This is a genomic window from Homoserinimonas sp. OAct 916 (assembly GCF_003260275.1).
In the GTDB taxonomy this organism is placed as follows: Bacteria; Actinomycetota; Actinomycetes; order Actinomycetales; family Microbacteriaceae; genus OACT-916.
Genome location: NZ_QJHB01000006.1, coordinates 55,814 through 252,785, shown reverse-complemented (window position 1 = coordinate 252,785; position 196,972 = coordinate 55,814). Strand labels below are relative to the sequence as shown.

Here is a 196,972-nt window from a genome sequence, read left to right as displayed (position 1 = left end):
GCGACAGAGTCAGCGCGTCGTAGCGCCCTCCCGGCCTGGCTCCACGAATACAATCACCACAGGCCCCACACTGCAATCGGAGGCCGCCCACCCATTAGCCGGTTAACTAACCTCCCTGGGCAGTACATCTAGGCGGGCAGGATGATGGCATTCGAATCAGGCCTGACAGCCGGCACGATGAGAAGGTCACCGGTTCCGCCGGCATAGTCAGGGATAGCGTGCAGCTCAGGAGGTAGCCGTGCCTGAAACACGCCCCTGATGCGTGCCGCCCCGAACCTGGCCATTGATCTGCCGAGCCGCATACTGGTCCGCAGCTCCGCCATAGGAATGACCGAGGTCGTCTACCAGGACCACAAAGTTCTGGCCGAACGCTACCAGTTCGATGATGTGTCGGCACTGGTGGGGCTGCTCCACATCGTCGATGACGCGCTGGGCGGATAGCGCGGCGCCGACGCGGCCCCACCAGCCGAACCCTATTGTGTCGGCATGATCAGGCAGGTGCTGGATGCAGTGGCCAGAACCCGGCCGTCGGCGTCGCGGATGTCCGCCTCGGCGAAGGCGGCCCGGCGACCGCTCCGGGTCACCCAGCCATGCGCCGTGACCATACCGGTCTCGGTGGTGATGGGTCGCAGGAAGGAGACCTTGAGATCCAGCGTCGTGTAGCCGACGCCGGTTGGAAGGGTGGTGTGCACGGCACAGCCGCAGGCGGAGTCGAGCAACGTGGCGGCGAAGCCACCGTGCACCGACCCGATCGGGTTGTACAGCGACTCGTCCGGCAAAGCGGTCAGCACGACGTCGCCGTCGGCCACGCTGACGAAATGCAGCCCGATGTGGCTGCTGATCGGCGGAGCCGGCACGCGGCCGTCGATGATCGCCTGCAGCTGTTCGAGGCCGGTCTGGGCGAACATGTCGGCCGCGTGCAAGGAGGGCGCGCGGTACCGCAGCGTTTTCGTGCGCATATCGGAACCTCGAGCATCCATCACTTCGTCATCCACCACTTCGTCCTCTCACCACAATTCATTCTCCGCCGAGTCCTTCTCGCACATTGAGAAGGGCATTCAGATCAGACTAGGACAGGAGCCAACCGGCGGGCGGAGAATGACACTGCTCGGATCTGGCAGCGGCACGGGGCCTGCTGATCGCCATCTCCGGCGACGCGGTGCCCGGCGAACGCGGTGTGCGGGGCGAGGGCGTGTCGCACATCGCTGACGTGCGGGCGGAGTTGGCGCAGCTCATGGCCGACATCGCCCCCGGCAAGATCCGTGTCGAACTGGAGCGGGTGTACCGCTTCGACCAGACGCCGGATGCCCTCGCGAAGCTGCAGTCCAGGCGAGCCCGGGGCAAGGTTGTTCTGCAACTCGACTGACGCAATCGGCTCGTAATATTGGCGCTGCGTCGCTGGCCCGAATCGTCACTGACCCGAACGAAGAAACGGGTGCCGACCCCGAGAGGCCGGCACCCGTTCACTCGGCCGCGTCATCCGCGGCCCAGAATCACCGGTTGGTCGATCAGCCGCCGATGCGGATCATCTTCTTGTTGACGAACTCGTCGGCCCCGAAACGGCCGAGCTCGCGGCCTGAGCCGGAGCGCTTGATGCCCCCGAATGGCAGCTCGGCACCGTCGCCGCCGACCAGGTTGATGAACACCATGCCGGCTTCGATCTGGTTCGCGACGCGGATCGCCTGCTCCGCGTCGGTGGTGAAGACGTAGGACCCCAGACCGAACGGGGTGTCATTGGCGAGCGTGATCGCCTCATCCTCGTCGTGCACCTTGAAGACGGTCGCCACGGGACCGAACAACTCCTCGTGGTACATGTCGTTGTCCGGCTTCATGTCGGTGATGATCGATGCCGGGAAGTACGTTCCGTCGCGATCCCCGCCGGAGATGATCGACGCGCCCTGGGCGGTGGCCGTGTCAAGCTGCTCCTGCAGACGGTCGGCCGCCACGGCGGAGGAGAGCGGGCCGAGGACGGTTCCGTCGGCAGTCGGGTCGCCTGGCCGCACCGAGGTGACTGCAGCCGTGAACTTCTCCATGAAGCTGTCGTACAGCGAGTCGATGACGATGAAGCGCTTGGCCGCGTTGCAGGCCTGGCCGCTGTTGTCGAGGCGCGCATCCACTGCGGCCTGCACGGTTGCGTCCATGTCGTCGGTCGAGAGCAGGATGAATGGGTCTGAGCCACCGAGCTCGAGCACGACCTTCTTCAGGTGGCGGCCGGCCACCTCGGCGACGGCCGCGCCGGCCCGCTCCGAACCGGTCAGCGAGACGCCGTGAATGCGCGGGTCGGCGATCAGCTCGGCGACCTGCTCGTTGGTGGCGCGGATGTTCGTGTACGCCCCGGCCGGGAACCCGGCGTCGTGGAAGATCTGCTCGATGGCCTCAGCCGACTCCGGGCACTGCGACGCGTGCTTGAGCAGGATGGTGTTGCCGATGACGAGGTTCGGGCCGGCGAAGCGGGCGACCTGGTAGTACGGAAAGTTCCACGGCATGATGCCGAGCAGCACGCCCAGCGAGCTGCGGCGGATCAGGGCCGAACCGTCGCCGGCGAGCAGCTCGATCGGCTCGTCGGCCAGCAGGCTTTCGGCGTTGTCGGCGTAGTACCCGTAGATGTCAACACAGAAGTCGACTTCGCCGAGCGCCTGGTCCATCGGCTTGCCCATCTCACGCACAATGATCTCGGCCAGTTCGATGCGGCGTTCGCCGTGCAATTCGGCGACCCGCTTGACCAGGGCGGCACGCTCGGCGACCGTCGTCGAGCGCGACCAGCCGGTATGCGCGCTGTCGGCCACGGCGAGGGCATTCATCAGCTCCTCGTCGGTGTTTGTGGGGTAGCTGCGGATCTTCTCGCCGGTTGCCGGGTTGATCACTGCGTAAGAGCTCATGTCTTCTTCCTTTTTTCAGCACGGCGCCGCACCCGAATCCGGTCGCGGTTTGCCGGGCACACGTGGTCGTCTGGTCAGCGATGACTCACCTGTAACATATCGCACACGAGCATCCTGGGGCCACATTGTCTGCACGCGATCCCGGAGCCGAATCACGCCGGGCTCAGGCATCCGTCGGCCGGATCAGTAGGCTGAAGCTGTGTCGAAAACCTTGAGTGATGTCCTGGCCGCCGTCGAACGCCTCTGGCCTGTTTCGGGAGCCTCCGAGTGGGACGCCCCTGGTCTGGTGACCGGCGACCCGGCATCCGGGGTCGAGAGCATTCATCTCGCCGTGGATGCCGTCGCTGAAACCGTCGCCGAGGCAGTGGAGAAAGGGTGCGACCTGCTGCTGACCCATCACCCGCTCGTGCTGCGGCCCATCCATTCGGTGGCCGAAGACAGGTACAAGGGGGCCCTTCTTGCCCGGCTCATCCGGGCGAACTGCGCGCTGATCACAGCCCACACGAATGCCGATGTCGTCACCGACGGTGTCTCCGACCTCATCGCCACGCGTCTGGGCCTCGAGGATGCCACGCCGATCCAGCCACAGGCCGACCCGCGCGTCGGCATCGGCCGGGTAGGGACGCTCCGTGAGCCGATCACTCTCGGCGCACTTGCCCGCCAGCTGGGCACGATTCTGCCGCCAACCGCGTCTGGCATTCGGGTGGCTGGCGCCTACAACCAACTGGTGCGCACCGTCTCACTCTGCGGTGGCGCTGGAGACTCCTTGCTTGGAGAGCCGGCGGTGGTGCAGTCAGACGTGTATATCACCTCAGACCTGCGGCACCACCCGGCATCGGAGGCCAGGGAGCAAGCGCTCCTTTCCGGCACCGGACCGGCACTGATCGATGTCTCACACTGGGCGAGCGAATGGCTGTGGTTGGAAACTGCCGCACAACAGCTGCGTACCGAGCTTGATGAAGTCGAGATCACAGTCAGTGATCTCCGCACCGACCCGTGGGACTTCGTGATCGTGCAGTAGAGGCAGCAGACCCGTAGGCGCACCGTAGTATCAACAGAGATCCAGAAGAAGTCAGGAACCCGCCGTGAAAGCCAGCCCCGAAGACCAGAAGCAACTGCTTGCCCTCCAAAAGATGGACACGCGGGTGCAGCAGTTGGACCATTCCGTGAAGACTCTGCCGCAATTGGCCGAGCTCGAACAACTGCACGCCCAAGCGTCGGAGATCACGTCCCGCCTGAACCTGCACGAAGGTGAGCGGGAGGATGCCGAACTCGAGATCTCCCGGATCGAATCCGATGTTGCGGTGGTTCAGGCCCGCATCCAACGCAATTCTGAGCGAGCGGCGACCGCCACCGCCAAGGATGCCCAGGCGCTGGACACTGATATTGCGGCGCTCAACAAGCGCCGTAATGATCTGGAAGAGATCGAATTCAGCGTGATGGAGCGTGTCGAGGAGATCGAGGCATCCATCACGTCGGTGCAGGCGGAACGGGACGAAGTACGGCAACGCCAAGAAGCGCTGGAGAGCACCAAGGCAGACCTGATGGCCGATATCGACCGGGAACGCGAGAAGATCCAGCAGGATCGGGCCGCTCTCGTGAACGCGTTGCCGGCTGATCTGGTGGAGCTCTACGAGAAGCAGCGCGCCCGTTACGGTGTGGGCGCCGGCCTCTTGCAGGGCGGTGTCTCACAGGGCAGCAACATGGCGCTCACCCCGACCGACCTGCAAGCCATTCGGAACACACCCGCAGATGAGGTGGTGCTGTGCCCGGAGAGCGCGTGCATCCTTGTGCGCACCGACGAGTCGGGCCTGTGATGCGGCGTCTCATCGTGGAGGCCGACGGAGGGTCCCGCGGAAACCCGGGCCCAGCGGCCAGCGGCTCGGTAGTGATGGACGCCGCCACCGGCGAGGTGCTCGCCGAGATCGGCAAATTCTTGGGCGTTGCCACGAACAACGTCGCCGAGTACCACGGCATGATCGAGGGAATCAGGCGCGCGTTGGCGCTGGACCCCCAGCCGCAGATCCATGTCCGGCTCGACTCGAAGCTGGTCGTCGAGCAGATGAGCGGGCGCTGGAAGATCAAGCATCCCGACATGCAGGTGCTGGCCGCCGAGGCGCGTGGGCTCATCGGCTCCGTGCCCGTGACCTTCGAGTGGATTCCACGCGAGCAGAACGCCCGGGCCGATGCCGCAGCCAACCGCGCAATGGACCTCAAGTCCAGTTTCGGGCTGCTCGAGGCTTCCTGAGTAGCGCAGCACGAACATCTGAGTCCCGGTCGGTGCGTGCCGGTGTACCCGGAGCCCGGATGTCGCGGAGTCGCCGAGGCACGGAGCGTGGGAGCCACGAGACTGGCAGCCCGGGAGCGCAGGAGTCGGGGAGCCACCGATACGGCGTGACGGGTGGCGTGCCCCGGATGCCGGTGTGCGCACCCTGCCCGGTAGACTTGTTGTGCGAATGGGTCGGCAAGACGGTCGCGTCGGTTGGGGCATCCGCACGGATGCAACAGCTGCCGAGGAACGTCCGGGCTCCACAGAGCAGGACGGTGGGTAACACCCACCCGGGGCAACCCGCGAGACAGTGCCACAGAAAACAGACCGCCACGGGCTTCGGCCCGCGGTAAGGGTGAAACGGTGGTGTAAGAGACCACCAGAGGCCAGGGTGACCTGGTCGGCTCGGTAAACCTCGTCCGGAGCAAGGTCAGACAGAAGACGCCAAGGCTGCTCGCCGAGTCTTCGGGTAGACTGCTGGAGGGCTGCGGCAACGCAGTTCGTAGATAGATGGCCGTCCATGGTCACGGGGTGCCGCACGGCGCATCGTGACCGGGACAGAACCCGGCGTAATAGCTGGCCCATTCGCACCCACCCTCCACCCACCTCTCACCCACCTCTCACCCACATCTCACCCACATCTCACCCACTCGGCGAGGGGTCACAATCGGCATCTCCCGCGCCAAATTAAGCCGAATTATGCGCCGATGTTGGCCCCTCAGCGGTACGCGGGAGTGAGTTGGGTGCGCCCTGCGACGGGCCGTGAGGTGGACGTCGCGGGGGACTGAGGCTTGGGCGTCGCGGTGGCTTTTTCTTCACGATCGCTCAGCCCGCGTAGTGCTGCGCGCGCTAACCGGGGAACCTGTTGGCGAGGGCAGCTGAGCCCAGAATGCCGGCGTTGTTGCGGTGAACCGCCGGCTTGATCGGCGTCTTCAGATCCAGCAACGGCAGAAACTCCTCGTACGACCTCGAGACACCGCCGCCCACCAGGATCAGATCGGGGGAGAGCAACATCTCCAGCGTCTCGTAATAGCGCTGGAGGCGTTTGGCCCATCTCTTCCAGTCGAGGTCCTCACGCACACGCGCGGCGTTCGATGCCTTTGACTCGGCGTCGTGGCCGTCGATCTCCAGGTGTCCGAATTCGGTGTTCGGCACCAGCACTCCGTCATTGATCAGTGCCGAACCGATGCCGGTTCCCAGGGTGGTGAGCACGACCACGCCGGTGACCCCCCGGGCCGCGCCGAACTGCGCCTCGGCGTAGCCGGCGGCATCCGCGTCGTTCACGAAATGGATGGGCGCGCCCAGTCCCTTCTCGAACAGCTCCTCTGCGGCCAGGCCGATCCACTTCTTGGAGACATTCGCGGCCGACATGGTTCGGCCGTTCTTGATCACCGCTGGAAAACAGACCCCGATCGGCAGTGTGTGATCATCGGGCGCCAGCTGGTGAAGGATTTCCCGCGTGGTCTCGATGATGTCATCCGGACGGCCGCCTTCCGGAGTAGCGACCTTCACCCGCTCGGATACGAGGTCGCCGGTGGCCAGATCAATCACGCCGCCTTTGATGCCGGTTCCGCCGATGTCGATTCCGATGGCCGTCTTCTCCGTCATGGCATCCAGCCTAGGCGCACTCAGGGAAGGGTGAGAATGTCTGCACCGCGCTCGGTGACCACCAGCGTGTGCTCGAACTGGGCGGTGATCGACTTGTCTCGGGTGACGACGGTCCAGTCATCCGCCCACATGTCCCACTCGTGCGTGCCCAGGGTGAGCATCGGTTCGATGGTGAACACCATGCCTGGCACCATCACGGTGTCGTAGGTGGGGGCAGAATCGTAATGCGGGATGATCAAGCCGGAGTGGAACGCCTCGCCCACTCCGTGCCCGGTGAAGTCGCGCACCACTCCGTAGCCGAATCTCTTCGCGTACGACTCGATGGCGCGGCCGATCACGTTGACCTGGCGGCCTGGGGCGACCGCCTTGATACCGCGCGCCAGCGCCTCGCGGGTTCTGTCGACCAGCTGAGTCACCTCGTCGGAAGCCGTGCCCACGATGAATGTGGCGTTGTTGTCACCGTGCACACCATCGACGTAGGCGGTGATGTCGATGTTGACGATGTCGCCATCCTCGAGCACTGTGTCGTCTGGGATGCCGTGGCAGATCACCTCGTTCACCGAACTGCACACCGATTTCGGGTAGCCACGATAGCCGAGCGTCGACGGATAGGCATCCTGGGCAATGAGAAATTCGTGGCCGATCACATCGAGTTCATCAGTGGTGACTCCCGGCCTGACGGCCTCGCCCACTGCCTGCAGCGCCCGGGCGGCGATCGAACCGGCGGTGCGGATGCGGGCAATGGTATCGGCGTTCTTCACATCGGATCCGGTGAACGGGTCCGGCGCGGCTTTGCCGATGTAGGGCGGGCGCACGATATGAGCCGGCACCCTGCGTGCGGGGGCGATGCGCCCGGGAATGAGGTGACCGAGCGAATCCTTAGGCATAGGATCAAGTCTAGGCATTCAGATCCGCGGGCGCAGACCGGGGTCACCCGAACCGAAACCCCTGCCGGCATCAGCGAACTCAGCCGACGCGAACCCCTGAGCGAAGGAGCCACTTCATGGACACCGATGGTATCGAAACCGATGAAAAGTATTGGTACAACCTCGTCACGGGCGAGGTGGAGCACGGCCGCATGTCGCCGTCTGTAGACCGGGCCGGCCCATTCGCCACGCGTGCCGAGGCCGAACACGGGCTGGAGGTTCTGCGCGCGAACAGCCGCAAGTGGGCCGAGGATGATGCGGCCGAGGGCCGCTGAGCCGGCGGGCTACTCGTAGTTGTGCTCGGCCGTGGGGTACGCCCCATCGGCCACGTCTTCCCGAAATGCGGTGACCGCATCGGTGAGCACCTGGTTGAGATTCGCGTACTGCTTCACGAACTTCGGCACGCGGCCGCTGCCCAGGCCGGCGAAATCCGTCCACACCATCAACTGGCCGCTGACGTCGGGCCCAGCGCCCACCCCGATGGTCGGGATGGTGAGCGTCTCGGTGACCTTGGCTGCGGCTTCTGCGGGCACCATTTCCAGAACCACTGCGAACGCGCCGGCGTCCTCCACTGCCAGACCATCCTGGATCAGTGCGTCGACCGCCGCCCCGCGGCCCTGGATCAAATGGCCACCCAGGCCGTGTTCGCTCTGCGGGGTGAAGCCGATGTGCGCCATCACGGGGATACCGGCATCCACGATGCGGCGAATCTGCGGCGCACTGTGCACCCCGCCCTCGAGCTTGACCGCGTGCGCACCGGTCTCCTTCATGAATCGCACAGCGGTTGCAAGCGCCAGGTCGGGGCCCGACTCGTAGGAGCCGAACGGCATGTCAGCGATGACGAACGCGCGTGTCACCGCACCGGCGACGGCCCGCGTCAACGGGATGAGTTCGTCCACCGTAACCGGGAGAGTGGTGTCATAGCCCAAGACATTGTTGGCCGCCGAATCTCCCACCAGAAGAAAGTCGATTCCCGCCTTGTCGAAGATGGCCGCGGTGAGCTGGTCGTAACTGGTCAGTCCCGTGATTCGGATACCCTGCTGCTTCGCCGTCTGGAAGTGTCGGGTGCGAACGCGCTTGAGATTCTGGGAGGGCGCTGTGTAGTGGGCAGGCTCGGAACCTGAGAGCGACGAAAGTGGGTCAGACATGCCGCCAGTCTAGTAACCACAGATTCTGGCGGCTCATCCGCGGAGTTCGGAATGCCGGAGAGCAACCGGGCCTTCGTACCCAGTAGCCTGAAAGGCGAAGAGAAGAGGCCGCCGATGGACAAACAACGTGACTTCGTGCTCCGCACCATCGAGGAGCGGGGGATCAAGTTCGTTCGATTGTGGTTCACCGATGTGGTCGGCCAACTCAAGTCGGTGGCCATCGCGCCGGCCGAGACCGAGGGGGCCTTCGCCGAGGGGATCGGGTTCGATGGTTCCGCGATCGAGGGGCTCAGTCGGCTGTTCGAATCCGATCTGCTCGCTGTTCCAGATCCGAGCACCTTCCAGATCCTGCCGTGGCGCGACGATATCGACCCCACGGCGCGAATGTTCTGCGATATCACCACCCCCGACGGCGAACCCGCCGTAGCAGATCCGCGGAACGTGTTGAAGAGATCGCTCGCGAAGGCGGCGGAGCGCGGTTTCACGTTCTACACGCATCCAGAGATCGAGTTCTACCTGCTCAAATCTTCGAAGTTCGGAGCCGACGGGCCTGAGCCGGTCGACTCTGCCGGGTACTTCGACAATGTTCCCGGCGGCACGGCGCACGACTTTCGCCGACGCTCGGTGCGCATGCTCGAAGACCTCGGCATCTCGGTCGAGTTCAGTCACCACGAAGCCGGTCCGGGCCAGAACGAGATCGATCTGCGCTACGCGGACGCGTTGACCACGGCTGACAACATCATGACCTTCCGAACCGTGGTGAAGGAGGTCGCCATCGAAGAAGGCGTGCACGCAACGTTCATGCCCAAACCGCTGGCGAATCAGCCGGGTAGCGGAATGCACACCCACATGTCGTTGTTCGAGGGTGACTCGAACGTGTTCTATGAGGCTGGCGCTCGCTACCAGCTCTCCCAGACCGGCCGCAATTTCATGGCGGGCCTGCTGCGCCACGCACCGGAGATCACGGCGGTCACGAACCAGTTCGTGAACTCCTACAAACGGCTGTGGGGCGGCGGTGAGGCACCGAGCTTCGTCTGTTGGGGCCACAACAACAGGTCTGCGTTGATTCGGGTGCCACTGTACAAGCCGGGCAAGGGCACGAGCGCCCGCGTCGAATACCGGGCGATCGACTCAGCGGCGAATCCCTATCTGGCCCTGTCGTTGATGCTCGCGGCCGGTCTCAAGGGCATCGAAGAGGGCTACGAGCTCGCTCCCGAGGCCGAAGACGACGTCTGGGCCCTCAGCGACTCGGAACGCCGCGCGCTGGGCTACAACCCGCTGCCATCCTCTCTTGACCACGCACTCTCGCTCATGGAGGAGTCTGAACTGGTCGCCGAAACCCTGGGGGAGCAGGTGTTCAACTATGTGTTGCTGAACAAGCGCCAGGATTGGCGCGAGTACCGCGCGCAGGTGACCCCGTACGAGTTGCGCAGCAACCTCGAAATACTCTGACAATGGCGCACGGCGCACACCGGCCATGACCGGCTCATCCCCGACGCTGACCGAGATCGCCCGAGCCGGGTTCAGCGACCTCGGGCGCGGTGCCGCAGACCTGGCGGCCGCGCAGCAGGAGCTCGCGCTGCCCACCGATTGGTTGCTACACCTACTGGGGCTCACGGCCGACCCGGACCAGGCGGTGGCCGCGCTCATCCAATTGAATCGCCGTTCTCCCGACCAGTTCCAGAGGATCCTGCGCATTGATGGTGCCGTGGAACGACTGGCTCAGGTCGCGGGTGCTTCTTCCGGTCTGGTCGACTTCTTCCTGAGGCATCCGGACCAGCTTGACGTGCTCACGCGGCCGCTGGAAGGCCTGCCGACCCGCGAGGAACTGGCCGCACGGCTTCGGCCAGACGCAATCGGGCAGGCGCACGATCTCGAGACCTCTTGGGACCTGTTGCGCGTGCGCTACCGGGCAGAGCTCGCCCGACTGGCGGCCTGGGACTTGGAAGCAGCCGACCCGGTCGAGGTGATCGGCGAGGTGACCGGGGTGCTTTCAGACCTCGCCGGCGCCGCACTGGACGCCGCTCTCGCGATCGCCCGCGACCATCTGTGTGCCGGCCCCAGCCGATTCAGCGCGGAAGCCGTGCAGACGACCCGGCTCGCAATCATCGGGATGGGCAAGGCGGGCGCCCGCGAACTCAACTACGTCAGTGACGTCGATGTTCTCTTCGTTGCGTCATCCGACCCCGAGGCGCCCGAGCACCACCTGGACATCGCCACCAAGCTCGCCCAACTCACCATGCGTGGGCTCGCCCAAGACGGAGCGGAACCGGCGCTGTGGGAGGTCGACGCCAACCTGCGCCCCGAGGGTAAGGACGGTGCCCTCGTGCGCACGTTTGACTCCTTCGGTGCGTATTACGACCGCTGGGCTGACAGTTGGGAGTTCCAGGCGTTGCTCAAGGCCAGGCCACTGGCCGGTGACCTCGAACTGGGTGCCTCATTCGTCGAGGCAGTGTCACCACGCGTGTGGGAGAGTGCGGGCCGGCCGAACTTCGTCGAGTCGGTACAGGGCATGAGGCAGCGGGTTACCGATTCGATCCCGGATGACGAGGCGCAACTCCAACTGAAACTCGGCGTCGGTGGGCTGCGCGACGTCGAGTTCACGGTGCAGCTGCTGCAACTCGTGCATGGGCGAGCCGATCCAGAGATTCGGGTGGCCGGAACCCTGGAGGCATTGGAGGCCTTGGCCGCGCACGGGTACATCGGACGGGCCGAGGCCGTGGAGTTCGCCAGAGACTACCGCGTGCTGCGCCTCCTCGAGCATCGCCTGCAACTGCAGAAACTGAGACGCACCCACCTGATGCCCGCAGACGCGGCGGGCCGCCGGATCCTGGCTCGAGCCTCGGGACTCGCCGGTACGGCTGACGAGATCACCCGCGTGTGGACCGATGTGCAGCGCCGAGTGCGTGGTCTCCACCAACGACTGTTCTACCGACCGTTGTTGGCCGCCGTCGCGGCACTGGATGATGGCGAGCAGGTGCTCACCAGTGACCAGGCTGCCTCGCGCCTGGCTGCCATCGGATTCCGCGATCCGGCCGGGGCCCTCGGGCACATGGTTGCCCTGACGAATGGGGTCTCCCGCCGAGCCGATATCCAACGCCTGTTGCTGCCCGTACTGCTGCAGTGGTTCGCCGAGGGAGCCGACCCAGATTATGGGCTGCTCGCCTTCCGTCGACTGAGTGATGCCCTCGGCACCACCCACTGGTACCTCCGCATGCTGCGGGATTCCTCCGGCGCCGCGCAGAGGCTCACCCGGGTTCTGTCCGGATCCCGATTTGTGGGGGAGTTGCTGGAGCGCATTCCCGAAGCAACCGCCTGGCTCGAGGACCAAGCCGAACTGGTGCCTCGGCCATTGGAACCCCTGCGGGTGGAGGCGGGCGCGATCCTCGCCCGCCACACCGGCGCCGAGGCAGCGGCACGCGCCCTGCGCGCCGTCAGGCGCCGGGAGCTGCTCAGGCTTGCGCTCTCGTCGATACTCGGCGTGTGCACGGCCGACGAACTGGGCCGGGCACTCTCCGACGTGAACACGTTCCTGATCGAGGGAGTTCTGGCGGCGTGCCGCCGCGAGCAGGCGGGGGGTGGGGCAGCGATCGAGTTCGCAGTGATCGCCATGGGCCGGTACGGCGGGGCGGAGCTCGGATTCGGCTCCGATGCCGACGTACTGTACGTGTACCGCGCCGAGTCCAACGATGGCGGCAGTGGTGAAGCGGGAAAGCTGGTCTCACAGCTGAAGAAGCTGACCGAGGATACGGTTCTCCCGTTCGATCTCGACTCCGACCTGCGCCCGGAGGGGCGCAACGGCCCGGTCGCGCGTTCTCTGGCCTCCTACCGCAGCTACTACGAGCGCTGGTCGCTCACCTGGGAGGCGCAGGCCCTTCTGCGTGCGCGGGGCGTGGCCGGAGACGCGGGGCTGATCGCCGACTTCGAGGCGGTCGCCGACCGGGTACGTTATCCGACCGAGATCACCGATGTACAAGTGCGGGAGGTGAAGCGAATAAAGGCCCGGGTCGAGAACGAGCGACTGCCCCACGGAGTCGATCGCCGGCGCCACCTGAAACTGGGCACCGGTTCGCTCAGCGACGTGGAGTGGTTTGTGCAGTTGATCCAATTGCAGCACGCCGCTTCCATTCCGGAGCTGCGCACCACTTCGACGCTGGTGGCGTTGAATATCGCCCGCGCCCACGACCTGGTGACCGAGTCAGATGCCCGAAAACTGCGCTCGGCATGGCTGCTCAGCACGCGCATCCGCAGTGCAATAACTCTGTGGACGAACAAGACCTCAGACGTGTTGCCGACGGACTGGCAACAACTCGATGGCATTGCGAGACTGTGCGGCTATGCGCCCGGACAGGCAGCCGTGCTCGAGGAGGACTACCTGGCGGCCACCCGGCGCGCACGCGTGGTCTTCGAGCGTCACTTCTACCCCACGCTCAAAAAACCGCCCCCGTCCACGGGCTGAGGTTCTGATCGGCGAGGTGATCCTCCAGGTGTCGCCATCCCGGCGAGGCCGGCGGAAGGTGATCCCACGGGCAGCCTGTCGCCGGATACGGAAGGAGATGGACCTCGTCACGGATGCCGAACCCGCGAACCCCACCGGCAACACTTCTCCGTGAGGTGAGCCCTGCCACCGGCCCGACCCCCTGAGTATGCTCCGGGTAAGGCGATGATTGCCGAGACCAGGACGGATGTTCATCGCGACTGACCGCAAAGGAGCATCATGTCCAGACGCATTCCGATCATTGCTTCCATCGCTGTTGGCAGCATGGTTCTGCTCGCAGGCTGTTCGTCGGGCTCCAGCCCGAACGACAACGGCAGCAGCTCTGCGCCGAGCGAACAGGCCGGGCCTGCCACCCTCAAGGTGCAGTATTTGCAGTCGGACACGTTCACCGCGATGAACACCCTGATGACGAGCGTGAAGACCGAGTTCGAGTCAACGCACAAAAATGTCACGGTAGAACTTCAACCGGTGACCGCCACCGACACCGACTATGACACCAAGCTGTCGCTGTCGTTGCGGTCGGCATCCACCGCCCCAGATGTCTTCTATGAAGACACCTTCCAGGTGAAGAGCGACATCGAAGCCGGCTACCTCCTGAACCTCGACACGTACCTGAAAACGTGGCCCGACTGGTCGCAGTTCAACGAGGGCGCAAAGGCGGCGGGCCAGGGCGATGATGGCAGTATTTACGCGATCTCCCTCGGCACCGACACTCGGGTCATCTGGTACAGCATCCCGGTCATGAAGAAGGCGAACATCACACTGCCGTGGCAGCCGAAGACGTGGCAGGACATCCTTGACACCGCGGCCAAGATCAAGGCTGCCGAGCCGGGGGTGGTGCCGTTCACGATGTACGCCGGCACCGGCACCGGCGAGGGAACGGTGATGCAGAGCTTCTATGAGTTGCTTTACGGCACAGGCAATGGGTTGGGACTCTATGACGCCTCGGCCAAGAAGTGGATCGTCGGCTCGCAAGGCTTCATCGACTCGCTGACCTTCCTCGAGACGCTCTACAAAGACGGCTACGCGGTGACCCCGGCCGAGGCCCTGGATCCGAACGTCTGGAAGACGGTACTGGGAACCCTGATGCCCGAGGCCAAGGCGGGCGGCACGGTCGAGGGTTCGTACACCCCGTCCTTCTGGGAGAAGGGTGGCCCGTTCCCGTGGCCGGCCTACACCACAGACGTCGGCACTGCGCTGTTCCCGACGCAGAATGGTGAGGCACCCGGTGGCGTGAGCATGTCCGGAGGTTGGACGCTGGCAGCGAGTGCCACGACGAAGAACCCGGATCTGGCATTCGAGTTCATGTCGCTGGCGTTGAACCACGACAACGCTTTGTCGTACGCCATTGCCGCTTCGCAGATCGCCGTGCGCACGGATGTCGCGGCTGAGCCCACGTATCTCGCAGCGAACCCGTTCCAGAAGGCGGTGACCGACGCGGTCTCGGTCACGCACTACCGTCCGGCCACCAGCGACTACCCGAAGATCTCCTCGGCCGCCCAGACGGCGACGGAATCGGTGATCACCGGCAAGCAGACCCCGCAAGAGGCGGCGGCGGCGTATGACACGGCGGTTGAAGGAATCGTCGGTGCCGACATGGTGACCAAGCAATAGCCCGTGACCGCACAACCGCTGGTCAAGCACGATGCGGCCCTCCCCACGGGAGGGCCGCATCCGCACCGCACTGCAGGTCGCCTCGGTCGGGCGCTCCCTCTCGTGCCCAGTGTGCTTCTGCTGGCAACCTTCCTGTTGGGTCCGGTGATCTGGTCGTTCTATGGTTCGTTCACGAACTCGGCGCTCTCGGGACCCAACGCGAAGAATCCGCAATTCATCGGATTGAAGAACTACGTCGACCTGATGAACGACCCGGTCTTTCCTCTCTCGCTGATCGTCACTCTGGTGTTCGTCATCGTCTCGGCGATCATCGGCCAAAACGTGCTCGGCATGTCGATCGCCCTCCTGATGCAGCGTGCCAACCATGTCGTCGGCTCGATCGTCGGCACGTTGGTCGTCGCCGCTTGGGTGCTTCCGGAAATCGTGGCTGCATTCATCGCGTACGCCTACTTCTCCAATGACGGCACACTCAATCAGTTGTTGGCGCTGATCGGAGTCACCGGGCCGAACTGGCTGTTCAGTTTTCCGATGGTCGCGATCATCCTTGCGAATGTCTGGCGGGGCACGGCATTCTCGATGCTCGTCTACCAGGCTGCGCTCCAAGATGTGCCGACCGAGATCACCGAGGCGGCGATGGTCGACGGTGCAGGGGGAGTGCAGCGATTGATCTACATCACTCTGCCCATGATCAAGACGTCGATCTCCACCAACCTGATGTTGATCACCTTGCAGACTCTCTCGGTGTTCACCCTGATCTGGGTGATGACCAAAGGCGGGCCGGCCAGCGCTTCCAGCACCCTTCCGGTTCTTGCCTACCACGAGGCATTCCAGTTCGGCGACATCGGGTACGGCACGGCCATTGCGACCATCATGCTCGTGGTCGGTGCGATCTTCGCGACGATCTATGTTTTGCTTCTGAGATCGGAGGATCAGGTCAAATGACCGCGCCGATCACGAAGGCTGGCCCGGGCACCTCGAGCCGGGCCTCACGGCGCGCTTCGGGAGTGAGCGTTGCCCTGCCGGGCAAGGCGGTGCCCCGGCTGTTGGCGAATGTGATCCTGATCGTGATCGGGTTGTGCTTTCTCATTCCATTGGTATGGATGGTGTTGGCATCAATTGACCCGAAGGCGAGCTATCAGACCCAGGTGCCGCAGAGTTTCACGCTGTCGAACTTCAGCGCTGTGCTTACTCCGGAGCTGGCGTTCGGGCCCCTGTGGAACAGTTTGCTTCTCTCACTCGGAACCGCCGTGATCACCGTGGTGGTTGCAGTGTTGGCCGCGTACCCGTTGTCGCGCTATCAGGCGCGCTACAACAAGCCGTTCATGTATACGGTCCTGTTCGGAACCACACTGCCGATCACGGCAATCATGGTGCCGGTGTACAGCCTGTTCGTGCAGTTCAACCTGCTCGACTCGCTGTGGGGGGTCATCCTCTTCATGTCGGCGGCTGCTCTGCCAATCGCGATCTGGATGGCGAAGAACTTCATGGACTCGGTGCCCATCAGCCTGGAGGAGGCTGCCTGGGTCGACGGGGCTTCGGCGATGAAGGCTCTGCGCGTGATCGTGGTGCCGTTGATGCGCCCGGGAATCGCCGTCGTGTTCATCTTCGTGTTCATTCAGGCCTGGGGAAACTTCTTCGTACCGTTCATACTGCTGCTGTCGCCGTCGAAACAGCCCGCGGCGGTGAGCATCTACGCGTTCTTCGGCCAGTATGGCGCGATCGCGTACGGCCAGCTGGCCGCATTCTCGATCCTGTACTCAGTGCCGGTGATCGTCCTCTACGTGATCATCTCCCGCGGCGTCGGCGGATCGTTCGCGCTGGCCGGCGCAGTGAAGGGCTGAGCGCTCAAACGCTGTAGTACAGCTCGAACTCGTAGGGGTGCGGGCGGTGCGCCATCGGCTTGATCTCGTGTTCGCGTTTGTAGCTGATCCAGGTCTCGATCAGATCCTTGGTGAACACGTTGCCCTCGAGCAGGAACTCGTGGTCGGCCTCCAACGCCGCCAGCGCGCCCTCAAGAGTGTCCGGCACCTGGGGAATGCTCTTGGCCTCCTCAGGCGGGAGCTCGTAGAGATCCTTGTCGATCGGGGCGTTCGGCTCGATCCGATTCTTGATCCCGTCGAGGCCGGCCATCAGCTGGGCCGCGAACGCGAAGTAGGGGTTGCCGGTGGCATCCGGAACACGGAACTCGATGCGCTTCGCCGCGGCCTGGTGACCGGTGATCGGAATGCGGATGCAGGCGGAGCGGTTGCCGGCGGAATACGCGAGGTTCACCGGTGCCTCGAATCCGGGCACCAACCGGCGGTACGAGTTCACCGATGGGTTGGTGAACGCCAGCACGGCCGGAGCGTGCTTGAGCAGTCCGCCGATGTACCAGCGCGCCAGGTCGCTGAGCCCGGCGTACCCGGTCTCGTCGTAGAACAGTGGTTTGCCGTCACGCCAGAGTGACTGGTGCACATGCATGCCCGAACCGTTGTCGCCGAACAGGGGCTTCGGCATGAAAGTGGCAGTCTTTCCCCACTCCTGGGCCGTGTTCTTCACGATGTATTTGAAGGTCAACACGTCGTCAGCGGCGCCCACCATGGTGTCGAACCGGTAGTTGATCTCGCCCTGGCCGCCGGTGCCCACCTCATGGTGACTGCGCTCGACCTCGAGACCCGCCTCGGCGAGCTTCAAGCAGATGTCGTCGCGGATGTCCGCGTGCTGGTCCACAGGGCTGACCGGGAAGTAACCGCCCTTGAATGGTGTCTTGTTGGCCAGGTTTCCGCCGCGGCCATGCTGGTCCTTCTCGTTGCGACCGGAGTTCCAGGCGCCCTCGTCGGAGTCGACGGCATAGAAGCTGGAGTGTTCGTTCACCTCGTACCGCACGTCATCGAAGATGTAGAATTCGGCCTCGGCAGCGAAGTACGCGGTGTCAGCGATTCCGGTGGAAACCAGGTACTTCTCAGCCTTCCGGGCAACCTGCCGCGGGTCGCGGGAGTAGATCTCCCCGCTGCGCGGGTTATAGATGTCGAACAGCATGATCAGGGTTCGCTCCATACGGAACGGGTCTACGTACGCAGTGGTCACATCCGGGATCAGCTGCAGGTCGGACTCGTGGATGGTGGCGAATCCGCGCATGGACGAACCGTCGAACAGTTGGCCGCTTGTGAAGAAGTCCTCGTCGACGGTGGCGGCCGGAACGTTGAAGTGCTGTTGGGTTCCCGGCATATCGGTGAACCGGATGTCGAGAAATTTGACGTCGGTCTCGGCGATGAACGCGAGTACCTCGGCTGGGTCGGTGAACATGACGGTGTCTCCCACTGGATTGATCGAGCTCTTCTTGTGTCGAACGGGCCTGTTGATTCTGACCGGGCGGCTGCCCACGGCAACCGGATACACCCTACCGGGGCGGCATTTCTGGCCGGTGACGCCCATGTTTCGAGCATGTTACGTTCTGGCCGACGCGATAGAATCGCGTCGTGTCAGCAGACAAATCTTACCGCCGTACCTTCGGAGACGTGGCACCGAGCAGATTTCCCGGCGAACGGTTGGGGCTGCCAGTCTCGGGAAAGCACTCGGTGGCCCGGGTCGGTCGGCGTTTCGGCGCACTGTTCATCGACCTGGCAATAGCCGCGGTGATCTCGTGGGCGTTCTTCGATTACAACGGCTGGGCTTCGACACTGATCTTCGTCGGGTTGCAGATCATCGCCATCACGGTGATCGGCGGCAGTATCGGGCATCGGCTGGTCGGGATGCGCGTGATCACCCTGACGGGTCAACCCGCCGGGTTGTGGCGGCCGGTCGTGCGCAGTGTGCTGTTGGGTCTGGCCATTCCGGCTATGGTCTGGGACTCCGACCAGCGGGGATTCCACGACAAGGTCGCCGGCACGGTTCTCATTCGCGCCTGAACCTCTCGCATTCCGGCGCTCGGAGTCTGTCGACTCCGTGCTATTCGGCTTCAAGCCTGTTGCCCGGGGGCACTCGGTCCTGCGCCTGCCGAGCCAGCGGCCGCACTTCGCTCAGCGCGGTCGCTGTGCCTTGACCTTGAACGGGTCAACACCCTTGGGGATCGGCAGACCCTTGTCGCTGAGTGATGTGAGCCTGTTGCTCACCGCGAGCACTTCGGCCTTCGTCAGCACCGGCTTGATCTTCGCCAACTTGCCGACGATCTTGTGCAGTGGAACCGCATTGTCGTCGGGGCCGACATTCATGGTGGTCACCGGAACGTTGGGCAACACGCGCTGCACTTTGCGGCGCTCGTCCTCGACCATCCGATTCATTCGGCCCTTGGGGCCCTCACTGATCAACACAACCCCGCCCCGCCCGACGGCACGGTAGATGGCATCCTGGGTCTTCGGGTTGACCGAGACCGGCATCTCACTGCCACGCCAGCCCTTGCGGAGGGGGCTGCGCAGAATGGCACCCACGGCACCGGGTTGGCCCTCGATCTGCGAATACGCCGCCCGCTCGGCGCGTCGCCCGAGGATGATCAGCGCGATCAGCAGCCCGCCCATAACGCCCGCGACGATCCACATGCCGATCGCGAAGCCATTGCCTGGGGGAAATACGAGAACGAAAACGAGTGCGGCAAGCACCGGGAGGATGAACCCGAGCGCCATGAACCACTGCGCGTTCGGGTCGTACCGGCGGGTCATCTTGAAGACCTGCCACATCTGCTTGAAGCGGCCGTCGGACTTCTTCTTCTTTTTCTTCGACGACTTCTCGTCCTTGCTGCGTGCCATACCTCCAAGGATATCGAAGAACCACACCCGTACCTGTCAGCTGCCCCGGGTGAGGGTCAGGAGGGACCACTTATCCTCCACAACCTCCCGACTGCGACGCATACTCCCCATAAGCGGACACAGTGGGTCCACGCGGCGCGCAGCGCGGAAACTCGGAGTATGTGGAGAAAGAGGCAGGGCTTGCCCGGCCGAAAAGTTGACGTCGAACGTGATTCGGTGCAGGGTGGATCGTTCGGCGCCACAGAGGCGCTCTCTTCGCGGTTTCAGCCGCGGGCCGAGCAACCGATCTCGCCTCTCGTCGCTCCCGCAGTGGAAGACGGGCCCCAACTACTCATCGGGCATCGGATCATCCGGCTGCTCGGGCGTGGCAGCCGGGCGACGGTGTATCTCGGTCATAGGGTGGATGCCGCCGTACCCGCCCACGCGGGCGTAGACATCAACACCCTCGGACCCTCGATTGCCAGGAACGCGCACCCGTCGTTGCGGCACGCTGACTTCGAGGTGGGCGACCTGGTTGCCCTGAAGATGTTGCACTCAGCCGTCGAACCGTCTTCGATCGACCTCGAGGTGCGGGTTCTGACGGAGGTCGCCAATCCGCACGTACTCGGCCTGAACGACATAGGAACCTCGCCCGGTGGCGGGGTGGTACTTGTGCTGCCCCACCTCGCCGGCGGCACTCTCAGGCAGTTGCTGGATCGTCGTCTGCTCCAGCCGGGTGAGGCGGTGAATATCCTGGTGCCGATCATCACCGCCGTACTCGGGTTGTTCGAGAACGGATTCTGGCATCGTAGCCTGACCAGCTCACGGGTCATGTTCGACTCCCGGGGCACCCCAGTGCTCGCGGGGATGGGCCGAGTGGCTCAACTGGGAGCCGGTACCGGCCCGATCGAGGCACGGCGCCACCGAGAAGAATCGGAGATCTGGGAATCTGTGGTGGCGTTGAGCGCAGAGGTCTTGGAGCGTGTTCCGGGCGGTCGGTCGGATGAGCGGTGGCTGGGTCTCAAAGTCAGGCTCAGCCAGTCCACTCCGGATCCGATCCTTCTCCGCGTGGCCGAGGAACTGATCGCGCGGTTGTTCGAGTGGGCGCACCCGTGTGCCGTTGCCGACTCCGGGCCAGAAAAGGACCGGTCGACTGCGGCTTCCTCACGAATTCCCGGGCGCACCCATCGCTTCACCGGGGAGGGATCCGATCCGGCCGAGCCTGATAATGCGCCGTTTCGACGAAGCTGGTTGGCGGTGTTACACCTGCCGGCTGAACTGCGCCAACTATCGGAACGTGCCCTTGACCAGAGCCCCGTACGCGCCGTGAAAGATGCCTGGCGAACTGTTCCCGGACGTGCGCGCCGTATGCTCGTGATCGGAGGGCTGGTCTTCGCTGTGCTGGCCACCGCGTTACTGCTCGCGACTCCGAACGACAATAATGCTCTCGACCCACGAGGTGACGGTGTCGGTACTGTCGGATACGAGCTCGGCACGTCGACACTGCGTCCAGCCACCACGACGCCAAAGCGTGCCATTTCGCACGAGGCCGCCACGGGTGAGGGCGAGTGGTCGATCGGCGAGGGCGAGCAGGCGATAGTTCAGGGAGACGACCCGCTGGCTGCCGTCGAAGTGCTCTTTGCCGCCAGGCAGCGGTGCTTGCAGCAGGAGTCTCTGGTCTGCCTGCATGATGTGGTTCAGGACGACACCGCCCTGATGGCCGCCGACCGTGCCCGGCTGGGCGACCATTCGGTCGGTGCATCCCGTGACGGAGACGCCACCCCGTCGCCGGGCCCACAGACGCACCGTGCACGGCTGGTTGAACGCTCCGGCGATGCTGCGTTGATCCAGTGGGAACCTCAGGCTGCAAAAGAGAGCCAGCCGGTCTCCGTTCTCTTGCTGAGAACAGAGACCGGCTGGCGGTTACGCGAGATCTTCGACTTTTGACCTGGCGCGGCTACAGGTTGGGGAGCGCGCGTTCAGTGCCCACCCTGCCGGGGTCAGATGCCGAGGTCGGCTTCGAAGGCGGCATTCTCCAGTCGGTCCTTGATCGTCACCAGGAATCGGGCAGCGTCTGCGCCGTCTACGATGCGGTGATCGTAGGAGAGCGCCAGGAACACCATGGACCGGACCGCGATCGCGTCACTCCCGTCGACGGAGACGACCGCCGGCTTGCGCGTGACGATCCCCGTGCCGAGGATCGCCGATTGCGGGAGAAAGACCAGCGGGGTGTCGAACAATGCGCCGCGCGAGCCGGTGTTTGTTACGGTGAAAGTGCCGCCGGACAACTCGTCCGGGGTCAGCTTGTTGTCTCTGGTGCGCTGAGCGAGGTCGGCGATCTCACGGGCGAGGCCGGCGAGGTCGAGGCTCGACGCATTGCGAATCACCGGCGTCAGCAGGCCTCGCTCGGTGTCGACGGCGATGCTGATGTTCTCGTGGTCGGGGTAGACGATGCTGTCACCGTCGACCGTGGCATTGACGATCGGGTAGGCCTTGAGCGCCTCCGCGGCAGCCAGCGTGAAGAACGGCAGGAACGAGAGCTTCTGGCCGGTCTTTGCCAGAAACTCATCTTTGACCCGGTGGCGGAGTGCAGCCACAGCGGTGACATCCACTTCGACGACCGAGGTGAGCTGTGCGGTCGCCTGCATCGAGATGACCGCGCGTTCAGCAATCACCTTGCGAAGCCTCGACATCGGCTGGGTTGTACCACGGAGCGGCGACGTCTCGACTGCGGCTGCAGCAGGGGCGGCAGTGTCTGCCGAATCGCGGGCATCGAGCACATCCTGTTTGCGGATGCGACCTCCGACGCCGGTGCCTGTCACGTTGGCAAGGTCGACTCCAGACTCGTTGGCGAGTTTGCGCACGAGCGGCGTGACGTACTCGCCGCCGGAGGAGCCAGTGGCCGGAGCGGGTGCTGCCTGCTGGGCGGGTACATCCTGAGCTGGAGCGGACTGCTCGGCAGGAGCCTGCTCTGCAGGAGCCTGCTCGACGGGAGCGGCCTGATCGGCTGCAGCTTCCTGGGCAGGGGCGGCCTGTTGTGCTGCGGGAGCGGCTTCCTGAACGGGTGCCTCCTGAACTGGCACAGCTTGCTCTGCAGGAGCCTGTTCAACGGCAGCAGCCTGCTGAACAGGTGCAGCTTCAGCAGGTGCAGCTGCGGCCGGTGCAGCTTGTTCTGCGGGCGCTTCCTGAGCCGGCGCGGTGTGCTCTGAAGGAGCTTCCTCGGCCGGAGCGGCCTGCTCGGCCGGGGCCTCGTCTGGTGCACCGGCAGCGGAACCGTCGCCGATGCGCACCAGTGCGGTACCCACCTCGACCGTCTCGTCCTCCTGCACCAGGATCTCTTCGATGACACCGGCGATGGGTGACGGAATCTCGGTGTCGACTTTGTCGGTCGAGACCTCAACCAGCGGCTCGTCGACCTCGATCCGATCTCCTACGTTCTTCAACCATCGGGTGACCGTACCCTCGGTGACACTTTCGCCAAGTGCCGGGAGGTTGACGGATTCGCTCATGGGCCTGTTCTCCTTCAATAACAAAAGTTCAATGGTTCGTCAGATTGTGAGTCGAGCCGTCACATTGCGTGCAGTGGTTTGCCTGCCAGGGCAAGGTGTGCCTCGCCCAAAGCCTCGTTCTGTGTCGGGTGGGCGTGAATCAGTCCGGCGACGTCTTCGGGGTAGGCCTCCCAGTTGACGATCAGCTGGGCCTCCCCGATCAATTCTCCGACTCGGGCGCCAATCATGTGGATACCCACCACGGGGCCATCGTTGACCCTGACCAACTTGACGGAGCCGCTGGTGCCGATGATCGAGCTCTTGCCATTGCCGCTCAGGTTGTAGTCGTAGGTCGACACGGAGTCGGCGCCGTACTTCTCGGCGGCCTTGGCCTCGGTCAGGCCGACTGAGGCAACCTCCGGGTCACAGTATGTGACTTTCGGGATGTTCACGTCTTCAACGATCTGCGGGTTCAAGCCAGCCAGTTCCTCAGCGATGAAGATTCCCTGCTGGAAGCCACGATGCGCGAGCTGGAGCCCGGGAACGATGTCACCCACGGCGTAGACGCCGGGAACGTTGGTGGCGAGGCGCTCGTTGGTGAGCACGAAACCACGATCCATCGTGATTCCTGCCTCTTGGTAGCCCAGACCATCGGTGGCGGCGCCCCGGCCGACGGCGACCAACAAAAGTTCACCGTCGAAGGTCTTACCATCTTCGAGTGTGACCTGGACGCCGTCATCGTTCTGGGTCACACCGGCGAAACGCACACCGACCGAGTAGCCGATACCGCGGCGGCGGAAAGCGCGCTCGAGCTGTTTGCTGATGCTAGGCTCCTCATTCGGAACCAGGTTCGGCAGAGCCTCGATAATGGTCACTTCGGAGCCGAACGAGCGCCACACACTCGCGAACTCGACCCCGATGACCCCGCCGCCCAAGATGATGACCTTCTTCGGAACATAGTCGAGTTCGAGAGCCTGGTCGCTGGTGATGACGCGGCCGCCGATGTCGAGCCCGGGGAGCGACCGGGAGTAGGAGCCGGTGGCGAGAATGATGTGCTTGCCGGTCAGGGTTGTGTCACCGACTTGAACGGTGGTGGGGGAGGCCAGTCTGCCTTCGCCCTCGATCACCGTGATCCCGCGGGCCTTGATCAGCCCGCTCAGCCCCTTGTACTTGGAAGCCACGATCGATTCGCGGTAGTTCGTCACCTGGGCGATGTCGATGCCTTCGAATGTCGCTTTCACGCCGTACTTGGCGGAGTCACGAGTGTAGTCCGCCACCTCTGCAGCGTGCAGCAGGGCCTTCGTCGGGATACAGCCACGGTGCAGGCAGGTGCCGCCGAGCTTGTCCCTCTCGACCAACGCCACGGTGAAACCGAGCTGTACTGCGCGCAATGCAGCCGCGTAGCCCCCGCTTCCGCCCCCGAGAACGACGATGTCAAAGTTTTGTTCCGACACTTAGGCAACTCCTCGTGCATCCAGATACGTGTCACGAACCCGCTCGAGAAGACCGGGCCCTGATGGGCAGGCGTTTGCCGCCTATACGACCTTACTACGGGCGGGAAAAGTCCTCCGCCACCGCGAGCAGCGTGCGCACCATAACGGCGGTGCCGCCGGGGCCGGTGAAGCCGTACGGTGCCGACGAGTTGTCGGCCGGCCCGGCAATGTCCAGGTGCGCCCACGGGATGGACTCCTGCGGGTTCGAGCCGTCGACGGGGGTGCCGAATTCCTTCAAAAAGACTCCGGCGAGGAGCATTCCCGCCGCCGAGTTGCCGATCTTGGCGTTCGCAATGTCTGCAACCTCTGATTTCAGGAGGGCACGCAGTTCTTCGGGGAGGGGCATCGGCCAGACCAGCTCGCCTGCCCTGCCCGCTGCATCGCGAACCCGGTTGACAAGTTCGTCGTCTCCCATCAGGCCCGAATAACGGTTGCCCAGCGCCACCACTTGGGCGCCGGTCAGCGTGGCAACATCGATGATCGCGTCTGGCGACTCCTCGCCGGCGGCGATCAGTCCGTCGGCGAGAACGAGCCTGCCCTCCGCATCGGTATTGAGCACCTCGACGGTGCGGCCGCCGCGGATTCGCAGCACGTCGTTCGGTCGGGTGGCAGTGCCAGAAGGCATGTTCTCTGCCAGGCAGAGCCACGCGGTCAATCGCACCGGCAGCGCAAGACGTGCCGCAGCGAGGATGGTGCCAAGGACGGTCGCAGCCCCGGCCATGTCGTATTTCATCCCCACCATGGAGGCGGGGGGCTTCAGCGAGAGTCCGCCGGTGTCGAAGGTGATTCCCTTGCCCACGAGAGCCAGATGGCTGGTGGCGCCCTCCGGCGTGTAGCTCAGTTTGACCAGCCGTGGAAGCCTGCTCGACCCCTTGCCGACACCGAGGATCCCACCGAATCCGTCGGCCTCGAGCTCGTTCTCATCCCAGACCTTCACCGACAATGGAAGGTCAATGGTTTCGTCGACGGCGATTTTCGCGAACGACTCCGGGTAGAGCTCTGCGGGGGGCGTGTTGACGAGGTCTTTCACCAGTCGCACCGACCGCGCGAGCGCGGTCGCACGAGCGATCATCGTCACGGAATCAGATGTCGACGCGTGCACCGTCAGTTGTTCCACCACCGGTTTGACCGAGTCGGCCGACGCTGACTTGAATGCGGTGAAGGCGTAGGCGCCGAGCGCGGCACCTTCGAGAACAGCCTGCACCTCGTCGTCGTCACCCAGGGGAAAACCGAAGGAGACGTGTTTGACACCGGCCAACTGCCGCACGGCAGAACCGGCAGCATGCCGCAACGTTGCTGCCGTCGGTGACCCCGATCCCAGCCCGATGACCGCGATGGAGGATGCGGAGCCGGCGAGGGCGGGCAGCCGCGTCAGTGCATCCGGTGCCGCCGAGACCGCCAGTACCCCCAGTTGCTCCTGCACGGCGGCAAAGTCTCCCTCGGCGTACAAGACGCTTTCGTTATTCGTGCTTCGCACCCCGATCACCAGAACGTCAGAATCGGAGTCGATGGCGGGGAGGGGGCTGATGGAGAGCTGGGGCAATGTCATGTTTCGATGCTAGCGAAGATGACCTGAACGGTTCCGGGAACCGGTGCTCAGCCCGCCCGAGTGTGGAAGGCAAGCGTGACGGTTAGAGTTAAGGCATGCGTGATCCTGCCGAACTTTACGAGCTGAGCCCGGAGGGGCCGGTGATTCCCCCCGGCCTTCCACTCATCGTTGGCCTGACCGGATTCGCCGACGCTGGCAGTGCGGTGAGCCAATTCGGGGACTACATCCTTGAATCGCTGCAGACAGAACTGGTTGCGAAGTTCGATACCGATGAATTGCTGGACTATCGCGCGCGGCGACCGATTGTGCTCTTCGAACACGACCACCTCACCGAATACAACCCGGCGACACTCCGGTTGTTTCTGGTCTGGGACGAGATGCACTCGCCGTTCTTGCTGTTGACCGGTTTCGAGCCGGACTTCAAATGGGAGCGATTCGTGCAGGCGCTCATCGACTTGATCGCCCGATATCAGGTGTCGTTGACCTGTTGGCTGCACGCCATCCCGATGCCGGTGCCGCACACCCGTCCGATCAGTGTGACGGTGAGCGGCAACCAGGCGGAGCTGATAGAAGCTCTCTCGGTCTGGAAGCCGACCACGCAGGTGCCCGCGAATGTGGTGCAGCTGCTGGAGTACAGGCTGTACCAACAAGAGGCTCCTGTCGTCGGCTATGCGCTTCTCATCCCGCATTATCTGGCTGACACCGAATTTCCGACGGCTGCGCTGACCGCGATGGACTGCGTGAGCACCGCGACCGGATTGATTTTTCCGACCGACCACCTTCGGGAGGCCGGGCGTGAATTCGTCACGAAGATTGACGAACAAGTTGCGAATAACGAGGAACTCGCTCGGCTGGTCGGCGCGTTGGAAGAACGTCACGATACCTACATGGAGGGAACGGCACTGCGTTCCCCGTTGACGGATGAAGACGGAGAACTGCCCACCGCCGACGAGATCGCGGCCGAACTGGAAAAGTTTTTGGCCACGAAACGACACAGGGACGGCGACCCACCGACGGCCTGAGCCGTCTGTGCCGCGCCAGCCCACGTGTCGGCAAAACGATGAACACCCGCCGATCCTGGCTTGTCTTTTCCGTTGGAACGTTCGCCTACCTCGCGGCCGTCTTGCAGCGCACGTCTCTCGGGGTGGCCGGGGTGTCTGCCGCCGAGCGGTTCGACACGTCGGCGACGTTCCTGTCGTCCCTCGCGGTCGTTCAACTGGTGTTCTACGCGCTGATGCAGGTGCCCGTCGGAATTCTGATCGACAGGTTGGGTCCGCGCTTTCTGATCCTGATGGGAACGGCACTCATGATCGTGGGGCAGGTCACTCTCGCAGTCGCACCCGGTATCGGGATGGCCCTGGTCGGCCGCATCCTGGTCGGAGCGGGCGATGCGATGCTCTTCATCTCGGTGATTCGGTTGATCAGTTCGTGGTTCACTGGTCGGATCGTGCCACAGCTCGCCCAGTGGACCGGCAACATCGGGCAGCTCGGGCAGATCCTTTCGGCTGTACCGTTCGTCTGGTTGCTGCACAGTGTCGGCTGGACGCCCGCGTTCCTTTGGGCCGCTGCACTCTCGGTGGTCGCCTTCGTCGCCGTTCTCGCCTCACTGACCGATAACCCCGCAGGGGTCCGCCCCGAAACGGTTCCCGGCACTTGGGGTCTCGCCATCCAACAGTTGAAGTTCAGTTTCGCGCGTGCGGGCACGCAACTGGGGTTCTGGTCTCATTTCGTCACTCAGTCACCGGGAACTGTATTCAGCCTGCTGTGGGGTTTTCCGTTCATGGTCTACGGCCTCGGGTATGAACCCACGCTGGCCGCGGCGTTGCTGACCATTCCGGTGTTCACCGGGATGGTGGTCGGGCCCGCACTCGGCCTCTTGTCTGCCCGGTACCCGACCAGGCGCAGCAACCTGATCCTCACTGTGGTCTTCATCATCGCTGCGGCCTGGGGCCTTGTTCTGCTCTGGCCGGGTGAGCCGCCGTTCTGGGCCGTCGTTCTGTTGATCATCAGCATGGGGATCGGCGGACCTGGTTCCCTGATCGGTTTCGACTACGCCCGAACCTTCAACCCGCTGCGGAGCCTGGGGGTGGCGACCGGAATCGTGAACGTGGGCGGGTTCACCGCGTCATTCGTAACCATGTTCATGATCGGATTGATCCTCGACCTGCTCAACAGGATGCAGGGTGCGTCGGATGCGCTCTCAGTGTTGTATTCGTTGCCGAATTTCAAGGTGGCGTTCAGCGTGCAATACCTCATGCTGGCATTCGGAGTGTTCATGGTGTTTCGCTACCGGCGCAAGACTCGACTGCTTCTCTCGAGGGATGAGGGAATTGAAGTGGCACCGATTTGGGTTGCACTGGGGGACAGGTGGTTCAAGCCGCGGAAGAAGTGAACCGTCTCGGAACACGCGTGGCTGTTACGCATACTGAAATATGCAATACTTGTCAATAGGACCCGTTCGAGCTTTCGGTCGTTCAACCGCCTGCGGTTGTGACAGAAAGACTTGACATGGGTCTTAGTAATGTCCGCATTCAACCGGAACCAGCCGGAAGTGCCCCGAATTGCAGGTGGTGGGCTGGTGTGAAAGGTAACGGAATGGCCATCAAGGCTCCACAGGAAAAGACTGAGGCGGCCCCGGCTGCACGCAAGAAAACGGCGGCAAAGACTGAGACTTCGGCGACCACAAGCGCCACAGTGAAGTCAACTGCCACCGGGTCAACTGCCACCGAGTCAGCCGCCACGAAGGCTGCTGCGACGAAGACGCCCGCCAAGACCGCAGCGAAGACTCCAGCGGCCAAGACACCCGCGGCCAAGACACCCGCGAGCAAGACGCCTGCGAGCAAGACGCCTGCCACGAAAGCGGCCGCGGCCAAGGCAGCGCCCACCAAGTCCGCTGCTGAGAAGGCGGGGGCCTCTGCTCCGGTCGCCAAGGCCGCGCCCGCCCAGAAGGCGCCTGCCAAGAAGGCCGCGCCCGCCAAGGCCGCCGCCCCGGCCGCGAAGAAGCCAGCGGCGAAGAAGGCCGCCACAAAGCCGACCACGAAGGATGAGGCCCTCGCGGTCGCCTCCGCCGATATCGAGGTCGATGACGACCAGGACGAAGAGTCCACAGAGACCACTGGTTCTGCCGGATCCCTGCCGACCGGGGCAATCGTTCTCACCGCGAAGGAAGACGACGATGATCTCCCCGTCTACTCCGGTGCAATCACCGGAGCCACCGCCGACCCCGTCAAGGACTATTTGAAGCAGATCGGGCGCGTGGCCCTGCTCAACGCCGCCCAAGAAGTCGAACTGGCCATGCGGATCGAGGCAGGACTGTTCGCCGAGGACCGGCTGGCTGACGGTGAGAAGCGCACCAAGCAGGAGACCCGCGAACTGCAGTGGGTTGCCCGTGATGGTCAACGCGCGAAGAGCCACCTGCTCGGTGCCAACCTGAGACTGGTGGTCAGCCTCGCCAAGCGCTACACCGGGCGTGGCATGCAGTTTCTCGACCTCATCCAAGAGGGCAACCTGGGTCTTATCCGTGCGGTTGAAAAGTTCGACTACACGAAGGGCTTCAAGTTCTCGACCTACGCGACCTGGTGGATCCGGCAGGCGATCACCCGTGCCATGGCCGACCAGGCGCGCACGATTCGGATCCCCGTGCACATGGTGGAGGTCATCAACAAGCTGGCGCGGGTTCAGCGCCAGATGCTTCAGGACCTCGGCCGGGAGCCAACTCCCGACGAGCTCAGTCGCGAACTGGACATGACCCCGGAGAAGGTCGTCGAGGTGCAGAAGTACGGTCGCGAGCCGATCTCACTGCACACCCCACTGGGAGAAGACGGCGACAGCGAGTTCGGCGACCTGATCGAAGACACCGAGGCAGTGGTTCCAGCCGATGCCGTGGGCTTCACCATGCTGCAGCGTCAGCTGGAGTCTCTGCTCGACTCGTTGTCCGAGCGCGAAGCCGGCGTGATTCGCATGCGGTTCGGACTGGGCGACGGAATGCCGAAGACTCTCGACCAGATAGGCGACACCTTTGGTGTGACTCGTGAGCGCATTCGGCAGATAGAGTCCAAGACCATGGCCAAACTCCGGCACCCGTCGCGCTCCCAATCGCTGCGCGACTACCTCGAGTAGGGAGAACGCAGGAATGCGTTACACGGCAGCCGTTCTGAGCGGACGGCTGGTGCGACTGCTCGCCCGCATTCGAAAGCCCGGCGGCGGCTCGGCCATCCCGGGACTGGTGGTCAACACAATTGCGCCGGGATACCTCGGTCACGCGTTGAAGAGCTTTCCTGATGGTCTGGTCATGATTTCAGGCTCGGCAGGCAAATCAACGATCACAAAAATGGTGGTGGCGGTTCTGGCTGCGCACGGCGTGGAAGTATTCACCAACCCATCGACGGCCAATATTGCGCAGGGGCTCACCTCGGCGCTGTTGGAACGTTCTGACCTGCGTGGCCGGGTTCATCAAAGAATGGCCGTGCTCGAACTCGACGAGGGGCACGGCGCTGCCCTGGTCGAGCGTGTGCAGCCGGATATTCTGTTGCTGACGAACGTCATGGTCGACCAGATCGATCGGTTCCACGATTCCCAGATGGTGGCAGACATGTTGCACACCATGGCGGAGGCGACCGGGGGCACCGTCATTCTGAATGCCGATGACGCTTTCCTCATGGAGATTGCTGGCGCACCCGACGTGCTCGCGGCCATCCGGTATTTCGGAGTGTCTGACGAGGTATTGGCCGCGAACCCGCGAGGGCTCGGCTACACCGCAATGACCGATGTGAGGCTCCCCGCAGAGGATGGCACTCTGCTGGTCTCCGTCGCTGCCAGAGAAGCCGAGGTCGTTCACGCGGGCGAGGTGTGCCGGGTGACGTTGCCGGCCCGGGGTGTGCATTACGCCGTTGACGCGGCCGCTGCGATCGAGACCGCGGCAACGATACTCGGGGAATCATTCGACCTCGCCCTGGCCGCGAAGACCATCGGCTCATTGCCGCCGGTGTTCGGCCGTGGTGAGGTCGTCGAAATCGGGGGGGAGACCGTGGAGTTCATCCTCGTGCAGAACCCGGCCAGCTACCAGTTGAACCTCGACAGCATGGAGGCGAATACAGAACAAGTTCTTCTCGCAGTCGGTTCTGACGTCCGTGACCCGTCGTACCTGTGGCCGGTGGACACCTCAGGCCTCGGAACTGTGAACATGGTGACGGGATCGAAAGCCTGGGATGCCGCGCTGCAACTCGTCTACGACGGGGTGGCTGTCGACCGGGTGGAGCCTGATCTGGCCGCCGGTTTGGACGCATTCCTCGCGCTTCCGAAGCCTGCGGTCGGTCACAAGACGATCATCTTCACCGCCGATGCCATGCGGCGAACCCGGGTTCACCTCGGGCTGTCTGTGAACAAGGAGACCGTCTGATGTCTGACGGCACCGAACGCGATGCGTTCGTGATCGCGACCCTGTTTCCGAGCATCCTCAACACCAATGGCGACGCTGCGAATGCACGGGTGCTCGCCCAACGGGCGCGCTGGGCAGGAGTCGCCAACGTCTCGCTCATCGAGGTAGAGCACGCCAAGCAGATGCCGCGCGACGTCGATTTCGTTGTGGTCGGTGCGTGCAGCGAACCCGACGTGGTTCGGGCGCACGAACGATTGGCGGCGGTGCAGCCCGCGCTGGAGGCAGCTGGTACCGCCGGAGTTCCGGTGCTCGCAGTGGGCACCGGCTGGTACCTTTTGAGCCAGCGCTTCCTGACGCCCGGGCGGTCATCGGAGGCAGGGCTGGGCCTGTTCAGCGGATCCGCATCCAAACGCAGCCAGCGCATCAGCGATGACCTGGTCGTGGACACGGCGTACGGTCAGTTGGTGGGCTACGAGAACCACTCCACCGACTATCGGTTGGGGCAGGGCGAGAAGCCGCTCGGAACCGTGGCTTACGGGAGCGGCAACGGTGACGGAGCCGAAGGCGCACTCACCGGCTCATTGGTCGGCACCCACCTGCACGGCCCGATTCTGGCCCGGAATCCGAGCTTCGCCGATCATCTGCTGTCTCGTGCACTCGAGCGCACCGGACGCACACTGCCAACGTCTGCGCGGGCGCAGGAAGCCGATCGGTTCGCAGCCAATGCGAGGTCAGCAGTGACGACCGCGCTCGGCCTCTGAGCGCTTTCTCGGTGGATGGGCCAACTCAGTCGTTCAGGCGCCCTGGTTCTCGAGGAGTCGGCTCGACTCGTCGTGCCAGCTCTCCGCGATGGCCGAGAGCTTCTCTTCATACTTCTTGCCGTGGTGGGCGCAGAACAGAAGTTCTCCGGTGGCGACGCGTACCCTGATGTAGGCCTGAGCGCCGCAACTGTCGCAACGATCCAGGGCTGTCAGCTGTGGCGCAGCGCCTAACTCGTCCACGGATTGGGCGTTGGTTGCAATCTGTGACATGGGATGCTCCTCCACTTCTCGATCTGGGCGGACTTCCTGCCCGATCTGAGTGGAAGGAGTTTTCCTTCGCCAAGACCGGTAGTGCCGATTACCTACATACAAGCACTTCACACTGAAGATCACGAGCCAATCTGACGGTAGTTCGCTGACCGCGTAGCAATTGTTATCTCGGGTGTCGTCGCAGCCAGGCAACCCGTGACGATCTAGTGTTGAATCGAACGACCATCCGCCCACTACCTCGTCAGGAGGAATGAGCTTGTCGAGCTCTGACTATTCCGCACGTCACCTGTCTGTTCTCGAAGGGCTTGAGGCGGTTCGCAAGCGCCCGGGAATGTATATCGGTTCGACCGACTCGCGCGGATTGATGCACTGCCTCTGGGAGATCATCGACAACTCGGTCGACGAGGCACTGGCTGGGCACGGAGACGAGATCACCATCATTCTGCATCCCGACAACAGCGTTGAGGTGAGGGACAGAGCCCGGGGCATCCCGGTCGATGCCGAGCCCAAGACCGGGTTGAGCGGCGTCGAGGTGGTATTGACCAAGTTGCACGCCGGCGGAAAGTTCGGCACCGCATCGTACGCCTCGTCCGGTGGGCTGCACGGAGTCGGCGCCTCAGTGGTGAACGCGTTGTCGTCGAGGCTAGACGTCGAAGTGGACCGCGACGGTAAGACCTGGGCGATGAGTTTTCACCGGGGAGAGCCGGGAGTCTTCACCGACACCGGCGGGCCCGACCCCGAAGCGCCGTTTCACCCATTCGAGAAGGGCAGCGAACTGCGGGTGCTCGGCAAGGTCGCAAAAAAGACCACCGGAACCCGGATCCGATACTGGGCAGACCCCCAGGTCTTCACCAAGGGTGCGCACTTCGTGACCGAAGAACTGGAGATGCGGGCCAGGCAGACGGCGTTCCTGATTCCCGGACTATCCATCCACATCACCGACAAGCGCGGAGACGAGGAGACCAGCAGTACCTTCCGTTATGACGGCGGGATCGGCGAATACGTCGATTTTCTCGCGCCAGACACCGCGATCACCGACACGTGGCGTTTGACCGGAACCGGCACCTTCACTGAGACTGTGCCCGTGCTGTCGCCCGGTGGCGCAATGGTGGCCACAGAACTCGAGCGTGAGTGCCAGGTCGACATCGCGCTGCGTTGGGGAACCGGGTACGACACGGTGGTTCGCAGCTTCGTCAATATCATTGCCACGCCCAAGGGCGGCACACACCAGAGTGGATTCGACGCAGGCATTCTGAAGTTTCTGCGCAAACAGGTAGAAGCGAACAGTCGACGTCTGAAGGCCGGTACGGGCAAGCTCGAGAAAGACGACGTCTTCGCCGGGCTGACCGCCGTCTTGACCGTCCGCCTCCCGGAACCGCAATTCGAGGGCCAGACCAAAGAAGTGCTGGGCACGCCCGCCGTGCGCAGCATCGTCGCGAATACCGTGGCGGATGCGATGAAGGCACGGTTCGCGTCGACCAAACGCGACGACAAGGCCCAGTCAGCTCTCCTGCTCGACAAGATCGTCGCAGAGATGAAGTCACGCATCTCGGCGCGAGCACACAAGGAGACCCAGCGGCGAAAGAACGCCCTGGAGAACTCCTCGCTGCCGGCCAAACTCGTCGACTGCCGGTCCAGTGACGTGAAGAACAGCGAACTGTTCATCGTGGAGGGCGACTCCGCCCTCGGAACAGCCAAGCATGCCAGAGACAGCGAACACCAGGCGTTGCTGCCGATCCGCGGAAAGATTCTCAACGTGCAGAAGGCCAGTGTTTCTGACATGTTGCAGAATGCGGAATGCGCATCGATCATCCAGGTGATCGGCTCGGGCTCCGGGCGCAGCTTCGACCTGTCGGCGGCACGTTACGGCAAGGTGATCATCATGAGTGACGCCGACGTCGACGGCGCCCACATCCGCACCCTGCTGCTCACGCTGTTCTTCCGTTACATGCGCCCCATGATCGAAGACGGTCGTGTGTTCGCGGCGGTGCCTCCCCTTCACCGGGTGGTCGTGATGAACCCCGGATCTAAACCGAACGAGACGGTCTACACCTATTCCGAGGCTGAACTGCAGGGAGTGCTGGCAGGGCTGAAGAAGAAGGGCAAGCGCTACCAGGATCCGATCCAGCGGTACAAGGGACTCGGTGAGATGGACGCGGACCAACTCGCGCTCACGACCATGGACCGTCGCCACCGCAACCTGAGAAGGGTGAACGTGCGCGACGCCGAAAACGCTGGACGCGTGTTCGAACTGCTGATGGGCAACGAAGTAGCCCCACGCAAGGAGTTCATCATCGAGGGCTCGGACACCCTCTCCCGCGAGCGCATCGACGTCTGATCGAGCGCATCGACGCCTGAGTGAGCGGTAGTACGGCCGCGATTCAGCGGATCTGGCCGCCGACCGCGGCGACAGTGCCCTCCAACGGTGTGCCAGAGCCATCTCGCCTGACCCCACCTTCCGGCAGCGCGCGCACCTGGCCCACCGAGCTCACGGCGTGTGCGGGGGCGGCGCCGACCCACGCCAACTGCAAATTCGTCTCGCCCTTGAGGAATCGGTGGGCGCGAACGCCGCCGGTGGCCCGGCCCTTGCCGGGGAACTCTGCGAGGTCGCTGACTTTCGCGCTCCCCGTCTCGTCGCCGAGCAGGGTTGGCGCGCCGGCGGCGATGGTCACCACCTCCGCGTCTGCGGCATCGGCTGCTGACAGTGCCGTGAAGAACACCGCCTGGGCTCCGGCGGACAGTTTGACCCCGGCCATTCCGGCTGCGGGGCAGCCCTGGGGGCGCACCACTGATGCGGGGAAACGCAGCAACTGGGCGTCCGAGGTGACGAAGACCAACTCATCGTCATCGGTGCCCTGCCCGGCACCGATGACGGTATCACCGGGCTTCAGGCCGATCAGTTCGAAATCGGGACGGTTGGGGTAGTTCCCTGCGATGACTCGTTTCACGACGCCCTGGCTGGTGCCGACAACGATGGGTTGCTCTGAAGTAAGCGAAACCAGAGCGAGTACGGATTCAGATCGATCAGTGAGACCCAGGTATTCGGCGACGGTCACCCCGGCGGCCAGTTGGATCGACGTGGCCGGCAGCATGGGCAGATCCACCGGGGTGAAGCGGATGAGACGGCCACGGCTGGTGACAGCGCCGATCTCAGCCCTGCTGGTGGTGTCGATCGAGGACCGGATGGCGTCGTGTTTGCTCCGCCTGGCCGGAACGGTGATCGTCAGCGGCGCCTGCTCGGCGCCGACCAGGTCGACCCGGGCGATGCGCCCGGTTGCGCTCAGGAACACGCGGCACGGAACATCGGCCACCTCCAGAACAGCGGCGGCGCGCTTGGCAGCGGCACCGGTGGCGATCGGCCGCGCATCCGTCAGCAGGGTGCGCCTCGGCGTGCCGAATCGGTCGGAGACCTCAGCCAACTCGGCCGAGACGAGGGCGCGGATCGCCGGGGTGCTGGCCAGCAGGGCGACCAGCTCGTCGATCTCGGCGCGAAGTCTGTCCCGTTCTGATTCCAACTCGATGCGCGAAAACTTGGTCAGCCTGCGCAACTGCAATTCGAGGATGTAGTCGGTCTGGATCAGGGTGAGATCGAAGACCTCCATCAACCGGGTGCGCGCCTGTGCTGTGTCGTCACTGGAGCGAATGACCTGGATGACCTCGTCGATATCGAGGATCGCGATCAGAAGGCCCTCGACCAGGTGAAGCCGTTCCCTGCGCCGGGCAAGCCGGAACTCACTTCGACGGGTCACGACCTGGATGCGGTGCCCCACATAGACGTCGAGGAGTTCGCGCAGCCCCAAGGTCTTCGGGCCGCCGTTGACCAGCGCGACGTTGTTGATGTTGAACGATGATTCCAGCGGAGTCAAGCGGTAGAGCTGCTCCAGCACGGCGTCGGTGCTGAAGCCGGTCTTGATGCCGATGACCAGACGGAGCCCGTGGCTGCGATCGGTGAGATCGGTGACGTCGGAGATGCCGTTGATCTTCTTCGCGTTGACGCCCTCCTTGATCTTCTCGATCACCTTCTCCGGCCCGACGAGGTAGGGCAGTTCGGTGACCACGAGCCCGCTCTTGCGCGCGGTCAGGGCCTCCACGGCCACCCGGGCACGGATGCGGAAACTGCCGCGTCCGGTCGCGTAGGCATCCCTGATCCCCGACAACCCGACGATTGTGCCGCCGCCGGGCAGGTCGGGGCCGGGAACGAATTCCATCAAATCATCGAGGCTGGCGTCGGGGTGAGCCAGCAGGTGCCTGGCGGCCGCAATCACCTCGATCATGTTGTGCGGCGCCATGTTGGTGGCCATACCCACGGCGATACCGCTGGCCCCGTTCACCAGGAGGTTCGGGTATGCCGCCGGTAGAACCTCGGGTTGCAGGAGCTGATTGTCGTAGTTGGGCACGAAATCCACGACGTCTTCGGCCAAGTCGTCGGTCATCGCGAGCGCAGGGCCGGCCAGTCTGGCTTCGGTGTAGCGGGGCGCTGCAGGGCCGTCATCGAGGGAACCAAAGTTTCCGTGGCCGTCGATCAACGGCACGCGCATGGTGAACGACTGCGCCAACCTGACCAGGGCATCGTAGATCGAGGCGTCGCCGTGGGGGTGAAGCTTGCCCATCACCTCACCGACGACCCGCGCGCTCTTGACGTGGCCCTTGTCTGGTCGAAGTCCCATCTCGGTCATCTGATAGAGGATGCGGCGCTGGACCGGTTTCAGCCCGTCGCGGGCATCGGGCAACGCGCGCGAATAGATGACCGAATAGGCGTACTCCAGAAAGGAGGTCTGCATCTCTTCGGAGACATCGATGTCTTCGATTCGTTCGCTCGCGTGGATATTATCGAAAGTGTCGTCTGCGTTCATCCGTGAGTTTCGCCGGGGGTGGAAGGAAAGCGGCGCAACGCAGGCGTGTGCCAGACTTGAGCCGATGTCCAACATGTTACCGGCGCTAGATTCCGCCAGGCTGAGCCTTGCCGATGTTCTGCCAAGTTGCCTAGCCAGTATCCGCGGGTCGGGGGAAAATCGGCTGGGTCTGCCTTCGGCGGATCGTGTGGTTGTGCTGCTGGTCGATGGGCTCGGCAGTGACGCCCTGCGATTCCGATCCGGTCACGCGCGGTTCCTGGCGAATCTGTTGGATCGGGGCAGCACCATGTTCAGCGGTTTTCCTGCAACGACGGTCGCCGGCATCGCGAGCCTTGCCACCGGGCAACCCTCAGGCACCCACGGTCTGGTGGCCTATCGCGTTCGCGACGAAGAACGTGACCGAGTTGTGAATCAGCTCACCGGCTGGGATGACGGGATGCAACCTGAGACCTGGCAAAGGGCCACGACCGTCTTCGAACGGGCATCCGCGCTCGGAGTGCGCACCACCGCGATCGGTCCGGAGAAGTTCCGCAACTCGGGATTCAGCAAAGCGGTGCTGCGCGGGGCTGACTACGTGGCGGGGCGGAGTATTGCCGACCGGTTTGCCGCGGCCCGGCGCGTTCTGGACGCCGGTGGTTCGCAATTGATCTACGTGTACGTTTCCGAGCTGGATGTCATTGCCCACGCGTCTGGCGCAGAGTCGGTGAAGTGGCTGGAGCAATTGGAGGCGCTTGACGGGGCGGTGGCCGCGTTCGCTTCGATCCTGGGCCCGCGCGAGGGACTTCTGGTCACCGCGGACCACGGTGTGCTGGATGTTCCTGAACACAGCCATGTCCTCTTCGGCGACGACCCGCGCCTTGTCGCCGGGATCCGTCACATCGCGGGCGACCCCCGTTGCCTCCACCTGTATTTCGAACCCGATATCCCCGCCGCAGCCAGGGATGAACTCGTACAGGCCTGGCGCGACCGCGAACAGGAGCGCGCCTGGGTCGCCTCCCGTGAGGAGGCGATCGACGCCGGTTGGTTCGGCACTGTCGCCCTCGAGGTGCTGCCGCGAATCGGTGACGTCATCGTGGCTGCTCGCAAGCGCGTGGCGTATTACGATCAGCGCGACCCCGAAGACGGAGGGCCGCCGGACCAGAAGGCCAGGCGGATGATCGGCCAACACGGATCACTCACGCCGGAAGAGACCTTGGTGCCGTTGATCCGCCTCGGGGCTTTCACCCGCTGAGCAGAGGCTAGGCCGGGTCGTCGTCGGAGCGCGCCCCGAAGACGATCTCGTCCCAGCTGGGCATTTGTGCCCGTGCCTTCTTGGATGATTTTGACGAGGCGAGGGCGTGCATCTGCTCGTCGGGAATCTCCGCCTGCTTGTCATCGAAGACATCAAGCGGAACATCCACCAGACGTGGGCCCCGCTCGTGGCCGGCTTCGTCGTCAAACGCAGCAACTTCCCGTTCGCCGCGCCGGCGACGGAGTGTGTCCAGAAGGTCCGCTGTAGCCGACGTGTCGACCGGCGCCGATTCGGCCGAGCGGTTGATCGCTGCGAACGAGGCGGCGTTGTCCTGGGGCGTCGCGCTGCGAGGTGCCGTCAGGTGGTTCGGGGGAACCGGTTCAAGCAGGCGACCCTCCTGGGCCTCCCGACCGGTGAAGTGGAAGGCACCGCTGTCGAATCGCGACTCGTCGACCTCCCCGGTCGGTTTTCCCACGGCGCGCAGACGGGGAATGAGTGTCGGCGGCGCCTCACCATGCTGAGACAGGGTCATCGCTTCCGAGCTGCTCGGGGCCAGCAATTGCTTCTTCGGTTCGAAGCTCCACCGGGCATCGTGATCGATCTCGTCGACCGTGAACGACAGCTTGACGATCCAGTCGCCGTCTTCTTCCTTCCAACTCGTCCACGTCTCGTTTGTGGCGTTCAACGCCGCGAGCCGGTCACGAATAACCGTTCCGAAACTTGCCCCACCCTCGAGTGGATCGATATCGCCGGCGGTGTGCACCGGTACGGCGAGTGCCTGGCTGACGATGAAATTGCGTTCGGCGAGGATGGCACCTTCGAACCGCTGGATGTACTCCAGTGAGGCGTCTGTGGTCAGCGCAACATCTTCGGCGGACAGGCCGGATCGAATGAGGGCTTGAATCTGACGGGGGGAGGGCTTCTTCTCGTCAGCGCTTTCCGGGGTGCGCTGGCGCAGGCTGGAGCGCAAAACCTCATCGATGGCGATCCGAAATCGTTCGCCGTCGTCTCCAGCGGCTACGAGAGCCCCGCTCTCGACGCCGATTACTTTCAATTCCTGCATCGTGAATCGCCTTTCACCGCTCTGACTGACCCTCAGGATTACACGAGAGAGCGTGTTTGCTCGGGAATACGTTCGGCATGCCGAAAGTTATTTCTTGGTGACACTGGCGGATGAGCCGGTAGGGTTTGCAATCTGACTTACTTTGTTGCAGACTAACGCCGCCGATTTTGTTCGGGCCGAGGCTAAAAGAAGAAGTGGATGGGCATGGCGACAGATTACGACGCACCGCGCAAGAACGAAGACGATTCCGACTCGATTGAAGCGCTGAAAGAGCGTGTGCCGGACAAAATGAGTGGGGTTGTAGACGTCGATGACGCTGACAACCCGGGCGGTTTCGAACTGCCGGGCGCTGACTTGTCCGACCTCGATCTGGAGGTCGTTGTGTTGCCGCCTCAGGCGGATGAGTTCACCTGTGTGAACTGCTTCCTCGTGCGGCATCGTTCACAGATGCACCACGAGACCAAGTTGGGGCCAATCTGCCAAGAATGTGCCGCCTGAACTTTCCGGAGTGACGCTTCACTGAAGGTCTGGACGGGGTCGCCGCGCTCCCTCGAGTGCGGCGACCAAGTCGTCGGGGCGGCGACTGGAAAGCAACCAGTACGGCGCCGGATCGGCCGGATCGACGATCTGCACGCGCACCACATCACGGACCCAGCCGCGGATGAGCAGCCAGGCCCGGGCATCCAGATCGGCTCCTCGCTGTTGGAACGCCTCCCGCCCGCGAAACGCTTCGACCCGGCCAACGTGATCGAGCGAAACCTGCGCCTTGCCGGCGTGAAGGTGGCCGTCGGCCACGGTGATCTCCGGGCTCGCCAGAAGCAGACCCACCACGCATCCGCCGTAGAGCACCACCGCAGTGATGATCCCCGCAAACATTGAAATGGGGGCGAGCGCCAGCAGGCTGGCCGGGATCACGAGTGCGGTCGCCGCGAACCAACCCGGTGCGGGCCAGAGCTTTTCACGAAACTGAGTCATGACTCTATTCTTGCCAGTTATCTGCACTAACCTCGACACGTGACCGAAATAGTGGATGTTCTGCTCGCAGGCGACCGGGTGCCGGGCTACGCCCACCCCGGCGATGCCGGGGCCGACCTGACCGCCTCCGAACGAGTGACGCTGGCGCCGGGGGCCAGAGCGACAGTAGGCACAGGGACTGCGATTGCGCTCCCGGCCGGCTACGCCGCGCTTGTGGTTCCGCGGAGCGGCCTTGCGGCCAGGCACGGCATCAGCATCGTCAACGCGCCGGGGCTGATCGATGCGGGCTATCGGGGCGAGATCAAAGTGACTCTCATCAACACCGATAGCCGGGAGCCGTACACCGTCAACATCGGCGACCGGATCGCCCAAATCGTTGTTCAACCGGTCGCCCAGGCGCGATTCACCCGGGTGGAGCGACTTCCGGGGAGCCAGAGGGGCTCAGCCGGGTTCGGATCCACCGGATACAGCACAGATGATTCAGGAGACGTAACGTGAGTGACCCCCAGACCCCGTTCGAAGACATCGATCAGGAAAAATCGGCTCCCGCAGACCGTGACAGCGCAGGCCCGTTGGATGAGACCGAAGCCAACCCGGTTCGGCCCTACATCGATTTGGGCGGTGTCAAAATTCTGCCCAGGGAAGGGCTGCAGCTGAGGCTCGAGGTCGAAGAGTCCACCAAGCGCGTCGTTGCTGTTGGACTCGACTTCGCCGGCACGAGCCTGCAGGTGCAGCCGTTCGCCGCACCGCGCTCCAGTGGGCTCTGGCACGAGATCCGGGCACAGATTGCCGACCAGATCCAGAAGCAGGGCGGCACCGCCACTGAGCGCGACGGCGTTTTCGGCCCCGAACTGGTCGCGGAGATCCCTCTGGCCGCCGGATCGGCCGAAGCCGGAACCACCCGTATTGCCCGGTTCGTCGGTGTCGACGGTCCACGCTGGTTTCTGCGCGGCGTGATCGCCGGTGAAGGCGCGGTGAACCCGGAAGCGGCCGAAGCGGTGGAAGACCTGTTCCGCAGCATCGTCGTCGTTCGCGGTGGCACCCCGATGCCGCCGCGCGATTTGATCCCCCTGCACATGCCGGCCGACGCCGCGGACACAACCGACGTCTGACGGCAGCACCATGTCGATGAACGGCGAGGGTCAGCCCTCGGCGAAAAAACGCCCAGACCAGCCGGCAGACACCGCGTCGTCGCCACCCTCGAATACCGGTGGTGGTGACGAGGCGACCGCCGCCGACTGGGACGCCACGATCGCCGGCAGCGTCGAGGCCGCGGCCAAACGGGCTGGGCTCGGACCCGCGGCTGACGGCAGTGTGCCGAACGGCCGGGCACTCCTGGCGGCGATGGGGGGTGCGCGGGGCATCGTCGAGACCGTACTTCCGGGGCTACTGTTCCTCGTTGGTTACACCGTCACCCGGTCGCTGCCACTCACTCTTGCCCTCTCGGTGGGCGTGGCGGTGCTCTTCACCCTTGCACGCCTTGCGCAACGCACGCCGCTCACCCAGGCTCTCGCCGGGCTGATCGGAGTCGGAGCATCCGCCGCACTCGCGTTGCTGACCAATCGGCCCGAAGACAACTTCGTGATCGGTTTGTACACGAACGCCGGCTATGGGGTCGTACTGCTCGCATCCGTACTGGTTGGCTGGCCCCTGATCGGACTTGCTGCGGGCTACCTGATGGGCGACGGCACCGCCTGGCGCCGGCAACGCCGAAAGTTCTACGCGATGCAGGTGCTGACGTTGGTCTGGGTCGGCATGTTCGCCCTTCGCCTTGCGGTGCAACTGCCGCTCTACCTGGCCAGCCAGTCTGACCCGGACTATGTGTCGTGGCTTGCGGGAGCGCGACTGGCGATGGGGCTGCCCCTGTATGCGCCGCTGCTGCTGCTGAGCTGGCTCATGGTCAGGGCCGTGTTCACGCCCGCCCCGGCGGCTTCGAAACCGCCTGAAAGCTGAACACCTGACACGCCCGGCACGGGCACGGTCGGGAGCCCGGCCGATCGTGATCTGGTAGAATTATCTCGACGTCAAGATAAATGGATGAAGGAGTGCATGTGGCTGGGTTGAACAGTTTCGGCGCAAAGGACACGTTGCGTGTCGGCGACAAGGATTACGAGATCTTCCGCATCGACGCGGTCGACGGGCACGAGAAGCTGCCATTCAGCTTGAAGGTGCTGCTGGAGAACCAGCTGCGCACCGAAGACGGCAAAAACATCACCACTAAGCACATCACCGCGTTGGGCAGCTGGGATGCCGGAGCCGAGCCGGACACGGAGATCCAGTACACCCCTGCACGTGTTGTGATGCAGGACTTCACCGGAGTGCCATGCATCGTCGACCTCGCCACCATGCGCGAGGCGGTCGTGGAACTCGGCGGCGACCCCAGCCAGATCAACCCGCAGGCCCCTGCTGAGCTGGTGATCGACCATTCCGTCGTGGCCGACCTGTTCGGCACCACGAACGCGTTCGAGCGCAACGTGGAGATCGAGTACGAGCGAAACGGTGAGCGCTACCAGTTTCTGCGTTGGGGCCAGACCGCATTCAACGACTTCAAGGTCGTTCCGCCCGGCACCGGCATCGTGCACCAGGTGAACATCGAACACCTCGCCCCGGTCACCATGGCCCGCGAGGTGCAGACCGCAGACGGTGCCGTGCTGCAGGCCTACCCAGACACCTGCGTCGGAACCGACTCCCACACCACCATGGTCAACGGACTGGGTGTGCTGGGCTGGGGAGTGGGCGGCATCGAGGCCGAGGCTGCAATGCTCGGCCAGCCGGTGTCCATGCTCATTCCGAAGGTTGTGGGCTTCAAGCTCACCGGTGAGATCCCAGCCGGGGTGACCGCGACCGACGTGGTGCTCACCATCACCCAGATGCTGCGAATACACGGTGTCGTCGGCAAGTTCGTCGAATTCTACGGCCCCGGTGTTGCCGCCGTTCCGCTGCCGAACCGCGCCACCATCGGCAACATGAGCCCCGAGTTCGGCTCTACCGCCGCCATGTTCCCCATCGACGACGTCACCCTCGGCTACTTGCGCCTGACCGGGCGCAGTGACGAGCAGGTGGCACTGGTCGAGGCATATTCCAAGATTCAGAAGCTCTGGCACGACCCCGAGACCGAGCCAGTGTTCAGCGAATACATCGAACTCGACCTGGCGACCGTGGTGCCGTCGATCGCCGGCCCGAAGCGCCCCCAGGACCGCGTGGAACTGACCGAGGCGAAGGATCAGTTCGCGCTTGACCTGAAGAACTACACGTCCATGTCGGTCTCCCGAATGGATGACGCGCTGAAAGACACGTTCCCGGCGTCCGATCCTGTCGGCATGACCCCGGAGGACAGCCAGTCGGCCCACCAGATCGTCGACACACGAGTGGTCGGCGGCCGCGACAGCGATCCGGTCGAGGTGACCGGCCGCGACGGCGTCAGCTACACGGTCGACCACGGTTCGGTGGCGATTGCCGCCATCACCAGTTGCACCAACACGTCGAACCCGTCGGTGATGCTCGCCGCCGGGTTGCTCGCACGCAATGCGAGTGAGAAGGGCTTGAAGACCAAGCCGTGGGTGAAGACCACGCTGGCCCCCGGTTCCAAAGTGGTCACGGAGTATTACGACAAGGCCGGGCTCACCCCGTACCTGGAGAACCTTGGTTTCAACCTGGTCGGCTACGGCTGCACCACCTGCATCGGCAACTCGGGACCGATCATCAAGGAGGTGGCCGACGCCGTCCATCAGAATGACCTCGCTGTCACCGCGGTGCTCTCCGGAAACCGCAACTTCGAGGGCCGCATCAACCCCGATGTGAAGATGAACTACCTTGCCAGCCCGCCGCTGGTGATCGCGTATGCGTTGGCCGGTTCCATGGACTTCGATTTCGACACGGAGCCGCTGGGCACCGGGAATGACGGTGAGCCGGTGTTCCTCAAGGACATCTGGCCGGACCAGGCCGAGGTTCAGGAGACGATCGAATCCTCGATCGACAAGGAGATGTTTCTGACACAGTATGCCGGTGTCTTCGAGGGCGACGAGCGTTGGCGTTCACTGCCGACACCTGATGGCGCGATCTTCGAGTGGGACGAAAAGTCGACGTATGTGCGCAAACCCCCATACTTCGACGGTATGACCATGGAGATCACTCCGGTCAGCAACATTTCCGGGGCCAGGGTTCTGGCCAAGCTGGGCGATTCGGTCACCACCGACCACATCAGCCCGGCCGGCTCGATCAAGGCCGACAGCCCGGCCGGCCACTACCTGACCGAGCACGGTGTCGACCGCATGGACTTCAACTCCTACGGCTCACGCCGGGGAAACCACGAGATCATGATCCGCGGAACGTTCGCGAACATTCGGTTGAAGAACCAGCTTCTCGACGGTGTGGAGGGCGGCTACACCCGCGACTTCACGCAAACCGATGCCCCGCAGTCGTTCATCTACGACGCCAGCCAGAACTACCAGGAGGCGGGAATCCCGCTGGTCGTGCTGGCCGGCAAGGAGTATGGTTCCGGCTCCAGCCGTGACTGGGCGGCGAAGGGCACCAGCCTGCTCGGCGTCTCAGCGGTCATCTGCGAGAGCTTCGAGCGCATCCACCGTTCCAACCTGATCGGTATGGGGGTGCTTCCCTTGCAGTTCCCGGCAGGGGAGAGCTGGGAATCGCTCGGACTGGATGGCACCGAAGAGATCTCGATCTCCGGGGTGGACCAGCTGAATTCCGGCTCCACGCCGAAGACGGTGCGGGTTACGGCGGTACCGACTGCCCACTCGCCCGAGGGCAAGGCGCCGATCGAGTTCGACGCTGACGTGCGCATCGATACCCCCGGTGAGGCAGACTACTACCGTCACGGCGGAATTCTGCAGTACGTGCTGCGCGGTCTCGCCGCCTAGCAACAACTGACGAAGAAGAACCCCGCACGAGATTCGTGTGGGGTTCTTCTTCGTCGGGGTGGAAGAGAAGGCGTGGTCTGAAGGCGTTCGCCCACCAGGACGCGATCATTTTGGCGTGTCGGTTCTCATTCTTCTTCAACCACGGGAACAGGGCTAAGGTGCGAATATGGCCAATGTTCTCGCGTGGGTTTCAGGCTCCGGTGTGGTGCAAGGGATCATCATCGGCGCCGTGTTCGCATTCTTGACTGCGATCCTCATCCTGAACGCCGTAGGCCGGTCGATCACAACGACCGTCAACGGTTGGAGCGCCATCCCCAGATGCGGCCAGCCGGGTAACGGAATCCTCGTCCGAGCCGCCTGCGCCAAAGCCCTGCCCGTGGTCAACGCGTTTGAAGAGGCCGCATACTGGACGACCGCCCAAGACGGCTCAGGACAGACGCTCAGAGGCAGGCACGGATATACGATCCATTTTGCGGCCGGCGGCCTCCCGCCGAATGACGCGTTCTGGTCGCTGACGCCGACAGATGCCGCGGGGTACATGGTGAAAAACCCCATCAACCGCTACAGCGTTGGCAACCGATCAGATCTCACCCAGAATGCCGACGGTTCAATCGACCTCTATATCCAGTCAGCGGCCCCGGCCGGGTACGAGCAGAACTGGTTGCCGACGCCTCCCGGCGCGTTCAAGCTGATGCTCCGCGCGTATCTGCCCGGCGCAGCAATTCTCGACGGCACATACCATTTGCCGCCCGTGGTGAAGGTGCGGTGACATGAACCGCCTGATTCTGAAGTACGGGTTTCCCATTACAGTCATCATCCTGGCAATTTTCGCGGGGGTCGTTTACCAGCGACTTTCTCGCGGATGGAGCGATGTCGTGGTGCTCGCCGTCGCGGCGGTCATCGTGTGGGCGGTCGGCGCGCCGGCATTCATTCTCCTCTGGCCACGCATCACCGTCCACGGCTACAAGCAAGCGATCGTCAAACACGGGTTGGGCGGCGGCCCGATCCCCATCAACACACTTTACGCAGTGCCCACGACCGCTTCGCCTGCAGAATCGGGAGCAGGGTTGATGGCGACCGGAGCAGACGATCTGCTCTACGTCGGGGGCTGGATCAATTTGAGAAAGGGGCCGCGGGTGCTGCACGTACCGGAGATGGCCGGCCGCTACTACAGTGTGCAGCTCACCGACCCGTCGGAAAGCGCCAATTTTGCGTATGTAGGCGTGCGTACGACGGGAACCGCGGCCGGCGATTTTCTTCTCAGCGGTCCCGGTTGGAAGGGGACCGTGCCGATCGGCTTCAGCCAGATCTCTTCACCAAACAATTCTGTTCTCGTGATCGGCCGTGTGTTCGTTGAAAACGACAGCGACCTTTCGGCCGCCTACGCGCTGGCGCAGCAAATTCAGCTCACGCCGCTGAATCAGTAGCGGGATCCATTGGCATTGCCCAATTAAGGCCGGACCCAGAATCGTGCCCCGTCGCAGGGCTCTGGAGTCCGAGGTCACTCAGCCCCCGGCGATGCGATTGGGGCCGAACGCCCATCTGGTCGGTTCCGCCTACGCGATGCCCTTGATCATCGGAGTGTGGAACGTGCCGCCGAAGGCCCGCTCTGATGCACCGACCCGGTCGAGGTAGGGGGTCGCCCCGCCCATCTGGAACGGCCAACCGGCCCCGAGGATCAGGCACAGGTCGATGTCTTCGGCGGCGTGCACCACCTCATCGTCGAGCATGCGCTTGATCTCATCGGCCAGACCGTCTTCGACCCGGGTGAGGATCTGTTCGGCCGTCATCGGGCTGGTTCCACCGGCGACGATCGCCACGGCCTTCTTGTCGAACCCCTTGATCTTTCCCTTGCTGTCACGGTCGAAGATCCGACCGTGCTCCGCCAACGCGTGCAGGTTCTTCGACTCGAAGAAGCGCTCGGGGAAGGCGGCGTGGTGGGTGTCGAGCACGTGGGCGCCCACTTTGAGCCCCACGAGTTCGAGAAGCTCGAAAGCGGTCATCGGCAGCCCGAACGGCTTTAACGAATCGTTGACGACGTCGAACGACGTGCCGGTGTCGACGGCGTGCATGGCCTCACCCAGCAGCTTCGCCAGAATGCGGTTCACCACGAAACCGGGGGTGTCCCGGGTGATGACCGCGTTCTTGCGCAGCTTGGCCGCGGTCACCATGGCCGTCGACAACGCCTCATCTGTTGTGTGTGGCGTCTTCACCACCTCGATCAACGGCATCACCGCGACCGGGTTGAAGAAGTGAAAGCCGACCAGCCGCTCGGGGTTCGCGAGATTCGCACCGATCTGCTCGACAGAGAGCGACGACGTGTTGGTGGCCAGGATTGCCTCGGGGGAGACGTGCTTCTCAACGTTGGCGAAGACCTCTTGCTTCACCCCGAGTTCCTCGAACACAGCCTCGATGACCCAGTCGCAGTCGGCAAAATCCGCCATGTCCGTGGTGCCACTGACCAGGGCGGTGAGCCGGTTTCTCTCGTCGGTCGAGATGCGGCCCTTCTCGGCGAGCTTGTCGATCTCACCGTTGATGTATTCCAACCCCTTGTCGACGCGGGACTGGTCGAGGTCGGTGATCACCACGGGCACCTGCAAGCGGCGCACGAACAAAAGCGCGAACTGGCTCGCCATGAGGCCTGCCCCGATCACGCCAACCTTGGTGACCGGGCGAGCGAGCGTCTTGTCTGGGGCGCCTGCCGGACGTTTCGCACGCTTCTGCACCAGGTTGAACGCATACATGCTCGCCTGAAACTGGTCGCCGGCGGCCAGTGCGGCCAGCGCGTCGTTCTCGGCGGCGAAGCCCTCCTCCTTCGTCGAGCTCTTCGCCGCTTTGAGCAGATCGAGCGCCACATAGGGTGATTTGGCCACCGTGCCGATCTTCGACTCGAGCTGCTTGCGAGCAATGCCGATCGCGACGTCCCACTTGGCCATCCGCTCGATCTTTCCGGGGAGATTCGCACGCTTCACCACGGTGGTGCCTGAGATCACTCCGTCGGCCCAGCGAATGGACTCCTCGAGGAAGTTGGCCGGGCTGAACATGGTGTCGGCGATGCCGAGTTTCAGCACATCCGGACCTTTGAGCATCCGGTTCATCTTCAGTGGATTCTCGATGACCACCCTGAGGGCGTTTTCGATGCCGATCAGGTTGGGCAGCAACCACGCGCCGCCCCAGCCGGGGATCAGGCCGAGGAAGACCTCGGGCAGCGCGAGTCCGGCGATCGACGAGTCGACGGTGCGGTAGTCGGCATGGAGTGCCACCTCTGTGCCACCGCCCAGCGCGAGGCCGTTGATGAACACGAATGAGGGCACGCCCAGCTCGGAGAGTTTGCTGAACGTGTCGTGGCCGAGTTCACCGAGGCCGTGGCCCACCTCCACTGACGGGATCTCGCTGACCTTGCTCAGGTCGGCCCCGGCAGCGAGGATGTACTGCTTGCCGGTGACTGCAACGCCATGGATCTCGTTGCGCGCAGCACGCACGGTCTGCTCGTCCAACACGGCTCCCAGCTCCAATAACCCCAGGGGGCCGAAAGTATTGGGCCGGGTGTGGTCACGGTCGTTGTCGAGAGTGATCAGGGCCAGGGTGCGGCCGCCAGTCAGGGGAATGTCCCGAACGTAGGCGTGAGTCACCACCTCGTCCGCCGAGAACTCTTTCAGTTGTTGGATGATGTTGTCTGCAACGGGGGTCATCGTCGTCTACCTCTTGCCCTTCCAGTTCGGGTTCTCCCAGATCACGGTGCCGCCCTGTCCGAGGCCCACGCACATGGCGGTGATGCCGTATCGAACGTCGGGGCGCTGTTCGAACTGCCGGGCCAGTTGGATCATCAGCCGCACGCCTGTGGAGGCGAGCGGGTGCCCGACTGCGATGGCGCCTCCGTAGAGGTTCACCCGTGGGTCGTCATCAGCAATTCCGAAGTGGTCGAGCAACGAGAGCACCTGCACGGCGAACGCCTCATTCAGGTCGAAGAGGCCGATGTCGTCGATTGTCAGCCCCGCCTTGCGCAATGCCTTCTCGGTGGACGGGACCGGGCCGAGACCCATGATCTCGGGCTCGACTCCGGCGAAGGCGAAGGTGACCATACGCATGCGCGGCGTCAGACCGAGCTTCTTGACCATCGCGCCGCTGGCGAGAATGGCCGCGGTTGCGCCGTCGTTCAGACCGGACGAATTACCGGCCGTGACCCGGCCGTGGGGACGGAATGGGGTCTTGAGCCCTGCGAGTCCCTCCATCGTCGTGTCAGGGCGTGGTGCTTCATCCCTGGTGGCCAGACCCCAGCCTGCCTCAGTTTTGATCGCGACGGGAACCAGGTCGGGCTGAATGTTGCCGGCCTCGTAGGCTGCCGCGAGTTTCTGCTGGCTGCCAAGCGCGAATCGGTCGGCGCGTTCCTTGGTCAGGTGGGGGAAGCGATCATGGATGCGCTCGGCGGTGTTGCCCATGTTCAGGGCGTCCATGCTGACAAGTTTCTCGGCGAGGAAGCGTGGGTTCGGGTCGACACCCTGCCCCATCGGATGGTGCCCCATGTGCTCAACTCCACCGGCGATCACCAGATCGTAGGCACCCATCGCGATTCCACCAGCAGTGGTGGTGACCGCGGTCATCGCCCCGGCACACATCCGGTCGATCGCAAAACCTGGCACGCTGCGGGGGAGGCCAGCGAGCAACGCAGCGGTGCGACCCAGGGTGAGCCCCTGGTCACCGGTCTGCGTGGTCGCCGCAATCGCCACATCGTCAATCTGGTCTTTCGGAACCTGCGGGTTGCGTTCCAGCACCCCCATCATCGCTTTGACCACCAGGTCGTCGGCGCGGGTGTTCCAATACATACCCTTCTCGCCGGCCCGACCGAATGGCGTGCGCATCCCGTCTACAAAGAATATTTCGGATTGTTCAGCCACAGTGTCCTGCCTTCATTTTTCAGCCTGATTCGATCCTACGGTTGCACCGTTGGCCGGCGGAATCCTTTGATCGTTTCTACGATGCGCTTTCATCTGGTGACGGCTCGGCTTGGAGGGCTTCCACAAAGCCTGCGGCAATCAATTGGGCTGTTTCCACAATCTGCCAGGGTCTGGCCCCGTGCTGCTCCAGGGCGACGGCAATCTGCTCAGCGGTCGGATCCGCTGGCGGTTCCCAGGCCAGATCCCGCACGATACTCGGCTTGAGCAGGTTCTCCACCGGTATCTCCAACTCGTCAGCGCGCTCGGCAAGGAGCGCACGCATCGTCTTCAGCCGCTGGTGGGCCTCCGGATTGCGATCGGGCCAGTTACGGGCCGACGGCAGTTCGGTGCGCTCCGGACGAAGATCGGGTAGCTCGGTGCTGGCCCGTCCGGATTCGATGGCGTGCCACCAGCGGGCAAGCTCGGTGCGGCTCGCCCGGCCCCGAAAATCCTTCATCGCTGCCAACGCCTGGCGGGATTGCGGCTGCGCGCGTACGGCAGCCATCAGTGACGCATCCGGGACCAGCCGACCGGGCGCGATATCGAGGTTCCGCGCCAGGGCATCCCGGGAGAGCCAGAGTTCGCGGGCGACCGCCATCTGTTGGGCATCACGCAGCGAGCTCACCCCGGACAGTCTTCGCCACGGTTCGGCCAGTGCCGGTTTGGCCGGTGCCTGCAGCACCGCTTCGAACTCCTGTGCCGCCATCACCATCTTGCCGGCGTCGGCGAGCATGTCCTCCATGACGTCGCGAAGGTCGACAAGCAACTCCACGTCGAGGGCAGCGTAAACCAGCCACGGCTCCGGCAACGGCCGGATCGACCAGTCCGCGGCCGAATGCTCCTTCTTCAGGTGAATCCCCAACAGCTCCTCAACCACGGTGCCCAGTGCCACTCGGGGCAGCCCGAGCAATCGGCCGGCGAGTTCCGTGTCAAACAGGTGCACGGGGTCAAGGCCCACTTCTCTGAGTGCGTCAAGATCCTGGCTGGCGGCGTGAAGTACCCACTCATCATTGATGATCTCTTCGGCCAATTCGTCGAAACGGCCAACGGCGGGTGGGTCGAACAAGAAGGTGCCGGCACCGCGGCGAAAGACCTGGATCAGGTAGGCCCGTTGGGAATATTTGTATCCGGATGCCCGCTCGGTGTCGATCGCGACCGGTCCGTCACCGTCGCGGATGGCGGCCACGGCGGAGCGATAGCCGGACCGGGAATCGATCACCGGGGGCGTATGCACCGGTTCAGTCATTGGGCGCTTTCGGCGTTCTCGTTTCGGGGATGCGCCACACGTCGCGCGTTCAACAAGCTTACGCCGTCATTCTCAGGAGGCAGGCCTGCAAGCATGCACAGCAGTTCGCCCCAGCCCTGCACGTGGGGGCCGATGTCGTGCTCCAACGGGGTCCAGGATGCCCGGAGTTCCATCTGTGCGCCGTCTCCCTGGGCGGCCAGTTCACCGAACCCTGTAGAGACGATGCTGGTGGCGGTGCCCGATGCCTGGGTATAGCTCGCGTTGCGTGTATCGAGGGCATCGACCAGCCAGCTCCAGGCCACCCGGGCCAGGAACGGATCAATGCCGATCTCGACCTCCAGGGGCGCCTGGGCGAAACACACCACTCGGAACCTGCCTCCCCAGGCCTCGGGCTCATCAGGGTCGTACAGCAGGATGAAGCGGCCCGTGCCGAGATCAGAATCCTGACTGTGTGTCTGCGGCGTGATGTCGGCGGCCAGTGCGATGGAGTGAGGCGCAAGTTTCGCCGGCGCCGGTATCGTCGTGACCGTCAGTTCTGCCCGGTGGGTGGCACGTTCGATCGAGGCCACAGCCGCCGCGAACTCGGGGGGCAGCTGCGCTTGCGCAGAAGATTCGGACACCTAAGCAGACTAGAGTTCTGACGTGACCGTTTCTCGGAGACTCGCCGTGCGACCCCGGCGATCTCTTACGCCTGCAGGACGCTCCAGGGGACGCTTTGAGCCACTCTCACCTGCCCGCGTTGTCGGTGCGGTTGTGGGAGCCGTCGCTGGAGCCGCAGCAACAGCATTCGCAGGCGTGGCGATCGTGATGGCCAGGCGAGTGGTGATCCCGCCGAACCGCCTCTTCTCCGACGTGCGTGTTCTCGCCGTGGACGAAGCCGCCGGCTGGATCGATCTGACCGTGAACGATGAGAGCCGGGTCGACGGCGAATACAGTTTCTGGTTCGATGCCGAGACCGGGCACGCCACAGTGGGGGAGATCCTGCACCTCGGTTCCCACCGGGTGCGTCGCCGTCTCCTGGAGGTCATCGACGGACACCTCGGTGCAGGAACGAAGGGGCGTCTGGCCGGATGGGTCTACATGGACCCCGCGCATCTCGGGTTCGACTGGCACGATGTCACTGTCTCGTCTGATGTGGGCGACTGCCCGGCCTGGTTGATTCCGGCGCCGACGGCCGGGGACCGATGGGTCATCCAGGTGCACGGCCGGGCCACCCGGCGGTCCGAGGGTCTGAGGGCGGTTCCCGTCTTTCGTGAGGCGGGCTTCAACAGCCTGCTCATTTCCTACCGGAACGACCGCGATGCGCCCCGATCCGCTGACCATCGCTACGGGATGGGCGCTACCGAATGGCTGGATGTGGACGCCGCGATCCGGTTCGCGGTTGCCAGAGGAGCCCGCGAGATCGTGTTGATGGGCTGGTCGATGGGCGGCGGAATCGTCCTGCAGACGGCGGTTGCTTCCGAGTTCCGGAATCTGATTGTCGGCATCGTTCTTGACTCGCCGGCGATCGACTGGGTCAACATCCTGCAGTTCCAGGCCCACCTGATGCGGCTCCCACGCCTGGTCGGGTCAGCGGCGCTCGGTATCGTCGGATCGCATTGGGGCCGCTGGCTGACAGGAATGGACACCATGGTCGACTTCGACCGCATCGACTTCGTGAAGCGCGCGGGGGAGCTCGACGTTCCCATCCTGCTGCTGCACAGCAAAGACGACGGTTTCGTTCCGATCGAACCTTCGCGCGCTTTCGCCGCGGCCCGCCCCGACATCGTGCGTTTCGTTGAGTTCACGGAGGCGCTGCACACCAAGATCTGGAATCACGACCGTGAGGCGTGGACCGCCGCTGTTTCGGGGTGGCTCAGGGACCGGGGGTGACCGGTTGATCCAGCCTCGCCCGAACCTGATACTTGATTCGCGCGAGCATCGCCGTCATGCCTCGAATACGCAGCATCGACACGGCCTGGGTGAGCCCGATCTCCTGGGGGAAGTCCCCGGGCACCGCCAAAACGTCGTCGACCGTGTGGCCGCTCAGTCCCTGCACGAGAATTGACGCGAACCCGCGGGTGGTCGGAGCCTCTCGGGGCGCCGTCGCGAACACGTGAACGATGTCATCGGTCACCTCGACGAAGATGAACACCGGTGACTGGCACTCGACGACCCGCTCAAAAAGCTCCGGGTGGTCTTGATAACGCTCGGGCAGTTCAGGCAGTTCGTTCGCCAACTCCAGTAGGAACTGCAACCGATCGTTGGTTGATTCCAGGGCGAGGAAGTCTTCCTGGATCGCGGCAAGTTCTGGGGGGATGCGTGATGCGGTCATATCCCTCAATTCTCTCACGGCGCCACGAATACCGGGCCGCTCAGCGTGGAGCGGGAGTTTCGCCGCGCTCGGCGCCCGTGACGATCGGCACCCTGACGGCGCTGCCCCATTCGGTCCAGGAACCGTCATAGTTGCGCACTCGGGGGAGTCCGACCAGATGCGACAGCACGAACCAGGTGTGGCTGGAGCGCTCTCCGATGCGGCAGTAGGCGACAACGTCGTCTGAGTCGCTGAGTCCGAGCTGTTCGCGGTAGATCTCGTCCAATTCGCTGCGCGACTTGAACGTGCCGTCTTCGTTTGCAGCTGTGCCCCAGGGCACGCTGTGCGCCGAGGGAATGTGGCCGGCCCGCAGGGAACCCTCCTCCGGGTGCGACGGCAGCGTGGTGCGCTCACCGCGGTACTCCTCCGGTGATCGCACGTCGATCAGCGGATTTCCGAAATGGGCGAGGACATCCAGAAGGTAGGCACGAATATCGTCATCCTGTCGCTCGACCACCGGGTAGTCGGTCTCTTTTATCGGCCGGATCTCGGTTGTGACCAGTCGACCGTCTGCTATCCACTTGTCTCGCCCGCCGTCGAGCAGGCGCACATCTTCATGCCCGAACAGGGTGAACACCCAGAGCGCATACGCTGCCCACCAGTTCGACTTGTCGCCATAGATCACGACCGTGTCATCCCTGTTGATGCCTTTCGCCTTCATCAGGGCCGCGAAGCCCTCGCCGTCAACATAGTCACGCACCACGGAATCGTTGAGGTCGGTGTGCCAGTCGATCTTGACGGCTCCCGGGATGTGCCCGGTCTCGTAGAGCAGCACGTCCTCATTCGACTCAACGATGACCATGCCGGGGGTGTCGAGGCGCTCTTCCAGCCAATCGGCTGAGACCAGACGTTCGGGGTGGGCGTAGTCGTGGAACTTCGGTGAATTGTCATATGGGACGGTCATTGCTGCCTTTCATGCGTAGCGGGTGGAAACACGCAACGCGGCCCAGAGCCGATTAAGCTTGTTGCGTTCCCCCTTGCGACTGTACGCACTGTGGGTGCCTGTCTGCACCTTTGCCTGCAACAGTTGGTCGTTCGCCGAAACAAAGAGGGCTATACACAATGATTCCAGAGCAGACGCGCTCTGTCAGCAGCCTGGTCACCCGCATCCCGGACATCACGGGGCAGGAGATCGCTGACGATCTGACACCGCCGCGCCAATTCCGGGCTGCCACTTTCGATTCCTATCGGCCCAACGATGAGTTCCCGTCTCAGGCGGGCGCCGTCGAAACACTTCGGGCATTCTCAGCACCTGGTTCGACGGCGAAGTCTGGCGGACTGTTCAAACGAGCGAAGAAGAAGGAGCAGGTGCTGCCGGGTGTCTACCTGGACGGCGGGTTCGGCGTGGGCAAGACCCACCTGTTGGCTGCACTCTGGCATGCGGCGAAGGGACGCAAGTACTTCGGCACTTTCATGGAGTACACGGCTCTGGTCGGCGCCCTCGGCTATGCGCGGGCGGTTGAGCTCTTAAAGGGTGCCAGCCTGTTGTGCATTGACGAATTCGAGTTGGATGACCCGGGCGACACGATGGTGATGACTCGGCTCCTCGCCGAGCTGGTTGCGAGCGGCACGCGCGTCGCCGCGACGTCGAACACTCCACCGAACTCTTTGGGCGAGGGACGGTTTGCCGCGGCCGACTTTCTCAGGGAGATCCAGGCCATGTCGAGCAATTTCCAGACGTTGCGAATCGACGGGGTCGACTACCGGCGTCGTGACGTCGAAGGGCACGCAGAGACCGTCGCACCTGCCGAGTACGAGCAAGCCATCACCCGTGCCGTCGAGCAGGGTCTGACGGTGACCGATGACTCGTTCCTTGCTGTGATCAAGCATCTGGGCACGGTTCATCCGTCGAAGTACATCAAGCTTCTCAACGGGGTCGACATGATCGGGTTGACCGATGCTGTGGAGCTGACCGACCAATCTGATGCGCTGCGCTTCGTGGCCTTCGTAGACCGCGTCTACGACGCCCAGATCCCCGTGGTGTCCACCGGGATCCCGTTGGACACCGTCTTCGGCCCGGACATGCTGGCCGGCGGCTATCGCAAGAAATACCAGCGGGCGAGCTCTCGCCTGATCGCCCTCACAGCCACCGACGCCTGAGGACGAATCGGGACGATGGCGTCGCCGTTGGCAATCCGGGGGGTGGGGAGATGCTGCGGCTGAGTCCGGCCCAAACCTACGGTGAGGACACCTGATTGCCGTAGCGAGACTCAACCTTTGCGATCTTCCAATAGCCCCAGGCGATGGCCCAGGTAAGCACGAGGATAATCACGATGAAGTAGCCCAGATCCTCGAGGTTGAGGTTCGCGATCCACCCGAGCGGACCGTGCTCGGCGTGCAGGGCATTGGCCACGAGCGTCGTCAGCCCGACCCCTCCGACGAGAAAAGCGACTGCGACCGACAGCACGGTGATCGTCAAGTTGTAGTAGACCTTGCGCACAGGTGCGTGGAAGGCCCACGCGTAGGCGCGGTGCATGATGATGCCATCAAAAGTGTCCACGAGGATCATCCCCGACGCGAAGAGCACCGGGAGCACCAGCACCACGTACCAGGGAGCGGCCAAAGCGGCCGTTCCGCCCACGACGAAGAGCGCGATGGTCGTCGCGGTGTCGAAGCCGAGACCGAACAGGATTCCGATCGGATACATCTTCCACGGTTTGTCGACCCGGCGCGCGATCGGCCCGAACACCCGGTAGAGCGCGCCCCGGCCCCTCAGCACGCGTTCAAGTTCCTCCTCATCGAGTTGGCCGCTTCGCATGCCCCGAAAGACGCCCCAGATGCCCTGCACCGAGACGAGATTGGTGATGCCGATGAACAGGAGGAACAGCCCAGAGATCAGCACTCCCCACACTCCGGCGAACGTCGTCAAGACCGACCGTTCCGTTGTGAGTTGCTCCGCGAGGGCGTTGAAACCCGCGGCGAGCAGCGCAACCGTGACGATCACGACCGTTGAGTGCCCCAGGGCAAACCAGTGGCCCACCGTGATGGGGCGTTCGCCGTCAGCGAGGAGCTTGCGCGTCGTGTTGTCGATGGCCGCAATGTGGTCGGCGTCGAATCCGTGGCGCGCGCCCAGCGTGAAAGCGGTCAACGCAAGCCCGGTTCCGAATACTGCCTTTCCCATCAGGTACTCACCGGGCAGGATCACGATGAAGAAGGTTCCCCAGCCCAGCACCAGCATGGTCACCGTCACCAGTCCCATTGCGAGCAGGGGCCTGAAACTACTCCGAGAAGTATGCTCTGCGCTCGTCATCGACCGTTCCTGTCCCGTCACGCGGGGTCCGCGCCTAGTGGTGCGCGTGCTCTCCGCTTGAGTCACCCGACTCATGGCTGTGCTCGTAACCGCCCTCGTCGGTCGCGTGAAAGTGCGGCGCCATCGGTCCGGGATCGGTGGGGGTGTGGACGCCCCTGGAATGAGCAGCATGCAATTGCCGAACCCACTCACACAGCGCTTCGACGGTATCCGGCATTTTCTTTGACAGGGCGAGGACGGGCCTGCCGTCTCTGGCCGACTGGGCGTCCTTCACCATCTGCTCCACATCCACCTCGACGTACTCTGCGAGGTCGATCTTGTTCACAAGCAACAGATCGGCTCGAGCAATACCCGGCCCACCCTTGCGGGCGACATCGCCACCACCGGCAACGTCGAGCACGAAGATCTGAGCGTCGACCAGAGCGGGGGAGAAGGTGGCGGTGAGATTGTCGCCACCGCTCTCAACGAGAACGATGTCGAGCGGCGCGAAGTCCTTCTCGAGATCTTCGACGGCCAGCAGATTCATGGTGACATCGTCACGGATGGCGGTGTGCGGGCAGGCGCCGGTCTCGACGGCGCGAATGCGCTCGGACGGCAGCACACCGGCAGAGCGGAGAAAACGTGCATCCTCGTCGGTGTAGATGTCGTTGGTGATCACCCCCATGGTGAACTCCTCGTTCAACTTCCGGCAGAGCATCGCAATCACAGAGCTCTTACCGGTTCCTACGGGCCCCGCAACGCCGAGGCGGAGTGAACGGGTGCGGGGGGTGTCGTGCGTGTCGGTCACGGTGTGCTCCTTCTTTCGATGATTCAGGCAGATGGTGCGGCAGCTGCTTCGCTCGCCCAGGGGTCTCCGAGATGGGCCACCCCTCGATCGAGGAGCCGCCGAGTCGTCAGAGTGTCGTCGGCGAGCGCGCTGATCAGCACCGCCGGTCCGGCTAGCGGAAACATGGCTGCGCCGTGTGCGAGTATGCGAGCCGACGGCGGGTCACCGCCCCAGTCGGGATCCACGACCAGCACCGTTCCGAGGGACTTGTGACCACCGCCGACCGCGGAACTCCGCCACTTCGGCGTCGCGGGGCCGACGGTGAGCTGCTGCTGAAAGAGAGGGCGTCCGACTCGCCTGACCCGGATGCGCTGGGTGAGGTTGCCGGGCGGCTCCCGGTGGCGCCCGAGCTGCAGTTCATCACGCATCAGCAGGCGCGAACTCGTACCGAGCGCCACATCGATGTCCTGCACGTGATTGCAGTGTTCGGCCGCTATCACCGGCTCGGGAAGCCACACGAGAGTCGCGTCGTCCTCCACCGTGATCGTGATCCGCATCTGGGAGAGCCCGCCGCGGGCTCCGGGCAGCAGCAGGGTGGCGGACACCTCATTGAGCACCAGTGTGCTTCCGCGCCCCACGCGAACCTCAAGCTCGAAGTGATCGCCGCCGAGCGGACCTGCGGCACCAGACGTCAACGAGACGCGTGCGACGTTCGTGGCGTGCCGCGTGAACGGTTCGGCGCTCTTGGGATGGGTGGGTCGAAGCACGAGTGGTGCCTGGGAGCGGAGCCCGTACACCCGGCTCACGCCCCGGCCGGCGCGATCGATGGTGTGCTCGGTCGTCAGCGATGCCCGAGCGGACATCGCACCCGGGTGCGTGACCGCAGATTCAGGAGGCAAAGAGACGCACGTCCCAACTACGATGATGTTCGGCGGCGATGTCGAGCAGCGGAGATGCGTCTGCGGGCAGCTGGTCCGGGTCGTCCAGGGCGTGTGCCGCGGCACGCACAGCGAGCTCATCGAGCAGCCCGGTCAGGCGCGCCAACGCAGAGTGCACCTCGTATGGGTCGAGGCTGAGCACTTTCACAGCAGCTGAGGCCGGGCCGGTGATCGTCTCGTGCAGCACCGCGAGTGCCGCGTCCTGCGGGCTCAGATCGAAGCTCGCAGCGGCGGCCCCGAAGACGGTTGGCTGATGAGCGTGAGGGTCGAGCGTCGCGAGGACGGGATGCGGGTGGATGCGGGTGATCACCCGTAGGAGCTGGCGCCCGAGTGCGCGCGAGACGGCACGCACGGCGGGGGAGGGCATGCGGGCGTCGAGTTCGGGGTCGAGCTGGCCCAGTCGCCCGATGTTGCCTGCGTGCGCTGCCGCGCAGGCGGCCGCCGCGAATGCGGCGGCGACGAAACCGGACGTGGTGACCCTGCCCTCCAGAAAGTCCTCAAGGGCGGCCGCATCATTGAGCCCCTGGAGGCGCGCCGTCGGTTCGAAGCCGCCCGAATGGGCGTATCCGCCAGCGGGCAGGCGCCCATCCGCGAGAAGGAGAAGGGCCGCGTTGGGGGTCATCGGAATACCGCGTTGCCTAGAAGAGGAAGTAGCGTTGCGCCATCGGCAGCTCTTCGGCTGGCTCGTGATCGATGAGTTCACCGTCGACGGTCACCGCGTAGCTGTTCGGGTCGACCTCGATGTGGGGGAGGGCGGAGTTCTCCGGCAGGTCCGCTTTCGTGCGGCCGCGGCAATTCTCGATCGCGACCAGAGGGCGTGCGATGTTCAGCCGGTCGGCCAGGTGATCGTCGATCGCCGCCTGCGAGACGAATGCGACGCTGGTGGCGGCCGCGGCCGGGGTGTTGACGCTGAAACCGGTGCGTTCCAGCACCGGTTGCGGAGTGGGAATGGATGCGTTGGGGTCGCCCAACGCGGCTGTGGCCGCGACTCCGCCTTTGAACACCACAGTGGGGCGAACCCCGAAGAGTGCGGGTTGCCATAGCACGAGGTCTGCCATTTTGCCGACCTCGACCGAGCCGATGTGCTTCTCCAGCCCGTGGGCGATGGCCGGGCAGATCGTGTACTTGGCCACGTAGCGACGTGCACGGTTGTTGTCGGCATGGCCGTCACCAGGGGCGGACCCGCGGATCTTCTTCATCTGGTGCGCGGTCTGCCAGGTGCGCAGGATCACCTCCCCGATGCGACCCATTGCCTGGGCGTCGGAGGACATGATCGAGATCGCCCCGAGGTCCTGCAAGACATCTTCGGCCGCGATGGTGCCGGCGCGCACCCGGCTTTCCGCGAATGCCAGGTCGTTGGGCACTCGCGGGTTGAGGTGGTGGGCCACCATCACCATGTCGAGGTGCTCGTCGATTGTGTTCTTCGTGAATGGCCGCGTTGGGTTTGTGGACGCGGGAAGTACGTTGGGTTCGCCGGCGATCCGAATGATGTCCGGGGCGTGGCCCCCACCGGCCCCCTCCGTGTGGAAGGAGTGAAAGGTGCGCCCATTCACTGCGCGCAGCATGTCCTCGACAAAGCCGGCCTCGTTGAGCGTGTCAGAGTGGATGGCAACCTGAACGCCTGAGTCATCGGCCACCTGGAGGGCGGCGTCGATCACGGCCGGGGTCGCGCCCCAGTCCTCGTGCACCTTGAACCCGCCGACACCCCCACGCAGTTGTTCCCACAGGGCTTCGTGTGAAACCGTGTTGCCCCGGCCCAGGAACAGCACGTTGACGGGCCAGGGCTCGAAGCCCTCCAGCATCCGAGCCATCCACCAGGAACCCGGTGTGGTGAGCGTCGCCTTCGACCCCTCCGTCGGGCCGGTGCCGCCGCCGACAACGGTGGTGGTTCCCGAGGCGAGCGCGAGTTGCAGCATCTGGGGTCCCACAAAATGCACGTGGGTGTCGACCGCGCCTGCGGTGAGGATGAGCCCGTTGCCGGACATGATCTCTGTCGACGGGCCGATCCTGAGGTCGGGATGCACGCCGTTCATGGTGTCCGGGTTGCCGGACTTGCCGAGGGCGGTGATGCGGCCGTCCCGAATGCCGATGTCCGCCTTGATGATCCCCCAGTGGTCCAGCACGACCGCGCCGGTGATGACGAGATCGGGGGTGCCTTCGGCGCGGGTCGCGCGGGATTGCCCCATCGACTCGCGGATCGACTTGCCGCCGCCGAAGACGGACTCGTCCCCGCCGACGCACCGATCCTCCTCCACTTCGATGACCAGGTTGGTGTCGGCGAGACGGATGCGGTCACCGGTCGTCGGCCCGTAGGAGGCGACGTACTCGGAGCGCGAGATCTTAGCCATCGAGGTTTCCTCCACATAGTCCGCGCAGGCCGGGGACGATTCGCTTGCCTTGAATGGGCACGAGCTCGACCTCTTCGACGGCACCCGGTTCAAAACGCAGTGAACCGCCGGAAAGCACGTTGAGGCGCTGGCCCCACGCACCTGCCCGGTCGAACTCCAACGCGGCATTCACCTCGGCGAAATGGAAGTGCGAACCGACCTGTATCGGCCGATCCGCACCATTGACGACACGCAGCGTCGTGACCTCGAGGCCGGCGTTGATTTCGATGTCGTCCTGGCCATACAGCACTTCGCCCGGGATGATCGGGTCTGAATCGCCGAGCCGGTTCGCCGATTCGCGGCGCGGCGCCTGACGTTCTCCGGTGCCGGCTCGTCGTGGCTCGCTCGGGCCGCTGACGCCCGACGACTGCAGGGTGCCGTGGCGGGTGGGCGTGGCATCTGGATAGTCACGACCGGGATCATCCGAAGCGTGGAGCGGGGCCGACGGATCAGCCGGAATCGGCTCCGAATTCTCGAATGGATTCGGAGTCTTGGTCATTGCAGGGGCTCCGTCACCGTGACGAGCTTTGTTCCGTCGGGGAAAGTCGCCTCGATCTGCACCTGGGCGAGCATCTCAGGCACCCCCTCCATCACATCGTGGCGGCCGAGCACGTGTCTGCCAGCCTCCATGAGGTCTGCGACCGACTTGCCGTCGCGGGCTCCCTCAAGGAGATAGGCGGCGATGAAGGCCGTGGCTTCCGGGAGGTTCAGCTTGAGGCCGCGTTCCTTGCGTTCAAGCGCGAGCTTTCCAGCCGCGTAGACCATGAGACGTTCTTGTTCGTGCATGCTCAAAAACATGGAAGTTCTCCCAAGCGAATGCTGCAAACGAGCGGGGCGTGATGCCTCGGGAAAGCGTTATTGATCAGGTGATTCGTATCTTTCCATCATCGGAAATGCTGGTGCTGACGCTACCACCGGCGGTTGGGGGAGTCAACGCTTTGTGCGACATCGGTGGGGAGTGGTCACGGGTGGACCCGCAGTATCCACACGTCACGAGATCGGGCGCCAATGTAGATCGAAGCGTGACAAGAACTCCTGAGTGGTGGGCGATACCGGACTCGAACCGATGACCTCTTCCGTGTGAAGGAAGCGCGCTACCAACTGCGCCAATCGCCCTGTGCGGCCCGCCCGGATGCCCTCATAGAGCGCGCGCGAGCCACGGTTTACGATCTTAGTCGAATCTTGCGGCCCTGTTGGCCACCCCCGAAAACCGGGGCGACACACCGTCTGGAATCGTGCGTTTGAAAATATGGTCCCGCATCGACTAGAGTCACTAAGCACGCAAAAACGCGAGCAATGCGGATGTGGCGCAGTGGTAGCGCATCACCTTGCCAAGGTGAGGGTCGCGAGTTCGAATCTCGTCATCCGCTCGAGTATGTTCTGGTTTCGCCACCAGAACACAAACGCTCAAAAGTAATACGAGTATGAGACACGGTGGAGTGGCCGAGAGGCGAGGCAGCGGCCTGCAAAGCCGTATACGCGGGTTCAAATCCCGTCTCCACCTCCACCTGGCCGGGGAAACTCGGACGAGGTATGGGCGATTGGCGCAGCGGTAGCGCGCTTCCCTGACACGGAAGAGGTCACTGGTTCGATCCCAGTATCGCCCACTCAAGCACCGCGGACTCTCAAGTCTGGCGGTGCTTTTGTTTTATAGAGGGCCACAGCAATGACCTTCGAAATGGCCTTTTGATGATCCCGGCTGCTGCTCAACGCACGCAGCGCCTGTTGGAACACATCGCCCCTGTTCAGACCGGGGCAAAGCGTTCCGAGTGGCGCGCCAGACTCCAATGACGTGGGCCCGGGGAACTCATTCCTCCGTGACTGGACAATCGCTCGAAAGTAGCTCGCGTATTGCATGAACGCCATCGCCGCGACCGGGATCGTGTCCTCTTTCGTTACAGCACCGGCCGAAGCAGTGGCTCAAACAAAAATGGCTCAGGCCAGCCACCCGAAGGTGGCCGGCCCGAGCCAGTATCGTTGATTCAGTCGACCACGCGGAAGTCGCCAGCCGAAGCCAACGCCGCATTGATCGCGGCGACGTCCACCGTGACCGTGTCCATGTGCTTGATGAACAGTTCGGCCGGCCCGGCGTGCGTGACCTCAAAGGTCGCCTGTCCGAGCCCCAGTTCGGCAAACACGTTGTACAGGGCCTGGAGCGCGCGGATGACTTCATGATCGGTTCGCACCCCTGCGACACGAAGCGTCGTTGAGGTGATGTGGCTGTCTGTCATGGCTCAGATCCTACCGTTGAAGGCCTGCAGGGCAGAGTCTTCGCGCGTGCCACCACGACCGTCACCGTGGTCGGCGTAGTCGGCCACGTACCTGATCGAGCGCACCCACTTGACCATCTTGTAGCCGTGATTCGACTCGACCCTGACACGTGCCGGAGCCCCCAGGTACAGTTCCAGCGGCTTCCCGTTGCGCTCATACGCGAGAATCGAGTCGTCCTCAGCCGCAGTCTCGATATCGAACGCAGCATAGAACGGTTCACGTGGTCGGTTGTCGATCATCTTCTGCGCGAGTCCATACGAATCGACGAGTACATAGTTGGCGCCCTCAGGCCTGGGGCCGAGCTCGGCGAGCAGATCCGACAGGCGAACACCGGTCCACCTCGACGTCGCCGACCAACCCTGCATGCAGGTGTGGGTGGCGATGTACGAGGTCTGTGGCAACTTCCGGATGTCGTCCATCGTGAGTACCTTGGTCGTTCCGTTGATGTCGTCCGCAAGCGTGATGGTGTAGCCATCCCAGCCGTTCTCGCGAGCGGCAATCCACTCGGGGGACTCCTCCTCGGTCGGAGGCAGGCCATTGGTCCAGTGGAACTCGGAGATGTCCTTGTCCGTGTAGGTGGACTGCTCGGCGTTGCGCGGACGCATCCAGTTGAGGAAGATCTTGCGGCCGATCTCGGTGGCGGGCACCAGCAGACGGTGCGCGCGCGGCCGGTCGGCGAGAGTCCAGTAGCTCAGCCCGATCCAGAACACGAGCACGGCAACGATGGTCGCCAGCATGATGACGAGTGCCTGGGCGTAACGCGCAGTGTCCACGTCGCCGAAGACCATGTGCACGACGTTGTACTCCCGGTGCACCAGGAAGACCAGGCTGACGTGCATGACAATGAACCCGCTCATCAGCACCATCGCGATGAAGTGCAACGAACGTGCGCCCTGGTGGCCGCCGAAGAGCTTCACGTACCACGGGTAACGGCTTCGAATGGCCGGCGCCATGGCAATGCCGCTGGCGATCATGAATGGCGCGAGGATGAAGATGACGAAGGTGTACCCGATCATCTGGAGCGCGTCATACGGCTGAAAGTGTTCGATCGACGGAACACCGAACCCGGCATAGATGACGAATGAGTCCCAGGCCTTGGGGATCACATCCCACGAGGTCGGGATGATGCGTTGCCACAACCCGGTGGCGAAGAGCAGGATCACATAAACAAAACCATTGAGCACCCACAACATGACGGACAGGCCGTGCCAGTGGCGCCCGAGCCCGATGTTCTCGCGACCGGGCAACCCGATGAGCGGCGAAAGTGATCGCTCGTCCATGAGCGAGGTATAGACACCCTCCTCCTTGGGCAGCTTGCGCCTGGTGAAGCGCAACCATTCTGTGCCGGGAGCGCAGTCGTTCCGCCACCAGAGGCGCGGCAGCGACGAGAGCATCTCCCAGCCTGAGCGCAGAAGCATGCCGATGAGCACGAAGTTGATGAGGTGCGTCGCCCGCAACCATAACGGGAAATCGAGGTTTTCCATGTTCGCCTGTATCTGTAGAGGGGTGACCGGATGAAGATGGTGCGCTCCCATTCAAGCAGATCGGGAGAGATCTTTTCTACACAATGTAGTAGTCACGCCTCGGTCACCTGATCAGAGCCACGAATCCGGGACCGAATGAGTTTTCTGCGGCGGCGCGCCGCACGAATATCTGTGGCGACGTGAACATCCGCCACCGGCCGGTGGCAGCGAACCTGAACTGCGGATGCCGCGCCGCTATTGTTGATTGAATGAGCAGCAATAGGACCGGATTCGATATCTTCGCCGACCGCAACATCGTCGCCATGCGCGTCAACGGCCAGCTTGCGGATCTGGCGGCCACTGTGACCGACACCGATCAGGTCGAACCGGTGACGATTGACTCGCCGGATGGGTTGGACATCCTCAGGCACTCCGCGGCCCACGTCGCGGCCCAGGCGGTGCAATCGATCAACCCTGAGGCCAAGCTCGGGATCGGCCCGCCGATCACCGATGGCTTCTACTACGACTTCGACGTGGCCGAGCCGTTCACCCCCGAGGACATGAAGGCCTTCGACAAGGCGATGGCGCGCATCATCCGCCAGGGCCAACGCTTCGTGCGCCGTGTGGTCAGCGAGGACGAGGCTCGCGCCGAACTGGCGGGGGAGCCCTACAAGCTCGAACTGATCGGGCTCAAGGGTGGTCACACCGGCGACGACAACGAGTCTGTGGAGGTCGGCGGCGCCGAGCTGACCATCTATGACAACGTCGACCCCAAGTCGGGGGAGACCGTCTGGAAAGATCTCTGCCGGGGGCCGCACCTGCCCAATACGCGAATGATCGGCAACGGTTTCGCGCTCACTCGCATCGCCGCGGCATACTGGCGTGGCTCGGAGAAGAATCCACAGTTGCAGCGCCTGTACGGCACGGCCTGGCCGACCAAGGACGAGCTTCGCGCCCACCAGACCCGGCTCGAGGAGGCTGCCAAGCGCGACCATCGCAGACTCGGCGCTGAACTCGACCTATTCTCTTTTCCCGACGAGATCGGTTCGGGACTCGCCGTCTTCCACCCAAAGGGCGGCATCATCCGCCGCGAGATGGAGGACTACTCGCGCCGGCGACATGAGGAGGAGGGGTACGACTTCGTCTACACGCCTCACATCACCAAGGCGAACCTGTTCGAGGAGTCCGGTCACCTCGGTTGGTACTCCGACGCGATGTTCCCGCCGATGCACCTCGATGAGGCACGCAATGAGGAGGGTGAGATCACACGGCAGGGTGCTGACTACTACCTGAAGCCGATGAACTGCCCGTTCCACATTCTGATCTATCGCTCCAGCGGACGCTCCTACCGTGACTTGCCGCTCCGCATGTTCGAATTCGGCACGGTCTACCGCAACGAGAAGTCGGGGGTGGTGCACGGACTCACGCGCGTGCGCGGACTGACCATGGATGATGCGCACATCTTCACCACCACCGACCAGATGAAATCGGAGCTGACCAAGACGCTCAACTTCGTGCTCAACCTGTTGCGTGACTACGGGCTGACCGATTTCTACCTGGAGCTGTCGACCAAAGACCCAGAGAAGTTCGTCGGCGACGACGACGTCTGGGAGGAGGCCACCGCGACGCTGGCCGAAGTGGCCGAGGCGTCCGGTCTGGAACTTGTTCCCGACCCGGGGGGCGCCGCCTTCTACGGCCCCAAGATCTCGGTGCAGGCGCGCGACGCCATCGGTCGTACCTGGCAGATGTCAACCGTGCAACTCGACTTCAACCTGCCGGAGCGGTTCGGGTTGGAATACACCGCAGCAGATGGCTCACGCCAGCGACCGGTGATGATCCACCGGGCCCTGTTCGGTTCGATCGAGCGGTTCTTCGGAGTGCTCACCGAGCACTACGCCGGCGCCTTCCCCGTCTGGCTCGCACCAGTGCAGGTGGTCGGAATCCCGATCGCGGATGACTACAACGAATACCTTGGTGCGATCATCGACCAGCTGAGTGCCTCAGGCGTACGGGCAGAGCTCGACGTCTCGTCCGAGCGCATGCAGAAGAAGATTCGCACCCACACCAAGCAGAGGGTGCCCTTCCTGCTGATCGCCGGGGAGGAAGACCGTTCGGCCGGCACCGTCAGCTTCCGTTACCGAGACGGCAGCCAGCAGAACGGGGTGCCGATCGATCAGGCCATCAGCCAGATCACCTCGGCAATCGAATCTCGGGCGCAGGTGCTCACCGCACCCGGCCAGGCGGCCGGGGCCTGATCGATGGGCAATTACGACCCGGATGAGTTCGAGCACGTCGACACCGAGGACGCCGCCCATCTGGTCGGCGTGCCCGACGCCTTCCAGAGGCTGTGGACTCCGCACCGGCTGGTGTACGTGCAAGACAGCCACCAGCCCGAGGAACACGAATGCCCGTTCTGTCACGCGCCCGGAATGGACGACGAGCGCGCGCTGATCGTGGCCCGCGGAACACTCGCCTACGTTGTGCTGAACCTGTTTCCTTATAACAGCGGCCACCTGCTGGTCTGCCCGTACCGCCATGTGGCCGGATACGACGAGGCGACCATCGAGGAGATCGCTGAAATCGGCAGTCTGACCCAGACGGGGATGCGGGTTCTGCGGGACGTGTCGAAGTGTCACGGCTTCAACATCGGATTGAACCAGGGACAGGTGGCCGGGGCGGGTATCGCAGGCCACCTCCACCAGCACATCGTTCCGCGCTGGGGGCAGGACTCCAACTTCTTCCCGATCATCGCGCAGACGAAAGCCCTGCCACAACTGCTGGGCGACGTGCGAGTGGCTTTATCTGAAGCGTGGCCGAATTAGACTAGTAGGCGGTGCCCCGTGGAATCTGCCACGGCGCCTCAGACCTCCAGCACGCGGCTGCCACTCCGGCCCGATCGTGCTGCCGAATCAATACCCGTTAGGAAAAGGAAAGTACATGACTGAGAACACTGCCGCCGCTCAGGTCGGATCGACGCGTGTGAAGCGCGGTTTCGCTGAGATGCTCAAGGGCGGCGTGATCATGGACGTCGTGAACGCCGAGCAGGCGAAGATCGCCGAAGATGCCGGCGCCGTGGCCGTGATGGCGCTTGAACGAGTGCCCGCGGACATCCGCGCACAGGGGGGCGTCGCACGAATGAGCGACCCCGACCTGATCGATGGCATTCGCGAGACCGTGTCGATCCCGGTGATGGCGAAGGCCCGCATCGGGCACTTCGTCGAAGCGCAGGTGCTGGAAGCGCTCGACGTCGACTACATCGACGAGTCCGAGGTGCTCAGCCCCGCCGACTACGTGAACCACATCGACAAGTGGGCGTTCACCATCCCGTTCGTCTGCGGTGCCACCAACCTGGGCGAAGCCCTGCGCCGCATCAACGAGGGTGCGGCCATGATCCGGTCCAAGGGTGAGGCCGGCACCGGTGACGTCTCCGAGGCGACCAAGCACATCCGCCAGATCAAGGGCGAAATCAACGCCCTCGCGGCGATGAGCCGCGATGAGCTGTATGTTGCCGCGAAGGAACTGCAGGCCCCGTACGAGCTGGTGCTCGAAGTGGCCACCACCGGCAAGCTGCCGGTGGTGCTCTTCACCGCGGGTGGCGTGGCCACCCCTGCCGACGCTGCCATGATGATGCAACTGGGTGCTGACGGCGTCTTCGTCGGTTCGGGCATCTTCAAGTCGGGCAACCCCGCCCAGCGCGCCGCCGCGATCGTCAAGGCTGTCACATTCTACGAAGACGCCAAAGTGATCGCGGATGCCTCACGCGGCCTCGGCGAGGCCATGGTCGGCATCAACGTCAGTGATCTGGCCGCGCCACACCGCCTCTCCGAGCGTGGCTGGTAACCAGACTCCCAAGGCCCGTGTCGGCGTGCTCGCCCTGCAGGGCGACTTTCGCGAACACGCTGCTTTGTTGCGCTCCATCGGCGCAGACGTGGTGTTGGTGCGCCGCCCGGAAGAACTGGATTCGGTTTCAGGACTCGTGATTCCGGGCGGGGAGTCCACGGTGATGGACAAGCTCGGACACATCTTCGGATTGGCCGAACCGATCCGGGCGCGGATCCGTGCCGGCATGCCGGTCTTCGGCACCTGCGCCGGACTCATCATGCTCGCCGACGAGATTCTGGATGCCGCCGCCGGCCAGCAGACACTGGGCGCGCTCGACATCACGGTTCGCCGAAACGCGTTCGGCTCGCAACAGGCATCGTTCGAAGTCGCCCTGGAGGTTCCTTCGTTCGACGGGGCGCCGGTCGTCGCAGTGTTCATCAGGGCGCCGATCGTCGAACGGGTCGGGCCCGACGTCGAGGTGCTGGCTGCCCTGGCAGACGGACGCATTGTTGCGGTGGCCCAGGGGCCGATCATGGGCACGTCCTTTCACCCCGAGATGAACGGTGAACCCCGGTTCCACCGGCGGTTTCTCGACACCGTCGCCGCCGCGCATGCCAGTGAGTGACCGGGGCTCGGCTTAGAATGTAGCAGGTGGCCCGAGCGATTTCGGGCTGCGACGAACGAGGCGGCAGACAGTTGAAGAGGCCGCCATGGGCACCGAAGCAGGAGCGTAATGGCCGGGCATTCCAAATGGGCGACGACCAAGCACAAGAAGGCGATCACCGACAGCCGCCGTGCAAAGGCGTTCGCGAAGCTGATCAAGAACATCGAGGTGGCGGCCAAGATGGGAGGCGCCGACCTTTCAGGCAACCCGACGCTGGTCGACGCCATCCAGAAGGCAAAGAAGACCTCAGTCCCCAACGACAACATCGACCGTGCGGTCAAACGCGGCTCGGGGCAACTCGGCGACAGCGTCGAATACCTGTCGATCATGTATGAGGGTTATGGCCCGAACGGCGTGGCGCTGATGATCGAGTGCCTCACGGACAACCGCAACAGAGCCGCCGCCGAAGTGCGCACGCTGATGACCCGCAACGGGGGCACTATGGCCGACCCGGGCTCTGTGGCTTACAATTTCCACCGCAAGGGCGTGATCAGCGTCGCCCACGCCGACTCTCTCACCGAGGACGACGTGCTGATGGCGGTGTTGGATGCCGGTGCCGAAGAAGTCGAGAATGGGCCGACGGCGTTCGAGATCATCTGCGAGCCGACCGACCTGGTCGCCACGCGAACCGCGTTGACCGACGCGGGCATCGACTACGACTCTGCTGATCTGGAATTCGTTCCCACGGTGAAGGTGGAAGCCGACGCCGACACGGCCCGCAAGGTCCTTCGTCTGATCGATGCACTCGAGGAATCCGATGATGTGCAGAACATCTACAGCAATATGGACATTTCCGAAGACGTGATGGCCGAACTGGAAGACGACTGACACGTGGCGACACCTTTCGCCCGCGCACCGAGGTGCCCATGCGCATCCTGGGCATAGACCCCGGGCTCACCCGGTGCGGAGTCGGCGTGATCGACGCCGCTGCAAACCGAACGGCGACCTTTGTCGCGGTCGAGGTGATTCGCACCAGCCCGGAGCAGTCCATTGACCAGAGATTGCTGGGGATCGCCGAAGGGATCGACCGGTTCATTGACCTGTACCGGCCTGATGCCGTTGCCGTCGAGCGGGTGTTCGCGCAACAGAACGTGCGAACGGTGATGGGCACCGCCCAGGCCAGTGGGGTGGCAGTGCTCGCGGCTGCCCGGCACGGGCTTCCACTGGAGCTGCACACCCCGAGCGAGATCAAGGCGGCGATCACCGGCTACGGGGCGGCAGACAAGAAGCAGGTCGGGGTGATGGTGGCCCGGATCCTGCGGCTGACCGAGGTGCCGAAGCCCGCCGACGCGGCCGACTCCCTCGCCATCGCGATTTGCCATGCCTGGCGCCGATCAGCCCCCGGAACCCTGCCCGCAGCACAGACACACGGCGGCTCGGAGCCGACTCCGGCTCAGAAAGCGTGGCTCGCCGCTGAGAAGGCGAGTCAATCGTCGGTGGCTCGACGTAAGCTGGCGCGGTGATCTCATCAGTACGGGGTGTCGTGCTGTCTGCACGCGGGCAGACAGCTGTCATCGACGTCGGCGGAATCGGGTACTCGATCACGGTCGCGCCCGGCCACGCCCAGTCGCTCACCGAGGGCCACGAGGCTTTCATCGTCACCACTCTGGTGGTGCGTGAAGATTCGATGACCCTGTTCGGGTTTCCCGACACCGACCACCTGGATGTGTTCGATCTGCTCCGCACTGTTTCTGGTGTGGGACCGAAGTCCGCGATGGGAGTGCTCGCCGTGCTGGATCCGTCACAGATCGCTGCTGCAGTCGCCTCCGAGGATGATTCCGTCTTCCGGAAGGTGTCCGGGATCGGCCCGAAGACGGCCAAACTGATCGTCGTCTCCCTGACCGGCAAACTACACGCCTCAAACTATGCAGCCGCAGCGCAGCCGAATGCCGCACCGCTCGGCATCGGTGACAGCGTCGTGGCCGCACTCGTCGGGCTGGGGTGGTCTGAGCGGCAGGCCGAGGACGCCGTGACCGACGCGTTGGGCATGGCGACCGAGGCGGAGCGCAGCACCGTTTCGGCCCTGCTCCGGCTGACCCTGTCCGGTCTCGGCCGCACCCCCGCGAGCAGCACTCGATGAGCGTGGACGCGAGGGCAGACGGGGGGCTCGCTGTCACCAGCCCGGTTCCCGAATCTGAGGCCGAACTCGCGTTCGAGGGCGCACTTCGACCGACGTCGTTGGCGGAGTTCGTCGGCCAGACGAAGGTTCGTGGTCAACTCGAGTTGCTGCTTCAGGCGGCAAGTATCCAGAATCGCACCCCGGACCACATCTTGTTGGCGGGTCCTCCCGGCCTCGGCAAGACGACGCTCGCGATGATCGTCTCGCACGAGAGCGGCCGTCCGCTGCGAATGTCGAGCGGCCCTGCCATCCAACACGCCGGAGACCTGGCAGCGGTTCTCTCCTCCCTGGTGGCCGGCGAGGTACTGTTCATCGACGAGATCCACCGCATGGCGCGGTCGGCGGAGGAGATGCTCTACCTGGCGATGGAGGACTTCCGCATCGACATCATGGTCGGCAAGGGCGCCGGGGCGACGACGGTGCCGCTGGAGCTGGCCCCGTTCACCCTTGTCGGTGCGACGACGCGGTCGGGGCTGTTGCCCAATCCATTGCGTGACCGGTTCGGCTTCACCGCCCATTTGGAGTTCTATGCGGATGCCGAACTGGAACAGGTGCTCATTCGTGCCGCAGACCTTCTGAACCTTGACATCAGTTCTGAAGCGCTGAGGGAGATCTCCGGGCGATGCCGGGGCACCCCACGGATCGCCAACCGGTTGCTGCGGCGCGTGCGTGACTACGCGCTGGTGCACGGGGGGCGGGCCGACCTGGCCGCCGTGCACAGCGCACTCGATCTGTACGAAGTCGACGAACTCGGACTGGATCGAATCGACCGCGCCGTGGTGAACATCATTCTCACCCGGTTCCACGGCGGGCCGGTCGGACTCAACACGTTGGCCGCGTCGGTGGGCGAAGAAGCAGAAACGATCGAATCTGTGGTGGAACCGTTCCTGGTGCGGATCGGCCTGCTCACACGCACCCCGCGAGGACGTGTCGCGACGCGCTCGGCCTGGCAACATTTCGGACTCGCCGAACCCGAGTGAGCCCGATCCGGATTCATCCGGGGATTCGCCGTCGGCTTCCAGCAAGATGCGACTAGACTAAAGCGGTTGTCCACATTGGCCTCTGAAAACACCGGCCCCAAGAACTCGAAAGGTATCCTCGTAAGTCATGGATCCGATCACACTCCTCATGCTCGCCGTACTGGCGGTACTGATCTTCTTTATGTTTCGCAACAGCCGCAAGCGCCAGCGAGACGCCGCTTCCCTGCAGGAAAAAATGGTGGTCGGTGCAGAAGTCATGACCAACTCGGGTGTGTATGGCACCCTCTTGTCGATCGACGAGGAAGCCAACCAGGTGCTTGTCGAGACGACGCCCGGGACTATCCTGCGCCTGCACCGCCAGACGGTCGCGCGGGTGGTCGAGCCCGAGACCCACGACTCTGACGAATCCGAGATGTCCGAGATCGGCGACAATCCAGAGTTCGGCGAGCGGTTGGACCACGACGACAACGACGGCTCTTCGTCGTCCAAGTCGTCCAACGACTGAATCCTTCGAACAACCGCGCCTGCATGAAACGCGGGCTGGCGCGCGGATAGAAAGCTGAGTAAAACAGGTGGCTACGCTGACACCCGTCAAGAAGGCCCGACGATCCCTGATCTGGCTCGCAGTGATCATCCTGGGACTGATCGGCCTGAACACGGCCGGCGTACTCTCGGGCGGTGGCAGCTGGGCCCCCAAGCTGGGCCTTGATCTCGAGGGCGGCACCCAGATCATTCTGGCCGCGCAACTCGAAGGCGGCCAGACGGTGTCTTCGGAGCAGATGAACCAGGCTGTCGAGATCATCCGCCAGCGCGTGAACGCGAGTGGCGTCTCGGAGACCGAGATCAACACCCAGGGTGCGAACAACATCGTCGTCTCGATCCCGGGTACCCCCGATCAGGAGACCATCAACCGGATCGAAGCATCCGCGAAGCTGGATTTCCGCGCAGTGCTGGCCGCCGATGCCGCCGCCAATTCCGCCGCTGTTCCGAGCGGTGGACCAACTCCGAGCGACGCGGCATCGCCGTCACCCAGCCTGGAGTCCACGCCGTCGGTCAGCCCCACCGACGCCAGCGACCTGAACTGGATCACTCCGGCACTGCAGGATGAGTTCCTCAACTTCCGATGCGACTCCGAGGAAGCAAAACTGGCCAACCAGGCGCCGGCGGACAAGCCGATGGTGACCTGCGACGAACTCGGCCAGGAGAAGTTCATCCTCGGGCCGGTGGAGGTCGAAGGAAAAGACATCACCGACGCCACCAGCGGTATCGAGCAGACGCAGACCGGCGCGAGCACGGGCCGTTGGGTCGTCAACCTCACGTTCAACGACGTGGGTGGAAAGGAATTCGGTGTCGTCACTCAGCGCCTGTTCGGGCTGACCGGCAACCAGCACCGATTCGCCATCGTGCTCGACGGCCACGTGATCTCCGCGCCAACCGCCAATGTGCCGATTCTGAACGGCAAGGCCCAGATCTCCGGAAACTTCACCCAGGAGACCGCCCAGACCCTCGCCGACCAGCTGAAGTTCGGCGCACTGCCGATCGCCTTCACCGTTCAGAGCCAAGACACGATTTCAGCCACCCTGGGCACCAATCAGCTCGCCGGCGGACTGCTCGCCGGTCTGATCGGGCTCATCCTCGTCGTGATCTACTCGCTGCTTCAGTATCGGATGCTTGGGCTGGTGACCGTCGCATCGTTGACGATCGCTGCGCTGCTCGCCTATCTGGTGGTCACCATACTTTCCTGGCGAGAGGGCTATCGACTGTCCTTGGCCGGCGTTGCCGGTCTGATCGTGGCGATCGGTATCACCGCCGACTCATTCATCGTCTACTTCGAGCGAATTCGTGACGAACTCCGCGATGGCCGGGGCTTGGAATCAGCGGTGGAGGCCGGCTGGAAACGAGCGGTGCGCACGATTCTGGCTTCCGACACGGTGAACTTCCTCGCAGCGGCAACGTTGTTCATCGTCGCCGTCGGCAACGTGAAGGGCTTTGCGCTCACACTCGGCCTGACCACCATCATCGACGTCTTCGTCGTGGTCATGTTCACCCACCCGATATTGCAGCTGCTCGCCCAAACCAAATTCTTCGGTGAGGGGCACCGCTTCAGCGGGCTCGACCCCCGGGCGCTCGGAGCGGTCTACCGCGGGCGAGCACAGTTCAGGGCTCCGGTTCTGGTGCCCGCCGCGAAGGTGGCTTCCAGCGGTCGCGAGGCAGCCAGGCGACAAACCATCGCCGAGCGCAAGGCGGCCGAACTCGAATCACCCCCTCGGAGCGAAACGGTGAAGAAGAGCTCAGCCTCCATGTCATCCAATACGTCTCAGGGAAGCCCAACGGGTAAGAAATCGCCGCCGAAAGCCGGAACAAAGAAGTCGCCCAAGAGCTCAGGTGCCAAGAAGAGCGGGAAGGATTCGTAATGGCTAGTTTCGCGCAATTCGGAAATGACCTGCACACCGGCAAGAGATCCTACGACTTCGTCGGCAAGCGAATGCTGTGGTACACGATCGCCCTGGCTGCGATCATCCTGTCGATCGCCATTCCCGCACTCAAGGGCGGCTTCACCTTCGGTATCGAGTTCACCGGTGGATCTGAGTTCGTGGTCTCCGACATCAGCAACCCCGGCGGCCAGCTGGCGACAGCATCAGCCGCCGTTGCTGGCGTCAAGCCGGGCATGGTGGCGCGGGTCACAACCCTGGGTGACAACGCCCTTCGGGTGCAGACCGACCAGATGACCTCGCAGGAGACTCAGGATGTGCGAGCGTCGCTGGCGAAGGCCTACAACGTGCCGCTCGAGCAAGTGACATCTTCGTTCATCGGCGCCACCTGGGGCCAGGACATCACGAGTCAGGCATTGAGGGGGCTGATCACCTTCATCATTCTGGCGTCTATTGTCATGGCGCTGTATTTCCGAACGTGGAAGATGTCCCTGGCGGCCATGTCTGCCCTCGGACACGACTTGATCATTGTGGCCGGTGTCTACGGAATCACCGGTTTCGAAGTCACTCCTGCGGCGGTGATCGGCTTCCTGACCATCCTGGGATACTCGCTGTACGACACCGTGGTGGTCTTCGACAAGATCAAGGAGAACACGGCCGACTTCGGCCCCAACTCCACGAGCACCTACGGGGAACTCGTGAACCTCGCCGTGAATCAGACTCTCGTGCGCTCGATCAACACGTCGGTGGTAGCCGCCCTCCCGGTGGCATCCATCCTCTTCATCGGGGCGTTCATTCTCGGCGCCGGCACCCTGCGGGATATTTCCCTGGCATTGTTGATCGGCATCATCGCGGGTACGTACTCGACCATCTTCATCGCAGCCCCGATGTACGCGCACCTGCGGTCCGGTGAGAAAGAACTGAAGAAGCAGGACAAGAAGATCCTCGCGCTGCGGAGCAAGTCGGTCATCAACGCCTGAGTTGGGGGCCTCGGCACGCTCCCGGGCCGGGTGCTCGGAACGGTGTGGTTCTGGACGGATCGCTGGTACGGGATAATTGAGCCAGTGAGCAAAGGAGGGGCATGTCGGAAACGACCTCGTCTTCTGCCTCCCTGCGCCGTCTGGTGCCACGGATCTTTTCCCGCGCCCAACCGGTCGGTGCCTTCGACACGCTTCTGAAGACGGTTCGCACGCATCATCCGAGGGCGGACATCGCCGAGATCGAGCGTGCCTACCGCACCGCGGCGAAGGCACACAGCGGCCAGTTCAGACAGAGCGGCGAACCCTACATCACTCATCCGGTCGCGGTCGCCCAGATTCTGGCAGAACTGGGCATCGGGGCCAAGACGATCGTGGCCGCATTGCTGCACGACACGGTTGAAGACACCGATTACACCCTGGAACAACTGCAGAACGATTTCGGCGACGAGGTCGCGATGCTCGTCGACGGCGTGACCAAGCTCGACAAACTCAAATATGGCGAGAGTGCTCAGGCCGAGACCGTCCGAAAGATGATCGTCGCGATGTCGAAAGACATCCGTGTGCTCATCATCAAACTGGCCGACCGACTGCACAATGCGCGCACCTGGGGTTTCGTCTCGGGGGAGTCGTCAGCGCGGAAGGCGACTGAGACCCTGGAGATCTACGCCCCGCTGGCACACCGGCTCGGCATTCAGGCGCTGAAGTGGGAGCTCGAAGATCTCTCCTTCGCCGTTCTCTATCCCAAGATCTACCAGGAGATCGAATCCCTGGTGCGGCAACGCAGCCCGCAGCGCGACAAGTTCGTCGCCCAGGTGATCGAAGCCGTCAACGATGATCTGAAGGCCGCCAAGATCCGCGGAAAGGTGGTTGGTCGCCCCAAACAGTACTATTCGATCTACCAGAAGATGATCGTGCGGGGCCGTGAGTTCGACGAGATCTACGACCTTGTCGGTATCAGGGTCCTCGTCAATACGATTCGCGACTGCTACGCCGTACTGGGGTCGATCCATGCCCGCTGGAATCCGATTCCCGGCCGGTTCAAGGACTACATCGCCACCCCGAAATTCAACCTGTACCAGTCGTTGCACACCACGGTCCTCGGCCCCGAGGGGCGAGCGATCGAGATCCAGATCCGCACCCACGACATGCACAATCGCGCGGAGTACGGCGTCGCGGCGCATTGGAAGTACAAGCAGCAGCTGAACGGCAAAGCCGGACCGTCGAAGCCGGGGGTCGACACCGACATGGCGTGGCTCGCCCATATCTCGGACTGGCAGGCGGAGACGGCCGACCCGAGTGAATTCCTCGACTCCCTCCGTTTCGAAATCGGTGCGAAGGAGGTCTACGTCTTCACCCCGAAGGGGCGAGTGATCGGGTTGCCGTCCGGCGCCACCCCGGTGGATTTTGCTTACTCCGTGCACACCGAGGTTGGCCATCGCACCATGGGTGCGAAGGTCAACGGCCGCCTGGTGCCCTTGGAAAGTGTTCTGGTCAACGGGGACGTGGTCGAGGTCTTCACGTCGAAGAACCCGGATGCCGGACCGAGCCGTGACTGGCTCAACTTCGTGAAAAGCACCCGCGCACGCAACAAGATTCGCCAGTGGTTCACCAAGGAACGCCGTGATGAGGCGATCGAACAGGGCAAGGAAGCCATCGTTCGTGCCATGCGCAAGCAGAACCTGCCGTTGCAGAAACTGATGAACCAGGACTCGTTCACCGAGGTCGCTGCATTGCTGCGCTACGACGACGTGTCCGCACTGTATGCAGCGGTCGGCGAGGGCCACGTCTCCACCCAATCGGTGATCGAAAAAGTACTCGCCTCGCTGCACACCGCAGCCGAGAACGACCAGGCTGAGCTCTCGGTACCGCCCAAAGACCTGGGACCCTCGGTTCGCTACAGCGATTCGGGTGTCGTGGTGCGCGGCGCGCCCGACATTCTGGTGAAGCTCGCCAAGTGCTGCACGCCGGTGCCGGGGGATTCGATCGTCGGCTTCGTCACCCGCGGCTCGGGCATCTCCGTTCACCAGGCGACATGCCACAACGTGAAATCACTGCTGAACGAGCCGGAACGCATGGTCGAGGTCGAGTGGGCCCCGAACTCGAAGAGCGTGTTCCTGGTGCAGATCCAGGTGGAGGCGCTGGACCGCGCAGGTCTGCTCACCGACGTCACGCGGGTCTTGAGCGAACATCACGTGAACATTCTTTCCGCATCGGTGAACACCTCCAGCAATCGGCTCGCGGTCAGCCGATTCATCTTCGAGATGGGTGACGCCACCCATCTGGACCGGGTGTTGACCGCAGTCCGGCGCATCGACGCGGTCTACGATGTCTACCGTGTGACCGACGGCTGATGCGCCGGCACGGGCACGGCGTGCTCCATGATCGCGCCGATGCGCGCCAGGGCCCGGTTCCTGTGCGGCAGGCGCCGGTTGGCGTTCAGGCGTGACTCGCAGTCATTCCACGAGATCTGGTGGTCGATGATCAGGGCGCTCGTGACCGACCGGGTGTGATCGTCGAACTGCTCGGACACGCGCGCGAGGTCGAGTACGGTGCGGAGCGGCGCAGTGACCTGCAGTCCGGCGATGTTCACCACGTCTCCGCCCGCCAACACCACCTCTCGGGCCAGGATTCCCGCAGCAGCCAGGTAGACCCGCCTGCGATGGTCGACACAGAACTGATGCCTGGCCGGTGGCCACGTCCTCGCGCCATGTATCCACGCCGCACTCATCCGCTCGGCGATCAGGTGGCTGCCGGCGGCGCCGAGCAGAGTGCCGGCCCGTTGCATCGGAGACTCCGGCAGGTCAACCGGAACATAGGCTCGGTCCAGCGCGAAGAGCTCACCGTCGAGGCGGGCCGCGCAGAGCTCAGCCCCGGGCAGATCCTGGTCGTCCAACATCCAGCCGAGTCTGGTCATGGTTCCATGATGCTTCGACGCGTTCGGTCATCGCGCCGCCAGCCCTACAACTGTGGAGAAATCTGGCTCGCGAGGTTGCGCCGAGAGAAGAGTTCAGCCGATCGCCGCCAACCAGGCCTTCCGCGCGGTGAGCGCCTCTTTCGCTTCGGTGATCTTCTTGCTGTCGCCGCTTTTTTCGGCTTCGGCCAGTTCGGCCTCCAGCTTCGCAATGGCGTCATGCAACTGGCCGGCCAGACCCTCGGAGCGTGCCTTGGTCTCGGGGTTGTTCTTCTTCCAGAAGTCTTCGTCCAGTTTGCGCACGGCCGCCTCGATCGTGCGCAGGCGTTCCTCGATCGGCTTCACCTGATCACGAGGGACCTTGCCGATCTCATCCCAGCGCCGCTGCACCTCGAGGAGCCGCTTCTTCGCCTTCTCGCGGTTGGTCTCCTTCAGCAGCGGTTCGGCTTCGTCGAGCAGGGCCCGCTTCAATTCCAGGTTGGCTGTGAATTCTTCGTTCTCGATCGCGTCGGTCGCAGACTTTGCCTCGAAGAGCACGTCGCCGGCCACCTTGAACTTTGCCCAGAGTGCATCGTCGTGGCGTTTGCCGGCGCGCGGTGCGGCCTTCCACTCGTCCAGGAGATTGCGGTACGCAGGAATACCCTGGGCGCCCTGGGGGGCGAGCGCCTCGGCCCGCTCGATCAGCTTCTGTTTCTGGCCGCGTGCGTCCTTATGCGTCGCGTCGAGCTGCGCGAAGAAGGCCTTGCGGTTGGTCTCAATGGTCGTGCGAGCGGCACGGAACCGCTTCCAGAGATCATTCGACTCAGACTTGGGCAACCGGGGATTGCCCTGTTGATGCGCCTGCCAGCGCGTGAAGAGATCGTCGAGGGCGACGGTCGCCTGCTTCCACTGCACCTTGGTCGGATCGACGGCGGCGAGCGCCTCGATCTCGGCCACGATTTCGGCGCGCTCGGCGACGGCCCGTTCCGTGGCCGCCTTCTGCTCGGCGCTCTGCTGTGCCGTGAGCTCTTCGACCGTGGTGTCCAACGCGGCCAGTCGTTTGCGCAGGTTCTCCAGGTCGCCCACCGCGTTCGCCTCGGCGAGCTGGCCGGTCAAGGTCTTGACGGCTCGTGCGATATCGGTTGCTGGAGCACCGCCCTTGGCTCGTTGTTCCAAGAGGGTCACCTGTCCGGCGAGCTCAACGAACTTGCGCTCGAAATAGGCGAGGGCTTCTTCTGGGCTGCCGTCCGGAAACTGCCCAACGGCACGTTCACCGTCGGTATCACGGACAAAAACTGTGCCGGTCTCGTCGACGCGGCCCCAGGGGAGCTGATTTGTGGATTCCACGGGTATCCTTGCAGTTCGGCTGATCTGATATCGCGGACAAGCCTACTTGAGTGTGAAGCCCGTGATGGTCGTCGGCACCGCGGGTTTGGTGCTGTCACCGTCGGGAAGAACCCCGGCGTCCGTGATCTTTGAGCGCAACTGATCCAGGCCGCTGGTGATGTGACCGATCACCGTGTACCCGCCGGCGGCGTCGGAGGGGATCTTCGTCTCTTCGTAGACGATGAAGAACTGGCTGCCCATGCTGTCCGATTTGAGCCCTTGGCGCGCCATGGCGAGTGTTCCCGCCGGGTACACGTCGTTGGCCGGCGCGTTCTCGATCGGGCCATAAGAGTATCCGGGACCACCACTTCCGTCCCCGTTCGGATCGCCGCACTGCAGGATGTAGAAGCCGCCGTCGGTCATGCGATGGCAACTCAGTCCGTCATAAAATCCGCTGGAAACCAAACTGATCGTGGACGAGACCGCCTGGGGTGCGGCAGCGCCGTCGAGTTCGACGCCGAGTGCGACGTCGTTGAGCGTGAGGGTTCCGGTCCAGGTGCGGCCCTCGGCGATCGTCTTCGAGGGAACGGCGCCCGTCGGGGCCTCAGCCCCGGGTGAGGGGGCATCTGACGGTTGGAGGCTGGCCGACGGTGACGGGCTGGGCGCCGGCGCGGGGGTAGGGGCGCCGGGGCCGGTGATATAGAAGATCTGCAGGGCGGCGAGCAGCACCACGGCAATCAGCAGCCCCACCCCGGCAACGATGTTGTCCCGAGTGCGGCGCTTGACGCTGCGCTCGTGCACGGCCTGCCTCGCCCGATATGCCCGCAGGCGCGCCTTCGCCTCTCTGGCCTGTCGACTGGGGTTTTTCGCAGCCACGGTTCTCCCTCATTGCCTGTGATCGCTGGTCGGTGATCAATCATTGTGGTGACCACTGGTCATTGGCCGGCCCTCTCCCTCTTATTCGCACACGGTGGTGTGAGGGATCTCGACCAGAAGAACTCTAGCAACCAAGCGCCTGACAGGGGGCAACCTCGAAGCAGCACATTTCTCGATGTCGACACGCCATAGTCTTGTGGGCATGGTCGATTCTCAACCCGGGCTCCATTCCACGCCGGTGCCCCTGGCGGTGCGGATGCGCCCGACGAGCCTGGACGAAGTGGCCGGCCAACGCCACCTGCTCACTCCGGGTTCGCCTCTGGTCGGTCTCGCAACCGATACCACCGCGAAGGTCGGATCGATCTCGGTGATCCTCTGGGGACCACCCGGAACCGGCAAAACCACGTTGGCCCAGGCGATTGCACACACATCGGGGCGGCGGTTCGTTGAGCTGTCGGCGGTCAGCGCCGGTGTTCGCGACGTGCGTCAGGTACTCGAGGAAGCCATTTCCTCCCGTGACATGTACGGCCTGTCGACGATCCTCTTCCTTGACGAGATCCACCGGTTCTCCAAGGCACAGCAAGATGCGCTCTTGCCCGGCGTGGAGAACGGTTGGATCATCCTCGTTGCGGCCACCACTGAGAACCCATCATTCTCGGTGATCTCGCCGCTGCTGTCACGGTCTCTGCTGCTGACCCTGCATCCACTGAGCGACGAGGATCTGGCGACCGTGATCGACCGGGCCGTTTCCGACGCCCGAGGTCTCGGCGGCCACTACGTACTCACAGACGACGCACGTGCCACGATCATCCGGCTGGCATCGGGGGATGCCCGCCGTGCATTGACAGCATTGGAGGCGGCCGCCGGAAGCGCCCGTGCCCAGGCCGACGCCGCCTCGCAATCTCAATCGGCCCCAGGATCGGCTGAGGCCGTCGAGACCAGTGACACCGCGTTGCCTGAGATCACCGCCGAATTGGTGGCGCTGTCCGTCGACCGGGCGCTCTTGCGTTATGACCGCAACGGTGATGAGCACTATGACGTGATCAGTGCGTTCATCAAGTCGGTGCGCGGTTCTGATGCCGATGCGTCGCTGCACTACCTGGCCCGCATGATCGAGGCAGGGGAGGACCCCCGGTTCATCGCACGGCGCATCATCATCCTTGCTTCAGAAGACATCGGCCTCGCCGACCCTCAGGCGCTGGTGGTCGCAGTGGCCTGCGCCGACGCGGTGCAGTTCATCGGGATGCCCGAAGGCCGTATCCCGCTGGCACAGGCGGTGGTGTACCTCGCGTGCGCACCGAAGTCGAACGCTGCGTACGTCGGGATCAACAAGGCGATCGCCGATGTGAAGGCCGGAAACTTCGGTCGGGTGCCCAAACACCTGCGCGATGCCCACTATGCGGGCGCCAAGAGGCTCGGCCATGGCACGGGCTACAAGTACCCGCATGACGCGGAGCTGGGCGTGCTGCAGCAACAGTATTTGCCGGATGAGTTGGCCGGTGCGAGCTACTATCGACCGACCGTTCACGGCAACGAACGTGAGATCTCCTCGCGCTGGGAGAAACTGCGCCGAATCATACGTGGGCGCTGAGCGAGTTCCCAGGCCGGGTGTGTTCACCGGCTGGCCCCCGGCGTGCTAGGATTTATCCCGCCTCCATTAGGTGTTCGAGTGCGGCTGCGCCGAACATCGCTCGTGGTGGGATGTGTCCTGTAGCCGGACGGTCCCGGTGGCACATCCCTCTTCTCATAATCTTGCATGCCTCCCGGAGTGCCCGGAGAGTTTTGCGTCTGAAGACAGATGTTCAATCAATTGAAAGGAACCCGTGTCTACCAAGTCACGTACCCATAGCCAGACCCGGCTGTCGCGCGCCCTGGGCATCCCGCTCACGCCAAAAGCAGCCAAGTACCTCGAGAAGCGCCCCTATGCTCCGGGTGAGCACGGCCGCACCAAACGCAAGACCGATTCCGACTACGCCGTGCGTCTGCGCGAGAAGCAGCGTCTGCGTGCCCAGTACGGCATTCGCGAAGCGCAGCTCAAGATCGTTTTTCAGGAAGCCCGTCGTGCTCCCGGCCTGACCGGTGAGAACCTGGTCGAGCTGCTCGAGCAGCGCTTGGACGCCCTGGTTGTTCGTGCCGGAATCGCCCGCACCACTGCCCAGGCCCGCCAGATGATCGTTCACCGTCACATCATGGTGGACGGCCAGCGCGTCGACCGGCCGTCGTTCCGGGTCAAGCCCGGCCAGCTGGTGCACGTGCACCCCAAGTCAGAGAGCATGGAGCCGTTCCAGGTCGCCGCTGCCGGCGCCCACGTCGACGTGCTGCCGAAGCTCCCCGCCTACCTCGAGGTGGAGATCGACAAACTGCAGGCACGCCTCGTGCGTCGCCCGAAGCGTGCCGAGGTCCCCGTGACCTGTGAAGTGCAGCTCGTGGTGGAGTACTACGCCGCGCGCTAGTCTCCAGTGCAGCTAATGTAGGGGGTGGGTCGCCTGGCGGCCCACCCCCTACAGCCTTTAACCGGCACCGGTTCAGGTGCCGACGCGAACGAACGGGAGTGCACGAATGACTGGTGGCGACATTGCCGGACTGATCGCCGCCGGGATCTTCGCGGTGCTGGTCGGGCTGCTGACGATTCCCCTCATCAAACTCGGCAAGGTTCTCGATGAAACCAGCCGATCAATCCGAGAGATCACCGACCACACCACGCCGCTGTTGGATGAGGCCGCCGACACGATCTCATCGACCAACACCCAGTTGCAGCGGGTCGACCAGATCACCGGCAACGTGGCGGATGCCACCGGCAATGTCTCAGCTCTGGTCTCCCTGGTCGCCGCCACCGTCGGTGGGCCCCTGATCAAACTCGCCGGCTTCAGCGCTGGCGTGCGCGCCGCTTTCCGTCACGCTGGAGGGGGCGAGAAGCGCCCCCGGCGTAGGGCCCGGTCGCGGAAGGCGTGAGCCGAGACCGGCGCTCACCACCCCCCGTAAGCTGTATTCAGACGCGAACCGTCACCCGATTCTAAGGAGCAAGTAGAATGAAGAACTTTGTCTGGCTGATCGTCGGTGTGGGCGTGGGATTCATCGCCGCGCACCAGCTGAACAAGACGCGGGTCGGGAGCGATCTCTTCGCACGGATCGACGCTCAGGCGAAGGAATTCAGCGACGCGGTCGGTGAAGGCTATCGCACGCGCGAGGCCGAATTGCGCCGCGCCATCGGCGACGCGTAGGCATCCGCCCACATTTCACGACACCGTACCTTTTCCCTCGAACAACGGACCTCATGCAGACTGTCGATATTCACCGCCGTTGGCTGGACTTCTTCGCCGATCGCGGCCACACGGTTGTCCCCTCGGCATCCCTGATCTCAGACGACCCGACACTCATGTTCACGATCGCCGGGATGGTTCCGTTCATCCCGTATCTGACTGGTCTGGTCCCGGCCCCCTATCCCCGGGCGGTCAGTGTCCAGAAGTGTCTGCGCACCAACGACATCGAAGAGGTGGGCGTCACCGCACGCCACGGCACCTTCTTCCAGATGTGCGGCAACTTCTCCTTCGGCGACTACTTCAAGAAAGAAGCAATTGCCTACGCCTGGGAACTGTTGACGACCCCGGAGGCCCAGGGTGGTTACGGGTTCGAGGAACGCGACCTGTGGGTCACGGTCTATAAGGACGATGACGAGTCGTTCGGCTATTGGAAAGAGATCTCTGGCCTTCCCGATCACCGCATCCAGCGAATGGGAATGGACTCCAACTACTGGTCCACCGGACTGCCGGGCCCCGCTGGTCCCTGTTCCGAGGTGTTCTACGACCGCGGGCCCGCGTATGGTGCCGAAGGCGGCCCGGCAGCGGACGAGGACCGGTACGTCGAGATCTGGAACCTGGTCTTCACCGAGTATCTTCGCGGTGAGGGGGTGGGCAACGACTTCGAGATCCTCGGTGACCTGCCCAGCAAGAACATCGACACCGGCATGGGGCTGGAACGGGTGGCGTTCATCAAGCAGGGGGTGGAGAACCTCTACGAGATCGACCAGGTGCGGCCGGTGCTCGACCTGGCAGCCGAACTCACCGGTAAGCGGTACGGCGCCGTGCACGAAGACGATGTGCGCCTGCGGGTGATCGCCGACCACGTGCGCTCCTCGTTGATGATCCTGGGTGACGGGGTGACCCCGTCGAACGAGGGCCGAGGCTACGTCCTGCGTCGCCTGATGCGGCGGACCGTGCGCGCCCTGCGCCTGCTGGGCGTGCAGGAGGCCGTGTTCTCGCCCCTGTTCGAAGCGTCCAAAGCCGCTATGAGTGCCGGCTACCCGGAACTGGAGCGCGACTGGTCCCGAATCCGCCAGAGTGCCGTGGCCGAAGAAGATGCCTTTCTGCGCACGCTGGCCAGCGGTACCACGATTCTCGACCTGGCGGTGGAAAGCACGCGAAAGAGCCAGAGCGCCGAATTGGGCGGGGACACGGCGTTCCTGTTGCACGACACGTACGGGTTCCCGATCGACATCACGATGGAGATGGCCTCCGAGGCAGGGTTGACTGTTGACGTCGACGCGTTCAAGAAACTGATGACCGAACAGCGCGACCGGGCCAAGACCGATGCCCGATCGAAGAAGCAGATCCTCGCAGACATGTCGGTCTACAGCGCCTTCCGTGCACACGGTGAGACCCACTTCACCGGATACGACGAGTTGGAGACAGACACTTCCATCCTGGGCCTGATCGTCGACGGCCATTCGGTGGATCGTGCCCGGCAGGGCGACACCGCGGAGGTGATCCTGCCCGAAACGACGTTGTATGCCGAAGCCGGCGGACAGGAGGCGGATGCCGGCACGATCGTCGGCGACGGCTATGAGCTCACCGTCACCGACGTGCAACGACCGGTCGCCGGGCTGACCAGCCATCGCGTCATCGTCACCCGGGGTGAGGTCGCGGTCGGCCAGAGCGCGCGCACCGTCGTCGACGCCCAATGGCGACACGGTGCTCGGCAGGCGCACTCGGGCACCCATCTCGTCCACGCGGCCTTGCGCGAGATCCTCGGCGAGAACGCACACCAGTCCGGCTCGTACAACAAGGCCGGTTACCTGCGCCTCGACTTCACCTGGGGCCAGGCGCTGTCGCCGGCCACGCGAAGCGAGGTGGAGGAGGTGGCAAACAACGCCATTCGCGCCGACTACGAAGTGATCACCCGGGAGATGGCCCTCAGCGACGCCCGCGAACTCGGGGCCATGGCGCTGTTCGGCGAGAAGTATGGGGAGACTGTTCGCGTCGTGGACATCGGCGGGCCCTGGTCGAGGGAGCTCTGCGCGGGCACACACGTCGCACACAGCTCGCAGATCGGTCTGATCAATCTGATCGGCGAGGCCTCGGTCGGATCGTCGAACCGTCGCATCGAGTCGCTGGTCGGCCACGACGCCTTCAAAGAGTTCGCCGCCGAGCGTGCCATTGTGAACACCTTGACCTCATCGCTCAAGACGCCGCGGGAGCAGCTGCCCGACCGCATCTCGGAACTGATGGCGAATCTCAAAGCCGCGAACAAGAGGATCGCAGACTTCGAGGCGAAAGCTTTGGCTGGTCGCATTCCGACGCTGCTGGCTGAGGCCGGCCGGGTCGGCGACGTTCTTCTGGTCACAGACTCTCTCGGTGATCTCGGGTCCGTCGACGAGTTGCGCCATCTGGTCACCCAGGTGCGAGCCCAGGCGGGCGAAACGGCGACGACCGTGGCGCTCGCCGGCGTCGTCTCCCACAAACCGGTGATCATCGTGGCCACGAACGCTGCGGCACGGGAGGCCGGCCACAAAGCCGGTGTGCTGGCGCGAATCGCTGCCCAGCTGATGGGCGGCGGCGGCGGCGGCAAAGACGACCTGGCTCAGGGCGGCGGGGCAGATGTCTCCATGATTCCGGCTGCACTCGACGCCATCGTCTCCGAGATCAGAGGCTGAGTGCGCCCGGGAGTGCGTTTGGGTATCGACGTCGGCAAAGTACGGGTAGGCGTCGCGACCAGTGATTTACACGGCATGCTCGCCACACCTGTCGAGACGATCCAGCGCCAGGTCGACGGTACAGGCGACGTTGACCGCATAGGAAACCTGTGCGCAGAGAGGGACGTGCTGGAGATCGTGGTCGGCCTGCCCCTGGCACTGGCCGGACACCACACGGCGTCCACGGCCGACGCGGTCGCCTTCGCCGAGCGCATCGCCGCATCACTGCCCACCGTTCCGGTGCGGCTCGTCGACGAACGACTTTCGACCGTGTCCGCGCACAGCGCCCTTCGATCAGCCGGGAAGAAGCAGAAGGGCACCAGAACGATCATCGACCAGGTCGCGGCCGTCATAATCCTGCAGCACGCGCTCGACGCCGAGCGTTCATCGGGCATCCCCCCGGGCTCCCTCGTCCCATCCAGCGAAGAACGGTAATGTGACCCAGATGTCCCCAGAGAACGACCCGTTCGCCGACCTCGTGCCCACCAAGGCGAACGGCCCCACAACGCGCAAGGCGTCCCGCCGGGCCACAAGGGCCCACAGCTCGAAGCGTGGTCGCAAACCGGCCTACAACCCGAAGCCCAAGCGCAGCTATCGTGGCTGGATCGGGGGGCTGATCGCCTTGGCGGTGTTCGGTGCGCTCGTTGCGATCGCGTTGAACCTCTACCTCGAACCCATCAAAGGCCTTCTTGCCGGAGAGCAGACCGGGCCCACGGATTACCCCGGCCCCGGCACCGGTGAGGTCGTCTTCACCGTGCACGATGGGGACTTCGGCAGTGACATCGCCGCGAACCTGCAGAAAGACGACGTGATCGGTTCGTCCGAGGTGTTCTACAAGCTCCTGTTGCAACAGTCTCCGGAGCCCGTGTTCATACCGGGGGCCTACAAGATGCGGGCCCAGATGACGGCGAAGGGTGCGCTGACCGCCCTCATGAACCCGAACACCCGCATGGAGAACACTTTCGTGATCCCGGAGGGCACCGTTGTTCGGGTCGCCCTTGAGCTGATCGCTGACGGCACGAAGATTCCCCTCGAAGAATTGCAGGCGGCCGCTGAGGACTACAAGGGTTTCGGCCTGCCTGAAGAGGCGATCAACCTGGAGGGTTTCCTGTTTCCCGCCACCTACAACCTCGAACCCGGTCTGAGCGCCCACGAGGTGCTTCAGGTGCTCGTGGATCGTATGGATCAGGCTCTGGATGAGGCGAAAGTCGCCAAAAAGGATCGTTTCCGAGTGGTGACATTCGCGTCACTGGTACAGCGCGAGGCCGGAGGGGACCCAGGTGATGCTGCGAAAGTCGCCCGGGTCTTCCAGAACCGGTTGGACGAGGGTTGGAAGCTGCAGTCGGATGCCACAGTCACGTATTACCGCACCACCGACATCGACCGTACCGAAACCTCTGACGCAGAGAGAGCCGACGCGAGCAACCCGTATAACACCTATGTCCATGAGGGCCTGCCGATCGGCCCGATCTCCAACCCCGGCGACGTGGCGATCAACGCGGTGCTTCACCCGGCCGATGGTCCGTGGATGTTCTTCGTGACCTGGAATCTGAAAACCGGTGAAACGATCTTCTCCACCACCATTGAAGAGCATGACGCAGCTGTTGCGAAGTGGCGTGAGTGGATGTCGGAGAACCCCGGTTATGGCTGATCGTGAAGCCCGGGCGAAGCTCGCGGACCTCCAGGGCCTCCAGGCGCGACTCGCGGTACTGGGATTGCCGATCGCACACTCCCAGTCACCGGTCCTGCACCAGGCCGCCTATGCCCGGTTGGGTCTCCCGTGGCGGTACGAACGGATCGAGGTGGCCGAGGACGAACTCGCTTTCTTCCTCGACTCCTGTGGGCCAGAATGGCGCGGCCTGTCCCTGACGATGCCGCTGAAGGAGCGGGTGATCGACCTGGTTCAGTCGGTCGACCCGATTGCCAGGCGCGCGGCCGCCGCGAACACTGTCGTATTCGGGGGTCTCGACGGCCGTGTTCGCCGCACCGCGGCTTTCAACACTGACGTCGCAGGAATCGTGCGTGCACTGGCCGACGCCGGCCTCGCCAACGTGAAACACGCCTGGCTCCTCGGTTCCGGTGCCACCGGGCATTCCGCCCTGATCGCATTCGCCCAAATGGGGGTGCAGAACATCCAGGTGATCGCACGTTCCCCGGAGCGCGCTGCGCCGCTGGTGCGGTTGGGGCTCGAACTCGGCGTCACCGTCGGCGTCCACCGTGACCCCGACGAGGCCACCTCTGCAGGTAGCCCTCCGCCAGAGCTCGTGGTCAGCACACTCCCCGGGGGAATCGATGCACCGTGGGAATTCAGTGAGGGCCTTCGCCGACAGTCGCTTCTGTTCGACGTCGCGTACGACCCATGGCCGAGCGCCTTGGCCGTGCGCTGGCAACAGGCGGGCGGCCGCATGACCTCCGGAATCGGGATGCTGGTTCACCAGGCGCTCGTGCAGGTGAGGATCTTCGTCGGCGGTGATCCCGATCGGGAACTGCTCGAGGAGCAGGGGGTACTCGAGGCCATGTGGGCGGCCGTGGGTTCGAAGGCCGCCTCGGCTGTGCCAGAATCGTAAGCATGCTTCGTTGGTTGACCGCCGGTGAGTCTCACGGCCCGGAACTCATTGCCATTCTCGAGGGCCTGCCCGCCGGGGTCCCGGTTTCGCTCGCCCAGATCCGGGAGGACCTGGCGAGGCGCAAGCTCGGGTACGGTCGCGGTGCCCGGATGAAGTTCGAGGAGGACGAGCTCACCCTCTCGGGTGGCGTGCGCCATGGCCTGAGCATGGGAAGCCCCATCGCACTGCGCATCGGCAACACCGAATGGCCGCGTTGGGTCGACGTGATGAGCGCTGAGCCGGTAGACCTGGCCACCCTGCCCAAGGGGCGCGGCGCACCGCTCACCCGACCCAGGCCCGGCCACGCCGACCTCGTGGGCATGCAGAAGTACGGCTTCGCCGAGGCACGCAACGTGCTGGAGCGTGCCAGCGCCCGCGAGACGGCGGCCCGGGTGGCACTTGCTGCCATCGCCCGGTCGTTTCTCGCCGAACTCGGCGTGCACCTGGTCAGCCACACGCTGTCGATCGGGCCCGTGTGCTCCCCGGAAGGCGCTGTGTTGCCGACGCCCGCCGACGTGGCAGCCCTCGACGCCGACCCGTTGCGCTGTTTCGACAAGGAGACCTCCGACAGAATGGTCGCTGAGGTGGATGTCGCTCAGAAAGAGGGCGACACACTGGGCGGCATCGTCGAGGTGCTTGCGTACGGTCTCCCACCCGGGCTCGGTTCCTACGTGCACTGGGATCGCCGGTTGGACGCACAGTTGGCGTCCGCACTGATGGGCATCCAGGCGATAAAGGGGGTCGAGGTGGGCGACGGTTTTCTCACCACGACCAGGCGTGGTTCGAAGGCGCACGACGAACTCTTCCACTCCGCCGACGGAATCGCGCGAGCCAGCGACCGGGCGGGAGGCACCGAAGGCGGAATGTCCACCGGAACGGTGCTGCGGGTGCGGGCGGGGATGAAACCGATTTCCACGATTCCGCACGCTCTGCGCACCGTGGACGTGGCCACCGGCCAAGCGGCCGACGCACACCACCAGCGTTCAGATGTCTGCGCCGTGCCTGCAGCCGGCGTGGTCGCCGAGGCCATGGTCGCCCTGGTGCTCGCGAACAGCATGCTGGAGAAGTTCGGGGGAGACAGCATCGCGGAGACCGCCCGCAACCTCGCAGCGTACCTGGCCGCGATCCCGGACACCCTGCACACCACCGACCATTCCGCACCCCTGGAATGACTGATTCCCCAGGGGGTGCCCCGACCGAGCAGGAAGCCGATCCAGCCACAGCACGCCCGCCGCTCGTTCTGATCGGTCCGATGGCCTCGGGCAAGACCACGCTCGGCCGTGTCGTGGCTCGCCTGATGGACCTGCCGTTCATCGACTCCGACCACGAGATCGAGCGGGAACACGGACCGATCCCCGAGCTGTTCGAAACCTTCGGCGAGACCCACTTCAGAAGGCTGGAACGGGCTGCGGTCGGTCGCGTGCTCCGGCTCCACGGTGTCGTTTCACTCGGTGGGGGAGCGATCCTTGACGCAGACACCCGTGCAGACCTCGCGGAGCTTCCGGTGGTGTTCCTGACGGTGCAGCCAGACGTCGCGGCCCATCGAATGCAGAATACGACTCGCCCGCTCGCTCGGGGCGGAATCGATGCCTGGACAGCACTCTTCCACGATCGGCTGGCCCTGTACCGCGAGGTTGCCGACGTGACCTTCGACACCTCCATCCGTGACACCCGCTCGATCGGTCATGACCTGGCCCGTTGGGCGACCGAACAACTGACCCGCTGACCACGTCAGCGGATGGCACCGTCGGTGTCGTCCCAGACCCTCCAAGGAGAACGCATGACTACGCCTGCCACCCACATCACGGTCACGGGTTCCACCGACTACGACGTAGTCGTGGGACGTGGCCTGCTCGAGGACGTGGCCGCGCACCTCGCCCCCGCCACCCGCAAGGTGCTGATCGTACACACTGCCACCGTCGGGGCGCGGGCCAACGCGTTGCGGCAATCCCTTCTGGGCGACTACGAGGTGCTGATCGCCGAGGTTCCCGACGCCGAAGCCGCCAAGCGCATCGAAGTCGCGGCGTTCTGTTGGCAGATCATGGGCCAGGCCGACTTCTCCCGCACCGACGCCGTGATCGGTTTCGGTGGCGGCGCTGTCACCGACCTGGCCGGGTTTGTCGCGGCGACGTGGTTGCGCGGTGTCCAGGTGCTTCTTCTGCCGACCAGTGTGCTGGGGATGGTGGACGCGGCCGTTGGGGGCAAGAACGGGGTCAACACCGCCGAGGGCAAAAACCTGGTGGGAACCTTCTACGCACCCCGTGCGGTGCTCTGCGATCTCGACACGCTCACAGACCTGCCGCGCAACGAGATCCTCGCCGGCTTCGCCGAGATCGTGAAAGCCGGCTTCATCCAGGTGCCGGAAATTCTCGACATCATCGAACGAGACGTCGAGGTCGCCACCGACCCCGCCACACCGGAGTTCAGGCGCGTGGTGGAACTGGCCATTGCGATGAAGGCCACGGTGGTCGGCGAAGACTTCACTGAGCGTGGGCTGCGGGAGATCCTGAACTACGGGCACACGCTGGGTCATGCGGTCGAGCACGCCGAGCGCTACGGCTGGCGGCACGGCGCCGCTGTCGCCGTCGGCATGATGTACGCCGCGGAACTGGCCCGACTGACGGGCCGGCTGTCGGACGAGGTCGTCGACCGCCACCGCCGGATTCTCGAATCGCTGACTCTGCCGACCAGCTACCCGGTCGGCCGCTGGCAGAGCCTGCTGGCCACCATGCAACGCGACAAGAAGACCCGCAGCGGCATGCTCCGTTTCATCGTGCTCGATGATGTGGGCAAGCCGACGGTGTTGGAGGGGCCGGACGCCTCGCTGTTGTTTGCCGCGTACCAGGAGATCGGCTCCTAGAGATTGTGGCCTTCACGTGCTCGGTTGGGCGCGCTCAGGGCCAATGCTTGCTGGACTCCACAGGCGTTTTTTCAGTGATCAGGAGCAGATCAACGCCGTCGTTGTGCAACAGCGGCACCAGCGCGGCCTGCCCGGACTCGACCACGGCACGCGCCCAGATCAGGAAGCTCTCCGCCCGCGCCCTCGTCGTGTGGAACTCGCGCCCACCGTGCATGATGACCGCGGCATTGATCTCGGTCACAATCGGCTCTCGGGCGGGTTTCGTGGAGTGAGTGCGGTCTTTTGGATGGAACATCAATAGGTCGCCTGATTCGGCCGCCGGAGAGACCTTCGATTCCGTCGACTTCTCCGGCATCGTTGAGACAGTGGATCCCCGTGCGTTCGGCCAGCCGGACCGGCCACTTGTCCCGAGTTGTTCCGGCCGTTGCGTGCGCCTTGCAGCGGCATACCCGCTGCCGTTCATGAGCGCTGTCAGAGCGCCGTCCCAGCGTTGGAACTGCCCTGATTCCTCGGCGAGGTCCAAGCGGTCGCCGGGGAGGCTGACGAAGACACGACCGGCCTGCCGGATGAAGCCGATGATCGCGTCCTTGTGGCTCACCTCCCACGTTGCGTCTCCCATGTCGGTGACCTGCAGGTGCACAGCCCGGGTGCCGGTCAGAGCCGGAAGGCGCAGGAGAGTGTCGCTCGTGTGCGGGGAAGCGGCAGTCGGCGAAGTCGACGTCGATGCGGCGGGGGAAAGATCGGAATCGCGACTGGGATTCGGCCGGAAGTCGGCCGAGAAGACATTTGTTGACATGGTGCCCTCCGGAGCGTGACTCGAGTGAGAATCGTTACCGAGGTCCGGGGCAACAGGTGCTGTGCTTCTCATTCTCCGACGAGATGCCTCCGGTCGCAAGTGCGGCCCGCTGCACCTCAGTCTCTGGTGCCGGTGGTGCCGTGCCCCGAACTCCTGCGAAGATGGGGGAATCAACCTCACACGGGTGGGCTCACCATGTTCGCCGAATCGACGTGCAGCACCGAACGGAGAAAGGGGCAGCTACCGGTAACGGTGCCCTGCCCCGATTGGAAGAAATGACACACATCCTCGTCCTCAATGGGCCCAACCTCGGGCGGCTGGGCTCCCGCGAACCCGAGGTCTACGGTCACGCCGACCTCGCTGATCTACGTGCGGTCCTGTGCGCAGATGCCCCGAGCGCCGAAATCGACCTGCGCCAGAGCGACGACGAGTCTGAGCTCATCGGTTGGCTTCACGAGGCGGTTGATCAACGTGTGCCGGTCATTCTGAATCCAGCGGCGTTCACCCACTATTCCTACGCCCTGCGGGATGCCGCAGCCCTGGTGACAACTGCCGGTGTTCCACTGATCGAGGTGCACATCTCCAACCCGCACTCCCGTGAGTCGTTTCGGCACACGAGCGTCATCTCGGCCGTGGCCACCGGTGTGATCGCGGGGTTCGGCTTCGACTCGTACCGCCTGGCCCTGGTGCAGCTGCTGCGCCCGATGCCCGCTTTGGAGTAGCCGGTTCGGGCAACTACAATCGATCACGGGTCATCTGGCCCCGCTACACCCACTGAACGGACGTGCACCAGCTATGGCCTCCACCGCCGACATCAAGAACGGAGTTGTCCTCAAGATCGACGGACAGCTCTGGACGGTCATCGAGTTCCAACACGTGAAGCCGGGCAAGGGTGGTGCGTTTGTTCGCACCAAGTTGAAGAATGTGGTCAGCGGCAAGACCGTCGACCGCACGTACAACGCCGGTACGAAGATCGAAACCGCCAACGTTGACCGACGCGAGTTCCAGTACCTGTACCGGGATGGCGACGACTTCATCTTCATGGACACCTCCGACTATGATCAGCTCACCCTGACCGCCGCCGTCGTGGGCGACGCCGCCAACTTCCTGCTCGAACAGCAGATGGCGACCGTTGCCCTGCACGAGGGGGAGCCGCTGTACGTTGAGCTGCCCGCCTCGGTCGTGCTGGTGATCACCTACACGGAACCGGGCCTGCAGGGTGACCGCTCCACCGGGGGCACCAAGCCCGCCACCGTGGAGACCGGGTACGAGATCCAGGTTCCGCTCTTTCTCGAGACCGGTACCAAGGTCAAGGTCGACACTCGCACCGGGGACTACCTCGGCCGCGTCAACGACTGACCCGCGCAACCGATGAGCGCGCGCACAAAGGCCCGCAAGCGGGCACTCGACATTCTGTACTCCTCGGACATGCGAGGAACCTCGATCAACCAGGCGCTGGCGGACGCCGAGGCCCGGGCCGCCGGTGAATCCGATCGACGTGCTTCCTGGTTGTACGCGCAGCAGATCGTCACCGGGGTAGTCGCGCATGGCGACGAGATCGACGAGATGATCCAGACCTACTCGCATGGCTGGTCGCTGGAGCGTATGCCAGCGATCGACCGGGCCATCCTGCGGATCGGCGCCTGGGAGGTATTGTTCAACGACGAAGTGCCCGACGCCGTCGCCATCGACGAGGCCGTTGAAGCCGCCAAACAGCTCAGCACCGACGATTCCCCGGCGTTCATCAACGGCATGCTGGGCACCTTCGCCAATACGAAGGGCTGAACCCGGTCATGATGGGCGCTGACTATCTCGGGCTGCCCGATGACCTGCCTGCGCCCGAGGACGACGGTGCGGCCGACCACCTGCCGGGCCTGCGAATGCCGCCGTTGGTGCTCTCCACCACGGCAGGCACGACGATCCGGCTCGACGATGGCGCACCGGCTCGCACGGTGCTCTACTTCTACCCGATGACTGGTCGGCCGGGGGTCGCCCTGCCCGCCGGTTGGGATGCCATTCCCGGGGCCCGGGGCTGCACGCCCGAGTCCTGCGGCTTCCGCGACCATTTTCGTGAACTGGGCGAAGTCGGGGCCTCCCGGGTGTACGGAGTGTCGAGTCAGGACCTCGACTATCAGCGTGAGGCAGTCGACCGGCTACACCTACCGTTCCCGCTGATCTCTGACCGGGCCCATGAGCTTGCGGATGCTCTTTCGATGCCCACCTTCGTGGCCGGCGGAAAACGTCTGTACTCACGACTGACGATGGTCGTGCGGGGCGGGACGATTGAGCACGTGTTCTACCCCGTGTTCCCACCCGACACGCACGCCCAACAGGTTGTGGACTGGTTGCGCACGAACCCGTGAGCGACAACGGCCCGTTCGCTAATTGTGTGGCAGTGTCGTCTTTGCCGGGGGCGCTATCGTGATTGCGCCGGTCAGCTCGTCCGGCAGGGCCAAGGGACGGCGGTCCTGGAAGTAGGCGTTGCCCTTCTTCCAGAAGAGGATCAGCGGAATGATTCCGAGTGCGAGCGCACCGAGGCCGATCAGATCGACGACGAGGCCCAGGGTCGGGATGGACACGATGAAGATCCAGACCATGAAGATGGCCCCGACCGCCGGCCAGAGGCCGATGAAGATGAAGTTCTTCACCGACGTGAAAATGATCTTTCGGTAGGCCACCACGACGGCGATACCCGCCAACCCGTAGTAGAACGCGATCTGCAGCCCGATCGAGCTGATTGCGTCGCTGAGGATCTGGCCGACGCTGCCGAGGAAGTTTGCGCCGATGAACAATACGACAGAGACACAGGTGACGACGATCGTCGCGAATGCCGGTGTCTTCCAGCGGGGGTGCGAGTGGCCGAACGCCTGGGGGATGGTGTGATCGCGACCCATCGCGAACAACGAGCGAGTGACTTGGATCAAGGTTGTCTCGAGGGTGGCAATGGTGGAGAGCATGACCGCGATGATCAGGATCTTGCCGCCGAGCCCGGGCCAGATGACCTCGCCCAGCACGCTCAACACGTTACCGCTGTTGGACTGAATGACCGAGTCGGGCAACATCACCTGGATAGCGACGGTAAAGATCTCGAACAGCAAGAAGACGATGACGACGCCGATGATGCCGCCGGTGCCCGCCGACTTGTGACCGTTTCTTGTTTCTTCGTTGAGGTTGGAGCTGACGTCCCAGCCCCAGTAGTAGAACGCCGCAATCAACGCGGCTGCGACGAACCCGCCGACGCCGGTGAAATGGGAGAACCCGAACCAGTCCCAGCTGAAGGCGGCGCCGGCGTGCGTGCCGAGCATCGACTGTACGATCGCGGCGACCGCGAACAGCACGAGAATCGCGACCTCGATGCTCGACATGATCCACTGCGCGCGCGCCGTGACACGCACGCCGAACAACACACACGCGGCCATCACCAGGAACCAGATGGCGCCGACCACTGTCACCAGGAGCACGTTGTCCGCCAGATCGGGGGCGAACAGAGAGACCGTCATGATTCCGGCTGGGAGCGCGCCAGCCACCATGAAAATCGTCGCGGAAACCACTAACGCCCACCCGGAGAAGAACCCAAGAATCGGATGCAACGCGCGACCCACCCAGGAGTATGCCGCGCCCGCGTTCACCTCCGCCCGCCCCAGGTACGCGAATGCCCAGGCGATACCGAGCATCGGCAGCCCCGCCCAGAGGAGAGCGGCCGGGCTCGCAAGCCCGGCCGCGGCGACGAGAACCGCGGTCGTCGCCGCGATCGAGTAAGCGGGGGCACTTCCGGCGACAGCCATGACGATGGAGCCGGCCGCACTCACCCCATCCGCTTGCAGTTCATGATGATGCTCGTGCGGTGATTGTGTGTCGAGCCCTGATGCCATGATCTGCTCCTTGTCACACAGATTTTAGACCTGAGCAGAATTCAGGGGCAGGTGCACTCGTAGGAAAGTTTCGGAGCGTTCTGAGAGTCAGAATCCCTCAACTCTCGGGGCCGATCACCCGGGGATGTCAGAGCAACCGGCGCACCATCTCGAGAATGCGCGCGTGGATCGCGGTCATCCCTGGATTGTTTCGGCGGGGATCATCGGCCTCCGTGCCCGCGAGAATGGAGTCGAGATAACGCTGATCGGCATCGAGCCGGGAGGTCGGGTCGGTTGTGGGCGTTCCATGGCCGGGGATGAGCATCTGGGCCTGACGAACATAGGGGGCGAGGGTCTCCAGCGCGCGCAGGTACGCGGGGAGGTCATCGGGCGAGAACGGCAGCGGCAGTTCCCGGTCGCTCAGCATGTCGCCGGCAATCAGCACGCGTCGTTCGGGGAGCCACAGCGCGCTGTGCCCGGGCGCATGGCCGTCGTGCATCACGACTTCGATGGCTTCAGCATCTCCTGCGGCGCCGAACGGCTCCGGAATCATGTTCCCGGTCAGAGGGGTCACCCGCGCGAAGTTCGGCTTCAGCCGGTCTGGCCAGTCCTTCCCCAGGTCGGCGAGCAGTGCTTCGCGGTGCTGACGGGCAAGCGCGCAGGTCGCCGGGGATGCCCACCGCGCCGCGTCGCCGAACCCGTGATGCCACAGGAGGTGATCGTGGTGGGCATGCGTGCTGAACCCTGCTGTCACTCGGATGCCGCGGTGCGCGAGTTCGCCGGCGAGCCCGTCCAGTTCACCGGGGAGCCAGGCTGGGTCCACCAGGAGGGCAGCAGTGCCTGCGTCCGAGGGCTCTGGAGGGTGCGCGTCGCTGATGACCACGGTCGATGTGGTGGCATCCTGCCGGCTGGTCGCCACGAACACGCCCGGGGCGACCCGAGCGAGGGACCGTCGCGGCGTTGCCATCCGAATACTCTAAGCGACCGGTGTTAGGGTTGAGTGATAACCATCCTTTAACCGACCGTCCTGTGAGGCGGGGAAGGAGCCGGTGTGAGCGCACGAATCGTGTTGCAGGCTGCTGATATCACGCGCGCTGTGACGCGGATCGCCCACGAGATCGTGGAGGCGAACCGGGGAGGCGACGACCTGCTGCTTCTGGGCATCCCCACGCGCGGTGTCCCACTCGCCCAGCGATTGCACGCCGAGATCCGCCGCATCGAAGGTTCCGACGCGAAGGCCCAGGTCGGTGCTCTGGATGTCACTCTGTACCGCGACGACCTCGGCAGCAATCCCACGCGCACGCCGCACCCCACGAATATGCCGCTGAGCATCGACGGCATGACCGTGGTGCTTGTCGACGATGTGCTGTATTCGGGACGCACCATCCGTGCCGCCCTGGATGCGCTGAGTGATCTCGGGCGGCCTCGCGCCGTGCGTCTGGCCGTTCTGGTCGACCGGGGCCACCGCGAGTTCCCGATCCGTGCCGATTTCGTCGGCAAGAACCTGCCCTCATCCTCGAAGGAGCGTATCAACGTGCGCCTGACCGAGGCCGACGGCGACGAATACGTGAGCATTGAAGGCCGAGCCCATGGTGAGGCAGGCACGGGGGACGGCAGCCGATGAGACACTTGCTCTCGACCCGAGATCTAGACCTGGCCGACGCCATCCGCCTGCTCGACGTTGCCGAGGACATGGCCACCGTCTCCACTCGCGAGGTCAAGAAGCTTCCGGCACTGCGGGGAAAGACCGTTGTCAACCTCTTTTTCGAGAACTCCACCCGCACCAGGATCTCGTTCGAGGCGGCGGCGAAACGACTGTCCGCCGATGTGATCAATTTCAGCGCCTCCGGCTCCAGCGTCGCCAAGGGGGAGAGCCTCAAGGACACTGCGCAGACTCTGGCCGCCATGGGTGCAGACGCAGTGGTATTGCGACATCCCTCCTCCGGCGCACCCCAGTCGCTCGCAGACAGCGGCTGGATCGACGCGGGAGTGATCAACGCGGGCGACGGCACCCACGAGCACCCCACTCAGGCACTACTCGACGCCTTCACCATCCGGCGGCGGATGCACGGCGCCGCATCCCGCGGCACCAACCTCTCTGGGGTGGCGGTGACGATCGTCGGAGACATCCTGCACTCTCGGGTTGCCCGCAGCAACGTCTGGCTGCTGACCACGCTGGGCGCGCAGGTCACACTGGTTGCTCCTCCCACTCTCATGCCAGTGAACATGACCGCCTGGCCGGTGGAGGTGGAGTATGACCTCGATCGTTCGCTCCTGCGCACACCGCCGTCGGTTCTGATGATGCTGAGGGTGCAGGCCGAACGCATGTCAGGCGACTTCTTCCCCAACACGCGCGAATACTCCCGGCGCTGGGGCCTCGACGACGAGCGCCTCGGCCGCCTGCCAGAAGACACCATCGTCATGCACCCCGGGCCGATGAATCGAGGGTTGGAGATCTCCGCTGCCGCCGCAGATTCCGCCCGCTCGACCGTTCGGGAGCAGGTCACCAACGGTGTGTCCGTGCGCATGGCCGCCCTCTACCTCTTGTTGGCCGGCGAACGGCTTTCCCCACCGACACCCACGAGCCGGATGCGAGCAACCACGTGAACGACCAGACCCCCTTTCTCATCGCCGGTGCCACTCTGGCGGATGGCCGACGCACCGACCTGCTCGTGGCCGACGGCCTGATCGCCGAGACCGGTACCGGGCTCAGCTCGACCGGCGCACGCCGTATCGACGCCGACGGTCTGATCGCGCTGCCCGGATTGGTCGACCTGCACACCCACCTGCGCGAGCCCGGCTTCGAACCGAGCGAGACGGTGCTCACCGGCACCCGAGCGGCGGCGGCCGGAGGCTTCACTGCCGTCTTCGCCATGGCCAACACCTCCCCGGTGGCCGACACCGCCGGCGTGGTCGAGCAGGTGCATCGCCTCGGACAGGACGCCGGCTACGCGTATGTTCAGCCGATCGGGGCGGTCACGGTCGGCCTCGAGGGCAGACATCTGGCTGAACTCGGGGCAATGGCGTCCAGCCGCGCCCGCGTGCGCGTCTTCTCCGACGACGGGCACTGCGTGGAGGACCCGCTGCTGATGCGCCGCGCCCTCGAGTATGTGAAGTCCTTCGGCGGCGTGATCGCCCAGCACGCGCAGGACTCGCGGCTGACGGTGGAGGCCCAGATGAACGAGGGCCAGGTATCCAGCGACCTCGGCCTGGCCGGCTGGCCCGCTGTCGCCGAGGAGTCGATCATCGCCCGCGATGTGCTCCTGGCCGAGCACGTCGGATCACGGGTGCACATCTGCCACCTGTCGACCGCGGGCTCGGTCGATGTTGTCCGCTGGGCCAAAGCACGGGGCATTGCCGTCACCGCGGAGGTCACCCCCCACCATCTCCTGCTCACCGAGGAACTGGTGCGCAGCTACGACCCGAAGTACAAGGTGAACCCGCCGCTTCGCCGCGCCGAAGACGTCGAAGCCCTGCGACGGGGGCTGGCCGACGGAACCATCGATATTGTTGCCACCGACCACGCGCCGCATCCGGTGGAGGCCAAGGACTGCGAATGGGCGGCCGCGGCGAACGGAATGGTGGGCCTGGAGTCAGCCCTCGCCGTCGTGCAGGCAGCGGTCGTCGATACCGGTGGCCTCGACTGGGCGGATGTCGCCCGGGTACTCTCCGCGGCCCCGGCCACGATCGGCGGCCTGACCGGCTTCGGTCACGAGTTGACTGCGGGCTCGCCCGCCGAACTGACCCTGTATGATCCGAACGACCCCCACGAATTCACAGCGGCCGACCTGGCAGGTCGAAGCGGAAACTCGCCCTACCTCGACATGCAGTTGCCCGGACGCGTTCGTTACACCTTCCACCGCGGCCAGCCGACCCTGGCCGACGGTGCCCTGAGGGAAGAGGGGCTGGTCGCCAATGGATAGGCTCGGACCGGCCGCACTGGTGTTCGGCCTGATCGCCCTGCTGCTTCTACTGATGTGGTGGGGCTGGCGGGCGAGGGCCAAGCGCCAGGCGGGCTACGCGAGGCCGGCACTCGTGCCGGCGAATCTTCCTCGGACCACTCTGGCGGTGAAAGCGCTCTACCTCTCGACAACGCCCGCCGACAGCGCCCTGGACCGATTGGTGGTGCCCGGCCTCGGCTTTCGCGCCGACGCCGTTGTCTCGGCGTCCGCCGCGGGGCTCGTCCTGAAGCTGCGCGGCGAACCAGAATTGTTCATTGCCGCCGACAACCTGGTCGGCATCGAGGCGGCCACCCTGACCATCGACCGTGTCGTCGAGACCGACGGCCTGCTCCGCCTGCGCTGGATGCTCGGAGAAGACGCCGTTGACAGCTACTTCCGGTTGTTCGACGAGAGCGACCGCCACGAATTCCTGACCACCGTCCGCCGGCTCGCCGGGGACAATCCATCCCCTCGATTGAAATGAGTTCCCCCGTGGAGAATACGCCCAAGACCCCACCTCTGCTCGGCGAAGCCGACGCCGTTCTGGTGCTGGAGGACGGCCAACGATTCCCAGGCCGCGCCTACGGTGCGCTGGGAAGCACGGTGGGCGAGGCAGTCTTCGCCACCGGCATGACCGGCTATCAGGAGACCCTCACCGACCCGTCCTATGCCGGTCAGATCGTGGTCATGACCGCGCCGCATATCGGGGTGACCGGAGTGAACGACGAGGACAAGGAGTCCGATCGCATCTGGGTATCCGGATTCGTGGTGCGCGATCCCTCCAGACGAGTCTCCAACTTTCGGGCCACCCGCAGCCTCGATGAGGAACTGGATGCCGGCGCGGTCGTCGGCATCAGCGGTATCGACACCCGCATGCTCACCCGAATCCTGCGCAGCGCCGGAGTGATGCGCGCCGGGATCTTCTCCGGCGCCGACTTTCGACGCAGCGCCGGCGAACAACTGGAGATGGTCACGGAGTCGGCGCAGATGACCGGCCGCAACCTGTCCGCCGACGTCTCCACCCCCACCCGGTACTCCCTGCCGGCGGAAGGCGACTACGTCGGCACTGTCGCGGTGCTCGACCTCGGGGTGAAGCGGTCGACCCTCAAGTACCTCACCGTCCGCGGCTTCGACGTGAACGTTCTGCCACAGACGGTTTCCGCGCAGGACGTGCTCGACCTGGCCCCGTCGGCGGTCTTCTTCTCGAACGGGCCGGGCGACCCCCAGGCGTCCGAACAGCATGTGCAGCTGTTGCGTGCCGTCCTCGACGCCGGAATCCCGTTCTTCGGCATCTGCTTCGGCAACCAGTTGCTCGGCCGGGCGCTCGGTTTCGACACCTATAAACTTCCATTCGGTCACCGGGGGATCAACCAGCCGGTCATGGACAAGGCCACTGGCCGGGTGGAGATCACCGCGCAGAACCACGGCTTTGCGGTGCGTGCGCCGATCGAGGGCGTGGTCGAGTCGGCCAACGGTTACGGCCGCGTCGAGGTGAGCCACTACAGCCTCAACGACAACGTCGTCCAGGGACTGCGGTGCCTGGACATTCCCGCGTTCTCGGTCCAATTCCATCCCGAGTCGAACGCCGGCCCACACGACACGAACCATTTGTTCGACACCTTCACCCGCTTCGCGGTGGACCGAGGACTCTCCTCCGGCGCGGGCGAACCCACTGCAGAAACTGATTCGAGCCACGACAACAACGAGGAGAACGCGTAATGCCACGCAGGGAAGACATCACAAGCGTTCTGGTGATCGGCTCCGGCCCGATCGTCATCGGGCAGGCCTGCGAGTTCGACTATTCCGGTACCCAGGCGTGTCGTGTGCTGCGCGCGGAGGGCGTGCGGGTCATCCTGGTCAACTCCAATCCGGCCACCATCATGACCGACCCCGACTTCGCCGACGCCACGTATGTCGAACCGATCACCCCCGAGGTGATCGAGACGATCATCGCGAAGGAGCGTCCCGACGCCCTGCTGCCGACCCTGGGCGGACAGACCGCCCTGAACGCAGCCATGGCATTGCACTTCAACGGTGTGTTGGAGAAATACAACGTGGAGATGATCGGCGCCCGAGTCGACGCAATCCAGAAGGGTGAGGACCGCCAACTCTTCAAGCAACTGGTACTCGACGCCGGAGCGGACGTGGCCCGATCCCACATTGCCCACACGGTCGAGGAGGCGGTCGGATTCGCCGCGGATCTCGGCTACCCGCTGGTCGTGCGCCCCTCATTCACCATGGGCGGTCTCGGATCAGGTTTCGCCCACGACGAGGACGAGTTGATTCGTTACGTGACCGACGGCCTGCTCTCGAGCCCGACGGCGGAGGTGCTGCTCGAGGAGTCGATCACCGGCTGGAAGGAGTATGAACTGGAGCTGATGCGCGACCACTCCGACAACACCGTCGTGGTCTGCTCGATCGAGAACGTCGACCCGGTGGGCGTGCACACCGGCGACTCGATCACCGTGGCGCCCGCACTGACCCTGACCGACCGGGAATACCAGAACCTGCGGGACATCTCGATCGACATCATCCGCGCAGTGGGGGTCGACACCGGAGGCTGCAACATCCAGTTCGCCGTCGAACCGTCGACCGGCCGGGTGATCGTCATCGAGATGAACCCGCGGGTGTCCAGATCGTCAGCCCTGGCCAGTAAGGCCACCGGATTTCCGATCGCGAAGATTGCGGCCAAACTTGCGCTCGGCTATCGCCTGGACGAGATCGACAACGACATCACCGCGGTGACTCCGGCGAGTTTCGAACCGGCGCTGGACTACGTGGTGGTCAAGGTCCCCCGTTTCGCTTTCGAGAAGTTTCCGGCCGCAGACACCACCCTGACAACCACCATGAAATCGGTGGGTGAGGCCATGGCGATCGGCCGCAACTACACGACCGCTCTGCAGAAGGCATTGCGGTCGATGGAAAAGGTGGGGTCGTCGTTCCATTGGGAGGGGGAGCAGTCCACCACAGTCGACGAGCTGCTCACCCTGGCGGCCGTTCCGACCGACGGGCGCATCGTCACCATCCAGCAGGCTCTCCGGTTCGGTGCGACCGTGGAACAACTGTATGCCGCCACCGGCATGGACCCCTGGTTCCTGGACCAGATCGCGCTGATCAACGAGGTCGCCGATACCGTTCGCGCAGCCGACACCTTGGACACACGAGTGTTCGAGTTGGCCAAGAACCACGGATTCTCCGACGCTCAGATCGGCCAGCTTCGCGGTTTCGGGGAGTCGGATGTGCGCGACATCCGGCACCTGCTCGGGGTGCGGCCGGTGTTCAAGACGGTTGACACCTGCGCGGGGGAGTTCCCTGCGCTCACGCCGTACCACTACTCCAGTTACGACCAGGAGACCGAGGTTCTGCCAAGTGATCGGCGCAAGATCGTGATTCTCGGTTCGGGCCCGAACCGGATCGGGCAGGGAGTCGAGTTCGACTATTCCTGCGTGCACGCGTCCTTCGCGTTGTCGGATGCCGGGTATGAGACGATCATGATCAACTGCAACCCTGAGACGGTATCGACCGACTACGACACCAGCGACCGGCTGTATTTCGAACCGCTCACCCTCGAAGACGTGCTCGAGGTGATCCACGCGGAGTCACTGAGTGGAGAACTCGTGGGCGTCATCGTGCAGTTGGGCGGGCAGACCGCCCTCGGCCTGGCCAAGGGTCTGGAGGCGCAGGGGATCACCATCCTGGGCACCAGCCCCGAGGCAATCGACCAGGCGGAGGAGCGCGGCCTGTTCCAGAAGATCCTGGATGAGGCGGGCCTCGTCGCTCCCACGAACGGCACCGCCGTCGATGCGGCCGGCGCCATTCTGGTCGCCCGCGGCATCGGCTACCCGATTCTCGTGCGCCCCTCGTACGTGTTGGGCGGACGCGGCATGGAGATCATCTACGACGAAGCGACCCTGGCCGGGTACTTCGGCCGTATCGCCGGCCAGGGCATCGTCGGCCCGGCTCACCCGCTTCTGGTTGACCGCTTTCTTGACGACGCCATCGAGATCGACATCGACGCCCTCTATGACGGCACCGAGTTGTACGTCGGTGGGGTCATGGAGCACATCGAGGAGGCCGGCATCCATTCCGGAGACTCCAGTTGCACCCTGCCGCCGGTGACGCTCGGACGCACGCAGATCGATGAGGTGCGCAGTGCCACCGAAGCGATTGCTCGGGGCGTGGGCGTGAAGGGACTGTTGAACGTGCAGTTCGCTATCGGGCAGGGTGTGCTCTACGTGCTGGAGGCCAACCCTCGGGCATCTCGAACCGTGCCGTTTGTCTCCAAGGCGCTCGGCATACCGTTGGCGAAGGCTGCGGCCAGGGTCATGGCGGGGGAGAGCATCAGGGCGCTGGTCGATTGTGGACTGTTGCCCGCCGTCGACGGATGCCACGTGCCGATGGACTCACCGGTATCGGTGAAGGAGGCTGTGCTGCCGTTCCGGCGGTTCCGCACCATCGACGGCAAGACGGTCGACAGCGTGCTGGGGCCCGAGATGCGCTCCACCGGCGAGGTGATGGGTATCGACAAGGACTTCCCGCGGGCGTTCGCGAAAAGTCAGGAGGCGGCGTACGGTGGCCTGAAACTCGGCGGTACGGTGTTCGTGTCGGTCGCCGACCGTGACAAACGTGCGATCATCCTGCCCGTGTTGCGCCTCAAGCAGTTGGGCTTCAGCATCCTGGCCACGCAGGGCACCGCCGAGGTTCTGAACCGCAACGGGATCGATGCCCGGGTGGTGCGCAAGTTCAGCGAGGCCGACGACGTGGACGGGTCGCCGAGCGTGATCGACCTGATCAACAGCGACGAGGTTGATGTGGTGATCAACACGCCAAGCGGCCGCACTGCCCGCGCTGACGGCTACGGGATCCGGGCTGCAACCGTCGCGGCGGACAAGCCGCTGTTCACAACGATCGCAACGGTGGGTGCTGCAGTCGCGTCGTTCGACGCGATTCGCGCGGGCTTCGAGGTGACCAGCCTCCAGGAGTATGCACGCGAACGAGAGTCCCGCTGATGCCCGCAGGCGCAGGCGCGAACGCGATGCCGAACGAGGCGGTCCCGCCCCAGGCGTTCGGCAGCCGGCTGGAAGCCGTGTTCCAGAACACGGGGCAGTTGTGTGTCGGCATCGACCCGCATTCCTGGTTGCTGGAGAACTGGTCGCTGCCCGATACCGCCGCCGGTGCCCGTGAGTTCAGCCTGCGTGTGGTCGAAGCCGCCCATGGACGGGTCGGGATCGTGAAACCCCAGGTCGCGTTCTTCGAGCGATTCGGCTCCGCCGGGTATCAGGTGATGGAGCAGGTTGTGGCCCGCGCACGCCAGGCCGGACTTCTGGTGATTGCCGATGTGAAACGTGGCGACGTCGGTTCGAGCGTCAGCGCGTATGCTGACGCCTGGTTGTCGACGGGCTCGCCCCTGGAAGCCGACGCCATGACCGTCAGCGCCTACCAGGGCTTCGGCTCGCTGGCCGACGCGTGCCAGATTGCGGCCAGGAACGGCAAGGGGCTGTTCGTGCTGGCGGCCACCTCAAACCCCGAGGCCCTGGTGGTTCAGACGGCCGAGGTGCGCCAGAGAGAGCACCCTGCCGCGGGCCAGAGCGCCGGTGATCGCACACCGGTGGAGCGGATGTCGGTCGCTCGTGCCATCATCGATGATGTGACGGGTTACAACGAGACTCACTTTCCCGCCGCCCTCGGTTCGGTCGGGGTGGTGCTCGGTGCCACAGCGCCTCTGGTAACAATGGGTATTGATACCGCGAGCGATACGCGATTGAGCCACACTCCAGTGCTTGCGCCGGGTTTCGGCCACCAGGGTGCTCGGGTGCAGACGGTCGGCAGGGTCTATGGTGTGATGACACCCGGTGTTATTGTCACCGAATCTCGGAGTATTTTGGGAGCGGGGCCAGATTCGCTGGCCCAGACGATACAGATCCATGCAGACGAATTGGCGGTTGCCCTTGGTTGATGACCAGAAGAGGCCGAAACCACCCGACGTGGACAGAGCAGCCGCCTCCCGGGCGGCCGTGGCGGCACGGCGCGCTCGCGCGGCGGTCAAGAAGCAGATCGCAACCGGGCAGCGCACACCCCTGGACGTGCTTGATACCGCCCGACAGGATCGTGAGTCGGTAGAGGCGCGCATGCGCGTGACCGAGTTTCTGCTCAGCATCCCGGCCATTGGTGAGAAGAAGATGACCGGTTTGATGCATCACCTGAACATGTCGCCGTCCAAGCGCCTGGGGGGTCTGGGACGTCATCAGACGGAAAACCTTCGGAACGTTCTGCGCGAGCGGGCGTCCCATTCGGGCGTTCGCGGTCGCCGGCACAACCGCCTGTTCGTGCTCGCCGGGCCGACGGCGGTCGGCAAGGGGACCGTATCCACCCACATCCGGGAAAACTACCCCGATGTCTTCCTCTCGGTGTCTGCCACAACCCGGGCGCCCCGGCCGGGGGAAACAGACGGGATCAACTACATCTTCGTGAGCGACGCCGAGTTCGATCGAATGGTGACCGAAGGCGAACTTCTCGAGTCGGCGACGGTGCACAACGCCTACCGGTACGGCACGCCACGGTCACCGATCGACTCTGCTCTGGCCGCAGGCCGCAAGGTGCTGTTGGAGATCGACATCCAGGGCGCGCGGAGTGTGCGGCAGGTCATGCCCGACACGCGCTTGATCTTTCTCCTCCCGCCAAGTTGGGACGAACTGGTCCGCCGCCTGATCGGCCGCGGTACCGAAGACGACGCGGAACAGCAGCGCCGGCTCGAGACGGCGAAAGCGGAACTCGCAGCCCAGGACGAGTTCGACTTCAAGGTGATCAACACTGATGTGGCCGAGGCCGCCCAAGAAGTCGTAGACTTGATGGATGCCCGCACGGCCGTTCCCGGCCCGTGAGTGTTGCTCCGATGCCAGTCGTGCACCGACCGTGAGCCGGGCCGGTGAGCGCATACCCCGTGTGTCCACCCACAATTTTTCATTCACCGCCTTTCTACGAGGAGAAAAGAAATACATGGCTGACAAGCAGACCGGAATCATTGACCCGCCGATCGACGAGTTGCTCTCAAAGGTCGACTCGAAGTACGCGCTGGTGATCTTCGCCTCCAAGCGCGCCAGGCAGATCAACAACTACTACGCCGACCTGCACGAGGGCAGCCTCTACGACAACGTCGGTCCGCTGGTGGATTCCACCATTGACGACAAGCCGTTGTCGATCGCTCTGCGTGAGATCAACGAGGACAAGCTCGAACTGACCAGCATCGTCGAGTAGTCGTATCAGGGGGGTGAGCGCCGTGGGCACGGAGAAGCGGTCGACGGCGCTGACCGTCGTGGTCGGGATGACCGGCGGAATTGCCGCCTATAAGGCCGTCAACGTGATTCGAGGTCTGGTACTTGAGGGACATGACGTTCACGTCGTGGCCACAGAGTCCGCACTTCGATTCGTCGGGCTTCCCACGTTGGAGGCGATCAGTCGCAACCGAGTGCACACCGACCTGTACGAAGGGGTCGCTGAGGTGCGCCATGTCGCGATCGGGCAGTCTGCCGACGTGATCGTGATCGCTCCGGCCACCGCGAACACCATCGCCAAGCTGAGCGCCGGCCTCGCCGACGACCTGCTCGGCAACACTGTTCTGGCCAGCACCGCACCGCTCGTGATCGCTCCCGCCATGCACACTGAAATGTGGTTGAATCCGGCGACCGTCGCCAATATCGCCACATTGCGTGATCGAGGCGTGGTCATTGTCGGCCCCGCATCCGGTCAACTCACCGGCTCTGATTCCGGCCCCGGACGCATGGAAGAGCCCGACGTGATTGTCGACGCCGTAGTGCGTGCCGCTGATCGCTTCGCTGCGCCTCGATCTGGCGACCTCGCCGGCCGTCGCGTGCTGGTGACCGCCGGCGGCACCCGGGAACCCCTGGACCCGGTGCGCTACCTCGGCAACCGCTCCAGCGGCCGACAGGGTGTCGCTCTCGCCGTTGCAGCCTTGGCACGCGGAGCAGAAGTCACGCTGCTCGCGGCCAATCTGGAGGTGGCTGAGCCTCAAGGAGTGACGGTGGTGCACGTCGGAAGCGCCCTCGAACTTTCTGAAGCGGCCACCGAGCACGCCCAGTCCGCAGACGTGGTCATCATGGCTGCAGCGGTCGCAGACTACCGCCCGGCGGTGAGCGTCGACGCCAAGATCAAGAAGGAGTCCGCGGGGGACCGCCTGACTCTCGAACTCGTCGAGAATCCCGACATTCTGGCCGGATTGTCGGCGCACCGCCGTGAGGGCCAGGTCATCGTCGGCTTCGCTGCCGAGACCGAAAGCGACGATGCCGCCCGCCTCGAGATCGGCCGCACGAAACTGGCACGCAAGGGCTGCGACTATCTCGTGCTGAACCGGGTGAGTTGGACCGAGGGATTCGGCAGCGATTCGAACACGATCATCGTTCTTGCGGCCGGTGGCGCAGTGGTGGCCGAGGCCGCCGGTTCGAAAATGTCGGTGGCGAACAATATCCTTGATGTGCTGGTGTGAGCCTGATCGCATCCACTGCATCGCACGAATGACCCGGCACGTCGCTCGAGCAGCCGTGACCCGCACGGCCCACCCCGACACGCCCCTGAACGCGCAGTGCCTGCGCCAGAGCCCGTACACGTTGCCCGCAACCAGAAAGAGCGCCACGTCATGACCGAACTGCGGTATTTCACCTCCGAATCAGTGACCGAGGGCCACCCCGACAAGATCTGCGACCAGATCTCCGACAGTATCCTCGACGCCCTGCTCACCGAAGACACCGAGAGCCGGGTCGCCGTCGAGACGCTCGTCACCACCGGACTCGTTCATGTGGTCGGCGAGGTCACCACCTCGGGATACGCCGACATCCCCGGCATCGTTCGCAAGAAGGTACTGGAGATCGGGTACGACTCCTCCGAAATGGGCTTCGACGGAGCATCCTGCGGGGTCTCGGTGTCGATCGGGGCACAGTCCGCCGACATCGCCGGCGGTGTCGACCAGGCCCTCGAGTCGCGCGAAACCGGCAGCATCGACAAATTCGACCAGCAGGGCGCGGGCGACCAGGGGATGATGTTCGGCTTCGCCACCACAGAGACCCCCCAGTTCATGCCCCTTCCAAGCTGGTTGGCGCACCGGATGGCGGAGCGGTTGGCTGCGGTGCGGAAGTCGGGCGAACTCGACTATCTCAGACCGGACGGCAAGACCCAGGTCACCATCGGCTACGAGGAACACATCCCGCGCACCGTCGAGACGATCGTGTTGTCCACACAGCACGCCCGGGGAACCGACCCGGCACGGTTGCAGTCGGACGTGCGTGAACTGGTGATCCGACCCACCCTTGAGTCGCTCGACCTCGACTCGTCGAGCACCCGCGTGTTGGTCAACCCGGCCGGGCCGTTCGTCGACGGCGGACCGAAGGCAGACGCCGGACTGACCGGCCGCAAGATCATTGTCGACACGTACGGTGGGGCCTCGCGCCACGGTGGTGGGGCCTTCAGCGGCAAAGACCCGTCGAAGGTCGACCGCTCGGGTGCCTACGCGATGCGATGGGTGGCGAAAAATGCCGTGGCGGCTGGGTTCGCCGAGCGCCTCGAGGTGCAGGTCGCCTATGCCATCGGCAAGGCGCACCCGGTTGGGCTGTACGTGGAGACATTCGGCACCGGTATTCTGCCCGATGAGCAGATCATCTCGGCCATACGAGAGGTCTTCGACCTGCGCCCGGCGGCTGTTATCGCGGAGCTCGACCTGAAACGGCCGATCTACGCGCAGACGGCGGCCTACGGGCACTTCGGCCGTGAACTTCCAGACTTCACGTGGGAGAAGCTCGACCGTGTGGAGCAGCTGCGCAGCGCGGCCGGCCTCTAGAAAATACCTTCGATGGGTGATTCGCAGATCCGACAACAACAGGGACGTGTTGCCCGTGTTCTGTTGGATTCGCCGTTGCCCCAGCTCGACCACCTGTTCGACTATCTGATCCCGGACGAATGGGCCGAGACCGCCCTGCCGGGGGTTCGTGTCAAGGTTCCATTTCGTTCGGCCGGTCGGGTGGCAACCGGATACCTGATCGAACGCACGGATCAGGCAGACTTCTCCGGAAAGCTGAGCCCCATCGAATCGGTGGTCTCCCCGGCGCGGGTGCTCACTGAAGAGATCTGGCAGTTGGCCCGGAGTGTCGCCGACCGTTCCGCCGGGGGTGCGAGCGATGTGATCCGGCTGGCTGTGCCTGCCCGGCAGGCGCGGGTGGAGAAGGCCCATCTCGCACGGGCCGCCGTGGCAGAGGCCGGTGATCTCCCTGCTGAACATCTCCCTGGTGAACATCTCCCCGGTGAACAGAGCGCAGTACCACCGGCTGAGCGCTCGAGCGGCCCCGCCCACGGCGACACCCTGGTGACCGGCTATGAATCGGGTCTCGTCGAGGGCGCCATCGTCGCTGGTCAACGAATCGCATTGGGGGTGATTCCGCTACTGCATCAGCTGACAGACGGGCCGCACGCGGGCCTGTGGATCGGCCATTGGGCGCTCACTCTGGCTGAAGCGGCCGTGCAGACCCTGCACCTGGGGCACAGCGCCATCATCGCGGTGCCCGACTACCGCGACCAGGAGCAGGTACACGCCGCCCTGCTCTCGTTGATACCTGAAGAACGCATTGTCAGGGTCGACGCGCGTCAGGCGAACGCCGACCGCTACCGCGGATTTCTGCGCCTCCTCGGCGATGATGCCGTGGTAGTGATTGGAAACAGATCGGCCGTGTACGCGCCGGCCCCGCAGCTCGGACTGATCGCTGTTTGGGACGACGGCTCCTCGCTGCATGCCGAACCGCTGGCACCCTACGCCCACGCACGCGATGTGGCGCTGGTGCGCCAGGAGCAGCGCGGCTGTGCGTTGATCGTTGCCGGGCACACTCGTACAACCGACACCCAACGGTTGGTGGAGCTGGGCTGGTTCACGCAGATCGCCCCGGAGCGCGCCTATCAACCCCGGGTGATTCCGACAGGCGAACTCGACGAGCGGTCCGGCCCGGCCGGTGCCGCCCGCATCCCGTCCCTCGCCTGGCGGGAGGCGACGGAAGCGCTGAAGCTGGGGCCGGTTCTCGTGCAGGTGGCGCGGCCGGGGTACGCCCCGCTTCTGGCCTGCCGCACCTGTCGAGAGCCAGCTCGCTGCACCGCCTGCGCGGGCCCCCTGGGCCTGACCCACCCGACTGCCGCACCGTCCTGCGGCTGGTGCGGTGCCCTCGCCGCCGGTTGGAGGTGCCGGGAATGCTCGTCGACCGAGTACAGTCTGGTCTCGATCGGAACCACCCGCACAGCCGAAGAACTTGGCCGGGCCTTTCCTGGGGTGCGTGTCGTGGTCTCCGATGGGGACCATCCGATGCAGCGGGTCGGAGCCAACCCAGCGCTCGTGATCGCCACCCGCGGGGCAGAACCGATCGCGGCCGGAGGCTACCGGGCGGTGATCCTGCTGGACGGTCCACGCATGCTCGCGCGGGAGAATCTGCGAGTGGCTGAAGACTGTTTGCGCAGCTGGTCGAACACGGCAGCCTTCGCTGCGCCGCGGGCACCCATCATCCTCGCCGGAGTCGGTGGCGCCGTCGCCCATGCGCTCGCCACCTGGCAGCAGCCTGCATTTGCGAGAGCCGAATTGGCAGACAGGGCCGAACTGCGGTTTCCACCGATCGTTCGGCTCGCGTCGGTGACAGGGGCGGAGGAGCAGGTGAACGAAGCCGTCGACCAGCTTGCGGCGGCGGGCCACACCGACATCCTGGGGCCGGTCACCCATCCAGATGGCGTGCGGGCCATCGTGCGCACAGACTACGGACGAGCCGCTGATGTGGCGCGCATCCTGCGTGCTTCTGTGATTCACAATGCCAAAAGCAGGCGACCAGCGGGCAAAGGCGCGTACCGTCCGATGAATACACTGAGAGTACGATTCGACGACCCTGACCTGCTCTGAGCCCACCCCTTCGAAACGAGTGCTGTGAGATTGATCTTTGCCGGAACGCCCGAGGCGGCAGTGCCGAGTCTCCGCCGCCTCTTTGCTTCAGCGCACGACATCGTCGGCGTGCTGACGCGGGAAGATGCGCCACTGGGGCGCAAACGGGTGCTGACCCCGTCTCCGGTCGCCCGGGCGGCCGAAGCATTGGGTCTGCCGGTGCTCAAGGCGAATCGCATCGACGACGCGATGACAAGCGAATTGGCCGCGTTGGACGCCGACCTCGGTGTGATTGTCGCCTTTGGCGCGCTGTTGCGCCGACCGACACTGGATGTGCCCCGGCTCGGCTGGGTGAACCTGCACTTCTCATTGCTCCCGGCCTGGCGGGGAGCAGCACCGGTGCAGCGGGCGATCATGGCGGGCGACACTGTCTCTGGTGGCACCGTCTTCCAGCTTGTCGAGCAACTCGACGCGGGCGACATCCTCGCGACGTTCGAGCACCATCTGAATCCGGATGCAACCGCCGGCGAAACCCTCGGTGAACTCGCCGTCAGCGGGGCAGAGCTGCTGGCTGCCACCGTGGACCGTCTCGCTGGCGGACGGGTAACGCCGCGAGTGCAGGAGGGGCCGACCTCATACGCGCACAAACTCGGCCCAGACGACGGCCTGATCGACTGGAATGACGAAGCAGCCGCGGTCTACAACCGAATTCGCGGGGTCACCCCGGAGCCGGGCGCCTATTGGATCCTCGATGGAGAGCGTGTGAAGGTGCACGCCGCCCGGTTGGCCGGCGCCACCTCACCGGTCTTGCTACCGGGTGAGATCCTTGCTCACGACGGCCAGATGCTGATTGGCACAGGCTCTACGGCACTGGAGCTCGTCACCGTTCAACCCGCGGGCAAGAAGGCAATGCCTGCCGCCGACTGGTGGCGGGGTCGTCCAGCGTCCGTTCGGAGCAGCTCGTGACCGGCCGGTCCTCGCGGCCCAAGGATTCCAGACCGGGCCAGAAACGTCCGCCGCGCACAGGCCCGAAAGACAGGGGCTCCACCGGCACCCATGTGCAGCCCGCACGCCGGATCGCCTACGAGGTGATCAGTGCGGTGCGTTCGTCCGACGCCTACGCCAACCTGTTGTTGCCAGTGAAGCTCTCGCGTGCAAAACTCAGCGCCGCCGACGCAGGTCTTGCCACCGAGCTCACTTACGGAACCTTGAGAATGATGGGTTACTACGATCGGGTCATCGTTCTTGCGGCCGGGCGTGGTGTCGACGCGATCGACCCCGAGATCCTTGACGTGTTGCGCCTCGGGCTGCACCAGCTGCTGTCCATGCGTGTTGCCGAGCACGCAGCGGTGAATGAATCAGTCATTCTTGCCCAGACTGTCGGCAGCCGTTCTGCGACCGGCTTCACGAACGCAGTGCTGCGCACCGTCACCCGCTCCACCCCCGATGAGTGGCACACGCGGGTGCTGGAGGCAACCACCGATCCAGACGACCGGCTCTCGGCGGAGTTCTCCCACCCGGTCTGGATTGTCCGGGCGCTCCGGCAGTCGTTGGGGGCAGAGGACAGGGGCGGTGAATTGGATGAGGCCCTGGCCGCGAACAATGTCGCGCCGATGGTCAACCTCGTTGCACTGCCCGGATTCGCCGACGGCACCGAGCCCCCCGCCGATGCGCATCCGGCGCACTACTCGCCGGTCGGCTTCTACAGCGACGGAGGCGACCCATTCAACATTCCCGGCGTCAAGCAGAAGGTTGTTCGGGTACAGGATGAGGGCTCCCAGCTGGCGGCCCTGGCCCTCAGCCGGGCTCGGCCGATAGCCAGGGGGGAGCGCTGGCTCGATTTGTGCGCTGGCCCGGGAGGAAAGGCGGCACTTCTGGCTGCAGAGGCTGTCGCCGGCGGAGCCGACCTGGTTGCAAACGAGTTGGTCCCGGCCCGCGCCGAACTGGTGCGGCGAGCGTTGACCCCGTTCGGTGAAGCCGTCCAGGTGTGGGAGCACGATGGCACGCTCGTGGGTGACACACACGCTGGAGCGTTCGACCGCATCCTGCTCGACGCGCCGTGCACCGGATTGGGGGCGTTGCGCCGGCGCCCGGAAGCACGCTGGCGCAAGAAGCCCACCGATGTGGCCGCTCTGGTCGCGTTGCAGCGTTCCCTACTGGACTCGGCCATCACGGCGCTGGCTCCTGGCGGAGTGCTGGCTTACGTGACCTGTTCCCCGCACATCGGAGAGACGCGCACCGTTGTGGCCGGAGCGATGAAGAAGCACGAGGCCATTCTCAGACGACTCCCGACCGCCGATATCGTACAGGCAGTCTCACTGGCGCCTCTGGACCTCGCCGGTGACGGTCTGAGCGTGCAGCTGTGGCCGCATCGGCACGGAACCGACGCCATGTTCATCCAACTCTTCGAGAAACACGCCTGACCCGTTCACGACCACGCTGACCCGCTAAGGTCGGCAATACGATCACAAAGAATCTTCAGCGGCGCGGCTTCGAGAATTCAGGAGTTGGCGCCCGCCGGGAGCATCACCGGTTCGACAAGCTCCTCATCCTGATATTTCGTGCTTACGTCTCGAAGGTGGTTTTCATGACCGGTTCTCGTTTCACGCATAGTATTCGCCTCCTCAGCCTTGTCGCCGCCCTTGGACTCCTGGTCGGATGCGCACCCGCCCAGGCTCCCGGTGCGAACGGATCCGCGTCACCGCCGCCGGAAGTCACCACCGCTCCGCCTGTGACGCCCACTGCAGAACCCAGCCCAGATCCGACCGAGGCAGCCGATCCTCTGACGACTGTCACCAGATTCGTGGTGCGCCCCGACGTGTTGGAGCTGCGCGACGCCGACGGACAGCTGGTCGAGAAGTTGGGTTACATGGGGCCGGCCGATGAGGCGGTGGCGATGCTCACGACCGTGTTTGGCGTGGCCCCTGAGCAGAAGCCATATTCCAGCACCAACCGTTCCCCGGGTGGCGTGCAGCATCTGTGGGACTACTTCGTGCTCAACGAGCGCAAATATGAAGGAGAGTTCTGGGGGACTATCGACCCCACCTACCTGGTCCAGCCCCACTTCAGCGTCTATTTCGACGGGGTGACCGCCGATGACGCCGACGAAGCGCTCGCGCGCGATATTGAGCTCGTCACGGTGCAGGGCCACCGGGTCGGTGACGACTGGACGGTGGTCTCCGGCGATCCCGCATTTGACCCCGGCTCGCGGGTCTGCAGCGACGGTACGGCTATCGAAGTACTGGATTTCGTCGTGGATGAACACCCGACATCGGTGGCCGTTGTCGTGAGTGAGTCTGGGAACGGCACAGTGAAGTCGATCAGTGCGCCGCAACCGATCACAACCGGTGGCTGTGTCTGATCGAATACTGTCAACCGGCCACACCTCAGCGGTAGAGAACATCTGTCGCAGTAAAAGGTTTCGTTGTCTCTCGGGGATAGCAGTGCAGGCAGGGCCGCCGGCAGCTCTGTCGTCATGGTTCTGTGACAATTCACCAGGCCCCGCGACGTCGGGGCTCGGGGCGAGAAGGTGTGCGCAGGAGGGGAACAACGCAAAGCCCTAAGGTTGAATCATGCCCGTCAGGATCAATCCGAGTATTCTCGCCGCCGACTTCGCCAACTTCGAGACTGAGCTCGGTCGCATCACCAGTGCCGACCTGGTGCACGTCGACGTGATGGACAACCACTTCGTGCCCAATCTCACGTTCGGCCTGCCAATGGTCGAGAGGCTTCTTCAGGTCACCGAGCTCCCCATGGATGTGCACCTGATGATCGAGAACCCCGAACGCTGGGCTCAGGGCTATGCCGAGGCCGGAGCATTCTCGGTCACCTTCCATGCCGAGGCGACGGCCGATCCGGTCGGTGTCGCCCGGCACCTCCGCGAGATCGGTGCCCGAGCCGGCCTCGCCGTCAAACCCGGCACCCCGATCGAGCCGTATCTCGAACTCCTCGAAGAGTTCGACCAGCTGTTAGTGATGACCGTCGAACCCGGGTTCGGCGGCCAGTCGTTCATGCCGGAGACCATGCCGAAACTGTCAAAGGCGCGCGCCGCGGTGCGGGCATCCGGCCTGGATATCTGGCTGCAGGTCGACGGCGGTGTGACACTGGACACCATCGAGATCGCAGCAGCAGCGGGCGCGGACACGTTCGTGGCCGGCTCCAGCGTCTTCGGCGCCGCAGACCCGGATGCCGCGATCGCCGGGCTGCGCGAGATCGCCTCGGCGACCCCGCACGTACACTGAAAGCCGGCATCCGGCGCCCATCCCACTTCCATGCGGGAGCGCCGGCCTCGCACCACTTCTCGCCCACGCATTCCCCTGGAGCACTCACATGACCGAGCAGTCCACCGCCTCGACCACGCGGGACCAGTTCCTCAGACTGGCTCACGCCGACCGGGTGATCCCCGTGGTGCGGGAACTCTTCGCCGATGGGGAGACCCCGGTGGGCATCTACCGCAAACTCAGTCAGGGTGCGCCCGGCACATTCCTGCTCGAGTCGGCCGAACAGGGCGGCATCTGGTCCAGGTTCTCGTTCGTCGGAGTGTCATCGTTCGGCATGCTGACCGACGCTGACGGCGTCGCCCAGTGGATCGATGACGGGCTCAGCGCCGAGCGGGCGTTCGGCGGTCCGTTGAACGACAGCCCGCTCGAGGCCCTGCAGCAGCTCTACGAGCGCTGGCAGACGCCGCGGGTTCCCGGCCACCCGCCGTTGACGGGCGGCCTGGTCGGGTTCATCGGTTGGGAAGCGATTCGTGAACTGGAGAACCTGCCGGACAAGCCGCCCGCGGCCTATGAGGTACCCGCGCAGTCACTGTGCTTCGCCTCCGACCTGGTGGTGCTCGACCACAAGTTCGGCACCGTGCAACTCATAGCGAACGTTCTCAACGACGGTACCGACGATGCCGACACACTGTGGGCGGATGCCCAGGCGCGCCTCGACCGAATGCAGGCTGGCCTCTCGAAGCCGGCCGAGGCCTGGCTGGCACACATCGACCTTGCGGCCCCCGCCGATGCGCGTGCCGGCACCGAGGCGACGGCGTATCTGAGGTCCATCGAAACGGCGCAGGAGCAGATCAAGGCGGGGGAGATCTTCCAGGTCGTCATCTCGCAGAGGTTCGACCTGGACTGCCCCGCACCGCCCATCGACGTCTACCGCGTGCTGCGCAGTCTCAACCCGAGTCCATACATGTACCTGGTGAACCTGGTCACACCGGGCGGCACCCCCTACGCCATAGTCGGCTCCTCGCCGGAAGCACTGTTCCGCGTCACCGGCAGCCGTGTGTTCACGCACCCGATCGCCGGGTCGATGCCCCGAGGCACCACGCCCGAACACGACGCCGATTACGAGACCCGGTTGCGCAGCGACAAGAAGGAGCGATCCGAGCACCTGATGCTCGTCGATCTGTCACGCAACGACCTCTCCAAAGTCTGCGAACCCGGTTCGGTCGAGGTGACAGAGTTCATGCGGGTGGAGAAATTCAGCCATATCATGCACCTGGTCTCATCGGTGGAAGGCAACCTGTTGTCCGGGATGAACGCGGTCGACGTCTTCCGGGCAACATTCCCGGCCGGCACCCTCTCCGGCGCACCCAAACCGCGTGCGTTGGAGATCATCGACGCCCTGGAACCCTGGCAGCGCGGCGTCTACGGGGGCGTGGTCGGCTATTTCGGCTTCGCCGGCGATGCCGACCTGGCGATCGCGATCCGCACAGCGACGATCATCGACAACGTCGCGTACGTGCAGGCCGGCGGCGGAATCGTCGCCGACTCCGACCCAGAATCCGAGTTTCGTGAGTCGCAGAACAAGGCTGCCGCGCCACTTCGGGCAGTCGCGGTCGCCAACGACATGCGGAGGGTCATGTGACAGGGGCAGATATCGGGCTCGGCGAAAATCTTGGGCGACAGAGCCGTACACGTCGCGCGCGCCGCCTCAAGTACTCGATCATGCTTGTCATCGCCGCGGGGAGTGGGCTCGCGCTGCTCGGATGGACGCAGACCTGGTACGGGTTGATCCTGATTGATTCTGCCGGTCACGCGGGCCCTCTCGCCGTCAGCGGACAGGTCGCGGCCCCTGCGGTGAGCGCCCTTGCACTGTCCGGTCTCGCGTTGGCCGGGGCCCTGTCGATTGCGGGGCCTGTTCTACGCGCGGTTTTCGGTGTCTTGGAGGCGCTTCTGGGGGCTAGCGTCATTCTGTCCGTTGTGTTGAGCGAACTCGATCCGGTCACCGCAGGGGCACCGGTGGTCTCCCAGGTGACGGGCGTCACGGGTACTGACTCGGTGCATGCCTTGGTCTCCACAGCTTCGAGCACCCTGTGGCCCATCGTGACGCTGATCGCCGGGGTGGCGATGCTGGCTGCGGGCATTGTTGTGATCGTGACACTGCGCCGGTGGCCTGACTCCTCACAGAAGTACCAGAGCGTTCGCCTGGCGGCCGACCGGCAGGTGGCTGGTGACGAAGCAGCCGCTGAGGCCACGGCGACGGGAGACAACGTCTCGGAAGACACCACCGCGGTTTTCGCGGCAGAATCAGACGAGTTCGGGTTTGATCCTGCGGGTGAAGGCGATCCGGAGAAGGCGTCCGGCGAGGATCCGACCGATCCCGTCAGCGCCTGGGACGATCTCACCCGAGGATCCGACCCGACCGACCGACCCGACAAGCCGAAGCGACGTGGGTGAACACGCTGAGGCACCGGATAGACTGACGGGGCATCCGAATCTTTGATGCAATTTTTGGTAGTGAAGCTCAGGGAGAGAAATGACGAACGAGACCGCAGACCCCGGCCACGGCAATTCGCCAGCCGCTTGGACAGCTGTCATCATCATGCTGGTCGCCTTCATAATCGGAACAATCGCATTCTGGTTCGAGATGGAGTGGCTTGTCTGGGCATCTGCCGGACTCCTGGTCGTGGGAGCGTTGACCGGGCTGGTCATGACGAAGCTCGGCTACGGGGTCGACGGCGACAAGGTCGTTGCCAAGGATCACGCCTAGGTGCGAACGGACGACTACCTGACTGATCTCGTTCGCGGCGCCCGCGAAGACAGTGCGGAGCGCCGACTGAGCCGCCCTCTCGCCGAGGTGGAGCGCGATGCCCTCGCCCTGCCACCGGCCAGGGACGCCCTGGCGGCGCTGGCCCCGCAGGCAACTGTGAGGATCATCGCAGAGATCAAACGCCGAAGCCCCTCCCGGGGCCCCCTGGCATCGATCCCCGACCCGGTAGAACTGGCACTCAGCTATCAACAGGGCGGCGCGAGTGCGATCAGCGTCCTCACCGAGGGGCGGCGCTTCGACGGTACCCTGGCTGATCTCACCGCGGTTCACCAGGCGGTGACCATCCCCGTGCTGCGGAAAGACTTCATCACCGAGACGTACCAGGTGTTCGAGGCCCGCGCCGCCGGGGCCGACATGGTGTTGCTGATCGTCGCCGCCCTCGACCAGTCCACGCTGGTCGAATTGCACGAGTTGATCGAATCCCTCGGGATGGCGGCGCTGGTCGAGACGCACAGTGCCGACGAAGTGCAGCGCGCACTCGACTGTGGTGCGAAACTGATTGGTGTGAACGCGCGCAACCTGAGCACGTTCGAACTGGATAAAAACCTGTTCGCCCGCTTGGCCGGCACCATTCCCGACCACGTGATCACGATCGCGGAGTCTGCAGTGAAGTCCGCTGCGGATGTCGCACACTACCGCTCGAGCGGTGCCGATGTCGTACTTGTCGGCGAAGCACTCGTCACCGGTGACCCCCTGTCCCAACTACAACAATTCCTGGCGGTTTGAATGAACCTGCGTGCAGCCCCTGGCCCCTATTTTGGCGAATACGGCGGACGGTTCGTTCCCGAGTCGCTGATCGCCGCGCTCGACGAACTCTCTGACGCGTATGAGCTCGCGAAGACGGATCCGACGTTTCAGGAGGAGCTGAACGAACTGCATCGCAGTTTTACAGGCCGGCCCTCGCTCATCACCGAGGTGCCGCGATTCGCCAAGCACGCGGGCGGGGCACGAATCTTCCTCAAACGAGAAGACCTCAACCACACCGGTTCGCACAAGATCAACAACGTTCTCGGTCAGGCACTTTTAACCAAGAGAATCGGCAAGACCCGCGTCATCGCCGAGACCGGTGCCGGCCAGCACGGTGTGGCCACCGCTACCGCGGCCGCGCTGTTCGATCTTGACTGCGTCGTCTACATGGGCGAAGTCGACACCGAACGCCAGGCGCTCAACGTCGCCCGCATGCGGTTGCTCGGGGCGGAAGTGATCGCAGTGAAGACCGGATCGCGCACCCTGAAGGATGCCATCAACGAGGCCATGCGTGACTGGGTGACGAACGTCGAAACCACCAACTACATCTTCGGCACCGTCGCGGGCCCGCACCCGTTCCCCGCCATGGTGCGCGACTTCCAAGCAGTGATCGGGAATGAGGCCCGCAGCCAGATCCTCGAGGCGACCGGTAGGCTGCCCGACGCGGTCGCCGCCTGTGTCGGCGGGGGATCCAACGCGATCGGAATCTTCGACGCCTTCCTCGACGACGAATCCGTTGCCCTGTACGGCTATGAGGCCGCTGGTGAGGGAGTGGACACCCCCAAGCACGCGGCCACCATGACACGGGGGCGGCCAGGGGTGCTGCATGGCGCCCGCAGCTACCTGTTGCAGAACGAAGACGGCCAGACCATCGAGTCGCACTCAATCTCCGCCGGCCTCGACTACCCGGGCGTCGGCCCCGAGCACTCCTGGCTCAAGGATCTGAAGCGCGCGACCTATCTGCCGATCACCGATGCGCAGGCGATGGACGCCCTGCGGCTGCTGAGCCGCACCGAGGGCATCATTCCTGCGATCGAATCGGCGCACGCACTGGCAGGCGTGATCGATCTGGGGCGTGAACTCGGTCCTGACGGTCTGATCCTGGTCAACCTCAGCGGCCGTGGGGACAAGGACATGGATTCCGTTGGAGCGTACTTCGACATCTTGGACGCCGGCGCGGATGCATCCGGCCCGACGCCCGCAGACAGCGCAGGAGAAGCCCGATGAGTCGCACAGCAGATGTCCTCGCCGCCCGCAAGGCCCAAGGATCCGGCGCGCTGATCGGCTACCTCCCGGTCGGCTACCCCGACCTGTCGACCAGCATCGAGGCCGCTGTGGCTCTGGTGGAGAATGGCTTCGACGCTGTCGAACTCGGAATCCCGTACTCCGACCCCGGCATGGACGGGCCCACGATTCAGCGTGCGACCGAGATCTCTTTGGCCGGGGGCTTTCGTCTGGCAGACACGTTCGACGCCATCGAGGCGATCAACGCGCGAGTGGATGCCCCGATCCTTGTCATGTCCTACTGGAACCCCGTGCTGCAATACGGTGTCGACCGTTTCGCCGACCGGCTGGCGTCTGCCGGTGGTGCCGGGTTGATCACGCCCGATCTGGTGCCCGACGAGGCTGCCGAATGGATCGCGGCGTCCGAGCGAACTGGCCTGGACCGGGTGTTCCTGGCCGCGCCATCGAGTACGGATGCCCGTCTGCAGCAGGTTGTCACTGCCAGCGTCGGGTTCGTCTACACAGTTTCCACCATGGGAATCACTGGAGTTCGCGGCGATGTCGACCAGGCCGCCCGCACCCTGGTGGCCAGGCTTCGTGACACCGGCGAGTCGTTCAACTGCGTGGGCCTCGGAATCTCCACCGCCGACCAGGTGCGCGAGGTGCTCTCGTACGCCGACGGCGCGATCGTCGGTTCCGCCCTGGTGAACGCTCTCACCGATGGTGGCGTTCCGGCCCTCGCCGAGCTCGCGCGGGAGCTGGCGCGAGGCGCAGCAGTCGAGCGTTAGAGTTAACAGCGCCCGTACGGGCGGTTCAGCACGCCGGCGTGATCGTAAGAGATCGAAAGGTTACCGATAAGTGTTCGCCCCCATGGAAATTTTCCAGCAGAGCATTCCCAGCCCGGACTGGAGCTATTTCGACCTCGGTCCATTTCGGGTGCACGCCTACGCGCTCTGCATTCTGGCCGGGATCATCGCGGCCACCATGCTCACCTCTCACCGACTCACGAAGCGCGGCGCTGAGCCGGGAGTCGTTCTCGACATCATCTTGTTCGCCGTACCTCTGGGGATCATCGGGGCCCGTTTCTACCACGTGTTCACCCACCCCGGGGACTACTTCTACGACGGTGCCGACCTGTGGCGGGTGCTGTTCATCTGGGAGGGCGGGAATGCCATCTTCGGTTCTCTTCTCGGGGGCGCGGTCGGGGCGTGGATCGGCTGCCGACTGACCGGGATTCGCTTCTGGACATTCGCCGACGCCCTGGCGCCGGGAATGCTGATCGCCCAAGCCCTGGGGCGGCTCGGCAACTGGTTCAACCACGAGCTGTTCGGACTGCCGACCACGTTGCCATGGGGACTTCAGATCGAACCGACGAACCCGGCGTTCCCCGAAGGTCTACCCGTAGGGACCCTTTTTCATCCCACGTTTCTCTACGAGATCATCTGGAACCTGATCGGCGTTGTCATCATTCTGGGCCTCGAGCGCGTCGTGCGGCTTCAATGGGGCAAGGCGTTCGCCCTGTACCTGATCTGGTACGGCCTCGGGCGCAGCTGGCTGGAAGCCATCCGAATCGACCCGAGTGAGATCTTCTTCGGGGTGCGCACCAACATCTGGGCGGCCTGGTTGGCGATTCTCATCGGCTTGGTGATTCTGATCGTGCAGACGCGACGGCATACCGGTTTGGAACCCAGCCCCTACCGGACGGGCCGCGAGTGGGTTCGCCCGGCCGCACCAGACGGTGACGAAGCTGTGCAGCGCTACGACGAGCACGGGCGTGTTCAGGTGACCGAGAGGAACGACGCTGTGAAGGTGGGAGCCGGAGAAGGATCAGACGCGGGGGAACGGGCGAACGACACGACGGAGCACAACGCATGAGACGCGCGAAAATCGTCGCCACACTCGGACCGGCCACGGCCGGGTACGAGAGCATCAGGGCAATCATTGATGCCGGGGTGGACGTGGTGCGATTGAACCTGAGCCACGGAACCTATGAGATGCACGAGTCTTCTTTCGCGGATGTGCGGCGGGCCGCCGACGATGCGGAACGATCGGTCGGCGTCATGGTCGACCTGCAGGGGCCGAAGATCCGTCTCGGCAAGTTCGAGGGCGGGCCCTTTGCCCTCGACGAGGGTGACCGGTTCACGATCACCACGGAAGACATCATTGGCGACCGCACCCAGTGCTCCACCACCTACGCCGGGCTGCCCGGAGACGTCGAGCCCGGTGACCCGCTGCTGATCGACGACGGGAAGGTCACGTTACGCGTTGTGGAGACCGACGGGGTGCGGGTACGCACCGTGGTCGAGGTTCCCGGCAGTGTTTCGAACAACAAGGGCATCAACCTGCCCGGCGTTCAGGTCAGCGTCCCGGCGCTGAGTGAGAAGGACGAAGAGGATCTGCGGTGGGGTTTGATGCTCGGCGCCGACATGATCGCCCTGTCGTTCGTGCGCAAGGCCTCCGACATCGACCGCGTGCACACGATCATGGACGAGGTGGGTCGTCGCATCCCCGTCATCGCCAAGATCGAAAAACCACAGGCCGTGGAGAACCTGGCCGAGATCATCGACGCCTTCGACGCAATCATGGTCGCCCGCGGTGACCTCGGTGTGGAACTCCCGTTGGAGCAGGTGCCGATCGTACAGAAGGAAGCGGTCGAGATGGCCCGGCGAATGGCGAAGCCGGTGATTGTCGCCACCCAGATGCTCGAATCGATGATCTCGAGCCCCCGGCCGACTCGGGCAGAGGCGTCCGACTGTGCCAATGCGGTTCTGGACGGCACCGACGCGGTGATGCTGTCGGGCGAGACCAGTGTCGGCGAGTTTCCCGTCATCACGGTGGAGACCATGGCGCGCATCATTCAGTCGACCGAGGAACACGGGTTGGGGCGGATCGAGGGCCTCGGTACCAAACCGGCGACGCAGGGTGGGGCGATCACGTTGGCCGCTGCCGAAGTGGCCGAGTTCGTCGGGGCCAAGTTCCTCTGTGTCTTCTCCGAGACCGGCGACTCCGTGCGCCGCATGTCGCGCCTTCGCCACCGGATCCCCATTCTCGCGTTCACACCATCTGCGGCTATCCAACGGCGACTGGCGCTGGTCTGGGGTGTGGAATCGTATCTGGTGGAACGAGTGACGCACACCGATAAGATGTTCGTGCAGGTCGATGAGATTCTCTTGAACTTCGGCCGCGCTGAGGTGGGGGACAAGGTGATTGTGATCGCGGGCACCCCGCCCGGGATCAGTGGATCGACCAATGACCTCCGTGTGCACACGATGGGGGACGCGCGCAACGAGGTGGCGCCCGCGTACCGCCTGCACTGAACACCTTCCGACGCAGACCCTGCCGGCCCACCACCCGAAGTCGATTCGTTGGGATTACCTGGGGTTCACAGTGATCTCAAAGCGGGGGCGAGTGCGGACACTTCGACATCCGCGTAGGGTCGGGGTATGGCTACATTTCGTGTGGATGGTTCTCGGTGACACGCCGATGGATTCGTTGGTTACCCGCCATCGCGGTCCCCGCAGTCATCGCTGCGGGTGTGCTGATAGTGCCGCTTTCAGCCAACGCTGCAGTAGACCTGCCCGCGAAAACGCCGCAACAGGTTCTGGAAATGGTCGCTACGACCTCGGTCGACGCGTTCTCCGGCACTGTGGTGCAGACGGCTGACCTCGGCTTGCCCGAACTGCCGCAGATCGGGCAGACCGCCGGCTCCGGTTCGAACGCGCCGGGAACTGACTCCGGCCAGACTGCCTCCATCGCTGCCGCCCTCGAATTCCTGACTGGCACCCACACGGCCCGGGTGTTTGTCGACGGGCCGACGAAGACGCGTCTTCAGGTGATGGACTCCCTTGCGGAGCGAGACCTCGTGCACAACGGCTCGAACGTGTGGTTGTACGACTCGGCCAAGAACGCCGCCACCCGGGTGACTTTGCCACAGGGCGATGCAACCGTGCCCAACGACGGCAGCACCACCATTCAGACCCCAGCCGAAATGGCCGACCGCCTCCTTGCTTCAGTGGGACCGAGCACCACCGTGACAGTGGGCGACAACACCCGAGTGGCCGGACGCCCCGTGTACGACCTGGTGCTGACCCCGAAATCGGCGGACACCCTCGTGGGATCCGTGTCGATCGGCGTCGACTCCGAAACCGGGCTCCCGCTGCAGGTACTGGTGCGGGCGCGTGGTCAGCAGAGCCCAGCGTTCCGCATCGCTTTCAGCGATGTGACGCTCACTGCGCCATCTGCCGGCCTGTTCGATTTCACTCCTCCGGCAGGCGCCACCGTCACGCAACAGGCGTTGCCCCAGTCAAATTCTGCAACCGGTCATGCGACCATGCCCGCCGCCCCACCCACGGTCACCGGAACCGGCTGGGACACTGTGGTGTCGTTGCCCGCCGGTCAGGGGACGTCCACGATGCTCGATTCCCCGATGCTGGCCCAGGTGACGACCTCCGTTTCAGGAGGGCGGCTGCTGTCAACCTCGCTGCTGAACGTGTACCTCAGCCAGGACGGGCGAGTCTTCGCCGGTGCCGTACCACTGTCGGTGTTGCAGAGTGCGGCCACCGGACGGTGACCGCCGCGCTGGCCGCCGCGTTCGCTGTTGAAACTCGCGGGCTGACCAAACGATTCGGTGCCCACGCGGCCGTTGACGACGTGCATCTCGCCGTGCCACGGGGTTCGGTCTTCGGTTTTCTGGGGCCGAACGGTTCGGGCAAGACGACAACAATTCGCATGTTGCTCGGCCTCGCGTCGGCCACTGCGGGCGAGATCCGGGTGCTCGGCCGTGACATGCCGCACGAGCTGAACACCGTGTTGCCGCAGGTCGGGGCCCTGGTGGAGGGGCCCGCGTTCTATCCGTTCCTGTCGGGTGCGGCCAATCTGCACCGGCTCGACACGGCCAACAGGTACGCTCCCGGGAGCACGCGAAACACTCGGGTGCGTGATGCACTGGCCCGGGTCGGCCTCGGCCACGCCGAACACAAGAAGGTGCACGCATACTCTCTGGGGATGAAGCAGCGCCTCGGGCTGGCGAACGCGCTGCTCAGCCCACGCGAACTACTGGTGCTCGACGAGCCCACCAACGGGCTTGATCCCCAGGGCACACGAGAGGTGCGCCATCTGGTGCGCTCCCTCGCGGCTGACGGGGCCACCGTGTTCGTCTCCAGCCACTTGCTCAGCGAGATCGAACAGATTTGCACTCATGTCGGCGTGATGAGTGCCGGGCGCCTCGTCTCCCAGGGCACCCTCGACGAGTTGCGATCGACCTCCGACCGGCGAGTGCGGGTGGTCACCCCCGACCCGGAGGCTGCGACTCGGGTATTGAGCGGACTGGGGATGCAGCCCGTGGCGTTCTCGGAATCTGACCTGCGGCCGGGTGACGTGGAATCGGGCGTGACAGCGGGATTGACAGATTCCGTGGCCCCGGAGGAGGTCGTCGCCGCATTGGTCACCGCCGGGGTGAGGGTGCGAGGTTTCGAATTGGTCTCGTCCACCCTCGAGGAGAGGTTCGTCGAATTGACCGGGGAGGGGTTTGACGTTGTCCAGTGATCCACCGGCTGATGTCACGCCCACCCGAACGAGGGTCGGGTGGGCTCTACTTGCCTCCGAACTGAGCGTGCTCTATCGCCGTCGGCGCACGTGGGCGATGTTGGGGGCGTTGGCCGCCATCCCCGTGCTGATCGCCATCGCCGTTCGGGTCACGTCAGGCAGTTCCTCGGGCCGCGGGCCTGCGTTCCTGGATCAGATCACCCAGAACGGCTTGTTCGTCGCACTGACCGCCATGGTGGTCTCGACGCCACTGTTCCTCCCGCTGACTGTCGGTGTGGTCGCGGGCGACACGATCTCAGGGGAGGCGAGCCACGGCACATTGCGCTACCTGTTGGCCGCGCCCGCCGGTCGGGTTCGCCTGCTCGTGGTCAAGTTCGTCGGTGCCGCCGTCTTCTGCCTGAGTGCCGCTGGCTCCGTCGTACTCGCCGGAATCCTCATCGGTGCGATCCTGTTCCCTGTCGGGCCGGTGACATTGCTCTCCGGTGACACGGTCGGCCCGGTCGAGTCAATTGGCAGGTTGGCGCTGGTCGCCTCCTACGTCGCCGTCTCATTGCTCGGTCTGAGCGCCATCGGGCTGTTCATCTCCACGCTCACCGACGTTCCGGTCGGGGCCATGGCGGCCACCGTCGTGCTTGCCGTCACCGCCCAGGTGCTGGGTGCCCTGCCGCAACTCGACTGGCTGCACCCGTGGCTGTTCACGAACTATTGGCTCGGCTTCGCCGACCTGCTGCGGCAGCCGATCGCCTGGGACTCGTTCGGGAGCAACGCGGTGCTGCAACTGGGCTACATCGTCGTCTTCGGTGCGTTGGCGTACTCGCGGTTCACCACGAAGGACGTCTTGTCCTGAGCCGAGCCGACCCTCCCGTGTCGGACTCATCGCTCAGCGGACTATCCGTTGGCTGAGGGATCGCGCAGCGATCGTCTCGAAGCCCTCACGAACGACCGAGGCTTGGCGGGGCGTTGATCTCGAGACGATTCTTCGTTCCTCAGAATCCCTCGATCAGCGAGCAGAGGCGATCAGTGCCCGCGCGCGATCCATTCGTCGAGCTGGGGGGCCTCGGCGCCAATAGACGTCGGGTCTCCGTGCCCGGTGTTCACCACCGTTTCGGCTGGCAGGGTCAGCAACCGTGAGCGGATCGACTCGATGATCGTCGCAAAGTCGCTGTGACTGCGACCGGTTGCCCCCGGGCCGCCGTTGAACAACGTGTCGCCAGAGAACAGCACGCCCTCCGACTCCAGGTGGAAGCAGGTCGAGCCGGGCGAGTGCCCTGGCGTATGCAGGGCAACCAGTGTTGCCCCGGCCACCTCGAATGTGTCTCCATCGGCTATCTCATGGTCGGGCGAGGAATCCGGGTAGACCGTGTCCCACAGCATCCGATCGTCTGGGTTCAAGTAGACGGGAGCGTCGACCAGTTCGCGGAACTCACCCACAGCGCGGATGTGGTCGTCGTGCCCGTGGGTGAGCAGGATCGCCTTCACCGTGCGTCCGGCAACCGCGTCGCTGATGCGTGCGGGCTCGTGCGCCGGGTCGATCACAATCACCGATTGGTCGTCACCGACGATCCAGACGTTGTTGTCCACATCCCAGGTGCCGCCGTCCAGCGAAAAAGTGCCGCTGGTCACCAGGTTCTCAATGCGTAACGTCATTTACAGTTCAACCACCGATCGTAGTACCGTGCCCTTGGCCATCGTGGCAAAGGCTTCTTCAATCTGGTCCAGGGTGATGCGCTCGGAGACGAACGCGTCGAGGTCCAGGTTTCCGAGCTTGTAGTGCTCGACGAGCATGGGGAAGTCACGCGACGGGAGGCAGTCGCCGTACCAGGAGGACTTCAGGGCGCCACCGCGGCCGAAGACATCCAGCAGCGGCAACTCCAGCGTCATCTCCGGGGTGGGCACTCCGACCAGCACGACGGTGCCGGCTAGGTCGCGCGCATAGAACGCCTGCTTATAGGTCTCGGGTCGCCCGACGGCCTCGATCACCACGTCGGCACCGTTCCCGTCGGTGAGGGCGCGAATCGCCTCGACCGCGTCTTCTTCGGACGAGTTCACGGATGCCGTGGCTCCGAGAGATTTCGCCATCTGCAACTTCTTCTCGTCGATGTCGACGGCGATGATCTTCGTCGCCCCGGCGAGCTTCGCACCGGCGATCGCCGCTATGCCCACACCGCCACAGCCGATCACGGCCACGGAGTCGCCGCGCTTGACCGCGCCGGTGTTGATGGCAGCACCGATGCCGGCCATCACGCCGCAGCCGAGCAGGCCGACGGCGGCCGGGTCGGCATCCTCATCGACTTTTGTGCATTGGCCCGCGGCAACGAGGGTCTTCTCGGCGAACGCGCCGATACCCAGCGCGGGGGAGAGCACGGTGCCGTCTTCCAGAGTCATCTTCTGGGTGGCATTGTGCGTGTTGAAACAGTACTGGGCCTGACCGCGCTTGCACGCGCGGCACTGGCCGCAGACGGCGCGCCAGTTGAGGATCACCCGGTCGCCCACGGCGACCTCGGTGACGTCGTCGCCGACGGCCGCAACCACACCCGTGGCCTCGTGGCCGAGCAGGAAGGGAAAGTCATCGTTGATCGCACCCTGCTTGTAGTGCAGGTCGGTGTGGCAGACGCCGCAGGTGAGGATGTCGACCAGCGCCTCGCCGGGCCCGGGGTCGGGAACCAGAATGGTCTCCAACGTCACGGGTGCGTTCTTCGAGAGCACCACAGCGCCCTGAACCTTGTGAATCGCCATTCTGGTTTCCTTACTGGGCGCACGCCTTTGCCCGGGCTCGAGTCGTTGAGTGGCGGCAGCCTCGGCCGTAACTGGCACGGCGCCGCTCCATACGAGCGTAGCCGGTTCGGATGCGGCCGGAGGAATGAAGGAGGCCGGGCTCCGTCAAACGGGGCCCGGCCTCAGCTTCGGATTGTGGTGCCGGTGGTGGGAGTCGAACCCACACGTCCTTTCGAACAAAGCATTTTGAGTGCTCCGCGTCTGCCATTCCGCCACACCGGCTAACAACACCTGCATCAGAATATCGTAAGCTTTGAGCGTGACTGACCAATCGAGTGAAAAAGACCCCGCCCCGATCGCAAAACGACGCGTGGTCGTCGCTGAAGACGAATCGTTGATCCGCCTCGACATCGTCGAGATCCTCCGTGACAACGGGTTCGACGTTGTCGGCGAGGCCGGCGACGGCGAGACCGCCGTCGAATTGGCCACCGAGTTGCGCCCCGATCTGGTCGTGATGGACATCAAGATGCCCAAACTCGACGGGATCTCCGCCGCCGAGCGGCTCACCAAGGCCCGCATCGCGCCGGTCGTGCTGCTCACCGCGTTCAGCCAGAAAGACCTGGTCGAGCGCGCCACCGAAGCCGGGGCTCTCGCCTACGTCGTGAAGCCGTTCACTCCGAACGACCTCTTGCCTGCGATCGAGATCGCCCTCAGCCGACACGCGCAGATCGTCGCACTCGAGAACGAGGTCAGCGACCTGGTCGAGCGTTTCGAGACTCGCAAGGTCGTCGACCGTGCCAAGGGACTCCTCAACGACAAGATGGGTCTGACCGAGCCGGAGGCGTTCCGTTGGATCCAGAAGGCGTCGATGGATCGCCGCCTCACCATGCACGACGTCGCCCAGGCGATCATCGAGCAGCTCACCGCCAAGAAGTAGCGCCTGATCACGTTTCGCGCCACGGGGAACACCTCGCGCCTGTTTGAACCTGCGCGAAGCGTTCAAACTGGCGCGCGGTGTGATCTGTAGCGTCAGCGCTCTTTGATCAGGTTGGTCATTCTGATCGAGCAGCAGCGGCGGTCCTGGTCGTCTGAGATCGCGATCTCGTGCGTGGTCAGAGTACGGCCAAGGTGGATCGGCGTGCACACCCCGGTGACGAATCCCGATGTCGCACTTCTGGTGTGGCTGGCATTGATCTCGATCCCCACTGCGAGCCGATCGGCCCCGGCAAACAGGTTCGCCGCCATCGACGCGAGCGACTCGCCGAGCACAACGAATGCCCCGCCGTGCAGCAGCATCGTCGGCTGGGTGTTGCCTTCAACAGGCATCCGAGCCACCGAGCGTTCGACCGTGAACTCAAGCATCTCGATGCCCATCGTGTCGGCCAGCTTTCCGAGGCCCACCCGCTTGACGAACTCCCAGGCATCCTGACTCATACATCCCTCTCACTCGAACACTCCGGGTCAGCCGCCCGCCGCGGCCTGCTTGTAGGCTGGCAGGCGTGTCAGACTCCGAAAAGCCTACCCTCATGATCATCGACGGCCACTCGCTCGCGTTCCGTGCCTTCTACGCCCTCCCCGTGGACAGTTTCGTCAACCGGGAAGGTCAGCACACGAACGCCATCCACGGTTTCATCGCCATGCTGATCAACCTGATCCGTGATGAGAAGCCGACGCACCTCGCCGTCGCCTTCGACATCTCCCGGTACTCGTTCCGCACCCGCGAATACCCGGAGTACAAGGGCACCCGCGGTGAGACGCCGCCGGAGTTCGTCGGGCAGATCCCACTGCTCGAAGAGGCACTGCATGCCATGAACATCGTGACGGTCTCGAAAGAGGACTACGAGGCCGACGATATTCTCGCCACTCTGTCAAGACAGGGGGCCGAACAGGGCTACCGGGTGCTGGTGGTCTCGGGCGACCGCGACTCGATCCAACTGGTGAACGACGATGTGACCCTCTTGTATCCCTCAGTACGCGGTGTGAGCGAACTCACCCGATACGACGCCGAGAAGGTCTTCGAGAAGTACGGGATCCAGCCGCACCAGTACCCCGACATCGCCGCCCTTGTGGGCGAGAGCAGCGACAACCTGATCGGTGTCGACAAGGTCGGCGAGAAGACTGCCGTCAAATGGATCAACCTCTACGGCAGTCTCGACGAGATCCTCGCCCACGCCGATGAGATCAAGGGAGTGGTCGGCAACAACCTGCGTGAACAGAAGGATCGGGCAATTCTCAACCGCAGGCTGAACCACCTGGTCACCGATGTCGAACTACCCATCGCCCCGGGCGACCTCGCCGTGCAGCCGATCAACGAGGCAGAACTGCGAGACGTGTTCGGACGACTGCAGTTCCGCACCCTCCTCGACCGGGTGTTGAAGATCGCAGGCAGCGACGGCTCCTCCGGGCCCGAGGACGACGATGCAGCGCCCACGGTGCAGGCGCCGGTCGTTCGCACCATGGTCGACGAGGAGCTCGCGCACTGGCTGGCAACGACCTCGGTGAAGGGCACCGTGCCTCTGGCTGTGCACATCGAACACGACGGTGATGCGGTCACCGGGTTCGGCCTGGCCACCCTGACCGAGTCGGTGTATGTGCCGTGGGCACTCGGCCGCCCCGACTACTCCGCACTCGAACAATGGCTGGCGTCCGAGTCGCCCAAGGTCCTGGCGGATTCGAAACAGGTGGCGAAGACCCTCGCCTCCACCGAACTGAGAATCGCCGGCGTCGACTTCGACAACCGACTCGCGGCCTGGTTGATCAAACCCGGAAGCACCACCCAGTCGCTCGCCGCCCAGGTCCTCGACCTGTTCGATGAAACGTTGCCGGAAGCCGACCCGAACCAATTGGTTCCCGAAGACGACCCGCTCTCACCGGCCACCCGCGCCTGGTACGTGCTTCGCGTGGCAGGCGAACTTCGTGAACGACTCGGGGACAGTTCCACACGGGTTCTCCAGACAATCGAGCTGCCACTGGCACCGATCCTGGCACTGATGGAGCTGACCGGCGTCACAGTCAACCGCACCGTGCTCTCGGAACTTCGTGACGAACTGACCACGCGGGCCGACCGGCTCGCGACCAGCGCGTACGCCGAGATCGGCCACGAGGTGAACCTGGGCTCGCCGAAGCAGCTGCAGCAGGTGTTGTTCGACGAGCTGGAAATGCCCAAGACACGGGCGACCAAGACCGGTTACACCACCGACGCCTCAGCTCTGGCCGACCTTCAACTGAAGAACCCGCACCCGTTCCTCGACCTGCTCCTGAAGCATCGCGATGCGACCAAGTTGAAGCAGATCACCGAGACGCTGGAGAAATCGGTGGATGCCGGGGGCCGGGTGCACACCACCTACGATCAGACCGGCACCGCGACCGGACGGGTGTCGTCGACCGACCCGAACCTGCAGAACATCCCGGTGCGCACCGCCGAGGGCCGCCGCATCCGTTCGGCGTTCGAGAAGGGCGAGGACTTCGAGACACTTCTCACCGCCGACTACTCGCAAATCGAGATGCGCATCATGGCGCACCTGTCCGAAGACGCCGGGCTCATCCAGGCGTTCCAGGAGGGTGAGGACCTGCACCGTTTCGTGGGTGCCCACATCTTTGGCGTGGAACCGGCAGAGGTGACCCCGGTGATGCGCACCAAGGTGAAGGCGATGAGCTACGGACTGGTCTACGGGTTGAGCGCGTTCGGCCTGTCCAAGCAGTTGCGCATCGAGCAGTCCGAGGCCAAACAGCTGATGACCGACTACTTCGCCCGGTTCGGTGCGGTGCGCGACTACCTGCGCAACGTGGTCGAGCAGGCGCGCCTCGACGGCTACACCGAGACCATCTTCGGTCGCCGCCGCCCGTTCACCGACCTGACCAGCACCAACCGGGTGCTGCGCGACAACGCGGAGCGACAGGCGTTGAACGCACCGATCCAGGGCTCCGCCGCCGACATCATCAAGATCGCGATGATCGGGATCGCCGATGACCTGCAGGCGAAGAACCTGGAGTCTCGAATGCTGCTGCAGGTTCACGATGAGCTCATCTTCGAGGTGGCCGAGGGGGAGTGGGACACCGTGTCCGAGTTGGTGACGACGCGGATGTCGACTGCCGCCGAGCTGCGTGTGCCGCTCGATGTGCAGGTCGGACGCGGCGTGAACTGGGACGCCGCAGCCCACTGAGCCGCCTTCTGATGCGCCTGGCGGCGTTTTTCACCAATCGGCTGAACCACAGTGCAGTAGCTGGGGTTTTCGCACGAGAATAACCCTGACTACTCACCTCTGGGCGGAGGGGGCCTCTGGGCGGAGGGGTGGGGGCCTCTGACCGAAAGGACGGGTGCTGTCCGCGAAAAGGCGACGGGCAGTCGGATTAGGGTGGAGACATGACGAATCCTGCAGAGCGCACCCCGACCCCCATCGATGCCATAGCCGAAGCGTGGGTCGACACCGAGCTCGACCTGTTCCCCGAATACCGGGTGTATCTGGGCAGGCCCGGCCGGGAGGGCGAGTATGCCGACTACTCTCCGGCCGGCGCCGAAGCCGCAGCGGCCGCCGCCCGCTCCACCCTGGCCGAGATCACCGCCGCCAGCCCGGCAGACGAGGTGGACCGGGTCACCAAGATGGATCTCTCCCGAGAACTGCAATTGCAGCTCGACAAGCACGAGGCCGGGTTCGAACAGCGTGACCTCAACGTGATCGCGTCGCCGGCCCAGAGCCTGCGCGACATCTTCGACCTGATGCCCACCGATACCGAAGACGACTGGGCCCACGTCGCCACTCGCATGCACAACCTGCCTGCAGCGATGGATGGCTATATCGCGACCCTGCGTTCCGGAATCGCTGACGGGCACGTGCCGGCCATCCGTCAGGTGCGCGAGATCGTCACGCAGGCGAACAAACAGGTCGAGCGAACCGGGTTCTTCTACACCTTGGCCGCGGGAGCGCGCTCAGGCGACACCGACCTGCCCGACTCGTTGAAGAAAGACCTCGCCAGCGGCGCAGAAGCGTCCGCCGCGGCCTATGACAGGCTCGCCCGGTTCCTCGGCGATGAGTTGGCCGAGCATGCGCCGGAACCCGACGCCGTGGGTCGCGAACTGTACTCGCTGGCCTCGCGCGACTTCCTCGGCGCGACCGTCGACCTGGACGAGACCTACGAGTGGGGGATCGAAGAGCTGGCGCGCATGGTCGCGGAGCAGGAGGCCATCGCCCAGGAGATCAAACCCGGCGCATCCGTGTTGGAGGCGATCGACCATCTCGACAAGGACACCAGCCGCAAACTGCACGGCACGGATGCCCTCCGGAAGTGGATGCAGGCCACGAGCGACCGCGCAGTAGAAGAGCTCTCGCGCTCGCACTTCGACATTCCGGAGGAGGTCAAGCGCCTGGAGTGCATGATCGCGCCCACCCAGGAGGGCGGAATCTACTACACCGGGCCAAGCGACGACTTCTCTCGTGCCGGCCGCATGTGGTGGAGCGTTCCCGCGGGTGTCACCGAGTTCGACACCTGGCGGGAGCTGACCACCGTGTATCACGAGGGCGTGCCTGGCCATCACCTGCAGATCGGTATGGCCACCTACAACAAGGCCATGCTCAACACCTGGCGGCGCAATGCCGGCACCTCCGGTCACGCAGAGGGCTGGGCGCTGTATGCCGAACGCCTGATGCAGGAGCTCGGCTACCTTGACGACCCGGCTGACAGGCTGGGAATGCTCGACGGGCAGCGCATGCGTGCCGCCCGCGTCGTTCTCGACATCGGGGTACACCTGGGCAAGACGTTGCCCGACGGCACGGGAAAGTGGACCGGGGAGTATGCGTTCGGGTTCATGGGCACGAACGTCAACATGAGCGAACAGTTCGTGCGTTTCGAGGTGAACCGCTACCTCGGCTGGCCCGGGCAGGCGCCGTCATACAAGATCGGCCAGCGCATCTGGGAGCAGCTGCGCGACGAGGCGAAACAGCGCGAGGGTGCCGCATTCGACATCAAGGCGTTCCACAAGCGGGCGCTCGACATCGGTGGGGTCGGTCTGGACACGCTCAAGGCCGCCCTGGCCCAGTAGCACGGCACCCCTGTGCGGGATCAGGGCTGGTCACCGTATGAGGCCGTGCTCGGCGACGAACTGTGGAGCCTGCATCCGCGCCTACGCACCTATTTCTCAGTGATCGCTGACGGGTGTGAAGGTGTCGGCGAAGGTGTGTTCGCCACTGTGGGCACTCCACGACGCTGGCTGCACCCGTTCATCCGGGCGCTGGCACCTTCTGATGTCGTGTTCCCGGTGTGGGAGAAGAATGTGCCGTTCACCGTCATCAATTCCGCAGTGGTGGTGAACGGCAAACCCGCCGTCGCGGCCGAGCGAAGGTTTCATCTGGCCGGCGGAGACCGAGTCATGCGCGACCTCATCGTGCGGACGTCTGCTGGGCTCGTCGATGTGCTCGGCCGGCGCCGACGGATTCGCGTTCAGCTCGAAACCCAAGTCATCGAGGGGGAGCTCCGAATGCGGTCGCGCCGGGTCGAGTTACGAATCGCCTCGTGGCACATCAGGCTTTTTGGCCCGCTGGCTCCGGGCGTCGAACTCACCGAACGGTTCTCACACACCGACGGGCGGCAGCACGTCACGGTCGAGATCCGAGTTCCGCTTCTCGGTAAGGTCTACGAGTACGAGGGTTCATTCGCGTACGAGATCCGGTCGGGGGACAGATGAAGACAGTGATCGCCGGGGCCTCCGGTTTCATGGGCTCCCACTTCACGGCCCGGCTTCGCGACCTGGGCCACGAGGTGCTGCACATCGGGCGGTCGTCGCCGGTGCGGTGGGGCGAGAACGCCGCGATGACAGACCTTCTGGAGGGCGCCGATCTCCTGGTGAACCTCGCTGGCACGAGCGTGAACTGCCGGTACACTCCGGAGAACCGCGCCGAGATTCTCAGGTCCCGCATCGAGACGACCCGCGAACTCGCCGATGCAGTGCGCGCCTGTGAAGAACCGCCCGCACTGTGGATCAACTCGTCGACCGCGACGATCTACCGTCACGCGGACGATCGGCCGATGACAGAATCCACGGGAGAGTTGGGCACCGGGTTCTCCGTGGAGATCGCGAAGGCCTGGGAGAATGCCTTCTTCGAAGGCGAGCTGCCCGATACCCGCAGGGTCGCCCTGCGCATAGCGATCGTTCTCGGTGACGGGGGTGCGCTCACACCGATGCTCCGCCTCGCGCGGTTCGGCCTCGGAGGCCCTCAACTCGATGGCCGCTGGTTCAGCACGGCGGCTCGCCGCGATGCCGGCACCTTTCACGAGTTCGGCACACGGTGTGGACGCCAGAAGTTCTCGTGGATTCACGTGGATGATGTACTCGGCATCATTCTGTTCCTCGCAGAGAACGCCGAACTCGATGGCATCATCAATGCGGCTTCTCCGAACCCGACGGATAACCGCACCCTGATGAAGTCGATCCGTGCGGTGAGTGGAATCCCATTCGGGTTCCCGGCGTTTCGGTGGGTGATCGAACTCGGGGCCATGCTCATCCGCACCGAGACCGAGCTGAGTCTGAAGAGTCGGTGGGTGGTGCCGGAGCGCCTGCTCCAGGAAGGCTTCGTCTTCGAGCACCCGACGCTTGTGCCGGCTCTGAGGGAGATCATCACCGGCAGACCGGCGAAGTGACGCCGGCGTGGGCTCGTGTCCGACCCGCACGGTCAGCGGTTGGGTACGCCGCAGGAGATCCCATCGAGCGTTGTGTTCGTGTCCAGCCCGGTTTCAAGCCGTACCACGGGGGGCAAACCGGTTGATCGACGGCGCCCACACCCGTTCCGCCACGCTTTTGCGCGGTTGCCCCGGCGTGTCGGCGTGGGCTAAGCTTGACCGGCGCAATTCTGCGCGTTCATCATCCATTTGTCACACGCGAGTGTGGCCCGATACAAGTCCATACTGGAGCAATTACTACATGACAACCGCAACGACCGACAGGGCATTCAAGCAGGTCGCAATCAACGATATTGGTTCTGCTGAAGATTTTCTCGCCGCGGTCGAAAAGACTCTCAAATTTTTCAACGACGGTGATCTGATCGAAGGCACCGTTGTCAAGATCGATCGTGACGAGGTTCTCCTCGACGTCGGTTACAAGACCGAGGGTGTCATTCCCTCTCGCGAACTCTCCATCAAGCACGATGTCGACCCGACCGAGGTTGTTCAGGTCGGCGACAAGGTCGAAGCCCTCGTCCTCCAGAAGGAAGACAAAGAAGGCCGCCTGATCCTCTCCAAGAAGCGCGCCCAGTACGAGCGTGCGTGGGGCGATGTGGAGCTCATCAAGGATTCCGACGGCGTCGTCACCGGAACGGTCATCGAGGTCGTCAAGGGTGGCCTCATCGTGGACATCGGCCTGCGCGGCTTCCTGCCGGCATCGCTCATCGAGCTGCGCCGTGTGCGCGACCTCACCCCGTACCTGGGCCAGGAGATCGAGGCGAAGATCCTCGAACTCGACAAGAACCGCAACAACGTGGTTCTGTCTCGCCGGGCACTGCTCGAGCAGACCCAGTCGGAGAGCCGCACCACGTTCCTGAACAACCTGCAAAAGGGTCAGGTTCGCAAGGGTGTCGTCTCCTCGATCGTCAACTTCGGTGCGTTCGTCGACCTGGGCGGAGTGGACGGCCTCGTGCACGTCTCCGAGCTCAGCTGGAAGCACATCGAGCACGCCAGCGAGGTTGTCGAGGTCGGCCAGGAGGTCACCGTCGAGATCCTCGAGGTCGACCTGGAGCGCGAGCGCGTCTCGTTGTCGCTCAAGGCGACCCAGGAAGACCCGTGGCAGGTGTTTGCCCGTACCCACGCGATCGGACAGGTCGCACCGGGCAAGGTCACCAAGCTGGTTCCCTTCGGTGCGTTCGTTCGGGTCGCCGACGGCATCGAGGGCCTCGTGCACATCTCCGAGCTCTCGGGCAAGCACGTCGAACTGGCCGAGCAGGTTGTCTCGGTCGGCGAAGAGGTCTTCGTCAAGGTCATCGACATCGACCTCGAGCGTCGCCGCATCTCGCTGAGCCTCAAGCAGGCCAACGATGGTGTCGACCCCGAGAGCACCGAGTTCGACCCGGCGCTGTACGGCATGCTCACCGAGTACGACGATCAGGGCAACTACAAGTACCCGGACGGCTTCGACCCGGAGACCAACGAGTGGCGTGAGGGCTTCGAGACCCAGCGCGAGAAGTGGGAGCAGGACTACGCTGCCGCCCAGGGCCGCTGGGAAGCGCACAAGAAGCAGGTGGCCGCCGCCAACGAGCAGGCTGCAACCGAGGGCGAAGCCGGTTCCACCGCTTCAGCCGGCAGTTCCTTCACGTCGGAGGGCTCGTCTGCTGGCACGCTGGCCGACGACGAGGCGCTGGCCGCGTTGCGCGAGAAGCTTTCGAGCAGCAACTAGGAACGACACAGTTTCATCCGAACGGCCGGTCCCGCCTGGGGCCGGCCGTTCGGCGTTCTACGACATCCATACCGGGCGAGACGGATCGCTCCGATGCGACGGCTACGATTGCCCTGTGTATCTCATCGGACTCACCGGCGGCATCGCGGCCGGAAAATCAACCATCGCGGCCCGGCTCGCCAGCCACGGTGCGGTCATCATCGACGCCGACCAGGTTGCCCGGGAGGTGGTCGAGCCGGGGACTGCGGCACTGGAGCAGATCGTGCAGACCTTCGGCCCTGGTATGGTGCGCGCCGACGGTACGCTCAACCGGGCCGCGCTCGGCAGTCATGTCTTCCAGAACGCCGATGCTCTCAGCCAGCTCAACCAGATCGTGCACCCGGCCGTGCGCAGGCGCACCGCGCAACTGATTGCACGGGCATCCGCCGTCGACCCCGACGCCATCGTGGTCTACGACGTGCCGCTGTTGGTCGAGGCCGCCATCGAGATCCCGTTCGACCTGATCGTCGTCGCCCATGCCCCTGCCGAAACCCGCGTGAAACGGCTGGTGACCCTGCGCGGGATGAGTGAGGCGGATGCTCGGGCGCGCGTCTTGGCCCAGGCGGGGGATGACCAGCGGCTAGCCGTGGCCGACGTGGTCATCGACACGGGCGACACCAAGCAGCACACCCTGACCCAGACTGATGAGCTGTGGCAGAGGGTGCGGTCACGCGAGGGCTGAGCAAAACCGCAGGCGAGGCCAGGCCACAGCCCAGTGTCACCGGTGGTGCCTAGACTTGTTGCCATGCAACCCACCCGCTCAGTTCGCCCGTTCGAAGTCATCAGCGAATACACTCCGAGCGGGGACCAGCCGCAGGCGATCGCCGAGCTCACCCATCGCCTCAACGCCGGCGAGACCGACATCGTTCTGCTTGGCGCCACGGGCACCGGCAAGTCGGCCACCACCGCCTGGTTGATCGAGGCCGTGCAGCGCCCGACCCTGGTGCTCGCCCACAACAAGACGCTGGCGGCCCAACTGGCCACCGAGTTTCGCGAGCTGATGCCGAACAACGCGGTCGAGTACTTTGTCTCCTACTACGACTACTACCAGCCCGAGGCGTACGTGCCACAGACCGACACCTTCATCGAGAAGGACTCGTCGATCAACACCGAGGTGGAGCGACTTCGGCACTCCACCACGAACTCTCTGCTCAGCCGGCGAGACGTGATCGTCGTCTCCACCGTTTCGTGCATCTACGGGTTGGGCAGTTCCGAGGAGTACCTTGACGCGATGCTCGCACTGCAGGTGGGCATGCGCATCGACCGGGACGCACTCATCCGTAAATTCGTCTCGATGCAGTACAACCGCAACGACATCGACTTCTCTCGCGGCAACTTCCGTGTGCGCGGCGACACGATCGAGATCATTCCGATGTACGAGGAGTTGGCGATTCGCATCGAGATGTTCGGCGACGAGATCGAGGCGCTGTACAGCCTGCACCCGCTCACCGGCGACATCGTCAAGACCCTGGACGCCGTATCGGTGTTTCCGGGCTCCCACTATGTCGCCAGTGACGTAGCGATGCGCCGCGCCATCGGCACCATCCAGGAGGAGCTCACCGAACGGCTGGGAGAGTTGGAGCGGCAGGGCAAGCTGCTCGAGGCGCAACGGTTGCGGATGCGCACCGCGTTCGACCTCGAGATGATGGAGCAGATCGGATTCTGTTCCGGCATCGAGAACTATTCGCGGCACATCGACGGCCGCAAGCAGGGAGAGCCGCCGCACTGCCTGCTCGACTATTTTCCCGATGACTTCCTGATGGTCATCGACGAGTCCCACGTAACCGTGCCGCAGATCGGCGCCATGTACGAGGGTGACTCTTCACGCAAGCGCACCCTCGTCGAGCACGGTTTCCGATTGCCGAGTGCGTTGGACAACCGACCGCTCAAATGGGACGAGTTCAAGAACCGCGTCGGCCAGACCGTCTACCTATCCGCGACCCCCGGAAAGTACGAGATGGGCATCGCAGACGGCGTGGTGGAGCAGATCATTCGCCCCACCGGCCTGGTCGACCCTGCCGTCATCGTCAAGCCCTCGAAGGGCCAGATCGACGACCTGCTCGAGGAGATCCGCCTGCGGGTGGCGCGCGACGAACGCGTTCTGGTCACCACGCTCACCAAGAAGATGGCCGAGGAGCTCACTGATTTCCTCTCCGAGGCGGGCGTGCGGGTGCGGTACCTGCACTCCGACGTCGACACCCTGCGCCGCGTGGAACTGCTGACAGAGCTTCGCGCTGGGGTCTACGACGTGCTGGTCGGCATCAACCTGCTTCGAGAGGGGCTCGACCTGCCCGAGGTCTCGCTGGTGGCGATTCTCGACGCCGACAAGGAGGGATTCCTGCGGTCGGCCACGTCGCTCATCCAGACAATCGGCCGCGCCGCCCGAAACGTCTCCGGCGAGGTGCACATGTATGCCGATGTCATGACCCGGTCGATGGCACAGGCGATCGATGAGACCACCAGGCGTCGCGAGAAGCAGGTCGAGTACAACGAGCTTCACGGAATCGATCCGACGCCGTTGCGCAAGCGGATCGCCGACATCACCGAGGTGCTCGCACGGGAGGAGGCCGACACGGCCGAACTCATCGGCAGTGTGGCGAAGGGCAAGCGGGGTGCGTCCCCCGCGCCACGGCGCGTCGGTGTCGCCGCCGAGGGCGCGACCGAGTTGGAGGCGATCATCACCGATCTGAACGAGCAGATGCTTGCGGCGGCCGGTGAACTGAAGTTCGAACTGGCTGCCCGCCTGCGCGACGAACTTTCCGAGCTCAAGCGCGACCTTCGCCAGATGTTCGCTGCGGGGCATGTGAAATGATCGAGGCTGCCTGGCACACGAGACCGGCGACGATCGAACTCATGTTCTCTCACAGCGTGCACCCGCGTGCCTTCACCGTCACCCGGATTGCATAGACTCGACTGGTGTCAATTACCGCCGTTACCGGCTCATCCAAGCTGAGCGTGCGTGGCGCGCGCGTTCACAACCTGCACGATGTCAACCTCGAGATCCCGCGCGATTCGCTTGTGGTGTTCACGGGACTTTCGGGTTCGGGCAAGTCTTCGCTCGCCTTCGACACCATTTTTGCCGAAGGGCAGCGACGTTATGTGGAGTCTCTCTCGGCGTATGCACGCCAGTTCCTCGGCCAGGTCGACCGGCCCGATGTCGACTTCATCGAGGGTTTGAGCCCAGCGGTCTCGATCGACCAGAAGTCGACGAACCGCAACCCGAGGTCCACGGTCGGCACCATCACCGAGATCTACGACTACATGAGGCTGCTCTGGGCGCGCATCGGCGTGCCCCACTGCGCCGAGTGTGGCGAGAAGATCACTGCACAGACAGTGCAGCAGATCGCCGACCAGCTGATGGAACTCGACGAAGGCGTTCGATATCAGGTTCTCAGCCCTGTCGTGTCGCAGAAGAAGGGCGAATTCGTCGACCTGTTCGGCCAACTGACGGCAGCCGGATACTCCCGCGCGATCGTCGACGGCGAGGTCACCCAGCTCAACGACCCGCCCACGCTGAAGAAGCAGGTCAAACACGACATCCTGGTCGTCGTCGACCGTTTGGTCGCGGGCCCCGACATCCTCTCGAGGCTCACCGACTCTCTCGAGACCGCCCTGCGGCTCACTGACGGCGTGGTGCAGATCGACTTCGTCGACGCAGACGGCCCAGATTCCAGCCGCACCTTCTCCGAGAAACTGTCCTGCCCGAACAATCACCCGATCTCCTTGACGGAGATCGAGCCGCGCACATTCTCGTTCAACGCTCCGTTCGGCGCCTGCCCCGAGTGCTCCGGACTGGGAACCCGCATGTCGGTTGATGAGCACCTGCTTCTGGGCGATGAAGAGCTCGCCATCACCGAGGGTGTCATCGTGCCCTGGACGACCCAGGGGAAGGGCCTGTACAGCTATTACGAGCGTTTGCTGGAGGGGTTGGCGCGAGACCTCGACTTCGACCTCGACACGCCCTGGAACAAGCTTCCGAAGAAGGTGCGCGAAGCAGTCATGCGCGGCAACAACTTCTCGGTCAAGGTCAAGTGGAAGAACCGCTACGGCCGCGAGGTCAGCTACACCTCCGGATTCGAGGGAGTCATCCCATACATCGAACGGCAATACCTGCAGGCCGAGACAGACAACCAACGCGCCCGCTGGTCAGAATATCTGCGGGAGGTGCCCTGTCAGGTCTGCGACGGCAAGCGCCTCAAACCCGAGGTACTGGCCGTTCTTGTCAACGGCAAAGACATTGCCGATGCCTGTTTCATGAGCCTCGCACACACCCGCGATTTCATGGACACGCTCGTGCTGAGCGAGCGTGAGAAGACCATCGCCGCCCAGGTGCTGCGAGAGATCAAGGCCAGGCTCGACTTTCTCATCGAGGTGGGTCTCAGCTACCTGAACCTCGCCCGAGCGGCGGCGACCCTTTCTGGCGGTGAAGCACAGCGGATCCGTCTGGCCACCCAGATCGGCTCCGGTCTCACCGGGGTGCTCTACGTCCTCGACGAGCCGAGCATCGGGCTGCACCAGCGTGACAACCGCCGCCTGATCGACACCCTGATCAAGTTGCGCGACCTCGGCAACACCCTGATCGTCGTCGAGCATGACGAAGACACCATCAGAAAAGCCGACTGGATCGTCGACATCGGCCCCGGCGCCGGCGTGAACGGCGGAAGGGTCGTCCACTCCGGCTCCTACGAGGGTCTGATCAAAAACCCCGACTCGCTCACCGGCGACTACCTTGCGGGCAGAAAGTCGATCGAGACCCCGGCGAAACGGCGGCCGGTTGACCCGGAGCGCGAGATCACCGTGGTGGGGGCACACGCCAACAACCTGAAGAAGGTGACCGTTTCGTTCCCACTCGGCACCTTCATCGCTGTGACCGGGGTGAGCGGTTCCGGCAAGTCCTCACTGGTCAACGATGTGCTCTACCGTGTTCTCGCGAACAAGCTCAACGGTGCCAAGAAGATCCCCGGGCGGCACACCCGAGTCACGGGGCTCGAGAACCTCGACAAGGTGATCCACGTCGACCAGAACCCGATCGGGCGCACCCCGCGGTCGAACCCGGCCACCTACACCGGGGTCTTCGATCGCATCCGCTCCCTGTTCGCCGACACGGTCGAGGCCAAGGCCAGGGGCTACCTGCCCGGTCGGTTCAGCTTCAACGTCAAGGGCGGACGCTGCGAGGCCTGTTCCGGCGACGGCACCCTGAAGATCGAGATGAACTTCCTCCCCGACGTGTATGTCTCGTGCGAGGTGTGTGGGGGAGCCCGGTACAACCGCGACACCCTGACCGTGCATTACAAGGGCAAGAACATCGCCGAGGTCCTGGACATGCCGATCGTGGAGGCGGCCGAGTTCTTCGAGCCGATCCAGGCCATCCACCGCTACCTGAAGACACTGGTGGATGTGGGGCTCGGCTATGTGCGTCTCGGTCAGAGCGCGACCACGCTCTCCGGCGGCGAGGCGCAACGAGTCAAGCTGGCCACCGAGCTGCAACGCCGGTCGATGGGGCGCAGCGTCTACGTGCTCGACGAGCCCACCACCGGCCTGCACTTCGAAGACGTGCGCAAGCTGCTGCTCGTGCTTGGCGGCCTGGTCGACAAGGGCAACACCGTCATCGTGATCGAGCACAACCTCGACGTGATCAAGTCGGCCGACTGGCTGATCGATCTCGGGCCCGAAGGAGGCGACGCCGGCGGTCGCATCCTGGCGGTGGGCACCCCCGAGCATCTCGCCACAGTGAGCAAGAGCCATACCGGTAAGTTCCTGAAGGAAGTGCTGGCGACGTAGCCTGATGGGGCGGCCCGGGGCTCCCGCCCGGGGGTTATGACCGATGGATGCGCTGTGATCACCGCCGCCTGATCACCACCGCCTGCACCACCGACCGATCACGACGGACTGATGAACACCGACTGATGAGCACGTACCGATGAGCACCGACACTGTGGGGTACCGGCCGAAGCCGGGGGAGGTTCCGACCGCGCCCGGGGTCTATCGCTTTCGGGATGCGACCCGGCGAGTGCTCTACGTCGGAAAGGCCAAGAACCTCCGAGCCCGGCTGAGCAACTACTTCGCCCCGTTGCCGAGCCTGCACGAGCGCACCCGGCGCATGGTGACGACCGCGACCAGTGTGGAATGGACGGTCGTCGGCAACGAGTACGAGGCCCTGCAACTGGAGTTCAGCTGGATCAAGGAGTTCGACCCTCCCTTCAATGTGAAGTTCCGCGACGACAAGACCTATCCGTACCTGGCGGTCACGGTTGCCGACGAGGTGCCGCGTGTTTTGATCACGCGAAACCACAACATTCCCGGCGCCCGTTACTTCGGGCCGTACACCAAGGTGTGGGCCATCCGAGAGACTCTCGACCTGATGTTGAAGGTCTTCCCGATGCGCAGTTGCACCGATGGGGTGTTCAAGCGCGCCCAGCAGACTGGCCGGCCCTGCCTGCTGGCCGACATCGGCCGCTGTGTCGCTCCGTGCGTGGGCCGGGTGACGATCGCTGAACACCGCCAGGTCGTCGACGACTTCGTCTCCTTCATGTCGGGCAACGACACACGCTTCATTCAGGGCCTGACCGCGAAGATGAACCAGGCGGCGGAGGCGCAAGACTATGAGGCCGCTGCTCGACACCGCGACAACATCCAGGCCCTGACCGCCGTCATGGAGAAGACCGCAATCGTGTTGGCCGACTCGGTCGACGCCGATGTTTTCGGGATCGTCGACGACGAGCTCGCCGCCGCCGTGCAGTTGTTCATCGTCCGTGGTGGACGCATCCGCGGGGTGCGCAGCTGGGTGGTCGACAAGGAACTGGACATCGACCAGTCCGAGCTCATCGAGACCGCGCTCCAGAACGCGTACCAGCAGCTGGTGCCACCCCGGGAGGTCCTGGTGCCGGTACTGCCGGCGGACCAGAAGGAATTGGAGACGTGGCTGGGCGAACGCCGTTCCCTCGATTCGGGCAAGGAGGGCCGACGAGTTCGGCTGCGGGTGCCGCAAAGAGGCGACACGGCCGCACTTGCGCAGACGGTGCGAGCGAACGCGGCGAATGCCTTCATGTTGTACAAGACCCGGCGTACCGCCGATTTCGTGGCACGCAGCCAGGCTTTGAGCGACATCCAGGAGGCGCTCGGTCTGGCCCAGGCCCCACTGCGGATGGAGTGTTTCGACGTTTCGCACCTGTCAGGAACTAACATCGTGGCCTCCATGGTGGTCTTCGAAGACGGCCTGCCGCGCAAGGACCACTACCGCCGGTTCAACATTCCAGAATCCACGGATGACACCGATTCAATCCACCAGGTGATCAGCCGCCGGGTGGCGTATCTCACCACGGACGAACAGGCTCCCGGCGTCGCCGGCATCGAGAACGGAACCGGCAAACCTGGTGGAACCGGCGAGGCCGGCGACATGGTCGTGACCGGCGGAGACGGAACGACCGTGATCGAGACCGCGGTGGTCCCTGTGGCTCCGGGCCGGTTCTCCTATCGGCCCAACCTGCTGATCGTCGACGGTGGCCAACCGCAGGTCCAGGCCGCGGCGCGCGCCCTGCGCGAGGCCGGCATCACCGACATCGCACTGTGCGGAATCGCCAAGCGACTGGAGGAGATCTGGTTGCCCGACTCCGAGTACCCCGTGATCCTTCCCCGTAACTCAGACGCCCTGTTCCTGATCCAGCGCATCCGCGACGAGGCGCACCGGTTTGCAATCAGTTTTCAGCGTTCCCGCCGACGCCGCGACATCAACACTGTTCTCGGTGAGATACCGGGCGTCGGGCCGGCGCGGGTCAAGGCCCTGTTGCAGCACTTCGGTTCGGTCGCGCGGTTGAAGCAGGCTGAAGTCGATCAGATCGGCCAGGTACCGGGAATCGGGCCGAGCCTTGCCGAAACCATCCACCGTCACCTGTCCGCCACTCCGGCGCCGTGAGCGCTGCCACCGGTGAAGACGCCCTCGTCCGGATCTTGGTGGGTTGCCGCAGTCGGTAGGCTGGGTTCAGTGTCTACCCGAGCAAAAGATGAGGCGATTCCAGCATGACAGGCGACGAAGAACCGCAGGAAGTACTCATCATCACCGGAATGTCCGGCGCCGGTCGTTCGACCGTCGCCGACTCCCTGGAAGACATCGGCTGGTACGTGGTGGACAATCTGCCGCCACAGATGCTGAAACATCTGGTCGAGCTTGCAACCAGGGCGGGAACACGAATCCCGAAACTTGCTGCGGTCGTCGATGTGCGTGGCCGGGACTTCTTCTCCAACCTGCGCGACATCATCCATGCGCTCCGCGACGGTACCCAGTTGCGCGTTGTCTTCCTCGAGGCCACTGACGACACCTTGGTGCGCCGCTTCGAACAGGTGCGCCGCCCCCACCCGCTGCAGGGCGATGGGACCATCCTCGACGGCATTGCCATTGAACGCACCCTGATGAGCGAGGTGCGGGCCCTGGGTGACCTGATCATCGACACCTCCGACCTCAACATTCACCAGTTGGCGACCATGATCAGGGAGACCTTCGCCGCTGAAGACACAGCCGGGCTTCAGGTCACCGTGATGAGTTTTGGCTTCAAATATGGGATGCCGACCGACGTCGACCACGTGGCGGACGCCAGGTTTCTGCCCAACCCCTATTGGATTCCCGAGCTGAGGCCGTACACCGGCTTGGACGAAACGGTACGCGAGTTCGTGTTCGGACTCCCCGGGGAAGCCGAATTCGTGGCAAACTATGTCGAGGCTCTGAAACCGGTCTTCGCCGGTTACCAGCGAGAGAACAAACGGCACGTGACCATTGCGATCGGGTGCACTGGTGGGAAGCATCGATCGGTTGCGATCGCGGGCCAACTCGGCGAACTGCTCAGAGAGCTCCCCGGTGCGGTCGTCAGTGTCAAACATCGCGATCTTGGCCGCGAATAGCCGAGACTGCCGACGGTTCCCCGGGGCAGTTCCCAACTCCACGAATCACCAGCATCAGCACCAGAAAAGGAATCACGATTGGCTCTCACCGCGCAGGTCAAAGACGAACTGACCGCTCTCGGGGTCAAAAAGACCGCCCAACGAGCGGCTGAAGTGGCCACGATCCTCCGGTTCTCCGGTGGACTTCACATGATCTCCAACCGCATCGCGATCGAGAGCGAACTCGACAGCCGGGCACTGGTGCAGCGAGTACGCCGTGACCTCGCCGAACTCTACGGCGCGACCAGCCAGGTGAGCGTCATTCCCGCGTCAGGTCTGCGTCGCACCGAGCAGTACCTGGTCCGCGTGATCGAAGGCGGCGAGACCCTGGCCAGGCAGACCGGCCTGCTCGACCAGCGCAAACGGCCGGTGCGCGGCCTGCCCAACAGGTTGACCACCGGTTCACGCGACGATCTGGCAGCCATCTGGCGTGGTGCGTTTCTTGCGGCCGGCACGCTGACCGACCCGGGGCGCTCCTCGGCGTTGGAGATCGTCTGCCCCGGCACGGAGTCTGCAATGGCCATCGTCGGCGCTGCCGGCAGGATGGGCGTTCCCGCCAAGGCACGAGAGGTTCGAGGCGTTCACCGAGTCGTCATTCGCGACGGTGACGCGATCGCCGACATGTTGGTGCGCATGGGCGCGCACCAAGCGGTCGAGACCTGGCGCGAGTTGCGACAGCGCCGCGAAGTTCGTGCGACAGCGAACCGGCTGGTCAACTTCGACGACGCAAACCTGCGACGTTCGGCGCAGGCCGCCGTCGCCGCCTGCGCCCGTGTGGAACGAGCGATGGAGATCCTGGGCGACTCGATACCCAAACACCTTCGCTACGCCGGTGAACTGCGGCTGAGTCACCGAGACGCGAGCCTCGATGAGCTCGGGCACCATGCCGAGCCGCCGATGACCAAAGACGCTGTCGCAGGCCGAATCCGGCGCCTGCTCGCCCTCGCCGACAAGCGCGCGGTCGAATTGGGCGTTCCTGGCACCGATGCGAACCTGCCGCCAGAGTTGGACTGATTGATTCTCCGTCGCCTCGAGACACGGGGATAGACTTGAGGATGTTGCGTATTCGCTGAGCCGGCGCTGAGTCCGGCCTGACACCATGGAGGATGTACCCAATGTCTGATTACACACTCGCCGATCTGCCCTACGACTATTCCGCCCTCGAGCCACACATCAGCGGCACGATCATGGAGTTGCACCACGACAAGCATCATCAGGCCTATGTCACCGGCGCGAACACCGCCATTGCAAAGCTCGCCGAAGCACGCGACAACAACGATCTCGGCAATATCAACAAGCTGCAGAAAGACCTGGCCTTCAACCTCGCCGGCCACGTCAACCACACCGTGTTCTGGAATAACCTGAGCCCGGACGGCGGCGGTGCACCCTCCGGGGAGCTGGGCGCAGCCATCGATGAGCACTTCGGCTCATTCGAGAAGTTCCAGGCGCATTTCACCGCATCGGCGATGGGCATCCAGGGTTCCGGCTGGTCGATTCTCGCCTGGGACAGCCTGGGGGAGCGACTGATCATCGAGCAGCTTTACGATCACCAGTCGAACATGGCAACGGCCACCGTCCCGGTTCTCCTTCTCGACATGTGGGAGCACGCGTTCTACCTCGACTACAAGAACGTGAAAGCTGACTACGTGAAGGCCTTCTGGAACATCACCAACTGGGACGACGTCGAGAAGCGTTTCCAGGCTGCACGCGAAAAGACAGCAGGCCTCCTGCTTCTGTCCTAGGCAGTTTCCCAGCCGGCCGAGAACCACGGACCCTCCGGCCGGCTTCGCAGAGCACCCACAACCACAGGGTCAACCGACCCTTCGATTGCGCACGATTGCGCAGACAGAAAATAGCGGGAGTACACACATGTCCGTAAAGATCGGAATCAACGGTTTTGGCCGGGTCGGCCGCGACTACCTGAGAATTCTCCTCAGCCAGGACCGCGAATTCGAAGTGGTCGCCATCAACGACCTGACCGATAACTCGGTGCTCGCCCACTTGTTGAAGTACGACACCGTGGCCGGGCGGCTCGCTGCCTCCGTCGAATACGACGAGGACAATATCCAGGTCAACGGCAAGACGATTCGCGCATTCTCGGAGAAAGACCCGGCGAACCTGCCGTGGGCGGAACTCGGCGTCGACATCGTGATCGAATCGACCGGTCGTTTCACGAAGGCGGACGATGCCCGCAAACACATCGATGCCGGCGCCCGCAAGGTGATCATTTCCGCGCCGGGCAAGGGGGAGATTCCCACGTTCGTCATGGGCGTCAACGATCAGGACTACGATCCTGCCGCGCATGACGTGATTTCGAACGCTTCCTGCACGACCAACTGTCTGGCTCCGATGGCGAAGGTGTTCCTCGATAATTTTGGTATCGAGCACGGATTGATGACCACGGTGCACGCCTACACGGCCGACCAGAACCTGCAGGACGGGCCGCACCGCGACCTGCGTCGTGCCCGTGCAGCCGCCGCCAACATCATTCCGACCACCACGGGTGCCGCGAAGGCCATTGGTCTCGTTCTGCCGGAACTGGCCGGAAAGCTCGACGGGTTCGCGCTCCGCGTCCCCGTGTTGACCGGGTCACTGACCGACCTCACCGTCAAAGCCACCCGCACTGCCACGGTCGAACAGATCGCCGACGCGTATCGCGCTGCGGCCGAGGGCCCGATGAAGGGCATCCTGAAGTACACCGAGGATGAGATCGTCTCCAGCGACATCGTTGGCGACCCCCACTCGGCCATCTTCGATGCCGGCCTGATCCGGGTTGTCGGCGACCAGGTCAAGTTGTCGGCCTGGTACGACAACGAATGGGGCTACTCCAGCCGTCTGCTTGACCTGACAGCACTCGTCGCGTCCGGGTTCTGAGAGGAAGTCGATGACACTGCGCACACTCGATTCGCTGGGATCGTTGACCGGTAAGAGGGTAATCGTCCGTTGTGACCTGAACGTGCCTCTCGATGAGGGCACCATCACGGATGACGGGAGGATCCGCGCCTCGATCCCCACGCTCAAGGCGTTGATCCGCCAGGGGGCGCGCGTGGTCGTGATCAGCCACCTCGGGCGACCGGCGGGCGCGCAGGACTCGAAGTACAGTCTTGAGCCCGTTGCCATGCGCCTGGGCGAGTTACTGGGCGAGACAGTCGGCTTCGTACCTGAAACGGTCGGGGACGAGGCGTCGAGCCGCGTCGCCTCGCTCGTCGATGGCGAGATCGTGGTGTTGGAGAACCTCAGGTTCAATCCCGGTGAGACCAGCAAGGACGAGACGGAGCGGCGCGCGTTCGCCGGCCAGCTCGCCGGCATGGCCGATGCCGTCGTTCAGGACGGCTTCGGTGTGGTGCACCGCAAACAGGCCAGTGTCTACGAACTCAGCCACATCTTGCCGAGCGCCGCCGGCACGCTCATCGAGACCGAGTTGGGGGTTCTCGAGCGCCTCACCCAGTCGCCCGCCACGCCGTACACGGTCGTGTTGGGCGGCTCGAAGGTCTCTGACAAGCTCGGCGTCATCGATCACCTGCTGCCGCGCGTGAACAACATCGTCATCGGGGGTGGCATGATGTTCACATTCTTGGCGGCCCTCGGTTACCAGACCGGTGCGAGCCTGCTCGAAGCCGACCAGATCGACGTCGTGAAAGGATACCTCGCCCGCGCAGACGCGCTCGGTGTGAACGTCGTGTTGCCCACGGATGTGGTCGTGGCTGACGGATTCGCCCCGGATGCGGCCCACGCGGTACTTCCGGCGGAAGACATGGCCGGGGGTGAATTCGGCGCGGCTGGGATCGGGCTGGATATCGGCCCGGACAGTGCGGCGCGCTTCGCCCGGGTGATCCGCTCTTCGGCCACGGTCTTCTGGAACGGACCGATGGGTGTTTTCGAGTTCTCTGCTTTCGCGGAGGGAACCCGAACTGTGGCGCAGGCTCTCACCGAGGTTGACGGGCTTACCGTGGTCGGCGGGGGCGACTCCGCTGCGGCGGTGCGAATCCTGAACTTCTCAGATGACCAGTTCGGTCACATCTCGACGGGCGGGGGTGCCAGCCTGGAGTTTCTCGAGGGCAAGCGCCTGCCGGGTCTGGAGGCACTCGGATGGCTGTGAACAAGCGCACCGCGCTGATCGCGGGCAACTGGAAGATGAACCTCGATCACCTGCAGGCGATTGCGTTCGTGCAGAAGCTCGCGTGGAGCCTGAAGGACGCTGCGCATGACTTCGATGCCGTCGAGGCGGCGATCTTTCCGCCGTTCACCGACCTGCGAAGTGTGCAGACGTTGATCGCTGCCGACAAGCTTTCGCTGACCTACGGCGGGCAGGACGTCTCCGAACACGAGTCGGGGGCGCACACCGGGGAGGTCTCCGCCGCATTCCTGGCCAAACTGGACTGCCGTTACGTGATCATCGGCCACTCCGAGCGCCGCACCCAGCACGCCGAGGACGATGCCCTGGTCGCGCGCAAGGTGCAGGCGGCACTCAGGCACGGCCTGGTGCCGGTGATCTGCGTCGGGGAATCAGCCGAAGACCTCAAAGTACACGGTCCCAGTGCGATTCCGGTGGCCCAACTGCAGCGTGCGCTCGATTCAGTGCCCGGGTCGGCCGATATCGTCGTCGCGTACGAGCCGGTCTGGGCGATCGGCTCGGGACAGCCGGCAACGGCTGACCAAGCGGAATCGGTGGCGGTTGCCCTACGAAACACACTGCAGGAACACGGCGGCGACGAGATGTCCTCGCGTACGCGCATCCTGTATGGCGGTTCCGTGAGCCCCAGCAATATCGCGGGCTACATGCGTGAGCCGAACATCGACGGTGCCCTCGTCGGCGGTGCCAGCCTCGATCTGGCCGCTTTCGCCAGTATTGTGCGCTACCAGAAGCACGTGGGAAGCTGACCGGCCCGCCGGTCGACGGCGGACGGGTTATAATCATTCGTGGTCATCATCATGTCGTGAACAAACGACAGATCACCAGACAGTCGCTTAGGAAAGGTCTTTTGTGGAAATCCTCCAGGTAGTCATGATAGTTGTGCTCGCGATATCGAGCCTCTTGCTGACGCTGCTGATTCTGCTGCACAAGGGTCGTGGGGGTGGCCTTTCCGACATGTTCGGCGGAGGTGTGACCTCGAACCTCGGCTCGTCCGGTGTCGCCGAGCGCAACCTCAATAGAATCACCGTCATCCTCGGGATCATCTGGATGGCCAGCGTGATCGTTATCGGACTCATCACCAAACTGGAATCGGGGCTTTAAACAATGGCAACAGGCGGCAGCGCAATTCGTGGATCCAGGGTCGGTGCCGGCCCCATGGGGGAGCAGGACCACGGCTACCACGCCGAGCGGGTCAAGGTCTGCTACTGGGACGCACTGGGGAATGAGACAGTGCGCTACTTCGCTGCAAATGTTGCAGACGAAGACATCCCCGAGATCATCGATTCACCGTCGTCGGGTCTGCCCGCCGGCCGCGACCAGGCCAACCCGCCGGTTGAGGCGAAGGTCGAACCGTACAAGACCCACCTGGCCTACGTGAAAGAGCGTCGTACCGAGGACGAGGCAAAGACCCTTCTGGAAGATGCGCTCATGCAACTCCGCCGGCGTCGCGGGACCCTCACAAGCTAGGGTTCCCGCACCAGACCCAACCGCGCCGGGCTATCCCCGAGGGGGCTTCCAGGCGATCCCTCTTCGTCGGATCCGTCGACCCGCGGGAGTCTACGCCGCAAAGTCGGCCTAATGCTTTTCTGCGACCGCTTGCCCAGCAGGGGCTACCCCGTTGGGCAAGCGGTCGCGAGGCGAGCACCGAGAGAACGCGGATCAGTAGTCAGGCGCGATCAGCTCGGCCGGTACTTCTGCGGCGGCGGCCTCGTCGACGAAGAACATGGTTCGCAATCGCCCGGCAACCCCGGCAACCGGAACCTCGTTCGGGCTGGCGCCGGCCAGGGCGAGCCCCAGTGCTGACGCCTTGTCTTCTCCCGCCAACACCAGCCAGACGCGGTCAGAGGAGTTGATCGCCGGCAACGTGAGACTGAGGCGCTCGGGTGGCGGCTTGGGAGAGTTCCTGACCGGAACCACATTTCGCCCGGTCACTCGGATCTCCTCCTTGTCGGGGAACAGCGAAGCGATGTGAGCGTCGGGTCCGACCCCCAGAAAAGTCACGTCGAATCTGGGCAACCCCTCTTCGACGCCAAAACCAGCGAGATCCGCCTCGTAGGCCTGCGCTGCCGCATCGAGCTCCATGCCAGCGTCCGACGCCGGAAATCGGTGCACATTCGCCGGTGGGATCGAAATCTTTGCCAGCAACGCGTCGTGGGCCTGTTGGTCATTGCGTTCTGCGTCGCCGGCGGGCAGCCACCGCTCATCACCCCACCAGAGGTGCACGCGCGCCCAGTCGATACTGTCACGGTCCCCAGACTCGCCGATGGCCGCAAGGCAGCCGATGCCGACCGATCCGCCGGTGAGCACGACGTGCATCGACTCCTGTTCGGCCAGCAGTTCTTTCGCTGTCACCACGAACAGATCACCGACCGCGGTCATCAGAGCGTTCTTGTCGTGGTGGACCAGTACTCGAGACTGAGAATTCATTGCTGTCCTACTCCTTCTGCCTGGGGCGGGATGGGGGTTACGTCATCCGGGTGTTCGAGCATCTCGATGCCCCGGGTGATCACTTCACCGTACAGGTCGTCAGGGTCGAGCCTGCGCAGTTCCTCAGCCAGACAGTCGCGAAGGCCCCGTCTGGGCAGGCTCAGCCCCTGTACCGGCTGTCCCGGCAGCCGCAGCGTTCCGACCCCGGGTACGGCGCGTTCCAGCTCAACGTTGCCGGAGGCGCGGCGCAGGGTGACCCCGTGGATCCCCGCGGTGTGTTCGGAGGCTGGGAGCTTGATCAGTTCTACCGGAACGCGGAGCTGCAGGCGCAACCAGGCGGCCAGGAGAATCGTCGAGGGGGAGTCGGCTGCGCCTGAGACGACCACATCGAGAATCGGCTCGTACGGCGGCTGGTCGAGCACCGCGGCAAGCTGGGCACGCCAGAGGGTGAGCCGCGTCCACGAGAAGTCGGTGTCGCCCGGGGCATACGACTGCGCCAGGTGAAGCAGGGCGTCGTGTGGGGACGGCTGGGCGGCGGCATCGGTGATTCGACGCTGCGCGATCCTGCCGAGGGAGGACATCGATGGGATCTCGGGTACGACTTTCGGCCACCAGACGACGACTGGCGCATCGGGCAACAGCAGACCGGTGACCAGTGACTGCTCATCGCTGGCGGCCTCCCCCGACGCACGCAGCACGATCACTTCGCTCGCACCGGCATCGCCCCCGACGCGGATCTGCGCATCCAGCCGCGGCTTCGCTTCGGGATCCGCGGTTGCCACCAACACGATGACCCTCATCGGGTGCTCTCGGGATGCGTCGTTGGCCGCGGCGATCTCTGCCTCACCATTGCCCACATAGATCGGGATCACCAGGGTGAGCACGCGTCCGAGTGCAACCGCCCCACCCTCCTCACGGAGAGTGACCAGGCTGCGCGAGATGTGGCTGGTGGTGGTGTTCGGCAGGTCGATGATCACGGTCGCCTCCAGACACGGCCATCACGGGCAAGCAGGTCGTCTGCAGACGGCGGACCCCAGGTTCCCGGTCGATACTCCTCGGGCGTGCCGGCGGACTCCCAGAACTCCACGATCGGATCGAGGATCTGCCACGACAGCTCCACCTCGCGGTGGCGGGGGAACAACGGCGGGTCTCCCAGGAGAACGTCGAGGATCAGGCGTTCGTACGCCTCGGGGCTGGCCTCGGTGAACGCATGGCCGTAACCGAAGTCCATGGTCACGTCGCGCACCTGCAATCCGGCGCCGGGAACCTTCGAGCCGAAGCGCATGGTCACGCCCTCGTCGGGCTGCACCCGGATGACCAGCGCATTCTCACCCAGTTCGGAGGTCTGTGATTCTTGGAACAGGAACTGGGGTGCTCGTTTGAATACCACGGCGATCTCGGTGACCCGGCGCCCGAGCCGTTTTCCGGCACGCAGGTAGAACGGCACACCCGACCATCTGCGGGTGCCGATGTCGAGGCGCATGGCTGCGTACGTCTCGGTGCGAGAATCCGGGTTCATCCCGTCCTCCTCAAGAAACCCGAGCACTTTTTCACCACCCTGCCAGCCGCCCGCGTACTGGCCGCGTGCGGTTGATGTGGCCAGGTCGGCCGGCTGCCGCACCGCAGCGAGGATCTTCTCCTTCTCTGTGCGCAGGTCCGCGGCGTCGAACGACACGGGTTCTTCCATCGCCGTCAATGCCAGGAGCTGAAGCAGGTGGTTCTGGATCACATCGCGAGCGGCACCGATGCCGTCGTAATAGCCGGCCCGCCCTCCGACCCCGATGTCCTCGGCCATGGTGATCTGCACATGATCGACGTAGTTGGCATTCCAGATAGGCTCGTACATCTGGTTCGCGAAACGCAGCGCCAGAATGTTCTGAACCGTCTCCTTGCCGAGGTAGTGATCGATGCGGAACACTGAATCCGCGGGGAAAACGGACTCGACAACGTCATTCAGCTCTCGCGCGGTTTTCAGGTTGCTTCCGAAAGGCTTCTCCACCACAACCCGTCGCCATTGGTCGGGCTGAGCCTCGGCCAGACCCGAGTTGCGCAACTTCTCGGTGACGAGCGGAAAGGCATCCGGCGGTATCGAGAGGTAGAAGGCGTGGTTTCCCATGGTGCCGCGATTCGCGTCGAGTTCGCTGATCGTCTCGCCCAGGCGCGTGAATGCGTCGGCGTCATCGAAGGTTCCAGATACGAAGCGGATGCCCGCGGCCAACTGGTTCCAGACGCCCTCGTCGAACGGGGTGCGCGCGTACTCAACGACCGAGTCGTGCACCACGTTCCGAAACTGCTCATTTGTCCAATCCCGGCGCGCGAACCCGACCAGCCCGAAACCTGGGGGCAGGAGTCCCCGGTTGGCCAGGTCGTAGACCGCGGGGATCAGCTTCTTGCGCGCCAGATCGCCGGTCACACCGAAGATGATCAGGCTGCTGGGACCGGCAATGCGGTTGAGCCTTCGATCCGAGGGTGAACGAAGAGGGTTGGACTCTGCCGTGATCTCCGCCGGAATCATACCGCGCCCGGTCAGGACAAGGCCTCGAACAGCGACAGAAGGTTTTCCTCCGGCTTTGTCAGGTTCAATGTGAGCACCGGACGCCCGTGGTCAGCCAGCACTGCCGCGTCTCCCATGGCCTGCGCCTGGATCAGTTGTCCGTAGCTGAACGGTCGATCGGGAATACCCAGATCGTCGGGCGCTTCTTCGGTCAACTGCAGAAAAGCGCCGATGGCGGGGCCCCCTTTGTGGAACTGACCCGTCGAATGCAGAAATCTGGGTCCCCAGCCGAAAGTGACCGGTCGCCCGCTGCGCGCCGCCAACATGCTGCGCACCCCCTCGGCTTGGGGCAGCGCCACCCGATTCACATATGCCTGTACAGCAATGTAACCGTCGGGCCCGATACTCTGGATCAGAGCATCGATTGACTCGGCGAGACCCGGCCGCACGACATCTGGAGTGCCGCGCAACTCGATCCCTTTGACGGTGTGCACCGCCGGGGGAGTCTCGGGACGATCATCGAGCAAGCCCCTGGTCGCGTCCTTGGCGCTCTCGACATCGGGTTGGTCGAACGGATCAATGCCGAGCAGGCGCCCGGCCACGACTGTCGCATACTCCCAGACCATGAACTGCGCACCGAGTGAGCCGCTCACCAGAATCTCACCGTGGTGTCGGTTCGTGGGGATCAGATGCCAGGCGTGCGCGTCATCGACCAGGCGCACGACCTGAAGGTCGGGTAGGTCTTCGCCGAGCTCAGGAGCGAGTTTGTCGAGCACAACCGGCAGTACTCCGGTGCCCTTCTTTCCGGTCGATTCTGCGAGCAGCTGCTCGATCCAGTCGCCCAGTCCGGAAATGTGGGTACCGTCGGTGACAATACCCAGCTTGTTCGTGTGCGGCATGTTTCCGGCGATGGCCGCCCCGAGGATCAGTCCCGGATTGTCTTTGGAATCAAGCGCCAGTTGCAGCACGATCGAGTCTGCCTCGTCCAGAAGCTGGCCGATGTCGGCACCCGCCAGCCCAGAAGGCACCAGGCCGAACGCGGTGAGCGCGGAATAGCGGCCGCCGACGTTCGGGTCAGCGTTGAAAACACGATAGCCGGCCTGGCGGGCCGAAATGTCCATCGGGGAGCCGGGGTCGGTCACGATGATGATGCGCCTCAAGGGATCCACACCGTTGTCGGCGAAGGCCCTCTCCCAGGTGCGCTTCTGGCTGTCGGTCTCCACGGTTGAACCCGACTTGGACGACACGATCAGAACGCTGGTCTTGAGTCGGTCCTTCACCGCGTCGAGCACCTGTCCGGGTGACGTCGAGTCAAGGATCGTCAGTTCGACACCGGCCGTCTTTGTGATCACTTCCGGGGCCAACGACGACCCACCCATACCAGCCAGAATGAAGTGATCGACGCCCTCGGCCCGCAACTGGTCGCGCAGGGCCGTGATCTCCGCGACCAGCGGCCGCGAGGTCATTGCCGCCTCCACCCAGCCGAGCCTGACCGCTGCTTCGGCCTCGGCATCCGGACCCCAGAGCGTGGGATTGGAGTCGGCGATGGAGGATGCGACAAGATCGGTGACCAGGGTGGGCACGAACCGATTCACCGCGTCTTCGACGGCGCCGCTGACCTGAATGCGAAAACTCATCGTGCGTTCTCCAGTGCGTCGTCGACGGTGGCCTGGAGTTCGCTCCACGAGGCATTGAATTTTGCCACGCCATCGGTCTCCAGGAACGCGGTGACCTCGTCGTAGGAGATGCCGAGTTCGGCCACCTGGTCGAGCACGGAGTTGGCGTCGTCATAGTTGCCGGTAATCGTGTCGCCGCGAATCTCACCGTGATCGGCGACAGCGTTCATGGTCTTCTCTGGCATGGTGTTGACGATCTCCGGAGCCACCAGCTCGACGACGTACATGGTGTCAGGCAGTGCCGGGTCCTTGACCCCTGTGGACGCCCACAGCGGGCGTTGCTTGTTGGCGCCCCCGGCGAGCAGGTTCTTGGCGCGCTCCGATGCAAACGACTCCTCGTACACCTGGTAGGCGAGTCGAGCGTTTGCGACACCGGATTTGCCCTTCAGGGCGGCGGCTTCGGGCGTGCCGATGGCATCCAGTCTCTTGTCGATCTCGGTATCGACACGGGAGACGAAGAACGACGCCACCGAGTGCAGGGTGGACAGGTCGATGCCGTTGGCCTTGGCCTTCTCCAACCCGGTCAGGTAGGCGTTGACCACCTCACGGTAGCGAGACAGGCTGAAGATGAGGGTGACGTTCACGCTGATTCCGGCCGCGGTCGTCTCGGTGATCGCTTCGAGACCCTCAACGGTGGCGGGGATCTTGATCAGAACGTTGGGGCGATCGACCTTCTCCCACAGCTGTTTGGCCTGAGCCACGGTGCCCGCGGAGTTGTGGGCCAGGCTGGGTTCCACCTCGATGGAGACGCGGCCGTCCACTCCCGCGGTCGCGTCGTAAGTAGCACGGAAGAGGTCGCAGGCCTGGGCGACGTCGTGCGTGGTGATCTCGATGATGGCCGAGTCACGGTCAACGCCGGCCTTCGCCAGTTGCCCGACCTGATCGTCGTAGCCGTGGCCCTTTGCGAGGGCATTGGCGAAGATGGTCGGATTGGTGGTCACTCCGACGACGTGCATCTGGTCGATCAACTCGGTCAGGGTGCCGGAGACAATTCGCTCACGCGACAGATCGTCCAGCCAGATGCTGACGCCGGCCGCCGAGAGTTCGCCCAGTGGGATGTTCTTTGTGCTCATCGTGTTCTCCTTCTAGGCCGAGGCGCTGGAGGCGGCCGCGAGGGACTCTCGGGCGGCACTCACAACATGGTCGGCGGTGATTCCAAATTTCTCGAACAGGGTCTCATAATCGGCAGATGCCCCGAAGTGATCGATCGCCACGGCGCGCCCGCTGTCGCCCAGCATGCGGTACCAGCTCAGTGGGCTCCCGGCTTCGACAGAGACCCGTGCCCGCACGGCCGGCGGCAACACGTGCTCGCGGTAGTCGGCATCCTGCTCCTCGAACCACTCCAGGCACGGAGCCGAGACGACGCGCGCGTTCACGCCCTCACCGCGCAGGGTCTCTCGCGCGGCCAGGGCCAGTTGCACCTCGCTGCCGGTGGCCACCAGAATCACGTCTGGGGTGCCGCCCGGAGCCTCTGCCAGGATGTAGGCCCCGCGGGAGACATTCTGCGCGCTGGCGAGTGTGTCACCGCTGGCGTTGCCCGTGCCGCGCTCGAACACCGGCACGTTCTGCCTGGTCAGGGCGATCCCGACCGGGCCACCACGCCTCGACAGAATGGTGTGCCAGGCCCAGGCCACCTCGTTCGCGTCGGCCGGGCGAACAATGTCGAGCTGCGGGATAGCCCGCAGGGTCGCCAATTGCTCGATCGGCTGGTGCGTGGGACCGTCTTCGCCGAGCGCCACCGAATCGTGGGTCCAGACGAAGATCGAGGGAATGTTCATCAGCGCGGCCAGCCGCACCGCGGGGCGCTGGTAGTCGCTGAAGATCAGGAAGGTGCCACCGTACGGCCGGGTCTGGCCGTGCAGCACGATTCCGTTGAGAATAGCGGCCATCGCGTGCTCGCGGATGCCGAAGTGCAACACCCTGCCATGCTCATTGCCGTCATACTCGTGTGTCGAGTGCTCACTCGGAACGAACGAGGCAGCACCCTCGATGGTGGTGTTGTTGCTGCCGGCCAGGTCGGCCGAACCGCCCCACAGCTCAGGCAGGTGCCCGGCCAGTGCGTTCAACACCTTGCCGGACGCGGCGCGAGTGGAGACCGACGTGCCGCCCTCGAACTCAGGCAGGGCCTCCTCGATTCCATCGGGCAGTTTGCCCGACTGCAGCCGGTCGAGAAGCTGTTTGCGCTCGGGGTGTGCGCTCGCCCAGGAATCGAAAGACTTCTGCCACTCGGCACGCTCTGCTGCACCCCGGTCAACGGCTTGGCGGGTGTGCGCGATCACGTCGTCAGCCACGACGAAGTGTTCCGCAGGGTCGAACCCGAGAACTTCCTTGACCGCGGCGAGTTCGTCGGCACCCAGCTTGGAGCCGTGGATGCCGCCGGTGTTCTGTTTGCCGGGGCTCGGCCAGCCGATGATCGTCTTCAGGATGATGATTGACGGCCTGTCCTGCTCTGCCTTGGCCGCCTCGATGGCCCGGTGGAGTTCCTGCACGTCTTCGTGGTAGACGCCGGTCTTCTTCCAGTCGACCTCCTGCACGTGCCAGTGGTACGCCTCGTACCGGGCGTGCACGTCTTCCGTGAACGCAATGTTGGTGTCGTCCTCAATCGAGATCTGGTTGCTGTCGTAGATGACGATCAGGTTGCCGAGCTTCTGGTGGCCGGCCAGGGAGGATGCCTCGCTGGTCACACCCTCCTGAAGATCGCCGTCGCTGGCTATCACGTAGATGAAGTGGTCGAAGGGGCTTTCGCCGGCGGCAGTGTCGGGGTCGAACAGTCCACGCTCGTACCGTGCGGAATAGGCCATCCCGACAGCCGACGAGAGACCTTGCCCGAGCGGACCGGTGGTGATCTCGACACCTTTGGTGTGGCCGTACTCGGGGTGTCCGGGGGTTTTGGATCCCCACGTTCGGAGCGCCTTCAGGTCGTCGAGCTCCAGGCCGTAACCACCCAGGTACAACTGCACATACTGCGTGAGCGAACTGTGGCCACAGCTCAGGACGAACCGGTCGCGACCGATCCAGTGTTCGTCGGAGGGGTCACGGCGCATCACCTTCTGAAACAGCAGGTAGGCGGCCGGGGCGAGGCTCATCGCCGTTCCCGGATGCCCGTTCCCCACTTTCTCGACAGCATCTGCCGCCAAGATTCTGCTGGTGTCGACGGCTTTGCCGTCGAGTGAGTCCCACATGAGATCTGCCATTGACTTCTCGACCCTTCTGAACGAACGAGGTACCGAATTCCAGCCTACCGCGCGCTACCGTTCCGCATGGAGCACACGGTCAGCTGACATGCAGGCTCGGAACATCGTGGAGTTTCGTCGGTCAGACCCTCTCGTACGACCACCGTCGATGTGGGCCAGGTCTCGACCGCTCAGCGTACCGAGATCTTCTCCGGGCCCCGCCCGACAACGGCCAGCACGGTTGCGGTCATCGCAGCCACAGCGAGGCAGGCCAACACCATGTGGGTGCCGACGAGCAGGCCGGGCAAACCAGTTCTGGCCTGAATGACCCCGACAGCAGCTTGAACGAGGGTGACCGCGAGCAACGGATAGGCGAACCGGAGCACGGCAGCGCGCCCCAGATGATGCGACACCGCGATCAGCACGATGATCAGCGCCAGCAGGATGTAACCCGGGTAGCTGTGCAGGTGGTCCCAGATCTCGGCGTTGAGTCCGTTGCGCAGCGCCGCTGCATCGCCGGAGTGCGGCCCGGCACCGGTGGTGAGAACCCCCATGGCCACGGTGATCACGACGAAGACGCCCGTCAGGAACGCCAGGCCGCGATACCAGAGCGCTGCCCCAGGTTCGGTGCGTGGAAGGTGGTACAGGTTGTAGACAAGCCAGGCCGCAAGGGCGACCAACGCTGCCGAGACAAAATAGTGGGCACCGACGATGTAGGAGTTGAGCCCGGTCAGAACGGTGATGCCGCCGAGGCCGGCCTGCACCAGAACGCCTACGAGGAGCAATACGCTGAGACGGAACAGGTCGGGGCGTTCCCGCCGCAACCGCAGCACCATGAGTACCATGACGATCGCGATGATGCCGACGAGGCCGGTCATCAAGCGGTTGCCGAACTCGATCGCGCCGTGCAGGCCCAATTCCGGGGTGGGAACCAGGGAACCGGGAATGCAGGTCGGCCAGGTCGGGCAGCCGAGCCCCGAACCGGTCAGTCGCACTGCACCGCCTGTGCCCACGATGGCGATTTCGGTCACGAGTGACAGCCAGCCGAACACGAGTGTGCGGCGGGTGAGCGAGTCGGGCAGTAACCACGATGCCAGTCGGTTGCGCGTCGGCTTGGGCGTCGGCTGCCCATTCTTCTCTGATGCCCGAGGGCGCTCATCGTTTCTGAGACTCACTGGTTCTGCTCCCGTGTGCACTGCTGGTCGGTCGGTTGGGCGCGCGCGCTTATGCGCCGAGGCTTCCACATTCGCGGCATCTTCGATAGAATTGATCTTTCTGGGCACTGTCGCAAGAACTCCGCGGCTACATGATGCTGTGCAATGCGCCCGGCAACGGGAATCCACGAGCAGCACCTACGAATCAACGCGTGTCCAGTCTATTCGTCTGGAGCCACGCAGATATTGCGAGGCCGCAGAGTCAACCGACCCTCTGGTATTCAGCGGCACATCGTGCAAGTTAATGGTGCAAGTGAATTCTGTGTGCGAGAACTCAGGGGGATACCCTAGCGTTGACTGGGGTGGGTGCAGCGGTACTAGTGCTGTGCCGAAAATTTCATCCAACCAGCCTTCACAGAAGGCACTGACGAAAGGGAGCCATGGCAGACGTTCTGATCGAGCGTCCGGAGCTTGACAGCCTGGGCACATACGAATTCGGATGGTCGGACTCCGACGCAGCTGGGGCATCGGCCCGGCGAGGGATCTCCACCGAGGTCGTGACAGACATCTCCAAGCTCAAGAACGAATCCGAGTGGATGCTCAAGGAACGGCTGAAGGGTCTGAAACTCTTCGAGCGCAAGCCGATGCCGAACTGGGGTGCTGATCTCTCCGGTATCGACTTCGACAACATCAAGTACTTCGTGCGTTCCACCGAGAAGCAGGCCCAGACCTGGGAAGACCTGCCCGACGACATCAAGAACACCTACGACCGCCTCGGCATTCCGGAGGCTGAAAAGCAGCGCCTGGTCGCCGGCGTCGCCGCCCAGTATGAGTCCGAGGTCGTGTACCACATGATCAACGAGGAGCTCGAGGCGCAGGGTGTCATCTTCATGGACACCGACACCGCGCTGAAGGAGCACCCCGAGTTCTTCGAGGAGTACTTCGGCACGGTCATTCCCTCCGGCGACAACAAGTTCGCGGCGCTGAACACCGCGGTCTGGAGCGGCGGTTCGTTCGTCTACGTGCCGCCCGGCGTGCACGTGGAGATTCCGCTGCAGGCTTACTTCCGCATCAACACCGAGAACATGGGCCAGTTCGAGCGCACCCTGATCATCGCCGACGAGGGCAGCTACGTTCACTACATCGAGGGCTGCACCGCCCCGATCTACAAGTCTGATTCACTGCACTCGGCCGTCGTCGAGATCATCGTGAAGAAGGATGCCCGGGTGCGGTACACAACGATTCAGAACTGGTCGAACAACGTCTACAACCTGGTCACCAAGCGGGCAATCGCGATGGAGGGCGCCACCATGGAATGGGTGGACGGCAACATCGGCTCCAAGGTGACGATGAAGTATCCGTCGATCTACCTGATGGGGGAGCACGCCAAGGGGGAGACCCTGTCGGTGGCGTTCGCCGGTCCCGGACAGCACCAGGACGCTGGCGCGAAGATGATCCACATGGCGCCGAACACACACTCCAACATCGTTTCCAAATCGATCGCTCGGGGCGGTGGCCGAACAGGTTACCGCGGTGAAGTGCGCATAGCGGAGGGCGCAAAGCCAGCGGCGAACACAGTGAACTGTGATGCGTTGCTGGTCGATACCATCTCCCGTTCCGATACGTACCCAACCGTCGACGTGCGCGAAGACGACGTGACCATGGGCCATGAGGCCACTGTTTCCCGCGTCAACGAGGAGCAGGTCTTCTACTTGATGAGTCGGGGAATGGAAGAGTTCGAGGCCATGGCGATGATCGTGCGCGGCTTCATCGAACCGATCGCCAAGGAACTGCCGATGGAATACGCATTCGAATTGAACAAGCTCATTGAAATGGGCATGGAAGGATCTGTCGGCTAAATGACCGTCGTTTCAACACCCACAACCACGCCCACAATTCACGAACCCGTGATTCCCGTTCAGACCCGGTCTGAACGGTTCGCCTCGGTCAATGTCGAGGACTTCGCTCCCGTAACCGGACGCGAGGACCCGTGGCGGCTCACCCCGCTGTCTCGCATCGAGGCCCTGGCCAATGGCGAGATCATCGGCGACCGCTACGAGGTGGACAGCACCCCGGTGGACGGCATCTCGATCGGCTGGATCGCCAACGACCACGAGCTGGTCGGCACCGCTGGAACCCCCGAGGAACGCGCCTCTGCGAATGCCTGGGGAGCCTCCGATGGCGCATTGCACGTACACGTGACCGGCGAGGACGACAAGCAGGCCACCGTGTCCCGGGCAGGCTTCGGTTCTTCTCCCCGCGGCGCCCACACCGTGATCAGCGCGGCACCGTTCAGTCGAGGTGTGGTGATCCTGGAGAACTTCGGGCAGGCACAACTCACTGAGAACGTTGAGATCATCGTCGGTGACGGCGCAAGCCTCACGGTCGTCTCGACCCAGCAATGGGACGACGACGCGGTGCATCTCGCCAGCCACTTCGCCACGGTCGGACGCGACGCAAAGCTCAAACACGTCGTTGTCTCGCTGGGCGGAAGCCTGGTGCGGTTGAACCCGTCGGTTCACCTGAACACCGACGGCGGCGACGCTGAGCTCTTCGGGCTCTACTACGCCGACCAGGGCCAGCATCTGGAGCAGCGGGTCTTCGTGAACCATGACGCCGCACACACCCGTAGCCGGGTGACCTACAAGGGTGCGCTGCAAGGCGATGCGGCACGCACCGTCTGGGTCGGCGATGTGCTGATCCGTCAATCGGGTACCGCTACAGACACCTACGAAGAGAACCGCAACCTGATTCTCACGCCCGGTGCGCGAGCCGACTCGATCCCCAACCTGGAGATCGAGACCGGTGACATCGCCGGGGCCGGCCACGCGTCAACCAGCGGCCGTTTCGATGACGAGCAACTGTTCTATTTGCAGTCTCGCGGAATCAACCCCGACGAGGCCAGAAGGCTCGTCGTGCGCGGGTTTCTCGGCGAGGTGGTGCAGCAGATCGGTTCCCCAGAACTGGAGCAGCGCATCCACGACGCAATCGAGCAGGAATTGAATCAGGGGGTCAGCGCCTGATGGCCAGTGTCAAGGTCTGTGCGCTCGATGATCTCCCGGTGAACGAGGCCGTACGAGTGATCATCGACGAGGTTCCGATCGCAGTGGTTCGCGACGCGGCCGATGCCGTGTACGCCATCGGCGACACCTGCACCCACGGTGACGTCTCCCTGTCGGAAGGCTTCGTCGAAGATGAAACGCTGGAATGCTGGGCCCACGGCTCGAAATTCTCCTTGGTCACCGGGGCGGCGTTGACGCTGCCGGCGTTCGAACCGGTGCCCGTGTACGAGGTCACGATGATCGATGGCGACGTGTACATCGACCCCAGCGTTGTGATCCCCTACTGATTCCACTCTCGACCACTATCCACATGAACTTCCCGCGGCGTCAGCGCGCGGACTCCGGCCCCCGGCCGGTGACTGACAGAACAGGAACAAGAATTTATGTCAACGCTTGCAATCACGGATCTTCACGTCAGCGTGCAGACCGACCAGGGCACCGTGCAGATTCTCAACGGTGTCGACCTCACCATCAAGAAGGGTGAGATCCACGCCATCATGGGCCCGAACGGCTCCGGCAAGTCGACGCTCGCCTATGCGATCGCCGGCCACCCGAAGTACCAGGTCGACTCGGGAACGATCACCCTCGACGGCGAGAACGTCTTGGAGATGTCGGTCGATGAGCGCGCCCGCGCCGGACTGTTCCTCGCCATGCAGTACCCGGTGGAGATCCCCGGAGTGACGGTTACCAACTTTCTGCGCACCGCCAAGACCGCCATCGATGGCGAGGCGCCCCCCATTCGCACCTGGCTGAAGGACATCCGCACGTCGATGGCCAACCTGCGCATGGACAAGGTGTTCGCCGAGCGCAACGTGAACGAGGGGTTCTCCGGTGGCGAGAAGAAGCGCCACGAGATTCTGCAGCTCGAGCTCTTGAAGCCCGCATTCGCGGTACTCGACGAGACCGACTCCGGCCTCGACGTCGACGCGTTGAAGATCGTTGCCGACGGTGTGAACCGGGCAAAAGAGACCACGGGTCTCGGCATCGTTCTGATCACCCATTACACCCGGATCCTGCGCTACATCAAGCCAGACTTCGTGCACGTGTTCGTTGCCGGGCGCATCGCCGAGCAGGGCGGGCCCGAACTGGCCGACCGTCTCGAGGCCGAGGGCTACGATCGCTTTCTGACTCCTGCGAACGTAGGCTAGTCGCATGGTTGTCGCGCTATCTCCTGCACGGTATGACGAGGTTGAAGAAGCCCTGAAAGACGTGATGGATCCCGAACTCGGGATCAACATCGTCGACCTCGGCCTGATCTACGACCTCGGCTGGGACGACGAGAACGATGCCCTCGTGGTCAGCATGACCCTGACCAGCGCGGGCTGCCCGCTCACCGACGTGATCGAGGAGCAGATCACCGAGTCTCTCTACGACGTGGTGGACCAGTTCCGCATCAATTGGGTCTGGATGCCGCCGTGGGGCCCGAACAAGATCACCGACGACGGTCGCGACATGATGCGCGCCCTCGGCTTCGCGATGTAGTCTGTTCTGTCGGCATCCGCCGGTCTGTACCCTGCTCACCCATACGCCTGATTCTGGGGCGCCGTAAAACGAATTGGAACTCCACTGTGCTCAATGTGCGCGACCTTGAGCTCAGAGTGGGCGCCCGCGTGCTCATGGACGACGTCACCTTTCGGGTCTCTCCCGGCGACAAGATCGGCCTGGTCGGTCGCAACGGCGCGGGCAAGACTACCCTGACGAAGACTCTCGCCGGCGAACTGCAGCCCACCGCGGGCACGATCGAGCGCTCCGGAGAGATCGGTTACCTCCCGCAGGATCCGCGCTCGGGCAACCCGAGCGACCTCGCACGCACCAGAATTCTCGATGCCCGGGGTCTCGGCCACACTGTGCTCGGAATGCAGAAGGCGCAAGAAGAGATGGCGAGCAGCGACCTGAAGGTCAGTGCCGCCGCCATGAAGCGCTATGGCTCGCTGGAGGACAAGTTTCACGCGCTCGGGGGCTACACCGCCGAGGCGGAGGCGGCCTCGATCGCCAGCAACCTCAGCCTGCCCGACCGCATCCTGGACCAGCCGCTTTCAACCCTCTCCGGCGGTCAGCGTCGACGCATCGAACTGGCCCGCATTCTGTTCTCCGGCGCCGAGACCATGCTTCTGGACGAGCCGACCAACCACTTGGACGCCGACTCCGTCGTGTGGTTGCGCGAGTTCTTGAAGGGTTTCCCGGGTGGGCTGATGGTGATCAGCCACGATGAAATTCTTGTTGAGGACACGGTCAACCGCGTGTTCTACCTCGACGCCAACCGCACCACGATCGACATCTACAACATGGGCTGGAAGCACTACCTGCGCCAGCGTGCCAGCGACGAGGAACGGCGCAAGAAGGAACGCGTCAACGTCGAGAAGAAGGCGGGAGTGCTGCAATTGCAGGCCGCCCGATTCGGCGCCAAGGCCTCGAAGGCCGCCGCCGCGCACCAGATGGTTCGGCGCGCCGAGAAGATGCTCGCCGGCCTCGACGAGGTGCGTGTCACTGATCGCGTGGCAAAGTTGCGCTTCCCCGAGCCGTCTCCGTGCGGGCGCACGCCGATCATGGCCAACAACCTGAGCAAGAGTTATGGGTCGCTGGAGATCTTCACCGCGGTGGACCTCGCGATCGACCGCGGATCCAAGGTCGTTATTCTCGGCTTGAACGGTGCCGGCAAGACGACGCTGCTGCGCATCCTCGCGGGTGTGGATGAACCCGATACCGGCCAGATCGAACCGGGACACGGTCTGCGGGTCGGCTACTACGCCCAGGAACACGAAACGATCGACGTGAAGCGCACTGTTTTGCAGAATATGGTGTCGGTCTCACCCCAGCTGACCGAGACCGAGGCTCGCCGGGTGCTCGGTTCGTTCCTGTTCACCGGCGATGACGGCCACAAGCCTGCCGGGGTGCTGTCGGGCGGAGAGAAGACCCGGCTCGCGTTGGCGATGCTGGTGGTCTCGGCGGCGAACGTACTGCTGCTGGACGAACCGACGAACAACCTGGACCCGGCCAGCCGCGCCGAGATCCTCGATGCACTGGCGAACTACTCGGGAGCCGTCGTTCTGGTCAGCCACGATGAGGGCGCGGTGCAGGCGCTGAACCCCGAGCGCGTGCTGATCATGCCCGAAGGCACCGAAGACCACTGGAACAAGGACTACGCCGACCTTATTTCGCTGAGCTGACGGGCATCGGCTGACGGCCGGGAGCGGTGTTCGCTGGGCTGGTGTTTCTGAATGGGCGTTTCTGAGCTGGCGTTTCTGAGCCGACATCGCTGGCAGAACAGATCGGCGCCGACGTGGTCGAGCCAACGCGTGCGAACGGCCGCCGCCGCCAGCGCCAGTGGTACGGCGGTTACTGGTGGGAATCGAGGATCTCGTCCTCGATGTCGGCATCGGAGCGCCCGCGCCTGTCCCGCCGGGACTGGCGCGCCGCCTCCCTCTCCTGCTCCTCGGGGTCGTCTTCGTTCAACCGGCGATATTCGGTGCGCACGATATAGCCGAGACCGATGAACCCGAGAACACCGAAGGTGAACCACTGAAACGCATAGCTGAGGTGCGGACCCTCGTCGGCGACCGGCCTGGTGACCGCCACTGGCCGTTCTTGAGTGGCCGGCGGTGTCTCGGAGTCCATCAGTCCATAGGCTCCCGTGAAAGTGGGCAGCCCCAGCAGGCCCTCGATCTTGGCGAGTTCGATGGTAGCGATCTGACCGGGCACATCACCACGTCCGGCGATGGCGGGCTCTCCGGCTTTCAACCGGGCAACGACGGTGACGGTGCCCGACGGGGGAGCCGGAATCACCTCGGGCAGATCCTGCGTGTTTCCGGTCGGCAACCAGCCGCGGTCGACGATGAACACGGTGCCGTCCGCGAGTTTCAGCGGAACCAATTGTTCAAAACCCGGTCCCTGAAGAGGCCGGTTGCGCACCAGCATCGCCTCATCCACCAGATACTGTCCGGTCACCGTCACCGGAAGCCATTTCTGGGCCGGGTCGAATGCTTGTAAGTTCGGCAGCGCATCAGCGAGGGCGATCGGCGTGCTGTCGAAGTTCGCATCGACGCGTTCAATCTCGGTGACCGCCTCGGCCCGTCGCGCCATCTGCCACATGCCGAGCCCCGCGCAGGCCGCTGCAAAAAGGATCGCGAGAGCGATATAGCCGGCCCAGCGCCGAGTGAAGCCGAACTTCAGCGCGTTCATCCGCCCTCCGCCTGGTCGGCAGCCACCAGCGGAACAACAGCCACGGGGAACTGCCTGGTTGCCAGATAGTCGTGTAAGAACTCCCGGTGTTCATCGCAGGCCAGCCAGACCTTGACGCGATCTGCGTTGTGGATCTTCGGGTTGCGCCACTCGACGCGCCAGTGGGCACCGTCGCGGCAGCCCGCGCGAGAGCAGACCGGCGTCAGAGAAGTATCTGTTGAGCTCATCACGCTTCGGTTTTCGGTTCGTCGCCGCGACTCTCGGAGGCGAACCCGTGTGAGCTGGGGGGTGGCGGCTGTGCAGAGCCGGCTCCCGGAAGTGCCGGATCGCGGAGCACGATGCCGCCCGGTTGCTCCACGTCTGCCCCGCCGGCGAACCAGGAATTGTTGGCGATCACGACCGCGAAGTAGGGCAGGAATATGGCGCCCAGTGCAGGGATCAGCAACCACCAGCCGTGAACAAAAAGGACCGCCACGATGCAGAGCACGCGAATCCCCATTGCGAGTGAATATTTCACCATCCGGGAATGCCGGTCCACCTCCGGAGAGGGCGGCAACGATGTGATCGATTGGGGTTTCATGTCTCGCAACCAGTTTACGCGAGCCGGAGGCCGGCTTGTCTGGGTTAAGCCTAAGCTTGAATCCGATTGGCAGCTGACTGGTCCCATATCCGGCGAACCAGCGCGAGCGCATGCGCAGGTGGCGAATTTGGGTGCAGGGACTGTGAGCGCATTGACTGTGAACGCTTGCACTTTGAACGTAGTGACTTTGAACGCAATGAAATTGAACGCAACGACATTTGACGCACCGATCTCAGGTGCAGCGAGTGTGGTGTACCGACTTTGAGGGAGAGACAAATGACGGCCAGAACGGTTCTGATCACAGGCGGCAATCGAGGTATCGGATATTCGATGGCCGAGGAGTTTCTGGCCGCGGGGCATCGTGTGGCTGTGACGGCGCGCAGCGGTTCCGGCCCTGAGGGAGCCCTCACGGTGCACGCCGACGTGACCGACCCGTCGACGATCGATCAGGCGTTCACTGTTGTCGAAGACAAGCTCGGTCCGGTCGAGGTCGTGGTTGCGAATGCTGGGATCACCCGCGATACGCTGCTCATGCGCATGTCGGATGATGATTTCACCGAGGTGGTCGACACGAACCTCACCGGGGCCTTCCGGGTAGTGAAACGCGCGTCGAAGGGCTTCCTGCGTCAGCGTTTTGGGCGCATCATCCTGGTTTCGAGCGTCGTTGGGCTGTACGGCGGGGCGGGCCAAGCGAACTATGCGGCGTCGAAAGCGGGGCTCGTCGGACTTGCGCGTTCCATCACCCGGGAACTCGGTGCGCGAGGGATAACAGCGAATGTGATCGCTCCAGGCTTCATCGAGACAGACATGACCGCCGAATTGCCCGCCGAACAGCAGGCTGCGTACAAAAAGGCCATCCCGGCGGGTCGGTTCGCCACCAGCCAGGAAGTGGCCAGGGTGGCCGTCTGGTTGGCAGGAGATGATGCCGGCTACATTTCCGGTGCCGTCATTCCGGTCGACGGCGGCCTTGGCATGGGCCACTGATTCTGTCCTGCCTTTTCCCTAATGGTGGCAGAGCGGAGTAGTGGGGCAAAGCGGAATAGTGCTGGCAGAGCGGAATAGTGGGGCGCCATTTCTCGCGAATAGCCGGATCTGAACGCGTCCATGGGTGACCGAGGGTGCCGTAGCCGTTGGTGCTCGCTCCAGTGCACCCCTCCCGGGTGGCGGCTCCGATGGCGAGTCCAATGGCGAAATCGGCAACCGTGAGAGCCGAAGTACAAGTACAAGTAGAAGTACAAGACCCGTGTCCTTCAGCCCGGGGGAGATGATGACGGCCGTCGCACCCACCTCGCTTCGGCCGTCGCACCTACCTCGGTTCGGCAGACTCACTTGCGGTTGTTCGGAGAGAGCGGTGCTCAGGTCGGTGCCGAATTGACCCTGTTGATCACCGTCCCGGCAGGGTCGAGCAAAGTTATCCACAGGCCTGTCACTCGCCGGTCGAAATGTCGGTGGGTCATGGTTGACTCTGTATATGGAACATATGTTCGAATCTGATGATGGTGACAGGTTCTGCCCCGGCGAACCCCCCACCGTTGACTCTGTGCCGAACGCCATGCCTGACCACCCACCGGGGGTCGACGAATCCACGGTCGGTGGGAACGCTGTTCTGTTTGGTCCCGGTGACGAGATGGCGGCGGCTGCGATCGCCCGCACGGTGGTGATCCGGCAGCAGATGGGTGCCCTGCAGGCCCAGGAGTTGCACGAGTTGGCGACCCTGGCGGTGTGGGTGCGGGCCGGTAACACCGAACTGTACGGTTGTGACCCGTCGATCGCGCACCGGTCCCTGGTCGCCGACCTCGCCGCGGCGCACCGGGTCTCTGAGCGCACCATGGGTCGCCGCCTCGCTGACGCGGAACGGTTCGTCACCGACTACCCGGCCGCGGTGGCCGCTCTCAACGACGGCCGCATCGACCTCGCCCATATCCGGGTGATCGCCGACCACGGCCTGCCCATCCAGGACGACACCGCCCGCGCCGTCTACGAACAGGTGGTGTTGGACAAAGCGGCCGACACCACCCCGGGCAGGCTCGGCCGGTACGCGCAACGGGCGGCCGCGACGTGCGGCGAGGTCACTTTTCAGCAACGGTACGACCAGGCGTACAAACAACGCCGGGTGTGGGTGCACGACATCGGTGACGGTCTGTCCGAGCTGGGTATGACCGTGCCGACCGTGTTGGCGGAGGGCATCCTGGACCGGCTCACCCAGCAGGCCAAAGCCATCACCGGCGCCGCCGGCGCCCGCACCCTCGACCCTGACACCGGTGACCTGGTCACCGGTGACCTGGTCACCGGTGAGCCACGCAGCTATGACCAGTTGCGCGCCGACTTGGCCTGCGAGCTGTTACTGACCGGGCAACCCACCGGCTGCGAAGACGCCCCCCACCACGCCGGCATCGGCATCCGCGCCGAGATCGCCATCGTGATCCCCGCACTCACCCTCCTCAACACAGACAACGCTGACACTGACGCCACAGATCCACACACCGGCGCCGATACCAGCACAGGCACGAACACTGCCCGCGATACAGGCACTGGTACGGGGACGAAACCCGGGAAAGTTCGGCTGGAACCACCGACGCTCGCGGGGAAGGGTCCGATCGACCCGGCCACCGCCCGCCGGTTGGCCGCCGACGCACCCAGGCTGACCCGGCTGCTCACCCACCCGGTCACCGGGATGGCATTGACCGCCGACACGTATAGGCCGTCGGCGAAACTTCGCCGGTTCCTTCGGTTGCGAGATGGCCGGTGCCGACAGCCGGGCTGCACCCGGTCTGCCGGCCGGTGCGACATCGACCACACCATCCCCGCCGAAGTAGGTGGCCCCACCGTGCCCGACAACCTCGCCCACCTCTGCCGCGGCCACCACACGTTGAAACACCACGGCGGGTGGGAAGTGAAACAAATCTCCCCGGGAGTACTGGAATGGACCACCCCCACCGGCCGGGTCATCACCGACCAGCCAGACACCTGGCCCACCTTCACCGAAAATTGATCCACACCACGTCCGATCCATACCGAAGGCTGATCCACACCGAAGGCTGATCCACACCGCAGTTGACCAATGTCCGCGGTGGGGCCTCTACGGTCGGACTATTTCTCCCTTGCCAACCACCGTGATGCCGGAGTCGGTCACGGTGAATCCACGAGCCAGATCCCGTTCGATGGATTCGCCCACTTGGGCTCCGGCCTCCACCACAACATCCTTGTCGAGGATGGCCCGGGTGACAACGGCACCGGCTTGGATGTTCACGCGGTCGAAGAGTACCGAGTTCGAGACCCTCGCACCCGACTCGACAACCGACCACGGCCCCAGCACACAGCGTTCGATGTGAGCCCCCGAGATCACCGATCCGAGCGAGATGATGGAGTCAATCATGGAGCCGAGGTCGCCTCGGCCGTCACGGACCAGTTTCGCGGGTGGTGAGTTCAACTGTTGGCTGAAGATCGGCCATTCACGGTTGTACAGGTTGAACACAGGGAGCGTCGAAATCAGATCCTGGTGTGCGTCGAAGAACGAATCGATCGTTCCCACATCGCGCCAGTAGTAACGGTCGCGCTCGGTCGAGCCCGGCACGATGTTGTCCTGCAAGTCATAGACGGCAGCATCATTGCGTGCAACGAAATCGGGGACGATGTCGCCACCCATGTCGTGGCTGGAGTCACTGCGATCGCCGTCACGTGTGACCGCCTCGATCAGGGCATCCGCGTTGAAGACGTAGTTGCCCATGGATGCGAGCACTTCGTCAGGAGAGTCAGAGAGGCCGACCGGGTCGCTCGGCTTCTCCAGAAACGCATTGATGCGATTCGGGTTATCATTTTTGACCTCGATCACACCGAACTGATTGGCCAATGAGATCGGCTGCCGAATCGCGGCTACCGTGGCACCCGCGCCCGAGTCGACGTGATGTTGAATCATCTGGCTGAAGTCCATGCGATACACGTGATCGGCGCCGACCACAACCACGATGTCGGGCTTCTCGTCTCGCAACAGGTTAAGACTCTGCAGGATGGCATCGGCCGACCCACTGAACCAGCGTTTACCCAGTCGTTGCTGCGCCGGAACCGAGGCGACGTACGAGTCGAGCATCCCGGGAAGCCTCCACGTCTGGGAAATATGACGGTCAAGGCTGTGCGACTTGTATTGCGTGAGCACGACGATCTGCCGAAGACCGGAGTTGAGCAGATTGGACAACGCGAAGTCGATCAGTCGGTACTGGCCGGCGAATGGCACGGCCGGTTTTGCCCGGTCGGCAGTCAGCGGCATCAGCCTCTTGCCCTCGCCGCCAGCCAGAACGATTCCGAAGATCTTCTTTGTCAGCATGTCTCAACAGTAGAGCCACACCGGCGAAACGTACTAGCTTCAGAGGATGCGAGTGAACCTTTTCACCAAAGAGTATCCACCTGAGATTTATGGCGGCGCCGGGGTACACGTTGCCGAGTTGGTGCGCTCATTGCGTGCCGATATCGACGTGACCGTGCGCTGCTTCGGTCGAGACCGCGACGAGCCCGACGTGTTCGCGTACCGCCCGCCCGACGAGCTCAACAACGCGAATCCGAGCCTGGTGACGCTCGGGGTCGATCTGCAAATGGCCGAAGACGCCCGGCATGCTGACCTCGTGCATTCGCACACCTGGTACGCCAACGGGGCCGGGCACCTTGCGAAGCTTTTGCATTCCATCCCTCACGTGGTGACCGCTCACAGTCTGGAGCCGCTGCGGCCGTGGAAGGCCGAGCAACTGGGCGGAGGATATGCGGTCTCGAGCTGGATAGAGAAGACAGCGTTCGAGGCGGCCGATGCCGTGATCGCGGTGTCTGGTGGGATGCGCCACGACATCCTGCGCTCCTACCCGTCGCTCGACCCAGACGATGTGCACGTGATCCACAACGGGATCGACCTGAACCGGTGGCAGCCGGTGCACGACCCAGAAGTAGTCGCTCGCATGGGGATCGACCCCACACGGCCGACCGTCGTCTTCGTGGGCAGGATTACGCGCCAAAAGGGCTTGCCCTACCTCTTACGGGCGGCAGAGCTGTTGCCTGCAGACGTGCAATTGGTTCTCTGCGCCGGTGCCCCCGATACCGAGGAGTTGATGGCGGAGGTGACCGCCGGTGTGCGCCAGCTGCAGGAGCAGCGCACCGGGGTGGTCTGGATCGATACCCTGCTGGCGCACCGGGAGCTCTCAGCGGTGCTCACCGCAGCGACCGTGTTCGTTTGCCCGTCGGTCTATGAGCCACTCGGCATCGTGAACCTGGAGGCGATGGCCTGCGGGCTCCCCGTGGTGGGTAGCGCCACCGGTGGTATTCCCGAGGTGGTCGACGACGGGGTCACCGGGATTCTGGTACCCATCGAGCAGGTCACCGACGGAACAGGAACCCCCATCGACCCGGAGAAATTCGTGCGAGACCTGGCAGCGGCACTGATCGAGGTCATCAGCGATCCTCAGCGCGCTAGAGCTATGGGCGAGGCGGGCCGGCAGAGAGCACAATCACACTTCGATTGGGACACGATTGCCCGCGCCACACGCACGGTCTATGACCGTGTCCTCAGCTGATGCTCAAGTAGGCTGGGCGTCATGTCTCATGTTCTCTCCCTGACCGATGTTTCTGTGGTGCGCGACTCAAAAGCGATCCTCGATTCGATCAACTGGTCGGTGAACGATGACGAACGTTGGGCGATCCTGGGGCCCAACGGTGCAGGCAAGACCACGTTGTTGCAATTGGCTGCCGCAATGATGCACCCATCCAGTGGCGAGGCTGTCGTGCTGGGGGAGCGGTTGGGTCACATCGACGTGTTCGAACTGCGTCCACGGATCGGATTCGCCTCGAGCGCCATGGCCAAACGACTGCCGGCGAACGAGACCGTGCTCGACGTCGTGATGACCGCCGCGTATTCCGTGACCGGCCGCTGGTTGGAGGAGTACGAGGAGATCGACGAACGCCGCTCCAGGCGCGTATTGGCCGAGTGGAATCTTGATCATCTGGCGGAGCGAAAGTTCGGCACCCTGAGCGATGGGGAGCAGAAGCGAGTGCAGATCGCGCGCGCGGTGATGACCGATCCGGAGATCCTGCTCCTCGATGAGCCCGCCGCAAGTCTGGATCTCGGGGCTCGTGAAGAACTACTGCAGCTGCTGGGCGGTTACGCGAGTGCACCCGGCTCTCCCGCAATCGTTATGGTGACGCACCACGTCGAGGAGATCCCCAAGGGGTTCACGCACGCTTTGATCATTGCGAACGGTTCCTTCGTCTCGGCCGGCCCGATCTCCGACGTGATGAACTCGGAAACCCTCACCAACGCTTTCGGGATCGACATCAAGTTGACGGAGACCGACGGCCGCTACGCGGCGCGCGCCATTTGACGCTTCTCAGCTGAACACTCACTGCCCGAGAGCGGTCAGCGTGGCGTAGAGGTTCCAGAACTGTTCTCCCGGAAGTGGGGAACCGTCTACCGCCGCTTCAAGATACGTGAAATGGGTCACCCAGCCGATCCTGTAGTTCGCCGTGAGCTCGCCGAGGCCAGAGTGCACCAGTTGTGCGGTGGTGGTCACGTCGTCTTGTGCCGTCAGATCAATCCGGATGTGTGAAACCGGTTCGTCAGGAAACTCCCACGTCATGACCAGAAGGTGTGGGCGCTGCACCTCGAGGAGTTGGTTGCGCGACAGGGCTCCGTCACCGTGGTCGATGACGAATCGGCCACCTGCCGTCAGGTCGGTTTCGACCGGCTGGCCGATCCACAGCGGGAGGAACCGTGGATCCGTCAGGCCAGTCCAGATCTCGTCGATGCTTCGAGCGAACGACCATCGAAGCTCCACACGCTCGTCATTCCTGGATTCTGACAAGATCGGCATTTCCCTATCGTAGTGTTGCGGTTTCTACCGGTCGACGAGATCGACGAGGTCGACGCGACGGTTGACCACCGGGGTGTAATCGCGGTTCGAAGCGGACTGTCACGGACCAGCCGAGCCCGGCTCCTTGACGTGGCCCGCGAGTATGCTCTCTGATGCTCAGAAAGAGCATTCTGACCCAACTCGTCAGTGATTCTCGTCGCTTTCGCGAACAAAGAGAAGCGCTTCTCGCGCCATCGCGGTCCAGGTTTCGAGCGTCGACTGGGGGTCAGCATCGGGATCAATTGCGACCCACTCACGCATCGTACGGGTGCCCATGGTGACCGGCTCGGCACCACCACTCTCAACCATTGCGATGACGCGTTCACGGGGGAGCTTGACGATCAGCCGATCCTCACGCCCCAGAAACGCGAAGATCTTGGTCCCTGTGCGCAATCCGGGGCTTCGAAACATGGTTCCGATCTCGATCTGCCCATTCGCGCCGAGTCGCTCGGCGATCTCGTGGAGCAGTTCGACGTTCTTGTCTGACTTGTCTGAAGACGCCACCATCGTGCTCCTAAGATGTTCGTTACGCCAAAGGCGTGAAGATCAAGCTACTGGGCCATGTGTTTTAAAGTAAAGTTCCGACTGCATCCGCTTCACCCTCACACAGCTTGACTCTCACACAGTTTGAAGGAATTGCGTGTTTCCAGCATTCGGCTGGCAGCTGTGGAGTCCCGCCTGAGGATGATCGAGAAGGAGAACGAAATGTCTGCAGATTATGTGGTGAAGCCGATACCCGCGGTACGGCTGGCCGCAGTGACCGACACGATGGATCCCGCTGAGATGGGCCAGAGGATCGGCCCCATGTTTGATCAGGTCGCGGCAATTCTCACCACGGCACGGGCCAGTCTCGCCACAGCGATCGCAACGTATGCCGAGACCGAGGCCGGAACGGATGTTGTGGTCCGGTGACGTCCGGGGGATCGACAAGTACACCGAATCCCGTGTCGTCGCCCTCACCCAGGTGAAATCACAACTGGAGGAATCCCATGAATCGGCTTGAGCCAACTGGACAAACGGCCGCACAGGTCTATCAGATATTCATCAAGGCGTCGCCCAGCGAGATCTGGGATGCGATCATCAAACCCGAGTTCTCCGCTCGCTACTTCTATGGTTCCCGAGTCGACACCACTGGTGAGTTGGGCACCCCTTTTCGCTACCACGCCCCGGATGGTTTATCGCTGTGGGGCGATGAGCTCGTGATTGCGTCCGACCGGCCACGGCGGCTCGTCGTCGGCTGGCGCTCACTGTATGACCCACAGCTTGTCGACGAACCGTCGAGCAGGGTGAGTTGGGAGATCGAGCCGCACGAAGGCGGATTCTGCCTACTGACAGTCATTCATGACCAACTCGAAAACTCTCCCGGAACGGCTGCGAACGTCGCGGGCACAGGTTGGATGATGGTGCTCAGCGGGTTGAAGACCGTTCTGGAGACCGGGGCAGGCTTGGTTGCCGACCCACGTGAATGATTGATCTTGAATCGGCCACTGCGTGAAAAGCGGATGCGAACTGACGGCTCAATGCCCTGGGCGCAGGATCATCACCGTTCTCCTGACCAACCGGACCGATCCTGCAGTTAGAGGGCTCGCGGTTCTCGCGTTCCCCGAGATCCACTGATCTCGTGAGTGCGCTGCTCGCGCAGGGCTCGCAGGTGCACCGCCGCCCAACTCCGGAACGGTTTCCACACGTCAGAAAGGTCATCCAGGTCGCGACCCGCGCCGCAGAGCTCGACGATTTCAGCTGCGAGGCGGTGTTCGTTGTGGGGGAGCACGTCGGCGGCGTTTGCGCCTCGGATGAGAACGAGTTCTGCCCCGAACGGTCCGAGTCCCTTCACCTCCTGAATCGTTGCGAGGGCGTCATCTGAATCGGCCGACCGCAATGCCTCCGCGTCGAGACGGCCCTCCAGCGCCGCCTCGGCGACTGAGTGCAAATACTCCGTCTTGCGCCCAGGAAGGTCGAGATCCAGGTCGCGCAAGACCGAAGGAGCCGGAAAGGCGCCGTGGTCACCGTGGCGCTCGATGATGTCTTGGCGCAGCCGTGCCGCCTGCACGATACGGATGCGCCCAGAGAGCACCGCCCAGGCCGCTGCCTCGTAGGGAGAGTGAAAGCCACATGGGCGAAGTCCGGGTAGCCGTGCCTGGGCATCGGCGATGACCGGGTCGCGTTCGCCCACTTGTGGCCACTGGCGTGCATCGATGTCCAGCGAGAGGAAGCGCATCACCTGCGCCACCGCCGCGTCGAGGTGACCGTCTCCGGTCACCATGATCTGGGCGGCCGCACCTGACTGCGAGACCTGGGTCTCGACGCGGCGCCAATCAGCCTCGGTGAAGAAGACCGTGCGGATCTCCGGGCGATCATTTGATTGCAACGCACCGGGTGCGAAGCCTTCCCAGAACATCTTGCTTGTCACGAGCGACCACGGACCCAGCACATCGACGGTACTCGTATGGCTTCGGAAGGTCATTTCAATTGCTCCGATCACCATCTCGACGTCATGGCGCCAGTCTGTCACCTCCGGTGACGATCGCACAGGAGTGTGGAGACTACTGGCCGTCCCCACCGGTCGGCTAGACTCTCTACCACTGCACAGCGCCTCGGCGTTCCGCACGCTCGCCGACGGATCGCTGAGAACCCCTACCGTTACACGTCAGACGACGTGATTTTCACCGTCTACGCCGATCGAGCTGGCATAACCGAATTCGGTCGACCGGCCGCCAGGGTCGAATACTTCAGCGTTGGCAGGCCGTGCCTGAGGGCATCCGATCTCGGCAAGAAGTACGGCTGGGGTATTCATTCCGACGATGAGGGGAGCATCGCCCTGTACGCCGTGGATTCCCCGCACTACGCAACGCTTGCTGATGGCGAATGTATTGGGAACACCGCGGATGCGCAGGAGGAGTGTGTCGTCACCGTGGTGAAGGCCATGAGGTCGAGCCGACGCTGAACTTCCGAGAGGCTGCGCGGGCATCTGGCACCTACAGTGGTCGGAGAAGTGGGAGGTAATCCCGCGTGGTAAGACCCGAACGCTTGGGGCACCTCCCAAGCCTGTGTGTTCGCCCTTCCGCACCCACGGGTGCATTCGGTGAGGTTCGGGTGCGGCGGGGCGACTCTAGAAACCGAACCTGTGTGCGGCGGCGACCAGCCGTTGCAGGGTGCCGAGGGAGCGCGTTGTAACCGGCACCTGCAGGAGTGTTTCGAGAAGACCAGTGACATCTCCGGCAGTGTTTCTCGGTTTCCAGCACACGCTTGCTGCGCTGCGTTCGTCGAGGCTGCGCAGCTCGACCAGCTGATCACGGCTTCGCAACGGAAGCTCGATCGTTGGCAGAGACTTGAGGTCAAAGAAGGAGATCATACTTCGATACACGTCCTCGCCCGGATCCGGCAAGGGCGTTACCTGCACCACCCACTCAATCTCGGCGAGGGGGCGAACGACGGCGATATGCGTATAGCCGCTCTCACGCAGAGAAAGGAGTGCTTGGCGCACAGCGGCTCGGGGCTTCTCCGAGGCGAAGAGAATGGTGCCGTTGGTCTGGAAGCTACGCGCAACGCCATTCCCGCCAAAAGCCCCGACGAGTTGTTCTTTCGTCGGGCTGCCGATGTGGCCGAGGTTGAGGTTGCGAAAAAGCGCGACCATCAGAACCGGTGAGGACATGTCAATAATGCTAGCCACCGCCCGAGTCGGGTTCAGCCCGGCCCCGCCGAGGTTCCTCCCCGTTGACCCGGCTCCAATGCGAGCGACGCCTAGGATGAGTCCAGAGCAAGGGGAGGCACAGTGACCGGAGAGACGAATCTGGATACGTTGTTGCGCACAATGTCGCCCCGGTTGAACGATGGCCGATTTGTCTACGCGAGGGTCAAAGCGGATGTTCCCGCGGGCATCGTCCCAATCGTCACGGTACGAGAGCAGGAAGGCCTGACCCTGGTCATCGCAAAGGAACAGGCAGACGAGCTGGGGCTCGCTTACAACTACGTCGCTGCCTGGATCACCCTCGAGGTTCACTCGTCACTGGATGCAGTGGGGCTGACTGCCGCGATCAGTCGCGTACTCACGGCCGAGAACATCAGCGCCAACGTTGTCGCCGGGTACACCCACGACCACGTGTTCGTGCCCTATGAGCGTGCCGGTGATGCGATGCGAGCCCTACTCACGCTGACCTCGGCGTAAGGAAAATTCTTCGCCCAGCCAATCTTCTCAATCAATCTTCTCGACCAGGTCACGAAGTTGTGTGGGTGCCGTGCTGTGCCCGTTGCGATGGCGACCCTGGGCGCACCGATCGTTGTGCCTCTTTGATGTCCGGTCCCATGCTGGCCCTGACGCTGCAGCTTGTGGCAGTCTCTCCGCCAGGAGCACACCGTATCGACGAGGTGTGCCACAACGTCGTGCACATCCCAATCGCTGCAATGACGGGGTCTCCCAGTCGGCGGCAGGCAGTTGCTCCAAGTCTTTGATCAGGGCACGGCGCTCGTCGTGCACCACCGGCCAGATCACTGAACCGCGTTGTTGTCTCATTCGACCATCCAACCATCGGAGTGAATAGTTCTGACTTCGCGACTCGATGACGCGCCGCAGAGCAACCGTCATCCAAGCTGTGATGCATCGGCCGGGCATCTGCTACGATTGATCGTTGGTCGAAAGACCGCCGCAGCTTTCGAGCCCTGCTCGAGTCCCCAATATTCGAATCGCGAAGGTAGTTTTCATGAAGTCTGGCATCCACCCCACGTACGCCCCGGTTGTGTTTCGCGACCTGGCCTCGGGCAAGGCGTTCCTGACGCGTTCCACCGTCGGCAGCGCGAAGACCATCGAGTGGGAAGACGGCAAGACCTACCCGGTGATCGACGTCGAGATCTCGTCGGAGTCGCACCCGTTCTACACCGGCAAGCAGCGCATCATGGACTCGGCCGGCCGCGTTGAGAAGTTCAACACCCGCTACAAGGGCTTCGGCTCCTAAGCACCCAGTCATTCACGAAGGCGATCGGCATCTGCCGGTCGCCTTCGTGCTGTCTCAAAGTGTGGGTCGTGGCCGTGGTTGAGCACAGCCTTGGTTGAGCACAGCCGTGGTTGAGCACAGCCTTGATTGAGCACAGCCTTGGTTGAGCACAGCCGTGGTTGAGCACAGCCCTGATTCAGTGCAGGCTTGGCGAGAACAGCCTCTGACTAGCGCAGCGGCCAGGCGCCGGAAGCCACGAACTGCGGCTCATTCCGCTTCTCGCGCATGTACTCCTGGAAGCTTGCGGCCTGATCCTGGCTCCAACCCACCTGGCGGTTGTGCAACTCGTCTGCGCTGAACTCCAGCGCCTCGGAGTATTTGCGGCCCAGTGCCTGCGCCACGCGTCCGGCAGCGATGGCGTCGGCAGCAGCGTTGTGCGCGTCTTCAAGGAAGACCCCGTAGACGGCGGTCGCCGCCTCCAGGGTGCGTTTACCCTTGCGGTAGCGATCGACGGCCTTGTCGATCACCAGTGGATCGATGATCGGCGCCGGGGAGTCGAGCACCGGAAGGCCATGGCGACGCGCCTCGTGTGCCAACAGGCTCAGGTCATACGGCGCGTTGTAGACCACGACCGGCACGCCTTGGCTCAGAAGCGTCGACAGGGCGGCCACGATCTCAGCAATCGACTCGGCCGGCGGCCGCCCGTGCTCGCGGGCATGTTCAGTGGTGATCTTGTGCACTGCGGTGGCCTGTGCCGGAATCTCGACGCCCGGATCTATCAGCCAATCGGTTCCCTGAATCGGCTGCCCGGCGGCATCAAGAACCCCGACGTGCGCGGTGACGATTCGGCACGTTGAGGTATCGATGCCTGTGGTCTCGAGGTCGAAGACACCGACCTTTTCGTACCAACTCGGCATTGGGGCTGTCGCTTCGATTTCGGTACTGACTTCTTGACTGATGTTCACGTGACCACTCTATTGGGAGCCACTGACACCGGCTGCGAGACTGTGCGTCCGCCTCCGAGCGGTACCCGCTGTACTCGCTGAGCTGTACTACCTGAGCTGTAATCGACCCTCGGCGCGACCCTCGGCGCGCCCCTCAGTGCCGCCTGGTGGGGTGCCCCAGGTGCAGCCAGTAGAAGCTCTGTGTTCCCAGCGTGAGGGTGATCAAGCCGTCTGCTCCTACCGAAGGAAAACGCTCGCCTCCGAACACGTCGGTCAGCGTACGGTCCGCCCACTGCTCCGCTGAAATTGTGACCGAGATCGGATTGTGGGCGAAGCTGAACACGCAGAGGATATCTTCTGCTGGCTCGCTCGGATGGCTGACGGCGCCTTCGTGGGAGCGCACAAAGGCCAACACGGATTCGTGGTCAGTCTCCAGAACGTGCATCGACCCGAGTCCGAACGCCGGGTGCGCCTTGCGCACGTGGATCACGTTGCGCACCCAGTGCAGCAGGGAGCGGGATTGTGCCAGCTGGGCCTCAACGTTGACGTGGCTGTAGTGGTAGACGAGCGATTGAACAACGGGCAGGTAGAGCTGGCCCGGGTCGGCAGACGAGAAGCCCGCATTGCGATCTGGGGTCCATTGCATCGGGGTGCGCGACGAGTCACGATCCGGCAACCAGATATTGTCACCCATGCCGATCTCATCGCCGTAGTACAAGAAGGGGCTGCCCTCGAGCGAGAACAGCAGGGCGTGCACGAGCTCCAGCTCTGAACGCGAGTTGTCGAGCAGCGGCGCCAGGCGCCGGCGGATGCCCACGTTCACACGCATGCGCGGGTCGTAGGCGTACCAGCCGTACATTGCCTGACGGTACTCCTCCGACACCATCTCCAGTGTGAGTTCGTCGTGGTTGCGCAGGAATACTGCCCAACCGGCCCCGGTCGGAATGTCCGTCGTTTCTGACAGCACTTGGATCAATTCGCCGGCGTGTTGGGAGCGCAGGGAGTAGAAGATGCGCGGCATCACCGGAAAGTCGAAGGCCATGTGGCATTCCGGCTCTTCGTCGGTGCCGAGAAATGCGGCAACCTCGCGCGGCCACTGATTCGCCTCGGCGATCAGCACTCGGCCCGGAAACTCGTCGTCCACCATCGACCGCAGTGCTCGAATGAAGTCGTGGGTGGGCGGCTCGCCCTCTCCGTTGCCCTCCTCCGACTCATACAGGTAGGGGATTGCGTCCAACCGAAAGCCGTCCACTCCCATGGCGAGCCAGAAACGAACAACGTCGAAGATCGCGGCATGCACAGCCGGGTTCTCGTAGTTGAGGTCTGGCTGGTGGGAGAAGAAGCGGTGAAAGTAGAACTGCCGCCTGACCGGGTCAAATGCCCAGTTGGAGTCTTCATAGTCGGTGAAGATGATGCGCACGTTGGGGAACTTCTCGTCGGTGTCGCTCCAGACGTAGAAGTCGCCGTATGGCCCATCCGGGTCGGTGCGCGATTGTTCGAACCAATCGTGCTGGTCAGACGTGTGGTTCAGCGGCAGGTCCATGATGATACGCATGTTGCGCTCGTGCACCTTTGTCACCAGGTCACGGAACTCTTCGACCGTTCCGAACTCGGGCAGGATCGCTTTGTAGTCGGAGACGTCATAGCCTCCGTCTTTGAGAGGCGACGTGAAGAACGGCGGCACCCAGAGCGCGTCCACCCCCAACCACTGCAGATAGTCCAGTTTCGAGGCCAGCCCCGTGAGGTCTCCTGCACCATCGCCCTTGCTGTCGACGAACGCTCGAATCATCACCTCGTAGAACACCGCACTGCGGTACCACTGCGGGTTGAGGACAAGGCCCGGAAGCTGGATGGGGGCGGTGAAACTCACAAGACTCCTCAGGGAACTGGGATGGACTTGAATGTGGATGACAAGGTGATGAACCCGCTGATGAGTCTATGACTGATGCCTGAACGCCGGCGCCGGACGCGGCCAACCCTGATCAGGCTGCATCGGGCAGGCTCCAGATTCGTCGGGGCTGTGACATCAGTCGGCCTAAGCTGGAAGGGATGACACAACCCGCGCCGTACCCCTCCTCGCACCATCAGGCACCGCCTCAACCGACAACCGGCGTGCGCCGCCAGACGCGGGTGCTCGGCAGCCGCACGTACTACTGGCAGTACGGTGATCCGGATGCATCTGACGCCATCGTCGTCGTCCACGGATTCCGAGGCGATCACCACGGCCTCGAGCAGGTGATCGCCCAACTGGCACCAGCGCGCATCATTGCGCCCGACCTGCCCGGTTTCGGCGAGTCAGAACCGTTGCCCGGTCGCACCCACGACCTCGGGGCCTACGCGACCTGGCTGACCGCACTGGTCGAATCAATGGCAATCCGCGGGCGGGTGACGGTTCTCGGGCATTCATTCGGCTCCATCGTGGCCTCCGCCGCTGTGTCTTCACACCTCACCGTCGATTCCCTGGTACTGATCAACCCGATCGCTGCGCCGGCCCTGCGCGGCCCGCGGGGTGTGCTCACGCGGCTGGCAGTGTTCTACTACTGGTTGGGCGCCATTCTGCCGCCGAAGCTCGGTTTCGCACTGTTGAAGAATCGGGTGATCGTAAGGGTCACCAGTCTGGCTATGGTCAAGACTCGGGTACCCGCCCTCAGGCGCTGGATCCACGACCAACACGATCGGTACTTCAGCGCCTTCGCGAGCCGCGAGGTCGTTCTTGAGTCCTTTCGCGCGTCGATCGGCAATGATGTGAGCGAGTTCGCCGGGCAGATCACCGTCCCGACCCTGTTGATTGCCGCCGAACGGGATGACATCACCACGGTCGCGAAGCAGCGGGAGTTGGCCCGACTCTTTCCAGACGCGACCCTGCATGTGATCGACGGCGTCGGGCATTTGATCCATTACGAGACCCCCGCGGCCGCGGCCGCGTTGATTCGCACTTTTCTCAGCGAGCCACGACTCGGTGCGTCCTATTTCGCTGCTGCTGCGCCGGGCGAGGGCGGCCGATGAGGATCGTCTTCGACTGCAGATACACCCGAATCGGCCGCCATGACGGCATCAGCCGGTACACCGCCCGGTTGGTTGAGGCGTTGGCCGCACTGCACCCGGTGACCATGCTGATCAGCGACCATCGTCAACTGGAGCTGCTGCCTGCACTTCCGTGGGAGCTGGTGAGCTCGCCCACCAGCGTGCGCGAACCGCTGATCGCCCTCCAGGTGAATAGGCTGCGCCCCGATGTGGTGTTCTCACCCATGCAGACCATGGGCTCCTGGGGCAGGCGCTATCGGCTGATCCTGACGGTGCACGACCTGATCTATTACCGGCACCGCACCCCGCCGCCCTCGTTGAGCCTGCCCATCCGGCTGCTCTGGCGGCTGTACCACCTCGCCTGGTGGCCTCAGAGGATGCTTCTGAACCGGGCAGACGCGGTCGTCGTGGTCTCTGACACCACCGGCAGTCTGTTGGCCGAGCACGACCTCACCCGGAGGCCGGTCGCCGTGGTGCCGAATGCCGCCGAGGTTCCCGGCGCGGCTCTGATCACGGTTCGAAACCGGTCCGACGCCCGAAGCCTTGTCTACATGGGGTCGTATATGCCCTACAAGAACGTGGACATGCTCGCCCGCGCCCTGCACGAACTTCCGGGCTATGTGTTGCACCTGATGAGCCGGGCCAGTGAATCAGAGCGCAGCGCGCTTGAAGCGGTGGCACCGCTCGGCAGCCTGGTGTTCCACGACGGCGCCAGCGACGAGGAGTATCGCCAGGTTCTGGGGGAGGCCACTGCCCTCGTCACTGCATCCAGAGAAGAGGGTTTCGGCATTCCACTGGTCGAAGCCATGGCGTTGGGTACGCCTGTGGCAGTGAGTGACATTGCGATCTTTCGAGAGATCGGCGGCGAGGCCGCCGTCTTCTTCGATCAGGAGGATCCAGCCTCCATCGCGGCTGCGGTCACCTCGTTGGCCGAGCCAGAACAGTGGCAGATTCGCTCCGTCGCCTCCCGCCACCAGGCCTCACTGTTCACCTGGCAGCGGTCTGCTGCTGAGCTTCTCACCTTTATCCGTGAGACGGTCGCCAAACCCTCAGGTTGACTCGCTTGGCGGGGAGACGACGATCAACCCATCAAAGAAGCCGAGACCGGGTCGCGTGGGCCGTGCACCTCTTCACCGCGAACCAGCACCAACTGCCCGTCTCTGAAACCGAACTCGTGCACGGAGCCGTTTGTGATCAACTCACCCGGCAGAGGAAGTGCGCCACCCGAGACATAGCGCAGCATCGTGCCGATCACCCCGCCGTGGGTCACCACGATCAATGATTGGCCGGGACGGCTCGCGGCGAGCTCGGCAAGCGCCGGGGTCACCCTCGCAGCGACCTGCGCGCGCGTCTCCCGTCCGGGGATCAGCACCCCGTCCGGAAAGCGCTCCAGCACCTCTTCCCCGGTGAGTCCCTCGCCCTCACCGAAGTTGCGTTCGGAGATCTCGGCAACCGACACAGGAGCGGGAAGCGACAACTGTTCTGAGATGATCAGAGCCGTGTCACGTGCCCGAGACAACGGGCTGGTGATCACTCCGTCCCAGGAGCGACCTCGAAGCCTCCCTGCAGCATCGAGCGCCTGCTGCCTACCGGTCTCATTCAGGGGGATGTCGGTCAACCCTTGGATGCGTCGCTCACGATTCCAATCCGTCTGCCCGTGGCGAACCAGAACAAGCGTAGTCATTCGGGGATTCCTCTCTGGCGGCGCCAGTCTTCTCTGTCTCAAACCCGCAGGGGTGGAGTGATACCGCGGCACCCACGGTCGCAAGTGCGCCCGTGCGGCAACTGTCAGAGCCGTCCGATCAGATTCGCCTCGATGGCGGTCAGGATCTGGGACGTTCCACCATCCAGCCTAACCGTCGCAGCATCGTCGCCCCGGGTTTCGCCCCGGTTGACGATGATCACCGGCATGCCGGCGCGGCGTGCCTGCTCGAGCAGCCTGATGCCCGAGTTCACGACCAGGGACGAACCGGCGATCAGAAGTGAATCGGATTGACCGATCAGCGTGGAGGCCCGAAGATAGGTCGGCGTGGGAATGAGTTCACCGAAGAAAACGACGTCGGGCTTCAGCATGCCCCCGCAGTGTGGACAATCAGGTACGGGAAAGTCGGCGTCATGCGGTTGGTCGACGTCTCCGTCGGGTGCCAGCGGGCGGTGGGCATCCGGCTGCGCCAGGTTCCCTCCCGTTCCCCTTGCCGTCGGCGAAGCACCGGCGACCGCGGCATCGATCAGCGCCCCGATCTCCTCACGCGGAAACTCGTGGCCGCAGTCGAGGCAACGCACCCGGTTCATGCTGCCGTGCACCTCTACCACGTGATGCGACCCAGCCCGTTGGTGTAATCCATCGACATTCTGTGTCACCACCCCGGTGACGAACGCACGCTTCTCCAGGCGCGCCAGAACTCGATGTCCAGAGTTCGGCAGGCTTCCGTTGAACCTCTGCCAGCCGGCATGACTGCCAGCCCAGTAACGGCGGCGGTTGGCCGGGTCGGCGAGGAACTCCTGAAACGTCATCGGCGTGCGCGGGGTGGAGCCGGCGCCGCGATAGTCGGGGATTCCGGAGTCGGTGCTGATGCCGGCTCCGGTGACGACGACGGTGCGGCCTCGCGCCATGATCTCAGCAGCCGCCTGGACCAGATCTGCATCGAGAGGCGCGTCGCCACGAATGGCATCAACGGCCATCCTGTCCGAGACGGACGAGTTCATCAGATCCCATTCCTGCTACTACTGAGTTTGGCAGAACCGTGGCGGAAGTTCGGCAGAATCATGGCCGAACTGTGGCACAATCGTTGGCGCGACGTACGCCCACCTCCAGCTACAACGCACCGGTACCGGATATTGTTTCATGGCGGCCCGACCGGGTTGTCTCACGTGGAAGGGCCTCATGCGCGTCATCACCGTCACCGACCGTGACCAGCCGGAGATCTCCGACTATTCCCGGCTCACCGATGTGGCCCTGCGTCGCGTCAGCGAGCCGGAGGGCGGCCTGTATATTGCCGAGTCGCCGAAGGTGATCGGCCGCGCCCTGGCTGCCGGGCACCGCCCCCGTTCAGTGCTGGTTCTGGAGCGCTGGCTACCGCGTATGGCCGAACTGTTTCGGGATTACCCGGAGATCACCGTCTTCACCGGTGAACCTGAACTTCTTGAGTCGCTCACAGGGTTCAACCTGCACCGAGGTGCGCTGGCGGCCATGCATCGGCCGCCGCTGGCTCCTGTGGCCGAACTTGTGCGAGACGCCAGCACGATCGTCGTCCTGGAAGATGTGGTCGATCACACCAACGTGGGTGCGATCTTCCGCTCAGTGGCCGGGCTCGGCGCCGACGCAGTGCTGATCAGCCCTCGTTGCGCCGACCCGCTCTACCGCCGCAGCGTACGGGTGAGCATGGGCACCGTCTTCCAGGTGCCGTGGACCCGGATGGAGGAGTGGGACGAGGCGCTGCCGGCGCTCAAGCAGGCCGGTTTTCACCTGGCCGCCCTCGCCCTCAGCGACGACGCTGTTTCGCTGGCGGACTTCGCGGCCAACCGGCCTGAAAAAGTGGCGCTGGTGATGGGAACCGAGGGCGATGGTCTGAGCTCGCGGGCGTTGGCCGCAGCAGACACCGAGGTGATGATCCCGATGCTGCACGGGGTGAATTCACTGAATGTCGCCGCGGCCAGCGCTGTGGCCCTCTGGGCGCTCGAGAACGCGAGGCTACAGTAGCGTGATGTCGACTCCTCGCCACTCCCGGGCCCGGCAGAGGCGCATCTATCGTCGCCGGCGTTTCATCGCGGCACTCCTGCTCGCGGGCGTTGTAGCCGCAGCCGCGTTCGGCGTGTACGCCGGCATGCTTTTGAACGGGCCGATCCCCGCCACCGCGGCCACCCTGACACCGATTACCGTGCCGCAACCCGTGGAGGCCCAACTCGTTTGGCCGTCAAACGGCTCCGGGGCCATCGCCGAAGTGGGGAGGCCCGGGTTGCTGGGGATCCATGGTGAGACCGAGAGTGTACCGATCGCGAGTATCACCAAGGTGATCACGGCGTTGGTCGTGCTCGACGAGAAGCCGCTCGCCGCAGACGAAGCCGGCCCAACCCTGACGTTCACCGACGCCGACGTCGACATCTACTACGACGCGATCGCCGAGAATGGTTCGGTCGCACCAGTCGCCGACGGTCTGGAGCTCACTGAACGTCAGACGCTCGAGGCCATGTTGATTGAATCGGCCAACAACTACAGCGTGTCCCTGGTCAACTGGGCGTTCGGCTCGATGGACGCATATCTGAAAGCAGCGGCCACGTGGCTTGAGAAACACGGGCTGAACTCGACGTCTGTGGCCGACTCCAGCGGTATCTCACCCGATTCCATCAGTAGCACCGCCGACCTGGTCAAGCTCGGGGAACTCGCTCTCGCCAACCCGACGGTCGCAGCGATCACCGCCACGAGCGAGACGGACCTTCCTTATATCGGCACAATAGAGAACACGAACAAGCTGATCGGCACCGACGGTGTCACCGGTCTCAAGACCGGCACCACCGACGAAGCCGGCGCCTGCCTGCTGTTCTCAGCGGAGTTCACGATTTCTGGCACTGTGATCACGGTGGTCGGGGTGATGCTCGGCGGCGACACCCACCCCCAGTTGAACGACGACATTCTGGCATTGCTGGACTCGACCAAGGCCGGCTACCACGAGGTGACCCTGGCCACCGCCGGTGAGCGCGTGGGTGAATTCACCACCGCGTGGGGACAGACGAGCACCCTTGTCGCATCCTCCGGTGCGTCGGTGCTCGTCTATTCTGCGGAGAATGTCACCCAGTCGATCACCGTCGATCCGATCCAGACCGTGCAGGCGGGGCAGACGGTGGGGGAGTTGGCCTTCACTGTGGGGGATCAGAGCTTCACCGTACCCGTGGAGGCGACCGAAGAGATCACCGGTCCCGACGACGCGTGGCGATGGGCGAACCGGGAGGCCATCCTCGGCTGAGCCGCCGGGAAGCCAGAAAGGACGGCCTGCCAACTCGCCGACGCTTACGACCCCAAGGCCACCGAAGGTTCGCGGCCCGAATGCTGGGGGCATCTCAGACGATGCATCCCAGAAGCGGATATCGGACTACCGCTGAAGAAGCAGATGCTCAGCCTCTTCGGCCCCGGGATGTTATTCCTGCAAACACCGCATGGAGGAGGGGGAGTACAGAGGCTGCGATGAGTATCACTCCCACGACAGGGTCGGTCTGCCTGAGAAGGATTCCTCCGAGCAGGAGACCGGCGAAGATGATCGCGGAGACCACTCGCCGGGCGATCTGTTCGATCGCCCGCAGTCGCCGATCAACGCTCGGGGTCTCCACAGCAAGTTGTCCGCGTTGCATCACTGTGATGAGATCGTCCAGTTGCTGAGGCAGGCGGGCGATGAGGCCGGCGGTGGTGATGGCCTGCTGTGTCAGCGCCCGCACAGTTCCTGAACCCCCGTCGCGCGTGAGCTGCTTCGCGTATGGCTCGATGGCGGTCCAGACGTTGAACGCGGGGTTGAGTCCGCTGCACACCCCAGACGTGACCGAGACCGCGCGAATGATGAGCAGGAAGTTCTCGGGAAGCTGAAAGGGCATCGTGCGCACGATGTCCCCGAACTTGTCCGCGAAGTCTTTGAACTCGCGTGGGTCGACCTTCTGAAGTTCGGCGAAACCCATGCCGCCGAAACGGTCGAAGAGTTCGCTCATCGCGCGCTCGAGCGGAGCGCTTTCAGCAGACGGCAACAACATGCCCATGTCACGGATACTGCCGACCAACCCCTTCGCATCACGCGATGCGACCGCGATGATGAGCCGTTGCAGGCCGGCTCGCAGGGTGTCGGGAACTTCGCCCATCATGCCGAAGTCGACGAACGTGAGTTTCCACGCAGGCGTGACGGCGTCTGCCCGGTCGTCAGCCGCCGACGTCACGAAAATGTTTCCGGGATGGGGGTCTGCGTGGAAGAACCCATGAATGAAGAGCTGGTCGAACATGGTTCTCGCCAATTCGTCGGCGACAGCTGCCGGGTCTATTCCGGCCGCCTCGAGTGCATGACGGTCGTTCACCTTGATCGCCGTCACGTCGGAGAGGGTGAGAACTCGCCGCGTGGTGCGTTCCCAGACGACTGCCGGAGTGTGCACGCTGGGATCGTCTCTGAAGTTCTCGGTGAAGTGTTCGGCATTCGCACCCTCATGGAGATAGTCGAGCTCCAGCAGGCTGATCACCGCGAATTCTTCCAGGAGTGAGGGCAGGTGCACCCGACGCGAGATGAACTTCACCCGGTTGAGCCAGCCGGCAATCTTGCGCAGGGCTGCGAGATCCACCCTGACGATTTCGTCGATTCCCGGTCGTTGCACCTTCACCACGACATCCTCGAAGTCCACCTCGGAGGAGTCGACGGGCAAAAGTCTCGCACGGTGCACCTGGCCGAACGATGCGGCGGCAAGCGGAACCGGGTCAAAGAACGCGTATGCCCGATTCAACGACATTCCGAGATCGGATTCAGCAAGATCGCGAAGCTCAGGGAACTCGACGGCCGGCACCTCGTCCTGGAGTCCTTCGAGTTCGCTGGTTATCTCGGGTGGAAGCACGTCCATCCTGGACGACATGAACTGGCCGACCTTGATCATGAGACCACGCAACTCGATCGCCAGGGAGTGAAAGCTCCGTGCGATGCGCCGCGCCCGCTCGGTGCGCCCTCGCCTCGCAAAGGCGCCCAGTCCGAAGCGGGGCAACACCAGTTCGAACCACCACTCAACAACGATGTGGCGGGAGGCAAAGAAGAGGATTCGCCGGTAGCGGGCGCGCAGATGTCTGGGCGTGGTCATTAATTCTCCATGCTACCGCCGCGAGGGCGGCAGCCGATCAGTCTTTGGCCAAGATCGAGTACAACGTGCGACGGGCCTCATCGATGACGGCAACCGCCTCATGAACCTGTTCGCCGGTGCCCCCGCGGGCCACTTGAACGATCGCCTGGGCAAGCTTTGCTCCGGCCTTGGGCAGAACCGTTGACCGTGCCGTATCCCTGGTCGCAGTCGTCTCCCACGGAGCTGGATCGCTGGTGTTCACCTCGTCGCTGCCGTTCTCCGTGAGAGAGTAGGTCTTCCTTCCGCCAGCCTCCTCAGCCTGAATGAGGCCCTCGTCCGCGAGCAGCTGCAGCGTGGGGTAGACCGAGCCGGGGCTCGGCTTCCAGGCTCCATCGCTGCGCTTCTCGATCTCACGGATGATCTGGTAGCCGTGCATCGGTTCTTCGGCAAGCAGCATGAGGATCGCCACGCGGACATCTCCACGCCCCATTCGCGGGGCGACCCGTCGCTCGAACTCGGAGCGCACGTTTTCGACCATGTCCCACAGTGGCGAGCCGGGCCGGCCGGAACCGTGTTCGTGGTGGTCGTGACGAGAGTTGGGGCGTCCGCTGCCATATGTATTACTCATGATGTTCCTCAGATTCTGATGATGAGGGCGAGCCGCTGGCTCGCCGATACTCAACGATACATCGCTGAGGTGAGCGTCGGATGTGAGGCGAAGAACCCGCACGGCGCCTGGCGCACCGTGTCATCGGTGCGTTGCCGAGGCCTGCTGCCCGCTACAGGCAGGGGTGCTGGGGAGCAGCGGCGCCGCAACGATTGACGAGCCACGTCTTCGTCACATCGGAGCGCACCAACACTCAGGGCCGACCTGCGAATGTCAGCCGTAACCGGTAACTTGGATACCCGTGACCACCTTGCCCGCCCCCGGCCCAGCCGTCGGAACCTTCGCCGCAGAGCACCTGTCTCCGTCGTACCCGGAACGGGCAGCGTGGGGCACGGCGAGCAAATTGCGCGCGTGGCAGGCCGAAGCCCTGGAGGAGTATTTCCGCACTGATCCGAGAGATTTTCTGGCGGCCGCAACCCCTGGGGCTGGCAAGACCACGTTCGCGCTGAGGCTCGCGACCGAATTGATCGCGCGCAACGTCGTCGACCGGGTCACCGTGGTCGCTCCCACCGAGCATCTGAAGCGCCAGTGGGCCGACGCCGCGCACCGGGTGGGGCTGAAGCTTGACCCGACATTCAAGAACAGCCACGGGCGCTACGGGCGCCACTACCGCGGCATCGTCGTCACCTACGCCCAAGTGGCCGCCCGCGCCGAACTGCACCGTGAGATCGTCGAGGACCACCGCACCCTGGTCATCCTCGACGAGGTGCACCACGGCGGTGACGCCCTCAGCTGGGGTGACGCCATCCGTATCGCATTCGACAAGGCAACCCGCAGACTCTCGTTGACCGGCACACCGTTTCGCTCTGACACTGCCCCCATACCGTTCGTGAACTACCTGCGCGACAAAGACGGCATCCGCGTCTCCCAGACCGACTACAGCTACGGCTACGGCCGGGCACTGACCGACGGCGTGGTGCGGCCGGTCATCTTCATGGTCTACGCGGGGCTCATGCAGTGGCGCACGAAGGCCGGCGACGAGATGGTGGCCCGGCTCGGCGAAGGCAACACCAAGGACATCACCGCGCAAGCCTGGCGCACCGCCTTGCACCCGAAGGGGGAGTGGATCCCCCAAGTGCTCTCGGCGGCGAACCGGCGCCTCGACGAGGTGAGACAGGCGATCCCGGATGCCGGGGGCCTGGTGATCGCCACCGATCACTTCGCCGCCCGCGCGTATGCAAAGATCCTGGGCGAGATCAGCGGCGAGAAGGTCACAGTCGTGCTCAGCGACGAGAAGGAGGCGTCTGAGCGCATCGAGCAGTTCGCAGAATCGGATCGTAAGTGGCTGGTGGCGGTGCGAATGGTCTCGGAGGGGGTGGACATTCCCCGGCTCAGCGTCGGTGTCTACGCCACCTCGGCGGCGACACCGCTGTATTTTGCGCAGGCCGTTGGGCGTTTCGTACGAGCCAGGCGCCGCGGTGAGACCGCATCGATCTTCCTGCCCGATGTGCCCGGCCTGATCGGCCTGGCCTCGGAGATGGAGCGGGAACGCGACCACGCACTCGACCGGGAGGTGACCCGTGATGACGAGTTCTACAACCCGGAGGACGCGCTGGTCGCCCGCGAGAACGCGTCGGACAAGGCATCCGCCGGGCTGCTCGACGAGTTCGCCTTCGAGGCCGTGGCATCCAGCGCAAACTTTGACCGCGTCTTGTTCGACGGCGACGAGTTCGGCTCCTTCGCCGAGCCCGGCAGCGACGAAGAACTCGACTTCATTGGAATTCCCGGGTTGCTCGAGCCCGAGCAGGTCAGCGAGTTGCTCAAGCAGCGCCACTCCCGCCAGTTGCGGCGGAGGAAGGGTTCGGCTGCGACCGCCGGCAGCCAGGGATCATCGAGCCCGGCGGAACCGGCACCCCTCTACCGCACGCTCAAGGAGCAGCGTTCGCTGCTCAACAGTCTGGTCTCTCTCTGGGCACGCGGCACCGACCAGCCCCATGGGCTGCTGCATGCGGAGCTGCGGCGCATCTGCGGCGGACCCGCGGTGGCGCAAGCCAGTGTCACGCAGTTGCAGACCCGCATCGACCTCG

Annotated in this window: 181 protein-coding genes, 5 tRNA genes and 1 other RNA gene (1 of these 187 only partly in view); 126 read left to right on the top strand and 61 right to left on the bottom strand. The window is 64.0% G+C overall.

All coding sequences use genetic code 11. The features are described from left to right. Both DL891_RS09180 and DL891_RS09175 read left to right on the top strand, forming a co-directional pair. On the top strand, positions 1-132 hold a 132-nt coding region (locus DL891_RS09180; protein ID WP_157962453.1), incomplete at its 5' end, for an integrase core domain-containing protein. Positions 133-258: 126 nt separating this feature from the next. Continuing rightward, positions 259-441: a hypothetical protein gene (locus tag DL891_RS09175; protein WP_111720112.1), complete on the top strand. Its 183-nt coding sequence runs from the start codon at positions 259-261 to the stop codon at positions 439-441. Between the two features lie 32 nt (positions 442-473). On the opposite strand, the gene DL891_RS09170 is transcribed toward DL891_RS09175, so the two are convergent. Continuing rightward, the gene (locus DL891_RS09170; RefSeq protein ID WP_232819084.1) at positions 474-995 is read right to left on the bottom strand and encodes a PaaI family thioesterase; all 522 of its coding nucleotides are present in this window, start codon (positions 993-995) and stop codon (positions 474-476) included. A gap of 164 nt (positions 996-1,159) precedes the next feature. On the opposite strand from DL891_RS09170, the gene DL891_RS09165 reads away from it, so the two are divergent. Then, complete coding sequence (locus tag DL891_RS09165) at positions 1,160-1,366, top strand: zinc-binding dehydrogenase (protein ID WP_304598464.1); 207 nt, start codon at positions 1,160-1,162, stop codon at positions 1,364-1,366. Between the two features lie 142 nt (positions 1,367-1,508). Here DL891_RS09165 and DL891_RS09160 read toward each other — a convergent pair whose 3' ends face one another. Beyond that, the gene (locus DL891_RS09160) at positions 1,509-2,879 is read right to left on the bottom strand and encodes an NAD-dependent succinate-semialdehyde dehydrogenase (RefSeq protein WP_111720110.1); all 1,371 of its coding nucleotides are present in this window, start codon (positions 2,877-2,879) and stop codon (positions 1,509-1,511) included. A 199-nt stretch (positions 2,880-3,078) separates the two neighbouring features. Here DL891_RS09160 and DL891_RS09155 point away from each other — a divergent pair, with 199 nt between their 5' ends. The 4 genes from DL891_RS09155 to rnpB all read left to right on the top strand — a co-directional run bounded on the left by DL891_RS09155 (position 3,079) and on the right by rnpB (position 5,736). Beyond that, positions 3,079-3,900, top strand: coding sequence for a Nif3-like dinuclear metal center hexameric protein (locus DL891_RS09155; RefSeq protein ID WP_111720109.1), 822 nt, complete (start codon positions 3,079-3,081; stop codon positions 3,898-3,900). Between the two features lie 64 nt (positions 3,901-3,964). Then, the gene (locus DL891_RS09150; protein WP_111720108.1) at positions 3,965-4,696 is read left to right on the top strand and encodes a zinc ribbon domain-containing protein; all 732 of its coding nucleotides are present in this window, start codon (positions 3,965-3,967) and stop codon (positions 4,694-4,696) included. Continuing rightward, on the top strand, positions 4,696-5,127 hold the full coding sequence (locus tag DL891_RS09145; protein ID WP_111720107.1) for a reverse transcriptase-like protein: 432 nt from the start codon (positions 4,696-4,698) through the stop codon (positions 5,125-5,127). Before DL891_RS09150 ends, DL891_RS09145 begins: the two co-directional genes overlap by 1 nt. A gap of 209 nt (positions 5,128-5,336) precedes the next feature. After that, an RNA gene (gene rnpB / locus DL891_RS09140) (RNase P RNA component class A) lies at positions 5,337-5,736 on the top strand. A gap of 261 nt (positions 5,737-5,997) precedes the next feature. On the opposite strand, the gene ppgK is transcribed toward rnpB, so the two are convergent. Then, positions 5,998-6,756, bottom strand: a complete 759-nt coding sequence (gene ppgK / locus DL891_RS09135; protein WP_111720106.1) for a polyphosphate--glucose phosphotransferase — start codon at positions 6,754-6,756, stop codon at positions 5,998-6,000. 20 nt (positions 6,757-6,776) lie between these two features. Continuing rightward, entirely contained in the window at positions 6,777-7,643 is an 867-nt protein-coding gene (map, locus tag DL891_RS09130; RefSeq protein WP_111720105.1) for a type I methionyl aminopeptidase, read from the bottom strand. 116 nt (positions 7,644-7,759) lie between these two features. Between map and DL891_RS09125 the strand changes: the two genes are divergently transcribed. Beyond that, positions 7,760-7,957: an SPOR domain-containing protein gene (locus tag DL891_RS09125; RefSeq protein WP_111720104.1), complete on the top strand. Its 198-nt coding sequence runs from the start codon at positions 7,760-7,762 to the stop codon at positions 7,955-7,957. 9 nt (positions 7,958-7,966) lie between these two features. On the opposite strand, the gene panB is transcribed toward DL891_RS09125, so the two are convergent. Beyond that, positions 7,967-8,830 carry a 3-methyl-2-oxobutanoate hydroxymethyltransferase gene (gene panB / locus DL891_RS09120; protein WP_111720103.1) on the bottom strand — a complete coding sequence of 288 codons (864 nt, stop codon included), beginning with the start codon at positions 8,828-8,830 and terminating at the stop codon, positions 7,967-7,969. 114 nt (positions 8,831-8,944) lie between these two features. Between panB and glnA (DL891_RS09115) the strand changes: the two genes are divergently transcribed. The 5 genes from glnA (DL891_RS09115) to DL891_RS09095 all read left to right on the top strand — a co-directional run bounded on the left by glnA (DL891_RS09115) (position 8,945) and on the right by DL891_RS09095 (position 16,783). Next, on the top strand, positions 8,945-10,282 hold the full coding sequence (gene glnA / locus DL891_RS09115; RefSeq protein ID WP_111720102.1) for a type I glutamate--ammonia ligase: 1,338 nt from the start codon (positions 8,945-8,947) through the stop codon (positions 10,280-10,282). Between the two features lie 25 nt (positions 10,283-10,307). Further along, complete coding sequence (locus tag DL891_RS09110) at positions 10,308-13,289, top strand: bifunctional [glutamine synthetase] adenylyltransferase/[glutamine synthetase]-adenylyl-L-tyrosine phosphorylase (protein ID WP_111720101.1); 2,982 nt, start codon at positions 10,308-10,310, stop codon at positions 13,287-13,289. Between the two features lie 258 nt (positions 13,290-13,547). Beyond that, positions 13,548-14,942: an extracellular solute-binding protein gene (locus DL891_RS09105; protein ID WP_111720100.1), complete on the top strand. Its 1,395-nt coding sequence runs from the start codon at positions 13,548-13,550 to the stop codon at positions 14,940-14,942. A 102-nt stretch (positions 14,943-15,044) separates the two neighbouring features. Then, a complete protein-coding gene (locus DL891_RS09100) occupies positions 15,045-15,884 on the top strand; it encodes a carbohydrate ABC transporter permease (RefSeq protein ID WP_232819086.1) in 840 nt (279 codons plus the stop codon). Beyond that, the gene (locus DL891_RS09095; protein WP_111720099.1) at positions 15,881-16,783 is read left to right on the top strand and encodes a carbohydrate ABC transporter permease; all 903 of its coding nucleotides are present in this window, start codon (positions 15,881-15,883) and stop codon (positions 16,781-16,783) included. The genes DL891_RS09100 and DL891_RS09095 overlap by 4 nt, the downstream gene beginning before the upstream one ends. 4 nt (positions 16,784-16,787) lie before the next feature. Here DL891_RS09095 and glnA (DL891_RS09090) read toward each other — a convergent pair whose 3' ends face one another. Continuing rightward, entirely contained in the window at positions 16,788-18,227 is a 1,440-nt protein-coding gene (gene glnA / locus DL891_RS09090) for a type I glutamate--ammonia ligase (RefSeq protein ID WP_111720141.1), read from the bottom strand. Positions 18,228-18,400: 173 nt separating this feature from the next. Between glnA (DL891_RS09090) and DL891_RS09085 the strand changes: the two genes are divergently transcribed. Continuing rightward, positions 18,401-18,829 carry an RDD family protein gene (locus DL891_RS09085; RefSeq protein ID WP_111720098.1) on the top strand — a complete coding sequence of 143 codons (429 nt, stop codon included), beginning with the start codon at positions 18,401-18,403 and terminating at the stop codon, positions 18,827-18,829. A gap of 111 nt (positions 18,830-18,940) precedes the next feature. Here DL891_RS09085 and DL891_RS09080 read toward each other — a convergent pair whose 3' ends face one another. Then, a complete protein-coding gene (locus DL891_RS09080) occupies positions 18,941-19,663 on the bottom strand; it encodes a DUF4191 domain-containing protein (RefSeq protein WP_111720097.1) in 723 nt (240 codons plus the stop codon). A 159-nt stretch (positions 19,664-19,822) separates the two neighbouring features. Here DL891_RS09080 and DL891_RS09075 point away from each other — a divergent pair, with 159 nt between their 5' ends. After that, positions 19,823-21,589 carry a protein kinase family protein gene (locus tag DL891_RS09075; RefSeq protein ID WP_111720096.1) on the top strand — a complete coding sequence of 589 codons (1,767 nt, stop codon included), beginning with the start codon at positions 19,823-19,825 and terminating at the stop codon, positions 21,587-21,589. Positions 21,590-21,642: 53 nt separating this feature from the next. On the opposite strand, the gene sucB is transcribed toward DL891_RS09075, so the two are convergent. From sucB to DL891_RS09060, 3 genes are all read right to left on the bottom strand, one after another. Then, positions 21,643-23,151: a 2-oxoglutarate dehydrogenase, E2 component, dihydrolipoamide succinyltransferase gene (sucB, locus tag DL891_RS09070; RefSeq protein ID WP_111720095.1), complete on the bottom strand. Its 1,509-nt coding sequence runs from the start codon at positions 23,149-23,151 to the stop codon at positions 21,643-21,645. 59 nt (positions 23,152-23,210) lie between these two features. Beyond that, positions 23,211-24,584 carry a dihydrolipoyl dehydrogenase gene (gene lpdA / locus DL891_RS09065; protein ID WP_111720094.1) on the bottom strand — a complete coding sequence of 458 codons (1,374 nt, stop codon included), beginning with the start codon at positions 24,582-24,584 and terminating at the stop codon, positions 23,211-23,213. A gap of 94 nt (positions 24,585-24,678) precedes the next feature. After that, positions 24,679-26,172 (bottom strand): leucyl aminopeptidase, encoded by a 1,494-nt coding sequence (locus DL891_RS09060; protein WP_111720093.1) that lies wholly within the window; start codon positions 26,170-26,172, stop codon positions 24,679-24,681. 95 nt (positions 26,173-26,267) lie between these two features. Between DL891_RS09060 and DL891_RS09055 the strand changes: the two genes are divergently transcribed. From DL891_RS09055 to DL891_RS09035, 5 genes are all read left to right on the top strand, one after another. Then, on the top strand, positions 26,268-27,194 hold the full coding sequence (locus DL891_RS09055) for a proteasome assembly chaperone family protein (RefSeq protein WP_111720092.1): 927 nt from the start codon (positions 26,268-26,270) through the stop codon (positions 27,192-27,194). 38 nt (positions 27,195-27,232) lie between these two features. Then, entirely contained in the window at positions 27,233-28,564 is a 1,332-nt protein-coding gene (locus DL891_RS09050; RefSeq protein WP_111720091.1) for a nitrate/nitrite transporter, read from the top strand. Between the two features lie 203 nt (positions 28,565-28,767). Further along, on the top strand, positions 28,768-30,291 hold the full coding sequence (locus DL891_RS09045; protein WP_111720090.1) for an RNA polymerase sigma factor: 1,524 nt from the start codon (positions 28,768-28,770) through the stop codon (positions 30,289-30,291). 13 nt (positions 30,292-30,304) lie between these two features. Further along, positions 30,305-31,570: a MurT ligase domain-containing protein gene (locus DL891_RS09040; protein ID WP_111720089.1), complete on the top strand. Its 1,266-nt coding sequence runs from the start codon at positions 30,305-30,307 to the stop codon at positions 31,568-31,570. Beyond that, positions 31,570-32,310 carry a type 1 glutamine amidotransferase gene (locus tag DL891_RS09035; protein ID WP_111720088.1) on the top strand — a complete coding sequence of 247 codons (741 nt, stop codon included), beginning with the start codon at positions 31,570-31,572 and terminating at the stop codon, positions 32,308-32,310. The genes DL891_RS09040 and DL891_RS09035 overlap by 1 nt, the downstream gene beginning before the upstream one ends. A gap of 33 nt (positions 32,311-32,343) precedes the next feature. Here the strand turns inward: DL891_RS09035 and DL891_RS09030 are convergent, their stop codons facing one another. After that, entirely contained in the window at positions 32,344-32,580 is a 237-nt protein-coding gene (locus DL891_RS09030; protein WP_111720140.1) for a hypothetical protein, read from the bottom strand. A gap of 256 nt (positions 32,581-32,836) precedes the next feature. Here DL891_RS09030 and DL891_RS09025 point away from each other — a divergent pair, with 256 nt between their 5' ends. Beyond that, positions 32,837-34,918: a type IIA DNA topoisomerase subunit B gene (locus DL891_RS09025; RefSeq protein ID WP_111720139.1), complete on the top strand. Its 2,082-nt coding sequence runs from the start codon at positions 32,837-32,839 to the stop codon at positions 34,916-34,918. Between the two features lie 43 nt (positions 34,919-34,961). On the opposite strand, the gene DL891_RS09020 is transcribed toward DL891_RS09025, so the two are convergent. Next, the gene (locus tag DL891_RS09020; protein WP_111720087.1) at positions 34,962-37,433 is read right to left on the bottom strand and encodes a DNA topoisomerase (ATP-hydrolyzing) subunit A; all 2,472 of its coding nucleotides are present in this window, start codon (positions 37,431-37,433) and stop codon (positions 34,962-34,964) included. A gap of 64 nt (positions 37,434-37,497) precedes the next feature. Between DL891_RS09020 and DL891_RS09015 the strand changes: the two genes are divergently transcribed. After that, the gene (locus DL891_RS09015) at positions 37,498-38,664 is read left to right on the top strand and encodes an alkaline phosphatase family protein (protein ID WP_198668832.1); all 1,167 of its coding nucleotides are present in this window, start codon (positions 37,498-37,500) and stop codon (positions 38,662-38,664) included. Positions 38,665-38,671: 7 nt separating this feature from the next. Here the strand turns inward: DL891_RS09015 and sepH are convergent, their stop codons facing one another. After that, on the bottom strand, positions 38,672-39,727 hold the full coding sequence (sepH, locus tag DL891_RS09010) for a septation protein SepH (protein ID WP_111720086.1): 1,056 nt from the start codon (positions 39,725-39,727) through the stop codon (positions 38,672-38,674). A 204-nt stretch (positions 39,728-39,931) separates the two neighbouring features. On the opposite strand from sepH, the gene DL891_RS09005 reads away from it, so the two are divergent. After that, the gene (locus tag DL891_RS09005) at positions 39,932-40,225 is read left to right on the top strand and encodes a DUF4193 domain-containing protein (RefSeq protein WP_111720137.1); all 294 of its coding nucleotides are present in this window, start codon (positions 39,932-39,934) and stop codon (positions 40,223-40,225) included. An 18-nt stretch (positions 40,226-40,243) separates the two neighbouring features. Here the strand turns inward: DL891_RS09005 and DL891_RS09000 are convergent, their stop codons facing one another. Continuing rightward, positions 40,244-40,702: a DUF3093 domain-containing protein gene (locus DL891_RS09000; RefSeq protein ID WP_111720085.1), complete on the bottom strand. Its 459-nt coding sequence runs from the start codon at positions 40,700-40,702 to the stop codon at positions 40,244-40,246. A gap of 39 nt (positions 40,703-40,741) precedes the next feature. Here DL891_RS09000 and dut point away from each other — a divergent pair, with 39 nt between their 5' ends. The 6 genes from dut (at position 40,742) to DL891_RS08970 (ending at position 47,006) form a co-directional block, all read left to right on the top strand. Further along, positions 40,742-41,200 carry a dUTP diphosphatase gene (dut, locus tag DL891_RS08995; protein ID WP_111720084.1) on the top strand — a complete coding sequence of 153 codons (459 nt, stop codon included), beginning with the start codon at positions 40,742-40,744 and terminating at the stop codon, positions 41,198-41,200. Then, positions 41,197-41,814, top strand: a complete 618-nt coding sequence (locus DL891_RS08990; protein WP_111720083.1) for a DUF3710 domain-containing protein — start codon at positions 41,197-41,199, stop codon at positions 41,812-41,814. The genes dut and DL891_RS08990 overlap by 4 nt, the downstream gene beginning before the upstream one ends. Positions 41,815-41,824: 10 nt before the next feature. After that, a complete protein-coding gene (locus DL891_RS08985; protein WP_111720082.1) occupies positions 41,825-42,655 on the top strand; it encodes a DUF3159 domain-containing protein in 831 nt (276 codons plus the stop codon). 98 nt (positions 42,656-42,753) lie between these two features. After that, a complete protein-coding gene (gene acnA / locus DL891_RS08980; protein WP_111720136.1) occupies positions 42,754-45,579 on the top strand; it encodes an aconitate hydratase AcnA in 2,826 nt (941 codons plus the stop codon). A gap of 166 nt (positions 45,580-45,745) precedes the next feature. After that, complete coding sequence (locus DL891_RS08975; protein ID WP_111720081.1) at positions 45,746-46,348, top strand: DUF1214 domain-containing protein; 603 nt, start codon at positions 45,746-45,748, stop codon at positions 46,346-46,348. A gap of 106 nt (positions 46,349-46,454) precedes the next feature. After that, on the top strand, positions 46,455-47,006 hold the full coding sequence (locus DL891_RS08970; RefSeq protein WP_232819083.1) for a DUF1254 domain-containing protein: 552 nt from the start codon (positions 46,455-46,457) through the stop codon (positions 47,004-47,006). Between the two features lie 129 nt (positions 47,007-47,135). On the opposite strand, the gene DL891_RS08965 is transcribed toward DL891_RS08970, so the two are convergent. The 4 genes from DL891_RS08965 to DL891_RS08950 form a co-directional block, all read right to left on the bottom strand. Beyond that, positions 47,136-49,271, bottom strand: coding sequence for a 3-hydroxyacyl-CoA dehydrogenase NAD-binding domain-containing protein (locus tag DL891_RS08965; protein ID WP_111720079.1), 2,136 nt, complete (start codon positions 49,269-49,271; stop codon positions 47,136-47,138). 6 nt (positions 49,272-49,277) lie between these two features. Continuing rightward, positions 49,278-50,474, bottom strand: coding sequence for a thiolase family protein (locus tag DL891_RS08960; RefSeq protein ID WP_111720078.1), 1,197 nt, complete (start codon positions 50,472-50,474; stop codon positions 49,278-49,280). Between the two features lie 76 nt (positions 50,475-50,550). Further along, a complete protein-coding gene (locus DL891_RS08955; RefSeq protein WP_111720077.1) occupies positions 50,551-51,759 on the bottom strand; it encodes an HRDC domain-containing protein in 1,209 nt (402 codons plus the stop codon). Continuing rightward, on the bottom strand, positions 51,756-52,379 hold the full coding sequence (locus DL891_RS08950; RefSeq protein WP_111720076.1) for a DUF3000 domain-containing protein: 624 nt from the start codon (positions 52,377-52,379) through the stop codon (positions 51,756-51,758). Before DL891_RS08950 ends, DL891_RS08955 begins: the two co-directional genes overlap by 4 nt. Before the next feature lie 175 nt (positions 52,380-52,554). Here DL891_RS08950 and DL891_RS08945 point away from each other — a divergent pair, with 175 nt between their 5' ends. Further along, positions 52,555-53,631: a S9 family peptidase gene (locus tag DL891_RS08945; RefSeq protein ID WP_232819082.1), complete on the top strand. Its 1,077-nt coding sequence runs from the start codon at positions 52,555-52,557 to the stop codon at positions 53,629-53,631. On the opposite strand, the gene DL891_RS08940 is transcribed toward DL891_RS08945, so the two are convergent. Further along, positions 53,615-54,073: a SufE family protein gene (locus DL891_RS08940; RefSeq protein ID WP_111720074.1), complete on the bottom strand. Its 459-nt coding sequence runs from the start codon at positions 54,071-54,073 to the stop codon at positions 53,615-53,617. The two genes, DL891_RS08945 and DL891_RS08940, sit on opposite strands and share 17 nt — an antisense overlap. Positions 54,074-54,113: 40 nt before the next feature. Beyond that, positions 54,114-55,016: a sulfurtransferase gene (locus DL891_RS08935; RefSeq protein WP_111720073.1), complete on the bottom strand. Its 903-nt coding sequence runs from the start codon at positions 55,014-55,016 to the stop codon at positions 54,114-54,116. A gap of 158 nt (positions 55,017-55,174) precedes the next feature. Between DL891_RS08935 and zapE the strand changes: the two genes are divergently transcribed. Then, complete coding sequence (gene zapE, locus DL891_RS08930; RefSeq protein WP_111720072.1) at positions 55,175-56,212, top strand: cell division protein ZapE; 1,038 nt, start codon at positions 55,175-55,177, stop codon at positions 56,210-56,212. A 76-nt stretch (positions 56,213-56,288) separates the two neighbouring features. On the opposite strand, the gene DL891_RS08925 is transcribed toward zapE, so the two are convergent. The 8 genes from DL891_RS08925 to DL891_RS08890 form a co-directional block, all read right to left on the bottom strand. Continuing rightward, positions 56,289-57,362, bottom strand: coding sequence for a HoxN/HupN/NixA family nickel/cobalt transporter (locus DL891_RS08925; RefSeq protein ID WP_198668830.1), 1,074 nt, complete (start codon positions 57,360-57,362; stop codon positions 56,289-56,291). Between the two features lie 34 nt (positions 57,363-57,396). Beyond that, positions 57,397-58,149 (bottom strand): urease accessory protein UreG, encoded by a 753-nt coding sequence (gene ureG, locus DL891_RS08920; RefSeq protein WP_111720070.1) that lies wholly within the window; start codon positions 58,147-58,149, stop codon positions 57,397-57,399. Between the two features lie 23 nt (positions 58,150-58,172). Beyond that, the gene (locus DL891_RS08915; protein WP_111720069.1) at positions 58,173-58,991 is read right to left on the bottom strand and encodes an urease accessory protein UreD; all 819 of its coding nucleotides are present in this window, start codon (positions 58,989-58,991) and stop codon (positions 58,173-58,175) included. A 25-nt stretch (positions 58,992-59,016) separates the two neighbouring features. Continuing rightward, complete coding sequence (locus DL891_RS08910; protein WP_111720068.1) at positions 59,017-59,688, bottom strand: urease accessory protein UreF; 672 nt, start codon at positions 59,686-59,688, stop codon at positions 59,017-59,019. Positions 59,689-59,704: 16 nt separating this feature from the next. Then, positions 59,705-61,414, bottom strand: coding sequence for an urease subunit alpha (locus DL891_RS08905; RefSeq protein ID WP_111720067.1), 1,710 nt, complete (start codon positions 61,412-61,414; stop codon positions 59,705-59,707). Then, positions 61,407-61,718: an urease subunit beta gene (locus DL891_RS17790; protein ID WP_111720135.1), complete on the bottom strand. Its 312-nt coding sequence runs from the start codon at positions 61,716-61,718 to the stop codon at positions 61,407-61,409. The genes DL891_RS08905 and DL891_RS17790 overlap by 8 nt, the downstream gene beginning before the upstream one ends. Before the next feature lie 230 nt (positions 61,719-61,948). Beyond that, entirely contained in the window at positions 61,949-62,251 is a 303-nt protein-coding gene (ureA, locus tag DL891_RS08895) for an urease subunit gamma (protein ID WP_111720066.1), read from the bottom strand. A 242-nt stretch (positions 62,252-62,493) separates the two neighbouring features. Beyond that, positions 62,494-62,569, bottom strand: a tRNA-Val gene (locus DL891_RS08890). 182 nt (positions 62,570-62,751) lie between these two features. Between DL891_RS08890 and DL891_RS08885 the strand changes: the two genes are divergently transcribed. From DL891_RS08885 to DL891_RS08875, 3 genes are all read left to right on the top strand, one after another. After that, positions 62,752-62,823, top strand: a tRNA-Gly gene (locus DL891_RS08885). Positions 62,824-62,886: 63 nt separating this feature from the next. Continuing rightward, positions 62,887-62,960, top strand: a tRNA-Cys gene (locus DL891_RS08880). Between the two features lie 28 nt (positions 62,961-62,988). Continuing rightward, positions 62,989-63,060: transfer RNA gene (locus DL891_RS08875), tRNA-Val, on the top strand. Between the two features lie 375 nt (positions 63,061-63,435). Here DL891_RS08875 and DL891_RS08865 read toward each other — a convergent pair. Together DL891_RS08865 and DL891_RS08860 are read right to left on the bottom strand one after the other, a co-directional pair. Next, on the bottom strand, positions 63,436-63,684 hold the full coding sequence (locus DL891_RS08865) for a hypothetical protein (protein WP_111720064.1): 249 nt from the start codon (positions 63,682-63,684) through the stop codon (positions 63,436-63,438). A gap of 3 nt (positions 63,685-63,687) precedes the next feature. Then, the gene (locus DL891_RS08860) at positions 63,688-65,208 is read right to left on the bottom strand and encodes a molybdopterin-dependent oxidoreductase (protein ID WP_111720063.1); all 1,521 of its coding nucleotides are present in this window, start codon (positions 65,206-65,208) and stop codon (positions 63,688-63,690) included. Positions 65,209-65,456: 248 nt separating this feature from the next. Here DL891_RS08860 and thrS point away from each other — a divergent pair, with 248 nt between their 5' ends. From thrS to DL891_RS08800, 12 genes are all read left to right on the top strand, one after another. Next, positions 65,457-67,442, top strand: a complete 1,986-nt coding sequence (gene thrS / locus DL891_RS08855; RefSeq protein WP_111720062.1) for a threonine--tRNA ligase — start codon at positions 65,457-65,459, stop codon at positions 67,440-67,442. Positions 67,443-67,445: 3 nt separating this feature from the next. Beyond that, complete coding sequence (locus DL891_RS08850; protein WP_111720061.1) at positions 67,446-68,009, top strand: HIT domain-containing protein; 564 nt, start codon at positions 67,446-67,448, stop codon at positions 68,007-68,009. 115 nt (positions 68,010-68,124) lie between these two features. Beyond that, a complete protein-coding gene (gene pdxS / locus DL891_RS08845) occupies positions 68,125-69,027 on the top strand; it encodes a pyridoxal 5'-phosphate synthase lyase subunit PdxS (RefSeq protein ID WP_111720060.1) in 903 nt (300 codons plus the stop codon). Beyond that, positions 69,017-69,634: a pyridoxal 5'-phosphate synthase glutaminase subunit PdxT gene (gene pdxT / locus DL891_RS08840; RefSeq protein ID WP_232819080.1), complete on the top strand. Its 618-nt coding sequence runs from the start codon at positions 69,017-69,019 to the stop codon at positions 69,632-69,634. Before pdxS ends, pdxT begins: the two co-directional genes overlap by 11 nt. Before the next feature lie 108 nt (positions 69,635-69,742). Beyond that, a complete protein-coding gene (locus DL891_RS08835; RefSeq protein WP_111720058.1) occupies positions 69,743-70,501 on the top strand; it encodes a YebC/PmpR family DNA-binding transcriptional regulator in 759 nt (252 codons plus the stop codon). 38 nt (positions 70,502-70,539) lie between these two features. Continuing rightward, positions 70,540-71,136: a crossover junction endodeoxyribonuclease RuvC gene (ruvC, locus tag DL891_RS08830; protein WP_111720057.1), complete on the top strand. Its 597-nt coding sequence runs from the start codon at positions 70,540-70,542 to the stop codon at positions 71,134-71,136. Beyond that, positions 71,133-71,753 carry a Holliday junction branch migration protein RuvA gene (gene ruvA / locus DL891_RS08825; RefSeq protein WP_111720056.1) on the top strand — a complete coding sequence of 207 codons (621 nt, stop codon included), beginning with the start codon at positions 71,133-71,135 and terminating at the stop codon, positions 71,751-71,753. Before ruvC ends, ruvA begins: the two co-directional genes overlap by 4 nt. After that, positions 71,750-72,772, top strand: coding sequence for a Holliday junction branch migration DNA helicase RuvB (gene ruvB, locus DL891_RS08820; protein WP_111720055.1), 1,023 nt, complete (start codon positions 71,750-71,752; stop codon positions 72,770-72,772). The genes ruvA and ruvB overlap by 4 nt, the downstream gene beginning before the upstream one ends. Positions 72,773-72,899: 127 nt before the next feature. After that, complete coding sequence (gene yajC / locus DL891_RS08815) at positions 72,900-73,277, top strand: preprotein translocase subunit YajC (protein WP_111720054.1); 378 nt, start codon at positions 72,900-72,902, stop codon at positions 73,275-73,277. A 67-nt stretch (positions 73,278-73,344) separates the two neighbouring features. Next, the gene (gene secD, locus DL891_RS08810; protein ID WP_111720053.1) at positions 73,345-75,186 is read left to right on the top strand and encodes a protein translocase subunit SecD; all 1,842 of its coding nucleotides are present in this window, start codon (positions 73,345-73,347) and stop codon (positions 75,184-75,186) included. Beyond that, positions 75,186-76,184, top strand: a complete 999-nt coding sequence (gene secF / locus DL891_RS08805; RefSeq protein ID WP_111720052.1) for a protein translocase subunit SecF — start codon at positions 75,186-75,188, stop codon at positions 76,182-76,184. The genes secD and secF overlap by 1 nt, the downstream gene beginning before the upstream one ends. Before the next feature lie 101 nt (positions 76,185-76,285). After that, positions 76,286-78,535 (top strand): bifunctional (p)ppGpp synthetase/guanosine-3',5'-bis(diphosphate) 3'-pyrophosphohydrolase, encoded by a 2,250-nt coding sequence (locus DL891_RS08800; protein ID WP_111720051.1) that lies wholly within the window; start codon positions 76,286-76,288, stop codon positions 78,533-78,535. Here the strand turns inward: DL891_RS08800 and DL891_RS08795 are convergent. The 3 genes from DL891_RS08795 to DL891_RS08785 all read right to left on the bottom strand — a co-directional run bounded on the left by DL891_RS08795 (position 78,514) and on the right by DL891_RS08785 (position 81,276). Next, positions 78,514-79,098 (bottom strand): type IV toxin-antitoxin system AbiEi family antitoxin, encoded by a 585-nt coding sequence (locus DL891_RS08795; RefSeq protein WP_111720050.1) that lies wholly within the window; start codon positions 79,096-79,098, stop codon positions 78,514-78,516. The genes DL891_RS08800 and DL891_RS08795 overlap by 22 nt on opposite strands. Positions 79,099-79,191: 93 nt before the next feature. After that, the gene (locus DL891_RS08790; RefSeq protein ID WP_111720049.1) at positions 79,192-80,421 is read right to left on the bottom strand and encodes a DUF349 domain-containing protein; all 1,230 of its coding nucleotides are present in this window, start codon (positions 80,419-80,421) and stop codon (positions 79,192-79,194) included. A gap of 42 nt (positions 80,422-80,463) precedes the next feature. Next, the gene (locus DL891_RS08785) at positions 80,464-81,276 is read right to left on the bottom strand and encodes a peptidylprolyl isomerase (RefSeq protein WP_111720048.1); all 813 of its coding nucleotides are present in this window, start codon (positions 81,274-81,276) and stop codon (positions 80,464-80,466) included. Positions 81,277-81,478: 202 nt separating this feature from the next. Between DL891_RS08785 and DL891_RS08780 the strand changes: the two genes are divergently transcribed. The 11 genes from DL891_RS08780 (at position 81,479) to aroB (ending at position 92,710) form a co-directional block, all read left to right on the top strand. Continuing rightward, complete coding sequence (locus DL891_RS08780) at positions 81,479-82,867, top strand: replication-associated recombination protein A (protein ID WP_111720047.1); 1,389 nt, start codon at positions 81,479-81,481, stop codon at positions 82,865-82,867. Between the two features lie 232 nt (positions 82,868-83,099). Next, a complete protein-coding gene (gene rpsD, locus DL891_RS08775; RefSeq protein WP_111720046.1) occupies positions 83,100-83,729 on the top strand; it encodes a 30S ribosomal protein S4 in 630 nt (209 codons plus the stop codon). A gap of 106 nt (positions 83,730-83,835) precedes the next feature. Next, positions 83,836-84,228 (top strand): DUF948 domain-containing protein, encoded by a 393-nt coding sequence (locus DL891_RS08770; protein WP_111720045.1) that lies wholly within the window; start codon positions 83,836-83,838, stop codon positions 84,226-84,228. 77 nt (positions 84,229-84,305) lie between these two features. Next, positions 84,306-84,497 carry a hypothetical protein gene (locus DL891_RS08765; RefSeq protein ID WP_111720044.1) on the top strand — a complete coding sequence of 64 codons (192 nt, stop codon included), beginning with the start codon at positions 84,306-84,308 and terminating at the stop codon, positions 84,495-84,497. A 53-nt stretch (positions 84,498-84,550) separates the two neighbouring features. Then, the gene (alaS, locus tag DL891_RS08760) at positions 84,551-87,205 is read left to right on the top strand and encodes an alanine--tRNA ligase (protein WP_111720043.1); all 2,655 of its coding nucleotides are present in this window, start codon (positions 84,551-84,553) and stop codon (positions 87,203-87,205) included. Then, on the top strand, positions 87,206-87,679 hold the full coding sequence (gene ruvX, locus DL891_RS08755) for a Holliday junction resolvase RuvX (protein WP_198668829.1): 474 nt from the start codon (positions 87,206-87,208) through the stop codon (positions 87,677-87,679). It begins immediately after the preceding gene. A 10-nt stretch (positions 87,680-87,689) separates the two neighbouring features. Further along, positions 87,690-88,895 (top strand): endolytic transglycosylase MltG, encoded by a 1,206-nt coding sequence (mltG, locus tag DL891_RS08750; RefSeq protein WP_111720134.1) that lies wholly within the window; start codon positions 87,690-87,692, stop codon positions 88,893-88,895. Continuing rightward, complete coding sequence (locus DL891_RS08745; protein ID WP_111720041.1) at positions 88,888-89,811, top strand: shikimate dehydrogenase; 924 nt, start codon at positions 88,888-88,890, stop codon at positions 89,809-89,811. The genes mltG and DL891_RS08745 overlap by 8 nt, the downstream gene beginning before the upstream one ends. A 2-nt stretch (positions 89,812-89,813) precedes the next feature. After that, positions 89,814-91,022 (top strand): chorismate synthase, encoded by a 1,209-nt coding sequence (aroC, locus tag DL891_RS08740; RefSeq protein WP_111720040.1) that lies wholly within the window; start codon positions 89,814-89,816, stop codon positions 91,020-91,022. Further along, on the top strand, positions 91,019-91,576 hold the full coding sequence (locus DL891_RS08735; protein ID WP_111720039.1) for a shikimate kinase: 558 nt from the start codon (positions 91,019-91,021) through the stop codon (positions 91,574-91,576). The genes aroC and DL891_RS08735 overlap by 4 nt, the downstream gene beginning before the upstream one ends. A gap of 54 nt (positions 91,577-91,630) precedes the next feature. Beyond that, complete coding sequence (gene aroB, locus DL891_RS08730) at positions 91,631-92,710, top strand: 3-dehydroquinate synthase (RefSeq protein ID WP_111720133.1); 1,080 nt, start codon at positions 91,631-91,633, stop codon at positions 92,708-92,710. 34 nt (positions 92,711-92,744) lie between these two features. On the opposite strand, the gene DL891_RS08725 is transcribed toward aroB, so the two are convergent. Beyond that, entirely contained in the window at positions 92,745-93,506 is a 762-nt protein-coding gene (locus DL891_RS08725) for a hypothetical protein (RefSeq protein ID WP_111720038.1), read from the bottom strand. Positions 93,507-93,781: 275 nt separating this feature from the next. On the opposite strand from DL891_RS08725, the gene DL891_RS08720 reads away from it, so the two are divergent. The 4 genes from DL891_RS08720 to DL891_RS08705 all read left to right on the top strand — a co-directional run bounded on the left by DL891_RS08720 (position 93,782) and on the right by DL891_RS08705 (position 95,869). Then, positions 93,782-94,228 (top strand): type II 3-dehydroquinate dehydratase, encoded by a 447-nt coding sequence (locus tag DL891_RS08720; protein ID WP_111720037.1) that lies wholly within the window; start codon positions 93,782-93,784, stop codon positions 94,226-94,228. Between the two features lie 73 nt (positions 94,229-94,301). Then, positions 94,302-94,865 carry an elongation factor P gene (gene efp, locus DL891_RS08715; RefSeq protein WP_111720036.1) on the top strand — a complete coding sequence of 188 codons (564 nt, stop codon included), beginning with the start codon at positions 94,302-94,304 and terminating at the stop codon, positions 94,863-94,865. Positions 94,866-94,877: 12 nt separating this feature from the next. Next, positions 94,878-95,291, top strand: coding sequence for a transcription antitermination factor NusB (gene nusB, locus DL891_RS08710; RefSeq protein WP_111720035.1), 414 nt, complete (start codon positions 94,878-94,880; stop codon positions 95,289-95,291). Positions 95,292-95,299: 8 nt separating this feature from the next. Beyond that, the gene (locus tag DL891_RS08705; RefSeq protein ID WP_111720034.1) at positions 95,300-95,869 is read left to right on the top strand and encodes a peroxiredoxin; all 570 of its coding nucleotides are present in this window, start codon (positions 95,300-95,302) and stop codon (positions 95,867-95,869) included. A gap of 18 nt (positions 95,870-95,887) precedes the next feature. Here DL891_RS08705 and DL891_RS08700 read toward each other — a convergent pair whose 3' ends face one another. After that, the gene (locus DL891_RS08700; RefSeq protein WP_198668828.1) at positions 95,888-97,378 is read right to left on the bottom strand and encodes an APC family permease; all 1,491 of its coding nucleotides are present in this window, start codon (positions 97,376-97,378) and stop codon (positions 95,888-95,890) included. Between the two features lie 127 nt (positions 97,379-97,505). Then, positions 97,506-98,324 (bottom strand): MBL fold metallo-hydrolase, encoded by an 819-nt coding sequence (locus tag DL891_RS08695; RefSeq protein WP_111720033.1) that lies wholly within the window; start codon positions 98,322-98,324, stop codon positions 97,506-97,508. Positions 98,325-98,408: 84 nt separating this feature from the next. Here DL891_RS08695 and pyrR point away from each other — a divergent pair, with 84 nt between their 5' ends. The 27 genes from pyrR to DL891_RS08560 all read left to right on the top strand — a co-directional run bounded on the left by pyrR (position 98,409) and on the right by DL891_RS08560 (position 128,615). Further along, the gene (gene pyrR / locus DL891_RS08690) at positions 98,409-98,981 is read left to right on the top strand and encodes a bifunctional pyr operon transcriptional regulator/uracil phosphoribosyltransferase PyrR (RefSeq protein ID WP_111720032.1); all 573 of its coding nucleotides are present in this window, start codon (positions 98,409-98,411) and stop codon (positions 98,979-98,981) included. Beyond that, a complete protein-coding gene (locus DL891_RS08685; protein WP_111720031.1) occupies positions 98,978-99,964 on the top strand; it encodes an aspartate carbamoyltransferase catalytic subunit in 987 nt (328 codons plus the stop codon). The genes pyrR and DL891_RS08685 overlap by 4 nt, the downstream gene beginning before the upstream one ends. After that, positions 99,961-101,280 carry a dihydroorotase gene (locus DL891_RS08680; protein WP_111720030.1) on the top strand — a complete coding sequence of 440 codons (1,320 nt, stop codon included), beginning with the start codon at positions 99,961-99,963 and terminating at the stop codon, positions 101,278-101,280. Before DL891_RS08685 ends, DL891_RS08680 begins: the two co-directional genes overlap by 4 nt. Continuing rightward, positions 101,273-101,782: a hypothetical protein gene (locus DL891_RS08675; RefSeq protein WP_111720029.1), complete on the top strand. Its 510-nt coding sequence runs from the start codon at positions 101,273-101,275 to the stop codon at positions 101,780-101,782. Before DL891_RS08680 ends, DL891_RS08675 begins: the two co-directional genes overlap by 8 nt. Continuing rightward, positions 101,779-103,017 carry a glutamine-hydrolyzing carbamoyl-phosphate synthase small subunit gene (gene carA, locus DL891_RS08670; RefSeq protein WP_111720028.1) on the top strand — a complete coding sequence of 413 codons (1,239 nt, stop codon included), beginning with the start codon at positions 101,779-101,781 and terminating at the stop codon, positions 103,015-103,017. Before DL891_RS08675 ends, carA begins: the two co-directional genes overlap by 4 nt. Next, positions 103,017-106,307, top strand: a complete 3,291-nt coding sequence (gene carB, locus DL891_RS08665; RefSeq protein ID WP_111720027.1) for a carbamoyl-phosphate synthase large subunit — start codon at positions 103,017-103,019, stop codon at positions 106,305-106,307. Before carA ends, carB begins: the two co-directional genes overlap by 1 nt. Then, a complete protein-coding gene (gene pyrF, locus DL891_RS08660; protein ID WP_232819079.1) occupies positions 106,307-107,254 on the top strand; it encodes an orotidine-5'-phosphate decarboxylase in 948 nt (315 codons plus the stop codon). The genes carB and pyrF overlap by 1 nt, the downstream gene beginning before the upstream one ends. Then, positions 107,223-108,179 carry a guanylate kinase gene (gmk, locus tag DL891_RS08655; RefSeq protein ID WP_111720026.1) on the top strand — a complete coding sequence of 319 codons (957 nt, stop codon included), beginning with the start codon at positions 107,223-107,225 and terminating at the stop codon, positions 108,177-108,179. Before pyrF ends, gmk begins: the two co-directional genes overlap by 32 nt. A gap of 115 nt (positions 108,180-108,294) precedes the next feature. Then, positions 108,295-108,552 carry a DNA-directed RNA polymerase subunit omega gene (gene rpoZ / locus DL891_RS08650; RefSeq protein WP_111720025.1) on the top strand — a complete coding sequence of 86 codons (258 nt, stop codon included), beginning with the start codon at positions 108,295-108,297 and terminating at the stop codon, positions 108,550-108,552. A gap of 49 nt (positions 108,553-108,601) precedes the next feature. Then, on the top strand, positions 108,602-109,798 hold the full coding sequence (gene coaBC / locus DL891_RS08645) for a bifunctional phosphopantothenoylcysteine decarboxylase/phosphopantothenate--cysteine ligase CoaBC (protein WP_111720130.1): 1,197 nt from the start codon (positions 108,602-108,604) through the stop codon (positions 109,796-109,798). Positions 109,799-109,948: 150 nt separating this feature from the next. Next, positions 109,949-111,142, top strand: a complete 1,194-nt coding sequence (metK, locus tag DL891_RS08640; RefSeq protein ID WP_111720024.1) for a methionine adenosyltransferase — start codon at positions 109,949-109,951, stop codon at positions 111,140-111,142. Between the two features lie 12 nt (positions 111,143-111,154). Next, the gene (locus DL891_RS08635; RefSeq protein WP_111720023.1) at positions 111,155-113,227 is read left to right on the top strand and encodes a primosomal protein N'; all 2,073 of its coding nucleotides are present in this window, start codon (positions 111,155-111,157) and stop codon (positions 113,225-113,227) included. Between the two features lie 24 nt (positions 113,228-113,251). Next, a complete protein-coding gene (gene fmt / locus DL891_RS08630) occupies positions 113,252-114,172 on the top strand; it encodes a methionyl-tRNA formyltransferase (RefSeq protein WP_111720022.1) in 921 nt (306 codons plus the stop codon). Beyond that, the gene (locus tag DL891_RS08625) at positions 114,169-115,629 is read left to right on the top strand and encodes an RsmB/NOP family class I SAM-dependent RNA methyltransferase (protein ID WP_111720129.1); all 1,461 of its coding nucleotides are present in this window, start codon (positions 114,169-114,171) and stop codon (positions 115,627-115,629) included. The genes fmt and DL891_RS08625 overlap by 4 nt, the downstream gene beginning before the upstream one ends. A 164-nt stretch (positions 115,630-115,793) precedes the next feature. Continuing rightward, entirely contained in the window at positions 115,794-116,567 is a 774-nt protein-coding gene (locus tag DL891_RS08620) for a hypothetical protein (protein WP_111720021.1), read from the top strand. 211 nt (positions 116,568-116,778) lie between these two features. After that, the gene (rpe, locus tag DL891_RS08615; RefSeq protein ID WP_111720020.1) at positions 116,779-117,447 is read left to right on the top strand and encodes a ribulose-phosphate 3-epimerase; all 669 of its coding nucleotides are present in this window, start codon (positions 116,779-116,781) and stop codon (positions 117,445-117,447) included. 88 nt (positions 117,448-117,535) lie between these two features. Continuing rightward, positions 117,536-119,068 carry an anthranilate synthase component I gene (locus tag DL891_RS08610; RefSeq protein ID WP_111720019.1) on the top strand — a complete coding sequence of 511 codons (1,533 nt, stop codon included), beginning with the start codon at positions 117,536-117,538 and terminating at the stop codon, positions 119,066-119,068. Next, complete coding sequence (locus tag DL891_RS08605) at positions 119,065-119,880, top strand: Trp biosynthesis-associated membrane protein (protein ID WP_157962451.1); 816 nt, start codon at positions 119,065-119,067, stop codon at positions 119,878-119,880. Before DL891_RS08610 ends, DL891_RS08605 begins: the two co-directional genes overlap by 4 nt. A 79-nt stretch (positions 119,881-119,959) precedes the next feature. Beyond that, a complete protein-coding gene (locus DL891_RS08600; protein WP_111720017.1) occupies positions 119,960-120,193 on the top strand; it encodes a DUF6704 family protein in 234 nt (77 codons plus the stop codon). Beyond that, positions 120,194-120,979 carry an indole-3-glycerol phosphate synthase TrpC gene (trpC, locus tag DL891_RS08595; protein WP_232819078.1) on the top strand — a complete coding sequence of 262 codons (786 nt, stop codon included), beginning with the start codon at positions 120,194-120,196 and terminating at the stop codon, positions 120,977-120,979. It abuts the gene before it with no gap. Beyond that, a complete protein-coding gene (gene trpB / locus DL891_RS08590) occupies positions 120,980-122,227 on the top strand; it encodes a tryptophan synthase subunit beta (RefSeq protein WP_111720016.1) in 1,248 nt (415 codons plus the stop codon). It begins immediately after the preceding gene. Continuing rightward, positions 122,224-123,012 carry a tryptophan synthase subunit alpha gene (gene trpA, locus DL891_RS08585; protein WP_111720015.1) on the top strand — a complete coding sequence of 263 codons (789 nt, stop codon included), beginning with the start codon at positions 122,224-122,226 and terminating at the stop codon, positions 123,010-123,012. Before trpB ends, trpA begins: the two co-directional genes overlap by 4 nt. 82 nt (positions 123,013-123,094) lie before the next feature. Further along, positions 123,095-124,099, top strand: coding sequence for a prolipoprotein diacylglyceryl transferase (lgt, locus tag DL891_RS08580; RefSeq protein WP_111720014.1), 1,005 nt, complete (start codon positions 123,095-123,097; stop codon positions 124,097-124,099). Then, positions 124,096-125,541, top strand: a complete 1,446-nt coding sequence (gene pyk, locus DL891_RS08575; RefSeq protein ID WP_111720013.1) for a pyruvate kinase — start codon at positions 124,096-124,098, stop codon at positions 125,539-125,541. Before lgt ends, pyk begins: the two co-directional genes overlap by 4 nt. A gap of 290 nt (positions 125,542-125,831) precedes the next feature. Further along, a complete protein-coding gene (locus tag DL891_RS08570) occupies positions 125,832-126,794 on the top strand; it encodes a DUF2092 domain-containing protein (RefSeq protein ID WP_232819077.1) in 963 nt (320 codons plus the stop codon). Continuing rightward, complete coding sequence (locus DL891_RS08565) at positions 126,791-127,768, top strand: ATP-binding cassette domain-containing protein (RefSeq protein WP_111720012.1); 978 nt, start codon at positions 126,791-126,793, stop codon at positions 127,766-127,768. The genes DL891_RS08570 and DL891_RS08565 overlap by 4 nt, the downstream gene beginning before the upstream one ends. Next, the gene (locus DL891_RS08560; protein ID WP_111720011.1) at positions 127,752-128,615 is read left to right on the top strand and encodes an ABC transporter permease; all 864 of its coding nucleotides are present in this window, start codon (positions 127,752-127,754) and stop codon (positions 128,613-128,615) included. Before DL891_RS08565 ends, DL891_RS08560 begins: the two co-directional genes overlap by 17 nt. Positions 128,616-128,785: 170 nt before the next feature. Here DL891_RS08560 and DL891_RS08555 read toward each other — a convergent pair whose 3' ends face one another. From DL891_RS08555 to DL891_RS08545, 3 genes are all read right to left on the bottom strand, one after another. Next, a complete protein-coding gene (locus tag DL891_RS08555; protein WP_111720010.1) occupies positions 128,786-129,415 on the bottom strand; it encodes an MBL fold metallo-hydrolase in 630 nt (209 codons plus the stop codon). Continuing rightward, positions 129,416-130,504: an S-(hydroxymethyl)mycothiol dehydrogenase gene (locus tag DL891_RS08550; protein ID WP_111720009.1), complete on the bottom strand. Its 1,089-nt coding sequence runs from the start codon at positions 130,502-130,504 to the stop codon at positions 129,416-129,418. It abuts the gene before it with no gap. A 175-nt stretch (positions 130,505-130,679) separates the two neighbouring features. Next, positions 130,680-130,765 (bottom strand) — tRNA-Leu (locus DL891_RS08545). A gap of 37 nt (positions 130,766-130,802) precedes the next feature. Here DL891_RS08545 and DL891_RS08540 point away from each other — a divergent pair. Beyond that, the gene (locus DL891_RS08540) at positions 130,803-131,420 is read left to right on the top strand and encodes an ANTAR domain-containing response regulator (protein ID WP_111720008.1); all 618 of its coding nucleotides are present in this window, start codon (positions 130,803-130,805) and stop codon (positions 131,418-131,420) included. A 92-nt stretch (positions 131,421-131,512) separates the two neighbouring features. Here DL891_RS08540 and DL891_RS08535 read toward each other — a convergent pair whose 3' ends face one another. After that, positions 131,513-131,917, bottom strand: a complete 405-nt coding sequence (locus DL891_RS08535; protein WP_111720007.1) for a hotdog fold thioesterase — start codon at positions 131,915-131,917, stop codon at positions 131,513-131,515. 65 nt (positions 131,918-131,982) lie between these two features. On the opposite strand from DL891_RS08535, the gene polA reads away from it, so the two are divergent. From polA to DL891_RS08450, 17 genes are all read left to right on the top strand, one after another. Further along, the gene (polA, locus tag DL891_RS08530) at positions 131,983-134,646 is read left to right on the top strand and encodes a DNA polymerase I (protein ID WP_111720006.1); all 2,664 of its coding nucleotides are present in this window, start codon (positions 131,983-131,985) and stop codon (positions 134,644-134,646) included. Positions 134,647-134,846: 200 nt separating this feature from the next. Then, positions 134,847-136,520 (top strand): DUF885 domain-containing protein, encoded by a 1,674-nt coding sequence (locus DL891_RS08525; RefSeq protein WP_111720005.1) that lies wholly within the window; start codon positions 134,847-134,849, stop codon positions 136,518-136,520. A gap of 45 nt (positions 136,521-136,565) precedes the next feature. Continuing rightward, on the top strand, positions 136,566-137,162 hold the full coding sequence (locus DL891_RS08520) for a DUF4166 domain-containing protein (protein ID WP_157962450.1): 597 nt from the start codon (positions 136,566-136,568) through the stop codon (positions 137,160-137,162). Beyond that, on the top strand, positions 137,159-138,115 hold the full coding sequence (locus DL891_RS08515; RefSeq protein ID WP_111720003.1) for an epimerase: 957 nt from the start codon (positions 137,159-137,161) through the stop codon (positions 138,113-138,115). Before DL891_RS08520 ends, DL891_RS08515 begins: the two co-directional genes overlap by 4 nt. 280 nt (positions 138,116-138,395) lie before the next feature. Continuing rightward, positions 138,396-139,859 carry a 30S ribosomal protein S1 gene (gene rpsA, locus DL891_RS08510; RefSeq protein WP_111720002.1) on the top strand — a complete coding sequence of 488 codons (1,464 nt, stop codon included), beginning with the start codon at positions 138,396-138,398 and terminating at the stop codon, positions 139,857-139,859. Between the two features lie 115 nt (positions 139,860-139,974). Next, a complete protein-coding gene (gene coaE / locus DL891_RS08505; RefSeq protein ID WP_111720001.1) occupies positions 139,975-140,580 on the top strand; it encodes a dephospho-CoA kinase in 606 nt (201 codons plus the stop codon). 63 nt (positions 140,581-140,643) lie between these two features. After that, positions 140,644-142,710, top strand: coding sequence for an excinuclease ABC subunit UvrB (gene uvrB, locus DL891_RS08500; protein WP_111720000.1), 2,067 nt, complete (start codon positions 140,644-140,646; stop codon positions 142,708-142,710). Positions 142,711-142,814: 104 nt separating this feature from the next. Next, the gene (gene uvrA / locus DL891_RS08495; protein WP_111719999.1) at positions 142,815-145,679 is read left to right on the top strand and encodes an excinuclease ABC subunit UvrA; all 2,865 of its coding nucleotides are present in this window, start codon (positions 142,815-142,817) and stop codon (positions 145,677-145,679) included. 139 nt (positions 145,680-145,818) lie between these two features. Next, positions 145,819-147,810, top strand: coding sequence for an excinuclease ABC subunit UvrC (uvrC, locus tag DL891_RS08490; protein WP_111719998.1), 1,992 nt, complete (start codon positions 145,819-145,821; stop codon positions 147,808-147,810). A 104-nt stretch (positions 147,811-147,914) separates the two neighbouring features. Further along, complete coding sequence (rapZ, locus tag DL891_RS08485; RefSeq protein WP_111719997.1) at positions 147,915-148,790, top strand: RNase adapter RapZ; 876 nt, start codon at positions 147,915-147,917, stop codon at positions 148,788-148,790. A gap of 78 nt (positions 148,791-148,868) precedes the next feature. Beyond that, a complete protein-coding gene (gene whiA / locus DL891_RS08480; protein WP_111719996.1) occupies positions 148,869-149,843 on the top strand; it encodes a DNA-binding protein WhiA in 975 nt (324 codons plus the stop codon). A 101-nt stretch (positions 149,844-149,944) separates the two neighbouring features. Beyond that, positions 149,945-150,571, top strand: coding sequence for a superoxide dismutase (locus DL891_RS08475; RefSeq protein ID WP_111719995.1), 627 nt, complete (start codon positions 149,945-149,947; stop codon positions 150,569-150,571). Positions 150,572-150,698: 127 nt separating this feature from the next. After that, on the top strand, positions 150,699-151,703 hold the full coding sequence (gene gap / locus DL891_RS08470) for a type I glyceraldehyde-3-phosphate dehydrogenase (protein WP_111719994.1): 1,005 nt from the start codon (positions 150,699-150,701) through the stop codon (positions 151,701-151,703). Positions 151,704-151,713: 10 nt separating this feature from the next. Continuing rightward, a complete protein-coding gene (gene pgk, locus DL891_RS08465) occupies positions 151,714-152,928 on the top strand; it encodes a phosphoglycerate kinase (RefSeq protein WP_111719993.1) in 1,215 nt (404 codons plus the stop codon). Continuing rightward, a complete protein-coding gene (gene tpiA, locus DL891_RS08460) occupies positions 152,919-153,710 on the top strand; it encodes a triose-phosphate isomerase (RefSeq protein ID WP_111719992.1) in 792 nt (263 codons plus the stop codon). Before pgk ends, tpiA begins: the two co-directional genes overlap by 10 nt. A 103-nt stretch (positions 153,711-153,813) precedes the next feature. Beyond that, complete coding sequence (secG, locus tag DL891_RS08455) at positions 153,814-154,065, top strand: preprotein translocase subunit SecG (protein WP_111719991.1); 252 nt, start codon at positions 153,814-153,816, stop codon at positions 154,063-154,065. Between the two features lie 3 nt (positions 154,066-154,068). After that, on the top strand, positions 154,069-154,431 hold the full coding sequence (locus DL891_RS08450) for an RNA polymerase-binding protein RbpA (protein ID WP_111719990.1): 363 nt from the start codon (positions 154,069-154,071) through the stop codon (positions 154,429-154,431). A gap of 192 nt (positions 154,432-154,623) precedes the next feature. On the opposite strand, the gene pgl is transcribed toward DL891_RS08450, so the two are convergent. From pgl to DL891_RS08415, 7 genes are all read right to left on the bottom strand, one after another. Then, entirely contained in the window at positions 154,624-155,391 is a 768-nt protein-coding gene (gene pgl, locus DL891_RS08445; RefSeq protein WP_111719989.1) for a 6-phosphogluconolactonase, read from the bottom strand. Continuing rightward, on the bottom strand, positions 155,388-156,368 hold the full coding sequence (locus DL891_RS08440; protein WP_111719988.1) for a glucose-6-phosphate dehydrogenase assembly protein OpcA: 981 nt from the start codon (positions 156,366-156,368) through the stop codon (positions 155,388-155,390). The genes pgl and DL891_RS08440 overlap by 4 nt, the downstream gene beginning before the upstream one ends. Then, complete coding sequence (zwf, locus tag DL891_RS08435) at positions 156,365-157,906, bottom strand: glucose-6-phosphate dehydrogenase (protein WP_111719987.1); 1,542 nt, start codon at positions 157,904-157,906, stop codon at positions 156,365-156,367. Before zwf ends, DL891_RS08440 begins: the two co-directional genes overlap by 4 nt. An 11-nt stretch (positions 157,907-157,917) precedes the next feature. Next, positions 157,918-159,522, bottom strand: a complete 1,605-nt coding sequence (locus DL891_RS08430; RefSeq protein WP_111719986.1) for a glucose-6-phosphate isomerase — start codon at positions 159,520-159,522, stop codon at positions 157,918-157,920. Next, positions 159,519-160,634: a transaldolase gene (tal, locus tag DL891_RS08425; protein WP_111719985.1), complete on the bottom strand. Its 1,116-nt coding sequence runs from the start codon at positions 160,632-160,634 to the stop codon at positions 159,519-159,521. The genes DL891_RS08430 and tal overlap by 4 nt, the downstream gene beginning before the upstream one ends. A 12-nt stretch (positions 160,635-160,646) precedes the next feature. Further along, positions 160,647-162,755: a transketolase gene (tkt, locus tag DL891_RS08420; protein ID WP_111719984.1), complete on the bottom strand. Its 2,109-nt coding sequence runs from the start codon at positions 162,753-162,755 to the stop codon at positions 160,647-160,649. Between the two features lie 170 nt (positions 162,756-162,925). Next, positions 162,926-163,909 (bottom strand): heme A synthase, encoded by a 984-nt coding sequence (locus tag DL891_RS08415; RefSeq protein WP_232819076.1) that lies wholly within the window; start codon positions 163,907-163,909, stop codon positions 162,926-162,928. 419 nt (positions 163,910-164,328) lie between these two features. Here DL891_RS08415 and sufB point away from each other — a divergent pair, with 419 nt between their 5' ends. The 6 genes from sufB (at position 164,329) to DL891_RS08385 (ending at position 170,117) form a co-directional block, all read left to right on the top strand. Next, a complete protein-coding gene (sufB, locus tag DL891_RS08410) occupies positions 164,329-165,747 on the top strand; it encodes a Fe-S cluster assembly protein SufB (RefSeq protein WP_111719983.1) in 1,419 nt (472 codons plus the stop codon). Next, positions 165,748-166,911, top strand: coding sequence for a Fe-S cluster assembly protein SufD (gene sufD, locus DL891_RS08405; RefSeq protein ID WP_111719982.1), 1,164 nt, complete (start codon positions 165,748-165,750; stop codon positions 166,909-166,911). Further along, complete coding sequence (locus tag DL891_RS08400; protein ID WP_111719981.1) at positions 166,911-167,237, top strand: non-heme iron oxygenase ferredoxin subunit; 327 nt, start codon at positions 166,911-166,913, stop codon at positions 167,235-167,237. Before sufD ends, DL891_RS08400 begins: the two co-directional genes overlap by 1 nt. A gap of 96 nt (positions 167,238-167,333) precedes the next feature. Continuing rightward, positions 167,334-168,098 carry a Fe-S cluster assembly ATPase SufC gene (gene sufC, locus DL891_RS08395; protein ID WP_111719980.1) on the top strand — a complete coding sequence of 255 codons (765 nt, stop codon included), beginning with the start codon at positions 167,334-167,336 and terminating at the stop codon, positions 168,096-168,098. A gap of 4 nt (positions 168,099-168,102) precedes the next feature. Then, entirely contained in the window at positions 168,103-168,432 is a 330-nt protein-coding gene (locus DL891_RS08390; protein WP_111719979.1) for a metal-sulfur cluster assembly factor, read from the top strand. Between the two features lie 86 nt (positions 168,433-168,518). Beyond that, the gene (locus DL891_RS08385; RefSeq protein WP_111719978.1) at positions 168,519-170,117 is read left to right on the top strand and encodes an ABC-F family ATP-binding cassette domain-containing protein; all 1,599 of its coding nucleotides are present in this window, start codon (positions 168,519-168,521) and stop codon (positions 170,115-170,117) included. A gap of 169 nt (positions 170,118-170,286) precedes the next feature. On the opposite strand, the gene DL891_RS08380 is transcribed toward DL891_RS08385, so the two are convergent. From DL891_RS08380 to DL891_RS08370, 3 genes are read right to left on the bottom strand one after another with little or no spacing between them, the layout of a single operon-like run. Continuing rightward, positions 170,287-171,129, bottom strand: coding sequence for an SURF1 family protein (locus tag DL891_RS08380; protein ID WP_111719977.1), 843 nt, complete (start codon positions 171,127-171,129; stop codon positions 170,287-170,289). Beyond that, positions 171,126-171,356, bottom strand: a complete 231-nt coding sequence (locus tag DL891_RS08375; RefSeq protein ID WP_111719976.1) for a hypothetical protein — start codon at positions 171,354-171,356, stop codon at positions 171,126-171,128. Before DL891_RS08375 ends, DL891_RS08380 begins: the two co-directional genes overlap by 4 nt. Then, positions 171,356-171,709 carry a DUF3099 domain-containing protein gene (locus DL891_RS08370; protein WP_111719975.1) on the bottom strand — a complete coding sequence of 118 codons (354 nt, stop codon included), beginning with the start codon at positions 171,707-171,709 and terminating at the stop codon, positions 171,356-171,358. The genes DL891_RS08375 and DL891_RS08370 overlap by 1 nt, the downstream gene beginning before the upstream one ends. Before the next feature lie 276 nt (positions 171,710-171,985). Between DL891_RS08370 and fabG the strand changes: the two genes are divergently transcribed. Beyond that, positions 171,986-172,693 carry a 3-oxoacyl-ACP reductase FabG gene (fabG, locus tag DL891_RS08365; RefSeq protein ID WP_111719974.1) on the top strand — a complete coding sequence of 236 codons (708 nt, stop codon included), beginning with the start codon at positions 171,986-171,988 and terminating at the stop codon, positions 172,691-172,693. A 487-nt stretch (positions 172,694-173,180) separates the two neighbouring features. Next, a complete protein-coding gene (locus DL891_RS08360; RefSeq protein ID WP_111719973.1) occupies positions 173,181-174,701 on the top strand; it encodes an HNH endonuclease signature motif containing protein in 1,521 nt (506 codons plus the stop codon). 87 nt (positions 174,702-174,788) lie between these two features. Here the strand turns inward: DL891_RS08360 and DL891_RS08355 are convergent, their stop codons facing one another. Further along, positions 174,789-176,030, bottom strand: coding sequence for a glucose-1-phosphate adenylyltransferase (locus tag DL891_RS08355; protein ID WP_111719972.1), 1,242 nt, complete (start codon positions 176,028-176,030; stop codon positions 174,789-174,791). A gap of 46 nt (positions 176,031-176,076) precedes the next feature. Here DL891_RS08355 and glgA point away from each other — a divergent pair, with 46 nt between their 5' ends. Together glgA and DL891_RS08345 are read left to right on the top strand one after the other, a co-directional pair. Next, positions 176,077-177,261, top strand: a complete 1,185-nt coding sequence (glgA, locus tag DL891_RS08350; protein WP_111719971.1) for a glycogen synthase — start codon at positions 176,077-176,079, stop codon at positions 177,259-177,261. Between the two features lie 21 nt (positions 177,262-177,282). Further along, positions 177,283-178,065, top strand: coding sequence for an ABC transporter ATP-binding protein (locus DL891_RS08345; protein WP_111719970.1), 783 nt, complete (start codon positions 177,283-177,285; stop codon positions 178,063-178,065). Between the two features lie 18 nt (positions 178,066-178,083). Here DL891_RS08345 and DL891_RS08340 read toward each other — a convergent pair whose 3' ends face one another. Together DL891_RS08340 and DL891_RS08335 are read right to left on the bottom strand one after the other, a co-directional pair. After that, positions 178,084-178,554 carry an SRPBCC domain-containing protein gene (locus DL891_RS08340; protein ID WP_111719969.1) on the bottom strand — a complete coding sequence of 157 codons (471 nt, stop codon included), beginning with the start codon at positions 178,552-178,554 and terminating at the stop codon, positions 178,084-178,086. Positions 178,555-178,737: 183 nt separating this feature from the next. Next, the gene (locus DL891_RS08335) at positions 178,738-179,100 is read right to left on the bottom strand and encodes a hypothetical protein (RefSeq protein WP_111719968.1); all 363 of its coding nucleotides are present in this window, start codon (positions 179,098-179,100) and stop codon (positions 178,738-178,740) included. Positions 179,101-179,298: 198 nt separating this feature from the next. On the opposite strand from DL891_RS08335, the gene DL891_RS08330 reads away from it, so the two are divergent. Continuing rightward, complete coding sequence (locus DL891_RS08330; protein WP_157962449.1) at positions 179,299-179,505, top strand: hypothetical protein; 207 nt, start codon at positions 179,299-179,301, stop codon at positions 179,503-179,505. Between the two features lie 77 nt (positions 179,506-179,582). Next, positions 179,583-180,062: an SRPBCC domain-containing protein gene (locus DL891_RS08325; protein ID WP_111719966.1), complete on the top strand. Its 480-nt coding sequence runs from the start codon at positions 179,583-179,585 to the stop codon at positions 180,060-180,062. 107 nt (positions 180,063-180,169) lie between these two features. Here DL891_RS08325 and DL891_RS08320 read toward each other — a convergent pair whose 3' ends face one another. Then, a complete protein-coding gene (locus DL891_RS08320; RefSeq protein WP_198668826.1) occupies positions 180,170-181,105 on the bottom strand; it encodes a DNA-3-methyladenine glycosylase in 936 nt (311 codons plus the stop codon). A gap of 24 nt (positions 181,106-181,129) precedes the next feature. Between DL891_RS08320 and DL891_RS08315 the strand changes: the two genes are divergently transcribed. Then, a complete protein-coding gene (locus tag DL891_RS08315; protein ID WP_255563086.1) occupies positions 181,130-181,537 on the top strand; it encodes a DUF6157 family protein in 408 nt (135 codons plus the stop codon). Between the two features lie 165 nt (positions 181,538-181,702). Here the strand turns inward: DL891_RS08315 and DL891_RS08310 are convergent, their stop codons facing one another. Continuing rightward, on the bottom strand, positions 181,703-182,245 hold the full coding sequence (locus DL891_RS08310) for a DUF1697 domain-containing protein (protein ID WP_111719964.1): 543 nt from the start codon (positions 182,243-182,245) through the stop codon (positions 181,703-181,705). 120 nt (positions 182,246-182,365) lie between these two features. On the opposite strand from DL891_RS08310, the gene DL891_RS08305 reads away from it, so the two are divergent. After that, a complete protein-coding gene (locus DL891_RS08305) occupies positions 182,366-182,758 on the top strand; it encodes an ACT domain-containing protein (protein WP_111719963.1) in 393 nt (130 codons plus the stop codon). A 532-nt stretch (positions 182,759-183,290) separates the two neighbouring features. Next, positions 183,291-183,542, top strand: coding sequence for a type B 50S ribosomal protein L31 (locus tag DL891_RS08300; RefSeq protein ID WP_111719962.1), 252 nt, complete (start codon positions 183,291-183,293; stop codon positions 183,540-183,542). A 206-nt stretch (positions 183,543-183,748) separates the two neighbouring features. On the opposite strand, the gene DL891_RS08295 is transcribed toward DL891_RS08300, so the two are convergent. Together DL891_RS08295 and treS are read right to left on the bottom strand one after the other, a co-directional pair. Then, positions 183,749-184,438 carry an exonuclease domain-containing protein gene (locus DL891_RS08295; RefSeq protein ID WP_111719961.1) on the bottom strand — a complete coding sequence of 230 codons (690 nt, stop codon included), beginning with the start codon at positions 184,436-184,438 and terminating at the stop codon, positions 183,749-183,751. Between the two features lie 181 nt (positions 184,439-184,619). After that, on the bottom strand, positions 184,620-186,335 hold the full coding sequence (gene treS, locus DL891_RS08290; RefSeq protein ID WP_111719960.1) for a maltose alpha-D-glucosyltransferase: 1,716 nt from the start codon (positions 186,333-186,335) through the stop codon (positions 184,620-184,622). A gap of 179 nt (positions 186,336-186,514) precedes the next feature. Here treS and DL891_RS08285 point away from each other — a divergent pair, with 179 nt between their 5' ends. Continuing rightward, a complete protein-coding gene (locus tag DL891_RS08285; RefSeq protein ID WP_111719959.1) occupies positions 186,515-187,471 on the top strand; it encodes an alpha/beta fold hydrolase in 957 nt (318 codons plus the stop codon). Continuing rightward, positions 187,468-188,547 carry a glycosyltransferase family 1 protein gene (locus tag DL891_RS08280; protein ID WP_111719958.1) on the top strand — a complete coding sequence of 360 codons (1,080 nt, stop codon included), beginning with the start codon at positions 187,468-187,470 and terminating at the stop codon, positions 188,545-188,547. The genes DL891_RS08285 and DL891_RS08280 overlap by 4 nt, the downstream gene beginning before the upstream one ends. 23 nt (positions 188,548-188,570) lie before the next feature. Here the strand turns inward: DL891_RS08280 and DL891_RS08275 are convergent, their stop codons facing one another. Further along, positions 188,571-189,173 carry a histidine phosphatase family protein gene (locus tag DL891_RS08275; protein WP_111719957.1) on the bottom strand — a complete coding sequence of 201 codons (603 nt, stop codon included), beginning with the start codon at positions 189,171-189,173 and terminating at the stop codon, positions 188,571-188,573. A gap of 104 nt (positions 189,174-189,277) precedes the next feature. Further along, on the bottom strand, positions 189,278-190,195 hold the full coding sequence (locus DL891_RS08270) for a Sir2 family NAD-dependent protein deacetylase (protein WP_368665626.1): 918 nt from the start codon (positions 190,193-190,195) through the stop codon (positions 189,278-189,280). A gap of 178 nt (positions 190,196-190,373) precedes the next feature. Between DL891_RS08270 and DL891_RS08265 the strand changes: the two genes are divergently transcribed. Both DL891_RS08265 and DL891_RS08260 read left to right on the top strand, forming a co-directional pair. Beyond that, a complete protein-coding gene (locus DL891_RS08265) occupies positions 190,374-191,189 on the top strand; it encodes an RNA methyltransferase (RefSeq protein WP_111719956.1) in 816 nt (271 codons plus the stop codon). 4 nt (positions 191,190-191,193) lie between these two features. Then, positions 191,194-192,450, top strand: a complete 1,257-nt coding sequence (locus DL891_RS08260) for a D-alanyl-D-alanine carboxypeptidase family protein (RefSeq protein ID WP_157962448.1) — start codon at positions 191,194-191,196, stop codon at positions 192,448-192,450. Between the two features lie 148 nt (positions 192,451-192,598). Here the strand turns inward: DL891_RS08260 and DL891_RS08255 are convergent, their stop codons facing one another. Both DL891_RS08255 and DL891_RS08250 read right to left on the bottom strand, forming a co-directional pair. Next, positions 192,599-194,299 carry an AarF/ABC1/UbiB kinase family protein gene (locus DL891_RS08255; RefSeq protein WP_111719954.1) on the bottom strand — a complete coding sequence of 567 codons (1,701 nt, stop codon included), beginning with the start codon at positions 194,297-194,299 and terminating at the stop codon, positions 192,599-192,601. 37 nt (positions 194,300-194,336) lie between these two features. Beyond that, positions 194,337-194,816, bottom strand: a complete 480-nt coding sequence (locus DL891_RS08250; RefSeq protein WP_232819085.1) for a PadR family transcriptional regulator — start codon at positions 194,814-194,816, stop codon at positions 194,337-194,339. Between the two features lie 370 nt (positions 194,817-195,186). Here DL891_RS08250 and DL891_RS08245 point away from each other — a divergent pair, with 370 nt between their 5' ends. Next, on the top strand, positions 195,187-196,972 hold the 5' portion of the coding sequence (locus DL891_RS08245) for a DEAD/DEAH box helicase (RefSeq protein WP_111719952.1). The gene runs 32 nt beyond the window's last position; only the first 1,786 of its 1,818 coding nucleotides appear in the window; it begins with the start codon at positions 195,187-195,189; its stop codon lies off the right edge, out of view.

Coding starts and splice junctions, on each gene's coding strand:
- DL891_RS09020 (WP_111720087.1), bottom strand. CDS start 37,433: ATGAACGCAGACGACACTTTCGATAATATCCACGCGAGCGAACGAATC.
- DL891_RS08735 (WP_111720039.1), top strand. CDS start 91,019: ATGACTGATTCCCCAGGGGGTGCCCCGACCGAGCAGGAAGCCGATCCA.
- DL891_RS09000 (WP_111720085.1), bottom strand. CDS start 40,702: ATGACTCAGTTTCGTGAAAAGCTCTGGCCCGCACCGGGTTGGTTCGCG.
- DL891_RS08720 (WP_111720037.1), top strand. CDS start 93,782: ATGACACACATCCTCGTCCTCAATGGGCCCAACCTCGGGCGGCTGGGC.
- DL891_RS09175 (WP_111720112.1), top strand. CDS start 259: ATGCGTGCCGCCCCGAACCTGGCCATTGATCTGCCGAGCCGCATACTG.
- gmk (WP_111720026.1), top strand. CDS start 107,223: ATGCAGACGAATTGGCGGTTGCCCTTGGTTGATGACCAGAAGAGGCCG.
- DL891_RS08535 (WP_111720007.1), bottom strand. CDS start 131,917: ATGAGTCAGGATGCCTGGGAGTTCGTCAAGCGGGTGGGCCTCGGAAAG.
- DL891_RS09145 (WP_111720107.1), top strand. CDS start 4,696: ATGCGGCGTCTCATCGTGGAGGCCGACGGAGGGTCCCGCGGAAACCCG.
- DL891_RS08865 (WP_111720064.1), bottom strand. CDS start 63,684: ATGACAGACAGCCACATCACCTCAACGACGCTTCGTGTCGCAGGGGTG.
- tpiA (WP_111719992.1), top strand. CDS start 152,919: ATGGCTGTGAACAAGCGCACCGCGCTGATCGCGGGCAACTGGAAGATG.
- mltG (WP_111720134.1), top strand. CDS start 87,690: ATGTCCCCAGAGAACGACCCGTTCGCCGACCTCGTGCCCACCAAGGCG.
- DL891_RS08850 (WP_111720061.1), top strand. CDS start 67,446: ATGGGCAATTACGACCCGGATGAGTTCGAGCACGTCGACACCGAGGAC.
- ureA (WP_111720066.1), bottom strand. CDS start 62,251: ATGTTTTTGAGCATGCACGAACAAGAACGTCTCATGGTCTACGCGGCT.
- nusB (WP_111720035.1), top strand. CDS start 94,878: ATGAGCGCGCGCACAAAGGCCCGCAAGCGGGCACTCGACATTCTGTAC.
- carB (WP_111720027.1), top strand. CDS start 103,017: ATGCCACGCAGGGAAGACATCACAAGCGTTCTGGTGATCGGCTCCGGC.
- pyrF (WP_232819079.1), top strand. CDS start 106,307: ATGCCCGCAGGCGCAGGCGCGAACGCGATGCCGAACGAGGCGGTCCCG.
- sufB (WP_111719983.1), top strand. CDS start 164,329: ATGGCAGACGTTCTGATCGAGCGTCCGGAGCTTGACAGCCTGGGCACA.
- DL891_RS08860 (WP_111720063.1), bottom strand. CDS start 65,208: ATGGAAAACCTCGATTTCCCGTTATGGTTGCGGGCGACGCACCTCATC.
- DL891_RS08685 (WP_111720031.1), top strand. CDS start 98,978: ATGAGACACTTGCTCTCGACCCGAGATCTAGACCTGGCCGACGCCATC.
- DL891_RS08610 (WP_111720019.1), top strand. CDS start 117,536: ATGACCGAGCAGTCCACCGCCTCGACCACGCGGGACCAGTTCCTCAGA.
- glnA (WP_111720141.1), bottom strand. CDS start 18,227: ATGTTCACCGACCCAGCCGAGGTACTCGCGTTCATCGCCGAGACCGAC.
- DL891_RS08955 (WP_111720077.1), bottom strand. CDS start 51,759: ATGACTGAACCGGTGCATACGCCCCCGGTGATCGATTCCCGGTCCGGC.
- uvrB (WP_111720000.1), top strand. CDS start 140,644: ATGCAACCCACCCGCTCAGTTCGCCCGTTCGAAGTCATCAGCGAATAC.
- DL891_RS08400 (WP_111719981.1), top strand. CDS start 166,911: ATGGCCAGTGTCAAGGTCTGTGCGCTCGATGATCTCCCGGTGAACGAG.
- DL891_RS08355 (WP_111719972.1), bottom strand. CDS start 176,030: ATGCTGACAAAGAAGATCTTCGGAATCGTTCTGGCTGGCGGCGAGGGC.
- DL891_RS08555 (WP_111720010.1), bottom strand. CDS start 129,415: ATGACGTTACGCATTGAGAACCTGGTGACCAGCGGCACTTTTTCGCTG.
- DL891_RS08765 (WP_111720044.1), top strand. CDS start 84,306: ATGAAGAACTTTGTCTGGCTGATCGTCGGTGTGGGCGTGGGATTCATC.
- DL891_RS08915 (WP_111720069.1), bottom strand. CDS start 58,991: ATGTCCGCTCGGGCATCGCTGACGACCGAGCACACCATCGATCGCGCC.
- DL891_RS08675 (WP_111720029.1), top strand. CDS start 101,273: ATGGATAGGCTCGGACCGGCCGCACTGGTGTTCGGCCTGATCGCCCTG.
- DL891_RS08700 (WP_198668828.1), bottom strand. CDS start 97,378: ATGGCATCAGGGCTCGACACACAATCACCGCACGAGCATCATCATGAA.
- sucB (WP_111720095.1), bottom strand. CDS start 23,151: ATGAGCGAATCCGTCAACCTCCCGGCACTTGGCGAAAGTGTCACCGAG.
- DL891_RS08375 (WP_111719976.1), bottom strand. CDS start 171,356: ATGAGCTCAACAGATACTTCTCTGACGCCGGTCTGCTCTCGCGCGGGC.
- pyk (WP_111720013.1), top strand. CDS start 124,096: ATGAGACGCGCGAAAATCGTCGCCACACTCGGACCGGCCACGGCCGGG.
- lgt (WP_111720014.1), top strand. CDS start 123,095: ATGGAAATTTTCCAGCAGAGCATTCCCAGCCCGGACTGGAGCTATTTC.
- DL891_RS08800 (WP_111720051.1), top strand. CDS start 76,286: ATGTCGGAAACGACCTCGTCTTCTGCCTCCCTGCGCCGTCTGGTGCCA.
- DL891_RS08450 (WP_111719990.1), top strand. CDS start 154,069: ATGGCAACAGGCGGCAGCGCAATTCGTGGATCCAGGGTCGGTGCCGGC.
- zapE (WP_111720072.1), top strand. CDS start 55,175: ATGATTCCAGAGCAGACGCGCTCTGTCAGCAGCCTGGTCACCCGCATC.
- panB (WP_111720103.1), bottom strand. CDS start 8,830: ATGTCTGACCCACTTTCGTCGCTCTCAGGTTCCGAGCCTGCCCACTAC.
- DL891_RS08260 (WP_157962448.1), top strand. CDS start 191,194: ATGTCGACTCCTCGCCACTCCCGGGCCCGGCAGAGGCGCATCTATCGT.
- DL891_RS09125 (WP_111720104.1), top strand. CDS start 7,760: ATGGACACCGATGGTATCGAAACCGATGAAAAGTATTGGTACAACCTC.
- DL891_RS08345 (WP_111719970.1), top strand. CDS start 177,283: ATGTCTCATGTTCTCTCCCTGACCGATGTTTCTGTGGTGCGCGACTCA.
- DL891_RS08250 (WP_232819085.1), bottom strand. CDS start 194,816: ATGGTCGAAAACGTGCGCTCCGAGTTCGAGCGACGGGTCGCCCCGCGA.
- gap (WP_111719994.1), top strand. CDS start 150,699: ATGTCCGTAAAGATCGGAATCAACGGTTTTGGCCGGGTCGGCCGCGAC.
- DL891_RS08905 (WP_111720067.1), bottom strand. CDS start 61,414: ATGGCTAAGATCTCGCGCTCCGAGTACGTCGCCTCCTACGGGCCGACG.
- DL891_RS08835 (WP_111720058.1), top strand. CDS start 69,743: ATGGCCGGGCATTCCAAATGGGCGACGACCAAGCACAAGAAGGCGATC.
- trpB (WP_111720016.1), top strand. CDS start 120,980: ATGAACCTGCGTGCAGCCCCTGGCCCCTATTTTGGCGAATACGGCGGA.
- sepH (WP_111720086.1), bottom strand. CDS start 39,727: ATGCAGGAATTGAAAGTAATCGGCGTCGAGAGCGGGGCTCTCGTAGCC.
- DL891_RS09030 (WP_111720140.1), bottom strand. CDS start 32,580: ATGTCACAGATTGCAACCAACGCCCAATCCGTGGACGAGTTAGGCGCT.
- DL891_RS09080 (WP_111720097.1), bottom strand. CDS start 19,663: ATGGCACGCAGCAAGGACGAGAAGTCGTCGAAGAAAAAGAAGAAGAAG.
- ppgK (WP_111720106.1), bottom strand. CDS start 6,756: ATGACGGAGAAGACGGCCATCGGAATCGACATCGGCGGAACCGGCATC.
- DL891_RS08370 (WP_111719975.1), bottom strand. CDS start 171,709: ATGAAACCCCAATCGATCACATCGTTGCCGCCCTCTCCGGAGGTGGAC.
- DL891_RS08910 (WP_111720068.1), bottom strand. CDS start 59,688: ATGACCCCCAACGCGGCCCTTCTCCTTCTCGCGGATGGGCGCCTGCCC.
- DL891_RS08935 (WP_111720073.1), bottom strand. CDS start 55,016: ATGACCGTCCCATATGACAATTCACCGAAGTTCCACGACTACGCCCAC.
- yajC (WP_111720054.1), top strand. CDS start 72,900: ATGGATCCGATCACACTCCTCATGCTCGCCGTACTGGCGGTACTGATC.
- DL891_RS08780 (WP_111720047.1), top strand. CDS start 81,479: ATGGTCGATTCTCAACCCGGGCTCCATTCCACGCCGGTGCCCCTGGCG.
- glnA (WP_111720102.1), top strand. CDS start 8,945: ATGGACAAACAACGTGACTTCGTGCTCCGCACCATCGAGGAGCGGGGG.
- aroB (WP_111720133.1), top strand. CDS start 91,631: ATGACTACGCCTGCCACCCACATCACGGTCACGGGTTCCACCGACTAC.
- trpA (WP_111720015.1), top strand. CDS start 122,224: ATGAGTCGCACAGCAGATGTCCTCGCCGCCCGCAAGGCCCAAGGATCC.
- rapZ (WP_111719997.1), top strand. CDS start 147,915: ATGACAGGCGACGAAGAACCGCAGGAAGTACTCATCATCACCGGAATG.
- DL891_RS08255 (WP_111719954.1), bottom strand. CDS start 194,299: ATGACCACGCCCAGACATCTGCGCGCCCGCTACCGGCGAATCCTCTTC.
- DL891_RS09060 (WP_111720093.1), bottom strand. CDS start 26,172: ATGACATTGCCCCAGCTCTCCATCAGCCCCCTCCCCGCCATCGACTCC.
- fabG (WP_111719974.1), top strand. CDS start 171,986: ATGACGGCCAGAACGGTTCTGATCACAGGCGGCAATCGAGGTATCGGA.
- DL891_RS08285 (WP_111719959.1), top strand. CDS start 186,515: ATGACACAACCCGCGCCGTACCCCTCCTCGCACCATCAGGCACCGCCT.
- zwf (WP_111719987.1), bottom strand. CDS start 157,906: ATGATTCCGGCGGAGATCACGGCAGAGTCCAACCCTCTTCGTTCACCC.
- DL891_RS08570 (WP_232819077.1), top strand. CDS start 125,832: ATGGTCGCTACGACCTCGGTCGACGCGTTCTCCGGCACTGTGGTGCAG.
- DL891_RS09045 (WP_111720090.1), top strand. CDS start 28,768: ATGGCCATCAAGGCTCCACAGGAAAAGACTGAGGCGGCCCCGGCTGCA.
- secF (WP_111720052.1), top strand. CDS start 75,186: ATGGCTAGTTTCGCGCAATTCGGAAATGACCTGCACACCGGCAAGAGA.
- DL891_RS08275 (WP_111719957.1), bottom strand. CDS start 189,173: ATGACTACGCTTGTTCTGGTTCGCCACGGGCAGACGGATTGGAATCGT.
- DL891_RS09095 (WP_111720099.1), top strand. CDS start 15,881: ATGACCGCGCCGATCACGAAGGCTGGCCCGGGCACCTCGAGCCGGGCC.
- DL891_RS08515 (WP_111720003.1), top strand. CDS start 137,159: ATGAAGACAGTGATCGCCGGGGCCTCCGGTTTCATGGGCTCCCACTTC.
- DL891_RS08475 (WP_111719995.1), top strand. CDS start 149,945: ATGTCTGATTACACACTCGCCGATCTGCCCTACGACTATTCCGCCCTC.
- carA (WP_111720028.1), top strand. CDS start 101,779: ATGAGTTCCCCCGTGGAGAATACGCCCAAGACCCCACCTCTGCTCGGC.
- DL891_RS09035 (WP_111720088.1), top strand. CDS start 31,570: ATGTCTGACGGCACCGAACGCGATGCGTTCGTGATCGCGACCCTGTTT.
- DL891_RS08635 (WP_111720023.1), top strand. CDS start 111,155: ATGGGTGATTCGCAGATCCGACAACAACAGGGACGTGTTGCCCGTGTT.
- ruvC (WP_111720057.1), top strand. CDS start 70,540: ATGCGCATCCTGGGCATAGACCCCGGGCTCACCCGGTGCGGAGTCGGC.
- DL891_RS09110 (WP_111720101.1), top strand. CDS start 10,308: ATGACCGGCTCATCCCCGACGCTGACCGAGATCGCCCGAGCCGGGTTC.
- pgk (WP_111719993.1), top strand. CDS start 151,714: ATGACACTGCGCACACTCGATTCGCTGGGATCGTTGACCGGTAAGAGG.
- ruvB (WP_111720055.1), top strand. CDS start 71,750: ATGAGCGTGGACGCGAGGGCAGACGGGGGGCTCGCTGTCACCAGCCCG.
- rpe (WP_111720020.1), top strand. CDS start 116,779: ATGCCCGTCAGGATCAATCCGAGTATTCTCGCCGCCGACTTCGCCAAC.
- thrS (WP_111720062.1), top strand. CDS start 65,457: ATGAGCAGCAATAGGACCGGATTCGATATCTTCGCCGACCGCAACATC.
- DL891_RS08525 (WP_111720005.1), top strand. CDS start 134,847: ATGACGAATCCTGCAGAGCGCACCCCGACCCCCATCGATGCCATAGCC.
- DL891_RS08325 (WP_111719966.1), top strand. CDS start 179,583: ATGAATCGGCTTGAGCCAACTGGACAAACGGCCGCACAGGTCTATCAG.
- DL891_RS09075 (WP_111720096.1), top strand. CDS start 19,823: ATGTGGAGAAAGAGGCAGGGCTTGCCCGGCCGAAAAGTTGACGTCGAA.
- DL891_RS08360 (WP_111719973.1), top strand. CDS start 173,181: ATGGAACATATGTTCGAATCTGATGATGGTGACAGGTTCTGCCCCGGC.
- DL891_RS09160 (WP_111720110.1), bottom strand. CDS start 2,879: ATGAGCTCTTACGCAGTGATCAACCCGGCAACCGGCGAGAAGATCCGC.
- DL891_RS09040 (WP_111720089.1), top strand. CDS start 30,305: ATGCGTTACACGGCAGCCGTTCTGAGCGGACGGCTGGTGCGACTGCTC.
- DL891_RS08600 (WP_111720017.1), top strand. CDS start 119,960: ATGACGAACGAGACCGCAGACCCCGGCCACGGCAATTCGCCAGCCGCT.
- DL891_RS08295 (WP_111719961.1), bottom strand. CDS start 184,438: ATGCCGAGTTGGTACGAAAAGGTCGGTGTCTTCGACCTCGAGACCACA.
- DL891_RS08965 (WP_111720079.1), bottom strand. CDS start 49,271: ATGACCCCCGTTGCAGACAACATCATCCAACAACTGAAAGAGTTCTCG.
- DL891_RS08725 (WP_111720038.1), bottom strand. CDS start 93,506: ATGTCAACAAATGTCTTCTCGGCCGACTTCCGGCCGAATCCCAGTCGC.
- DL891_RS08340 (WP_111719969.1), bottom strand. CDS start 178,554: ATGCCGATCTTGTCAGAATCCAGGAATGACGAGCGTGTGGAGCTTCGA.
- rpoZ (WP_111720025.1), top strand. CDS start 108,295: ATGGCTGACAAGCAGACCGGAATCATTGACCCGCCGATCGACGAGTTG.
- DL891_RS08795 (WP_111720050.1), bottom strand. CDS start 79,098: ATGACCAGACTCGGCTGGATGTTGGACGACCAGGATCTGCCCGGGGCT.
- alaS (WP_111720043.1), top strand. CDS start 84,551: ATGCAGACTGTCGATATTCACCGCCGTTGGCTGGACTTCTTCGCCGAT.
- pdxS (WP_111720060.1), top strand. CDS start 68,125: ATGACTGAGAACACTGCCGCCGCTCAGGTCGGATCGACGCGTGTGAAG.
- DL891_RS08550 (WP_111720009.1), bottom strand. CDS start 130,504: ATGGCGATTCACAAGGTTCAGGGCGCTGTGGTGCTCTCGAAGAACGCA.
- efp (WP_111720036.1), top strand. CDS start 94,302: ATGGCCTCCACCGCCGACATCAAGAACGGAGTTGTCCTCAAGATCGAC.
- uvrC (WP_111719998.1), top strand. CDS start 145,819: ATGAGCACCGACACTGTGGGGTACCGGCCGAAGCCGGGGGAGGTTCCG.
- DL891_RS09005 (WP_111720137.1), top strand. CDS start 39,932: ATGGCGACAGATTACGACGCACCGCGCAAGAACGAAGACGATTCCGAC.
- DL891_RS08430 (WP_111719986.1), bottom strand. CDS start 159,522: ATGAGTTTTCGCATTCAGGTCAGCGGCGCCGTCGAAGACGCGGTGAAT.
- DL891_RS09050 (WP_111720091.1), top strand. CDS start 27,233: ATGAACACCCGCCGATCCTGGCTTGTCTTTTCCGTTGGAACGTTCGCC.
- DL891_RS08925 (WP_198668830.1), bottom strand. CDS start 57,362: ATGACGAGCGCAGAGCATACTTCTCGGAGTAGTTTCAGGCCCCTGCTC.
- tkt (WP_111719984.1), bottom strand. CDS start 162,755: ATGGCAGATCTCATGTGGGACTCACTCGACGGCAAAGCCGTCGACACC.
- DL891_RS08380 (WP_111719977.1), bottom strand. CDS start 171,129: ATGAACGCGCTGAAGTTCGGCTTCACTCGGCGCTGGGCCGGCTATATC.
- metK (WP_111720024.1), top strand. CDS start 109,949: ATGACCGAACTGCGGTATTTCACCTCCGAATCAGTGACCGAGGGCCAC.
- DL891_RS08695 (WP_111720033.1), bottom strand. CDS start 98,324: ATGGCAACGCCGCGACGGTCCCTCGCTCGGGTCGCCCCGGGCGTGTTC.
- DL891_RS08985 (WP_111720082.1), top strand. CDS start 41,825: ATGTCGATGAACGGCGAGGGTCAGCCCTCGGCGAAAAAACGCCCAGAC.
- DL891_RS08335 (WP_111719968.1), bottom strand. CDS start 179,100: ATGGTGGCGTCTTCAGACAAGTCAGACAAGAACGTCGAACTGCTCCAC.
- DL891_RS08310 (WP_111719964.1), bottom strand. CDS start 182,245: ATGTCCTCACCGGTTCTGATGGTCGCGCTTTTTCGCAACCTCAACCTC.
- rpsA (WP_111720002.1), top strand. CDS start 138,396: ATGACAACCGCAACGACCGACAGGGCATTCAAGCAGGTCGCAATCAAC.
- tal (WP_111719985.1), bottom strand. CDS start 160,634: ATGAGCACAAAGAACATCCCACTGGGCGAACTCTCGGCGGCCGGCGTC.
- DL891_RS08330 (WP_157962449.1), top strand. CDS start 179,299: ATGTCTGCAGATTATGTGGTGAAGCCGATACCCGCGGTACGGCTGGCC.
- pgl (WP_111719989.1), bottom strand. CDS start 155,391: ATGAATTCTCAGTCTCGAGTACTGGTCCACCACGACAAGAACGCTCTG.
- DL891_RS08265 (WP_111719956.1), top strand. CDS start 190,374: ATGCGCGTCATCACCGTCACCGACCGTGACCAGCCGGAGATCTCCGAC.
- aroC (WP_111720040.1), top strand. CDS start 89,814: ATGCTTCGTTGGTTGACCGCCGGTGAGTCTCACGGCCCGGAACTCATT.
- sufD (WP_111719982.1), top strand. CDS start 165,748: ATGACCGTCGTTTCAACACCCACAACCACGCCCACAATTCACGAACCC.
- sufC (WP_111719980.1), top strand. CDS start 167,334: ATGTCAACGCTTGCAATCACGGATCTTCACGTCAGCGTGCAGACCGAC.
- DL891_RS08940 (WP_111720074.1), bottom strand. CDS start 54,073: ATGACCGCATCACGCATCCCCCCAGAACTTGCCGCGATCCAGGAAGAC.
- DL891_RS08745 (WP_111720041.1), top strand. CDS start 88,888: ATGGCTGATCGTGAAGCCCGGGCGAAGCTCGCGGACCTCCAGGGCCTC.
- DL891_RS08390 (WP_111719979.1), top strand. CDS start 168,103: ATGGTTGTCGCGCTATCTCCTGCACGGTATGACGAGGTTGAAGAAGCC.
- DL891_RS09055 (WP_111720092.1), top strand. CDS start 26,268: ATGCGTGATCCTGCCGAACTTTACGAGCTGAGCCCGGAGGGGCCGGTG.
- map (WP_111720105.1), bottom strand. CDS start 7,643: ATGCCTAAGGATTCGCTCGGTCACCTCATTCCCGGGCGCATCGCCCCC.
- DL891_RS08270 (WP_368665626.1), bottom strand. CDS start 190,195: ATGAACTCGTCCGTCTCGGACAGGATGGCCGTTGATGCCATTCGTGGC.
- DL891_RS08705 (WP_111720034.1), top strand. CDS start 95,300: ATGATGGGCGCTGACTATCTCGGGCTGCCCGATGACCTGCCTGCGCCC.
- DL891_RS08975 (WP_111720081.1), top strand. CDS start 45,746: ATGGCCAATGTTCTCGCGTGGGTTTCAGGCTCCGGTGTGGTGCAAGGG.
- DL891_RS09105 (WP_111720100.1), top strand. CDS start 13,548: ATGTCCAGACGCATTCCGATCATTGCTTCCATCGCTGTTGGCAGCATG.
- DL891_RS08770 (WP_111720045.1), top strand. CDS start 83,836: ATGACTGGTGGCGACATTGCCGGACTGATCGCCGCCGGGATCTTCGCG.
- DL891_RS08620 (WP_111720021.1), top strand. CDS start 115,794: ATGACCGGTTCTCGTTTCACGCATAGTATTCGCCTCCTCAGCCTTGTC.
- DL891_RS08280 (WP_111719958.1), top strand. CDS start 187,468: ATGAGGATCGTCTTCGACTGCAGATACACCCGAATCGGCCGCCATGAC.
- DL891_RS08300 (WP_111719962.1), top strand. CDS start 183,291: ATGAAGTCTGGCATCCACCCCACGTACGCCCCGGTTGTGTTTCGCGAC.
- glgA (WP_111719971.1), top strand. CDS start 176,077: ATGCGAGTGAACCTTTTCACCAAAGAGTATCCACCTGAGATTTATGGC.
- DL891_RS09015 (WP_198668832.1), top strand. CDS start 37,498: ATGTCCAACATGTTACCGGCGCTAGATTCCGCCAGGCTGAGCCTTGCC.